The sequence below is a fragment of the Borreliella afzelii genome (genome assembly GCF_014202295.1).
GTDB classification, from domain to species: Bacteria; Spirochaetota; Spirochaetia; order Borreliales; family Borreliaceae; genus Borreliella; species Borreliella afzelii.
Genome location: NZ_JACHGM010000001.1, coordinates 1 through 230,686, shown reverse-complemented (window position 1 = coordinate 230,686; position 230,686 = coordinate 1). Strand labels below are relative to the sequence as shown.

At 28.2% G+C, this 230,686-nt stretch carries 204 protein-coding genes, 7 tRNA genes and 1 other RNA gene (1 of these 212 cut by a window edge); 138 read left to right on the top strand and 74 right to left on the bottom strand.

What is annotated here, in order from left to right; genetic code table 11:
- On the bottom strand, positions 1–257 hold the 5' end (the start) of the coding sequence (locus tag HNP63_RS01060; RefSeq protein ID WP_183226999.1) for a nicotinate phosphoribosyltransferase. It extends 1,189 nt beyond the left edge of the window; only the first 257 of its 1,446 coding nucleotides appear in the window; it begins with the start codon at positions 255–257; its stop codon lies off the left edge, out of view.
- Between the two features lie 132 nt (positions 258–389).
- Here HNP63_RS01060 and zwf point away from each other — a divergent pair, with 132 nt between their 5' ends.
- From zwf to HNP63_RS01045, 3 genes are all read left to right on the top strand, one after another.
- Positions 390–1,826 carry a glucose-6-phosphate dehydrogenase gene (gene zwf / locus HNP63_RS01055; protein ID WP_011601140.1) on the top strand — a complete coding sequence of 479 codons (1,437 nt, stop codon included), beginning with the start codon at positions 390–392 and terminating at the stop codon, positions 1,824–1,826.
- A gap of 300 nt (positions 1,827–2,126) precedes the next feature.
- Positions 2,127–3,470 (top strand): Na+/H+ antiporter NhaC family protein, encoded by a 1,344-nt coding sequence (locus HNP63_RS01050; protein ID WP_011601141.1) that lies wholly within the window; start codon positions 2,127–2,129, stop codon positions 3,468–3,470.
- A gap of 99 nt (positions 3,471–3,569) precedes the next feature.
- On the top strand, positions 3,570–4,925 hold the full coding sequence (locus HNP63_RS01045; protein WP_014486406.1) for a Na+/H+ antiporter NhaC family protein: 1,356 nt from the start codon (positions 3,570–3,572) through the stop codon (positions 4,923–4,925).
- Between the two features lie 45 nt (positions 4,926–4,970).
- On the opposite strand, the gene HNP63_RS01040 is transcribed toward HNP63_RS01045, so the two are convergent.
- From HNP63_RS01040 to ylqF, 5 genes are all read right to left on the bottom strand, one after another.
- Entirely contained in the window at positions 4,971–6,017 is a 1,047-nt protein-coding gene (locus HNP63_RS01040) for an ABC transporter substrate-binding protein (RefSeq protein WP_015055708.1), read from the bottom strand.
- Positions 6,018–6,036: 19 nt separating this feature from the next.
- On the bottom strand, positions 6,037–6,828 hold the full coding sequence (locus HNP63_RS01035; protein ID WP_004789546.1) for an ABC transporter permease: 792 nt from the start codon (positions 6,826–6,828) through the stop codon (positions 6,037–6,039).
- A gap of 3 nt (positions 6,829–6,831) precedes the next feature.
- Positions 6,832–7,635 carry an ABC transporter permease gene (locus HNP63_RS01030; RefSeq protein WP_183226997.1) on the bottom strand — a complete coding sequence of 268 codons (804 nt, stop codon included), beginning with the start codon at positions 7,633–7,635 and terminating at the stop codon, positions 6,832–6,834.
- Between the two features lie 5 nt (positions 7,636–7,640).
- Entirely contained in the window at positions 7,641–8,684 is a 1,044-nt protein-coding gene (locus HNP63_RS01025) for an ABC transporter ATP-binding protein (RefSeq protein WP_004789939.1), read from the bottom strand.
- 78 nt (positions 8,685–8,762) lie between these two features.
- Positions 8,763–9,602, bottom strand: a complete 840-nt coding sequence (gene ylqF, locus HNP63_RS01020; protein WP_004790052.1) for a ribosome biogenesis GTPase YlqF — start codon at positions 9,600–9,602, stop codon at positions 8,763–8,765.
- 203 nt (positions 9,603–9,805) lie between these two features.
- Here ylqF and HNP63_RS01015 point away from each other — a divergent pair, with 203 nt between their 5' ends.
- Both HNP63_RS01015 and HNP63_RS01010 read left to right on the top strand, forming a co-directional pair.
- Complete coding sequence (locus HNP63_RS01015; protein WP_234799418.1) at positions 9,806–10,471, top strand: N-acetylmannosamine-6-phosphate 2-epimerase; 666 nt, start codon at positions 9,806–9,808, stop codon at positions 10,469–10,471.
- A gap of 47 nt (positions 10,472–10,518) precedes the next feature.
- Complete coding sequence (locus HNP63_RS01010; RefSeq protein WP_073999068.1) at positions 10,519–12,063, top strand: maltose/glucose-specific PTS transporter subunit IIC; 1,545 nt, start codon at positions 10,519–10,521, stop codon at positions 12,061–12,063.
- Between the two features lie 25 nt (positions 12,064–12,088).
- On the opposite strand, the gene HNP63_RS01005 is transcribed toward HNP63_RS01010, so the two are convergent.
- The 3 genes from HNP63_RS01005 to HNP63_RS00995 form a co-directional block, all read right to left on the bottom strand.
- Positions 12,089–13,072 carry an alpha/beta hydrolase gene (locus HNP63_RS01005; protein WP_004789863.1) on the bottom strand — a complete coding sequence of 328 codons (984 nt, stop codon included), beginning with the start codon at positions 13,070–13,072 and terminating at the stop codon, positions 12,089–12,091.
- On the bottom strand, positions 13,069–13,596 hold the full coding sequence (gene bosR, locus HNP63_RS01000; RefSeq protein WP_004789585.1) for an oxidative stress transcriptional regulator BosR: 528 nt from the start codon (positions 13,594–13,596) through the stop codon (positions 13,069–13,071). Before bosR ends, HNP63_RS01005 begins: the two co-directional genes overlap by 4 nt.
- A gap of 99 nt (positions 13,597–13,695) precedes the next feature.
- On the bottom strand, positions 13,696–15,384 hold the full coding sequence (locus HNP63_RS00995; RefSeq protein ID WP_004789817.1) for a hypothetical protein: 1,689 nt from the start codon (positions 15,382–15,384) through the stop codon (positions 13,696–13,698).
- A gap of 190 nt (positions 15,385–15,574) precedes the next feature.
- On the opposite strand from HNP63_RS00995, the gene groL reads away from it, so the two are divergent.
- The 6 genes from groL to HNP63_RS00965 all read left to right on the top strand — a co-directional run bounded on the left by groL (position 15,575) and on the right by HNP63_RS00965 (position 21,780).
- A complete protein-coding gene (gene groL / locus HNP63_RS00990; RefSeq protein WP_183226995.1) occupies positions 15,575–17,212 on the top strand; it encodes a chaperonin GroEL in 1,638 nt (545 codons plus the stop codon).
- A gap of 66 nt (positions 17,213–17,278) precedes the next feature.
- Positions 17,279–17,575, top strand: a complete 297-nt coding sequence (locus tag HNP63_RS00985; RefSeq protein ID WP_048830668.1) for a hypothetical protein — start codon at positions 17,279–17,281, stop codon at positions 17,573–17,575.
- Between the two features lie 12 nt (positions 17,576–17,587).
- Positions 17,588–17,902, top strand: a complete 315-nt coding sequence (yajC, locus tag HNP63_RS00980; RefSeq protein WP_004789662.1) for a preprotein translocase subunit YajC — start codon at positions 17,588–17,590, stop codon at positions 17,900–17,902.
- A gap of 65 nt (positions 17,903–17,967) precedes the next feature.
- Complete coding sequence (gene secD / locus HNP63_RS00975) at positions 17,968–19,728, top strand: protein translocase subunit SecD (protein WP_048830669.1); 1,761 nt, start codon at positions 17,968–17,970, stop codon at positions 19,726–19,728.
- Positions 19,712–20,611 carry a protein translocase subunit SecF gene (gene secF / locus HNP63_RS00970; protein WP_004789811.1) on the top strand — a complete coding sequence of 300 codons (900 nt, stop codon included), beginning with the start codon at positions 19,712–19,714 and terminating at the stop codon, positions 20,609–20,611. Before secD ends, secF begins: the two co-directional genes overlap by 17 nt.
- Before the next feature lie 26 nt (positions 20,612–20,637).
- Positions 20,638–21,780 (top strand): hypothetical protein, encoded by a 1,143-nt coding sequence (locus HNP63_RS00965; RefSeq protein ID WP_183226993.1) that lies wholly within the window; start codon positions 20,638–20,640, stop codon positions 21,778–21,780.
- Here the strand turns inward: HNP63_RS00965 and HNP63_RS00960 are convergent.
- Positions 21,777–22,607, bottom strand: a complete 831-nt coding sequence (locus HNP63_RS00960) for a DnaJ domain-containing protein (protein ID WP_004789886.1) — start codon at positions 22,605–22,607, stop codon at positions 21,777–21,779. The two genes, HNP63_RS00965 and HNP63_RS00960, sit on opposite strands and share 4 nt — an antisense overlap.
- A 108-nt stretch (positions 22,608–22,715) precedes the next feature.
- On the opposite strand from HNP63_RS00960, the gene psgB reads away from it, so the two are divergent.
- The gene (gene psgB / locus HNP63_RS00955; RefSeq protein ID WP_183226990.1) at positions 22,716–23,849 is read left to right on the top strand and encodes a HemN-related non-iron pseudo-SAM protein PsgB; all 1,134 of its coding nucleotides are present in this window, start codon (positions 22,716–22,718) and stop codon (positions 23,847–23,849) included.
- Here the strand turns inward: psgB and rpiA are convergent.
- Positions 23,836–24,522: a ribose 5-phosphate isomerase A gene (gene rpiA / locus HNP63_RS00950; RefSeq protein ID WP_011601152.1), complete on the bottom strand. Its 687-nt coding sequence runs from the start codon at positions 24,520–24,522 to the stop codon at positions 23,836–23,838. The genes psgB and rpiA overlap by 14 nt on opposite strands.
- 144 nt (positions 24,523–24,666) lie before the next feature.
- Between rpiA and gpmA the strand changes: the two genes are divergently transcribed.
- Entirely contained in the window at positions 24,667–25,413 is a 747-nt protein-coding gene (gene gpmA, locus HNP63_RS00945; protein WP_183226988.1) for a 2,3-diphosphoglycerate-dependent phosphoglycerate mutase, read from the top strand.
- Between the two features lie 69 nt (positions 25,414–25,482).
- Here gpmA and lysS read toward each other — a convergent pair whose 3' ends face one another.
- Both lysS and era read right to left on the bottom strand, forming a co-directional pair.
- On the bottom strand, positions 25,483–27,048 hold the full coding sequence (gene lysS, locus HNP63_RS00940) for a lysine--tRNA ligase (protein WP_004789499.1): 1,566 nt from the start codon (positions 27,046–27,048) through the stop codon (positions 25,483–25,485).
- Positions 27,049–27,120: 72 nt separating this feature from the next.
- Complete coding sequence (gene era, locus HNP63_RS00935) at positions 27,121–27,993, bottom strand: GTPase Era (RefSeq protein WP_004789548.1); 873 nt, start codon at positions 27,991–27,993, stop codon at positions 27,121–27,123.
- Between the two features lie 106 nt (positions 27,994–28,099).
- Between era and HNP63_RS00930 the strand changes: the two genes are divergently transcribed.
- The 3 genes from HNP63_RS00930 to HNP63_RS00920 are packed head-to-tail and all read left to right on the top strand — an operon-like array spanning position 28,100 to position 29,345.
- Positions 28,100–28,456 carry a hypothetical protein gene (locus tag HNP63_RS00930; protein ID WP_004789769.1) on the top strand — a complete coding sequence of 119 codons (357 nt, stop codon included), beginning with the start codon at positions 28,100–28,102 and terminating at the stop codon, positions 28,454–28,456.
- A 9-nt stretch (positions 28,457–28,465) separates the two neighbouring features.
- Entirely contained in the window at positions 28,466–28,876 is a 411-nt protein-coding gene (locus HNP63_RS00925) for a hypothetical protein (protein WP_048830674.1), read from the top strand.
- A 19-nt stretch (positions 28,877–28,895) separates the two neighbouring features.
- Entirely contained in the window at positions 28,896–29,345 is a 450-nt protein-coding gene (locus tag HNP63_RS00920) for a DUF192 domain-containing protein (protein ID WP_004789890.1), read from the top strand.
- Positions 29,346–29,353: 8 nt separating this feature from the next.
- Here the strand turns inward: HNP63_RS00920 and HNP63_RS00915 are convergent, their stop codons facing one another.
- The gene (locus HNP63_RS00915) at positions 29,354–30,028 is read right to left on the bottom strand and encodes a hypothetical protein (RefSeq protein WP_183227099.1); all 675 of its coding nucleotides are present in this window, start codon (positions 30,026–30,028) and stop codon (positions 29,354–29,356) included.
- Between the two features lie 57 nt (positions 30,029–30,085).
- Between HNP63_RS00915 and HNP63_RS00910 the strand changes: the two genes are divergently transcribed.
- From HNP63_RS00910 to HNP63_RS00875, 8 genes are all read left to right on the top strand, one after another.
- Entirely contained in the window at positions 30,086–31,045 is a 960-nt protein-coding gene (locus HNP63_RS00910) for a glycosyltransferase family protein (RefSeq protein WP_004789555.1), read from the top strand.
- On the top strand, positions 31,038–32,036 hold the full coding sequence (locus HNP63_RS00905) for an N-acetylmuramoyl-L-alanine amidase (protein ID WP_048830744.1): 999 nt from the start codon (positions 31,038–31,040) through the stop codon (positions 32,034–32,036). The genes HNP63_RS00910 and HNP63_RS00905 overlap by 8 nt, the downstream gene beginning before the upstream one ends.
- Entirely contained in the window at positions 32,026–32,577 is a 552-nt protein-coding gene (locus HNP63_RS00900) for a GerMN domain-containing protein (RefSeq protein ID WP_004789990.1), read from the top strand. The genes HNP63_RS00905 and HNP63_RS00900 overlap by 11 nt, the downstream gene beginning before the upstream one ends.
- 82 nt (positions 32,578–32,659) lie before the next feature.
- On the top strand, positions 32,660–33,685 hold the full coding sequence (flaA, locus tag HNP63_RS00895) for a flagellar filament outer layer protein FlaA (protein ID WP_004789457.1): 1,026 nt from the start codon (positions 32,660–32,662) through the stop codon (positions 33,683–33,685).
- 74 nt (positions 33,686–33,759) lie between these two features.
- Positions 33,760–36,354 (top strand): chemotaxis protein CheA, encoded by a 2,595-nt coding sequence (locus tag HNP63_RS00890; protein ID WP_011601158.1) that lies wholly within the window; start codon positions 33,760–33,762, stop codon positions 36,352–36,354.
- Positions 36,355–36,361: 7 nt separating this feature from the next.
- Positions 36,362–37,762 (top strand): CheR family methyltransferase, encoded by a 1,401-nt coding sequence (locus tag HNP63_RS00885; RefSeq protein ID WP_011601159.1) that lies wholly within the window; start codon positions 36,362–36,364, stop codon positions 37,760–37,762.
- 11 nt (positions 37,763–37,773) lie between these two features.
- Positions 37,774–38,259 carry a chemotaxis protein CheX gene (locus HNP63_RS00880; RefSeq protein ID WP_004789896.1) on the top strand — a complete coding sequence of 162 codons (486 nt, stop codon included), beginning with the start codon at positions 37,774–37,776 and terminating at the stop codon, positions 38,257–38,259.
- 39 nt (positions 38,260–38,298) lie between these two features.
- Entirely contained in the window at positions 38,299–38,739 is a 441-nt protein-coding gene (locus HNP63_RS00875; protein WP_002557259.1) for a response regulator, read from the top strand.
- A 48-nt stretch (positions 38,740–38,787) separates the two neighbouring features.
- Here HNP63_RS00875 and HNP63_RS00870 read toward each other — a convergent pair whose 3' ends face one another.
- The 4 genes from HNP63_RS00870 to HNP63_RS00855 are packed head-to-tail and all read right to left on the bottom strand — an operon-like array spanning position 38,788 to position 41,853.
- Entirely contained in the window at positions 38,788–39,294 is a 507-nt protein-coding gene (locus HNP63_RS00870; RefSeq protein WP_183226986.1) for a hypothetical protein, read from the bottom strand.
- A complete protein-coding gene (locus tag HNP63_RS00865; RefSeq protein WP_011601160.1) occupies positions 39,291–40,337 on the bottom strand; it encodes a hypothetical protein in 1,047 nt (348 codons plus the stop codon). Before HNP63_RS00865 ends, HNP63_RS00870 begins: the two co-directional genes overlap by 4 nt.
- The gene (locus HNP63_RS00860) at positions 40,331–41,194 is read right to left on the bottom strand and encodes a hypothetical protein (RefSeq protein WP_183226984.1); all 864 of its coding nucleotides are present in this window, start codon (positions 41,192–41,194) and stop codon (positions 40,331–40,333) included. The genes HNP63_RS00865 and HNP63_RS00860 overlap by 7 nt, the downstream gene beginning before the upstream one ends.
- Positions 41,191–41,853, bottom strand: coding sequence for an HAD family hydrolase (locus tag HNP63_RS00855; protein WP_004789982.1), 663 nt, complete (start codon positions 41,851–41,853; stop codon positions 41,191–41,193). Before HNP63_RS00855 ends, HNP63_RS00860 begins: the two co-directional genes overlap by 4 nt.
- Before the next feature lie 242 nt (positions 41,854–42,095).
- Between HNP63_RS00855 and HNP63_RS00850 the strand changes: the two genes are divergently transcribed.
- The 5 genes from HNP63_RS00850 to HNP63_RS00830 all read left to right on the top strand — a co-directional run bounded on the left by HNP63_RS00850 (position 42,096) and on the right by HNP63_RS00830 (position 50,106).
- The gene (locus HNP63_RS00850; protein WP_011601162.1) at positions 42,096–43,706 is read left to right on the top strand and encodes an ABC transporter ATP-binding protein; all 1,611 of its coding nucleotides are present in this window, start codon (positions 42,096–42,098) and stop codon (positions 43,704–43,706) included.
- Positions 43,707–44,858, top strand: coding sequence for an ABC transporter permease (locus HNP63_RS00845; RefSeq protein ID WP_011601163.1), 1,152 nt, complete (start codon positions 43,707–43,709; stop codon positions 44,856–44,858).
- A complete protein-coding gene (locus HNP63_RS00840) occupies positions 44,830–45,756 on the top strand; it encodes an ABC transporter permease (protein WP_183226982.1) in 927 nt (308 codons plus the stop codon). The genes HNP63_RS00845 and HNP63_RS00840 overlap by 29 nt, the downstream gene beginning before the upstream one ends.
- Positions 45,757–45,912: 156 nt before the next feature.
- On the top strand, positions 45,913–48,174 hold the full coding sequence (locus HNP63_RS00835; RefSeq protein WP_073999059.1) for a methyl-accepting chemotaxis protein: 2,262 nt from the start codon (positions 45,913–45,915) through the stop codon (positions 48,172–48,174).
- 30 nt (positions 48,175–48,204) lie between these two features.
- Positions 48,205–50,106, top strand: coding sequence for a methyl-accepting chemotaxis protein (locus HNP63_RS00830; protein ID WP_004789978.1), 1,902 nt, complete (start codon positions 48,205–48,207; stop codon positions 50,104–50,106).
- Between the two features lie 41 nt (positions 50,107–50,147).
- Here HNP63_RS00830 and mnmA read toward each other — a convergent pair whose 3' ends face one another.
- Complete coding sequence (mnmA, locus tag HNP63_RS00825) at positions 50,148–51,215, bottom strand: tRNA 2-thiouridine(34) synthase MnmA (RefSeq protein ID WP_015055739.1); 1,068 nt, start codon at positions 51,213–51,215, stop codon at positions 50,148–50,150.
- 96 nt (positions 51,216–51,311) lie between these two features.
- Here mnmA and HNP63_RS00820 point away from each other — a divergent pair, with 96 nt between their 5' ends.
- The 6 genes from HNP63_RS00820 to mvk are packed head-to-tail and all read left to right on the top strand — an operon-like array spanning position 51,312 to position 57,594.
- Positions 51,312–52,535, top strand: a complete 1,224-nt coding sequence (locus HNP63_RS00820; RefSeq protein WP_183226980.1) for a hydroxymethylglutaryl-CoA synthase — start codon at positions 51,312–51,314, stop codon at positions 52,533–52,535.
- On the top strand, positions 52,519–53,583 hold the full coding sequence (fni, locus tag HNP63_RS00815) for a type 2 isopentenyl-diphosphate Delta-isomerase (protein WP_183226978.1): 1,065 nt from the start codon (positions 52,519–52,521) through the stop codon (positions 53,581–53,583). Before HNP63_RS00820 ends, fni begins: the two co-directional genes overlap by 17 nt.
- Complete coding sequence (locus HNP63_RS00810) at positions 53,573–54,841, top strand: hydroxymethylglutaryl-CoA reductase, degradative (protein ID WP_004789778.1); 1,269 nt, start codon at positions 53,573–53,575, stop codon at positions 54,839–54,841. The genes fni and HNP63_RS00810 overlap by 11 nt, the downstream gene beginning before the upstream one ends.
- The gene (gene mvaD / locus HNP63_RS00805) at positions 54,825–55,763 is read left to right on the top strand and encodes a diphosphomevalonate decarboxylase (RefSeq protein WP_011601167.1); all 939 of its coding nucleotides are present in this window, start codon (positions 54,825–54,827) and stop codon (positions 55,761–55,763) included. Before HNP63_RS00810 ends, mvaD begins: the two co-directional genes overlap by 17 nt.
- The gene (locus HNP63_RS00800) at positions 55,754–56,707 is read left to right on the top strand and encodes a GHMP family kinase ATP-binding protein (protein WP_183226976.1); all 954 of its coding nucleotides are present in this window, start codon (positions 55,754–55,756) and stop codon (positions 56,705–56,707) included. The genes mvaD and HNP63_RS00800 overlap by 10 nt, the downstream gene beginning before the upstream one ends.
- The gene (mvk, locus tag HNP63_RS00795; protein ID WP_048830684.1) at positions 56,701–57,594 is read left to right on the top strand and encodes a mevalonate kinase; all 894 of its coding nucleotides are present in this window, start codon (positions 56,701–56,703) and stop codon (positions 57,592–57,594) included. The genes HNP63_RS00800 and mvk overlap by 7 nt, the downstream gene beginning before the upstream one ends.
- Before the next feature lie 7 nt (positions 57,595–57,601).
- Here the strand turns inward: mvk and HNP63_RS00790 are convergent.
- Positions 57,602–57,675, bottom strand: a tRNA-Val gene (locus HNP63_RS00790).
- Between the two features lie 41 nt (positions 57,676–57,716).
- Positions 57,717–58,184, bottom strand: a complete 468-nt coding sequence (locus HNP63_RS00785; RefSeq protein WP_011601170.1) for a BB0689 family surface lipoprotein — start codon at positions 58,182–58,184, stop codon at positions 57,717–57,719.
- A gap of 84 nt (positions 58,185–58,268) precedes the next feature.
- On the opposite strand from HNP63_RS00785, the gene HNP63_RS00780 reads away from it, so the two are divergent.
- From HNP63_RS00780 to rnc, 14 genes are all read left to right on the top strand, one after another.
- On the top strand, positions 58,269–58,799 hold the full coding sequence (locus HNP63_RS00780; RefSeq protein WP_004789752.1) for a Dps family protein: 531 nt from the start codon (positions 58,269–58,271) through the stop codon (positions 58,797–58,799).
- A gap of 76 nt (positions 58,800–58,875) precedes the next feature.
- On the top strand, positions 58,876–60,885 hold the full coding sequence (fusA, locus tag HNP63_RS00775; protein WP_183226974.1) for an elongation factor G: 2,010 nt from the start codon (positions 58,876–58,878) through the stop codon (positions 60,883–60,885).
- Positions 60,886–61,163: 278 nt separating this feature from the next.
- Positions 61,164–62,372 (top strand): host adaptation transcriptional regulator BadR, encoded by a 1,209-nt coding sequence (gene badR, locus HNP63_RS00770; RefSeq protein WP_004790061.1) that lies wholly within the window; start codon positions 61,164–61,166, stop codon positions 62,370–62,372.
- A gap of 62 nt (positions 62,373–62,434) precedes the next feature.
- Positions 62,435–63,769, top strand: coding sequence for a signal recognition particle protein (gene ffh / locus HNP63_RS00765; RefSeq protein ID WP_014486410.1), 1,335 nt, complete (start codon positions 62,435–62,437; stop codon positions 63,767–63,769).
- 12 nt (positions 63,770–63,781) lie between these two features.
- Positions 63,782–64,042 (top strand): 30S ribosomal protein S16, encoded by a 261-nt coding sequence (gene rpsP / locus HNP63_RS00760; RefSeq protein ID WP_048830687.1) that lies wholly within the window; start codon positions 63,782–63,784, stop codon positions 64,040–64,042.
- Complete coding sequence (locus tag HNP63_RS00755; RefSeq protein WP_004789492.1) at positions 64,043–64,291, top strand: KH domain-containing protein; 249 nt, start codon at positions 64,043–64,045, stop codon at positions 64,289–64,291.
- A gap of 3 nt (positions 64,292–64,294) precedes the next feature.
- Positions 64,295–64,795, top strand: coding sequence for a ribosome maturation factor RimM (gene rimM / locus HNP63_RS00750; protein ID WP_044052281.1), 501 nt, complete (start codon positions 64,295–64,297; stop codon positions 64,793–64,795).
- Positions 64,792–65,511 (top strand): tRNA (guanosine(37)-N1)-methyltransferase TrmD, encoded by a 720-nt coding sequence (gene trmD / locus HNP63_RS00745; protein ID WP_004789936.1) that lies wholly within the window; start codon positions 64,792–64,794, stop codon positions 65,509–65,511. The genes rimM and trmD overlap by 4 nt, the downstream gene beginning before the upstream one ends.
- The gene (gene rplS / locus HNP63_RS00740) at positions 65,489–65,848 is read left to right on the top strand and encodes a 50S ribosomal protein L19 (RefSeq protein ID WP_004789448.1); all 360 of its coding nucleotides are present in this window, start codon (positions 65,489–65,491) and stop codon (positions 65,846–65,848) included. The genes trmD and rplS overlap by 23 nt, the downstream gene beginning before the upstream one ends.
- Before the next feature lie 380 nt (positions 65,849–66,228).
- Positions 66,229–66,768: a hypothetical protein gene (locus HNP63_RS00735; protein WP_004789553.1), complete on the top strand. Its 540-nt coding sequence runs from the start codon at positions 66,229–66,231 to the stop codon at positions 66,766–66,768.
- Position 66,769: 1 nt separating this feature from the next.
- Positions 66,770–67,261 (top strand): pantetheine-phosphate adenylyltransferase, encoded by a 492-nt coding sequence (gene coaD / locus HNP63_RS00730; protein ID WP_004789809.1) that lies wholly within the window; start codon positions 66,770–66,772, stop codon positions 67,259–67,261.
- Positions 67,262–67,323: 62 nt separating this feature from the next.
- On the top strand, positions 67,324–67,506 hold the full coding sequence (gene rpmF / locus HNP63_RS00725) for a 50S ribosomal protein L32 (RefSeq protein WP_011601176.1): 183 nt from the start codon (positions 67,324–67,326) through the stop codon (positions 67,504–67,506).
- Positions 67,507–67,529: 23 nt separating this feature from the next.
- Positions 67,530–67,772, top strand: a complete 243-nt coding sequence (acpP, locus tag HNP63_RS00720) for an acyl carrier protein (RefSeq protein ID WP_004789379.1) — start codon at positions 67,530–67,532, stop codon at positions 67,770–67,772.
- A complete protein-coding gene (gene rnc / locus HNP63_RS00715) occupies positions 67,772–68,509 on the top strand; it encodes a ribonuclease III (protein ID WP_011601177.1) in 738 nt (245 codons plus the stop codon). Before acpP ends, rnc begins: the two co-directional genes overlap by 1 nt.
- On the opposite strand, the gene HNP63_RS00710 is transcribed toward rnc, so the two are convergent.
- A complete protein-coding gene (locus HNP63_RS00710; RefSeq protein ID WP_004789514.1) occupies positions 68,480–69,712 on the bottom strand; it encodes a CCA tRNA nucleotidyltransferase in 1,233 nt (410 codons plus the stop codon). The genes rnc and HNP63_RS00710 overlap by 30 nt on opposite strands.
- A 117-nt stretch (positions 69,713–69,829) precedes the next feature.
- On the opposite strand from HNP63_RS00710, the gene HNP63_RS00705 reads away from it, so the two are divergent.
- From HNP63_RS00705 to HNP63_RS00620, 18 genes are all read left to right on the top strand, one after another.
- Entirely contained in the window at positions 69,830–71,602 is a 1,773-nt protein-coding gene (locus HNP63_RS00705) for a DUF5312 family protein (protein ID WP_183226972.1), read from the top strand.
- A gap of 5 nt (positions 71,603–71,607) precedes the next feature.
- Positions 71,608–71,931, top strand: a complete 324-nt coding sequence (locus HNP63_RS00700) for a hypothetical protein (RefSeq protein WP_004790056.1) — start codon at positions 71,608–71,610, stop codon at positions 71,929–71,931.
- Positions 71,932–72,018: 87 nt separating this feature from the next.
- A tRNA-Thr gene (locus tag HNP63_RS00695) sits at positions 72,019–72,092 on the top strand.
- A gap of 4 nt (positions 72,093–72,096) precedes the next feature.
- Positions 72,097–72,178, top strand: a tRNA-Tyr gene (locus HNP63_RS00690).
- Positions 72,179–72,388: 210 nt separating this feature from the next.
- The gene (mltG, locus tag HNP63_RS00685; protein WP_004789812.1) at positions 72,389–73,420 is read left to right on the top strand and encodes an endolytic transglycosylase MltG; all 1,032 of its coding nucleotides are present in this window, start codon (positions 72,389–72,391) and stop codon (positions 73,418–73,420) included.
- A gap of 5 nt (positions 73,421–73,425) precedes the next feature.
- The gene (gene dnaG, locus HNP63_RS00680) at positions 73,426–75,207 is read left to right on the top strand and encodes a DNA primase (RefSeq protein WP_048830690.1); all 1,782 of its coding nucleotides are present in this window, start codon (positions 73,426–73,428) and stop codon (positions 75,205–75,207) included.
- Positions 75,208–75,210: 3 nt separating this feature from the next.
- The gene (gene rpoD, locus HNP63_RS00675; RefSeq protein ID WP_011601180.1) at positions 75,211–77,106 is read left to right on the top strand and encodes an RNA polymerase sigma factor RpoD; all 1,896 of its coding nucleotides are present in this window, start codon (positions 75,211–75,213) and stop codon (positions 77,104–77,106) included.
- A gap of 14 nt (positions 77,107–77,120) precedes the next feature.
- Positions 77,121–77,879 (top strand): zinc ribbon domain-containing protein, encoded by a 759-nt coding sequence (locus HNP63_RS00670; protein WP_004789572.1) that lies wholly within the window; start codon positions 77,121–77,123, stop codon positions 77,877–77,879.
- Positions 77,880–77,905: 26 nt separating this feature from the next.
- An RNA gene (gene rnpB, locus HNP63_RS00665) (RNase P RNA component class A) lies at positions 77,906–78,259 on the top strand.
- 24 nt (positions 78,260–78,283) lie between these two features.
- Positions 78,284–79,252, top strand: coding sequence for a tetratricopeptide repeat protein (locus HNP63_RS00660; protein WP_004789828.1), 969 nt, complete (start codon positions 78,284–78,286; stop codon positions 79,250–79,252).
- Positions 79,253–79,262: 10 nt separating this feature from the next.
- Positions 79,263–80,312, top strand: a complete 1,050-nt coding sequence (locus tag HNP63_RS00655; protein ID WP_004789620.1) for a rod shape-determining protein — start codon at positions 79,263–79,265, stop codon at positions 80,310–80,312.
- A 3-nt stretch (positions 80,313–80,315) separates the two neighbouring features.
- Positions 80,316–81,161, top strand: coding sequence for a rod shape-determining protein MreC (gene mreC / locus HNP63_RS00650; RefSeq protein WP_011601183.1), 846 nt, complete (start codon positions 80,316–80,318; stop codon positions 81,159–81,161).
- Entirely contained in the window at positions 81,161–81,643 is a 483-nt protein-coding gene (locus HNP63_RS00645; RefSeq protein ID WP_015055766.1) for a hypothetical protein, read from the top strand. Before mreC ends, HNP63_RS00645 begins: the two co-directional genes overlap by 1 nt.
- Positions 81,643–83,442 (top strand): penicillin-binding protein 2, encoded by a 1,800-nt coding sequence (gene mrdA / locus HNP63_RS00640; RefSeq protein ID WP_183226970.1) that lies wholly within the window; start codon positions 81,643–81,645, stop codon positions 83,440–83,442. The genes HNP63_RS00645 and mrdA overlap by 1 nt, the downstream gene beginning before the upstream one ends.
- A gap of 4 nt (positions 83,443–83,446) precedes the next feature.
- Complete coding sequence (gene rodA / locus HNP63_RS00635; RefSeq protein ID WP_011601185.1) at positions 83,447–84,763, top strand: rod shape-determining protein RodA; 1,317 nt, start codon at positions 83,447–83,449, stop codon at positions 84,761–84,763.
- A 166-nt stretch (positions 84,764–84,929) separates the two neighbouring features.
- Complete coding sequence (gene thrS, locus HNP63_RS00630) at positions 84,930–86,675, top strand: threonine--tRNA ligase (protein WP_183226968.1); 1,746 nt, start codon at positions 84,930–84,932, stop codon at positions 86,673–86,675.
- Between the two features lie 4 nt (positions 86,676–86,679).
- Positions 86,680–87,309 (top strand): CDP-diacylglycerol--glycerol-3-phosphate 3-phosphatidyltransferase, encoded by a 630-nt coding sequence (gene pgsA, locus HNP63_RS00625; RefSeq protein WP_004789516.1) that lies wholly within the window; start codon positions 86,680–86,682, stop codon positions 87,307–87,309.
- Positions 87,296–88,741, top strand: coding sequence for a hypothetical protein (locus tag HNP63_RS00620; protein ID WP_183226966.1), 1,446 nt, complete (start codon positions 87,296–87,298; stop codon positions 88,739–88,741). Before pgsA ends, HNP63_RS00620 begins: the two co-directional genes overlap by 14 nt.
- On the opposite strand, the gene cyaB is transcribed toward HNP63_RS00620, so the two are convergent.
- On the bottom strand, positions 88,715–89,248 hold the full coding sequence (cyaB, locus tag HNP63_RS00615) for a class IV adenylate cyclase (protein WP_004789751.1): 534 nt from the start codon (positions 89,246–89,248) through the stop codon (positions 88,715–88,717). The genes HNP63_RS00620 and cyaB overlap by 27 nt on opposite strands.
- Before the next feature lie 96 nt (positions 89,249–89,344).
- Between cyaB and HNP63_RS00610 the strand changes: the two genes are divergently transcribed.
- From HNP63_RS00610 to HNP63_RS00595, 4 genes are read left to right on the top strand one after another with little or no spacing between them, the layout of a single operon-like run.
- Positions 89,345–90,667 (top strand): TrkH family potassium uptake protein, encoded by a 1,323-nt coding sequence (locus HNP63_RS00610; RefSeq protein WP_004789988.1) that lies wholly within the window; start codon positions 89,345–89,347, stop codon positions 90,665–90,667.
- 3 nt (positions 90,668–90,670) lie between these two features.
- The gene (locus HNP63_RS00605; RefSeq protein ID WP_004789891.1) at positions 90,671–91,453 is read left to right on the top strand and encodes a potassium channel family protein; all 783 of its coding nucleotides are present in this window, start codon (positions 90,671–90,673) and stop codon (positions 91,451–91,453) included.
- Positions 91,454–91,462: 9 nt separating this feature from the next.
- Positions 91,463–92,434 (top strand): MinD/ParA family protein, encoded by a 972-nt coding sequence (locus HNP63_RS00600; RefSeq protein ID WP_011601188.1) that lies wholly within the window; start codon positions 91,463–91,465, stop codon positions 92,432–92,434.
- Positions 92,435–92,464: 30 nt separating this feature from the next.
- Positions 92,465–93,808, top strand: a complete 1,344-nt coding sequence (locus HNP63_RS00595; protein WP_004789506.1) for an ATP-dependent 6-phosphofructokinase — start codon at positions 92,465–92,467, stop codon at positions 93,806–93,808.
- A gap of 14 nt (positions 93,809–93,822) precedes the next feature.
- Here the strand turns inward: HNP63_RS00595 and HNP63_RS00590 are convergent, their stop codons facing one another.
- The 5 genes from HNP63_RS00590 to HNP63_RS00570 form a co-directional block, all read right to left on the bottom strand.
- On the bottom strand, positions 93,823–95,154 hold the full coding sequence (locus tag HNP63_RS00590) for a CoA-disulfide reductase (protein ID WP_183226964.1): 1,332 nt from the start codon (positions 95,152–95,154) through the stop codon (positions 93,823–93,825).
- 14 nt (positions 95,155–95,168) lie between these two features.
- Positions 95,169–96,560 (bottom strand): L-cystine transporter, encoded by a 1,392-nt coding sequence (locus HNP63_RS00585; protein WP_183226962.1) that lies wholly within the window; start codon positions 96,558–96,560, stop codon positions 95,169–95,171.
- A gap of 72 nt (positions 96,561–96,632) precedes the next feature.
- Positions 96,633–98,225, bottom strand: a complete 1,593-nt coding sequence (locus HNP63_RS00580) for a glucose-6-phosphate isomerase (protein WP_011601191.1) — start codon at positions 98,223–98,225, stop codon at positions 96,633–96,635.
- A gap of 22 nt (positions 98,226–98,247) precedes the next feature.
- Positions 98,248–98,649 (bottom strand): ParB N-terminal domain-containing protein, encoded by a 402-nt coding sequence (locus HNP63_RS00575; RefSeq protein WP_004789703.1) that lies wholly within the window; start codon positions 98,647–98,649, stop codon positions 98,248–98,250.
- Positions 98,650–98,655: 6 nt separating this feature from the next.
- A complete protein-coding gene (locus HNP63_RS00570; RefSeq protein ID WP_073999046.1) occupies positions 98,656–101,427 on the bottom strand; it encodes a penicillin-binding protein 1A in 2,772 nt (923 codons plus the stop codon).
- Between the two features lie 294 nt (positions 101,428–101,721).
- Here HNP63_RS00570 and plzA point away from each other — a divergent pair, with 294 nt between their 5' ends.
- Complete coding sequence (plzA, locus tag HNP63_RS00565) at positions 101,722–102,507, top strand: c-di-GMP-binding receptor PlzA (protein WP_004789367.1); 786 nt, start codon at positions 101,722–101,724, stop codon at positions 102,505–102,507.
- A 205-nt stretch (positions 102,508–102,712) separates the two neighbouring features.
- Here the strand turns inward: plzA and HNP63_RS00560 are convergent, their stop codons facing one another.
- Positions 102,713–103,717, bottom strand: a complete 1,005-nt coding sequence (locus tag HNP63_RS00560; protein WP_015055777.1) for an L-threonylcarbamoyladenylate synthase — start codon at positions 103,715–103,717, stop codon at positions 102,713–102,715.
- 103 nt (positions 103,718–103,820) lie between these two features.
- Between HNP63_RS00560 and HNP63_RS00555 the strand changes: the two genes are divergently transcribed.
- From HNP63_RS00555 to valS, 3 genes are all read left to right on the top strand, one after another.
- The gene (locus HNP63_RS00555; RefSeq protein WP_014486415.1) at positions 103,821–104,609 is read left to right on the top strand and encodes a septal ring lytic transglycosylase RlpA family protein; all 789 of its coding nucleotides are present in this window, start codon (positions 103,821–103,823) and stop codon (positions 104,607–104,609) included.
- Positions 104,610–104,804: 195 nt separating this feature from the next.
- The gene (locus tag HNP63_RS00550) at positions 104,805–105,809 is read left to right on the top strand and encodes a tRNA dihydrouridine synthase (RefSeq protein ID WP_183226961.1); all 1,005 of its coding nucleotides are present in this window, start codon (positions 104,805–104,807) and stop codon (positions 105,807–105,809) included.
- Positions 105,799–108,426, top strand: a complete 2,628-nt coding sequence (gene valS, locus HNP63_RS00545; protein ID WP_183226959.1) for a valine--tRNA ligase — start codon at positions 105,799–105,801, stop codon at positions 108,424–108,426. The genes HNP63_RS00550 and valS overlap by 11 nt, the downstream gene beginning before the upstream one ends.
- Before the next feature lie 90 nt (positions 108,427–108,516).
- Here valS and HNP63_RS00540 read toward each other — a convergent pair whose 3' ends face one another.
- The 3 genes from HNP63_RS00540 to groES form a co-directional block, all read right to left on the bottom strand.
- Complete coding sequence (locus HNP63_RS00540) at positions 108,517–109,116, bottom strand: hypothetical protein (protein WP_183226956.1); 600 nt, start codon at positions 109,114–109,116, stop codon at positions 108,517–108,519.
- Between the two features lie 73 nt (positions 109,117–109,189).
- Complete coding sequence (gene mnmC2, locus HNP63_RS00535; protein WP_004789856.1) at positions 109,190–109,867, bottom strand: tRNA (5-methylaminomethyl-2-thiouridine)(34)-methyltransferase MnmC2; 678 nt, start codon at positions 109,865–109,867, stop codon at positions 109,190–109,192.
- 158 nt (positions 109,868–110,025) lie between these two features.
- Positions 110,026–110,298 (bottom strand): co-chaperone GroES, encoded by a 273-nt coding sequence (gene groES, locus HNP63_RS00530; protein ID WP_004789371.1) that lies wholly within the window; start codon positions 110,296–110,298, stop codon positions 110,026–110,028.
- Between the two features lie 157 nt (positions 110,299–110,455).
- Here groES and HNP63_RS00525 point away from each other — a divergent pair, with 157 nt between their 5' ends.
- From HNP63_RS00525 to HNP63_RS00515, 3 genes are all read left to right on the top strand, one after another.
- On the top strand, positions 110,456–112,087 hold the full coding sequence (locus HNP63_RS00525; RefSeq protein WP_004789502.1) for an ABC-F family ATP-binding cassette domain-containing protein: 1,632 nt from the start codon (positions 110,456–110,458) through the stop codon (positions 112,085–112,087).
- Positions 112,088–112,122: 35 nt separating this feature from the next.
- Positions 112,123–113,802, top strand: a complete 1,680-nt coding sequence (locus HNP63_RS00520; protein WP_183226954.1) for a PQQ-binding-like beta-propeller repeat protein — start codon at positions 112,123–112,125, stop codon at positions 113,800–113,802.
- Positions 113,803–113,905: 103 nt separating this feature from the next.
- The gene (locus HNP63_RS00515; protein ID WP_183226952.1) at positions 113,906–115,897 is read left to right on the top strand and encodes a P83/100 family protein; all 1,992 of its coding nucleotides are present in this window, start codon (positions 113,906–113,908) and stop codon (positions 115,895–115,897) included.
- Between the two features lie 75 nt (positions 115,898–115,972).
- Here HNP63_RS00515 and HNP63_RS00510 read toward each other — a convergent pair.
- Both HNP63_RS00510 and HNP63_RS00505 read right to left on the bottom strand, forming a co-directional pair.
- A tRNA-Pro gene (locus HNP63_RS00510) sits at positions 115,973–116,045 on the bottom strand.
- Positions 116,046–116,052: 7 nt separating this feature from the next.
- A tRNA-Arg gene (locus tag HNP63_RS00505) sits at positions 116,053–116,126 on the bottom strand.
- 96 nt (positions 116,127–116,222) lie between these two features.
- On the opposite strand from HNP63_RS00505, the gene HNP63_RS00500 reads away from it, so the two are divergent.
- Positions 116,223–116,858, top strand: coding sequence for an endonuclease III domain-containing protein (locus tag HNP63_RS00500; RefSeq protein WP_038850696.1), 636 nt, complete (start codon positions 116,223–116,225; stop codon positions 116,856–116,858).
- Positions 116,859–116,866: 8 nt separating this feature from the next.
- On the opposite strand, the gene HNP63_RS00495 is transcribed toward HNP63_RS00500, so the two are convergent.
- Genes HNP63_RS00495 through HNP63_RS00485 form a run of 3 tightly spaced genes read right to left on the bottom strand, consistent with a single transcriptional unit; the run spans position 116,867 to position 119,172 of the window.
- Positions 116,867–117,727: an ABC transporter permease subunit gene (locus HNP63_RS00495; RefSeq protein ID WP_004789771.1), complete on the bottom strand. Its 861-nt coding sequence runs from the start codon at positions 117,725–117,727 to the stop codon at positions 116,867–116,869.
- The gene (locus HNP63_RS00490; protein ID WP_183226950.1) at positions 117,727–118,707 is read right to left on the bottom strand and encodes an ABC transporter permease subunit; all 981 of its coding nucleotides are present in this window, start codon (positions 118,705–118,707) and stop codon (positions 117,727–117,729) included. Before HNP63_RS00490 ends, HNP63_RS00495 begins: the two co-directional genes overlap by 1 nt.
- 6 nt (positions 118,708–118,713) lie before the next feature.
- Positions 118,714–119,172, bottom strand: coding sequence for a septum formation initiator family protein (locus tag HNP63_RS00485; RefSeq protein WP_183226948.1), 459 nt, complete (start codon positions 119,170–119,172; stop codon positions 118,714–118,716).
- Between the two features lie 98 nt (positions 119,173–119,270).
- On the opposite strand from HNP63_RS00485, the gene HNP63_RS00480 reads away from it, so the two are divergent.
- Positions 119,271–120,392 carry a hypothetical protein gene (locus HNP63_RS00480; protein WP_183226946.1) on the top strand — a complete coding sequence of 374 codons (1,122 nt, stop codon included), beginning with the start codon at positions 119,271–119,273 and terminating at the stop codon, positions 120,390–120,392.
- 234 nt (positions 120,393–120,626) lie between these two features.
- Here HNP63_RS00480 and HNP63_RS00475 read toward each other — a convergent pair whose 3' ends face one another.
- The 6 genes from HNP63_RS00475 to HNP63_RS00450 all read right to left on the bottom strand — a co-directional run bounded on the left by HNP63_RS00475 (position 120,627) and on the right by HNP63_RS00450 (position 127,056).
- On the bottom strand, positions 120,627–121,640 hold the full coding sequence (locus HNP63_RS00475; RefSeq protein WP_011601203.1) for a DUF4340 domain-containing protein: 1,014 nt from the start codon (positions 121,638–121,640) through the stop codon (positions 120,627–120,629).
- Between the two features lie 16 nt (positions 121,641–121,656).
- Positions 121,657–123,165 (bottom strand): GldG family protein, encoded by a 1,509-nt coding sequence (locus HNP63_RS00470; protein WP_048830707.1) that lies wholly within the window; start codon positions 123,163–123,165, stop codon positions 121,657–121,659.
- A 4-nt stretch (positions 123,166–123,169) separates the two neighbouring features.
- Positions 123,170–123,904: an ABC transporter permease gene (locus tag HNP63_RS00465; protein WP_004789948.1), complete on the bottom strand. Its 735-nt coding sequence runs from the start codon at positions 123,902–123,904 to the stop codon at positions 123,170–123,172.
- Positions 123,901–124,830, bottom strand: a complete 930-nt coding sequence (locus HNP63_RS00460) for an ABC transporter ATP-binding protein (RefSeq protein WP_004789569.1) — start codon at positions 124,828–124,830, stop codon at positions 123,901–123,903. The genes HNP63_RS00465 and HNP63_RS00460 overlap by 4 nt, the downstream gene beginning before the upstream one ends.
- A gap of 8 nt (positions 124,831–124,838) precedes the next feature.
- A complete protein-coding gene (locus HNP63_RS00455; protein WP_004789535.1) occupies positions 124,839–125,798 on the bottom strand; it encodes a ribonuclease Z in 960 nt (319 codons plus the stop codon).
- Between the two features lie 190 nt (positions 125,799–125,988).
- Entirely contained in the window at positions 125,989–127,056 is a 1,068-nt protein-coding gene (locus HNP63_RS00450) for an NAD(P)/FAD-dependent oxidoreductase (RefSeq protein WP_044052302.1), read from the bottom strand.
- A gap of 198 nt (positions 127,057–127,254) precedes the next feature.
- On the opposite strand from HNP63_RS00450, the gene HNP63_RS00445 reads away from it, so the two are divergent.
- The 3 genes from HNP63_RS00445 to HNP63_RS00435 all read left to right on the top strand — a co-directional run bounded on the left by HNP63_RS00445 (position 127,255) and on the right by HNP63_RS00435 (position 128,707).
- Entirely contained in the window at positions 127,255–127,851 is a 597-nt protein-coding gene (locus tag HNP63_RS00445) for an ATP-dependent Clp protease proteolytic subunit (protein WP_004789720.1), read from the top strand.
- Positions 127,852–127,897: 46 nt separating this feature from the next.
- The gene (locus tag HNP63_RS00440) at positions 127,898–128,557 is read left to right on the top strand and encodes a hypothetical protein (protein ID WP_014486418.1); all 660 of its coding nucleotides are present in this window, start codon (positions 127,898–127,900) and stop codon (positions 128,555–128,557) included.
- 66 nt (positions 128,558–128,623) lie between these two features.
- A tRNA-Leu gene (locus HNP63_RS00435) sits at positions 128,624–128,707 on the top strand.
- A 4-nt stretch (positions 128,708–128,711) separates the two neighbouring features.
- Here the strand turns inward: HNP63_RS00435 and HNP63_RS00430 are convergent.
- Positions 128,712–129,569: a DUF368 domain-containing protein gene (locus HNP63_RS00430; RefSeq protein ID WP_183226944.1), complete on the bottom strand. Its 858-nt coding sequence runs from the start codon at positions 129,567–129,569 to the stop codon at positions 128,712–128,714.
- Between the two features lie 39 nt (positions 129,570–129,608).
- Entirely contained in the window at positions 129,609–129,938 is a 330-nt protein-coding gene (locus HNP63_RS00425) for a nucleoside triphosphate pyrophosphohydrolase family protein (protein ID WP_004789963.1), read from the bottom strand.
- 110 nt (positions 129,939–130,048) lie between these two features.
- On the opposite strand from HNP63_RS00425, the gene HNP63_RS00420 reads away from it, so the two are divergent.
- Complete coding sequence (locus HNP63_RS00420) at positions 130,049–130,936, top strand: LysM peptidoglycan-binding domain-containing M23 family metallopeptidase (RefSeq protein WP_011601208.1); 888 nt, start codon at positions 130,049–130,051, stop codon at positions 130,934–130,936.
- Positions 130,937–131,182: 246 nt separating this feature from the next.
- On the opposite strand, the gene HNP63_RS00415 is transcribed toward HNP63_RS00420, so the two are convergent.
- From HNP63_RS00415 to flgF, 14 genes are all read right to left on the bottom strand, one after another.
- Positions 131,183–132,541: a sigma-54-dependent transcriptional regulator gene (locus tag HNP63_RS00415; protein ID WP_004789503.1), complete on the bottom strand. Its 1,359-nt coding sequence runs from the start codon at positions 132,539–132,541 to the stop codon at positions 131,183–131,185.
- A 2-nt stretch (positions 132,542–132,543) separates the two neighbouring features.
- Positions 132,544–133,692 (bottom strand): two-component system sensor histidine kinase NtrB, encoded by a 1,149-nt coding sequence (locus HNP63_RS00410; RefSeq protein WP_183226942.1) that lies wholly within the window; start codon positions 133,690–133,692, stop codon positions 132,544–132,546.
- Positions 133,689–134,735 carry a DNA polymerase III delta subunit-related protein gene (locus HNP63_RS00405; RefSeq protein WP_004789568.1) on the bottom strand — a complete coding sequence of 349 codons (1,047 nt, stop codon included), beginning with the start codon at positions 134,733–134,735 and terminating at the stop codon, positions 133,689–133,691. The genes HNP63_RS00410 and HNP63_RS00405 overlap by 4 nt, the downstream gene beginning before the upstream one ends.
- A gap of 10 nt (positions 134,736–134,745) precedes the next feature.
- Positions 134,746–135,234, bottom strand: coding sequence for a CvpA family protein (locus HNP63_RS00400; RefSeq protein ID WP_183226940.1), 489 nt, complete (start codon positions 135,232–135,234; stop codon positions 134,746–134,748).
- The gene (gene murG, locus HNP63_RS00395; RefSeq protein ID WP_048830710.1) at positions 135,231–136,322 is read right to left on the bottom strand and encodes an undecaprenyldiphospho-muramoylpentapeptide beta-N-acetylglucosaminyltransferase; all 1,092 of its coding nucleotides are present in this window, start codon (positions 136,320–136,322) and stop codon (positions 135,231–135,233) included. Before murG ends, HNP63_RS00400 begins: the two co-directional genes overlap by 4 nt.
- A 177-nt stretch (positions 136,323–136,499) precedes the next feature.
- Complete coding sequence (locus tag HNP63_RS00390) at positions 136,500–137,294, bottom strand: PfkB family carbohydrate kinase (protein ID WP_048830711.1); 795 nt, start codon at positions 137,292–137,294, stop codon at positions 136,500–136,502.
- Positions 137,269–138,309: a tRNA (adenosine(37)-N6)-threonylcarbamoyltransferase complex transferase subunit TsaD gene (tsaD, locus tag HNP63_RS00385; protein WP_073999038.1), complete on the bottom strand. Its 1,041-nt coding sequence runs from the start codon at positions 138,307–138,309 to the stop codon at positions 137,269–137,271. Before tsaD ends, HNP63_RS00390 begins: the two co-directional genes overlap by 26 nt.
- Complete coding sequence (locus HNP63_RS00380) at positions 138,306–139,187, bottom strand: divergent polysaccharide deacetylase family protein (protein WP_011601214.1); 882 nt, start codon at positions 139,185–139,187, stop codon at positions 138,306–138,308. The genes tsaD and HNP63_RS00380 overlap by 4 nt, the downstream gene beginning before the upstream one ends.
- Before the next feature lie 50 nt (positions 139,188–139,237).
- On the bottom strand, positions 139,238–140,038 hold the full coding sequence (gene rpoS / locus HNP63_RS00375) for an RNA polymerase sigma factor RpoS (RefSeq protein ID WP_183226938.1): 801 nt from the start codon (positions 140,036–140,038) through the stop codon (positions 139,238–139,240).
- Between the two features lie 139 nt (positions 140,039–140,177).
- A complete protein-coding gene (locus tag HNP63_RS00370) occupies positions 140,178–140,498 on the bottom strand; it encodes a rod-binding protein (RefSeq protein ID WP_004789697.1) in 321 nt (106 codons plus the stop codon).
- A complete protein-coding gene (locus HNP63_RS00365; RefSeq protein WP_048830713.1) occupies positions 140,488–141,498 on the bottom strand; it encodes a flagellar basal body P-ring protein FlgI in 1,011 nt (336 codons plus the stop codon). Before HNP63_RS00365 ends, HNP63_RS00370 begins: the two co-directional genes overlap by 11 nt.
- 173 nt (positions 141,499–141,671) lie before the next feature.
- The gene (locus HNP63_RS00360) at positions 141,672–142,253 is read right to left on the bottom strand and encodes a hypothetical protein (RefSeq protein ID WP_326491332.1); all 582 of its coding nucleotides are present in this window, start codon (positions 142,251–142,253) and stop codon (positions 141,672–141,674) included.
- Between the two features lie 52 nt (positions 142,254–142,305).
- Positions 142,306–143,103, bottom strand: coding sequence for a flagellar basal-body rod protein FlgG (gene flgG / locus HNP63_RS00355; protein ID WP_004789519.1), 798 nt, complete (start codon positions 143,101–143,103; stop codon positions 142,306–142,308).
- Positions 143,104–143,115: 12 nt separating this feature from the next.
- Positions 143,116–143,964 (bottom strand): flagellar basal-body rod protein FlgF, encoded by an 849-nt coding sequence (gene flgF, locus HNP63_RS00350; protein WP_004790038.1) that lies wholly within the window; start codon positions 143,962–143,964, stop codon positions 143,116–143,118.
- 248 nt (positions 143,965–144,212) lie between these two features.
- Here flgF and HNP63_RS00345 point away from each other — a divergent pair, with 248 nt between their 5' ends.
- The 17 genes from HNP63_RS00345 to HNP63_RS00265 all read left to right on the top strand — a co-directional run bounded on the left by HNP63_RS00345 (position 144,213) and on the right by HNP63_RS00265 (position 157,115).
- Positions 144,213–144,773 carry a DUF2147 domain-containing protein gene (locus tag HNP63_RS00345; RefSeq protein ID WP_004789505.1) on the top strand — a complete coding sequence of 187 codons (561 nt, stop codon included), beginning with the start codon at positions 144,213–144,215 and terminating at the stop codon, positions 144,771–144,773.
- 64 nt (positions 144,774–144,837) lie between these two features.
- Positions 144,838–145,368 (top strand): adenine phosphoribosyltransferase, encoded by a 531-nt coding sequence (locus tag HNP63_RS00340; protein ID WP_004790020.1) that lies wholly within the window; start codon positions 144,838–144,840, stop codon positions 145,366–145,368.
- Between the two features lie 57 nt (positions 145,369–145,425).
- Complete coding sequence (gene rplU, locus HNP63_RS00335) at positions 145,426–145,737, top strand: 50S ribosomal protein L21 (RefSeq protein WP_183226928.1); 312 nt, start codon at positions 145,426–145,428, stop codon at positions 145,735–145,737.
- A 5-nt stretch (positions 145,738–145,742) separates the two neighbouring features.
- Complete coding sequence (locus HNP63_RS00330) at positions 145,743–146,063, top strand: ribosomal-processing cysteine protease Prp (RefSeq protein ID WP_004789481.1); 321 nt, start codon at positions 145,743–145,745, stop codon at positions 146,061–146,063.
- The gene (rpmA, locus tag HNP63_RS00325) at positions 146,063–146,308 is read left to right on the top strand and encodes a 50S ribosomal protein L27 (protein WP_002656482.1); all 246 of its coding nucleotides are present in this window, start codon (positions 146,063–146,065) and stop codon (positions 146,306–146,308) included. The genes HNP63_RS00330 and rpmA overlap by 1 nt, the downstream gene beginning before the upstream one ends.
- A gap of 41 nt (positions 146,309–146,349) precedes the next feature.
- Positions 146,350–147,336 (top strand): GTPase ObgE, encoded by a 987-nt coding sequence (gene obgE, locus HNP63_RS00320; protein ID WP_183226926.1) that lies wholly within the window; start codon positions 146,350–146,352, stop codon positions 147,334–147,336.
- Between the two features lie 82 nt (positions 147,337–147,418).
- On the top strand, positions 147,419–148,000 hold the full coding sequence (gene nadD, locus HNP63_RS00315) for a nicotinate (nicotinamide) nucleotide adenylyltransferase (protein WP_048830714.1): 582 nt from the start codon (positions 147,419–147,421) through the stop codon (positions 147,998–148,000).
- The gene (locus HNP63_RS00310; RefSeq protein ID WP_183226924.1) at positions 147,997–149,181 is read left to right on the top strand and encodes an LCP family protein; all 1,185 of its coding nucleotides are present in this window, start codon (positions 147,997–147,999) and stop codon (positions 149,179–149,181) included. The genes nadD and HNP63_RS00310 overlap by 4 nt, the downstream gene beginning before the upstream one ends.
- Complete coding sequence (rsfS, locus tag HNP63_RS00305) at positions 149,156–149,506, top strand: ribosome silencing factor (RefSeq protein WP_004789998.1); 351 nt, start codon at positions 149,156–149,158, stop codon at positions 149,504–149,506. Before HNP63_RS00310 ends, rsfS begins: the two co-directional genes overlap by 26 nt.
- A gap of 103 nt (positions 149,507–149,609) precedes the next feature.
- Complete coding sequence (gene spoVG / locus HNP63_RS00300; protein WP_004789867.1) at positions 149,610–149,903, top strand: DNA-binding protein SpoVG; 294 nt, start codon at positions 149,610–149,612, stop codon at positions 149,901–149,903.
- Between the two features lie 61 nt (positions 149,904–149,964).
- Positions 149,965–150,036 (top strand) — tRNA-Gln (locus HNP63_RS00295).
- A 23-nt stretch (positions 150,037–150,059) separates the two neighbouring features.
- On the top strand, positions 150,060–150,608 hold the full coding sequence (locus tag HNP63_RS00290; protein WP_004789749.1) for a 50S ribosomal protein L25/general stress protein Ctc: 549 nt from the start codon (positions 150,060–150,062) through the stop codon (positions 150,606–150,608).
- Positions 150,609–150,612: 4 nt separating this feature from the next.
- Positions 150,613–151,179 (top strand): aminoacyl-tRNA hydrolase, encoded by a 567-nt coding sequence (gene pth, locus HNP63_RS00285; protein ID WP_183226921.1) that lies wholly within the window; start codon positions 150,613–150,615, stop codon positions 151,177–151,179.
- A complete protein-coding gene (gene tilS / locus HNP63_RS00280) occupies positions 151,179–152,501 on the top strand; it encodes a tRNA lysidine(34) synthetase TilS (protein WP_044052308.1) in 1,323 nt (440 codons plus the stop codon). The genes pth and tilS overlap by 1 nt, the downstream gene beginning before the upstream one ends.
- Complete coding sequence (gene ftsH / locus HNP63_RS00275; protein WP_183226919.1) at positions 152,498–154,417, top strand: ATP-dependent zinc metalloprotease FtsH; 1,920 nt, start codon at positions 152,498–152,500, stop codon at positions 154,415–154,417. Before tilS ends, ftsH begins: the two co-directional genes overlap by 4 nt.
- 11 nt (positions 154,418–154,428) lie before the next feature.
- A complete protein-coding gene (locus HNP63_RS00270; protein WP_183226917.1) occupies positions 154,429–155,907 on the top strand; it encodes a hypothetical protein in 1,479 nt (492 codons plus the stop codon).
- Between the two features lie 104 nt (positions 155,908–156,011).
- Positions 156,012–157,115 (top strand): thymidine kinase, encoded by a 1,104-nt coding sequence (locus tag HNP63_RS00265; RefSeq protein WP_004789453.1) that lies wholly within the window; start codon positions 156,012–156,014, stop codon positions 157,113–157,115.
- Here the strand turns inward: HNP63_RS00265 and HNP63_RS00260 are convergent.
- Both HNP63_RS00260 and tmk read right to left on the bottom strand, forming a co-directional pair.
- Positions 157,112–157,729 carry a DUF8513 domain-containing protein gene (locus HNP63_RS00260; RefSeq protein ID WP_004789406.1) on the bottom strand — a complete coding sequence of 206 codons (618 nt, stop codon included), beginning with the start codon at positions 157,727–157,729 and terminating at the stop codon, positions 157,112–157,114. The genes HNP63_RS00265 and HNP63_RS00260 overlap by 4 nt on opposite strands.
- Before the next feature lie 25 nt (positions 157,730–157,754).
- On the bottom strand, positions 157,755–158,363 hold the full coding sequence (gene tmk, locus HNP63_RS00255; RefSeq protein WP_004790050.1) for a dTMP kinase: 609 nt from the start codon (positions 158,361–158,363) through the stop codon (positions 157,755–157,757).
- A gap of 85 nt (positions 158,364–158,448) precedes the next feature.
- Here tmk and HNP63_RS00250 point away from each other — a divergent pair, with 85 nt between their 5' ends.
- The 18 genes from HNP63_RS00250 to HNP63_RS00165 all read left to right on the top strand — a co-directional run bounded on the left by HNP63_RS00250 (position 158,449) and on the right by HNP63_RS00165 (position 185,914).
- Positions 158,449–162,852 (top strand): translocation/assembly module TamB domain-containing protein, encoded by a 4,404-nt coding sequence (locus tag HNP63_RS00250; RefSeq protein ID WP_044052310.1) that lies wholly within the window; start codon positions 158,449–158,451, stop codon positions 162,850–162,852.
- Positions 162,853–162,869: 17 nt separating this feature from the next.
- Complete coding sequence (bamA, locus tag HNP63_RS00245; protein WP_011601233.1) at positions 162,870–165,335, top strand: outer membrane protein assembly factor BamA; 2,466 nt, start codon at positions 162,870–162,872, stop codon at positions 165,333–165,335.
- A gap of 20 nt (positions 165,336–165,355) precedes the next feature.
- Positions 165,356–165,889, top strand: a complete 534-nt coding sequence (locus HNP63_RS00240) for an OmpH family outer membrane protein (protein WP_004790030.1) — start codon at positions 165,356–165,358, stop codon at positions 165,887–165,889.
- A 422-nt stretch (positions 165,890–166,311) separates the two neighbouring features.
- Complete coding sequence (gene mutS, locus HNP63_RS00235; protein WP_183226915.1) at positions 166,312–168,900, top strand: DNA mismatch repair protein MutS; 2,589 nt, start codon at positions 166,312–166,314, stop codon at positions 168,898–168,900.
- Between the two features lies 1 nt (position 168,901).
- Complete coding sequence (locus HNP63_RS00230) at positions 168,902–169,519, top strand: ComF family protein (RefSeq protein ID WP_004789933.1); 618 nt, start codon at positions 168,902–168,904, stop codon at positions 169,517–169,519.
- A gap of 100 nt (positions 169,520–169,619) precedes the next feature.
- The gene (gene rimP, locus HNP63_RS00225; protein ID WP_011601237.1) at positions 169,620–170,057 is read left to right on the top strand and encodes a ribosome maturation factor RimP; all 438 of its coding nucleotides are present in this window, start codon (positions 169,620–169,622) and stop codon (positions 170,055–170,057) included.
- Between the two features lie 13 nt (positions 170,058–170,070).
- Positions 170,071–171,519 (top strand): transcription termination factor NusA, encoded by a 1,449-nt coding sequence (gene nusA / locus HNP63_RS00220; protein WP_004789434.1) that lies wholly within the window; start codon positions 170,071–170,073, stop codon positions 171,517–171,519.
- Between the two features lie 2 nt (positions 171,520–171,521).
- A complete protein-coding gene (gene infB / locus HNP63_RS00215; RefSeq protein WP_183226913.1) occupies positions 171,522–174,104 on the top strand; it encodes a translation initiation factor IF-2 in 2,583 nt (860 codons plus the stop codon).
- A 22-nt stretch (positions 174,105–174,126) separates the two neighbouring features.
- The gene (rbfA, locus tag HNP63_RS00210) at positions 174,127–174,489 is read left to right on the top strand and encodes a 30S ribosome-binding factor RbfA (RefSeq protein ID WP_011601239.1); all 363 of its coding nucleotides are present in this window, start codon (positions 174,127–174,129) and stop codon (positions 174,487–174,489) included.
- 2 nt (positions 174,490–174,491) lie between these two features.
- Positions 174,492–175,340, top strand: coding sequence for a tRNA pseudouridine(55) synthase TruB (gene truB, locus HNP63_RS00205; RefSeq protein WP_183226911.1), 849 nt, complete (start codon positions 174,492–174,494; stop codon positions 175,338–175,340).
- Between the two features lie 173 nt (positions 175,341–175,513).
- Positions 175,514–175,780: a 30S ribosomal protein S15 gene (rpsO, locus tag HNP63_RS00200; protein WP_004789461.1), complete on the top strand. Its 267-nt coding sequence runs from the start codon at positions 175,514–175,516 to the stop codon at positions 175,778–175,780.
- Positions 175,781–175,794: 14 nt separating this feature from the next.
- Positions 175,795–177,963 (top strand): polyribonucleotide nucleotidyltransferase, encoded by a 2,169-nt coding sequence (pnp, locus tag HNP63_RS00195; protein WP_183226909.1) that lies wholly within the window; start codon positions 175,795–175,797, stop codon positions 177,961–177,963.
- A gap of 6 nt (positions 177,964–177,969) precedes the next feature.
- The gene (locus tag HNP63_RS00190) at positions 177,970–179,511 is read left to right on the top strand and encodes a ligand-binding sensor domain-containing protein (protein WP_011601241.1); all 1,542 of its coding nucleotides are present in this window, start codon (positions 177,970–177,972) and stop codon (positions 179,509–179,511) included.
- Entirely contained in the window at positions 179,486–180,775 is a 1,290-nt protein-coding gene (locus tag HNP63_RS00185; protein WP_048830724.1) for an LptF/LptG family permease, read from the top strand. The genes HNP63_RS00190 and HNP63_RS00185 overlap by 26 nt, the downstream gene beginning before the upstream one ends.
- The gene (locus HNP63_RS00180; RefSeq protein WP_011601243.1) at positions 180,772–181,839 is read left to right on the top strand and encodes an LptF/LptG family permease; all 1,068 of its coding nucleotides are present in this window, start codon (positions 180,772–180,774) and stop codon (positions 181,837–181,839) included. Before HNP63_RS00185 ends, HNP63_RS00180 begins: the two co-directional genes overlap by 4 nt.
- Positions 181,840–181,870: 31 nt before the next feature.
- The gene (gene tgt, locus HNP63_RS00175) at positions 181,871–182,998 is read left to right on the top strand and encodes a tRNA guanosine(34) transglycosylase Tgt (protein WP_183226907.1); all 1,128 of its coding nucleotides are present in this window, start codon (positions 181,871–181,873) and stop codon (positions 182,996–182,998) included.
- Positions 182,991–184,511 carry a murein biosynthesis integral membrane protein MurJ gene (murJ, locus tag HNP63_RS00170; protein ID WP_004789612.1) on the top strand — a complete coding sequence of 507 codons (1,521 nt, stop codon included), beginning with the start codon at positions 182,991–182,993 and terminating at the stop codon, positions 184,509–184,511. Before tgt ends, murJ begins: the two co-directional genes overlap by 8 nt.
- Entirely contained in the window at positions 184,508–185,914 is a 1,407-nt protein-coding gene (locus HNP63_RS00165) for a HEAT repeat domain-containing protein (RefSeq protein WP_183226905.1), read from the top strand. Before murJ ends, HNP63_RS00165 begins: the two co-directional genes overlap by 4 nt.
- A 24-nt stretch (positions 185,915–185,938) precedes the next feature.
- Here HNP63_RS00165 and coaBC read toward each other — a convergent pair whose 3' ends face one another.
- Positions 185,939–187,111: a bifunctional phosphopantothenoylcysteine decarboxylase/phosphopantothenate--cysteine ligase CoaBC gene (gene coaBC, locus HNP63_RS00160; protein ID WP_048830727.1), complete on the bottom strand. Its 1,173-nt coding sequence runs from the start codon at positions 187,109–187,111 to the stop codon at positions 185,939–185,941.
- A gap of 74 nt (positions 187,112–187,185) precedes the next feature.
- Between coaBC and HNP63_RS00155 the strand changes: the two genes are divergently transcribed.
- Genes HNP63_RS00155 through miaA form a run of 9 tightly spaced genes read left to right on the top strand, consistent with a single transcriptional unit; the run spans position 187,186 to position 194,585 of the window.
- Positions 187,186–187,380 (top strand): DUF997 family protein, encoded by a 195-nt coding sequence (locus HNP63_RS00155; protein ID WP_078171890.1) that lies wholly within the window; start codon positions 187,186–187,188, stop codon positions 187,378–187,380.
- A gap of 59 nt (positions 187,381–187,439) precedes the next feature.
- Positions 187,440–188,774 (top strand): sodium/pantothenate symporter, encoded by a 1,335-nt coding sequence (panF, locus tag HNP63_RS00150; RefSeq protein ID WP_183226903.1) that lies wholly within the window; start codon positions 187,440–187,442, stop codon positions 188,772–188,774.
- Between the two features lie 12 nt (positions 188,775–188,786).
- Positions 188,787–189,734: an RluA family pseudouridine synthase gene (locus tag HNP63_RS00145; protein ID WP_073999028.1), complete on the top strand. Its 948-nt coding sequence runs from the start codon at positions 188,787–188,789 to the stop codon at positions 189,732–189,734.
- On the top strand, positions 189,703–190,650 hold the full coding sequence (locus HNP63_RS00140) for a hypothetical protein (RefSeq protein WP_011601250.1): 948 nt from the start codon (positions 189,703–189,705) through the stop codon (positions 190,648–190,650). Before HNP63_RS00145 ends, HNP63_RS00140 begins: the two co-directional genes overlap by 32 nt.
- Positions 190,640–192,046, top strand: coding sequence for a UDP-N-acetylmuramate--L-alanine ligase (gene murC / locus HNP63_RS00135; RefSeq protein WP_183226901.1), 1,407 nt, complete (start codon positions 190,640–190,642; stop codon positions 192,044–192,046). The genes HNP63_RS00140 and murC overlap by 11 nt, the downstream gene beginning before the upstream one ends.
- Positions 192,047–192,056: 10 nt before the next feature.
- Positions 192,057–192,923, top strand: a complete 867-nt coding sequence (locus tag HNP63_RS00130) for a YicC/YloC family endoribonuclease (RefSeq protein ID WP_004789496.1) — start codon at positions 192,057–192,059, stop codon at positions 192,921–192,923.
- Entirely contained in the window at positions 192,920–193,456 is a 537-nt protein-coding gene (cmk, locus tag HNP63_RS00125) for a (d)CMP kinase (protein ID WP_004790054.1), read from the top strand. The genes HNP63_RS00130 and cmk overlap by 4 nt, the downstream gene beginning before the upstream one ends.
- 39 nt (positions 193,457–193,495) lie before the next feature.
- The gene (locus tag HNP63_RS00120; RefSeq protein ID WP_004789829.1) at positions 193,496–193,696 is read left to right on the top strand and encodes a DNA-directed RNA polymerase subunit omega; all 201 of its coding nucleotides are present in this window, start codon (positions 193,496–193,498) and stop codon (positions 193,694–193,696) included.
- Entirely contained in the window at positions 193,683–194,585 is a 903-nt protein-coding gene (gene miaA / locus HNP63_RS00115) for a tRNA (adenosine(37)-N6)-dimethylallyltransferase MiaA (RefSeq protein ID WP_011601252.1), read from the top strand. Before HNP63_RS00120 ends, miaA begins: the two co-directional genes overlap by 14 nt.
- A 159-nt stretch (positions 194,586–194,744) precedes the next feature.
- On the opposite strand, the gene HNP63_RS00110 is transcribed toward miaA, so the two are convergent.
- The gene (locus HNP63_RS00110) at positions 194,745–195,116 is read right to left on the bottom strand and encodes a hypothetical protein (protein ID WP_004789477.1); all 372 of its coding nucleotides are present in this window, start codon (positions 195,114–195,116) and stop codon (positions 194,745–194,747) included.
- A gap of 80 nt (positions 195,117–195,196) precedes the next feature.
- Here HNP63_RS00110 and HNP63_RS00105 point away from each other — a divergent pair, with 80 nt between their 5' ends.
- Positions 195,197–195,742 (top strand): hypothetical protein, encoded by a 546-nt coding sequence (locus HNP63_RS00105; RefSeq protein WP_004790071.1) that lies wholly within the window; start codon positions 195,197–195,199, stop codon positions 195,740–195,742.
- Here HNP63_RS00105 and HNP63_RS00100 read toward each other — a convergent pair.
- The 4 genes from HNP63_RS00100 to topA form a co-directional block, all read right to left on the bottom strand.
- Entirely contained in the window at positions 195,735–196,517 is a 783-nt protein-coding gene (locus HNP63_RS00100; protein WP_011601253.1) for a phosphodiester glycosidase family protein, read from the bottom strand. The genes HNP63_RS00105 and HNP63_RS00100 overlap by 8 nt on opposite strands.
- Positions 196,510–197,025, bottom strand: a complete 516-nt coding sequence (locus HNP63_RS00095; RefSeq protein ID WP_004789387.1) for a hypothetical protein — start codon at positions 197,023–197,025, stop codon at positions 196,510–196,512. The genes HNP63_RS00100 and HNP63_RS00095 overlap by 8 nt, the downstream gene beginning before the upstream one ends.
- 126 nt (positions 197,026–197,151) lie before the next feature.
- On the bottom strand, positions 197,152–199,623 hold the full coding sequence (locus HNP63_RS00090) for an ATP-dependent RNA helicase (protein WP_011601255.1): 2,472 nt from the start codon (positions 199,621–199,623) through the stop codon (positions 197,152–197,154).
- Between the two features lie 2 nt (positions 199,624–199,625).
- Complete coding sequence (gene topA / locus HNP63_RS00085) at positions 199,626–202,175, bottom strand: type I DNA topoisomerase (RefSeq protein WP_183226899.1); 2,550 nt, start codon at positions 202,173–202,175, stop codon at positions 199,626–199,628.
- A 75-nt stretch (positions 202,176–202,250) separates the two neighbouring features.
- Here topA and HNP63_RS00080 point away from each other — a divergent pair, with 75 nt between their 5' ends.
- The 3 genes from HNP63_RS00080 to HNP63_RS00070 are packed head-to-tail and all read left to right on the top strand — an operon-like array spanning position 202,251 to position 207,291.
- Positions 202,251–203,492 (top strand): exonuclease SbcCD subunit D, encoded by a 1,242-nt coding sequence (locus HNP63_RS00080; protein WP_004789834.1) that lies wholly within the window; start codon positions 202,251–202,253, stop codon positions 203,490–203,492.
- On the top strand, positions 203,479–206,319 hold the full coding sequence (locus HNP63_RS00075; RefSeq protein WP_183226897.1) for an AAA family ATPase: 2,841 nt from the start codon (positions 203,479–203,481) through the stop codon (positions 206,317–206,319). Before HNP63_RS00080 ends, HNP63_RS00075 begins: the two co-directional genes overlap by 14 nt.
- 33 nt (positions 206,320–206,352) lie before the next feature.
- Positions 206,353–207,291, top strand: a complete 939-nt coding sequence (locus HNP63_RS00070) for an ROK family protein (protein ID WP_011601258.1) — start codon at positions 206,353–206,355, stop codon at positions 207,289–207,291.
- 13 nt (positions 207,292–207,304) lie between these two features.
- On the opposite strand, the gene HNP63_RS00065 is transcribed toward HNP63_RS00070, so the two are convergent.
- The 4 genes from HNP63_RS00065 to HNP63_RS00050 form a co-directional block, all read right to left on the bottom strand.
- Complete coding sequence (locus HNP63_RS00065; RefSeq protein ID WP_048830731.1) at positions 207,305–208,144, bottom strand: hypothetical protein; 840 nt, start codon at positions 208,142–208,144, stop codon at positions 207,305–207,307.
- Complete coding sequence (gene ileS, locus HNP63_RS00060; protein ID WP_183226894.1) at positions 208,138–211,266, bottom strand: isoleucine--tRNA ligase; 3,129 nt, start codon at positions 211,264–211,266, stop codon at positions 208,138–208,140. Before ileS ends, HNP63_RS00065 begins: the two co-directional genes overlap by 7 nt.
- A gap of 20 nt (positions 211,267–211,286) precedes the next feature.
- Complete coding sequence (locus tag HNP63_RS00055; RefSeq protein WP_221244516.1) at positions 211,287–213,434, bottom strand: AAA family ATPase; 2,148 nt, start codon at positions 213,432–213,434, stop codon at positions 211,287–211,289.
- 94 nt (positions 213,435–213,528) lie between these two features.
- Positions 213,529–215,238, bottom strand: coding sequence for a phospho-sugar mutase (locus HNP63_RS00050; RefSeq protein ID WP_004789823.1), 1,710 nt, complete (start codon positions 215,236–215,238; stop codon positions 213,529–213,531).
- 142 nt (positions 215,239–215,380) lie between these two features.
- Here HNP63_RS00050 and uvrB point away from each other — a divergent pair, with 142 nt between their 5' ends.
- From uvrB to HNP63_RS00035, 3 genes are read left to right on the top strand one after another with little or no spacing between them, the layout of a single operon-like run.
- The gene (gene uvrB / locus HNP63_RS00045) at positions 215,381–217,375 is read left to right on the top strand and encodes an excinuclease ABC subunit UvrB (RefSeq protein ID WP_004789513.1); all 1,995 of its coding nucleotides are present in this window, start codon (positions 215,381–215,383) and stop codon (positions 217,373–217,375) included.
- Positions 217,376–217,391: 16 nt separating this feature from the next.
- Positions 217,392–220,244, top strand: coding sequence for an excinuclease ABC subunit UvrA (uvrA, locus tag HNP63_RS00040; RefSeq protein WP_004789478.1), 2,853 nt, complete (start codon positions 217,392–217,394; stop codon positions 220,242–220,244).
- On the top strand, positions 220,199–223,648 hold the full coding sequence (locus tag HNP63_RS00035; RefSeq protein WP_183226892.1) for an LPS-assembly protein LptD: 3,450 nt from the start codon (positions 220,199–220,201) through the stop codon (positions 223,646–223,648). The genes uvrA and HNP63_RS00035 overlap by 46 nt, the downstream gene beginning before the upstream one ends.
- 9 nt (positions 223,649–223,657) lie before the next feature.
- Here HNP63_RS00035 and HNP63_RS00030 read toward each other — a convergent pair whose 3' ends face one another.
- Genes HNP63_RS00030 through HNP63_RS00020 form a run of 3 tightly spaced genes read right to left on the bottom strand, consistent with a single transcriptional unit; the run spans position 223,658 to position 226,394 of the window.
- Positions 223,658–224,206, bottom strand: a complete 549-nt coding sequence (locus tag HNP63_RS00030; protein ID WP_004789814.1) for a hypothetical protein — start codon at positions 224,204–224,206, stop codon at positions 223,658–223,660.
- Positions 224,175–224,774: a ribonuclease H family protein gene (locus tag HNP63_RS00025; protein WP_011601266.1), complete on the bottom strand. Its 600-nt coding sequence runs from the start codon at positions 224,772–224,774 to the stop codon at positions 224,175–224,177. The genes HNP63_RS00030 and HNP63_RS00025 overlap by 32 nt, the downstream gene beginning before the upstream one ends.
- A gap of 9 nt (positions 224,775–224,783) precedes the next feature.
- Positions 224,784–226,394: a hypothetical protein gene (locus tag HNP63_RS00020; protein ID WP_183226890.1), complete on the bottom strand. Its 1,611-nt coding sequence runs from the start codon at positions 226,392–226,394 to the stop codon at positions 224,784–224,786.
- Between the two features lie 185 nt (positions 226,395–226,579).
- Here HNP63_RS00020 and arcA point away from each other — a divergent pair, with 185 nt between their 5' ends.
- The 3 genes from arcA to HNP63_RS00005 all read left to right on the top strand — a co-directional run bounded on the left by arcA (position 226,580) and on the right by HNP63_RS00005 (position 230,331).
- A complete protein-coding gene (gene arcA, locus HNP63_RS00015; RefSeq protein ID WP_011601268.1) occupies positions 226,580–227,809 on the top strand; it encodes an arginine deiminase in 1,230 nt (409 codons plus the stop codon).
- Positions 227,810–227,873: 64 nt separating this feature from the next.
- The gene (gene argF, locus HNP63_RS00010; protein ID WP_011601269.1) at positions 227,874–228,860 is read left to right on the top strand and encodes an ornithine carbamoyltransferase; all 987 of its coding nucleotides are present in this window, start codon (positions 227,874–227,876) and stop codon (positions 228,858–228,860) included.
- 49 nt (positions 228,861–228,909) lie between these two features.
- Complete coding sequence (locus tag HNP63_RS00005) at positions 228,910–230,331, top strand: YfcC family protein (RefSeq protein ID WP_183226888.1); 1,422 nt, start codon at positions 228,910–228,912, stop codon at positions 230,329–230,331.
- Positions 230,332–230,686: the final 355 nt, after the last annotated feature.

The window sequence follows — 230,686 nt, the reverse complement described above, 5'->3', positions numbered from 1 at the left end:
AATTCTCTGAGAAAGTTTAAAAATTGTTTATCCAATATATTCAAGCTTTTTAAATATTTAAGTTCATTTTCATTAAAACGAATATTTTTTAATTCATTAATTAATGAATGTATCCCAGCTAGAACAATATAGCCATTTTTAAACGGTGTTTTTCTAAAAAAAACTTCAAATTTTGCTTTAGGATTAATGCCTTTTGTAAAATAAGCATTCATCATTGAAATTTCATAAAAATCTGTAAATAGTGATAGATTTTTCATTCTCCTTATTATATACTAATTTTGTTTGTAAAAAAATGGTATTTAATTTGAGCTTAATTTTTATTTATTTGTTCATATTTATGGATATATTTTTGTAATATATAATAAGTTGATCAGATTGGACCAGATTATATGAAAGAAAGAAGCGTTTCTAATTTTGATATTGTAATTTTTGGAGTTACCGGGAATTTGTCTAGAAAAAAACTTATTCCCTCACTTTTTAATTTGTTTAAAAATAAATGTATTAGCAATTTTAGGGTTATTGGTTTTTCTCGCAAAGTCTTTACAGATAAAGAATTTAGATTATATATTAAAGATTCTTTGTGGCAGGAAGAGACCGATTCTTTGATTGAAATTTTTTTAAATTTCTTTATTTATGTATTTGGTGATTTTAATGAAAAGGAGCCTTATATAAAATTATTTAAATTTTTAGATAAAAATCGAGAGACAATATATTATCTTTCGACTTCTCCTACATTTTATGGACCAATAATTAATCATCTGAAAAAGTGTTTTTTAACTGAAGAATTGACTTTGTCAAAAATAGTTCTTGAGAAGCCCTTTGGTTCTAGTCTTGAGACAGCTAAAAAATTAAATAGCTTGCTTTATTCTGCTTTTAGAGAAGATCAAATTTATAGAATAGATCACTATTTAGGTAAAGAAACGGTTCAAAATATTTTTACATTTAGATTTGGCAATTCTATTTTTGAAAATATTTGGAATAATCGTTATGTAGATTTTATTCAGATTACGGTGGCAGAAGAATTAGGTCTTGATGGAAGAGCGGAGTATTACGATTCTGTTGGAGCTTTAAAGGATATGGTTCAAAATCATATTTTACAATTGTTAAGTCTTGTTGCAATGGAATCTCCTATTAAATTTGATTCTGAGTTTATTCATGATGAGAAAGTAAAAGTTTTAAAAAGTTTGAGGAAAATTAGCAAAGAGGATATTAAGAATTGCATTGTTAAGGGGCAATATATAGGCTCACAGGTTCAAGGAGTTTTTAAAAAAGGCTATAAAGATGAATCAGAATCTTTGGAAAATTCAAATACTGAAACTTATTTAGCTATGAAAGTGTTTATTAATAATTGGCGCTGGTCTGGTGTTCCTTTTTATCTTAGGACTGGCAAAGGTCTTGCTAGGAAATTTTCAGAAATATATATTCAATTTAAAAAACCAAGCTTTACTCTTTTTAATAATAGTTCTGTTGATTTTTCCAATGCTTTAATATTTAGGATTCAACCAAGAGATGGGATTGAAATTAAATTTAATACCAAGAAACCCGGATATAATTATGAAATTCAAACTGCTAATATGGAGTTTTCATATCACGGGACATTTAAAAGATTGTTTGATGAGGCTTATGAGCGTTTATTGTTAGACGCTTTTTTAGGGGATGGTACTTTGTATGCTACAAGTGATGAGATTGAAAGTTCTTGGGAGTTTGTTTCAGATATTGCAAATAAATGGGCAGATATTGAAATTTGTAATTATTTTTATGGATCTGAAGGTCCAAAAGAGATAGATTCTATTTTAGAAAAAGATCATTTTTGGCGGAGAATTTAATTTTCCAGGTTTTTAAAAAGACAAATAATTTAAAATTTTTTATAGAATTTATTTCTATTCATTTTTAACGCTTATCTTATTTGTAATTTAACATCTAGCTTTATTAGATTTTTATTTCTTACAACTTAGTAATAAAATTTTTGATAAATTTTATTTTTCTTTTTAAATATTTAAAGGGAATTAGTGATTTTTGTCTTTGGGTTGACTGTAAATTTATGTATCGATTAATAATTTGCGTTATTATTTAAAAAATATAAGTAATCTTTTTTGAAAAGCAGTGCTTATATTTAAAGGATGTATATGGAAAATATTGAAGTAAGAGTTCATCCAAATTTTTTTGGACTCGTTCCCTTTTTTGTTTTTATTATTATGTATTTAGGCACAGGGATTTATTTAGGGGTTCTTGGTGTAGAAATGGCCTTTTATCAACTGCCAGCTAGCGTTGCAATGTTTTTCGCTTCTATTGTTTGTTTTTTGTTGTTTAAAGGAAAATTTTCCGATAAAATTCACATATTTATTAAAGGGGCTGCTCAGTACGACATTATACTAATGTGTCTTATTTTTATGCTTTCAGGAGCTTTCTCTTCTCTTTGCAGAGAAATAGGTTGTGTTGAAACTGTAGCAAATTTGGGGATTAAATATATTAATCCCAATTGGATTGTTTCGGGTATATTTTTTATAACCTGTTTTCTTTCTTTTTCTGCGGGTACTTCTGTTGGATCTATTGTTGCAATTGCTCCTATTGCTTTTAATATTGCTGTTAAAAGCAATATTAATCCAAATTTAATAGCAGCATCTGTAATGTGTGGAGCTATGTTTGGAGACAATCTTTCTTTAATATCAGATACAACTATTGTTTCTAGTCGAACTCAAGGCAGTAGTATCTTAGATGTTTTTATTAGTAGTAGTTTTTATGCTTTTCCATCTGCTATACTAACTTTTTTTTCTTTTTTCTTTCTTTCTGGAAATTTGCTTAATACTACGAACTTTTCATATGAAGGTTCAATAGATTTGTTGAAAACGGTGCCTTATTTAATAATTATATTTTTTTCTTTGGCTAGAATGAATGTTTTTTTAGTTCTTTTTTCAGGTATTTTTTCTATATGTCTTATTAGTGTTTTGTATGGTGATTTATATTTTCTAGATGTAATGAAAAACATTAATAAAGGGTTTTTAAATATGGCAGATTTAATTTTTCTCTCAATTTTAACAGGGGGAGTTTCTTTTGCTACGATTCATAATGGAGGTTTCAAATGGTTGCTTATTAAATTGAAATCTTTGATTAGGGGAAAAAGTTCAGCTGAATTTTCTATTGGGGCTTTTGTTTCAATAGTTGACGTTTTTCTTGCTAATAATACAATTGCCATACTTATTTGCGGTAAAGTAGCAAAAAAGATAGCTTTTGAAAATAACATTAGCTTTCAAAGAAGTGCTTCTATTTTAGATATGTTCTCTTGTATTTTTCAAGGCATTATTCCCTATGGTGCTCAAATGATTATTTTAGTAGGCTTTTCAAATGGCCTTGTGTCTCCAATTAGCATTTTACCATTTTTAGTTTATTTTGGATTTTTATTGGTTTTTGTTATTTTATCTATTTTGGGAATTGATATAAAAAGATTTTTTTTATATTTTCTAAAAAAATAAAAATTTTGAAAATTTTAAGATTTGCATTGTTCAATTTGTATTGATTTTATTTAGAATAAATTATTTTTAATTGTATTATATGATTTAGGAGGTTTGAAATTGGAAAGAGAAAATAATATAGTTCCAAATTTTTGGGGACTTACCCCTTTTTTTCTTTTTATAGGGATTTATATTGGCACAGGACTTGTTCTTTATCTTAATGGTGTAGAAAGGGCATTTTATCAAATGCCCCCCATATTTGCTATGTTTATTGCTATTGTTTTGACATTTATTTTTTTTAGGGGATCTTTTTTAGCAAAAATGAATAAATTTATTGAGGGGTGTGCGCAACAAGATGTTATTTTTATATCTTTAATATTTATGTTATCTGGTGCTTTTTCTGCTGTTTGCAAAGAAATAGGAAGTGTTGAGGCTGTAGTAAATATTGGTCTTAAATATGTTCCATTGAATTTGCTAGTATGTGGCATTTTTTTGATTACTCTTTTTTTGTCTTTTTCTACTGGAAGCTTTATGGGAACTATTGTTGCTGTTGCTCCTATTGCTTTGGAACTTGCAGATAAGGTAAACATTTCTCTTCCATTGGTTGCTGGTGCTATTCTTAGTGCTGGTGCATTTGGAGACAATATGTCTTTAATATCAGATACCCCTATTATTTCAAGTCATACTCAAAAGGTTAATATTGTTGATGTTTTTAAAAATGGAGCTTTTTATACGTTTCCAGCAGCAATTTTAGCAAGCATTGTTTTTGCATTTTTAGGTTCTTATTATAGTAAAACCAGTAACTTTATTGTTGAGCCTAGTGAGATAAATTTTTTTAAAATTATTCCATATATTTTTGTTATGGTTGTTGCAATTTCAGGTTTTGATGTATTTTTGGCCCTATTTTTAGGTATTGTTGTTGCTGGTATTATTGGAATTTATTATTCAGATGTTACTTTTTTATTGCTGGCTAAAAAAATTAATGAAGGATTTTTAGGTTTAGGTGAAATGTTTATTCTTGTTGTTTTTACAGGCGGAATTTCTTATATGGCAATTAAGTATGGAGGGTTTGATTGGTTACTATTAAAATTGCAAAAAATGTCAAAGTCTAAAAGAACTTCGGAATTTGTAATTGTGTTTTTAGTTGGTATTTTGACTGTGTTTCTTGCAAATAATGGGCTTGCTATTTTAATGAGTGGTTCTGTTGTAAGATCAATAACTATTGAGAATAATTTAAACTCAAAACGCATTGCTGCTTTACTTTGTATGTCTTCGTGCTTTTTTTTAAGTATTTTACCTCATAGTATGCATGTTATAGCTCTTGTAGATTTTACAAAGGGCAAGCTTTCTCCTTTTGACATTTTTCCATTTTTAATTTATCAAGGATTTCTAGTCTTATTGATTGCTTTGTCTATAATTGGACTTGATATAAAATTAATATTTAGATCTTTTTTAAATAATAGCCAAAAATCTTAAAAGCTTCTAAAATGGAAGCTTTTAAGATTGTTTTTGTTTAAGTATTTAAGAAGATAGATTTAAATATATTTTGAGTATTTCTTCTTTTACCTTTTTAGGTATTTTTTTAAAAATTTCAAATTTGGAAAAATCTTTTGGTGAAAATTTTTCTTCTAAATATAATTTCATTTCGGGATTATTTTTTGCTTCTTCTTCTATTCTTTTTATTACATTTTTATTTGGAGAATTATATCTAGTTGCTTTGAAATTTTTATAAGATGGTTCATTGTCGTATAGAAAGTTTATAAATTTATAAGCCAAGTTTTTATTTGGAGCATCAATAGGAATTACAAATGCGTCTATCCATAGATTGGTGTTTTCTGGTGCATAAAAATCCAAGTTTTTATCTTTTAGCATAGCGCTTTGTGCTTCACCACTCCATGTAAGTTGAATAGATGCTTCTCCATTTAGCATTAATGATTTTGCAGGCACATCTGAGAAATATCCGATTAATAGTGGATTTTGAATTTTTAAAAGTTCACCAGCTTCTTTGATTTTATCTGTATTGTCTTCATTTATTGAGTATCCAAGTTTTTTTAGAGCAACCCCAATATTGTCTTTAGGGGAATCTAGCATTGTAATCTCTTTATTATATTTTTTATTAAATAGTATATCAAAACCTTGCATGTCATTTAAATCTATTTTGGTTTTATTGTAAAGTATGCCCATTAATCCCCAGTAAGCTGGAACTGAATAAAGATTGCCAGGATCATGTTCTAGGTTTGTGAGATTTTGAGTAATATTTTTCGTTACATTTGGTAATTTTGAGTAATCTAATTTTTCAATTTTGTCTTCATCTATTAATTCTTGGATTAAATATTCTGATGGAACTATTATATCGTAGTAGTTCTTTGTGGTGTTAAATTTGGCTATCATTTCTTCATTGTTATGAAAGATTTCATAATTAATTTTTATATTATTTTCCTTTTCAAATTGATCTAATAAAGTCTCGTCAATATATTCTGCCCAATTAAATACGTTTAAAGTTATTGTGTCTTTTTGGGTGCAAGCAAAAGTTATAAGAATTGCTATTAATATAAAAATTTTTTTCATAAGTACTCCTTTTTTTATTTTAAAGCTCAGCATCTGTTGTTAATTTTTTAATTCCTATAAATTTATTAATAATAAACAAAAGGCTCAATATTGTAAAAAACAATATAGCAGAAATAGCATTTATGACGGGTTTGATACCTCTTTTTGTTAGTGAGTTTATTAAAATAGCTAAATTATTAAATCCTTGCCCAGTAGTGAAAAATGATATCAAAAAATCATCTATTGATAATGTGAAGGCAATAAGAGCTCCAGTTGCTATATTCCCAACGATTTCTGGATAAATTATATTGAAAAATATTTGAGTTTCTGAGGCCCCAAGATCTTTTGCAGCATCAATAATATTGTTAGGAAGAGAATACAATTTAGGTAAAATTATTATTACTACGTATGGTGTTGAAAAAATTATATGTGAGATGAGCATTGTAGAAAATCCCAATTGCATTTTTATTGCAGAATAAAATGTCATTAAGCTTATTCCTGTTACGATGTCTGGATTAATTATTGTTATTTTATTTACTGATAATAGTATTGTTTTTAATTTTTTGTTTTCTGCTTTGTAGATTGCGTAAGCTCCAATAATTCCAATAATAACAGAGGTCAAAGATGAGATTGTAGCTATTAAAATGGTGTTAAATATTGCTGATTTAATTTGACTTGAGGCAAAAATTTCTTTATACCATTTTAGACTAAATCCTTGCCATATAAATCCACTATCACCAGAGTTAAAGGAATAAATTATCAAGATTATTATTGGGAGGTAAATAAAGCTGAGTATTAAAAATAAGAAGGTGTTTTTAAAGGCCCTAAACATATCTTATTTCCCATTATTTTTTTGCATTAATTTTATTATTATTAAGTTAAAAATTAATATTACTAACATTAAAATAAATGAAATTGCAGCTCCAGTATTCCAGTCTTCTATGAAAAGGAACTGTTTGCTTATTAGATTTCCTATTAAAATTTGTTTAGAGCCTCCTAGCAAATCTGAAATGACAAATACCGTGATTGAAGGAATAAATACCATAATTATTCCTGTTGCCAGGTAAGAAAGCGTTAAGGGTATTTTTACATAAATTAGTACTTGCCACATTCTTGCTCCAAGATCTTGTGCTGCTTCAATGTATTCTGATTTAATTTTTAAAAATCCTGTATATATTGGTAAGATCATGAAAGGCAAAAAGTTATATATCATTCCTATTGTAACAGCCTGTTCATTGTAAAGAAGATCCAAATTTCCAATTCCGATCTTTTCAAATAAGTTGTTGATGAATCCGTTTTTTCCAAGTATTCTCATCCAGGCATAAGTTCTAAGCAATGTATTTATCCACATGGGAAGTATTATCATTATTATTAATTTGTTTTGGGCACTTTTTTTTGATAATGAGATTAGCCAGGCAGCAGGATAGCCTATTAAAATGCAGAAAATTGTTGCTATTGTTGCTAATTTTAGACTCCTTGAAAAAATACTAAGATAACTTGGTTTTAGAAGTCCAATAAAATTGTAGATTGTAAATTCATGGTTTTCATTTAAAAATCCTAGCAATATTATTATTAGTAAAGGAATAATACTAAATGTTAATAAGAATATAGCGTATATTATTAATATTAATTTTTTCACAACCATTATTCCTTATGCATAACATGAATATCATCAGGTTCTAAAAATATATCAACCTCTTCTCCAACTTTTGTAAGTCTTGTGCTTTGAACTATCCAATTTGTTTTTTGAATTTCTAGAGTCATTTCGTAATGAACTCCTTGAAAAATTGCGGATGTTATAGTTCCGCTTAAATGCCCTTTTCCTTTTGGAAGTAGCTTTATATCTTCTGGGCGTATTACAAGGTCAACTGCTTCTTCAGCTTCAAATCCTTTGTCAAGGCATTCAAATTCATGGCCAAGCAAGCTTACAACTAGCTCCTTTTTGTATGTTCCATCAAAAATATTACTTTCTCCGATAAAATCGGCTACGAATTTTGTTTTAGGCTCATTGTAAATTTCCTCAGGCGTTCCTACTTGCAGAATTATTCCTTCATTCATTACAACAATTCTATCACTCATTGTCAATGCTTCTTCTTGATCATGAGTAACATATATGAATGTGATTCCAAGTTGGCGCTGTATTTTTTTTAACTCTTTTTGCATTTCTTGTCGCATTTTTAAATCAAGAGCAGAAAGTGGTTCATCTAATAATAAAAGCTTGGGTTCCATTACCATTGCTCTTGCTATTGCAACCCTTTGTTTTTGTCCCCCTGATAGTTCGTTAATATTTCTGTATGCATATTTTGGCATTCCTATCAGTGAAAGAGATGTTTTTACTTTCTCTTTTATTGTATCTTTTGGTGTTTTTTTCATTCTAAGTCCAAATGAAATATTGTCAAAAACATTCATATGCGGGAAAAGTGCATAATTTTGAAATACAGTATTAATTTCTCGTTTATTTGGATTGGTTTTAGAAATTTCCTTAGAAAGGAAATAAATTTCCCCATTTTTTTGACTTAAAAAACCACCCAATATTTTTATTAATGTTGTTTTTCCACATCCAGATGGGCCTAATAATGTAATAAACTCATTTTTTTTAATTTTTAAATTTATGTTATCTAAAGTTTTGTTTCCATTGTTATCATAATAATGACTTAAGTTTTTAATCTCCAGGATACAATTATCCAACTAATTCCAACCTCCTTATGGCTGTATTAATACAAATCAAGATTATACTTAATATTATTATTTATGTAAATGACTTTTTTAAAAGACATTATAATTCTTGTCAAGAATTATTTTCCCAAATTTACCTTCTCTGAATTCTTTAATTAATATTTTTGCTGCTTTCTCAATGTCAAGCTCATTTTTTTTATGGATCAATTTTCTTGCTTTTGCAAAATTTTGTAGAATATCAAGTGAATTTTTATGATAAATTTCGTATTTTTTTAGTAAAATATTTTTATTATTTTGATCCATTATTTCAAGCAAATATAATGCAAGGTCTGTATTGTCTACTATTTCATTTTTGATCATATCCAATATTGCAAGTTTTTTTGCAATCGATTGGTCTACTAGATTATGCCATAAAATTCCTGGCATATCAAAAAGATTGATTTCTTCATTTATTTTTACTATTTGTATATTTTTGGTATATCCAGGTTTGTTGGCAACTTTTGCGCTTTTTTTACCAGATAATAGATTTATTATTGAAGATTTTCCAACATTTGGGACCCCAATAATTAAAACTTTTATTTTTTCTTTATAATTTTTTATTTTTTTAACAATAGCCAATTTTTTAATATTATCTATTATTTGCTTGCGCATTCCTTTTTTGTAAATATTACTTATTATTACAGTATTGCCAAGATTTTCAAAATATTTTTTCCATTTTATAATTTCAGCTATTTGAGCAATATCAGATTTGTGTAAAAGAATTATTTTGGTTTGATTTTTAATAATTTTTTCAGTTAATGGATTTTTGCTACTAAATGGAGCTCTAGCATCAAGTATTTCTAGCACAATATTGGTTTTTTCTAAATTATTCTTTATTAGATCTAAGGCTCTTTTCATGTGGCCAGGAAACCAGTTGATTTTATTTATCATGCCTAAATTATAGCTTAATGTGTATTGAATAATAAATTATTTTTGTTTTTATCTTTTAAATTTATGTTAATTATGTTCTTTTTCATTAAAAGAATTGTTTTTTTTTAAAAAAAAATATATTCTGTATTTAAGTTTTTATACTTTTTTAAAAAAATAAATTTATAGGAGGTTTAATTATTATTGAAAAAATCAAAAGAGGGTTAATAGTATCTTGCCAAGCTCTTGAGAACGAGCCTTTACATAGTAGTTTTATTATGTCTAAGATGGCTTTGGCAGCTAAAATGGGTGGAGCTATTGGAATAAGAGCTAACGGAGTTAATGATATTAGCCAGATTAAGTTGGAAGTTGATTTGCCAATAATAGGTATTATTAAAAGAAATTATAATAATTGCGATGTGTTTATTACTCCCACCATGAAAGAGATCGATGAGCTTTGCAATGAAGGAGTAGATATAATTGCCCTTGATGCCACTTTTAGGAATAGACCCGATAGTGTATTGCTTGATGATTTTTTTAAAAGTATTAAAAAAAAATATCCAAAGCAGTGTTTAATGGCAGATATTTCTTCTTTGGATGAAGCTATTAATGCCGATAAATTGGGTTTTGATTTTATTGGAACAACTTTGTATGGCTATACAAAAAGTACTAATGGCTTAGATATTGCAGACAATGATTTTAATTTTTTAAAAACTTTGATTAATTCTAATTTGAAGTCCACTTTAATAGTGGAAGGAAAAATAGATACCCCTTTAAAGGCTCAAAAATGTTTTGAAATGGGGGTTGATTTAGTAGTTGTAGGGGGAGCTATTACAAGGCCTGTTGAGATTACTAAAAAATTTGTAGAGAAAATAAATCAGGTTAAAAGATAATTTTAAGCATTATAGAGTTAATGTATTGTTTATTTTAGGAGGTTTTTATGGTAAAGGGTTTTGAACAAGCTCAAAAATTTGGGCGTTCTTTCATGCTTCCCATTGCTATTTTGCCAGCAGCAGGGTTGCTTTTAGGAATTGGAGGCTCTCTTTCTAATCCGGAAACTGTTAAGACGTATTCTTTTTTAGATATATTTTTATTACAAGCAGTTTTCAAGATAATGAGTGCATCAGGTTCTATTATTTTTTCGAATTTAGCGCCAATATTTTCTATTGGAGTCGCTGTTGGACTTGCCAGGTCAGATAGGGGTACAGCTGGAATTGCAGCATTTATTGGTTACCTTGTAATGAATGCTACTATTGGGGTTTTAATTGATATGTCGGGTAAGGCAGAGTCTCTTGCTAGCGGTGCTGTGGGTTTAATTCTTGGAATTAAGACATTAGAAACAGGGGTTTTTGGCGGAGTTGTAGTTGGTATTTTGACCTATTATCTTCATTCTAGGTTTAACAAGGTAGATTTACCCAAGGTCCTTGGGTTTTTTTCGGGATCCAGATTTGTGCCGATTATTGTGTCTTTTTCTAGTATTTTTCTTGCTGTAATTATGTTTATTGTTTGGCCATTTGTACAAAATGGCATTAATAAAGTAGGAGGCTTGGTAGATTCAACTGGCTATATCGGAACACTTATTTTTGGAATTTTTTTAAGGATGCTTGGACCTTTTGGCCTTCACCACATATTTTATTTGCCATTTTGGACAACAGGCCTTGGGGGATCTGTTATTATTGATGGAAAGTTGATTGAAGGGACTCAAAATATCTTCTTTGCAGAACTTGCTTCTCAAGGTACAAGTAGATTTTTTGTTGGAACTAGTCGTTTTATGAGTGGACGATTTATTACTATGATGTTTGGTTTGCCAGGAGCCGCACTTGCGCTATACTACACCGCAAGGCATGGTGAGAAAACAAAAGTTTTTGGTCTTTTAATGTCTGCAGCCCTAACATCATTTTTAACAGGGATAACAGAGCCTCTTGAATTTTCTTTTCTGTTCGTAGCTCCTATTCTTTATATTATTCATGCTACATTTGATGGATTTGCTTTTATGCTGGCGCATATTCTTCAAATTACAATAGGTCAAACATTTTCTGGGGGGTTTATTGATTTTATTTTGTTTGGTATTTTGCAGGGGAATTCAAGAACTAATTGGCTTTTGGTGCCGGTTGTAGGCACTGTTTGGTTTTTCCTTTATTACTTTACTTTTGTATTTTTAATAAATAAATTTGATTTTAAAACCCCTGGTAGAACGCAAGATTTAAATTCTGGAGATTCTTCAAATTCTAAGAGTAGTGAATTCGAAGAAAATTATGCTACTAAGGTTATTATTGGGCTTGGAGGTGCTTCAAATATTGTTGATCTTGATTGTTGTGCAACCAGGTTAAGAGTTACAGTAAGAGATGCTCTTAAAGTTTCTGAAAAAATTTTAAAAAAAACCGGTTCTAAAGGAGTAATTATTAAAGGCAATGGGGTTCAGGTTGTTTATGGACCAGGTGTTAGCGTTCTTAAGAATGAAATAGAAGAATTACTAAATGATTAATTTTTTAATAAGCAATAGCTTAAGGCTATTGCTTATTTGTCTTGTTTATAAAATCAACTGCGTACTTTGTGAAATATGATGTATTTTGGGCACTTTTGTAGCTTTGGTTTCCAATAGGTACATGTGCGTGTGAATTTTCAAGAAGTATAATAGGAATATCTTTTTTTATGCCCCCATAATTTTTTATGAATTCGTTTATTTTTATTGGGTCTACTGTATGATCGTTGGGTGTGTGGGTTATTATTAAAGGTGTTTTGATTTCATCGAAATTATACGAATTTAATAATTTAACAAGGCCCATCATTGCAATGATTGCGTCTACATGTTGTACACTTGAAGAGTGGCTTTTTATAGTCATGTGCTCTTTTCGTTTATCCTTTTTTGTTTCGAATTTATTGTAACCACCTGTTATAAGATATGCAATTTGTCGTCCCCAGGGATAGTAAACTATGTTTGTTCTCTTGTCATAAGGGAATATGTTAGGAGAAATTAATACTGCTGAGTTTATTTCATCTGGATAATTTGCTAAGGCCCAGATGCTGGCAGCACCTCCATTAGAGGTGCCAATTAATATTAATTTATCACCTATTAGTTTGCCAATTTCAATAGCCTCATCAATGTCACTCAACCAATCTTGAGTAGTTATTCCCCGGAATGCATTTTTATTGTTAATTCCGTGTCCTTTCAATCTTGTAAAAAAAAGATTAGCATTAAGAGCTTTTGCAATATTATTTGGAACCGGATAAATTTCATTTTTTGATGCTCCAAATCCATGAATATAGACCACAGAATATTTTGTTTTTTGTGTCTCTTTGTACCAGATTATTTCTTTTTTTGTATTTTTTTCTAAACTAAATTGTAATTCTTCTTTTAATAGGTAATTATCAATTTCTTTGATGTTTTTAGGAATTGCTTTTTTTGAAAATTCATTTTTAAATTTTATCCTTGGACTAACTAGTATTAAGAGTAATAAGAATATAATTATAAAAATGATATTTTTTATATTCATACAGTGATTCCCTTGTTATCTAGTGCATTGTTGTTGTTATGGGTGTCTTTTTTGTAACAATTATTGCAATTTCCTGAGTAAATTATTTCAATAGATTTTGTTTCCCAGTTTTCTCCAAGTTTGTCTTTCAAAATATCTTTAATATCGTCAAGTTGAATAGGATGGACTTGATTGCATTTATTGCATTTAAAGTGAGCTATTGTGGAAGCCAAGCTTAGATAAAATTTTGTTTCTTTTTGATCAGTAGTTTTTATATCTTTTAGTATATTTCTTTCTTTTAGAATGTTTAATGTATTGTATACCGTTGCCTTTGATAAGCTTGGAATTTCTTTTACAAGTTTGTTATAAACTTCTTTTGCTGTAAAGTATTCTTTCGGATTTGATGCTATGTAGAGGATGATTCTGTTTCTCGAATGAGATGCTTTCATTCCTAATTCTGATGTTAAATTTTTCAATAATACAGGATCATTTGTAATTCCGACTTTTTCTAATGTAGAATGGACGTCTGTTATGTTATCGTTCATATTATTATACCTTTTTTATTTAAATTAAAGATTAAATACTTTTTATGTTCTTCCTAGGATAATTTTATACCCAGTTATTAATATTTTACTACTTATTATTTATTTATTTTCATATTTTTTTATATTAGTATAAAAAATTAAATTTTTTATTTTTGAATTCAGTCTTATTTTGTTATCAAAATTATTATTTAATGGTAGTATCATTAAATTTAGTGTCTGAGAGTAATTTATTACATCTTGGATCTTAACTTTGTTATAAGAGCCACCTATGTTTAGGATTAACCATTTTTTAGAATTTATTTTTTCAATTTTATAATTAATTGTATGAATGATTTGTTTTTCAACATTTAAAAAGCTTATAAAAAAATTACTATTTTTATCATTTCCCTTAGATATTAAAAATTCTGTACCGTTAATGTAGCCTTTGGGATTGTTTTTAGTTATTATTATTTTTTCATAAGTATCAAGATCACTATATTTTGCTGTTATTTTTAAATTAGTGCCTTTTGTAATTTCAAAAACAGGTATTTCAAGTGCTGAATATTCAAGAAGATAATCAGGATTGTATTTTTTTAATGCTTTTTTATCCAGATTGATTTTAGAAGGCCATTTTATTTTAATAGATACAAAAAAGCTAGAGATAGTCTCGTCTATGAAAAAATCAATTGTTGATTTTGTAGTGGAGTTAAAAGCTAAATATTGCTTTATTCCTAAAATTTTTTCATTTGAGAAGGAAAATGAGCTTTCAATAGATGCTTCTTTTATTAATTCTTTTTTTGATAAAATTTTGAAATAGGTTCTAGATGTATTTAGAAATTCAACTTTTTTATCTTTAAATTTTATTTTATTTAATTTCCCATTTTCAAATTTAATGTTGTATTGATCGTGAGATAATGTGAAATTTCCTTCCATATTATATTCCAGATTCTTAGGAATAATTGATTCTGAATTTCTGACAATTTCTTCTTGGTGTTTGTTTATTAAAAATTCTCTTAAACTTTTTTCGTTGATTTGATAATCTTTGAGTCTTTTGTTTTGAAAATTTATTATTGGCTCTTGCTCTTTAAGAGAGTTAAATTTTGGAATTTCTAGCAGTTCGGTAGTTAGTTTGGATCCTGCTAGATTTTGTATCTTGATACTATGCAAGCTGTTTTCCAAGGATTTTAAATAAAGTAAAAAATTTTTTAATTCTTGATTATCATAAGTTTCTTTGATTTCATAAAAATAAATAAGAGTTTCTACATTGCTTCTTGGAGAATCTATTTTTTGGACTTCATATAAATATTGGCAGTTATTTTTATAAAAAATTAAGTACGTTTTATTATTTTTGCTCTGCCTTATTCCTTCTGTATAGTTGAAATTAAGCTTTCTGTAAAGCTCAGTCACTTTTTTCCTAAACTTTTCTATGTTGTATATGTAAAGCATAATAGGAGTATTTTGAAATATATCTTTGTATCCACTTTTGAATGGATTTTTTAGTGCCCAATATAAATCTAAATGTATTTCATCGTGTAGCATGTATTCATGAGGGCTTCCACTGTAAGTTCCAGGCATATATATATCTGTATTAGTTTTGAATCTTTCAAATAGCCATTTATTTAATTCCTCATGTTCTCTTAGAATTTCAAAAAAATATATTGGGAATGTCCAATGTATTTTGTAAGCTAACTGTTTGTGCTCAATCAAATATTTTATATTTGATATTATCGATAACAGATTATTCTCTGAAAATTTAGTTATTGAAATAATAATAATATAAGTTTTTGATTTTTTTAGTTTTCTAAACATAAATTCTTTATCTTTATGGTGTAAAGATCAGTCAATATTTATATTATATAATAAAAATTTGTGCTGGTTTTGTATGTTTTGTATTTTTTGATATACAGACGCAATACGCTATAGCGAATGTATTAAGTTTATGTTAATCTTATAGTGTTAAATATAAATTATTTTATGTATAAAAAGGGGTAAAATTTTTATGGCTAAAGACATATATTTTAATGAGGATGCTAGAAAAAGCTTACTTAGTGGCGTTGAAAAATTATCCAATGCTGTAAAAGTAACTCTTGGGCCAAAAGGGAGAAATGTTCTTATTGATAAAAAATTCGGTTCTCCAACAGTTACAAAAGATGGGGTTAGCGTTGCTCGTGAGATTGAGCTTGAAAATCCGTTTGAAAATATGGGAGCGCAGCTTTTAAAGGAAGTTGCTATTAAAACAAATGATGTTGCTGGTGATGGAACAACAACCGCCACTGTTCTTGCTTATGCTATTGCAAGAGAAGGCCTTAAGAATGTTTCCTCAGGAATTAATCCTATTGGGATAAAAAAGGGAATAGATCATGCTGTAAGTTTGGCTGCTGAAAAAATTCGTCAGTCTGCAAAGAAGATTACAACAAAGGAAGAGATTGCACAAGTGGCTTCAATTTCTGCTAATAATGACAGTTATATAGGTGAAAAAATTGCTGAGGCAATGGATAAAGTTGGAAAAGATGGGGTTATAACGGTTGAAGAGTCAAAAACTTTTGATACTACGATTTCTTATGTTGAGGGTATGCAATTTGACAGAGGGTACCTTTCTCCTTATTTTTCCACCAATAAAGAGAATATGAGCGTTAGTTTTGACGATGCTTTCATATTAATATATGAGAAGAAAATTAGCTCCATTAAAGAGCTTTTACCAGTTCTTGAGAAAGTTTTGGGAACAAATAAACCTTTATTAATTATTGCTGAGGACATTGAAGGGGATGCTCTTGCAGCTCTTGTTTTAAACAGCGTTAGAGGAGCTTTAAAGGTTTGTGCAATTAAATCGCCTGGTTTTGGTGATAGACGAAAAGCAATGCTTGAGGATATTGCAGTGCTTACTGGCGGTGTTTTAATCAGTGAGGAACTAGGCCTTACACTTGAGACAGTTGAGATTGAGCAACTTGGACAGGCTAAAACTATTAAGGTTGATAAAGATAATACTACTATTATTAATGCTGGCAATAAAGAACAAATAAAGGAGCGTTCAGAGCTTATTAAAAAACAAATTGAAGATTCAACATCTGAATATGATAAAGAAAAGCTTCAAGAGCGTCTTGCAAAGCTTGTTGGCGGAGTTGCTGTTATTAATGTTGGAGCTGTTACTGAAGTAGAGCTTAAGGAGAAAAAACATAGAGTTGAAGATGCTCTTTCTGCAACTCGTGCTGCTGTTGAAGAAGGTGTTGTGCCTGGTGGTGGATCAACCCTTATTGAAGTTGCTATGTATTTAGATACAATAGATACAAGCAAATTAAGCTATGAGGAAAAGCAAGGTTTTGAGATTGTAAAAAGAAGTCTTGAAGAGCCAATGAGACAGATTATTTCAAATGCCGGTTTTGAAGGATCTATTTATATTCATCAAATTAAAACTGAGAAAAAAGGGCTTGGGTTTGATGCTTCCAGCTTTAAGTGGGTAAATATGATTGAGAGTGGAATAATTGATCCTGCTAAGGTTACAAGAAGTGCGCTTCAAAATGCTGCTTCAATTGCTGGACTTTTATTAACAACAGAATGTGCAATCACCGATATTAAAGAAGAGAAAAATACTTCTGGTGGTGGCGGTTATCCTATGGACCCAGGAATGGGAATGATGTAAATTAAAATTTCACCGGTGAGCTTGTGTTTTTGCCGGTGGAATATTTTATTATTCAAAGGAATTATTTTGAGTGAGGATGAATTTGTTTTTTGTATAGGTTATGATTGTTCAAAAGCAATAGTAGATAGGCAGCTTTTAAGAGAAAACAAAGGCAAAAGCGTTAAAGAACTTTTTGAACTTGGGCTTTATAGGAGTGCCTTTAGTAAGGCTCTTTATAGAGATGACAATGCTCTTATTAATTATTTAATTGCAGAGTACAATAAAATAAGTAATTCTAATTATACTAAAAAGGACGACTTTAAGCTTTTATTTGGAGTGGTTTATCCTGATAATATTGATAAGATAAAAGTGACATATGTATAGTAAGGAGGTTTTGTGTTTTTATTGCAAGAATTTAGCAGCAATAGTAGCTTTTTCCGAAGTTTATTAGTTTTTGCGCCTGTTATTGCTATCTTTTGGTTTTTAGTGATATCTCCTCAGCGCAAGGAAGAAAAGAATAAAAAAGAAATGATAAAAAATTTAAAAAAAGGTGATAAGGTATTAACAATAGGTGGAATTTTTGGAGTTGTGAAAAAACTAGGTGATACGGATGTTATTTTAGAATTAAGTCCAAATATTGAAGCAGTATTTGTAAAAAACTCTATTGATAAAGTTTTGTCCGAAAAAAATGAAGTTAAAAAGGTATTATAATTTAAGGTGAAATTAGAATTGGTAGCTAATAATGGTATTTTTTAAAAATTTTAAGGATTTGTATAATGAAAAAAGGATCTAAGCTTATATTGATATTGTTGGTAACGTTTTTTGCGTGTCTTTTAATATTCCCGACTTTAAAGTGGTATTTTTTTATGAGCATTGAGGATAAAAAAATAAGCTCATATTCACAAGAGGCTTTAAGGGATTATTCAAAGGAAAAAGCTTTGAATGATCTTGTTAAGCTTAAGGAGCTGTATAATAAAGATCCCAATAGCAGTATTCCCCCTAGTTTGTCTTATTTGATTCCGATAGCAAAAAATAATTATAAGTCTTCAATGAAAACCCCGCCTAAAATTTTTACTGTCAAATCTTTGCGTGAAGGATTTTTGACCGATTCGGATATGGGAGAAGTAAGTTTAGAGATTTATAGATATTATGAGAACATAAAGAAGAGTAAAAGCAGAATAATACATCTTGGACTTGATTTGTCTGGAGGGATGAGTGTTACCATTTCTCTTGATTATTCAAGTGTTGAAAAAAAATTAGGGCGTTCTTTGACCTTTGCTGAGAAAGAAGATGCTATTTATCGCATAATGCAAATTCTTAAGGATAGGGTAGATAGGTTCGGGCTTACAGAGCCTAAAATTGCAAGAGAGGCTGGAGGAAATAAAATTTTCTTAGATATTCCTGGAGAAAAAGATGAGAGTAGGGTAGGTACCCTTTTGAGTGGAAAAGGCAATTTGACTTTTTATGTGGTTGATGACGAATCTACATCCCTTTTGCATAAAAAAATTTTAGAAGCGGGCTCTCTTTTTTCTATTGCCGAAATTCAGACGAATATGAATCTTCCAGATAGTAAACAAATTTTTCCTTGGTATGTTAAAGATCCTTATGGAGTGGATGATGAGTCATCAGTTCGTTATTATGTAGTTGATGCAAGTCCTGAAAACTCATTTGACGGTGCTCACATTAAAGATGCTGGGGTTTCTAATGATCCTAGAACAGGTAGAGATATTGTTGCTTTTAACCTTGATGTTGATGGAAGTGAAAAATTTTTTAAATTTACTCAAAAAAATGTTGGAAAGTCTTTAGCTGTTGTTATGGAAGGTAAAATTAAGTCCGTGGCGGGAATTGGATATGCTATTACTGGTGGTAATGTTTCAATTCAAGGCGATTCTTTTGACAAAAAAGAAGCCCTAGATCTTGCGCTGGTGTTTAAAACTGCAGCTTTTCCGGTTGAGATTAAAATAGATGATTTGAGAATAATAGGTCCTACTCTTGGTGCTAAGACTATTGATCTTGGTGTTAAAGCTTCTGTGCTTGCTCTTTGTTTGGTTTTTTTATTTATGTGTGTTTATTATGGTTTGAGTGGCCTTGTGGCTGGATTTTCACTTGTTATTTATAATGTATTTTTAATTTTAGCAATATTGTCGGCCTTTAATTTTACTTTAACTTTAACAAGTATTGCAGGTCTTATTTTGACAATGGGTATGGCTGTGGATATAAATATAGTCATTTATGAGAGAATTAAAGAAGAAATTAGAGAAGGCAGAAAATTTGAAAAAGCTTTTGAAGATGGTTTTAAAAAGGCCTTTTTATCTATTATGGATGCAAATATAACGACATTTATTGCGGTGCTTTTTTTAACTCTTCTTGGAACGGGAGTTATTCAAGGTTTTGCATGGTCTCTTTCTGTTGGAATTGTGGCGTCTCTTTTTAGTAGTTTGATTTTTTCAAGATTTATTTTGGAATTTATCATATCTGTTAGAAAAAGCAAATTTGTAAGTATATCTTGGAGTTCAAAATATGCAAAGAGTAATTAATTTTTTAAAATATGGAAGCAATGTTTTAATTGTTAGTGTTATTTTGACTTTGATTGGACTTATTTATACCTTTTTTTATCATGGTGGGTACAATTGGGGGATAGATTTTTCTCCTAGAGTTAATATTAATCTTTCAATAGAAAAATCAGACATTAAAGAAAATGAAATTAAAAGAATATTCTCCCCGCTTTATAAAGCTTTAGAGGTTAATAGCATTTTTTCACCAAATAATAATAAAAGTGAATTCTCCATTATGGTAAAGTCAGATGTCATTGATTATGCTTTTAAAACGGAAGTGCAAAAAACAATAATGGATGAGCTTAAAAAAACATTTAATGTTAATATTGAAGTTTTAGATTCTTATTTTATTGATTCAAGTTTTTCTTCTACTTTGAGAATTAAGTCAATATTTTTGGTATTAGGAACATTTGCCTTGATTTTGATTTATATAACTTTAAGATTTAAACTAAGTTATGCTATTGCTTCCATACTTTCAACATTTCATGATATATTTTTCATAGTAGCTTTTTTAGGGGCATTTAGAATAGAGATTAATAGTTATATTATTGTGGCAATACTAACCATTATTGGATATTCTTTAAACGACACAATAATTATTTTTGATAGGATTAGAGATAATGTTAGGCGATTAACCGATAACACATTTTTGAATGTGCTAAATATAAGCATTAGTCAAACTTTATCAAGAACTGTTTTGACTTCAGTTACAACATTTGTTGCAGTATTTTCTATTTATGTGTTTACTGAAGGGCCTATAAAAGATTTTTCTTTGGTATTTATGGTAGGGGTAATTGTTGGAACTTATTCTTCTGTGTTCATAGCGTCTCCAATACTTTTAAATCTGTATAAAAAGATAAAGTAAATCTTTGAATAAGATGATATTGTGGCATGAAGTTTTTTGATTTTGGTTCATTAGGATTTTATAGATTTTTTGATTTTCAAAAATATCTTAATTTTAGCATTTTTAGGTATAGTTTAATAAATTATTATTCTTATCGAGAGCAGTCAAGCCTTATTAACGATGCTAATTTACTTAAAGATAAGCTTGTGTTTTTGGATAAGATTTATAAGGATTTTAATCCCAGCATCAGTAAATCTTGGGATGCTAATAAAGCTATTTTTTTAGATACTCTGCATATTATTAAAAATTTGATAAGGAAATATCATCCCCATTCAGAATTTTTAGACGTTCAAGAAGATGAATTGTTAGAAGATGTTTCCCATTTTAATAAATTTTTAGACAAGCTTAAATATTTAAATTTTAGAGTAGACCTTAAGCAAAAAATTGAAAATTTTGAAAAAAAGAGCAAAGCTCCATTTTCTTGTATAAGAATTGCTACATTCTTTATTCAAGAAGAATTTTTAGTGCGACTTAGTAATTCGTTGGATTTTTTTTCCAATGAGGCTAATAGTAATAATTTAGATGTAATTAATAAAGAAATTAATGATTATTATGAAAAAGTAGAGCAAATTAAAAAAAGTAGTAATATTAAAGAAACTCATAAAAAATTTATTATAGACCACACAAAAGATAGAATTGATAAAATTATGAAAGACCATAGTCTTGACATTTCTAAGCTTCTTATAAAAATTGCTTTACTTGAAATTACAATTCAATGTTTTGATAGTTATTATTTGAATTTATTGGAAATTTTACAAATTCTTTTATCTATCAATAATATAATTGAGATCGGTTTAAGCGAATTGCCAGATGCTATTTTTAATGAGTGGAATGAGCTTATTTATTTACGAAGAAAAGAATTTCAAAAATTTGTTTTAATCTCCGATTATGTTTTTCAGAAAAGGATCGTATCTACTATAAATTCTGGAAATTGGAAATTTGCCTTTTTTACTCTTGCTCCCCGACAAGGAGATGTTTTTCAATTTTCAGTGGATATTGCTAAGAATTTTGACAATATTGAGGATGGAATCAAAGAATATGAGTCTAAAATAAATAAATTTAATGAATATAGGTCAGGCTGGGAGGCAAATTTAAAAAACTTTGGTCATTTATTTTCAGAAACACTTTAACTATATATCTCTTTTAATCTTTCGTAAATAGTTTTTACTTCGTTATTTATTATTTTGGGAATTTTTACTATCAAAGTTACTTTAAGATCCCTTTTTAAGCTGCTTCCAATTATAGGCATTCCTAGTCCTTTTAGGTTTAAAATTTCTCCATTTTTTGCATCCGAAGGAATTTTAAGTTTTATTTTTTTCCCTTCAATTGTTTCAAATAGTTTTTCGCAACCCAAAGCTATTTCCCATGGATAAACTTCTATTGTTGTTTCCAAGGTTTTTCCATTTAGTTTGAATTTTTTATAGCTTGATATAGTAAATTTGACCATTAAGCTTCCTTTTATTCCAGAAATTGGATTAATGTGACCTTTGTTATTTATTTTTATTTTAGTTGTTTCTAATGTTCCTTTTGGGATTATTATTTCAGTTTTTTTGTTGTTTATAAGTAGTATTTTTTTGCCTCCCATGTAAGCATCATAAAGTGAAATATTTACAGTTATTTCTTTGTCTGTTGTTTTTCTTGAAGATCCACTAAAGATTTTGGAAAAAAAATCTAAATCTTCAAAATTGCTAAATCTTGAGCTGTTAAATTCCCTTTCAAAATGGTCGTTGTTACTATTAAAATTGGTGCTGCCCAAAGCGTCATAATTTCTTTTTTTATCAGGAGAAGATAAAATTTCATAAGCTTCATTTATTTCTTTAAACTTTTCTTCAGCTATTTTGTTTCCTTTGTTTTTGTCCGGGTGATATTTTATTGCCAATTTTTTGTAAGCTTTTTTAATTTCTTCATTACTAGCATTTTTTTGTATTCCAAGTATATTATAGTAGTCTTTGGTCATTAAAAAATCTCCTTCAAATTTCTTTTATTTATTATATTTTTTAAATATAATAAATATTTTATACTTTATATATGTTATAATTAAACTTAAATTTTTAAAAGACTAATTATGAGAGTAGATCTTTTACCTCTTATCGAGTTAAGTCTTTATATTAATATTTCATTTTGTTGTAAAGATTTTAGCATTTTTAATAGAATTTTAGAGGAATTAAAATATCATTTAACTTTATTAGGTCATCCAATTATAAAAACACTTTACATTAAGCATGTAGATTTTTGTTTGTGTAGGCAGGATAATTTAAAATTTATTTTCACTTCTTTGTCCAAATATATTAATTTAGCTTTATTAGAAGAATTTACTTTAGAAATTATTCCAGGCCATGTTGATTTTGAAAAATTCAAACTTTTAGATGAATTTTATATTACTCGAATTAATCTTTGTGTTCAAAGTTTTTCTTTAAAATTTAGAAAGATTATGGGGATTCCTGAAATTTCTTATGAAAAAATAAATATTCTAATTAACAATATTAGAAAGTTTCCTTTTGATTTAAATATTGATATGAGTATTAATATGCCTTTGCAAAAAAAGTCTCATCTCAAGCTTGATTTACAAGAATTGCTTTCATATATGCCCGAGCATATTTGTTTTAGTGATTTTATATATGAGGAAGAAGACCTTGCTTTGGGAAATTTTAATAATAGCATTGAATCAGAAAAGCTGTGGTTTTGTGCCTTAGAGTGTTTAGAATCTAATGGTTACATTAATTATGAAATTGCCAATTTTGCGTTAAAGGGCCATGAGAGTAAGCATAATAAGCTAAATTGGAAGTTAAAACCATATTTAGGATTAGGATTGCATGCTGTAAGCCTACTTTTCTGTAATGACAAGGATAATAATGTAAGAGCTTTGATTAGAAAAGATAGTGGTTTTGTTAAAGCAAATAATCACTTAGTAACGTTTAAATTGCTAGAGGATTTAGATTTTTTTATTTATCATTTTATTCAAGGACTTGGAACCATCCAAGGTGTTAACTTGCGGTCTCTTAGGCTTAAATTTGAGTATAATGAAAAACAATTTGTTCAGTTTATTAATTATTGCTCAAATTTAAGTAGAAAGTTTGTTTTTGATGATAGTATTATGTTATTAAAAGGGCGTGAAAGGTTTAAGTTAGATTTTTATTTAGTAAAAATTATAAACTATTTTGATGATAACTTTTTTAAAGTTAAGTTTAGGCTTCCTTGATTTGTTTATTTTGGTAATAAACTATTTTTGTGTTTTTATGATTAAATATCCCAATCTCAAGTATACCCGGAAATAGTTTAAAGTATTTTTCTGTCCCTTCGGGATTTTCTACGTGCATTTTTACATCCAAAATATAATTATTATTATCAGTTATAATGGGTCCTTTTTTTTCGTTGCAAATTCTTAAGGTTATGTCTAAATTCATTTCTTCAAGTCTAGTCATAATAAATCCAACAGCATTTGGGGCAACTTCTATGGGAATAGGCATTTTTGTTCCCAATTTTTTTACAATTTTTGTTTCATCTGCTATTATTAGTAATGTTTCTGAATTGTAAGCTATTACTTTCTCCATTAGATGTGCTCCCCCCATTCCTTTTATTAAGCTTTTTTTTTCTAATAGAATTTCATCAGCTCCATCAATTGCAATGTCTAAATTTTTGTTAAGTTTTGAAAAATTTGATTCATAAGGAATTTGTTCTTTTGAGAGTAAATATTTTGTATCGCTACTTGTTGTATAAAATTTTAAATTTTTTAAGTTACCTGATTTTAGCTTTTCGCTTAAATATTTTATTGCATGATAAACAGTTGTACCTGTTCCGATTCCAAGGTTCATGTTGCTTTTGATGTAGCGATCAATTGCATATTTTGCTACCAAAATTTTTTGATTTTCCATATTTTTTTCCTTGCTTGAATTAATTTAAAGCTCAATTTATTTTAAAGTATATCATTATTTAATTAAGGTTGAAATCTTGACTAGATTTTGTGCTAATTTATAATTATTAGTATTAGTAAATAAAATAATATGCTAGGAGATTTTATGTATAAATTAGTTTTAGTAAGACATGGGGAGAGTGAGTGGAACAAAGAAAATCTTTTTACTGGTTGGACAGATGTTAAACTTTCTGATAAAGGTGTCGATGAGGCTATAGAGGCAGGTTTACTTCTCAAGCAAGAAGGCTATTTTTTTGATATTGCTTTTAGTTCTTTATTGTCAAGGGCCAATGATACTTTAAATATTATTTTAAAAGAACTAGGCCAAGCTTATATTAGTGTAAAAAAAACTTGGAGATTAAATGAGAGACACTATGGAGCTTTGCAGGGTTTAAATAAGTCGGAAACAGCTGCAAAATATGGGGAAGATAAGGTTTTAATTTGGAGACGCAGTTATGATGTGCCCCCAATGTCTTTAGATGAGTCTGATGATCATCATCCAATTAAGGATCCAAGATATAAATATATTCCTAAAAGAGAACTTCCTTCAACAGAGTGTCTTAAAGATACTATTGCAAGAGTTATTCCTTATTGGATTGATGAGATTGCAAAAGAAATTCTTGAAGGTAAAAAAGTTATTGTTGCTGCTCATGGTAATTCTTTAAGAGCTCTTGTTAAATATCTTGATAATTTAAGCGAAGAAGATGTTTTAAAGCTTAACATTCCTACGGGTATTCCTTTAGTTTACGAATTAGATAAAGATTTAAATCCTATTAAACATTACTATTTAGGTGATGAAAACAAGATTAAAAAGGCAATGGAATCTGTTGCTAGTCAAGGAAAGTTAAGGTAATAATACTCTATTAGTATAAATTGTTAATAAGTCATAATTATATGACTTATTTTTTTATTATTTTAAGGTTTAAATATATCTACTTACAATCTTTTCAAAGCGTTCAATACCAATTATTTTGATAAATCCAGCTAATTTAGGCCCTTTTTCTTTGTCTATTAAAATTTTATAAATTTGTTTAAAAAACAAAGCGGGCTCTATATTATTTTCTCTTGAAATTTTATATATTTCGTTTTGAATGTCTTGCTCTGTAGCAACTTCAAAATTTTTCTTTAAAAAATTCAGAAGTTCATTAATTGCTTTTTTGCTATTTTCTTTTAGTATTTCGATACTATCAAATTTGGACCTTAATGAAAATTTGAAATCTTCGGGTGCAAAATCTCTTATCCAATTAATTGCGCATTTAATTTTATTAATTAGTTTGTCTTTTTGGTCTTCTTGAACGTTTTTTAGGTAATTTAGAATTTTATTTATATTATTTTCAAATATTTGACATATTACACTCAAATGTCTAAATCCTATTTGATAAGGGATTCTTTTGCTTGGCATATATGGTTGAGATAGCTCATAAATTCTTTTAAATGCTCTTTTTTTTTCTTCTTTTATATCTTCTACACCATAGTAAATCCTCTCAAACCTGTCGTAATCTTCGTATATTTTAATTACATCAAGATCAAATGAGATCGAAAATTCAGTATTTGGTCTTGTAGAGGCAAATAAAAATCTTGTGACTTCAGGTGTGTAAACTTCAAGAACATCTTTAAGTGATATGACATCTCCTGATGAGGAAGATATTTTTCCACCACGTCCTTTTATTGAAATAAAGTCATATTGGAATGTTACAGGGGGACTGCCTTGAAAAATTTTTACAATATTTTTAGATGTATCAAAACTGCCGCCACTGCTGTGGTGGTCTTTTCCTGCAGGTTCAAAGTCAACTTCTTCATATTTCCATCTCATAGGCCAATCTATTCTCCAGGGAAGCTTAATGGCCCATGTGGTTCTTATATCTAGAGATTCTTGATTTCCGCATTCACATGAGTACTCAACAGAGTAATGATTATCATAATTATTTACAGTTGTTGTATCTCTATTACACTTTGTACAAAATATACTGATTGGATACCAATTTTCTTCAAGCTTTGAAGTTCTATATTCGTTTAATGCATTAGACAGTTCTTTTTTATGATTAAGTGCAAATTTTATTTGACTTGCATAAACACCGTTGGTATATTGTTTGCTTTGGTCGATAAATTCGGGATTGATTCCCACTATAGGCAGATATTTTTCAAATTCAATTTCATTAGCTCTTGCGTAACTTGTTTTATGGCTTCTTGTGTCAGGCACTCTTGTTATTGCTTGCCTTAAATAAGTTGTAAGAAGTTCTTGTTCTGGCATATTTTTTGGAACTTTTCGAAATACATCGTAATTATCCCAAGAATAAATAAATCTTACTTTTGATCCAGAATCTTTCAAAGCCCTTGCTACAAGGTCTACCGAAATAACTTCTCTAAAATTGCCAATGTGTACAGTTCCAGATGGAGTAATTCCCGATGCTACTGTGTATAAGTTTTTAGGACCTTTGTCTTTTTTTATTTTTTCTGCATAAAAATCTGCCCAGTGTGCTGTTTTCACATTTTATTCCTAATCCAAATTTTAGCATTTTATTTTTTAAGTTTCAAGAATTTAGAAAATCGCAATTATATATTAATTTATGAGTCTTTTTATTAGTTTGTCTTCTTTGTTCCAATTTTTTTTTAGTTTTACTTGGAGAAAAAGGTTGCATTTTGTTTCAAAAATTTTTGCAATTGTTTTTCTTGCCCTTTCTCCTATTGATTTTATTTCTTTTCCGTTTTTTCCCACAATTATTCCTTTTTGACTTTCATTGGCTACAAAAATATTTGCTCTAATAAAAAGACCTCTTTTTTTATTTTCTAGGGTATCAATATCTACATACAAAGAATAGGGAAGTTCTTCTTTTAAGTTTTCAATAGCCTTTTCCCTTATTATTTCACTAATTCTAAAATTTATTTTTTGATCTGTGTAGTATTCTTGTGGATAATAAAGTGGGCCTTCTGAAAAATTTTCGTAAATTTTATTTTTTAATTCTTCTGTGTTAATTTTTTTCTCAGCAGATATCTTAATTATATTGCTATCTTCTATTCCTTTTTCTTTTAGAAATTGCGTTATTTCTTTTATTTTTGTATTTTTAAGATCAACTTTATTAAGTAGTACTAAAAATTTAATTTTAGAGTTTTTAATTATTTCTAGCATTTTATTTTCTTCTTCTCCAGGTGTATCTTGTATGTCGATTATGTATAGAATAAGCTCAACTTCTCCTATTGAAGAGTGTATGTTGTTCATCATTGCGATATTAAACTTTTTTTTACTCAGATGAAATCCAGGTGTGTCTATAAAAATGATTTGTCCCCTGTCGTCTGTAAAGATTCCTTTTATTTTATTTCTAGTTGTTTGTGGAATAGGGGATATGATTGATATTTTATGCCCGCATATTGAATTTAAAAGGGTAGATTTTCCAGTTGATGGTCTACCAAGTATTGCTGCAAATCCTGATTTCATGTTTTAGCATTCCTTAAATATGTGATATTCATTCATTTTTTTATTATAATTAATTATATAGTATTTTATATGCTTTATTTTTAAATAAAATTTGAGGAATTTTCGTTTGGCAAAGGTAAATTTTGAAGTTTTTTGCGAGCAATGTGGTGAAAAAGTTGGACTTAATAGGACTATTTGCCCTAACTGTGCTGCTAAGCTTGGTGATATCGAATGTCCAAATTGTCGGCATGTAGGTCCAGTTTCTGCCTTTGGAGAGGGCTGCCCTAATTGTCACTATAGCCCTTTTCAAGAGCTTAAAGAAAAGCCCTTTAAAAGAAAAGAAAGAGCAAGAATGGCGAGTGATGGAGTAGTTTCTAAAGTCTTTATAAGGCTTTTCCATTTTGGGGTTAATGTGAATATTTTACTATATTTATTTTCAAGTTTTTTATTTGTTATACTTTTTCTTTATATTGTTTATGGTTAAAGGCTTTGTATGGGTATTACAGTTTATTACTTATTTTCTATTTTTACATCTTTTGTTATGGGTTCTAGTATGGAGTCTGTTAAAGACAATGTTCTCAAGAGCACTATTTTTTATTATGATGTTGAAGAAGTTGAATTTCCTTATGCTAGAAAACAGACTTTGCAATTTATTGCTAAAACTCATTTAAAATATGCTGTTTTTAATTTTGACAAAAATAAAATGTTTTCATACACTTTTGTTTTTGATAAAAAATTAATATCCCAGTATTCAATTTTTATTGAGGTAAAGAAAAAGTTTGGCGAGGCTACATTGGTAACACCTTTAAATTATTTATGGGATCTTGGTGAGTATATTATTATTTTAAATAAAAATATTTTAAGAATGACTTTAAAATCTTATATTGTAAATTATAATAAATGATTTTTAATAAGGTTGATAATTGGAAAAAATTTTAAAACGTTTTTTATGTTTAGTTTTGTCGATGTCTTTTTTATCTTTTGCCGATCATTTTTATGATAAAAAAGTTGTAATAAACAGGGTCAAGTTTTTTGTAAAAATAGCAGCTAATGAATTTGATAGGGCAAAAGGTTATATGGGCACTGAAAAAGTTGAATATGGAAATGGAATGCTTTTTGTTTTTAAAAAAGAACAAAATTTATCTTTTTGGATGGAAAATACACCTTTACCCCTTGAAATAGCCTACATTGATGCAAATGGAATTATTAAAGAGATTTATGATTTAGAACCATACTCTAGGGCAAGTGTTAATTCTTTTTATAAAGTAAAGTATGCTCTTGAGCTTCCAAGAGGCTCATTTTCTAAATTTCAAATAAAAATAGGTGATAAAGTGCATTTTTGCTTTGATATTAATTCTTTATCAGTAGAATGATTTTGAAATTATTGGGCTTTAATTTCTTGAAGTTCTTCTTCGATTTGATCTTCTTTAAGTTCATTTTTATTAGATTCTTTTGTTGAATTTGCTTTTTCTTGCTTTAAAGCGGTCTGATCACTTGATGCTTTATTTGCATTGTTATTTGTTTCATTATTATCAATGTTTTCGTTATTGGTTGTTATTATTTTTTTGAAAATAGTTATTGTTGAGGCGATTTCGTCAATTGCATCAAGCAAAAGCGTTTCACTTGCAAATTCTTCTGCTTTTACAATATATACTAAAGAGTTAATTCCTCTTTCTGCATTATGAATAATCTCCCACGATCCAAGTACTCTGTTATTATAGCTGTCGCTCATAAGAGAATCAGATATTTCTTTAATTTTTTGTGTATTTACATCAAATACTTTGACAATTCCAAATATTTCTCTTATTTTTGAATTTTTATATGAGTTTAGTCTTGATCTAATAATTACTTCTTCTCTTTCGTTATTGTTTATGTTTTTAAATGCTATAAAGTCATTCTCTGAGTCTATTTTATATTCAATTTTGTTTTTATCTAAAAATTTTTTAATTCTCTTGTCATACTGTATATTCTTGTGGCTGCAAGAAATGAGTGTAAAAATGATAATAATCGTGCTATAGAATAATGCATTAATATTCATTATTCTTGGAATTAACATTGTATTATTTGACATATGATTATTATAATTTAATTGTGAGGATTTTAAAAGTAATTTATGCGTCTTCAAGATAGCGGCTATTCATATACTGTTATTCAATCTAAAAATAATTATTCACAAAAATCTTCTTTTGGAATTTCTTTTGTAATATTGAGCAGAGGAACAAAAATTTTTAGAGAAGATTTGTTTGAATTTTTATCCAATTTTGACTTTATAAGAGAAATAATTTCAATTGAAAAACAGAGCAATAGAAGTTCTTTGCAGTTTATCTCAGAAAGTTATGATAAGTTAAAATTTATTTTACTCTCTGATGATTTGAATTCTGGAGAAAAGGTTAATTTAGCAATGAAAGAATCCAGCTGTGATTTTGTTTTTGTTTTGCAAAGTGATATGTACTTGTTAAATCCTTTTTGGATTCCAAATATATTTGATGAAATAGTCAAAAAAAATGTTCTTCTTGTTGGTGGTGAATTTTTCGATAAAGAAGAGGAGATAATCCCTTCAATTTTTCTTCCCAGCATAGATAAACAGCAAAAGTTTAAGGTAATTTTAGTAAATTCTGAGAAAGACTATGAAAAAACTTTGATTACCATGGATTATTGTGGACTTTATTCTAAAGAGAAGTTTTTACAGCTTGGAGGTTTTGACGGAAGGATTCAAAATGAATATTTTCAAAGAATAGATTTTGGACTAAGAGCTATTTATTTTGGAGAACATGTTTATATTTATAGAAAGCTGAGAATCCAGTATACTGCATTAAATTCGCCGGAAAATTTGACCAAAAATAAAAGTTTTTTAATTTTTTTGCTTAAGAATTATGTCCCAATTTTTGTTGGAAATGGTGTTGTTTTTTCTTTTTTGAGGTTTTGTAAAATTTGTTTAAAATACAAAATTAATCCTTTTCTTTTCCAAAAAGAGTTTAAGGAAATAAAAGGTGAGATTACTAAAAATAGCTTAAGATTCAAAGGAGACTTAAAGAGTGCCATCGAACTTTGGGAAAATGATATTATTGATTGATTTGTTTTTGTTTTCATATTTAAGCTTATATTCTAATACTTCTGATTACTTAAATGTTCTTGATTTTTTTGATGCTAATGTTTTTAAGTTTGATTTTAACATTGAAAATGATGTTTTTACAATTGAAAATGATAAAGGATATTTGAAGTTTAGGGTAGGTTTTGAATATGCTCTGACATCTTCTGGTTATTATATGTTTGTAGATCCAATTATTGACATTCGTGGAGAAATTTTAATAAGCCAAAAGGTATTAAAACAAATTGAAAATTATTTCAGTTCTCTTAAAAGTTATAATAAACCCAGAATCACTTCGATAATCATTGATCCTGGACATGGTGGTCATGATGCTGGTGCGGTTGTGACTTTAAAGATAAATGGTTACGATGTTGTGCTTCAAGAAAAAGATTTTGCATTAACTTATTCTATATATTTGTCTAAAATTTTAAGTAATTATTTTGTAAATAAAAATATTTTGCTAACTCGTATAAATGACGTTTTTTTAACTTTAAAAGAGCGATCGGAATTTGCAAATGCAATAAAGCCAAATTTTCCAAATAATGTTATATTTTTATCCATACATGCTAATGATGCTCCAAATAATGAAGCTAGAGGGGTTGAGTTTTGGTATCTTCCTGAAGATTCGAAAAGAGAGGTTATTAAAGATTTTAAGGGGTATGATATTAAAGGTAATAGATACTTAAGCGAGCTTAATGATATACTAGATATTAAATATAAATATGAATCGAAAAGATTGGCTGAAATTTTGTATAAAGTATTTAAAAGTGAGTTAAGTGAAACTAATATTAGGCCAATTAGAGAAGAACAATGGTTTGTAATAAAAAATAGCAGTATGCCTGCTGTATTGATTGAAATGGGGTTTTTGTCCAATATTTTAGATGCTAAATTGATTTTGGATTATAATTACATGAGCAAGTTTAATATCCTAATACTTAAATCTTTGATGGAATTTATAAATTTTTATGAAAAATAATATTTCGGATATATTTTTTAAGTATAATGCGATGATTTATAAATTTTTTAATTTGAAAAAAGAGTATATTTTTAGGTTGCTTTTAGGGGCTTTGGCAGCAAGCTTTTTGTTTTCTATTTGTATGGTTTTTTTAAATTATGACAATCTTTTTTCAAGAAAGGTTTTTTATTTTTACTCTAGCAAGGGGTTTATCGTTAATTTAAGGTATTTAAGAGATGAAAAAAATTTGAAAGATAATTTAGATCTTTTAGTAAAAGATTTCCTTTTAGGGAGCAATGAAGGGTTGTCTTTTGGGTTTTTATTAAGCGATGTAAGATTTTTGTATTCTTTTTTAAAAAATGGAATTTATTACATAAATCTTTCAAAGGAATTTTATGATTCTTTTAATAACGGTGATTATAATGAATCTTATGAATCTTTTGATGTTAAGGTTAATCTTTTTGCTACGGCTTTAATAAAAACAATACGTTTTAACCATCCTAGTAGGGTAAAAAAGCTTGTTATTCTTGTTGAAGGGTGTATGCTAAAGGAGCAAAATTGATAAATTTAATTTTAATTTAATGATAATGGCAATTAAAAAACGAAAATTTTATAAAAGATTTATATATAAGGAGTTGGTTTACATGAAGAGGAAAGCGAAAAGTATTTTATTTTTTTTATTATCCACTGCTCTTTTTGCTCAAGAGACTGATGGATTAACAGAGGGCTCTAAAAGGGCAGAGCCTGGAGAATTGGTTTTAGATTTTGCTGAACTTGCAAGAGATCCAAGTTCAACTAAACTTGATCTTACAAATTATGTTGATTATGTTTATTCAGGTGCTTCTGGGATTGTTAAGCCGGAAGATATGGTTGTAGATCTTGGAATAAGTAATTGGAGTGTTTTACTTACTCCTTCTGCAAGGTTGCAAGCTTATGTTAAAAATTCAGTTGTTGCGCCTGCTCTTGTTAAGAGCGAATCCAAAAGGTATGCAGGTGATACTATTTTAGGAGTAAGAGTTTTATTTCCAAGCTATTCTCAATCATCTGCTATGATTATGCCACCATTTAAAATTCCTTTTTATTCAGGGGAAAGTGGAAATCAATTTTTAGGCAAAGGTCTTATTGATAACATTAAAACCATGAAAGAGATCAAAGTATCAGTTTATAGTTTAGGGTATGAGGTAGATCTTGAAGTTTTATTTGAAGATATGAATGGTATGGAGTATGCTTATTCTTTAGGGACTTTAAAGTTTAAGGGGTGGGCTGATTTGATTTGGTCAAATCCTAACTATATTCCTAATATATCAGCTAGAATAATTAAAGACGATGTTCCCAATTATCCTCTTGCTTCAAGTAAAATGAGATTTAAGGCTTTTAGAGTTTCAAAATCTCATAGTTCAAAAGAGCAAAATTTTATCTTTTATGTGAAAGATTTGAGAGTTCTTTATGACAAGCTAAGCGTTTCAATAGATTCTGATATTGATAGTGAGTCTGTATTTAAAGTTTATGAAACTAGTGGAGCTGAATCCCTTCGCAAATTAAAGGCACACGAGACTTTCAAAAGAGTTTTAAAGCTTCGAGAAAAAATTTCTATGCCCGAAGGTTCTTTCCAAAACTTTATAGAAAAGGTTGAGAGTGATAAACCTGAAGAATCATCTTCAGAAAATTAGGTTTAAATTAATATGTGAAGCTAGCCTAAAGGGTTAGCTTCACATATATGTGATGTTTTTTAATAGGAAATGGTATGGAAATATTAGATTTGGAAAATGAAGAGCTTTTAGGGGTTTTTTTTGAAGAAGCTCAAAATCTTGTAGATATCCTTGAAGAGAATATTATGTCATTAGAGGATGATCCTAATAATTCTGATACTATTGATGAAATATTTAGGGCAGCTCATACTTTAAAAGGAAGTTCTGCTTCTCTTGATATGATGGAGCTATCTGATTTTACTCATATTGTCGAAGATGTTTTTGATGCTATTAGAGATGATAAGGTAAATATAAACAATGCTCTTGTTGATTTGCTTTTAAGTTCATTAGATATTATTAAGGAAATGCTTGCGCTTCGTCTTGATGGCAAGATTTATTTGAATGATATAAGTGATCTTAAAAGCAAATTAAAGCAATTTTTAGTAATTGATGATCAAACCTGTATTAAGAGACTTGAGGAAAATTCAACTAAAAACAATTTTTATCTTTCAAAATTAGATCTTGAGGAGATAAAAGAGGGATTAGGAATTGGACAAAAGGTTTTAAGGATCAGTGTTATTTTTAATACAAATAGCGATTCTGAAGTTGAAAATGGTGGATTAAAAATATTTAATATTTTAAAAAATTTAGGGTCTGTGCTACATACAATTCCTAAATATGAGCAAATAATTGAAAATAAATTTTTAGCAAGAGTGGATTATTATCTGATATATTCAGATATAGAGGGCGTGAAAAAAAGTTTAGATCCTTCAAGTTTAATTGCAAGCTATTTAGTTGATGAATTTAATGTAGAAGAAGAATTAAAAAGGTTTGCAGATAGAAAGATTGAAGATGTTGATTTAGATTTCAAACCCGTTTTAAATGATAGTTTTGATTTTGCAGAGAGTGAGATTTCTGATTTATTGCTTGAGATTGAAAATCAAAAGTTATTTAAAGTTAGATTGTATTTTGTAAAAGACAATCCCATGGCTACTATTAGTGGGCTGCAAATGCTTCAAGCATTAAAAAGTCTTGGAAAAATTTTCAAGTCTATTCCAGATTCTAGTGAGTTGTTGACAGATAAGTTTTTTAATTTTGTTATATATTACTTAATATCAAATGCCAGTGAGGACAGTATTGTTAAAAAGATTAATTTGCCCGATGTTGTTAGTCATTTTGAAATCGAAAATGTTGATTTAGAATCTTTAAAGAATATAAGTCTAAAAGAAAACAATGAAGTGCTTTCTAAAGTAAATAAAAGCATTAAAAAAAACAATCCAATTAGCGTTAATTTAATTAGAATAGATAGTAAAAAAATAGATTACATATTAAATCTTGTAAGTGAGGCTGTAATAAGTAAATCATCTTATAATCAAATAAATTCAGAAATGATTACATTGTTTTATAATTTTAATTATTTTTATGATTATCAAGAAAGTTTCCAGAGAAACTTTTTAATTGATTTGAAGATAATTTTTAAAGATGCAGGCTTAACATTAGAAGATGAGATCGAATCACATATTAATTCTTTGATGAATTTTAAAATGGAAAAGTCTCTTAATGATATATCCGAATTGAGAAATTCTTTTTTCAGACTTCTTCAAAATTTCAAAATGACTTCTGGGCGACTATCTAGAATAATTACAGATTTGCATGAGAGCGTTTTAAAAACTAGAATGTTGCCAATATCTAATATATTTTCAAGGTTTACAAGAGTTGTCAGGGATCTTTCAAAGAAATTGAATAAGCTTGTAAATCTTGAAATGGAAGGAGAGGAAACTGAGCTTGATAAGTCCGTTATAGATGATCTTGTGGATCCTTTGATGCATTGTGTTAGAAATTCAATGGATCATGGACTTGAAACAGCTGAAGAGAGAGTTAAAAAGGGAAAGAACAAAGTAGGTACTATAATTTTGCGTGCTAAGAATGAGGGTAATGTAATATCAATTGAGATTGAAGATGACGGAATTGGTATAGATCCAAAGATTATTAGGCGTAAATTAATTGAAAAGGGAACAATAAAGGAAGATGCAATTTATTCTGATTTTGAACTTATTAACTTAATTTTTGCTCCTGGATTTTCAACAGCAGTTCAAGTGACAGACCTTTCAGGTAGAGGCGTTGGTCTTGATGTTGTAAAAAAAAGCATTGAGAAGCTTAATGGAACTATTTTGGTAGAATCAGAAATTGGTATTGGAACAATTTTTAGGATTAAACTACCATTGACATTAGTGATTATACAAGGTCTTTTGGTAAAGTCGGGATCCGAGACCTATGTTATCCCTTTAAATAATGTTCTTGAAACTCATAGAATAACCGAGCATGATATAAAATTACTTGAAAATTATCATGAAGTTTATAATTTAAGAGACGAAATCATTTCTGTTCTCAGGCTTGATAAACTTTTTAATATAACAAGAGATGATTCATTAATAGAGAAATTTTTAATAGTTGTTAATATTAACAACATAAAGACTGCAATTGTTGTAGACTCTATTCTTGGTGAAGAAGATTTTGTAGTAAAGCCTATTAAGGATAAATTTTCATCAAGCGCGGGTATAGTTGGGGCTACTACACTTGGTAATGGTAAAGTTGTATTAATAATTGATGTTTTTAAACTTTTTGATTTAAAAAAGGATACTAAGGAGTGAATCTCTTGTGCAGATAAAAGAAATTTATTTTGGACCCAAAATTTTAGATGATAAAAATAGTAATTCTAAATTGACCAATTTTGATTTTAAGGTTGTTTCTTTTGAGCTTGGATCGGATCATTATTTAGTAGACATTATGCAGGTTAAAGAAATTAGAAAATCTAGTAATTTTACTTATGTTCCGAATGCCAAAAAATATGTAGCTGGGCTTGATAATTTACGAGGCGAAATAATTCCTATTATAGATCTTAGAATAATGTTTAATTTGGAATTTAATAAAAAAGATCTTGAAGATATTATGGTTTTAAAACATAAAGACCTTCTTATAGGGGTGATTGTTGATAAAATTAATAATGTTTTTTCAATAGATTCTAGTCTTATTCAAGATCCACATCCAGTTTTATCTCAAGATTCTTTAATAAACTATATAAAAGGCGTTGTAGATTATAACGAAAAACTTTATATACTTCTTGATGTTTTTAAAATTTTTAATTATGGCGAAGAAGAAAGGGTTTTAACCTCCGGTCAAAATTTTGTTGAAAAAACCGATTTTGTAGACGATTGTGGTAATTTAGATATCCTGGAGAATGCTAAAAGTAATTTATCTAATAATGGTTTTTCAAAAAATACTAATAATAATGAAAATTCAACTGTAAACAATATTGCAGCTTTTAATTTGGAGAATATTAAAAAAAATCTTTTGAAATTCTCGTTTAATGCTTCTTTAGTAAATGATGTGTTTTTAGAAAAAGTTGGAGTAAAATTTAATATGGTTGATACTGATTGCTTGCCTTACGATAGTTTTTTAAATGAATTTTATTCAAAATCATCAGGAAATCTATGGGGAGCTGATTGTTTGGAAGAATTTCAAAATGAAATTGTTAAGAATCGCTTAAATTTTATGGATAATTTGAATTCTATTTTCAATATATTAGAAATTGGTTGCGGTAATGGAAGGGAGACTATGGCCCTAGTTAACGCTTTGTCTGAGTATTATGTAGGACCATTTAAGTTGACAGCTATTGATAATGATTTATCAAAAGTGGTTGAAACTTCCAGGTTGATTTTTTCAGAGTCAGAAATTGGTATTAGTGAAATTTATCGTAGGAACTCTTTTGAACAAAGTCCTGGAGTTTATAAATTTAAGTCAGAAATTCTTAATAACGTTTTATTTGAATATTCTGATGCTCTTTTTTCAGATTTGCCTGATCATTTGGGAATGGTTTTTTTAAAAGATGTTTTATGTTTCTTAGATAGTAAAGATCAAATTTTAATTTTGAATATTATTGCTTCCAAAACTATTAAAGGGGCTCTTTTGTTTTTAGGAGATAATGAAGAACTTAAAAATAATGATATTTTTATAAAAGAAAAATCTACAAAATATTTTAACTTGTACAGGAGAGTCTAAAGGAGAAATTAATGAGAATAGATTATATAGAGCCATTTTTGGATGCCGCTTCTTCGGTTTTAAGAGATATGTTACTTGTTGAGAATATAGAAATGGGTAAACCAGGGCTTAAATCGATAAATCAAAAGATAAAAGGTGTTTCTGTAATAGTAGGACTTGCTGGATCTGTTGAGGGTAGTATAATTATTGATATGGATATAGAAACAGCTCTTTTTGTTGCTTCTAAGTTAAATTTTGAAGAATATTGCGATTTTGATGATGAGGAAACAAAAGAGATGGTTGCTGCAACTCTCACCGAAGTTGGCAACATTATTGCTGGAAATTTTGTTACTACTTTGCATGCCAAAGGCTTTGTATTTGATATAACTCCACCCGCTTTTATTTATGGAGAAAATATGAAAATAAGTAATAAAGGTTCTGAGGCTTTAATTGTTCCTTTTTCTTTGCCTGATGGTAAAATTATAGAAGTTAATATTGCAATAAGAGAGAGGGTTTGATATGAAAAAAATTCTTTTTATTAGAAAAGAGAGGTTAATATGATTCAAAAGACTACAATTGCTGCAGATTCTTCATCTAAGCCTAGAGGAATCAATTATGATACAGGCATTCCCTTTAATGTTTTGATTGTTGACGATTCTGTTTTTACCGTAAAGCAGCTTACACAAATTTTTACATCAGAGGGTTTTAATATTATTGATACAGCAGCTGATGGAGAGGAAGCCGTAATAAAATACAAGAATCATTATCCTAATATTGATATTGTCACTCTTGATATTACCATGCCCAAAATGGATGGAATAACTTGTCTTTCTAATATTATGGAATTTGATAAAAATGCTAGAGTGATAATGATATCTGCTTTAGGCAAAGAACAATTAGTTAAAGATTGCTTAATAAAAGGAGCTAAAACATTTATTGTTAAACCATTAGATAGAGCAAAGGTTCTCCAAAGAGTAATGTCTGTGTTTGTTAAATAACTTGTTTATAAAAACAGCTCAAGCTTTAATTTTATTATTTTTATTCTTTTAGAAAAAAATCATTTCATTACTTATTTTATCTGAATTCTTTAAAAAATAAGTAATGTTAAGGTTTAATATTTTTATAGGTTCTGTATTATTTTCTATGTAAAGTTCTAATTTGTAAAATCCTTTTTTTGTGTATATTAGTGAATAGCTTTTAAGATTCCCATTTATATTTTTAATTTTAAATATTTTATATTTTAAAAATTTGGTATCAATAAGTTCGCTTTGAATTAGGTATTTATTTGCTTCTTTGTAGTTTAAATTTAATAAGCTATAGTCAGTTTTATTGATCATTATGCTTTTTACAAAATGTTCGGTTAGTTTATAAATATTTTTTTCTATTTCGCTTGTTGGAAAATTAGTATAGTATTCTTTTTCTAAAATTAAATTAAAAGATGAATATTGTTTTATTTCTTCGTTTACTTTTTTTTCAATTGAGAGGTCCAAAAGTCTAGCATTAAGTGGAAAATTTAATAATGTAAATAGCATTGTAATTATTGGGCTTTTCATTTTAATTCCTGATTTTTATTAATTATTTTTTTTACTTTTTCAATTTCTAAAGGTATTTTGCTTTTTCGCTTTGAATTTAGTTTTTCTTTTAGTAGAAGATTGTTAAATGATTTTGCAAGTTCATATACTTTTTCTTCGCTTAAAGTAAAAGGAATTTGAATTTTTCGATATTCTAATGGGTCTTGTAAAATTTTTGTCATTAGAATAATAGGATTTAAAAAGCTTGCCTTGAAAAATTTATAAAAATTCATTAAAAAAATGGTAAATGATGCAAACAATGCAAATAGAAAAATTCCAAGAATAGAGTCGCTTTTTCTTTGCAAATATTTATCTATATAAAATTTTGTCTTTTCTATTTCTATTACTCTGTATTCACTAGGACTGTAGTAAACAAATATTTCGTCTGATTTTGAGTATATTATGTCTTCTTTTTCCTTGATTATTAAGATGAAGGGATATTTTTCTTTAATGTAAGCTTTTTCATTTATTATTGATATATTTTTAATAATATTAAATTCTTGTTTTTCTGGTATTGAATTTACAATTTTTGAGCTTGATATTATTATAAAAAATGTAAATGGTATTAATAAGCTCATTGAAAATGTTCTAGCAAATGCTGTTAGTATTAGGTTCTTTTCTTTTGAATTGTAATAGATTTCTATTATTAGATCGTTAAACCTAAGAAGTCTTAAAAATCTCAATTTGAAAAGTGACAGCATTATTGGATTTAATATGGTTTCGTGGGTAACAATTATGTTTTTAAGTTGATATGAACTGTAAAATACTAAAGGGATAAGGCAGTGAATTATATCGAAGAATAGATTGTTTCTAACGTAGATTTCCAATCTTTGGGAAAGGTAAGCTTTGGTTATTTTGTATAAAAAAATGAAAATAAAAATTGTATCAAATAGAAACCCAAGAAATATTAGTGCAAATCGTATTTTGTATGGTAAAAAAAGAATTATTGAGAGTTCTTCGATTAAAAGTTCAAATATTGAAAAAATTATTATTGCTTTTAAAAAAATCGAAAATTTTTTTACCATTTATTTCCCTTAGCTATTTCTAATAATTCTTTGATTATTCTTGAATCATATTCTCTAGAGCCTGATTGTTTTATTGAAAACCAACTTTCATCATACCCAATAAAACCTTTGACGGGATTATTTTTATATTTTGGAATTCTTGCTCTGGCTGAAAAAATAGCAATTAATGTTGAAATTGGAGACATTGTTTGCAAAATTTCATATTTAAAAAAGCTTTCAATTATGAGTTTGGCTGTTTTTTCGTCTAGAAAATCAGTATCATTGCTTATTGCTTTTGAAGTCGATTCGATATTTTTAATAGTCAATTCGATTCCTTTTTCAAAGCAGTATTTAATTACCAATACTTTCAAGAGAAGTAATATCTTTATATAATTTTTTATGATGTCTGATGAATAAAGGGCTTTATTTTCCTTTTGTATTAAATATATTGTATAAGAGTTTTTTCCTTCAAATAGTTTATTTATGTAAAAAGTAATGTATCCATTGCTTATAGTATTAAAATTATAAAAGAATTCTTTTCTTAAAGATGAATTGACTTTAACGAAGTTAAATATCAAATTTAAGTCGTTTTTTGTTAATTCTTTGGTAAAAAGAGGCTTTACAATGTTAAAATCAATAGCCTCAATGCCAGACAAAACAAATGGTGTAATCATTATATCTGTTTTATCTTTAACGTATTGAATTAGATCTTTTAGTTCTGACTCAAAATCATTCTTGATGAATGTAGTAATAGTTTTTTTGTTTTCCTTTAAATAGCTGAGTATTTCAATTTCTTTTTCTATAGCAGATAAACTTTTTATGCTTTCATGATTGAATAGGTAATGATATATGTAAGGAAAATATGGTTTTATATTCATTTGATTAGGTCCAATAGCTCAAGTGGATTATGGAGTATGTATTTTGCTCCATTTTGTTTTAATTCTTGAACACTTCTAAATCCCCAAGAAACCCCTATTGGCATAAATCCAGCGTTTATTGCAGTTAACATGTCTACATCACTGTCTCCAATATATGCAATTTCTTCTTTTCTAACATTTAATTCTAATATCATATCAAGAGCATTCTCAGGATCTGGCTTTGGTGGAAATTTTTTTGAACAACCTCTGATTTCAAAAAAAAATATATTTCCAAAAATATTTTTTACCAGAGTTATTAATTCTTCGTGATTTTTATTACTTAAAATCCCAATTGGAATATTAAGTTTATTCATATTTTCTAGAAGAGTTTTTATGTTTTCGTATGGTTGTGTTTGAGATGAAAGGTTTTTATTGTATTCTTTTACAAATTCTTTGTAAAGTTTGTTTTGTAAATTAGGATTATTATATTCAAGAGATAATAGCTTTAGAGTATCTATTACAAACTTGTTAAATCCTCTTCCAACAAGGGCATTGAATTTATTTAGTTCGATTTTATTGTATCCTAAGTTTGAAAGAGCAGAATTCATTGAGAATGCAATATCCAAGATGCTATTTACCAGGGTTCCATCCATATCAAAAATACAGGCTTTGATTTTCATAGTACTCTCTTTTATAAATGTTTAGTCATTCTTTTATTTTATCATTAATTTGTTTTCTTTATTAAGGTTTTTATATTTTAAGCATTTTTTATTTACTAGTAATTAATTTTTATAAATAATTTATTTTGTTTATTAAAATATAAAAATGTTATTGAAAATATAAATTTTAAGTTTTATTATATTTCATTAGAATAGAATATTGTAAGTCATTTGTGTTTGATATTTATTAGGGTTGAATCTTAATGAGAGAAGATATATTAGTATTAGAAAATATTACAAAAAAGTACGGCGATTTTATTGCCAATGATGATGTTTCTATTAAATTTAAGGCAGGCGAAGTTCATGCTATTCTTGGAGAAAATGGTGCTGGAAAGACCACTCTAATGAAGACTATTTATGGAATTCATCAAGTAAATAGCGGTCGAATTATTTTAAAAGGTCAAGAAGTAAGCTTTAAGGATTCAAGTGAGGCTATTCGAAATGGGATTGGAATGGTTTTTCAACATTTTATGTTAATTCCACAATTTACTGCTGTTCAGAATATTATTCTAGGATATGAAAATTCAAAATTTGGTTTTATTGATTACAAACAAGCTAGAAGAAAAATAAATTATCTTTCAGAAAAGTATGGTTTAAAAATAGATTTAGAGAAAAAGGTTGAAGATTTGAGTGTTGGTATGGAACAAAAAATAGAGATATTAAAAGTTCTTTATCGAAATGCAGATATTATTATTTTTGATGAACCTACTGCGGTGCTTGCTCCAAGTGAAGTTGATGATTTTATGAATATTTTAAAGGTGCTCACTCAAGAGGGTCATACTGTAATACTTATTACTCATAAAATAAAAGAAATTAGGTCTATTGCAAAGCGATGTACAATTATGCGCCTTGGAAAGACTGTTAAAACTGTTAATATTGCTGAGATTGATGACAGAGATCTTACAAAATTAATGATAGGGAAAGAGATTGCACTTCGTTCATCTAAGATTCAATTTGAAAATCATTTTAATGTTCTTGAAATAAAGAATTTAAGCATTAAAGATGAGAGAGGAATTTTAAAAGTTAAAGACGTTAATCTTAATCTGAGAAATGGTGAAATTCTTGGGATATCAGGTATTGAGGGAAGTGGCCAAGAGGATTTGGTTGATGCAATTTTGGGTTTAAAAAGTATATTTAAGGGCGATATTTTTAAAAAAAATGCTTCGGGCAATTTAGAATCTTTAAAAGGTTTAACAATTAAGCAAATAATAGATAAAAAAATTGGTAATATCCCTTCGGACAGGCAGAGGCACGGTCTTATTTTAGAATTCAATGTTATGCAAAATATTGGGCTTAAGAGCTTTGATAATCCTGATTATTTGAGATTTAAAAAAAATCATTCAAAGAATAATTTTGATTTAAAATTTAATTTTTTCAATTTTATTAAAAGACAATTTAATAAGGTTAAAAAACAATTTGTAGGGTTTGATCTTAACATTTTAAAAAAATTGAGCAACCAACTTGTAAATTATTTTGATATTAGACCAAGAAATATTTTTAATAAGGTAAAATATTTATCTGGAGGTAATCAGCAAAAGGTTATTATTGCTCGCGAGGTTAGTTTAGAGCCAGATATTCTTTTGGCTATTCAACCTACAAGAGGTCTTGATGTTGGAGCTGTTGAGAATATTTATAAAAGAATAATAGAGCAAAGAGATGCAGGTAGATCTGTTTTGTTAGTTTCTCTTGAACTTGATGAACTTGTTAATGTTTGTGACAGAATAGCTGTGATGCATGATGGAAAGATAGTAGGTATTTTAGAAGACAATTTTGATATTGATGTTATTGGTAAAATGATGATAGGTTTAAGCTAAATGAGAAGTAGTAAAAATGTATGCAGTAAATTTATATTGAAATTTTTAAATTCTTCAGTATTTGTAAGTGTTTTTGCTCTATTTGTTGGATTTTTAATTGTTGGTTTAGTGGTAATAGTGTTTGGCTATTCTCCTTTTAGAATGTATTTTATCATACTAGAGATTATGTTTTCGTCTCCCAAACATTTAGGTTATGTTTTAAGTTATGCAGCTCCTTTAATTTTTACAGGCCTTTCTATTGGTATTTCTTTAAAAACAGGTCTTTTTAATATTGGGGTTGAAGGTCAGTTTATGCTAGGATCTATTGTTGCTTTAATAGCAGCGGTTTTACTTGATTTGCCCCCAATTTTGCATGTAATTACTATTTTTGTTATTACTTTTTTAGCGTCAGGTAGTTTAGGAATTTTAATTGGATATTTAAAAGCTAAATTCAATATTAGTGAAGTAATTTCAGGAATAATGTTTAATTGGATATTGTTTCATTTGAATAATATAATTTTAGATTTTAGTTTTATTAAAAGAGATAATAGTGATTTTTCAAAGTCCATTAAAGAGAGTGCATTTATTGATTTTTTAGGCTCTTGGAAGCTTTCACCAGAAGGTCTTGCTTATAGGGCTTCTCATCCTTTTATTAATGAACTTTTAAAAGCTCCTCTTCATTTTGGAATAATTTTAGGTATCATTTTTGCTATTTTAATATGGTTTTTGCTTAATAAAACTATTATTGGATTTAAAATAAATGCCACGGGAAATAATATTGAAGCTTCAAGATGTATGGGCATTAATGTAAAAGCTGTTCTAATCTTTTCAATGTTTCTCTCAGCAGCTGTTGCAGGTCTTGCTGGTGCTGTTCAAATTATGGGTGTTAATAAATCTATATTCAAGCTTTCTTACATGGAAGGAATTGGTTTTAATGGGATAGCTGTTTCTTTGATGGGGAATAATTCGCCGATTGGCATAATATTTTCTAGTGTTCTTTTTTCTATATTGCTTTATGGAAGCAGCAGGGTTCAAAGTTTAATGGGTCTTCCATCTTCAATTGTATCTTTGATGATGGGAATAATTGTTCTTGTAATTTCTGCCGGTTATTTTTTAAATAAAATCTTTTTAAAAGGTGTTAAGGGTGTCAAATATAATAATATTCTTAATTAGTGAAACTCTAATAAATTCTCAAACCTTAATTTTAGCTGGCCTTGGGGGTCTAATAAGTGAGAAAAGTGGAATTATTAATATTGGACTTGAAGGAATAATGACAATAGGAGCATTTTCAGGAGCTGCAGTTGCATATTTTACACATGACCCATTATTTTCAATTTTTGTTGGTGGATTGGCGGGGCTTGTACTTGCTATTTTGCACGCTGTTTTTACAATTTTTTTAAAATCAGATCAAATTATAACCGGAATGGCGCTTAATTTTTTAGGACCCGCTATTGCTGTTTTTATAAGCACTTTGATTTTTTCTTCTATTTCAACTCCGCCTATAGAAATAAAGTTGCCGATACTTTTTAATGGAATTTTAAGCAAAACGTCTTTTATATTCCAAATTTTTGGCAAAAGATATTCTGTATACATTGCAATATTAGGTGTGGTTTTATTTCATATTGTTTTCAAATACACTAAAATTGGGCTTAGAATTAATGCTAGCGGCGAAAATCCAGAGGTATTAGAGTCTGTTGGAGTTAGTGTAAATAAGATTAGATTTTGTTGTGTTCTTTTGAGTGGGTTTTTAGCAGGGGTTTCGGGTGCTGTTCTTACAACAGTGATTGCATCAAGCTATGTGCAAGGGGTTACAGGTGGACAAGGTTTTATTTCTATTGTAATGTTAATTTTTGGAAAATGGACGCCTTTTGGGGTTTTAATGGGTAGTTTTTTGTTTTCATTCGTAAAAACTTTGGCAATTGTTTTGGCTCAATCGCCTTTTTTGTCTTTGATAATGCCACCCAAAATGTTAGTTATTACCCCATATTTAATTATTATTGCAAGTCTTGTCTTTTTTTCAAAAAGAAATAATGCGCCTAAGTTTTTAGGAATACCTTATAAAAAGCATTAGTAGTTAATAATGGTCTATAATTTGTTTTTCATATTTTGAAAATTCTTTTAATTTTTTAAGAGTTTTTAAATTTTTGCTGTAAATTTTTTTTTGATACCCTTTTTGATCTTTAGTTTATTTGATTAAATAAGTAGATGATTTGTGAGGTAGTTTATTATGCTATTGAAGCTTAAATACAGGTTTGTTGGATTTTTATTATTGTTTTTAATTTTTATATTATTGCTTTTTTCTATGATTTTTAATTTTGTTTTATGTGGTTATTTAGAAGATTATTATAAGCAACTTACAAGGGCGCAATTAAGAAGAGCAGCTTTTTCTACACAATCTTTTTTGGACACTTTGTATGTTATAGTCAGTGGTGCAGCTTCTAATTTGGCACTTGAAACCATATCAGAATTTGCAATTTATGAGAATAGAGGAAAAGATTTCTCTGAGTCTGAATTGATAGATTTAAGAAAAAATCCAAAATTTGTTATTGATTCTGTAAAGGTGAATAAAAAATATCGACAATACTTATACAATTTTATGGCCAATCTTAAAAATGATACCTTTTTTGAAGAATTTGCATTTTTTGATTTTGAAGGAAGAATAATTGTTAGCACAAGGCATGAAAATAATATGGATTTTGGTCATTCTGAGGCTAATACCAATTATTTTAAAAAAGCGGTTGAGGATTATAAGCAAGACCAATTAAAATTTATAGGTTGGTATTCAAATCTTTCTGAAGGAATATCTGCAGAGGTTGCCATTAGGTCTAGGCAAAGCGAAAAAAAGGCTTTTGCAATAATTGTTCCTGTATATTCTCCAGAAGATAAACTTGTTTGTGGGTATTTGGCCGGATATTTGCTTAATGATGTTTTGGCAGATAGTTTTGATAGATTTAGATTCGGTTTTTATAAAAGAGGCAATTTTATTTATGTGGATCCTAATAATATAGCAGTTAATCCTTTTGAAGAATACAATGAAATTAGTAGGGTTAGTTCTAAATTTTTAAATACTCTTAAAGATGTTTTTTCTAAGCCACCTCTTTTATCAAATATTCCTACCGAAGTTTCGGTTTATACTATTGATAGAATATTTTTCCCCGAAATGGGAGAGGAATGTTATTATGCACTGTTGCCTATAAGTAGTAAATTGGGAGAAAAAGGTGGAGTACTTATTGCTAGACTTCCTTATAAAGATATTTACGGAGTAATATCTAGCATAAGATTCCAGTATGTCTTATATTCTGCCTTAGGCATTATTTTATTAAGCATTGTTCTTTTGGCAAGAATAGATAGGGTTATTAGTTTTCGTTTAAACGCAATTAGAGTTTTAGTTCAAGATATGGTTAATGGAAGTTTAGATAAAGATTATGCTCTTGATGATGGCGATGATTTTTCTGATGAGCTTAGTATGCTAAGTCTTCGGGTTGTGAAAATGAAAAAAGCTATTTCTGTAGCAATTGCGAGTGTTTTGAGAAATATTAGCTATGTAAATAAGGCAAGTTTAGAGGTTGCCAGTTCGAGTCAAAATTTAAGCTCTAGTGCGTTACAGCAGGCATCTGCTCTTGAAGAAATGTCAGCTAATGTTGAGCAAATAGCGTCAGGTGTTAATATGAGTGCGAATAATTCTTATGAAACAGAGCAAATAGCTTTAAAGACAAATGAAAATTCCCATATAGGCGGTAAGGCTGTTGAAGAATCTGTTATTGCTATGCAAGATATTGTAGAGAAAGTTAGCGTTATTGAAGAAATAGCCAGAAAGACCAATTTACTTGCTTTAAATGCGGCTATTGAAGCTGCAAGAGCGGGTGATGAAGGAAAGGGATTTGCTGTTGTGGCTAGTGAGATTAGAAAGTTGGCTGATCTTAGTAAAATTTCGGCTCTTGAGATTGGAGAATTAGTTGAAGATAACTCTAAAGTAGCAACTGAAGCAGGAGTGATCTTTAAAGAAATGTTACCTGAAATAGAAGAAACAGCTAATCTTGTTAAGAAGATTTCAGAAGGTAGTTCTAAGCAGAGCGATCAGATTGCTCAATTTAAAATGGCTTTAGATCAAGTTGGAGAAGTCGTACAGTCTTCAGCTTCAAGTAGTGAGCAACTTTCTAGTATGTCCGATAAAATGCTAGAAAAGTCTAAGGAACTCAGAAAATCTGTATTATTTTTTAAAATTAAAGATTCTAAGATTGAAAATCTGGAGGATGGTGAGTATGATTTCAGATTAATGGATTGTCCTGAAGATTCTTTTAAAGATGAAAATCAAGATTTAAAAAGTAATGGAATTTCGACTTTAAATGGTAGTAGGCATAATAATCATTCTTTAAGTATTGAGCCTGAGCCTTCTGTAAGAGCTATTAATAAGCGAGTTGATCCTAAAAAAGCTATCGATATTGCTGATAAGGATTTAAATTTTGATGATGATTTTTCAGAGTTTTAGAGTTTATTTTTTGTAAAAGAGGTGGTTAGTATGAAGCTGAAAGCTAGGATGTTGCTACTTGTTCTTATTCTTATAGCATTCTTTATATCAATTTTATTTTTTGTGTTTGGAATGTTGATTAATAGTAAATTAGTAGATCAGCAGTTTGATCTTATGATCAATCTTATTGGAAACATTAAAAGTTCTTTTAACCTTTATATTTCTTCAATGGAAGAGAAAGTTAGGGTTAGTTCTATGTATTTCAATTCTGCTGAAAAATTTGATGAGTCTAGTAAAATTAAATCCAAAAGGTTGGGTTTTATTTCAGATCAATCTGAAATTCTTGTTCAAAGTGGTAGTAATATGATGGTTACAAACAAAGAAGGTGAAATAGTTTTTACTACTGCTGTTAAGGATAATAGTGATTTTGGCAGATCTATTGGGGATAGAGAATATTTTACAAAACTTAAAGAATCTCAAAGTATTGTTTACAATTCCTTTGTCATGTTGGCAGATCCTGGGTCTATTGAAGAATCTTTGGTTAAAAACATTTCCAAGATAAAAAATAAAAAAGGCCAGATTCCTTACATATTAATAGGTATACCATTAAGAGATTTTGGCACAGGCGATATTTTTGGTTATTTTATGTTTTTTTGTTCAATGGATTATATACATAGATCTTTTAGAGGGATTAATTTTGGAATACTCTCTAGCGGTCGTGCGTTAGCTTATGATACTACAGGTAGATTATTAGTTCATCATACAGTATTACCAGGCGATGTTTTGACGGATCTTAGCGCCTCTTATTCTAATATTCTTAAGAAAACATCTGAAGATTTATTGCAAAAAAATAAAGAAATTTCAACTGTTTACTATTATGATCCTAATAGCAGTAAGAAATATGTGGGAATTAGTCAAAAGGTGTTATTAAACTTGTCTAATAGTAAATTTATCCTTTTAATGAGAACCTCAGAGGATGACTTTTATTATATGTCGCGAGCTACATCTTTAATCTTGGGTATTAGCTTTGTATTTACATTACTCATTCTTGCTATTGCAACTCTTTATCTTGTGAAAAAATTGAGCGCTTCTTTGAATAAGATATTGGAATATTCTGAGCGACTTGCTTCTGGTAATTTTACTGCCGATGTTAATTTTGGCAAGTGGGATACTGTAGAGTTATATAGCTTGTACGAAGGCCTTGAGCAATTGAGAACTAATTTTTCTTCAGTTGCGAAAGGGGTCATTGAAAACCTAGATTACCTTTATGAAAATGCGATTCAAATAGCAAATGCAAGTCAGAATTTAAGTTCTGGCGCTGTTGAGCAGGCATCTACTTTAGAGCAAATGACAGCAAATATTGAGCAAATATCACAAGGTGTTTCTGAGAATACTGAAAATGCATCTACTACTGAAAAAATTGCTGTTAATACTAATGAAAGAACTAAAGAGGGGCATAAATCTGTTGTTAAAGCTATTGAGGCAATGACTGTAATTACTGAAAAAATTGGAATTATTGATGAGATAACAAGACAAACCAATTTACTCGCCTTAAATGCCTCGATTGAGGCTGCACGAGTGGGAGAAAAAGGCAAGGGATTTGAAGTGGTGGCTGCTGAGGTTAGAAAGCTTGCGGATCAAAGCAAGGAATCAGCAAGAGAGATTATTGATATTGCAAGCAGAAGCTTAACCGTTGCAAGTCGAGCTGGAGAAAATTTTGAACAAATAGTTCCCGGTATGGAGCAAACAGCTAGACTTGTGAAAAATATTTCTAATGAAAGTTCTAAGCAAAGCGTTCAAATAGAGCAATTTAAAAATGCAATAGAACAGGTTAGTCAGTTGGTTCAGACAACAGCTTCAAGTAGCGAAGAGCTTTCTGCAATGTCTGAGAAAATGTTAGAGAGTGTAAAAGATTTGAAAGAATCTGTTGATTACTTTAAGATCGAAAAGTAAGTAGAAGATTTTTCAATCTTCTATAACTTTTTGGCGGATTATTATTCTATGACTTTAAAAATTTTAGCACCCCCTAGGCATTCTGTGTTTTTATAAAAAATTGCAAATTGTCCTGGAGAGATTCCATAATCTTTTTTATTTAAAGAAATTTCAATTAAGTTCTTTGCAATAAGTTTTAATTTGCACGAGTATTTTTTTTCTCCATGTCTTATCTTAATTTTGAAATTTTCAAAATCCGAAGGTGTGTCATTTATCCAATGTATTTCATGAACTAAAAATTTGCGTTTTGCTTGTTTTGAATAATTCTCGTTATGGGAGATGTATATAATATTTTTTTCTAAGTCTTTTTCTATGACGAACCACGGTCCATTGCTAAGCTTTATTCCTCTTCTTTGTCCAACTGTAAAAAACCAATATCCGTTGTGAGTTCCTATTATTTTTCCTGTTTCTTTTTCAATTATATTGCCTTTTTTCTCGCCAAGATGATATTTGATAAATTCATCATATTTAATTTTTCCTAAAAAACAAATACCTTGACTATCTTTTCTATTTTTGTTGGGCAAATTTATATTTTTAGCTATTTGTCTTACTTCGCTTTTAAGCAATGTTCCTAATGGGAAGTATAGTTTTGACATTTGTTTTTGAGAGAGATGAGATAAAAAGTAACTTTGATCTTTAATTTTATCTTTTGCCTGTTTTAAAAAAAATTTTTTATCTTTTGTTTGTATTTTGGCGTAATGTCCTGTGACAACCAAATCATATTGTTCATTGATTTTCTCAAAAAACGCTCCGAACTTTATTCTTTGATTACAAAAAATATCCGGACTTGGAGTATTGCCATTTTTTAGTTCTTTAATAGTATAGCTTACCACTTTGTTATAATATTCTTTTTGAAAGTTTATTATTTCATACGGCACATTGAATTTGCTGCATACAGCTTCAACATAATTTAAATCTTCTTGCCAAGGGCAGCTTCCAATATAAGACAGTTCATCTTCAAGCCAAATTTTTAAATAGTAGCATTTTATACTTGTATATCCTTTGTTTATAATTCTATAAAGGGCAACAGAGCTATCAACTCCTCCAGATAAAAGTACGGCTATTTTCATGAATTTACCTTTTTAGGTTTTATTATATAAGATTTTGCTAATTTTTGTAAATTATAATATAATACTTAAGTCTATTATTAATGCGGTGGGGGATATATGAAAATAGGTATTAGTGATATTAGAATTTTTTTACCTTTGAATTATTTAGACTTTTCTGTCCTTTTGGAAAATTCTTTATATTCTTCCAATGAAGTTTTTTTAAAAAAAATCAATAGAGCAATAGATGCAACTTTACAAAAAGGTTTTAGGTTTACCAGTCCCAATGAAGATAGTGTAACCATGGCAAGTTCGGCTGTTAAGCTTATTTTTGATAACAATGATCTTGATTTAAGTAAAATTAGGATGCTTTTGGGTGGAACTGAAACAGGGGTTGATCATTCAAAGGCAATTTCTTCTTATGTTTTTGGCGCTTTAAAGCAGTCTGGTGTTTGTCTAGGAAATAATTTTCTAACTTTTCAAGTTCAGCATGCATGCGCTGGTGCTGCCATGTCTTTGCATAGTGTAGCAAGTGTTTTAAGCCATTCTAATAATTCTGAATACGGCATAGTTTTTTCTTCAGATATTGCGCATTATAGCAATCTTACTACGGCTGAGATTACCCAAGGAGCTGGCGCAACTGCAATTTTGGTTGAAAAAAATCCAAAGCTACTTTCGATCAATTTATCTGAATTTGGAGTTTATACCGATGATGTTGATGATTTTTTTAGGCCTTTTGGAAGTATTGAGGCTAAAGTGCGCGGTCAATATTCAGTTGAATGTTATAATAATGCAAACGAAAATGCTTTAAGAGATTTTGCTGTCAAAAAGCAGCTTAGTATGAAAGATTTATTTTCTAATTACAGATTTATTTTGCATGTTCCTTTTGCCAAGATGCCAATAGATTCGATGCATTATATTTTAAAAAAATATTACAGTGATGATGAATCTGTTAGAAATGCTTATTTAGAATCAATAGATTTTTACGATGGGGTTGAAGCTGCTATGGAAGTGGGGAATTTATATACAGGTTCAATTTTTCTATCTTTAGCATTTTATTTAAAAAGAGTGTTTTCCAAGAAAGATATTACAGGAGAAAAGATATTGTTTTGTTCTTATGGATCTGGCAATATTATGGTTATTTATGAATTTACCATTGAAAAGGGCGCTTTTGATGTTGTTAAATTATGGGATCTTGATAAGCTTTTAAAAAATAGGAATAATGCAAATTTTGAAGAATATAAAGATTTCTTTCAAAATAAAGTAGTTCCTGGTGAATCTAGAGGATTTTATTTGAAAGAACTAAGGGATGATGGATACCGAGTGTATGGGTATCGAGCCTAATATATTAGAAAATAAAAAAAGGCATATTGATATTTGTTTAAATAAAAACGATGTTAAAAGTGGCTGCAATTTTTTAAGCTTTGTTAAGCTAAAACATAATGCTCTTAGTGATTTTAATTTTTCTGAGATAGACATAAAAGAAGAAATATTTGGATACAATATTAGCATGCCTGTTTTTATTTCTTCCATGACAGGAGGCGGTAAAGAAGGAAATGATTTCAATAAATCTTTAGTTAAAATTGCAAATTATTTAAAAATTCCTATTGGGTTAGGTTCTTTTAAGCTTTTATTTAAGTATCCCGAGTACATAAGAGACTTTGCTCTTAAAAGGTATGCTCATAGTATCCCTTTGTTTGCCAATATTGGTGCTGTTCAGATTGTTGAGTTTGGTATTTCTAGAATAGCTGAAATGATCAAGAGATTAGAAGTTGATGCAATTATTGTTCATCTTAATGCAGGGCAAGAATTGATGAATGTTAATGGAGACAGAAATTTTAAAGGAATAAAAGAGTCAATAGCTAAATTATCCAACTTTATAAGTGTTCCATTGATTGTTAAAGAGACAGGTTTTGGGATTTCTCCAAGTGACGTTAAAGAATTATTTCAGCTTGGTGTTTCTTATATTGATCTTGCGGGGAGTGGCGGAACCAATTGGGTTCTAGTAGAAGGCATGAAGGGTAATAATCTAAATATTGCATCTTGTTTTTCTGATTGGGGTATTCCTTCGATTTTTACTTTACTTAGCATTGATGATTCTCTAAAGGCTAATATTTTTGCATCTGGTGGATATGAGACGGGCATGGATATTGCTAAGGGCATTGCTCTTGGAGCCAAACTTATAGGTGTTGCAGCAGTTGTTCTTAGAGCTTTTTACGATTCAGGAGAAGATGCTGTATTTAGTCTTTTTTCTGATTATGAGCATGTTTTAAAAATGTCTATGTTTTTAAGCGGAAGCAAAAGTTTGTCAGATTTTAGAAATAATAAGTATTTTTTGAGTAGTTATTTACTTGCTGAGTTTGGAGTCTTTAAGCAATTTTATGGAACTTAGTAAAAATTTTAGACATAAAAGTGTTTTAGAAAAAAGGCAAGAGATAAAAAATTTTTTGGGATTAACTTTTAAAGATTTTTTTTATAATAATGCCAATGAAGATTTTCTTTTTAATATGATAGAAAATTATATTGGATATTTATCTTTTCCTATTGGAATTGTAAAAAATCTGAAAATAAATGGTAAATACTATTCTTTACCTATTGCGACAGAAGAATCTTCTGTTGTTGCTGCCTTAAATTTTGCGGCAAAAATTCTTGAAAATGCTAATTTAAGTTATTCGTTGGGTGAAGTTTTGGGAATTTCTCAAATTTATGTAAAATCGGAAAAAGATTTAAGTAAAATTTTTATTGATCTTGGTGATAAAGTTAAGACCTGGATTGAACCTCTTTTAATCAATATGAATCAAAGAGGAGGTGGATTTAGAAGATTGTCAACTAGCTATATTAAAGAACTTGGTATTCAAAAATTAAATATTTATTTGGATACTTGTGATGCTATGGGTGCTAATTTGCTAAATTCAATTGCAGAGCGTGTAGCAGAATGTATTTTTTTAGAATTTGGATATGAATGTGTTTTAAAGGTTTTAAGCAATGATATTTCTGAATTTACAACCAGGGCCCGTTTTGTTTTGGATTTTAAGTATCTGCTAGCAAGCAAAGAGGATTCTTGGAATTTGGCTAAAAAAATTGAACTTATTTCTAGCATAGGTTTCTACGAAGAGGAGCGAGCTGTTACTAATAATAAAGGTATTATGAATGGAATTACAGGTGTGTGTCTTGCGACTTTTAATGATACAAGAGCGCTTGAGGCTTCTGTTCACAGATTTGCTTCAAAAAGTGGTAAATATCTTCCTCTTAGTAGATTTTATACTACCGATAATGCTTTGATTGGAGAAATTGAAATTCCTTTGCAAATTGGAATTAAAGGCGGGGTTACATCTTTTAACGAAGCTTCAATTTTAAGCTTTAGAATTATGAATGTAAATAGTAAGAGTGAATTTATTGGCATTCTCTCTTGTGTGGGACTTGCTAGTAATTTTGCTGCATTAAGGGCTCTTGCATTTAATGGGATTCAAAAGGGGCACATGAGATTGCATGTTAATAAAATATTCTGTCTTTTAAAGACAAAATATAATATTTCTGATTTTGAGAAAGACAAATTATTATTAGAAATGGAAAGAAAGAATATTTATTCTTTTGATTTTGCTTTTAAAGTTTTAAAGAAAATAAGGTTAGAGAATGAAAGTAAAGTGTAAAGCCAATGCAAGCTTGGCTTTAATTAAATATTGGGGAAAGAAGGATGTTTTTTTAAACATTCCAGCGACTTCTAGTCTTGCTGTTAGTGTTGATAAATTTTATTCAATAAGTGAGCTTGAACTTTCAGATCGAGATGAAATAATTTTAAATTCAAAGCCAGTTATATTGCAAAATAGAGAAAAGGTGTTTTTTGATTATGCAAGAAAAATTCTTAGTGAACCGAATGTTAGATTTAAAATTAAAAGTGAAAACAATTTTCCAACAGCAGCAGGCCTTGCAAGTTCAAGTTCAGGATTTGCTTCTATTGCTGCTTGTATTTTGAAATATTTTGATAAATATTCTTTTAATAGTGCATCTAATCTTGCAAGAGTAGGATCAGCTTCTGCAGCAAGGGCTATTTACGGAGGGTTTACTATTTTGAAAGAAGGTTCAAAAGAATCTTTTCAATTAAGAGATGAATCTTATTTTAATGATTTGCGCATAATATTTGCCATAATTGATAGTAGTGAAAAAGAATTGTCCTCAAGAGCCGCAATGAATATTTGCAAACACCATGGATTTTATTATGATGCTTGGATTGCTTCTAGTAAAAAGATTTTTAAAGATGCTTTATATTTTTTTTTAAAAAAAGATTTTGTGCATTTTGGAGCAACTATTGTAAAAAGTTATCAGAATATGTTTGCTTTAATGTTTGCATCTTCTATTTTTTATTTTAAAAATAGCACAATAGATTTAATTAAATATGCCGCTTATTTAAGAAATAAAGGAATTTTGGTATTTGAGACAATGGATGCGGGTCCCCAAGTGAAGTTTCTTTGTTTGGAGAAAAATTTAAATACTATTTTAAAAGGACTTAAGCAGAATTTTACTGACATTGAGTTTATTGTTTCAAAGGTTGGATGTGACTTAGAATGGATTTGATTAGTTTTTCTGTGCCTGGAAATTTGCTTTTAATGGGGGAGTATACTATTTTAGAGGAAAGAGGATTGGGGGTGGCAATTGCCATCAACAAAAGAGCATTTTTTTCTTTTAAAAAGAGCGATTCTTGGCGTTTCTTTAGTAAAAAGAAAGAGATGGATGATTTTTCTTTAATAGAAAATAGAAATGATTTTGTTTTTAAAATGTTTGCTTACTTAAATCAAAATTGTTTTTTCAACCTAGAAAGCTTTGCATATGATGTGTATATTGATACAAGTAATTTTTTCTTTAATGATGGAACTAAAAAGGGATTTGGCTCAAGCGCTGTTGTTGCTATTGGCATAGTTTGTGGACTTTTTTTCATTTATAATGCTACTAATGTTGTTGAGAAAAGTGAAATTTTTAAATATTGTTTGGAAGCTTACAGACATTCTCAAGGAGGAATAGGTAGTGGGTATGATATTGCTACTAGTATTTTTGGAGGTGTTGTTGAGTTTGAAGGTGGTTTTGCGCCCAAATGTAGACAACTAAATGCTGTAGAGTTTAATGATTTTTATTTGATGCAGGGTTTGCAAGCGGTTAAAACCACCGATTCTATTTATGAGTACAATAAGCATAGAGATTCTATTTTAGATTTTATATTAAAATGCAATTCAGAGATGAAGAAACTTGTTTTAAATGTTGGTAGTTCTAAATCTGCCTTGATTTCTAGCTTAAGAAAAGCTAAAGAATTAGGCTTGGCAATTGGGGCGGCAATAGGAGTTCCTGCAGCTTTGCCCCCAAGTTTTGCGCACCTTCAGTATCAATGTGATTTGATTAAAGCTTTGGGGGCTGGAAATGAAACTTTTTTAGTTTACAAGCCCAATATCGAAGCTTTTGATTTACCAAAAATTATTCCAATTGTTTTAGAGCACGAAAGTATTAAGTTTGAAAGCGGTAAATGTTAAAAATAAGAAAGCCTGCTAAAATATTGTTCTTGGGTGAACATAGTGCTGTTTATGGATTTCCAGTTATTGGAGCTACAGTTCCAATTTATATGGATCTGGTTTATAGTGTTTCTAAAAATTGGAAATATTTAGGGAAACCTAATGCCAGATTAGATAGTCTGATAAGTTTTATTGTTTCAAATTATGGCAAGGTTAATCCGATTGAGTTTACTGTTCTTTCTGAAATTCCTATTGGAGTTGGTCTTGGGTCTTCTGCTAGTCTTAGTTTGTGTTTTGCAGAATATATTAAAAGTCATTTTGAATATAAGGATTGTAATAAACTTTTGTTGGCAAATCAAATTGAAAACATTTTTCATGGAAAATCTTCTGGAATGGATATTGGACTAATTAATCTTGGTGGAACTTTTTATTTAGATAAAAAAGAAGATGTTTTAAATTCAAGAAAAGTAAAAGATTCTGGTTTTTATTTTTTAATAGGAGCGATAAAAAGAGATTTTACTACTAAAGAAATAGTTGTTAATTTAAAAAAACAGTTATTGTCTAATTCTGATTTATTTGTTTTTATTGAAAGGCTTGGTCTTACTGTAAGCAATGCTTATGTTTCTTTTCAGAATAAGGACGTATATTCTTTGGCTAATGAGATGAATGTTGCACACTATTGTTTAAAGCGCTTAGGATTGTCTAATGATGTTCTTGATTGGCTAATAAGTGAGGGGATTAAATTGGGCGCTCTTTCCGGGAAGTTGAGTGGTTCTGGTAAAGGGGGAGCTTTTATTTTTCTTTTTGAAAGTCGGGAAAAAGCCAATATAGTTCAAAAAGAATTAAATAATATGCTAAAAAATTCTAAAATAAATTTGGTTTTAGAGTTGAAAGTAATTGAAGTTTAGGCTATTTTGGGCCCAGAGAGATTCGAACTCCCGACATCCTGCTTGTAAGGCAGGCGCTCTGACCAACTGAGCTATGAGCCCTTTTTGCTAATAAGTAGTATACAGTATAAGCTTTAATAGTGTCAATTCTTATCTTTTCTTTTTCCAAAAAGAACTACAAATATATTTATATTGTTATCCGTTTTTAATCTATAGCCACCTATTTTAGTGGTATCTGTATTAATAAGAGCTTCTTTGTGGCTTGGGCTATTAAGCCATGCATCAACTACTCTGTTAAGTTCAATTCCTGATGCTAGTATTTCTCTTGTTAAATTAAAGGATTTATCGTATTTGTGTATTCTTTGCATTGGGGTTGTGCCAAAAAGGGTATGAGTTAGTGTTTTATTTTCACCCAGTTTGATAGCATATTCTTTTGCAACTTTTTCAAGAATATCATCTATTTCTAGATGGTTTAGATTCAAATTTTTTCTCAATTTAGCAATTTCTGAATATAGGATTTTCATATCTTCTTTTGTATCTATTGGATGTATTGTATTTAAATTGCATGCTTGGGACAAAGATAGTGCAAAAATCAAAATCAATTTTTTCATTAAAGATCCTTTTTATTTATTATAGTATTGAAATTATAATTATATCTCATTATGTATTATAATGATTGTATCAAGGAGATAGTTATGGAAAAGTATTTAAGTTATATAAAAAAGGATGATTTAGAAGAAATACACTCAAAATTACAAGAACTCCTGGCAAGTTTGCATATTTTTTATTCTAATTTAAGAGGTATTCATTGGAATATAAAAGATACCAATTTTTTTGTTATTCACAAAAAAACCCAAGATCTTTATGAATATATTGAAAAGATTATTGATATTATTGCAGAACGTTCAAGAATGCTTGGCTATGATTCTGAATTTAGATATTCTGAGTTTATGAAAAAATCCTTTATTAAAGAGCTTAATATTGAATCAACTTCTAATTTTTCACTTTCAATGCAAAGCATTGTTTCCAGCCTCGCTGAGATTTTGAAAAATATTTTTGGAATGAGAAAATTGATTGATACTGCTTGTGATTATGGTACTGCTAATCTTATAGACGACATCATGAGTGATCTTGAGAAGTATTTATGGATGCATAAGGCATTGCTTGAAAATTGTGATTGTGTTTGTCACGATGATAACAAATGTTGCGAGTGTGATATAAAATAACAATTTTATTAAAAGGTTTGACTTATGCTAATGTTTAGTTTGTCTATATTAAGCTTGTAGTTGTTGTTGGGGATTTATGGGTATTAGAAATATTGGAATTATGGCTCATATTGATGCTGGCAAAACTACTACCACCGAAAGAATTATTTATTATACTGGCAAAAGTCATAAAATGGGAGATGTGGATTCTGGAAATACTATTACTGACTGGATGCCTCAAGAGCAAGAGAGAGGAATTACTATTAGTTCAGCTGCTATTACTTGTCATTGGAAAGAGCATCAAATAAACATTATTGATACTCCAGGGCATGTTGATTTCACAGCAGAAGTTGAAAGATCTCTTCGAGTTCTTGATGGTGGTATTGTCATTTTTAGTGCTGTTGATGGAATTCAAGCTCAAACAGAAACTGTTTGGAAACAGGCAGAAAAATATGAAATTCCACGACTTGCTTATGTTAATAAGATGGATAGAGTAGGTGCTAATTTTTTTAAAGTTGTGGAAGATATTGAAAATAAGTTTAAAACTATTCCTTTGGTTTTGCAAATTCCAATTGGAAATGAAAGCAATTTTGAAGGAGTAGTTGATATTATTTTAAATAAAGAACTTCATTTTGCAATGAAAAATGGAATTCCAAAATTAACTTATAGTCAAATTAGGGAAGAATTTATTGAAAAAACAGCTCTTTTTAAGAAAAAGTTAATAGACATTCTTAGCCAATTTAGTGAAGAGATTACTCAATTGTTTCTTGAGGATAAGGAGATTAGTTTAGATGTTATTAAGAGTGAGATTAGAAGAGGTACTATTTCTAGATTTATTATTCCTGTTTTAATGGGGACTAGTTTAAAAAATATTGGAATAGAACCTTTGATTGATTCGATTGTAGATTACTTACCAAGTCTTTTTGAAAAAAGTTTTACTGCTTTTTCTTTGGATACAAATAAAAAAATTTTAGTTGATCCTAATGAAAATAAAAAATTGTCAGCGCTTGTTTTTAAAGTTCAATATTCAAGTGTAATTGCTGCGCATCTTTATTTTGTTAGAGTTTATTCTGGTGAGATTAATTCTAATAAAAAAATTTTCAATGCTTCAAATGGCAAGCGTGAAAAGTTTACAAAAATTTTTAGAGTTTTTTCAAATAAAAATGAACAAATAGATTTTGTAAAAACCGGTGATATTGGAGCTGTTTTAGGATTAAAGTTTTCTGTTACCGGGGATACTCTTATTGAAGAAAATAATAATATTTTACTTGAATCTGTTATGTTTCCAGAGCCAGTTGTTTTAATGTCTGTTGAGCCTGAAAGATCATCAGATGAGGTTAGACTAAAGGAAATTTTTGAAATAATTTCCAAAGAAGATCCTACTTTTAGCTATTCTGAGAGCAAAGAAACAGGGCAATTGATTATATCTGGAATGGGTGAATTACATCTTGAGATTATTTTAACAAGAATTAAAGATGAATTTAATCTTAATGTTTATACAGGAAAACCTCAAGTAAGTTACAGAGAGAGTGCAGGTAAAATTGTAAAAGAAGTTTTTGAGTTTAATAATATCTTTGCTGGTAAAAATATTAATTTTAAAATTGGAATGATCATTAAACCTTTATCACGGGGTGAAGGAAATAAAATCGATTTTGAATGTAGCATTGATTCTACAATTAAGTCTGCAATATTGAGAGGAATTACAACTACATTTGTAAGTGGAGCTTTTGGATATCCTATTATTGATATTAATATTAGCATTTTTTCTATTGTTTGTGAGACTAGTAAGATTAGCGAGAGTGTTTTTGAATCAATTTCGGGATTTGCTTTTCATAGTATTTTTCAAAAATCAGACCCTATTAGACTTGAGCCAATAATGTTATTGGAAATTAGAACACCTATTGAGCATACAGGAGAAATTATTTCTACATTAAATGTTATAGGGGGCATTATTCATTCAGTTAGCAATATTGGAGAGTATGATTTGATAAAATCAGAGGCCGCTTTTGAAAAACTTTTTGGTTATGCTTCTATTTTAAGAAGTTCTACCAAAGGGAGAGGCAGTTTTACTATGGAATTTTCTTATTTTAAGGAAAAAGTAAGTTAAAGTTATTGGTTTTTAAGGTAAAATGGTTTTTCTTGTGTTTATTATTTTTTAAATCCAATCAATTTTTATTGATGAGTTTTTATGTAAAAATGAATTTGTTCCTTTTTTTGTTAAGCTGTGAATTTTTAATAGTTTATGAATGTTATATTATGATGTAAAATATTTTTTAGCCTTATAAAGGCATGTTTGTCTTTTGAGAATAGATAGAATATTGTATTGGTTTTTTTAATATGATATTTTATAATATTTTTTTATTTTAAAAATAAAGGAGGTATATTATGCAAGGTGAAAATATGGTTTCAATTAGAGGTGGCAATAGAAGAAAAATTCTTCTTAGTTTGAAGAATATGCAATATTCAAGAACAGACTTAGCTCGTAAGTTGACCTTAACAAATGCTGCAGTTACTATTTTGACCAATCAAATGATAAAAGAAAATCTTTTGATTGAAGTTGGTTCTAGAGTGTCTGATATTAAAAAACATGGACGAAAAGAAATACTTCTCGATATTAATAAAGATTATGCTTATTCAATGGGAGTTATTATTTCTAGCAATTATTTTCAAATAGGTATTGCTAATCTTAAATGCGAGGTTTTAATAAGTGAGACTCATTCTTTTGAACCTCCAGTTAGTGCTTATGATATTTTAGAAAAAATAAAAGATCATATGATAGAAATTATTTGGAAACATAATTTCTCAAGAGATAAGTTTATTGGTTTGGGTTTTAGTATTACAGGGTTAATAAAAGATAAAGAATCAGGTATTGTTAATGACAGTTATGGAGCATGGATTGAAAAAGATGTCCCTGTTAAGAGAATACTTGAAGAATATTTTTCACTTACAGTTTATCTTGAAAGCTATGTCAAGAATTTATCTCTTGCTGAATTTATGGGTAAAAATGTAGATAATATTATGTTTTTTGACTACACAGATACCGCTGAACTTTCGATTTGGTCAGGCGGCAATGTTTATCCTGGTTATAATAATAAGTCAGGTATGGTTAGTCACATGATAATTGATTATGAAGGAGAAAAAAATTGTCCAACTTGTGGTAATAAGGGCTGTGTTAATATGCTAATATCTAATTTTGCTTTGCAGAGATTGATTTCAAAAGAGTTTATGAATGGTGAGATTCCTGAGCTTTATGAAAAGTATGAGGGTAGATTAAAAAAGGTTACAATATATGATGTTTTTTCTCTTTATGAAAAATATGATTTTGTAAATAAAATTATGGCGGATACGGTTAAATACTTAGCAATAATTATTATCAATATTCAAAGAATGCTTGATTTTAATTATTTAGTACTTTATGGCCAAAGTTTTAAATTAAAAGCTTTTTTTGATTTGTTAAAAGAAGAAATTAAAAAGCGCAATAAAGAGAATATAGTGCTAAAGCTTAGTTCATTAGATACCGAAGTTTCTGTTGTTGGACCTGCTTCTAGTGTTATTTTTAATAAGTTTTATTTGACAGGAGGAGATATTGATTAATATTGCCTTTTTTTGTATCTTATATTTGATAAGATTATTATTGAGAATAAGGGTTATTTTTAATGCTTGAAAGTTTGGGGTCGAATTTTAAAAATTTTATAAACTATCTTTCTGGAAAATCTACAATAAATGATAAAAACATTGCAGAGGCTATTGAGATTATTAAAAATTCTTTAGTTGATGCTGATGTTAACTTAAGAGTTATAAGGCGGTTTTTAAATTCTATAATTGAAGAATCCAAGGGAGTGAAGGTTTTAAGAGGCATTGATCCTAAATCTCAGTTTATTAAAATTGTCAATGATAATCTTGTTAAATTTTTGGGAGGCAAAAATTATGAGCTTAGCTTGCATCCTGTCAATAAACAATCTTATATTCTTATGCTTGGACTTCAAGGTTCTGGCAAGACCACAACATCTGCTAAGCTTTCTTTAAGGCTTAAAAAAGAAAATAGAAAAGTGCTTCTTGTAGCTGCTGACACATTTAGGGCAGCGGCTGTAGAGCAGTTAAAAATACTGGGTAGTCAAATAGGTGTTCCAGTATTTTCACTTGAAGGGGAAAAAGATCCTATTAAAATTGTTAAAGCGTCTATGAAGTTTGCTGAGTCTGAGTTTTTTGACTCTGTAATAGTTGATACTAGAGGACGGCTTGAAGTTGAATCTTTATTAGTTGAAGAGATAAAAAAAATCAAGGGGATTTTGCAGCCCACAGAAACCATTTTAGTGGTAGATTCTATGATGGGGCAAGTTGCAGTAAATATTGCTAAAGAATTTAATGAGAATGTTGGACTTACTGGCGCAATATTTTCTAAGTTTGATTCAGATACTAGAGGGGGTGCTGTACTATCGTTTAAAAGTATTTGTGCAGTTCCTATTAAATTTGTTGGTGTTGGAGAAAAACCTGAAGATCTTGATTCCTTTTACCCAGAAAGAATTGCTTCTAGAATTCTTGGCATGGGTGATGTTGTTAGTCTTGTAGAGAAGGTTCAAAGTGTTGTTGACAAAGAAGAGGCTATTAGGCTTGAAGAAAAAATTAATAAAGCTAATTTTAATTTTGAAGACTATTTAAGCCAATTTAAGCGCATAAGACAAATAGGGGGGTTTTCTAATTTTGCAAGTTTTTTACCAGGTGTTTCAAAATCAATGTTAAATGTCAATAATCTAAGTGAAGAAAGTTTTAATAGAGAAGAAGCTATTATTCTTTCTATGACTAAGAAAGAAAGAACAAACCCGGTAATTTTGAACAATCCCTCAAGAAAAAAAAGAATAGCCTTGGGAAGTGGGACAACTATTTTTGATGTTAATAAGCTCATAAAAAAGTTTAGTCAAACAACTTTGATTATGAAAAAGATGAAAAATAAAGATTTTCAAAATAAGATTGCAGCCCTTTTGGGAAAATAAGGAGGAATAAATTTGAGCGTTAAGATAAGATTGAAGAGAATGGGGGCCAAAAAAAGACCTTATTATAGGATTGTAGTTATGAATTCTACTTCTCCTAGAGATGGTAGAGCAATTGAAGAACTTGGTTATTATCACCCTGTTGAAAAGCAAAACCAAATAAAAATTAAGGAAGATAGAATGAAAGATTGGATAAGCAAGGGAGCAATTTTAAGTGATACAGTAAAAATGCTTTTAAAGAAAAACAACTTGAATGCGAAAAGTCAGGAGGTTTAAATGAAAGAGTATGGAAATGAGATCGAACTTATAGAGTTTGTAGTAAAGTCTCTTGTAGATAAGCAAGATGAAGTAAAACTAAATGTAATTGAAGGAGAAAAGTCAACTATTTTAGAATTAAGGGTTTCTCAAAGTGATGTAGGCAAGATAATCGGAAGACGAGGTCGTATTGCACGAGCTATTAGAACTTTGCTTGGGGCTTGTGCTGCCAAGACCAATAGGCGAGTGCAATTGGAAATTTTAGATTAATTTATGTTTATTAAAGGCGTGATATTATCGTCTTATGGAGTTAATGGGTATGCTAGGATTAAAAGCATATCCAATAATTTTTGTGATTTTATTAACCTAAAAAACAATAAGGTTCTTTTGAAAAAAAGCAATGGTTTTGCCATTGAAGTTAAAGTTATAGATGTTAATATAAAAAGTAATTCTTTATTTTTGAAGTTTGAAGGGATTGATGCTCCAGAGTCAGTTAAGCCTTTGATTGGTTTTGAATTGTGGGTTGATGATTCGCTTGCATCGAGCTTGAAAGAAGGTGAATATTATTTGGGAAAATTAATTGGCTATACTATTGTTAATGACAATAGAAAGCTAGGGGAAGTTGTAGCTTTTTTTGAATATTTAAATAATGTATTTCTTGAGGTCAAAGTGGGTATTAAATTTTTTTTTATTCCCTTTTTGAATATTTATATTGGAAATATAGATGCGGGAGAAAAAACAATTGAGCTTAAGGTTTTAGATCTTTTAAGATGAAATTTACAGTTATATCCCTTTTCCCAGTAATAATTAAACCGTTTTTTGAAAATTCAATAATGAAAAAAGCTATTAACAAGGGAATAGTAAGTTTTGAGCTTGTTGATGTTAGAGATTTTTCAAAAGATAAACATAAAAGATGCGATGATTTGCCTTACGGAGGCGGTGCTGGGATGGTATTAAAGGCTGAGCCTATGTTTTTTGCTCTTGAGCATGTAGAAGCTGCCAAGAAAACAACAATATTTTTAAGTCCTTCTGGCATAAAGTATACCCAAGAGCTAGCGTATTCCTTGTCAAAAAAAGAAGAAATTGTTATAATTTGTGGAAGATATGAAGGAATTGATCAGCGTATTATAGATTTGTATGTTGATTTTGAGATTTCTATTGGAGATTATGTTTTATCTTCAGGAGAGATTTCAGCTCTTGTTTTAATAGATAGTATATATAGGTTGCTAGATGGAGTAATAAATCCCAATTCTTTATTAGAAGAATCATTTGGTATGAAAAATGGGTTACTTGAATATCCTCATTATACTAGACCTTATAATTTTATGGGGATAAAGGTTCCAGAGGTTCTTGTTTCCGGGCACCATGAGAATATAAAGAATTGGAGGCTTTTAAAAGCTATAGAAAAAACTAAAAAAAATAGATATGATTTATACCTTAAATATTTAGAGATAATAGGAGAAGATAATGGATTTGATAAGAAAAATTGAAGCTCAAAATAAGAAAAATGAGGCTTTTGTCTTTAATGTGGGAGATACTGTGAAGGTTGTTTATAAAATTATTGAAGGTAATAATGAAAGGTTGCAGAGTTTTGAAGGAATTATTATTTCTTTTCAAAATAAAGGAATTGGCAAAACATTTTTGGTTAGAAAAATTTCTTCAGGAATAGGTGTTGAAAAAATTTTTCCAGTGTATTCTCCTATTATAGAAAAAGTTGAAGTTTTAAGAAGAGGAAAGGTCAGAAGGGCAAAGCTTTATTATATGAGAAATAGAATTGGTAAAGCTGCTATGAAGATAAAGGAGCGTCTTAATTTTAAAAGAAGTTGAGCATTAGTTTTTAAGCTATTTTAAATATTTTAGTAAATTGGGTCATAAGATAAAACAAATTATATTAAGGTTAAGAGTAAAAATTATTTTTTGAATGATCTTTTGTTTTGTTAATCTTTGTTTAAGATTTAGGCTTTTATTTTTTTAAAAATAATTTTGTCAAACTCTATCTTATATTTGTTACGATTAAAAGAATTAATTAATCATTCTTATTAATTTCAATGCAGATTTAATTGCACTTTTGTATTTTAAAAGCTAAAGATTTAAAATTTTGATTTGTTGAAAAACTTTCAAGTTATGTAGGTAATTTTGTCCTTAAAATTTTGTTGTTATTTTTTAGAGGGTAAATATTTATTTATTATTGTTAAGGAGAGTTGATTTTGAAATATACTCAAAGTAAGTTTAAGGGGAGCAATCTTCAAAAATTTAATAAGCGTTTTTATGGTGTTAAAAATAAAAGATTAAATTCCGAGAGTAAAAGTCAAAATGTTGCTCCGTTAAACAGTTTTAATAATAGATTGACTGTTTTGAATGCAGATAAACAAAATGTTTTTAAAGGCAAATCTAGAAGAAAAAATATAAAATTTAGAACAAGAATAAATCTTGATATTGCTTGTGCTATTTGTGAAAAAAAAATAAATGATCTTATTTTTAGTATGTCTTTAAAGGTTGAAAATGAAGATAAGCCTGTTCATTTTGATTGCGTTATCAACAAATTAACGGTTGAAAATAATCTTTCAAGTAATGAAAAATTAGTTTATAAGGGTGTTGGTAAATTTGTTATTGTGGATACATCTTCTAGAGGAGAATATTTATATTTCAAGATTATTAAAGAAATTGAATTTGAAAATTTAGAAGAACAACCAATATGGCGCAAAAAAATTCTTAAAGATATTAATAGAGGGTTTAGGCTTTCTTGATATGAAGGTGGCAGTTTTTCCCGGATCTTTTGATCCAATTACCTGGGGTCATATTGATTTAATTAAAAGATCATTGGCTATTTTTGACAAAGTTGTTGTTTTGGTAGCTAAAAACAAATCAAAAAAATATTTGCTAAGTGATATTGAGAGGTTTACTCTTACAAAAGATGTTATTTCGTCTTTAAATTTTTTAAATGTATTTGTAGATAGTTATAGTGGGTTTATTGTTGATTATGCATTAATTAATTCTATTAAATTTATTGTTAGGGGAATTAGGGCTTTTAATGATTTTGATATAGAGTTTGAGAGATATCTTGTTAATAATAAGCTCAATTTTAAAATTGATACTATATTTTTGCCAAGTAGTGCGGAGCATTTATACGTAAGGTCAGATTTTGTAAAAGAATTGATGAGGAAAAAGGATGTTGATCTTTCTCATTTTGTTCCAGAATTGGTGTTTAATAGATTGAAATCTAAGTTTATTGACAAATGACTTGGTTAATATATATATTATTAAGATAATTTAATGTAGTTTAAAAGTAGTAGGAGAAAGTAATGGCTGTTCCAAAATTTAAGCCTTCAAAATCTAGGAGTAGAACAAGGCGTAGTATAAACATGCGGAAGAAAATTCCACAATTTCAGGAATGTTCTAATTGTGGTAATCTTGTAGTGAGACACAGAATTTGTTTAAAATGCGGATATTATAGAAATAACCAATATCTAGAAATAAGTTTGTAGTTTGTGGCAAGGAAGGTATATTCATGGATAATGATGAAATTTTTAGCAAGGTTAGATCTATTATATCTGAGCAGCTTGATAAAAAAGAAGATGAAATTACTATAGACTCCAGATTTGTTGAGGATCTTAATGCAGATAGTCTTGATATTTATGAGCTTTTATATTTGCTTGAAGAGGCTTTTGATGATAAGATCCCGGAGAACGAAGCCAATGAATTTGAGACGGTAGGCGATGTTGTTAATTTTATTAAAAAGAGAAAAGGTTGATGAAAAAAAATTCTTCCGATTTTTGTTTTAGTAATGAAAGAAAAGCTCAATTAAGTGAATTTTTGGAAAATTTGAGCATTGATTTTAATAATTTTGATTTATTAAATACAGCATTGAGTCATTCGTCGTATTCTAATGAGTTGGATCAAAAATCCGACAATAATGAGAGATTGGAATTTTTGGGAGATTCTGTGCTTAATTTGATTATCACTGATCATCTTTATAAAACTTATCCAAATAAGAGTGAAGGAGAGCTTAGTAAGGCTAGATCTTATATTGTTAGTGAAGATTCCCTATCTAGTATTGCTAGAGAGATTGATCTTGGTTCTTATATTTTGCTTGGCAGGGGAGAGGAGAGTAATGATGGTCGCAACAAAAAAGGCATTCTTGCAGATGCTATTGAGGCTTTTGTAGGTGCTATTTATCTTGATAGTGGGTTTTTAATAGCAACAGAATTTGTGGTTGGACTTTTTGACATGTATATACGATTGATGTTTAATAGGGGAGATTTTAAAGATTATAAGAGTTTGTTGCAAGAATATGTTCAAAAGAAATATAAAATCTCACCAAATTATAAGCTAGACAAGGAAATAGGTCCAGATCATGATAAAGTTTTTTGCGTTGAACTTTATGTTGGAGAAAAGTTTATATCAAATGGAAAGGGCAAATCTAAAAAAGAGGCCGAAATGAGAGCGGCTGAGGTAGCTTTAAAAGCTATGGAAGATATTAATCTTTAAGGTTTTTATTTTTTTTATAAGATAATTTTTAGTATTAAGCTTGGGGTTTTCAATTACATAGCTTAGTAGTATGTTTAAAATTTTACCGATATTTTTGTCTTCTATTTGTATGATATTTTGAATATCTTTACCATTTATTTTCAAATCTTTTAAAGAGAGGGGACTTTTTAGTAATTTTTTTCTTTTTATGTTTTTTGTTATAAATAAATATTTCTTCTTTTTTCCTTTGAGTGCCTTGTATATATCAATTATTTCTTTATAATGTTCTCTTGTGCTTTTACTAAGCAAATATCTAATATCACTTAATTTTTTGACATTAAAAATATTGTTATTATCGATTATGCTTCTATAGAATAAAATTAACTTAATTTCTTTATTTGAAAATTTAAGTGAAGTTAAGTTTTCTTTTAGTTCTTTTATAGGTTTTTCAATTGTCAATATAGTGATTGCCTTTAGATAAAATTTGTCTTTGTTAAGCAGGACAGTTTTTTTGATTAATTTTGTTTTTATTTCTAGATTGAAAAAATTTTTAAAAAAATCAACTTTTTTAAGATAATAAATTCCTTTTTGTATATTTACACCTTCTAACAATTTCTGAAATTCATTTTTTATTCTTTCCTTTGAAATCATTAAAATATTTTCTTTTTTATATTTCATTGAAATTAAAGTATTTTTTTCAATATTAAAATTAAGTGTGGATGAAAATCTTGCTGCCCTTAGTATTCTAAGTGCGTCTTCTTCAAACCTTTTATTTGGGTTTCCTATACATCTTATTATTTTCTTATTAAGATCTTTTTTTCCATCATAGCAATCTATTATGTTAAAGTTAAAAATATCCATTGCAATTGCATTGATTGTAAAATCTCTTCTTTTAAGATCTTTAATTAAATTTTTAGTATATTTTACTTGTTTAGGGGCTCTTTTTTTTTCATATTCTTTTTCTATTCTATATGTAGTGATTTCAAAGATTTTTTTGTTAAAAATAATACCAATTGTGCCGTGTTTTATTCCTGTTTTAATATTATTTGGAAATAACTTTATTATTTCTTCGGGAGTTGCATTTGTTGCAAAATCAAAATCACAAGGTTGTTTATTAAGCAGCAAGTCTCTTAAAGCGCCTCCAACCAAATATAATTCGTAGTTGTTTTTTTTAAATATTTTACCAATTTTAATTATATTTTGATTATTCTTTCCTAGATTCATATAAAATTATATTATAGTGTAAATATTTTTTTTCTAAAATTGATTTACAATTTTAATTTATTTGAAGTATGTTATAAGTAGTGCTTTTATTTTTTTAAATGGTTTTATTGGGGTTTTATGAGTGGTAATAACAATAGTGTATATAACGCTATAGGTCAGCTTTCAAGAGAGACTAAAAATAGGTTGATGAATGATATAAGAAAAAGCTTAGGTTTGAATTCTTCCGAGTTTGTTTTGCCCAATTGTAGTAATGAGCCTGATGTTGATTCTCAGCTTGAAAAATTTCTTTCAGGGCGTTTAATGGAAGAATCATTTCTTATGAGAATGTGGCTAACTATTTTAAATTTTTTTCAGAAGGACAAAAGTAGAGAAGATATTTATAAAGTTTATATTATAAAAAACTTAGAAAATCAAATTAATGAAATGTGTAAAAATCCAGTAATAGATTTTAAGAGGCAATGTTTGTATATTGGTTTTGTAGAAATGTTTTTTAGTGTTTGCCGATATTCAATGGAATTGAAAGAATTTTTTAAGAAATTAGAAAAAGGTGGCATTGTTGTTGAGCAAACTATTTTAGAACTTATTCAAAATAAAGTTATTCATTCTAAGAAAAATTTGGAAGATTTTTTGGATGAAGGTGAATATGAGCTTTTTTTGAAAAAAGAAAAGACCCAAAACGATTTAGAAGAATCTCTTAAGATCAAGATAAATGAGTATATTAATTCTATTTCATCTAATACTTACAAAACTGTATCTGATATGTTTGAGTTTTATTATGTTTTTAATAGTTTGGCGTTTTTCCCTTACAAATCTTTTTTTTCATTTTTCAATGTAGATCTTTTAGATAATGTTGAAAATATTAGTATCGTTGATCTTGAAGTTGGATTTGGAACCAGCTTTTCAAGTGTTAGTAAGTATTTGAATTATTTTTTTGACATTTTGTATACATTAAAAGATATTGAGATAGATGAGGATATTGTTAAAAGTATTATATCAAATTATTTTTTAATATCCGATGATATTAGTAATTCAGAAGTAATTTCAAGAGAAGATCATTTATCTCGAGTAGAATATGTATTAAAAAATGTTTTATCTGTTCTATCTAAGATTGTTGGCTTGTCGAGAACTTTACCTTATTTAGATGTTTTTAGAGTATATTGCAAAAATCCGGTTGCATCTCCTAAAAAATATGTACCCTTTTTTGATGTGAAAAATTTTTATGAGAATATTTTATTTTTAAATGTTATGGGCCAGGCTATTGAAAGGCGTGATAGTTCTTTAAAAGTTCTTGTAATCAAAGAAATAAAAAGTCTTTTTAGAGATCCTAGTATAATTTTAAATTTAAAGGGTGAGATTTTTAATGAATTAAATCTTGGTCACTATAGTTTTAAAAAGTTATATTTTCTTAATTATTTTTTCAAAAACATATATGATGTTAGAATGATGGAAGTTATAAGAACTATAAATAATGTCGTATTAATTAGTAATCATGATTTGAGAAATATATATGTTGATATTGAAAATAATATTACTGTTTTAAAAAAAGAAATTTATAATATTTACTTTGAGATTGATTATAAAAATGAAGAGTTTGAAAGGCACAAAAGAGAGAGTAAAATTGATGACTCTTATAAGGAAAGGATTTTGAAGTGGTGTTTAAATGAATCGGGTTCTATTGATAAGATTTCAAATAGATTCGTAGATTATTTTATTGAGCTTAAAAAGAGATGTTTGGCTCTCTTAGAAAATCAAAATGTTTTTATTCGAAAATCTTTAACAGTTGCTTACAAGTCGCTGGCAAACGAAAATAAAAAAATTACATTAGCTGATGTTATTGGCAATCTTTTAGAAATTATTAATCAAGCACTTTTTATAATAAAAAATTTATAAATTTCATGCAAGTTTTTAAAGTAAAAAATATAAGACGTTTTTCAAATTTTATTAGAATCTTGGTTATTGTATTATTTTTAAATTCTTTGTTGAGTTTATTTGTTTTTTTGGCTGGTTCTTACAATATTTTTGTTTACAATTTTCAGAAATTTTATCTTGATCTTACTATTATTTTAAGCTCTGTTTCTTTTGGACTTGAATCTACTAGGCTGATATTTTTTTATTTATTAAGAAATAAAAAAATTAATTATTATTTAATTTTAATTTTTAGTTTTATGGTATTTTTTTGCGCTCTTGTTTTTAAAATTTTTCTTTCTAGCAATAAATAATTGATAAGAAGATTGTATTAATTATTTGCCATTATTCTATTGACTAATGAATTTTATTTTTATAAACTAACTATTAGTTTGTTATTTGCCGACTTAGCTCAGCTGGCCAGAGCAGCGGTCTTGTAAACCGCAGGTCGTCGGTTCGACTCCGACAGTCGGCTTTTAGGGGCGGTACCGAAGTGGTTAACCGGGGCAGACTGTAAATCTGTTGGCTTTGCCTACGTGGGTTCGAATCCCACCCTCCCCAATTTATTGAAATTACAAGTGATTGCCTTTTTATAATTTTTTGATTGTGATCTTTTAAATGTGTTATATCGGTTTATTATGGTGCTTATATTTTTGTCTATTTAGAAAAGTTCTTATTGGTTATAAAATATAATGTTAGTTATCAATTAAAAGTTTTAATTGATAACTAAAGAGTAATTAGCAAATACTTTTGTTTAGCTAGGAGATTCTTGTGCTTATTAAAATTGGGAAAGTATTTATTCTTTTTTTCTTTTTAGTATCTGTTTTGTCAATTTTTATATATTTTTTAAACCTATCTTCTATGGAAAATGGTTTAGTTTATGAATTTGATGTTGAGAAGGGATGGGGGGTTAAAAAAATAGCTAAAGAATTGAAAAAACAAAAATTAATTAAATCCGAAATGCTTCTTGTTTTTATTTCGTATATTTTTGGTAGTGATAAACAATTTAAAGAGGGAAGATATTTAATCAATAGTGATCTTTCTACATTTGAGATATATAAAGAGTTTTTAAAGGGGGCTTCTAACGTAAATATTGATGTTACAATACCTGAAGGGTATACTAGCAGAAGAATTGCTTTTAAGCTTAAAGAATTTGCTGTCATTGATGATGTTCAAGATTTTATTTTTTTGATCAACGAAAAATCGTTTATTTATGAGCTTGGGTTTAATTACGACTCTCTTGAAGGATTTTTATTCCCAGATACTTATAAATTTTATAAGGGTATGGAAATAAAGAATGTTGTTCGTATGTTTGTAGATAATTTTTTGAATAAGCTTAAATCTATAGGCGTTCTCTTTAGTGATTATTCAAGTAAGGATTTTTACAATAGAGTAATAGTAGCATCTATTGTTGAGCGTGAGTATAGAGTTAAAAATGAAGCTTCAATAATGTCTTCGGTTTTTTATAACAGAATAAAATCTAATATGGCATTACAATCTTGTGCTACTATTGAATATATTATTACAGAGGAGTTGGGACGAAGTCATCCCAAAAGAATTTATTTTTCAGATTTAGAGATAGATTCTCCTTATAATACATATATTAATAAAGGGTATCCTCCTGCTCCAATTTCAAATGCTGGTATTATTTCACTGCAAGCAGCTTTTTTCCCAAAAAATACACAATATTTATTTTTTGTGGTAAAAGACTCCAAATTAGGTACACATCAATTTTCATCAGATTATTCTTCGCATCTTTTAGGAGCAAAAGATTATGTTAAAAATTTTATTACTAAGGATTAAGAAGTATGGAGTATTTGCAAACTACATCTTCAATTAAAGCTAAATTTGATATTGTAGCTATTGTGGAGCAATATATTAAGCTTGTTAAATCGGGGTCTACTTATAAAGGGCTTTGCCCTTTTCATGCTGAGAAAACCCCCTCTTTTTTTGTAAATCCTTTGCAAGGATATTTTTATTGTTTTGGATGTAAAAAGAGTGGAGATGTTATTGGATTTTTAATGGATATGGAAAAAATCAATTACAATGATGCTCTTAAGATTTTGTGTGAAAAATTCGGTGTTTATTATGATGATTTAAAAATAAGTAGAGAAAGTGTAAAAAAAAATGAAAATAAAGACATAGTTTCAAAAATTTACTCTTTGAATTCTAGATTAATTAATACTATTAAATTTTTTTTGAATAAAAATAAAAAAGCTTTAGATTACGTTTTAAAGAGTAGAGCAATATCTAAGGAAGTTGTTGATTTATTTGAACTTGGTTATTTACCGCTTAATGTTAAAGATGGTTTAGAGCTTCATGGCTTTTTAGTTTCAAAAGGATATTCTTCTGAAATATTGAAAAAAAGTGGTTTATTTTCAAAAATAAACCCCAAAGCTTCTATTTTATCTCAAAGGTTAATTTTTCCAATTAAAGATTTTAAAGGAAACGTTGTTGGTTTTGGGGGTCGAGATTTAGATGGAAAAGGTTCTAAGTATATTAATTTAAGTGAAACTGAAGTTTTTAAAAAAAAGGAGCTTCTTTATGGATTTTATGAGGGGCTTGATGAGATTAAATCTACAAAGTCAGTCATATTAGTAGAAGGATATATAGATGTTCTTGCTTTTTTTACATCTGGGATTAAAAGAGCAGTATCTACTCTTGGTACTTCTTTTTCAAAAGAACATCTGGTTTTGATTCAAAGATATGCTGATGAGATAATATTTTCTTTTGATGGCGATGATGCTGGACTTTCTGCAACTTTAAAAGCTTATCAAATTTGTTTGCCATTTAATATTAATGTTAGTGTTGTTAAAATGGATTTTGGTCGTGATCCTGCAGATGTTCTTAAAAGTGAAGGTGAAAGCTCTTTGCAGGAAATTTTAAATAATAGATGCGATGTTTTTGACTATCTTTTAGATGTTTATTCTAATAAATATGATTTAAATAAAACTGTAGATTTAAATGCAATGATTAATTTATTTTTAAACTTGATAAATTTATCAAAAGTAGATACCCAGAAAAATATTTTTTTAGACAAGTTAAGTAATAAACTTGGTATTGGTGTGACAACTTTATTAAAAGATTATTATAGGATAAAAGAAAGATTTGCAGTTGACAATAATAAAAGAAATTTGTATGCTCATAATGATGATTCTTATGAGAGGTATCTAATAGTAGCTTTGTTGAAAAATTTTAGTTATTTTAGTATAATAAGGCGCAATATTATTGATAGTGATTTAATTGACGTCGATGCCAGAAAAATTTTTATGTGCTTTGAAAATTTATTTGAAAATAATGAAGATTTTTCATTAATGGATTTAAAAAGAAATTTAAAGGATAACTATAAAATTAGTGAGTTTTTTTTTGAAGAAATCTTAAATTCTGAATTTGAAGTGGATGATGAGACGCTTGTGCATGTTTTACTTGCAATCAAGAGAAGAAAATTAGATTCTCGTGTTTTACTTTGTAAAAAAAGATGTGTTGAGGACTCTTTGGTAAATGCTAAGATCCAAATAAATGAGTTAATGTTTTTAAATATGCAGAGAAAAAATTTAAAAATCTACATAGACGATGTTCCAGGGAGTTAAGTTTTGTCGGATTTGGAAAAGAAATATTCGAAGCTAATAGAGAGTATTATTACTCATGTAGGAGATAGAAAATCTCTTAGTTTTAGTGAATTATCAAATTTACTTCCCGATGACATATTAGAACCAGAGATCCTTGATTGTATTTGCTCAGTACTTGAGGATAGAGGAATAAGGTTGGTTAATAAAATTTCAGAATTAGATCTGGTTGGCACCGAAGATGGAAATGATGAAGAGGAAGAAGTGGAGATTGCATCTGATAGAAGCTTTATGGTCTTAGATGATGGTTTTCAAAGTGATGAAGAGGATGTTGATATTGATGTCAAGCTTGATGATTGTGATGAAGAAGGCATTTCTATTAAGGATGATTTGGGTTCAGGGTATATTAAAAGTAATGTTTTAAAAGATAGTCACTCAGAAGATCCAATAAAGCTTTATTTAAAGGAAATAGGAAAAGAGTTCTTATTAACAGGAAATCAAGAGGTTGAACTTGCAAAGCAAATGGATTCTGGGGAGAGTATAATTGAGAATATTCTTAAAAATGAGGGACTTGTTATAGAAAACTATTATAATCTTGTTAATACTATTTATTCAAGAATGGAAAGGGAAGAATTTTTTAAAAGAGAAAAAGATAGGGATAAAGAGAGTAACCCTGATTATTATAATAAAAAAAAAAGAATTGCCTCTTTTTACAAAATTCCTTTAAAACCAGTCCAAGATCGTTTAATAAGTTATGTAGATAATAAGCATAGGGTGTATGAGCTTGGGGGTGATATTTTTGAAAAGAATTTAAAAAAGGAAAGATTAGCCTTAAAAGAGCTTTTACGAGACATTCCTTTATATCAAGATGAGCTAAGGATTTTTTCAGATGATTATATTGACTCTGCTAACAAAATAAAGGATTTGCAAAGACAACAAAGAATAATTCTAAGCAGGTTAAAAATTGAAAAAATAAGAGATTTAAGGGTGCTTGGAAGAGATTTGACTATTGCTGAAAAAAAGATAGAGATAGAAAAATCTCTTAAACTAAAAGAAGATGCTATTAAAGAGCAAATTACAGAAGCTCAGCTTGCTCAAAAAGAACTTGAGAGAATTGAAATGTATTATGAATATCCAATGGATAAAATAATAAGTATGTCAGAAGAGATTGCCAAAGGGAAACAAATGATGCAACATGCTAAAGATCAGTTGATTAAGGCTAATTTAAGGCTTGTTGTAAGCATTGCCAAAAAATATGCAAATAGAGGACTTCATTTTTTTGACCTTGTTCAAGAAGGTAATATTGGATTAATTAAAGCTGTTGAAAAGTTTGAATATAAGAGAGGTTTTAAGTTTTCAACTTATGCTACTTGGTGGATTAGGCAGGCCATAACAAGATCTATTTCCGATCAAGCTCGCACAATTAGAGTTCCTGTACATATGATTGAACAAATAAATAGGCTTAATAGAGAAACCAGATATTTGGTTCAAGTTTTGGGGAAAGATCCCACAGATGAAGAGCTCTCAGATAGACTTGGATGGGAGCTTAAAAAGGTTAAAACTGTAAAAAGTGTTTCAAGAGAGCCAGTTTCTCTTGAAACACCAATTGGGGAAGAGGAAGATTCTGTTCTTAGTGATTTTATTGAGGATAAGGCAATAAAAAATCCTGCAAATCACACATCCTTTGTAGTTTTGCAAGATCAAATAAGAGCAATTCTTGGAACTCTTCCTGAAAGAGAGCAAGAAGTTGTGAAAATGAGATTTGGGCTTGAAGATGGTTATTCTTTAACTCTTGAAGAGGTCGGGCTTCATTTTAATGTTACAAGAGAAAGAATTAGGCAAATTGAATCTAAGGCATTAAGGCGGCTTAAAAATCCTAAAAAAACTCAAAAATTAAAAGATTATCTTGAAGATTTAAATTGAACAATGGAGGATTGATGGAGAATAATATTGATACATTAAAAAAACTTGAAGTTATATATAAGTCTAAATTTGAGCTTGAGGAAAGGCGAAAAAGTATTCCTAAGTATTTAGAGATGAAAAAAATTCAGATTGAAGAATTATCTAAAGTTCTTATTGATTTGCAACAAAAGTTTAAGGAATATCAAAAAGAAGACTCTGCTTTAAAGTTAGATATTCAAGATATTAATTCAAGAAAGAGCAAGGCAGAAGAAAAAATTGATAGCATTAAAACGCAAAGAGAATATGAGGCTCTTGAAAAAGAACTTCAGGTTATTATTGACGATGAAGTTACAATTAGAAAAAAGATGACACATGTTAATGGACTTAAAACTAAAATAGAAAAGGAAATATTAGATGTCAACGAGAAGCATAGTAAAGAAGAAGAATGTTTTAAGTCTGAAAGCAATAGTTTGGAGTTAGAGCTTTTAGAAATTAAAAAGAAACTTTTAGAAATAGAAAGTGAAGAGTTAAATTGCGCTTCTAAAATGAATGAAGATTTTTTATTTAAATTTCAAAGAATAATAAGAAATAAATCAAACGGAGTTGTGCCTTTAATTAATAATGTTTGCAAAGGTTGTCATATGATACTTCCTATTGAATTTGCAAATAAAGTAAGACGTGAGCCCAACGATATTAAATTTTGTCCTTATTGCAGTAGAATACTCTATTATCAGGATAAAATTCGAATAAGTGATGAAATAATTCCTGGTAGTTTGGCAGATCTTGTTGAATAAAATTTGTTAATTTGATACTTTTTATTTAAGCTGACAGTCAGCCATCGCTTAGTTTTATAATAATTAAAGCTTAAGAGGAAAGTCCGAGCTCCAATAAGAACATAATGCTAGGTAATGCCTAGGGGTTTTAAACCTAAGAAAGTGTCGCAGAAAATTACCGCCATAAAAGGTAAGGGTGAAAAGGTGGGGTAAGAGCTCACCGCTTATTTAGCAATAAATACAGGCAAGATAAACCTCATTAGGAGCAAGATCAAGTATGTAAGCTTTCTTTGTTCTTGAGGATATGCTTACGGGTGGATCGCATGATTTTTTTAGCGATAAAAAAACAAGAGAGATGATGGCATAGTACAGAACTCGGCTTATGGGTGTCAGCTTAATTTCATAAACCTAAAAGAGAGTTTTAAATGGAAATAAGATATTTAAGATATATTTTTTATTCATTTATGATTTTCATTTTTATTTTTTTAATTTATTATATTTTGTCATATTTTAAATCTTTTTCTAATTCTTATTTAAAAGCAGGGCCAACACAGGTTGATTTGCTTTTGCTGTGGGATAAAAAAGAATATAAAGAAATAATAGATTATGCTGAGAATGATATTAAAAATCATAGATTTGATTTTAATTTAAATTTGCTTTTGGGATTTTCGTATTTTTATTATTCTTTAATAGTAAATGAAGGATATTTAAAAGGAGAATTTTTAGATAAATGCATAGAAAGATTAAGATTTTTAATTTCTATAAATAATGGAGTCTCTATAGGCCCTTTGTATTATATATTAGGAAAGGCATATTCTCATAAAGGAGAGTTTTATAGTGAACTTGCTGTAAAATTCTTAAAGAAGGCTTTAAGTGTTGATAATTTTGATTTCATGAACATTAAAGAAGATATTTTTGAATATTTGGGGTATTCGTATCAACTTTTAAAGGATTACAAGTCTAGTTTGAAGTTTTTTGAAAAAGCTTATAATGAAAATAAATCTGATTTAGTTCTTTGGAGTTTGGCTTATGTTAATTATAAGCTGAATGATATAAACAAAAGCGTCGAGTATATAAAAAAAATAATAGAGGAAGAGAAAGGGAAATTGTCAAAGGGTGAGAAAACGGATGAAAATTTAATTCAAAAGGTATATTTGCTTTATGGAGACATTCTATTAGATAAAGGTGACTATGACAATGCTTTTAATTACTATAACAAAGTTCTAGAAATTAATAGTTCAAATTCTAACGTTTATGTTAAAATAGGAGATATATATAGGAAGAAAGATAAAGATTATCCTAAGGCTAGGAAATACTGGAGAGAAGCTCTCAATCTTAATCCTTATTTAGAAGCAGCAAGAGAGAGGCTTGGAATTACTTTGGAAGATTTTTAGGGAGGTTGATTTGAATTTGTTTAAGTCTTTTTTGATAGATATTGGTATTGATCTTGGAACATGTAATACGTTAGTTTATATTAAAGATTATGGTGTGGTTATGAGTGAGCCTTCTGTTGTTGCAATAGATATTACTAAAGGTAATAAAGTTGTTGCGGTTGGTCGAAATGCTAAAAAAATGCTTTGGAAAACCCCAGAAAATATTAAAGCTGTGCGCCCGCTTAGAGATGGAGTTATTGCTGATATTGAGAATACGGAGAAGATGATTAAATATTTTATTAATCAAATTTTTTCTCGTAAAAAATTGTTTTTTAAGCCAAGAATGGTAATAGGTGTTCCAACTTGCATTACAGAGGTCGAACGAAGAGCTGTAAAAGAGAGCGCAATGAATGCTGGTGCAAGAGAAGTTAAGGTAATAGAAGAATCTCTTGCAGCTGCTATTGGATCTGATATTCCTATTTTTGAACCTACAGGACACATGGTGTGTGACATTGGAGGTGGAACTACAGAAATATCGGTTATTTCTCTTGGCGGTATGGTTGTAAGTAGAGCTATTAGAACTGGTGGTGATGAATTTGATGAGAGCATAATAAAGTATATGAGAAATTCTCATAATATTATAATTGGTCAACAAACAGCAGAAAAATTAAAAATTAAGATAGGAAATGTATATCCTGATATTCAAAATTTGAGGGTAGAAAAAATAGATATTAAGGGTACAGATGCTGTAACTGGTCTTCCTAGAAAGCAACTTGTTGATTCTATGGAAGTAAGAGAGTCTTTACAAGAGCCCATTAATATTGTTGTGGATGAAGTTAAGCGCACTCTTGGTGCAACGCCACCAGAGCTTGCTACAGACATTGTTGAGCGCGGTATCATTTTGACAGGAGGAGGAGCTCTTCTTAAAGGTTTAAATAGGCTCCTTTCAAAAGAGACCGGAGTTCCTGTTTATGTTGCAGACAATCCGCTTCTCTCTGTGGCTGTTGGTGCTGGGTTATTTTATGATTATGCTAATAGAATAGATATTAGTAAGAATATTTACAGTTTTATCAATGAATAAGTTATGAATTTTCTTGTCAAATTCAAGAATTTTATCAAGGTACTTTTAGTATTGATAGTTTCTCTTGTTTTTATGATTTATGATTCAAGCAGTATTCAAAGGAGAAAACCTGATAATTTTTTGTTTTTTACTCTTAATTCTTATATTCAAAGTAGAATGCATGGGATTTTTAGTTTTATTTCCAATGTTTTTAAAACTGTAAATGAATATAAGAATTATAAGGACAAGATAGAATTTTATAAAAAAAGGATACAACAGCTTGAAATAGTAACTCAGAATATACAGTCACTAAGGCAAGAGAATGTTCGTCTTAAAGAGCAATTAAATTTTTATTCATCAAGTTCTAGCGATTTTATTTCAGCAGAGATTATATATCTGAATTATTCAAATATATCGACATTAATGGCTATTAATAAAGGATTTAATGACGGGATAGAAAAGGATATGATAGCGGTTGCATATCAAGATGGATTTAGTGGTCTTGTAGGCAAAGTTGTAAAGGTTTATTCTAATACTGCTAAAATTTTACCTTTGACTAATTATGAAAATTTTGTGTCTGCAAGGATTCAAAGTAGTAGGTTTATAGGTCTTATAGAAGGCAATGGTTATGGTAAAAAACTTGAAATGAATTATGTTAATAGACTTGCTGAAAAAGATTTGAAGATAGGCGATTCTATTGTTACTGCTGGATTTAGTGAATATCCGGTTGGCATTTATATTGGAAAGATTACAAATTTTCATATTCTTGATTATAATTCTCTTTTAAAAATAGAAGTAGAGCCGGCGATAGTTTTAGATAAACTTGAGTATGTTTTTCTTGTTAAAAACAATAAAGAGATTAGTGAATAATGGCAGCATTTTTTTCATATTTTATTTCTAGCGCATTTTTAGGTAAAATTTTTCAACATTATTTTGCAACTTATTTTTATTTTTCAATAGATATTTTTTTAATTTTTCTAGTTTTTAATTCTTTAAATTTTATTTTTAATGTGGGCCTATTATCTAGTATTTCATATGGTCTTCTTATGGATTATTTTACAGGATTGCCACTTGGGTTTTTTGTTTTTGGGTATACAATAATATTTTATTTTAACAATAAAATAAAGTTATTAATGCCTAAAAATATGCTTAGCATGACAATATTTTTTATTTTTTCAAAAGTTATATTATGGTTTTTGGCTATTGTATTTTATGATTTTATAGATTTAAAATCTTTTAATTATTCAATTTTTAACCTTGACCTCGTTGTAAATATAATGTTTATCAACTTTTTATATCCAATTCAAAATTATTTTACTAAAAATTTTCATTCTTTTAAAGAGGATTATTAGTGGGTGTTATAACAAATTTTAGATACAAGTTTGGCATATTATTTTTAATAGTAATTATGGTGCTTTATCTAGCAATTTTATTTCAAATGCAAATTGGTAAGCATTTGTTTTACGATAGAGAAGCCAATGTTTTTTTATCAAGATTGGAAAAAATCAATGCTTCAAGGGGCGAGATTTTAGATTCTAATTACAATATTTTGGCAAATAATTTAACTATGTTTATTTTAAAGATAAGTTTGCAGCAGTATTATAATATGCCGGTGGCTACTAGAATTGAGATGATAGACTTTTTATCAAGCACTCTAGATATTGATAAATCAATTATTTTATCTAAACTTCAAGAGCCTGGTGGATATCTCAAAGATGTTGAAATAATGGAACTTACCCCAAAGATGTTATTTAAAATTTCTGAAAAAAAGTTTTATTATCCTGCTCTTTTATGGACCTATTCTTTTAAGCGTAATTATTTAGTTGACGATTCATATTCGCATTCAATCGGCTATGTTGGACAAATAAATCAAAGAGAGCTTAGAACTTTTTATAATGTTAGTGGGTATGATAATACTTCTACGATTGGAAAGTTAGGCATTGAACAAGTTTATGATAATTATATTAGAGGGCAAGAGGGTTTAATTAAATACAAAGTGGATTCCAAGGAGAGAAGAATAGACGACGGTTCTATTATAAAGAATATGGTGCCAGGTAATAATGTTGTACTTAATATTAATAAAGATATTCAAGATCTTGCTAAGAATGCTTTAGGCAAAAGGTATGGTTCTATTGTGGTATTAAAGCCATCAACAGGCGCTGTTCTTGCTCTTCATAATTATCCTTATTATTCTATGAGAGATGTTTATAATAAATATAATAAAGAAGATTACTCTTTTTTAAATAAAGCAATTCAATCTGTTTATCCACCAGCATCTATTTTTAAATTGGTTGTTGCTGCTGCTATTCTTGAGGAGAGAGTTATAGATAAAGATCGTAAAATTTATTGTCCTGGATATTTTAAAGTTGGAAATAGAATTTTTCATTGTTGGAAGCCTGGGGGTCATGGGTATGTTAATTTAGAGGAAGCGATTGCACATTCTTCTAATGTTTATTTTTATACGCTTGGACTTAAGTATCTTGGGGTTGATAGAATTAGAAAATATGCAAAAGAATTTGGGTTTGGAGAAAAAACAGGAATTGATTTACCAAATGAAGTATCTGGTCTTCTTCCTAGTCCTGAGTGGAAAGAAAAAACTTTTAATCAGTCTTGGGTAGGAGGAGATACTGTAAATTTTTCAATAGGTCAAGGATTTTTAAATGCCACTCCTATGCAGATTGTTAATATGGTTGCTATGATTGCAAACGAAGGTGTTGTATATAAGCCCAGAATTGTAAATAAAATTTTAAAGGGCGGTACGAATGAAGTTATTCTTGAGAATAAGCCAGAAATATTAAGAAAAACAAATCTTATTAGTAAGAACACATTTAAGCTTCTAAAAAAATATATGAGAAGTGTTGTAACTTATGGTACAGCAAGATATGCGGTTCTTACGAAAGCTGTTAAGGTTGGGGGTAAAACAGGTACTGGTCAAACCGGTATAGATGGTTTTGAAAATAGTTCTTTTATTGGACTTGCTCCTTATAACGGTTCAGCTGACAATCAAATTATTGTTTTTAGTTTGGTTGAAGCAAAGAGCAATGTAGATTGGTGGCCTGCAAAATCTACAGATTTAATAATGCAAGGTATTTTTGCAAATCAAAGTTATGAGGATATTCTTAAAGGGTATAAGCCATGGTATCTTAGGTAAATTAATGGTTTTTAGAAAAAATTATGATTATTTAGCTTTGATAAGCTTACTTATAGTTTCTTTTGTTGGTATATTATTGATTTATTCTAGTGATTATAATATTAGTGGGTCTTTAACTAAGAATGAATATATAAAACAAACCTTTTGGGTAATTATTGGATTTTTTCTAATTTTTATAGTGGGTAAATATGATTTAAAATTTGTTTATAGTATAATATATCCTTTATATTTTTTATTAATATTGGCTTTAATTTTTACTGCATTTTTTGGAACTACTGTAAACGGAGCAAGGTCTTGGATTGGTATATGGAAACTTGGAGGACAACCTTCTGAATTGGGTAAAGTTATTATTATTTTAACCCTTTCAAAATTTTATACTGAAAAAAAAGGTTATAATGAATTTTTTATCTTTATTGCTGCATTTTTGTTAATTTTTCCATCGGTAATTCTTATATTATTGCAACCTGATTTTGGTACAGCGATAGTATATTTAACTATTTTTATATTTATTTCTTTTTTTGCAGGAATAGATTTACATTATGTTTTAGCATTTGCGTTGATAGGGTTTTTTTCTTTCGTTTTTGCAATTTTACCAGTTTGGTATGAATATAAGGTGAATATGGGCAATGTATTTTATCTTATATTCTCAAATCCTTTTTATTTTAGAATAGTAATGGGAGTATTGCTTTTAATACTTTTGATTTCTGTTTTAGGGTTTTTTATTACTAAATATGGTTTAAGTATTAAAATAATTTATTTTTATGTTTTTTTTGCAAGTTCTATTTTATTAATTTCAATAGTATTTTCAAAGGTCCTTTCAAAGTTAATGAAGACTTATCAGATTAAACGATTTTTAGTATTCTTAGATCCGGCTATTGATGCTAAGGGTGCTGGTTGGAATTTAAATCAGGTTAAGATAGCAATTGGTTCTGGTGGTCTTTTGGGTAAAGGATTTTTAAAGGGGCCTTATACGCATGCTAATTATGTGCCGTCTCAGAGCACAGATTTCATTTTCTCTATTCTTGCTGAAGAGTTTGGGTTTTTAGGCGTTAGTACTATTTTAATATTATTTTTTTTCCTTTTTTTTAAATTTTTGATAATAATGAATAAATGTCAAGATAGGTATATGGCTTTAGTAATATCTGGAATTTTAGGACTTTTATTTTTTCATACTTCTTTTAATGTTGGAATGTCTTTAGGGGTTCTGCCTATTACTGGGATTCCTTTCCCTTTCCTATCTTATGGGGGTTCTTCTACTATTACATTTTTTTTAGCAATGTCTTTTTATTTTAATATTGAATCAATAGTTGCTATGGATTGAGACTTTATTTTTAATTTTTTTGTTTTCTTATCTCTATTTTTTTAGAAAATTTTTTTGTATATTTAAATTTAGTAATTATAAATATTTGAGGTACGTATTTTTACATAAAAGTGATGAATGTGAATTTTAATTTTTTAATAAAAATAGAAATATTAAAGGTATTATTTTGAGTAAAGATTTAGATAAAGAAGATGTTCTTTATAAAAAAAGACATTCAATAGCTCATGTTATGGCAGAAGCTGTGCGCGATTTATTTCCAAATACCAAGATTGCAATAGGACCTCCTATTAAAGATGGCTTTTATTATGATTTTGAATTTAAAAAGCAAATTACAGAAGATTCTCTTTTAGATATAGAAAATAGAATGAGGGAGATTTTAAAGACTGGAAGTTCTTTTGAAAAAGAATTAATAAGTGTAGAACAGGCTCTTGAAATTTTTAAAGATGAGCCTTATAAGATTGATTTGATTAAAAATTTTGACTTACAAAATGAAATTTCTATTTACAAGAGTCATAATTTTATCGATCTTTGTAGGGGTCCTCATGTTGAAAATATGAATAAGATTGATCCTAAAGCATTTAAGCTTACTAGTATTGCTGGAGCTTATTGGCGAGGTAATGAAAAAAATACAATGCTTACTAGAATTTATGGAACTTTATGGAATAATGAAAAAGAGCTAAGGTCTTATCTTAATTTGAGAGAGGAAATAAAAAAAAGAGATCATAGAAAGCTTGGAAAAGAGCTTGATTTATTTTCTATTCATGAAGAGATTGGCCCAGGGCTTGTTTTTTTTCATCCCAATGGGGCCAAAATAAGAGCTTTGATAGAGGATTTTTGGAGAGAAGAGCACTCTAAAAATGGGTATGATATTCTTTTTACTCCTCATATTGGCAAATCTTGGCTTTGGCAAACTTCTGGCCACTTAGACTTTTATAAGGATAGCATGTTTGAAAAAATGGAAATGGACAAAAGCGATTATTATCTTAAACCCATGAATTGTCCTTTTCATATTGCAATTTATAATACAGGCAAGCATTCTTATAGAGATTTGCCATTTAGATGGGCTGAACTTGGCACTGTATATCGTTATGAAAAGATAGGTGCTTTACATGGCATAATGAGAGCCAGAGGTTTTACTCAAGACGATGCTCATATTATATGTACTCATTCTCAAGTTTTAGATGAGATTAAAGAAGTTCTTAGGTTCGCTATTTATATGTGGAGTAAATTTGGCTTTAACAGTTTAAAGGCATATCTTTCTACAAAGCCTGACAAGTTTGTTGGTAATGATTCTGATTGGGAAATGTCTTTAAAAGTTCTTGAAGAGGCTTTAAGTGGCTTTGAAGTTCCTTATGAAATTGATAAGGGGGGAGGTGCTTTTTATGGACCTAAAATTGATCTTAAGATAGTTGATTCGCTTGAGAGAGAGTGGCAGATGAGTACAATTCAATTTGATTTTAATCTTCCCGAAAGATTTAATATGACTTATACTGCTGAGGATGGTAAAGAAAAAAGACCATTTATGATTCATAGAGCCTTGTTAGGGTCTATTGAAAGATTTTTTGGAATTCTTATAGAGCACTATGGGGGAGCGTTTCCTTTATGGTTATCTCCTATTCAAGCAGTAATCATCCCTGTTAACAATGCTGTAGAAGATTATGCTATTAAGGTTTTTAATAAATTTAAAAATGAAGGGATGAGAATAAAACTTGATAATACTTCCTCAAGAATGAATGCTAAAATTAGGGAATATCAGGCCAAAAAAATACCTTATATGTTTATAATTGGTGAGAGAGAAGCAACAGAAGAAAAAATATCTATTAGAACAAGAACAAATGAGCAAATAAATGGACTTGAACTTGATGAAGCTCTTAAATTAATTTTATTAAAAATAAGAGATAAGGAGATTTGATAAATTGAATAATTTGATCAAAATTATTACTCCTAATAAAATAACATTAGCTAGGATTATACTTTCCTTTATCATATTAATTTTATTTTTTTTGGAAAATATATTTTTTTCATATTTGTTTTTTGGAATTATTTGGTTTTTAATCATTTTTAATGAATTTACTGATTTTATTGATGGGTATCTTGCAAGAAAATATGGTCTTGTTAGCAATGTGGGTAAAATTTTAGATCCTTATGCGGATGTTTTGCAGCATTTAACATATTTTGTTTTTTTCTTTTATAAAGGCATAACCCCTTATTATTTTTTTGTAATATTTATTTATCGTGAAATTTCTATTGGCTTTGTTAGAAATTTAATTATTCAGTTTAATATAGTTCAACAAGCCAATTTTTTGGGAAAATTAAAGTCAATTCTTTATGCTGTTTGTACTTTTGCAAGTCTTTTGTTTTATACTTTAAATCAACTCAATTTTACAGAACCAATTCAAAATTTTATTAGCTGTATTTTAAATTTTGAATTTAAATTTTTATTTATTGTTCAAGTAATGTATGTTTGTGCTGCGTTTTTTGCAATTTTATCATTTTTAGATTATGTATTAATATTCTTGAATGTAAAAAAATATGAAAATAAATAAGACATTAATTTTGCTATTTTTATTTACAAAACTTTTTCCCATTCAAGCTCAAGTAAATCAAATATTAACAGAAATTAGTCCGTTGAGTATTTTAAGTAAAAATGGGAAAGGTAGTGTTTATTTAAAAGTCAGCAAATCTTCTGATTATATTTTAACCTTAGATAAGAGTTCAAATTCTGATTTTGTTTTTAAAATTTATGATATTTCTAATAAAAAGTATATAACTGATAAAATAAAAAGCAAAGATTTTAAAATAAGGTTAGATCAAAATTCTCTTTATGCAATAATATATGTTGGCAGTAAGAATGAAAATATAAAATTTTCGCTTACAGATTTAGATTTTTCAATTTTGAGTGGCGATTTCTTGAAAGCTAAGACATCTAAAATTGAAAAAGAAGATTCGTTTTTTACTTTAAAAGATTTGCCCGTTTTAAATTTAACTAGCAAGCTTAAAAAGTATGTATTAAGGATTTATAAAAGCAATATTTATATTGCTTATCAGTTAGAAAATAGCGATGACATTAAAGTTGCTGAGTTTATTGAGGATGTTGGTTGGTTTAATCTTGATTCGTCTGTTAATGGAAATATTATTAATATAGTTAATTTTGATTTTTCAATTAATTCAAAAGGCAATTTATATATTGCTTTTGTTACGAAATCAGGGTCTGATTTTGCTAGTGAGCTTGTAGTTAAAAAATTTAATAGTAGAAAATGGATTGATATTAGCCCAGGGTACATAGAAAATTTTGGATCTTTATTAAATATGAGCATTGATTTAAAAGATAGGTTGTATTTGGCATATTTAAGAGAAATTGAAGGTGAATATAAAATAAATTTAATCTCAAATATGGGTTACGGAAATATTTGGACTGATGTAATACATTCTTATTTAAGCAAAGGTAATTCTAATGTTAATTCGTCAAACATTGGACTAATCTCTGAACCTTTTTTGGGTATTTTTTATAATTATAAGTCAAATAATGAGATTAAATCTGAGTTTATTGTAAACAAAGAGAATGCTTGGGTAAATGCAAACATTCCTTCTGTTTATATGGCTAATTTTATTAAAGGTTTTTTTGATTCTAATTTTAATCAAATAATTATGAGTTTTGTTTCTGAAAATAGACCGATTGTAAGCATTTGTCCTTTAAAAAGCAATAGATGGATTAATATAAGTCCTAATGTTAAAATGGAAGGTTCGAGCATTGATATTGGGCTTTATAAAAATAATTTGTTTTTAGCTTTTGAAGACAATAATGATGTGAGGTTAATTTATTTCAAGAATAAAAATTGGTATTTTTTAAATAAGTTGGAGCATTTTAAGGGCAATGTTACTAGTCCCCAGATTGGAATTTATGGTAATCAAGGGCTTGTAGTCTCTACTTTAAGCTCTAATTCCAATGAATTATTTTTTACTTTGGTTTGTCGATGAGAGTAATTCAAAGTAAGATCTAGTTTCAAGGTTTTCTTTTAATCCAAATTGATTGATTATGTTATTGATTTCTTTTTTTGCTAAATCTATATCATTTTGATTGTTAATTATTTTTTCTATTTCTAAAAAAAATCCAAGATTTTTTACTTCATTTATCTCCACATTTAAATTATTAGTTTGATAAATTAAGCTTTTTTTTATCTTTTTGTATAGCTTTTTAAATTTAAGCTCTTTTAGAAGGATTAAAAAATTGTTAACATTATCTATTTTGAATTCTACTTCTTTATTAATTTCTATAGCATTGTTTTTGTCTAATATTTTTTTTTTAAATGTGACAATTTTTTCTAGAGTATTTAATTTTCTTATTCTTATAATTTTTTTTGGGTTTGAGTAATAGATATCAGTCTTTATTTCTTCTTTAATAAACTTGAATTTTTTATTTGCTAACTTAATAATTCTTTTCAACTCTTTTGGAGGAATAAATGCTTTTGATTCTATTTCGAACATATATTAAAAATAATGTAATTATGATAATATTTCAATGTTAAAATATTATGCTATATAAGATGGATTTTTAATAATTTAAACAACTTTTTGTATGATATGTTGAAATTTGAATTTAGCGACAGGTTTTTACTTTTTAGTTATTTTGTTTTAATTATGTTTGTAGGCTCTCTTTTGTTAATGCTGCCTATTTCTTGGGGAGGTGATGGCAAATTAGCATACATTGATGCTCTTTTTACCGCTGTTTCTGCTGTAAGTATTACAGGTCTTACAACTGTTGAAATAGAAGGTTTTTCTACTTTTGGATTTATTTTGATAATGTTACTAGTCCAGCTTGGGGGGTTAGGATTTATAAGCATTACTACTTTTTATTTGCTTATACCTAAAAAGAAAATGAATTTAACAGATGCAAGAATAATAAAGCAGTATTCCCTTTCAAATATAGAGTATAATCCTATTAGAATTTTAAAAAGCATATTATTTATAACTTTTTCAATTGAAATGATAGGTTTAATATTAATACTTATTTGTTTTAAGCTTAGGGGAGTTAATATTTCATTTTTAGAGGCTTTATTTACCACAATCTCTGCTTTTTGCAATGCAGGTTTTTCTATGCATTCTGAGAGCATTTATGCATGGCGAGATGTTCCTGAAGCCATAGTTGTGGTTTCTATTTTAATAATTTGTGGTGGGCTTGGGTTTATGGTCTATAGAGATGTAAAGAATACTATTAAGAATAAAAAAAAATTATCACTTCATGCCAAAATAGTTTTTTCTTTGAGTTTTGTTTTAATTATAATTGGTGCAATTTTATTCTTTTTTACAGAGATACATAAATTAAAAGATGGTTATTCGATTAGTACTCTAATATTTAATTCAATTTTTTATTCGATTAGTACTAGAACAGCCGGTTTTAATTATCTTGATAATTCTTTAATAAGCGGAAGAACTCAAATAGTTTCTCTACCATTCATGTTTATTGGTGGGGCACCCGGATCAACTGCGGGGGGAATTAAGATTACAACATTTTTTTTAATTATATTAGCTGTTGTTAAAAATCAAAACGGCAATGGATATATTATTGGGTCTTACAAGGTTTCAATAGATAGTATAAGATTTGCACTTTTATTTTTTGCAAGAGCTATTTTTATTGTAAGTTTTTCTTTTTTTATGCTTCTTTTTTTTGAGGGAGGATCTGGCAATTGGAAAGTTATTGATTTGGGTTATGAAGTATTTTCTGCTTTTGGAACAGTTGGTCTTTCAGTTGGAGTAACCCAGGATTTGTCATTTTGGGGTAAAGTCATTATAATTTTTACTATGTTTGCAGGACGAATAGGACTTTTTTCAATGGCTGTTTTTGTTTCAAGAAAGTCACGTTTTGAAGAATTTACAAGGCCAAGGCAGGATATTTTGGTTGGTTGAAATATGAAAACATTTGTTATTATTGGACTTAGTAATTTGGGAATTCACTTGCTTGAAGATTTAAGTAGACTTGATTGTCAAATTATTATCATAGATACATCTAAAGAGCTTATTGAAGAATATGATGTGATATCTACAGAAAGCTTTGTTGTTGAACAATTTACTAAAAATGCTTTAAAAAGAATAATTCCTGTAGATACAGACGCTGTTGTGATTGACTTTGATGATGATCTTGGCAAAAGTGCTCTTGTAACCCATTATTGTAATCTTTTAGGTTTAAAGGAAATATGTGTTAAGACAGAAAATAGGGATGATGCTGAAATATTAAAAACTCTTGGTGCAACAAAAATTATATTTCCAAGTAAAGATGCTGCTAGAAGATTAACTCCATTATTAGTATCTCCTAATCTTTCAACTTATAATATTATTGGGTATGATATTATTGTTGCTGAAACTGTTATTCCTAAAGAATATGTTGGGAAAACCCTTTTTGAAGCTGATCTTAGAAGGGAATGTGGGATTACAGTTATTGCTGTTAGGAATTTAAGTAATTCTAGATATGAATTTGTTGATGGCGATTATTTTTTTTTAAAAGATGATAAAATTGTAATTTGTGGGAAACCCGATAGTATTGAAAATTTCACAAACAATAAAGATTTAATTAAAGATTTAATTTCGGTTTCTAAGGAGGATGAAAAATTAAATAAAGATACTGAAAAGAAGTCGAGATTTGTAGGGATTTTTAATTTTATGAAAATTTTTCAAAAAGATCGTAAGGATAATTAGGATTTAAGAATGACTAAAATTATTCCTGTAGCAAGTGGTAAAGGTGGTGTTGGAAAAACATCTTTTGTTGCAAATATTGGTTATAAGCTTTCTAGCTTAGGTAAAACTGTAATACTTGTTGATCTTGATCTTGGGGGTTCTAATCTACATACTTGTTTGGGTGTTAAAAATAAGGGTGTGGGTATTGGTTCTTTTATTAATAAAAAAGATAAAAATTTTTCAGATTTAGTATGTAAAACATCTTATGATAAACTTTACCTTATTCCAGGTGATGCTCTTTATACAGGAACAGCTAATCTTCCTTTTTCTGTTAAGAAAAAGATTATAGAATCCATTCAAAATGATCTTATTGCTGATTTTATTTTTTTAGATTTAGGATCTGGAACTTCTTATAATACAATAGATTTTTATTTGGCATCTTATAGTGGTGTAATTGTTACAGTGCCAGAGACCCCCTCCATACTTAATGCCTATTCTTTTTTAAAGAATGCTCTTTATCGCCTTTTGTATTTAAGCTTTCCTCAAAAAAGCCCTGAGCGCGATTATATTGGTAATTTTTTCAAAGATAAGATTGAAGGGACAAAGCTTGGATTTAAAGATTTGGTTGTTGGTATTGAACTTATTTCTTTGAGTTCTTCTTTGAAAGTTAAGAAGATGATGAATAATTTTTATCCTAGAGTGGTATTAAATAGAATAGAAACTAGTGAAGAAATTGCCATGTGTGAAAATTTGATTAATGTTGTTAAAAATAATATTAATATACCAATAGAGTTTATAGGCTTTGTACCTTTTGCAAAAAGTTTTAGAGAGGCTATTAATAATAGAGTGCCATTTATTGATTTTGAGAAGAATTCAAAGCTGAATAAATATTTTGAATTTATAGCTGGCAATTTAATTAAATCTCCTGTTGAAGGCTCTCCTTATATTTACGACGATATATATGATATGATTAAAGATCAAAGTCAATTTATTAGAAAGTAATTGGGCTATAATACTATAAAGGAGTATTTGGTGTATAGAATTAAAAATGAAAATTTAGATTTTAAAATAGATAGTTTGGGAGAATGCAAGCAAAACAATCCTTTGATTGATTTTTATGCTAGCGAAGGCTCGTCGCATTTTGTTAATGAGAAAAATAAAATTAAGTTTAGTGTATATAGAAATGAAGATGAGGGAGATAAGTATGAAGATGTTCTTTTAGAAAAAGCTGGACCTAGAGAAAAAATTTATTTTGTGCCCAGACATGTTAAAGCTGCTATTACTACTTGTGGTGGACTTTGTCCTGGTTTTAATGATGTTATTCGTTCTATTGTGCGAACTTTATGGAAAATTTATGGGGTTCGCAATATTTATGGGGTAAAATTTGGATATCAAGGTCTTCTTCCGGAATCAAATTCACCTTTTATTAATCTTAATCCAGATGTTGTGGATGATATTAATAAATTTGGAGGTACTATTCTTGGCTCTTCAAGGGGTGGTATTAAACCTGTGGAAATAGTTGATACTTTAGAGAGAATGAACATTAATATGATTTTTAACATTGGCGGAGATGGTACTCAAAAGGGATCTCTTCTTATTGCTGAGGAGATAGAAAAAAGAAATTTGAAAATAGCAGTTGTAGGCATTCCTAAAACGGTAGACAATGATTTTATGTTTGTTCAAAAATCTTTTGGATTTGAGACCGCTGTAGAACAAGCGGTTGCAGCTGTTGCTGGCGCTCATTTTGAAGCTAATAGTGCTTATAATGGGATTGGACTTGTTAAGGTTATGGGACGGGATTCTGGCTTTATTGCTGCTCATACTGCACTTTCTTCTAATGATGTTAATTTTTGTTTAATTCCAGAGCTTGATTTTGACATAGAAGGTCCTAATGGATTTCTTGTTCATCTTGAAAGACGGCTTTTAGAGAAAGAAAGCTTAGAAGAAATTCCTCATGCAGTAATATTAATAGCAGAAGGAGCAGGTCAAAAATATTTTGATCATTTTCCTCGCAAGAAAGACGATTCTGGGAATTTGCTTTATGAGGATATTGGGCTTTATATTAAAGATAAAATTACAGAATATTTTAAAGCAAAAAATATCCAGTTTACCCTTAAATACATTGATCCTAGCTATATTATTAGAAGTTCACCTGCTAATGCTAGTGATTCGCTTTATTGTGCTAGACTTGGGTCAAATGCTGTACACGCCGCAATGTCTGGTAAGACAAAAATGTTGATTAGCCTGTGGAGTACAAAATTCGTGCACATACCAATTAAGATGGCGGTAATTGATAGAAATAAGGTTAATCCAAATGGTTCTTTTTGGAGAGATGTTCTTTCAAGCACAGGGCAACCGATTAGCATGAAGAATTAAATTATAAATTCTTTTTATTTGGCAGCATTTCCAGCAATATTTAATATATCCCAGGTTCTTGAGAATGGTGGAGAATATGAGAAGTCCATCATTCCTAATTCTTTTGTTGTAAGTTTTGAATAGATTGCAATTGATAAAGCATGGATTCTTATTACGGCTCCATTTTTTCCTATTGCTTGTGCTCCAAGGATTATTTTGGTATTCTCCTCGTAAATTAATTTAACATAAAGATCTTCTTGCCCCGGATAATAATTTGTATGATTTTTATCCTTTACAAAAATCGTTTTGTAGTTTATTTGAAGCTTTTTTGCGTCTTTTTCCGTAAGTCCTGTTCTTGCAGCTTCTAAGGATAGTATCTTAATTGAAGCTGAGCCCAATGTCCCTTTAAATGGAACATGATTCCCAGCTAAATTTTCACCGACTACTCTTCCAAGTTTGTTGGCTGTTGTTGCAAGTGGTATGTATTCATTTTTTTTGCTTACTATATTATAAATAGTTGCACAATCTCCTGCAGAAAAAATATTTTTTATGCTAGTTTCGCCATACTCATTTACAATTATTGCTCCATTTGTAGTAGTTTTAAGCTGATTTTCCAAAAATTCAGTATCAGGTTTTATTCCAGTAGCAAGTATGACAACGTCAGCCTGATAAGTGTTTTTGTTTGTTACTACTCCTTCTACCCGTTTTTCTCCTATTAAGCTTTTTACAAACTCACTTGTATGAAGTTCAACTCCTTTTTCTATTAGTTCTTCTTCCATTATTTTAACTATTTCTTCGTCAAAAGAATCTGTGAGGATGTGTTTATCTAGTTGAATTAATCTTACATTTTTTCTTTTATTTTTTGCTGCTTCTATCATTTCAATTCCAATGTACCCAGCTCCAATTATCACTATATTTTTAATCTCTTCTTTATCCATTAAATTTTTTAGATTTTGACCGTCTTCTAAATTTCTCAGCGTATAAAAATTTTTTAGATTGATATTGTCGATTGCTGGAATAATAGGTTTTGCGCCAGTTGCTATCATGAGTTTATCGTAGTTATTATTAAAAATGCTTCCTGTTTTTTGATTTTTTATTACAATTGTATTGCTTTTTGTATCTACTTTGATAACTTCGTGGTTAGTTTTAGCAGAGATCCCAGTTTTTTCGAATTCTTCTTGTGTTCTTGAGATCATTGTATTTGGATTGTCAAAAAATCCTCCTATAAAGTAAGGCAGCCCACAAGTTCCAAAAGATACAATATTTGTTTTTTCATAGATAGTAATGTCTAGGCTTTTATTTAAGCGTTTTGCTTTAGCTGCGGCACTAGTTCCTGCTGATGTGCCTCCAATAATTATTATTTTCATGATTGTTTTTCCATTTACTTAGTTATGAGTTCTTCTTTATTGTATATATTATAGTCAAGTTGTTTAAGTTGTTTTGCAGATATAACACCAGCAATCATTGAGCCGCTCACATTAACAGCTGTTCTTCCCATGTCAATTAAAGGTTCAACAGATATTACAAGTCCGACCAATCCTACTGGAAAGTTCATTGCTGAGAGTACCATTAATGAAGCTGTTGTTGCGCCTCCGCCAGCACCGGCAGCTCCAAACGAAGTTATTATTATTAATCCAAGAAGTGTTAGTATAAATAAAGGATCTGTAGGGTTTATTCCTTGAGTTGGCGCTAGCATTATTGCAAGCATAGAGGGGTGCAGTGCTGCACAACCATTTTGCCCAATTGATGTTCCAAAGGAGCTTGATAAATTTGCTATTCCTTCGCTTACCCCTAGGTTTTTAGTTTGAATTTCTATATTAATAGGTATAGTTGCAGCACTAGATCTAGATATAAATGCAAATGTTAGTGCTGGAGATATTTTTTTTATAAAAGTAATTGGGTTTAATTTATTTATTGCAATTAATGTCATATGCATAAGAAATGTAAGACCTATGGCAATGTAGGAAGCAATTATAAATTCTCCAAGCTTTATTATGCTTTTAATTTCACTGGTTGCTGTAATTTTTGTTATTAAAGCTAATATAGCATAAGGCGTTAGTTTTAAAATTAAAGTTACTATTCCCAATATTGTGTCTTGAAGCGTTAATATTATTTTTTTAAAAAATTCTATTGATTCTGGCTTTTTGATAGATGTTTTAAGGGCGGCTATTCCTGTGATAGCTGAGAGTATTACAACTCCGATTGTTGAGTTTTTTCTAAGTCCTGCCAAATCTTCAAATATATTTTGTGGAATAAGTTCTGTGATTTTTTTTGTGATTGGTGTTTGCTGTAATATTTCAAGGCCTTTTTGTAATTTTTCACCTTGTAAAATTTCGCTTACTCCCGCTTGCAGTCCTTCTGCTGTTAATCCTAACATTAAAGCAGTGGAAATGCCAATTATAGCAGCAATGCCTGCTGTAAATACTAGTGTTAATATTACAAATAGGCTCATTTTTCCAGCATCTTTACTGTTGGTTAATTTTATTATTGCAGAGATTATTGATGTTATTATTAAAGGGGTTATAATCATTTTAAGAAGTCTTACGTATCCATCGCCTAAAATATTTATCCAATTGATAGTTTCGTTTGTTATAGATGAATTTGTGCCATAAAAATATTGGATAGTCATTCCAAATGCTATTCCTAGCCCTAACGCTATAAACACTCTTTTTGTAAAAGAAATATTTTTTCTTTTACAAAAATAAACTATGCTTATTAGAATAAGCATAGTTGTAATATTGATCAATGTATATAATATACTTATCTTATCCATTTTTACCTCTTGTATAAGCTTAGTGCATTCTTTTTTAAACTTAAGGTTATATATTTAAAATTAATTAATTAATTAATCTTGTTTTAATATTTTTTTGGAATAAGATTCTATTGCTTCATCTTCAAAGGTGTCATTTTTTAAAATTTGATTTGCAAGTGTTTTTCCCAGCTGAACCCCTTCTTGGTCGAATGAGTTTATATTTAATAAAAATCCCTCAAACATTACTTTATTCTCATAATGGGAGAGTATTGATCCTATTGCATAAGGTGTTAATTCTTTTGAATATATTAGTGCAGATGGTCTCTCGCCTTTAAAATTTTTATTTTTGTTACTATTTTCTTTGCCTTTTGAGAATGCTATTATTTGGGCTATTAAATTTGCTTTTAATTTGTCATTGCTTGAGCTATTATCAGAGATTACATCTTCTTTAAGTTGTGTTTCATTAAAACCTATGAAATCCATTGGAACTATATCTGTTCCTTGATGAAGCATTTGAAAGAATGAGTGTTGAACATCCGTTCCAATGCCTCCCCAAATTATTCTTACAGTTTTATAGTTTATTGTTTCGTTAAATCTGTTTACACTTTTTCCATTGCTTTCCATTTCAAGTTGTTGTAAGTGAAGATAAAAATTCTCCATTGCCTTAGAATAAGCAATTATACAGTTGCTACTGTAGTTGAGAACATTTCTTTCGTATATACTAATTAGTGCTGCTAAGAGAGGCGCATTGTCTTTTACGTTTTTATTTAATGATTTTTTGTCCGCTTTATTGGCTCCTTTTAAAATTTCTTTTACAATTTTTTCTGTGAAGCAAAGAGCAAGTAGCACAAGTCCAACTGCTGATGTTGGAGAAAATCTTCCACCTATTGAATCATGCATAAAGAAATATTCAAGATATCCTTTTTCCTCTAGCGCTAACATGCTGTTTTTTAATGTTATAATGACCATTTGTTTTTTATATTCTTTGATGCCGTTTGATTTCAATTTGTTTATTAAGAATTGCATATTAGCTTTGGTTTCTAATGTATTTCCACTTTTTGAGACAATAATAAAAAGCGTTTCATCAATATTAATGCTATTTAGCACCTCTGCCGATTCGTCTGGGTCGATGTTTGAAATAAAATAACCATTCATTAAGGCTAGGTTATGTTTTTTTGCATAATTTTTTATTGAACTGTAAAGAGCTTTTGGTCCTAGACTAGATCCACCAATTCCTATTTGAACTACATTTTTAAATTTTTTACCATTTGCGCTTTTAATATTCCCAGAATGGATTTGCTTTGCAAAATTATATATTTTTTCAAGTTCTGATTGGAAAAACTCCCGCATATTTTCTTTATTGTCTTCTATTACGTCCTTACCAATTTGCCCTCTTGTAAGATGGTGTAGGACTTTTCTATTTTCACTAATATTGACCCTTTCCCCATTAAGTATTTCTTTATATTTTTCTATTAAATTTGCTTCATCGCTTAAATTTTGAAAAATTTTAAGGTGGTTTTCATTAATTTGCTTTGAAGCGTAATTATAATGCACACTATCTCCTTCTATCGTAATGTCGTACTCTTTTATTCTTTTTCCAGTTAATACAGTTTTTAGCACCTCTGGGTCAATTCTTTCAAGGATTTTGAAATTTTCAAGTTCATTAAGATTTTTGTAATTTATCATAAACACACCCCTTTATTACGGTTTAAATTTTTCTATTTTTTCTTTTCCACATGTTTTTAATTTTTAATATAATAAATTTAAAGAATCTCATTATTATATTACTTTCAGAATAAATTTTTAAGTAGGCTTCACCTTCGTTTGCTTCACTTTTTGTAAATGATTTTCTAACATTATTCTCATCAAGTTCAATTTCAAGTAAAGTTTTTTTGTTTTCAATTGAGATTACCTTTACCTCAGCTTCTTTATAGCCTATTTCTTTTAAGGCTTGATATCTTCTAAATCCTGCTATCAAATTTTTATTTTTATCTATTATTATTGGATAAATTAATCCATGTTTTATAATGCTGTTTTTAAGGGTTTCAATGTCTCCTATATTTTTTCTAATTCTTTTTTTTATTTTTATTTGATCGATATCTATTAACATATTGTTTTAATCCAATTGGATATCTTCTCCGTTGACGTCTTTATTATTAATTTTCTCATTTTCATTTTCATTTTCATTGTTGTTTGAATTTAATTCTTTTATGCTTTGCACTTCTGTTGTGTTTGTTTTATTAACAATGACTCCGTCTTTAATTTCTTTAGTGTTTTTAATAAGCATTTCTTCATCGTTGTTGTTATTTATTAGATCTTGTTGTGAATTCTCATTTTCTATTTTATTTAAGGGTTCTTGAATGTTCATTTCTATTTCATCTTCGTTTTTATTTTCATTATTGTCAATGTTCTCAAGAACATTATTATTATTGTTTAGGCTTTCAAGATTATTATCAATATATTCAAATTCAGGAGTGTCAAAATTTATTTCATCGTTATTATTAATCTCATCAATTCCGTATATGTTAAATTCTATTGTATTTTTAAATTCTAGTTTATTGCCATAGTATTTTGATTTTTCAATTGGCTGGGTGCCAGAAATAAATAGTTCATTTATTATTTTCTCATCAGCAATTTCTTCTGGCAATAGTCCTGTTTCTGCTTGTACAGGGATGCTAATTATTCCTGCAGGTTTTTCAAAAACTTTTTTAGGTAAGTTTTTGTGATATTCTGCCATGAATTCTCCCCAACTAGGGCCTGCTAATCCTGTTCCTGTTCCAGATGTTCCTAGTGAATATCCTTTTTTGTCAAATCCAACCCAAAATGCTGTTGTTATATAAGGAGAGTATCCTATTGCCCATCCGTCTGCCCAATTTTGTGTTGTTCCTGATTTTCCAGCAATGTCAGATTTAAAATTTTTAAGATTTGTATATTTTTGATTTGCTAAGGTTCCGTATTGAATTGTTGATTTCATCATATCTGTGATGATATAGGCAGCTTGAGGAGACACTATTTGATTTTGATGTCCTTTGTTTTTTATTTTAGCCAATATACTTGCTTCTTCATTTACTATTATTCTTCCGGTTCTATCTTCAATGTATCTTATTCCATAAGGTTCGATTTCGTTACCACTATTTCCCAAAATTGCAAAGGCTCTTGCCATTTGTATTGGAGAAACCGATATTACACCGAGTGCCAGTGGATAAACTTTTGGAAATGTTTTTTCTATTTCTTTTGGATCTGTTATCCCTAATAGTTTTGAGGAGTAGCTAATTGCAGAGTCAAAACCTAGTTTGTCTAATATTCTTAATGCTGGAATATTTAAAGACAAGGCCAATGCTTGGCGTGTTAAAACGTTGCCTCGCCATTTTCCGCCATAATTTCCTGGAGCATAAACTTCTCCGTCTTTATTTAGAAATGCTACTGGAGAGTCTGAAAACATTGTGGCAGCTGTTATTTTTTTTAGATCAATTGCTGCTGCAAAATATAATGTTTTAAATGCACTTCCAGGCTGAACTTTTGCTTGTGTGGCTCGATTAAATTCATTGTCTTTAGCATGTCCGCTTCCCCCAACCATGGCTCTTATTGCTCCGCTTGTTGTGTCTATTGCTATCATTGCTCCTTCAGGCTGTGCAACTAGCTTTGGTGTTAATTTGTTTTTAATAATATATTCTTTTGTTGCTTTATCTATTTTATCAATTCCAAGTATAGCTCCAAAGCTTGCAATTAGATCAATATTGTCTTCGTAAAATTTTCTTTTTCTAAGTTTTTTATATTGTCTTCCATTTATTCTTAAATTTTTAATTCCTAATAAATCTGATATTGCATCTACTACAGGGACAATTTCTGAATTAATAATTATTGTTTCGGATGATCTGTTTAAATTATGCATTGTTCTTGCTTTATTAATCATATCGTTTGTAACTTTATCTGCATATTTTTGTGCTTCAAGGTCAAGAGTTGAATATATTGAGTATCCATCTTTATATATGTTTGCACCATCTGGTAAATATTTTAGTATTTTTTGCCTTATGTATTCAGAAAAATAAGGAGCCTGGTCTTTTTTGTTTGAAATTGCAGATGTATCAGCCATTCTAGTCCAATCATAATTTTGCCAATATTCATTAAATTCTTTTTCAGCAATTTCGGCTTTTACTATTCCATTTGATACAACTTGGTTTAAAACTGCGCGTTGTATTTTTTTTGAGAATTCTGGATTGTAAAGAGGTGAATAAAGTTTTGCATTTGGAAGTTGGATTATCATCATCACGGACTCTGCTGTATTGATTTTATTCACGCTTTTGCCAAAAAAGAATTTTGATGCGGCAACTATTCCATAGTTGCCGTTTCCAAAATAAACTTTATTAAGGTATTTCTCTAATATTTCGTATTTTGAGAGTTTTTTTTCAAGTTGGATTGCCCACCATATTTCATTTAATTTCCTCAAAATTGATCTTCTTGCTTGATTCGTGTAGAGAAGCTTTGCAAGTTGTTGGGTCAATGTGCTGCCACCTGAAAAATATCTGCCAAGAACAATATTAAATGCAGCTCTAAATATTCCTATCAAGGAAAAACCTCGATGAGAAAAAAAACCAATATCTTCTCGTATTAAAAGTGTATTAATTAAATTATCAGGCATTTTTCTCAAGGGCATTAATTCTCTATTTTCATCAGATATAAATTGAGTTATTAGTTTTCCATTAATATCTAAAAGTCTTGAGGGAACTGCTGGGTTTATATATCCAAAATTTTTATCTTTTTGTATGTTTATAGTCTTAGATATTGCTAATGACAGTGTGATAATAGAAAAGCTAACTGTGAAATATGTTAAATAAATAAGTAACTTATGCTTATTTATTTTTTTCAAATTAAGGTTATTTAATTTCATACTTTTTACTAAAGTATACTATAAGTGTATAAGAATTAATAATGTTATAAGTTGATTGTTATAGTGTAAAATTATTGTTATAATTTTACACTATGTAAGCAGCATTTTTAAGTTTTGTTAATTAAACAGATGTTGTGGGGGTTGTGTTGGTATGTCTTTGATTTTTAGAGTAGATTTATTGATTGTTGGTTAATCTTGTTTACAACTTGATTGGTTTAAACTTTATTGGTTTAAAACAATTTTAAGCATTGTTTAGTATTTTTTATATTCCAAAAAAGGAGAAAGGAGAGGTTTATGCTTTTATCTAGAAAAATAAGAGATTATGGAGCTAAGTATAGGGGCAAAGAAATTAAAATGAGTACAGAGATAAATAGTTTTTTAAATCTTCGCAATACTATTGAGATGAGGATGGGCGCTTATTCTGTGCTTGGAGTAATTTATTCTATTTCTATGGATTCTCTTAAACTTATTTTTCAAGAAGATACTGTATTGCCCGCTTTGGCTAAAAATAAAAATTTAGGCTCTATTCAACTTAAGAAAAATTCGGATTCTAAGAATAGTGCAGCTTTTTTTCCCTTTTTGTCTGTAAAGTTGTTGAGTGCTTCTGCTTATTCTTCTCAAAATAAAGAATACAATTTATTAACATTGGAATTTTTATCTCCTATGCCAGAAGAGATTGCTATTAAAGTGGGAAAGCTTCTTGATTTAAAACTTGGACAAAATCAGAGAATTCATGAAAGGATTATTGTTGATAAAGATTCTATTAGAAAACTAAAAATTGATTCTGATAAAGCTTTTATTAAGTTTAATGGGTCAAAACATAAATGCTTAATAAAAGATTTATCTTATGGGGGTGCTTTAGTAATTTCTTCTTTTGATTATGGGGATGTCAATGAAGATACAATTGATTTAATTTTTAGTTTTGAATTTATGGATAAAGAGATTTTTATTGAGGGTAAGTCAAAAAGTTTAAGCGTTATTCAGACGCCCAATGGAAAGGTTTTTGCGCTTGGTATTGCTTTTGATGAGGACAAAATACCGCTTGAGTATACTATGTTAATTCATGATTATTTCAATTAATCAAAAGATTAAAATTCTTCTTATGTGAAGATTCACTTGTAATGCTTGATTTAAGGTTTTTTTAATTGTATTTGGTGGGCTTTGTTGAGAGTGAAGAGAAGCAGGGTGTGTTTTATGGTTTTAGATATTTGCTTTACCAATAAGTATTTATGTTTATGCTTTTTAAATTTTTAAAACAAGAATTTATCAGTATTTTTATTTTTAATTAAATGAATCTATTTGAACTGGCTTTTCTGATTCTATTGTTTATTGAGTATCCAAGTTCTTCATCTTTTACGAATTCACTAAGGATTTGTTTGTAGTCTTTCTCAGAATTAACTAGCTCTTTGTAAAGATTTTGTGCATATTCTTCAAGAGTATTAAATACTTTAATATTTTTTTTATCCCACAAAAAATTAAATAAATAAGATTTTAGAGTAGGTTTTGTAATAAGTATTTTTGTGTCTTTGTTTAAATATCTTCTTATATTGTCTTGACTTTTAAATAAATAGACAGGAATTTTTGGTTTGTAATGCTCTATTATATTCCCAGGTGATTTTTCTAACTCTATTTTTGTTTCTGCATAATTTACTGTATATTTTCCTTGAAGCTCTTTTTCTATCATTTTTTTTGTTATTGCGCCTGGTCTTAATATTAATACGTTATCTTTTAGGTCAAATCCAATTACAGTTGACTCGATTCCAATATTAAAGTCTTTGGTTTTTTCTGTTTTTATTATTCCCTTTACAAGCCCATTTAATTCTTTTAAGGCCATTTCGAAGCTTGTTGAGCTTGGCCTTTTTGATATATTTGCAGATGGCGCTACTATGGGGACTTTAGATGTTTTGATTAAGTTTAAAGCTATTTTATTTGCAGGAATTCTTATTGCCACTGTGTCTAGATTGCCACTTACAAATCTGGATATTTTTATGGATTTTTTAAAAACATAAGTTAAAGGGCCTGGACTAAACCTTTTGATTAGTATTAGAGCACTCTTAGGAATATATTCCGATAATTCTTTTATTTTTTTTACTGTGTCAACGTGTACTATTAAAGGATTTTCAATAGGTCTTTTTTTTACTAAAAAAATCATTTTTACAGCATCTTCATTGTAAGCATTTGCGCCAATTCCGTAAACTGTTTCTGTTGGAAATACAACAAGCTCTCCCATTTTGATAAGTTTTGCTGCTTTTTGTATTTGATTGCTGTGAATTATTTCTGTTAATATCATTTTTAGACTTTTTTCTTTTTATAATTAAATCAAAAAAAATACAAATAAGCAATTTATGAGCTTAATTGTTTATTGAAATATGTTTTTATATTATAATAAATTTATGAGAAATTTAATTGATGCCATCGTAAGAGATAATAGAAAGTTTGTTTTTCTCTTTGTATTTTTTTTTATTGCTTCTCATGTAAGTTCTACTACAGTAGGCCTTGCTTCATGGTATGGTGAAGCTTTTCATGGCAAAACTACTGCTAATGGTGAAAAATTTGATATGATGGCTCTTACTGCTGCTCACAAAGAATTGCCTTTTAATACTGCTGTAAGGGTTACAAATCTTTTAAATAATAGATCAGTTGTTGTAAGAATTAATGATAGAGGGCCTTTTAGGAAGGATAGAATAATTGATTTATCAAAACATGCCGCTGAGAAGCTTGATTTTTTAGGAATAGGAGTTGCTCCTGTAAAAATTGAAGTAATTGAAAGCGTGAATGAAAAAAGACCTTCTGTATCAAAATCGAGTGACTTTAAAAAAGCATTTAATACTTTTGAGATTGAAAAAGAAAAGAAAACTAATCAATTAGAGGATAATTTTTCTGTTGAAAATAAATCTTCAAATTTATTAGCAGATTTATCAACTTCTGTCGACAAAGAAGCAGATTTTTACATACAGGTTGGATCTTATAGAAAAAAAGATTATGCTGATAGGGCTTATAAAATATTAAAAAAAGCGGGTCTTTTTGTTGTAGTAAATTCTCATGGACCGTTTTATACTGTTTTTATTCCTACTAATGCTGATAATGTTCAAAAAAATATAGAGCTGATTAAATCTGCTGGATATAAAGATACTTTAGTAAGAAAAACCAAGGTTCCAGGTGAGAGTCTTGTTATGGATTGATTTTTTAAAATTATTTTTTTATCAAAATTGTTTATTATTTTAAAATTTTATGATTATGTCATTTATTGCCAATTCTTTTGTAGCGTTTTTTTATTTTAAATATTACAATGTTATTTTTAAAAATCCAAGTCTATTAAACATAAATAAAAGTTTTGCTTTGTTTAAAGTTGTACTTTATTATTATGTAGTCATTTTATGAAGTTTTTATTTGATATTCCTCTTCCAATTATGATTTTAGCTCCAATGGAGGACGTTACAGATTCTGTTTTTAGGAATTTAATTCATTTAATAGGATCTAAAGAAGGAGAACCCCATATTTATTTTACTGAATTTATTTCTGTAAAGGAAATTTTAAATGGATCAAAACAATCTATTCAACATATTTTTTTAAAACCTAATGAACTTAATCGACCTTTAATTGCTCAAATTTGGGGAAATGTTCCTGAGCAATTTTATAAAGCAATAGAAATATTAGGGAGCATGGGGTTTTGGGGAATTGATATTAATATGGGCTGTCCTAAGAATAAAATAATTAAAAAAGGGGTTTGTTCAGCTTTAATTAATAATAAATCTTTGGCTAAAGAAATAATTCTTGCAAGCAAAGAAGCTTGTGCGAAATTTAATTTACCCCTTAGTGTTAAGACCAGACATGGATTTTCATATCCAGAAATTGATAATTGGCTAGGGTTTTTGTTAGGCTTTGGAATTAATATGTTAACGGTTTATCCAAGACTTGCTGTTAATCAGAGCAAAGGTCCTGTTGATTTTGATATTTTTTATGAACTTGTTAAGTTGCGAAATAATATTAGTCCTTCTACGCTGATTATTGGCAATGGGGATGTTTTGAGTCTCAAGGATGCTAGATATTATGTTGATAAATATTTAATTGATGGGATTATGTTTGGTCGTGGAATTTTTAAGAATTTAAATTTATTTAAATTCTCTTCAAAACACTTTTTAGATAATAATTTAAATTTTAGACTAAATATATTAAAATTCCATATAAAGGATTTTCATGCTACTTGGGGATTTGGAAAAGATTTTAATAAACTTAAAAAATATTTTAAGATATATTTTACTGAGAAAGAAAGACAGAGTAAATATTTCTCAAATCTTATAAATTCAAAAACTTATGAAGAGCTTTTTGAAAATTTAAACGTTATTGATACGGTAGGAGATTTTGAAAACAATGAATTGTAGACCTCTTGAAAAATATGATCCTAAGGCATTTGAAGATGAAATTTATAATAAGTGGCTTAAAAATAATGTTTTTTTACCAGATAATTCTTTATTTGAAAAATTTAGTATGGTTGCGCCTCCTCCTAATGTTACTGGTGTGTTACACATGGGGCATGCTCTTAATTTTGTTTTACAAGATATTCTTGTAAGGTATAAAAGAATGAAAAAACACAATACTTTGTGGCTTTTTGGAACAGATCATGCAGGAATAGCAACCCAAGCTGTTTTTGAAAGACACCTTAAAAATATTGGTAAAAGTAAAAATGATTATGAAAGAGAAGAGCTTGTTCAAGAAATTTTTAAATTAAAAGATAAGCATAGAGGTGTAATTGTCAATCAGATAAAAAAACTCGGGGCGTCTTATGATCACACAAGAGAAAGGTTTACTCTTGATGATAGCCTTTGCAAGGCTGTTAATAAGGTTTTCAAGGATTTATATTCTAAAGGGTTGATTTATAGGGGTGAATATCTTGTTAATCTTGATCCTGGATCTGGGAGTGTTGTTAGTGATGAAGAGATTGAATATAAAGAGGTTGATGGCAAGCTTTATTTTGTTAAGTATTTTATTGATGATTCTTCTTTTATTGAGATTGCAACAACTAGGCCTGAGACAATGTTTGGGGATACTGCTATTGCTGTTAATCCCAATGATGAGAGATATAAGTCTTTAGTTGGCAAAGAGGTCACAATTCCTTTAACAACTAAAAAGATAAAAATTATTGCAGATTTTTATGTTGACAGTGCTTTTGGTACTGGGGCTTTAAAAGTTACTCCTGCACATGATCCTAATGATTTTGAAATTTCAAAAAGGCATAATATTCCCAAGGTCAATATTTTAACTCAGGATGGAAAACTTAATAAAAATGTTCCTTTACAATATCAAGGATTAAAGATGAAGGATGCAAGATTTAAAATAGAGATAGAATTAATGGAAAAAGGTTTTTTGCAAGGCGTTAAAAAACATAGGCAACAGGTTGGGCATTGTTATCGATCAGGGGAGGTTGTTGAACCTTATTTGTCTACTCAGTGGTTTGTGAGTATGAAGCCTTTGGCAGACAAAGCTTTAAAGGCTTTAGAAAATGGCGAATTAAAATTTTACCCTAAAAAGTGGGAAAATACATATAAATATTGGTTATCAAATATTAGAGATTGGTGTATATCAAGACAACTTGTTTGGGGGCATAGAATACCGGCTTGGTACAATATTGATACATCCGAACTTGTTGTTAGCGACACTGACCCTTCTTTAGATGAAAAGAATGCGGGGAAGAGGTTTGTTCAAGATCCAGATGTTCTTGATACTTGGTTTTCTTCTTGGCTATGGCCTTTTTCTTCGCTTGGATGGCCTAATGTTACTGATGATTTTAAAAATTATTATCCAACAAATACCTTAATTACAGCTTACGATATAATATTTTTTTGGGTTGCAAGAATGGTAATGGCGGGATTGGAATTTACAGGGCAAATTCCTTTTAAAGATGTTTATATTACACCTCTTTTGCGTGACAAACAGGGTAAAAAAATGTCAAAGTCCTTGGGTAATGGAATAGACCCTCTTGATATTATTCATGAGTATGGAAGTGATTCTTTGCATTTTACTTTATCTTTTTTGTCTGTTCAAGGTCAAGATTTAAACATTGATTCTAAGGATTTTATGCTTGGAGCTAAGTTTGCAAACAAAGTTTTTAATGCTTCCAAATTTATTCTTTTAAATATAAAAAATAGAAAAATATTAAATGATTTGGAATTTAACGACATTGACAAATGGTTGCTTACAAGTTTAAATTCAACCATTCTTGGTGTAGAGTCTTCTTTTGCAAATTATAAATACAATGAAGCTTCAAAATTTGTTTATGAGTTTTTTTGGAATGATTTTTGTGATTGGTATATTGAAATTAGTAAAATTGATCTGAATAGTGAAAATGTTGATATTCAAAATATGGCTATTTCTAAGTTGCTATTTTTTCTTAAAAAAGCATTGCTAATTTTACATCCGTTTATTCCTTTTGTTACAGAAAAAATTTATTCTGAATTTTCAGAAAAAGGTGATATTTTAGCCTTAAATGAATATCCAAGTTTTGATATTGCTAATAATTTTCAAGAAGAATTTGAAAGTTTTAAAGTATTTAAAACTTTCATTGTGGCTGTTAGAACACTTAAGAGTGAATTTAACATATCTTCTAATATTGAAATTGATGTTGCTTTGAAGTTTGATGCTGATTTTAAATATGAGGGATACTTTAAGGCTAATGAAAGCATTGCAAAAAGAATGATTAATTTTAAAAATATATTTTACAATAAAAATTGTGACGGCATGCTTGGTGTAACTGTAGTTGGTTTTGAAATTTATGCAGATGTTAAATCATTAATAGATAAAACTAAAGAGTTAATAAGGCTAGAAAAGCAACTTGAAAAGTATAAAATGCTTAAGATTTCTGTTTCAAAAAAACTTGAAAATGAAAATTTTTTAATGAATGCTCCTAAGGAAATTGTTGAATCTGAAAAATTAAAATTTGTAGAATTTTCTTCTTTAATTAATAAGATAAATAGTTATATTATTAATTTAAAAAATTTGTAAGTAAAGTTGAAAAATTATTATGTAGTTGAATTTGTTATAGATAGCTTTTCAGCAAAATGCTATCTATAATATAAATAGCATTTTGTACTCTTAGTTGTTAGATAATGTTTGAGGAGATAAGAAGTTTGGATCTTGTAATTTCATGAAGCTGTTTATTATTGTTGGTACATCTTCTTCTTTAATGTAAATTGATGGAAATGTTTTTCTTTGATTAAAGAGAAACTCAAAATCAAGAATTAAATAAATTTGACTATTTTTTCGAGTTGCGCTTAGCTTTAATTCGAAATCATCATCGTCTTCGTATCGTTTATTGGGATTTTCTTTAATCATTTTTGTGCCTAATAATATGATTTCATTTTCTTTAATGCTTTTGGGTCTGTCATTAAATAAGCTTAGGCTTTTGATTATATTGCTAGTATTTAAAAGATTAAAAAAGCTGAAATTTCTTCTATATCCTTTTTCTTTTAGGATAAGCTTAACCTCTGAATCGCTATCTTTAATAATAGATGATCTGTTATGTTCAATTTCAATAATGCCCTCAAGGCTTGCATTATTTAGAACTTCTGAATATTTTTCTTTTTTTATTAATATATCTTGTATAAAGAATAGATCTTTGATTGTGTCTCTTGCAAAAATATAATTATTAAATATTAAAAAGACTAAGGCTGTAATAAATATTTTTTTTGCCATTAAAATTCCCCTTTTTTACAGTATATCATATTCGTTTAAATTGTTTTTTAACAGCTTATATAAAAGTGATTTTTCAATTTTTTTGAGCTTTTATCATATGTCTTTTATTTCCAAATCCTTTTTCTATGTGGATATATTTGAAATTGGCAAGTTTTAAGCCATCTTTTACAATTCTTGCAGAAGAAAATGTTGAAAGCTTGCATCCCGGGCTGCTTTTCTCAGAAATTAAAGTAAATATTTCATTATTCCACATTTTAGGATTTTTTTTAGGATTAAATCCATCTAAAAACCAATATTCTACATTTTTTGGAATTTCTTTAATTTTTATGTTAGCGTTTCCAATTAAAATTTTTAAATTAACATTTTCTGTTATTTTTAGTTTTAAATTTTTTTTTGGAATTTTAGGATAATGTTTTAACATTAATTTGAAATAAACGGTTTCTTTAACGAAGAACTTTGAAATTTTCATTATTGTTTTTTTTTGAAGTGGAAATTTTTCTATAGAATAATAATTAATCTTTGAAGTTATATTGTTTTCTTTTATGAATTTTAAAAGACATATAAAGTTTAATCCTGTTCCAAATCCTAACTCCGCTATTAAAAGATTTTTTTTTGTTTTTAATTCTAAATCTAAATTACAGCCTTTAATAAATGTATAAAAACTTTCTTCAAGTCCATACTTTGGGTTGTAATAGATGTCATCGAATTTGCTTGAATATATGGTGTTCTCTTTAAAAACTAATTTTTCCATTTAATTTTATTTTTCAAGCTTACAAGACCTTGTAAGCTTGAAATTTTTAATTTGATTGATCAGAATAATAAATTTTTATGACAAACTTGTAATTATTTTTCAATAATCCTTATAAAATATTTTATAAGGATTAAAGCTAAGTAGCTAAACTTAGCTTTTTACTCTTCTATTATTGCAACTATTTCTTTTGCTTTTAGTATTAAATGTTCTTTATTCTCGATTTTTACAGCAGCTCCTGCATACTTTTCATAAAGTACAGTATCGCCAACTTTTACAGTGATTTCTTCTTTGTTAGAACCAATGGCTATAACTGTTCCAATATTTGTTTTTTCTTTTGCATTTTCTGGTATGTAAAGTCCCGAGATTGTTTTACTCTCAGCTTCTTTGATTTTTATTAAAACTCTATCAGCTAAAGGCTTAATATTTTTCATTTCAAACATCTCCTTATGTTAATAACCTTATGTTAATAATATTAAATATACGAAAAAATTGAGAACTGAGTCAATATATTTATATAGTGCTTGAAAATTAAATTAATTTTAAAGATAATTTTGTTATTAGAATATCAATTTTAGGCAGGGTAATGGTTTGATAACTGTAAATAATTTGGAAGTTGCATTTGGAGAGAGAGTTTTATTCAAAGATGTAAATATTAAATTTTCTTCTGGCAATTGTTATGGAGTAATTGGTGCTAATGGGGCTGGTAAAAGCACCTTTTTAAAAGTACTAGGGGGAATGATTGAATCTACTAAGGGTGAAATATTTATTCCCAAAAATCAAAGAGTAGCAGCCCTTGAGCAAGATCAATTTGCTTATGATGCATATAAGGTTATCGATACTGTTATTATGGGACACAAAAGACTTTATTCTGTTCAAAAAGAAAAAGATGAAATTTATAATAAACTTGATTTTAGTGATGAGGATGGGATTAGAGCCGGGGAGCTTGAAGCAGAATTTTCAGATCTTGGAGGATATGAAGCTGAATCTGATGCAGCAGTTCTTTTAAAAGGTCTTGGGATAGATGAATCAATTCACAATAGTTTAATGGGTGATATTGAAGGAGCTTTAAAGGTTAGAGTTCTTTTAGCTCAAGCGCTTTTTGGTGAGCCTGATATATTGCTTCTTGATGAGCCTACCAATAACCTTGATCTACAATCTATTAAATGGTTAGAAGAGTTTTTAATTAATTTTGAAAATACAGTTATTGTTGTATCTCACGATAGACATTTTTTAAATCAAGTTTGTACTCATATTGTTGACATTGATTATGGAAAGATTCAAGTGTATCTTGGAAATTATGATTTTTGGTATGAAACAAGCCAGATTTTAAACAAGCAACTAAAAGATGCTAAAAAGCGATCTGAAGATAAAATTGCTGAACTTAAGACATTTATTCAAAGATTTTCTAGTAATGCTTCTAAGTCTAGGCAAGCAACATCAAGGAAAAAATTGATTGAAAAAATAAAGGTTGAAGATTTAAAGCCTTCTTCAAGGAAGTTTCCTTATGTTAATTTCAAAAGCGAAAGAGAACTTGGTAAAAATGTTCTTACAATTAAAAATTTGATAAAAGAATTTGAAGGAAATTTAATTTTAAATAAATTTAGCAGTGTTATTGAACCCCAGCAAAAGATTGTTTTTTTGGGAAATCCCATGTTTGCAACTTTTTTGTTCGATATTATTACAAATGAGGATAGAAATTATAAAGGTCATTATGAATGGGGATCTACTGTTAATTTTTCATATTTTAATAAGGATAATGGAAAATATTTTGATTTAGATTTGAATTTAGTTGATTGGTTGCGTCAGTATTCAAAAGAACAAGATGAAACTTATATTAGAGGATTTCTAGGTCGAATGCTTTTCAGCCAAGATGAAGCTTTAAAGAAAGTAAATGTTCTCTCAGGAGGGGAAAAAGTAAGATGTATGCTTGCTAAGGCTATGCTTAGCGGAGCAAATGTTTTAATACTGGACCAGCCTACAAATCATTTAGATCTTGAGGCAATTACATCTTTAAATGCTGGGCTTAAAGAGTTTAAAGGGGTTGTTCTTTTTACATCACATGATCATCAATTTATAGATACTATTGCCAATAGAATTATCGAGTTTACTCCCAACGGAATAATTGATCGATATATGACTTTTTCTGAGTATATTGATGATACTAAGATTAGGGATCTGAGAAATAGCCTTTATGGTAATAATGCTGGGTTTAAGCTTTAGTATCAGTTTTTTAAAAGCTCAAAAGGTTTTTTATTTTGAGAGGTATACTTTTCATATTTGTGTTTTCAGCTTCTTTTTTAAGGCTTTATTCTAGTATCAATTTATATTTTCAAAAAGCATTAACTGGTAAAATTGTGGGCAATCCAATTATTGATGAAAAGCGGGATACTATTACGGTTTTAACAAAAGATAGATGGTTGACTACCTATACAATGTCACTTGAGAAGAAATATTCTTATAGATTAAATAGAATTCCATATTCTTTTCTTTTAAAAGATTTTGATAATGGGTATTATGTTATTACAGCTAGAAATGAAGTTCAAAAGATCAAAAGAGGAAAACTTGTTTGGAAGCATAAGCTAGATTTTTCGCCTTTAGGTTCTCCTGCCATAGGGAATGCTGGCATTTTAATTCCCCTTGTTAATGAGAAGGTCGTTTCTATTGATTTAAAGAGTGGGGAAAAAATGTTTGAGGTTAACACAGGTGGTAAACCCGCTACTTCCCCTGTAGTTTTTGATAATGGTGATTTTTGCATTGCAAGTGAGAATAATGAAATATTTTTGTTTGATTCTTTGGGTAATAAAAAATGGTTTTCCAGGCTAGTTGCTTTTCCTTTTTTGTTGATGATAAATACAAAAAAAGAGGTAGTTGTTGGTCATAAGTCAGGCCATATTGTTACTTATGGGAGAGATTTTGGGGAAGTTGTTGATTCTGTTAAATTAGACTTTCCTATTAATTTTTTGTTTGAAAAGTTTAATGGTGAATATATCGCAATTTCAAGTGTTGGTATGTTTTTTGATTTAAGTAGAAATTTTAAGCTTAAATTCAAAAAAAAAATGAACTTTGAGATTGAGAAAGCTGTTCTTTACAATAATAGAAATCTTTTAATTTCAACCAAATCAAATGGAATTTTATCTCTTAAAGAAGATTTTGATATATCTTTCGTAGATGCCAATCTTAAGGATTTGTCAGGACTTAGTGCTAATTCAGGTATTATTGCCTTAGGGGGGGGAGATTGGGTTCTTAGTACTTATTATTACGAATACGACAAAGAGCTTGATGTTAGTGTATGGAACCATTTTAGAGGTAATAAATATAATCAAGGTAGAATAGATTTAAAAGAAAAAGATTTTGTAGACTATGATAAAAATTATTTACTGCTTGATGAGATTCTAAATTCTAGTTATAGTGATGCTGCTTATGATAAATTTTTAGGGATTTTGGATTCTCTTGCAATTAAAAATGGAAATTTCCCCAAAAAATATTTAAATTTATATGAAAAAGCTTTTAATGTTTGGCTTTTGCCAGAAAAGGGATTTGATAGAATTGTTTCAAGAGGTAAGCTTTATAGATATTTTGTATATGTTAATAATGAATTTTCAATTAAGAGTTTTATTGATTTGGCGATTAGAGAAAGAGATATTAATAATATAATTACCATAGTGCAAGCTATTACCAAATTTGAAAGTTATCATGGGCAAGATTGTATTATATATAATTACATTCAACATATAGTGTTAAATTATCAAGGCAATTTAGAAATAGCTTATTCTGTGATTTTGAATTTGAGAAATATAATTTTAAATTCAACAGACAAACTTCTTAAACTTTGTAAGCATAAGTATCTAAAATTATTAATGTTTATGAGACGTCAAAATTTTTCTGGAAATATTAACAAGCACATTAATGAAATTATTTCAATCATTCAAGATTGAAATAGTTGTTTTGCATATAAATCTGATTATGTTAAAATTAGGTTTAAATTAGAATTTAGTTGGTAAGGTAGATTATAATTGAATTTATAGGAGAATTTCTTTTATGAAAAAAATGTTACTAATCTTTAGTTTTTTTCTTGTTTTTTTAAATGGATTTCCTCTTAATGCAAGGGAAGTTGATAAGGAAAAATTAAAGGACTTTGTTAATATGGATCTTGAATTTGTTAATTACAAGGGTCCTTATGATTCTACAAATACATATGAACAAATAGTAGGTATTGGGGAGTTTTTAGCAAGGCCGTTGATCAATTCCAATAGTAATTCAAGTTATTATGGTAAATATTTTGTTAATAGATTTATTGACGATCAAGATAAAAAAGCAAGTGTTGATATTTTTTCTATTGGTAGTAAGTCAGAGCTTGATAGTATATTAAATCTAAGAAGAATTCTTACAGGGTATTTAATGAAGTCTTTTGATTATGAGAGGTCTAGTGCGGAATTAATTGCTAAAGCTATTACAATATATAATGCTGTTTATAGAGGAGATTTAGATTATTACAAAGAGTTTTATATTGAGGCTTCTTTGAAGTCTTTGACTAAAGAAAATGCAGGTCTTTCTAGGGTGTACAGTCAATGGGCTGGGAAGACACAAATATTTATTCCTCTTAAAAAGAATATTTTATCTGGAAATGTTGAGTCTGACATTGATATTGATAGTTTGGTTACAGATAAGGTGGTGGCAGCTCTTTTAAGTGAGAATGAATCAGGTGTTAACTTTGCAAGAGATATTACAGACATTCAAGGCGAAACTCATAAAGCAGATCAAGATAAAATTGATATTGAATTAGATAATGTTCATGAAAGTGATTCCAATATAACAGAAACTATTGAGAATTTAAGGGATCAGCTTGAAAAAGCTACAGATGAAGAGCATAAAAAAGAGATTGAAAGTCAGGTTGATGCTAAAAAGAAACAAAAGGAAGAATTAGATAAAAAGGCAATTGATCTTGATAAAGCTCAACAAAAATTAGATTTTGCTGAAGATAATCTAGATATTCAAAGGGATACTGTTAGAGAGAAGCTTCAAGAGAATATTAACGAGACTAATAAGGAAAAGAATTTACCAAAGCCTGGTGATGTAAGTTCTCCTAAGGTTGATAAGCAGTTGCAGATAAAAGAGAGTCTAGAAGATTTGCAAGAGCAGCTTAAAGAAGCTAGTGATGAAAATCAAAAAAGAGAAATAGAAAAGCAAATTGAAATCAAAAAAAATGATGAAGAACTTTTAAAAAATAAAGATCATAAAGCATTAGATCTTAAGCAAGAATTAAATTCTAAAGCTTCTAGTAAAGAAAAAATTGAAGGCGAAGAAGAGGATAAAGAATTAGATAGTAAAAAAAAATTAGAGCCTGTTTCTGAGGCTGATAAAGTAGATAAAATTTCCAAGTCTAACAACAATGAGGTTAGTAAATTATCCCCGTTAGATGAGCCTTCTTATAGCGACATTGATTCGAAAGAGAGTGTAGATAACAAAGATGTTGATTTGCAAAAAACTAAACCCCAAGTTGAAAGTCAACCTACTTCGTTAAATGAAGATTTGATTGATTTGTCTATAGATTCCAGTAATCCTGTCTTTTTAGAGGTTATCGATCCGATTACAAATTTAGGAACGCTTCAACTTATTGATTTGAATACCGGTGTTAGACTTAAAGAAAGTGCTCAACAAGGTATTCAGCGATATGGAATTTATGAACGTGAAAAAGATTTGGTTGTTATTAAAATAGATTCAGGAAAAGCTAAGCTTCAGATACTTGATAAACTCGAGAATTTAAAAGTGATATCAGAGTCTAATTTTGAGATTAATAAAAATTCATCTCTTTATGTTGACTCTAGAATGATTTTAGTAGCTGTTAAGGACGATAGTAATGCTTGGAGATTGGCTAAATTTTCTCCTAAAAATTTAGATAAATTTATTCTGTCAGAAAATAAAATTTTGCCTTTTACTAGCTTTGCTGTGAGAAAGAATTTTATTTATCTGCAAGATGAATTTAAAAGCTTAGTTACTTTAGATGTAAATACTTTAAAGAAAGTTAAATAATTTTTCAGTTTGATTTGAACTTGTGTAAATTCGTAAGAAGCTAAAAACTTTGTTTTTAGCTTCTTAAATATTTTTTCGGGATGGTGGGATTCGAACTCACGATCCCCTGCTCCCAAAGCAGGTGCCTTAGCCACTAGGCCACATCCCGAATGAATCGCACCAATTAGGACTCGAACCTAAAACCTACAGATTAGAAGTCTGTTGCTCTATCCAATTGAGCTATTGGTGCATTTTAAATGCTAATGATGAGTATATCATTTTGGAAAATTCTTGTCAATAAAGTCCAGCTGCCTTTACTTTGTGTATTTTTTGTTTTATGTTTATAATGTTTTATAATTTTTTTATGATTAATCTTGATTTGATTGTTGATGAAACTTTATTTAGATATCCCGATGTTAAGCCTTTTTTAAATTATAAAAATAATTATGAGCTTTTAATAATGGTGATTTTAAGTGCAAGAACAACAGATAATTTGGTAAATAAAATTTCTCCGTATCTTTTTGAAAGGTATGGCAATTTTGAAAGTTTATCAAGAGCAAATGTGAGAGATGTTGAGAAATTAATTTATAAGACTGGTTTTTATTCAAGGAAAGCTAAAAATATTATAAATTGTTCTATTGATATTTTGGAAAAATTTAATGGTGTTATTCCAAACAATATTTTTGATCTTGTTAAGCTACCCGGAGTAGGTAGGAAAACAGCAAATGTTATTCTTGGATCTGTTTATAATAAGCCTGCAATTATTGTAGATACTCATTTTAGTAGAGTTATTACAAGGCATGCTCTTTCTTTAGAAAATTCTCCTATTAAGATTGAGCTGGATCTCAAAAGAAGAATAAAGCCTTGCAAGCAGTATAGATTTTCTATGGCTATCAATAAGCATGGAAGAGAAATTTGCACCTCTAGAAATGTAAGTTGTGTTAATTGTTTTTTAGAAAAATTTGCACCAAGGGTTTGTTAATTTTTTAGTTAAGATGATATTAAATGTTTCATTTTTTTTCTCAGCTGCAAATTTATTATTGCTAGTATTATGTTTATACCTATTAATATGAATAGAGGATTGATCCATATCCACAGATATTTATTACCCATTTCCATATAGTTTAGTAGTTCTCCAAGGCTAGGATATAAATTTTTATCTTGTTTTTGTAAAAAACTTACTACTTCAAAAGTAGTAAGACTTCTTGCCATTTGTAATGGGATTATGGACGATATTGATGAGAATACTTCTGGAAAAATGTGACGCAATATTATTCTAATTTTGCTTGCACCCATGGCTTCACTGGCTTTAATATAATCTAAATTTTTTATTATCAATGTATTGTTTCTTGCAATAAAGGCAAACCTAATCCATCCATGAATCAATGCCAATAGTGTTGCTGTTTGAAGCATATTGTAAGTTTTTTGTTTTAAAAAGTAGTAAAAAACTAGAGAGACAACATAAAAAAAGGGTAACGTTTGCAATGCTTCGATTGGTTTTGAAATTAGCATGCAAATTTCAAATCTAAACATGCCAATTATTGTTCCAATGAAGATTCCAATTACTGCAGAGATTGTTGCATAGCTTAGTGAAAGTAGAATAGAATTTCTGGTTGCAATTATTAATCTTGCCATAATATCTCTGCCCATTTTATCGATTCCTAGTGGATTGTCTTTTGTGGGTGGCATAGGTATGTTTTTGATAGATTTTAAATAAACTTTATTTGGATCTTTTTTGTAGATTGCAATTTTTGAATTTTCATTAACCAGTGCTGGGGTAATGAGTAATAATACAATAAATACATTGAAGAGTATAATATAAATTTTTTTTATTATTACATTTAGATTCATTAGCTTAGTGTGTCCCTATATGGGTTGATTTTGTAAATTAGTATGTCTGTTATTATATTTGGAATAAGCATGATGAAAACGCCAATAAAAATTAAATCTTTGGAAATAGCATAATCGTTGAATTTTAAAGCATTTAAATATAAGGCTCCAATTCCATCAATTTCAAATATTGATTCAATCATTGATGCTCCAAAAAAAGCAGTTGTAAGAATAGGTCTCATGTTCGTAAGTAATGGTGTTATTGATGGAATTAATGCATGTTTTAGTATTATTTGTAATTTATTTATTCCTCTTGATTTTGCAGCTTTTATGTAAAATTCTGATAAAGTTTTATCAAGAGATTGTTTAAAAATTACAGAATTAAATATAAAGAATGAAAAAAACCATGCGAATCCACCCATTATTAAATTTTTTGGATTTAAATTTAAATAATATATTAAAGACAATATTAAAAATACTGTTAAATTTCTTGGCATGGAGTGGAGTAATAGCATTAAATATTCTAGAAAATTATTTATTAGGTTGTTTTTTATGTAAATTTTCCAAATTATAATAAGTACTATTGCTGCAATATAAGAGAGTATAGCGCCTGGAATTGAGATTTTTAAAGTATTGAATAATTTTTTAAAAATTATTTTAATGGTTGGTTGGCCTTTATTTAGTAGAGAGTATCTATAATCACCCCATAGTATTCCTTCATTTTTTGTTTTGTATATTATATATGAATTGCCAGCTATATGCTTTAAAAAGCAATTTTTTTCTAATTTTGATTTAGGGTTAAAGTCATGTACTAAGGTATAGCTTTCAATACTTTTGTATATTCCAATGTATTGCAAGTATCCTTTTAGGATATTTGTTTTAACAAAAGGGGTATACTGCTGTTCATTTGAAAAAAAATTTACTAACGATACGCAAAAAAATGATGCACAAATTAAATTAATTAATAAATATATTATATTTTTAAAAATAAATATGTTCAATAAAAATTAATCCTTAGAATTATTGGAAGCAAGTTTATTACTTTTTGAATTTTTTTTGGTTTGGGTAATGCAACTTGATAAAAAATAATAAATCAAACCTATTGTTATCGATATAAAATAAAAATTTTGATTCTTGGAAAGGGGTTTTTGTAGGGTTAATATTTGTCCTTGGTTGTATTGATCTTTATTATTGTTAGTTTTTATTACTGTTGAGTTTTTTGGGTAGTAGCCCAATTTATTGCCTTCTTTTAGAATTTCAGATTTAGATACTTGTAAATTAATATATCTTGCTTTTAATTCTTTTTGATTTTTTTTTAGTTTTTCGATGTGATTTTTTATTAATGTTAAGTTGTTATCCAATTTTTGATAATTAACAAACCCTCTCTCTCCAAATATGGGAGCTATTATAAAGTAGCTTAGTATTCCTGAGTAAAAAGACATTGCAATTTTTTTATAAATAGTCATACAGCTTGTAATTATATTCTTAATATACTATATTTACAAGTAGTTAAAGTTGATTTAGATCGTAGCTATATTGAGTAGTTTTGGAGAGCAAGTTTGACATGAAGAAAAGTATTTTTTTTATCAAAGAAGGTCCTAAGGAAGTTGATTTTGATATGGAAAAGGTCTTTTTAAGAAATGAGTCTGTTGATATTGTTTCTACAACCACAGATAATCTTAAATTTTTTTTAGATGAAAAGCTATTAAAACTCGATAATATATTAAAAGAAAGACATGGTGAGTTGATCAATTGTTTAAAGGATGTTGAGCTTCGTGTTGAGAGAGTTGAAAAAGAAATGCTTGATAATGGGCCTAAGCTTGTTCAAAGAGATTTTATTACTTCTGGCTCGAAAGATTTTGAAAAAAAGTCCCATGAGATTGACGATTCATTTTCTAAAAAAGAAGACAATTTGCCTAATATTTCTATTGGTCAAGAAGAATTAGATGCACTGCTTGAAGGTATCAATTATGTATCAAAAGAAAGTGAAGGATCTCAGCACGATGTTAAATTTAATAGAGATAAAGATTTAAATCTAACTAGTAATTTGCATGTGGCTGATAATTTTAATAGCTTTGCCAAAGAAGAAGGTATTGATGTTAGTAATGATAATGTGTGCGTAGAAAATCTGGAGTTAAATAATAATAACGATCATAATAAAAAATTAGAGAGTGTTGTAGATAATAAACAACATTTAGAATTAATTGATGAGAATGGAAACATTGAGCTTGAGAACAATGTTAATTCTACGATTCTTAAGAATTCTGGTGAATTTCTTGAGTTAAAAGAATTTGATGACTTTGAAAACATTTTAAAAGAGGACTTAAATTCTCAAGTTAGTGAGGATTCTTTTTCTAATAATGGAGAGAATAATTTGAGAGGTAGAGCAGATCAGGACCAAAGTAATGGCATTGATAATTGTGAAAAACCCAATTCTCAAAATATAACTGAGGATCATTCTTCTTCTAATATTAATTTCAATGATGTTGAGAAGGTTGTGAATAAATTTAATGCTGAAGAATCTTTAAGCAATGTTGTGCTAAATAACGATGAAAAAACTGCATTAATAAATTTTATTGATAGGGTAGAAAGTGAGCTTGAGCTAAATCCTAATAGAAATATTTTTAAAATTAAACAAGAGTATGAAGTTTTAAAAAAAGTTAAATTTTTACTTACTAAAGGTTAAAGAATCTATTTTTTAGCCTTTTATTTTATTTTTTATAAAAATTTTTAAATTATTTTTTGGTAGCTGGACGATTTTTTGTTTAAATTAAAATTAATATTAACTTAAACAAAAAACTTATCAGTAAAGCAAGACAACATTTTATCAAAAGATAAAATGTTGTCAGTAGTACGCCTACATTTTGATTATATTTATTTTTATACGTTTTTCTTTTTATTTTTTTAATACATAGTAAGATTAATCTGTGTTATTGTTATGCTCATGGTGATCTTCTTGATTATCATTACTAGAAATGTTATCTTTTTCTATTAATTTTTTTTCTAAGTTAAATACATCAAAAAAAGTCCATTTGCTAGTCATATAGTAATATTCGTCTTTATCTTTTTTGATTAATATGTCTTTGTCATTTTCTTCGTTTTTATTAAAGTAAACTTCAATATTGTTAACACTTTTATTGCTCCACTTGACTTCAATCTTGTATTGAAGTCTGTAGTCATCTATTTTAGATTTATCAATTTCAAGTCCATCAGCTTTAAATTCGGCAATAATATTTAAAGGCCTTTCTTTTGTTATTTTTTGGTTATTTAAAAAATAAAGGCCATCTTTAGTGGTAATCTCATAGTCATTATTTATATTATTTTCATTTTCTTTGTTTAATTTTCTTATCATTTTAAATGATAAATTTTCTAATTTTGTGTTTTTTTCTTGAAATAATGCAGTATCTGAAAATGTATTATAAGAATTTCCTTTATACGATAAGAAAATATTTTTTGTTAAGTAAACATTTTCGTCACTACCTTTAATGTATGCTAATCTTGAATCGCCTTCTCCTGGTTTTCCAACAAAAATTTCTGTTAACAGTTTGTTGTTGTTGTCAAATAATTTAAAGCTTGGGTTTTCCTCAATTCCCAGTTCTTTGTGTTTTTTTTGATCTCTACTTACAAGTTTATTTTTTTGAAGTTCGTCTAATGCTTTGATTAGAGAATTGACTTTTTTATTATCAACGGGAATATTTTGTTTGTTGTATGTTAGCACCCAATCTTTGTCAAGTTTTGTTAGTGTTCCTTCAAATTCTGTTTCAATTTTAGAAATTAAATTTAAGTCAAAATCGAAAAATTTTTCTTCCAGGATCCTTGCTACTTTGTTTTCATTTGAAAAAATTATTCCCAATAAGAATGTAGATGTTAGCACTATTATTAAAAATATTTTTATTTTTTCTTTAGTGATTGAGAATATTTTTGGTTTTGTCATAAACACTCCTTTAATCTTAATTTGCTTTTCTTTTTCTGGTAAATCTAACAAGTCCAAATATTAATATTATTGTTGGAAGAATAATTAAGTTAACAATTATTAATGAAAATTTTGCATTGGCCATTTCGTTTGAAGAGCTTGTAAATTTTAATTTAGCCCGTACTTCTCTGGATTTAATATTAAAAAATTCTTCCTTTTGCATTAAATAATCTGAAATTCTTCCTGACAGTTCAAAGTTTGATGGAGATCCGTTGTACATATAATCACTAAATATCATGCTTGATCCTGTTAGGATTATTTTAGAATTTTTAGAATATTGTTCTTTATAAGGACTTTTAATTTTTCCTTCAATTGCATATCCTAGCATTTTGAGTTTATTCTCTTCAAAGTTATTTGGAACTTCAAATGCATTCAAAGATATGTTTGAAAGATTGGGTTCTTTTACTTGCCAAGATTGTTTGGAGCTTGCAAATAGAGGCAAAAATTTTACTTCCGTTTCATCTTTTTTTACAAGTTCTAATGAGCTGCTCCAAGGAATTGTAGCAGCATAAAAATTTTTTAGTAATGGTATGTCTTTTTTTACAATATTACTTTTGTCTATTAAAATCCATGGATAGTAAGTTTGGAAATCGCCACCTAAAAAGATTGTAGGTGCTCTTTTATCAAGAATAATATTATCGTTGTATTTTATGCCATAACTTTCAAATAGATCAAATAGTTTGGATTTAATAGGAGCTATGCCATATGGATTTTGGGGATTGTAGTCAATTGTGCTTGTTGCAACAAATATTTTCCCATCATTAACAATAAAATCGTCAATTTTTTTTACAATCTCTTCATCAATTTCTTTAGCACCAATAATGAATAATCCATTTATTTCTTTTCTTATGTCTTCTAATTTTTCAATTTTTAAATCTATTTCTTTTATTTCAATACCAAATGCTTTTCTCATTATTTCGGAAAAGTTTTTGTGCGCTTCTTTTAAAGTGCTGTCCCCAAAAGCAAGTCCTAAAACTTTTTTTGTATTGTTTATTAACTTGTCAAGTCCATTTGCAAGGTCATATTCCAAATTGCTAATTTCTGTTACAACCGGTATTATTTCTCTTTTTCCCTCGTAAATAATTTCAATTCCTGAGTATATTTTTAGTATTGAGAGTTGATTAATATCTCTTAAGTCGATTTGTTGAGAAGGAATGCCAATGTGCTCTAATGGCGTTGAAATTTTATCAGCATCAACTTCTTTATAAATTACCTTTCCTTTTGAAGCATCAGAAAAACTTATTAAAAAATTTTTTATTTGATTTGGAAAAGCAAAATAGTTTTCAAGGCTTCCTGAATTGTAATAGGTTATATATATTGTTTCATTTGCACTTGAAAACAAATTTTTTGTAACTTGAGATATTGTAAAAGCTTTGTGTTTTGTAAAGTCTATTTTAAAAATGAAAATAGATATATTGCAAAAAATTAAAAATATTATTGTAAGGTTTAAGGTTAGGTTTAAAACTTCATTTTCTTTGCTTTTCATAAGTTTATCTCCATTTTTTTAGTGTTATGCTGTATGTGCTTAGTATTAAAAATGTGATTGTGAATGTAATAAAATAAATAAAGTCTGATGAGTTTAGTACACCCATATTAAAATAGCCAAAGTGATTAGTTATTGAAATAAAATTAAGCATTTCTCCTATTATATTTTCTTTTCCAAAGATCATAACCAATTTTCCAGAAAATAGTATTAATATTAGTATAAATACGGTTAGAATATATGAGACTATTTGACTTTTTGTAATAGAGGAAATAAATGTTCCCATGCTTAGCACAGAGAGAGAATAAAGAATTATCCCTAGATATTGAAGCAATATTATTCCAAGATCAAATTCGCCCATGAAAATTGTCATTATTGTAAGAGGCAAGGTAAGTGAGAATAATATTAAGGTAAATATTTTGAGCGTAATAAATTTGCCTAAGACTATCTCTTGGGGGCTTATTGGTAGAGCATAAAGAAGTTCAATGCTTCCTGTTTTATGTTCTTCTGAGAACACTCCCATACTAAGTGCTGGCAACACTAACATCAAAATAATAGGCATTGAAGAGAAATAAGAGGTAAGAGATGCATTGTCTTTAATAAAAAATCCTGATAAAAAAATAAATGAAAAGTTTATGAATATTAAAAAAAATAGCATTACAACGTATGCAGTTGGAGTTCCAAATAGTATTTTTAGTTCTTTTTTAGAAAGCGATAAAGATTGCTTTAAATCTATTTTCATTTTTCTCTCTCCTTAGTTAATTTGCTAAATATCTTTTCAAGGCTTTCATGTTTTGGGATCATTGCTTTTAAGATTATATTATTTTTTACTATGTAGTTAAAAAGATCTTCTTCTGTTTTGCCTTGAGATAGTTTTAATGAAATTTTTAAGTCTTTCTCTTGTTCTTCAAGTTGCATTAATGTAAAAATATCATTTTTACTGTTGAAAAATTTTTTTTCATTTTCAGATTTTTTTAAAACTATTAATTCTATTTCAATCTCTTTAAGCTTATTTTTAATAATATTTTCTTTTGTGTCATCAGCAACAATTATTCCGTTGTTGACAATAATTATTCTTTTACAAATAGATTCTACTTCACTTAGTATGTGTGAAGAGAATAATATTGTACTTTCTTTTGCTAGTTCTTTTAAGAATTCTTTAAATTCAATTATTTGATTTGGATCAAGACCATTTGTTGGTTCATCGAGTATTACAAGTTTAGGACTATTTATTAAAGCACCAGCTATTCCTACTCTTTGTTTAAATCCTTTTGAAAGTTGAGAAATTAGCTTATCTTCAACTTCTTTTAATTTAAATATGGTTATTACCTTATCAATTTCTTTTTTAAATTTTTTAACACCCTTTATTTCTGATATAAACTTTAAATATTCTTTAACAGAAAGTTCTGGATAAAGAGCTAGTTTTTCAGGAACATATCCTATTTGTTGTAGTATTTCTTTTGAATGCTCTACAATGTCTTTTCCAAAAATTTTTACATTACCTTTGTTTGGATAATGAAATGATGTTAAGATTTTGATTAATGTTGACTTTCCCGCTCCGTTTGGACCAAGTATGCCAAGCACTTCGCCTTCTTCAACTTTAAAGCTAACATTAAATAGCGCTGTAAATGAACCATACATTTTAGTAACTTTTTCTACATTTATCATATACCCTCCTATTTAATAATAAAGTTATTTTTGTTTGCTTCAAGTCTCATTCCATCTTTTGTTAAAAAAATTTCTCCGTCCGGATATTCCAATTTTGCCTCCTTTAGTAAGTTTTCAAGATCTTTTCTTAATGTATATCTTTCGCTAAAATGAATAAGTCCCGTTTGTAAAACCTTTGCTTGCTTGACAATATTTGCGGCTCCACCAGCTGTTAAGTGAAGTTTTTTATCTGCTTCCTTTTTAAGCTCATTTTTAAATGTGCTCTCAATTATTACAAGGTTGAAGTTTTTGATTTGCTGTATGAGTTCTTTAAAATAACCAGTATCTGTAATGTAAGCAACTTTTAATCCTTTTTTAGATTTTCCAAGTATTTCTGATGGCTTTATAATTTTTCCGTTTATTAATATTTCTTTTCCATCTTGCAGGGTTTTTCTAATAGGTCCTTTAGGGATATTTAACTCTTCTGCTTTTTCTGTATTGAATTTACCAGGTTTATCTTTTTCTATGAATAAATATCCAACACATTCTATTGAATGTTTTAGTCTGGTATATTCAATTTTTTTTGTTTTATCTTCATATATTATTTTTTCGGTTTTATCTATGATTATTTCTTTATAAATTATTTCATAGTTTGTATATATTTTAAGCATGTCTATGTTATTTTTTGTATAGTTTTTTATTCCAACAGGTCCAGCAATTATTAATGGATCTTTTCTTGTTTCTCCACTTTGTGACATTAGCATTACTATTCCAAGTAGTCCTGTAATGTGATCAGCATGTAAGTGCGTAATACAAATCATTTTTATTTTTTGCCAAGATATTTTTTGTTTTCTTAAAGACATTTGAGTTCCTTCTCCACAATCGAATAAAAAATTGTCTCCATTGTATTCGATTAGTACGGATGACAAATATCTGTTATGGAGTGGCCTTGTTCCCCCAGTTCCTATAATGTTAATATTGAATCCCAAAGATTATTCTCCCGGTTTGTTTTGAAAGTATTAATTAATTTTAATTGTTTTGTCAAATCTTGCTTCACTTTTATTTTCTCTTTGGATAAGAATTATTTTAGCTTAACTTAAACATTATATTATTTTTTCATGAATTTAGAAATATTAAGAGATGGAATAGCTTGTAAGTATGGATTTAAAAATTTTGATTTTAAGAATGATGCAAAATATTATAATATTTTGCATATCTTTTGATATTATAATGATTTGGAATTTTGTCAATTTTTTCAATATTGTTAACTAATAAATTACATAAGTATGGTGCCATTGATATACCCCTTGTTCCAAAACCATTTAATATGAAAATATTTTTATGCTGGGGGTGTTCTCCTAAAAAAGGTTCTCTGTCAAGAGTAGAAGGCCTTATATGTGCTTTTTGATCAATGACTTTGCAGTTTAGATTTGTTATTTTTTTAAATTTTTTCAATAATTCTAATTTTGCCCATTCATTTGTAAGTGTATTCCAAGTGTTCCATTCGTAAGTGCCCCCAAGGTAAAATTTATTACCTTTTAAGTGAATTAAAGATGCGTGTCTATTGTAAACTTCTTTAAAATTTAATTTTTTGCATTCTAATATAATGATTTCGCCTTTTGCAGGCTCAAATGGAAGATAAGAAAAAAATCCTTTGAGTTTCTCTTTATATCCTTTTGCAAATATTAATTTTTCAAATTTGAAATTTTCTATTTTAAAAAAACTTTCTCCAAGTTTAATTTTATTTTCGTCGATATTTTTTTTTATGTATGAATTTTTTTTGATTAAGTATTTTTTAATATTTTTTATATAGATTTTTGTATTAATCCTAGCGCCTTTTATTAGCATTCCGCCGTTAGAGTCGTTTGAGAAATTATAAATTTTTCCATCTTTTATTTTCAAAATAAAGTTTGTCATGTTTTTATCATTTTCAAGTTTGGCAATCAGTTCATTTTTTTGGTTTTCAGTAGTAAAGGGCCTAAAGATATTTTTTTCTATAAAAAAGTTGGATTTAATGGTTTTTTCAATTTCTTGATAGTAGTTTTTTGCAAATTCAAAAATATGTGATTCTTTCCAAGCAATGTTCATTTTTCTACCCATAATAGGATTAATAAGTCCCCCAGCTATTATTGTTGCTTTTGTGTCTTCATCATCAAAAAGAATTACTTTTTTATTTCTTTTAAGCAGTTCGTAAGTGACGGTGCTTCCCGCTATTCCTCCCCCAATAACTGCAAATTCATAATGCATTATAAACTCCTTTTTAGATTTTGCTTATTTATAAATTTAGAGTATTTTTTGACTATAATGAAGTTTAATTAAAGATTTATTAGTCTTGTGCTTTTTAGAATTAAGTACAATTGTTTAGTTTTTATGTTTTCTTATCATTTAAAAACCTTTTATTTTTAATTATAATATATCATTATGTTTTTGTATAAGGGATGTTTTATGACTGGTAAAGAAGATGATAAGATTTGTGTTTCGCATGATAAATCATTGGAATTAATTTTAAAGAGTAGATCAATAGTGATTGCTGGTGAGATTACTAAGGATGTTTCTCGACTTTTTCAGGAAAAAATATTATTGTTAGAGTCCTTAGATTTTAAAAAGCCTATATTTGTGTACATTGATTCAGAAGGGGGCGATATTGATGCTGGATTTGCTATTTTCAATATGATTCGTTTTGTTAAGCCTAAAGTTTTTACAGTTGGAGTAGGGCTTGTTGCTAGCGCTGCCGCTTTAATTTTTTTGGCTGCAAAATTAGAAAATAGATTTTCACTGCCTTTTGCCAGGTATTTATTGCACCAACCTTTGAGTGGGTTTAAAGGAGTTGCCACAGACATTGAGATTTATGCTAATGAGTTAAATAAACTTAAAAAAGAACTTAATAATATTATTTCAAAAGAAACAGGTCAAAATATTTCTAAAATAGAAAAGGATACCGATAGGGATTTTTGGTTAGACAGTAGTGCTGCAAAAAAATATGGACTTGTATTTGAAGTTGTTGAAACAAAGTATCAACTTGAAGAGTTTATTTCTGCTTAGTGTTTTATTTTTTTCTTGTAATTTTGTAGATATAAATTTTAGTGTTTTGGAGCTTAAGGTTGCAAATTTTAATTTATCTAATAATTCTTCTCAAGAATTATTAGATTCTGCTTATAATATTCTCAATCAAAGTTTTGATTTAATAATTATTAAAAACCTTGAGAATAAAAATGTTCTTGATTTAATCAATAATAGAGTTTTATTTGGAACTTTCAAGAATGCTTATTTTATTGATCAAGGGAAAGGACTTTCTGTCAGCATTCTTTCTAAGCGCAAAATAAATATTAAAGTTTTAAGCGTAATACAAGATTATGACGACTTGAAATTAGGATTGCTTGTTGATTTTAATTTTAAGGGCAATCATTATGGTATTGTTATTTATAATTTAAGCAATGATTTTATTAAAAATCCTACTAGTTTGCAAATTAGTGAGCAAATTTTATATTTAAAAGCTCAAATAGATAAATTAATGTTTATTTTAGATGAATCTGAATTTATTATTTTTGATTTGTTAATCAAAAATGGATTTTTTAGCTTAATAAATGATTCAAACAATATTTCGATGTTAGCAAATAAAATTGATTTTAGAGTTTTTTCTAATTTTTTTGCTAGAGTTTCTTTATATTCATTTATGTTTGTAATTGCAGATTATTTGCATAGTCATTATGTTATTGAGAATTTTCCTCAAAAAATAGTTATCAGCTGAGTTTTTAGATTTGTATTCTTGTTTAACTTGACATCGTAATTATTATTATTTATTATATTATTCTATGCCGAAGTGGTGGAAGTGGTAGACACACAGGACTTAAAATCCTGAGGAGGAAGCTCCGTACCGGTTCAAGTCCGGTCTTCGGTATTTTTTATTTACATTTCTCAACTATTTTTTTATTTATAAGTAATCCCAATATAAATAATGTTGTTAAAGATGTAAAAGATGTAAAGCTGATTTTAAAATTTAATTTTAAAATGATTAATATCATTTGTAGAATTGATCCAAAAATTAGGCCTTTTGATAAATAAATAAAATTATTTAAGTGATTATCTATTATTTTTTTTATTATTAATATTGATGTAATTATTCCTATTGTTACAGCTATTGTAAAGATTGTAATAAGAACAATGTTAAATTTGGATATAATGAGTATTATTTCTTTATAAAAACCAAGTAGTAAAAGCATTCCAGATCCCGAGATTCCGGGCAAGATCATTGATGCTCCGCTTATTGTTCCAGAGGATATTAATAATAAGTAATATTTTATTGAGTTTTTGTCTTTAGGTATTGTACTTTGCAATTGTATATTAGATTCTTTGATTATTAAGAAAAGGACAATAATGGCCATACCGATGAAAAATAACAAATGCTTCAATATTTTTGTATTACTATTGATTTCTTTTATAGGTATTTCTGTTTTTAGTGTTAGCATATTCCCAAATGTTAATCCTATGAAAAATACTATTAATAATGCTTCTATTATTCCATTGTCAAAGGCATAGGTTTTAAATATTTTTGCAGTTAATAATATTGAGGTTAACATTCCTGTTGCCAAAATAGTTAAAAACATTAAATTTTTTTTAATTTCTGTGAGTTTTAAGATTTCTGAAATAGAATTTATTATTTTGTAATAAATTTTTAATATTAAAGCCAGCGTTCCCCCAGAAACTCCTGGGATTATGTTTGCAATTCCAAGTAAAATTCCCTTGATATAAATATTAAGCATTTCTATTTTTAGATTTTAATTGTTTTCAATTTAAATGCTTCATCTGTCATCACCCTCACCATTTATTGTTCCATTTTCATGTCGCTTTTGTATTTTTTTTAAATTTGTAAGGGCTACATCTTCAAGCGTAATGCCTAAATTATTGCTTAAAGTTGATAAGTACCATAAAACGTCCCCAAGCTCTTTTTTAATTGATATTAAATACTCATCGTCAATGATGTAATTTTTGTCTCTTCCTAATTTTTTTATTTTTTCAACAACTTCTCCAGTTTCACCAGCAAGACCAAGTGTTGTTAAAATTAATTCTTCTTTTTTATTTTTGTACTTAGCAGTTTTTTTTGCTTTTTCTTGGTATTCATTTAGTTCCATGTTGAGAGACAGTTTATTACAGTTTGTTATTATTTACAAGTCTAAACACGATTTATTTTTTTTATGTTTTTTATTATATTTGATTGATTAAGCGTGAAAGAATTTGAAGTATGAGTAAATTTTTTTTGTTATTTAAAGCAATTTTCTTTTTTTTAAAAATAATTTGTGTTTTTTCTTATCCAGAAATAAAAAATTTTTCAAGAAAAGATCCTATTTTTTCTGATCTTAAAATTAAAGTTTTAAAATATAATAAAAAACAGCATATTCCTTTGTTTTTTTACTTATATAAAGTTAAAAAAGGGGATACTTTTTTTAAAATTGCCAATAAAATAAATGGATGGCAGTCTGGCATTGCTACCGTTAATTTATTAGATTCTCCTTTTGTGAGTGTTGGGCAAGAGATTCTTATTCCTAGTAAAAAAGGAGTTTTTGTTTTTGATAGTAAAGATTATAGGTTTAATAATTTGCTTTTAGCAACAAGGGATCTCACTAAAGCTGAAAAAGTAAAAATTAAAAGAAATGACAGAGTTTATGAGTTTTATTTTTTTGATTTTGCCAAAAATCCAGATTTTGGACTTTTTTCAGGTACAGAGTTACTTTTTTTTTTAAATGCCAACTTTATTTTTCCTTTAAAAAAATTTATTGTTAGTTCTGATTTTGGATTTAGAAATGATCCTTTTACTGGTAATAAAAGTTTTCATACGGGAATAGATCTTGCAGCTCCAATGAATACGGAAGTATATTCTTCTTCTTCTGGAATAGTTATTGAAGCTGGATACAATGACCTTTATGGTAATTTTGTTGTAGTTGGCCACAAAAATAATATCAAATCTCTTTATGGGCATTTAAATTCATATTCTGTAAAGATAGGGGATTTTATTAAATCAGGTGAATTTCTTGGAAGGGTAGGACAAACTGGGCGTTCAACAGGGCCTCATTTGCACTTTGAAATATTAAAAAAAAATATTCCTATTAACCCTTTAAAGCTTTTAAAGTAAAGCTGAGTGTTACAGTCAGTTAAATATAATATTATTAAATTGTATTGATTATTAATAAATAATAATGTATAATTAATTGTTTGATAAAAATATTTTTACACTTTTGAACCATAGTTTTGAAAGAAAGTGTTTCATTTTAATATAATTATTGACGTTAAAAAATTTTTTGGTTTCAAAATTATACATTTAATTTAAAGCCATATTATTTTTTTGTATTGATTATAAATTAATAATTTAAAGTAAATCTTATTGATCAATGTGATATTCGATTATTTTATTATGTAAAGTTTTTCTTCCTATTTTTAATATTTCAGCGCATTTGCTTTTGTTATTTTTGGAATGAAAAAGCGTTTGTTTGATTATTTCTTTTTCAGCCTCTTTTAGACTAATTCCTATTGGTAGTGTTATTTTAAATATAAGATTTTCATTGTTCTTGATTTTTGCTGGCAAATCTTCTTTAGTGATTTGCTTGCCTTTTGATAATATTAATGCGCTTTCAAGTACATTTTTTAATTCTCTAATATTTCCTGGCCAATCGTAATAATAGAGAGCTTTCATTGCATCATTAGAAAGAGTTTTTTCTTTTCTATTGTTTTCCTTTGCGACATCTCTTATTAGTATGTTTGTTAAATGGGATATATCATCCTTTCTCTCTCTTAAAGGCGGTATGTTTATATTAATGATATTTAATCTATAAAATAAATCTTCTCTAAATTTTTCTTTTTTAATTTCCTCCTCAATATTTTTGTTTGTTGCAGCCAGAAGTCTAATGTCAACTTTAATTGTGGTTTCTCCTCCAACACGTTCAAAGGTTTTGTTTTGTAACACTCTTAAAAGTTTAACTTGAATTTCAGGCGAAATTTCTGCTATCTCATCAAGAAAAATTGTACCTTTATTTGCAAGTTCAAATCTACCTTTTTTTTGAGAAATTGCGCCAGTGAATGCTCCTTTTTCATGGCCAAAAAGTTCGCTTTCAAGTATGCTTTCAGAAAGTGCAGCGCAATTTACTTTTATAAATGGTTTATCATTTCTATTTGAAAGATCAAAAATAGCATCGGCTATTATTTCTTTGCCAACACCACTTTCGCCTGTTATAAGAACAGATGCATTTGATTTTGCTATTTTTATTACAAGTTCAAAAATTTTTTGCATTAATAGTGATTTTCCCATGATTTTTTCATAGTATTTTAAATCTTTTCTTATGAGAATATTTTCCAAATTGGCATTTTCATCATCGTTACTTTCTTTTTTATTTAAGGATCTTTTTATTATTAGTAAGAGTCTTTCAAGGTCTAGGGGTTTTGTTAAAAAATCATAAGCACCTTCTCTCATGGCATCTACAGCAGAATCAACTGTTCCATGGGCCGTTAAAATAATAAAAGGTATTTCTAAGTTTTTTTCTTTAACTATTTTGAGCAATTTTTCTCCAGATATTTGAGGCATTCTCAGGTCAGATATTATTACATCAATATTTTCATTTTCAATTGTTTCAAGAGCTTCTTCTCCGTCGCTAGCAGTGAAAACAAAATATCCCTCATCTTCAAGATAAGTAGCAATTCCTTCTCTAATATTCTTTTCATCATCAGCTACAAGTATTTTGCTCATTTTTAATACCCTTCAATTAAAATATTTTTTTTATTTAGTTTGGGAAGCGTAATTGTAAAAATAGTACCTTTGCCTTCTTTGCTTTCCACAAAAATTTCACCCCCAAGCTCTTTTATTATTTTATAAGAAATAGTAAGGCCTATTCCACTGCCTTTTTCTTTTGTGCTAAATTGAGGTTTAAATATTTCTTCTTTTACTTCATCTTTTATTCCGTTTCCATTATCTTTTATGTTGATATATATTTTATTGTCTTTTTCGAAAAGAAAAATTTCTATTTTTTTTATTTCTTTTTTTATTTCAAGCAGTGCTTCTCCTGCGTTTTTAATGATGTTTATAATAACTTGTTTTAATAGTTTCTCATCAATAAGGATATTGCTTATTTTGTTTAAATTAAGCAATAGTTTTATGTTTTTGTTTTCTAATTCTGGATTTAATAATTCACATACACTGTTTATTACTTGTTTAATGTCTTTTTCTTGTAGGTTGATTTTTATTGGTCTTACAGTTAATAGAAATTCTGTTACTATTTTATCTACTCTGTTTATTTCTTCTTTTATTACTTTGAAATAATTTTCAGCTTTATCATTTTTTATTTTTTGTTTTTTAATTTCCTTTTTTAGCAGTTGTAAATTTATATCGATTGCTCCAAGTGGGTTTTTGATTTCATGAGCAATATTTCTTGCATGTCTTGTAAAAGATGCTAAAGCCTCAACTCTTCTAAACAATTCCTCTTTCTTTTTTTTCTCTTTAATGTCTTCAATTAAAATAATGTTGCCTTCAAGTTTTTTTTCTTTTACATAAGGCATAAATGAAATTTTAATGTATATGTTATTTGAGATTGGAACTTCTAATCCTATTATTTTATCTTCTGTTCTAACTAGTTCTTTTATTAAATTTATTAAGATTGGAATTTGAATATCATCAAGAATCTCTATTTTTGATTTAGATGTTAAAGCTAAAATTTGGTATAACATCTTGTTTGAATAAATTATGTTGTTTTGTTTGTCAAGCACAATGATTCCTTCATTAATTGAAGCAAATATTCCGTCATATATTTCTATTTTTTTGTAAATTTGTTCAATAAATTTAGTTTTTTGTTCATTAGATAATTTGTTTAGTTTTGTTAGAGCTTTTTTGAAAAAATTATTCATATCTCTTCGTAATTTAGCATTAAGTTTTCTATTATTAATTTTTTATTTTGATTATAAGGGCGATATCTGTAAATATTTTTCAAATGTTCTGTGTATTTGAGATATTGATTAATATTTATCTTGTTTTCTAAAAAATCTTTTCTAATGTTAATTGAAAGTTCGTTTAAAAATATTTTAAAACTTTGATCATCTTTTATAAAGTCGATTTCTTCAAGATTAAATATGGATTTTTTTTCTTTTATTATATTTAAAATTTTTGTCAATTCTTTTTTTATTTTTTTGCTTTCTTCTTTGTAAAATGAAGCGAAATATTCCTCAATTGTTATATCTTTATCTATTAGAAAGCTTTCTTTGAACCTTTGAATTCCTAACTTTTTTTCTGGTTTTGTGAAATTGTAGATTCTAAGTCTTGAAAGTATTGTTTTAGGTATTTTGTTTTTATTTCTTGCTGCTAAGATAAAGTAAATATTTGAAGGAGGCTCTTCTAATATTTTTAAAAGTGAGTTGTGTACATTAAATGATAAATTTTCAATTTCGTTTATGTAGATTACCTTTGATTTTTCTTTTTCAGAAAAAATCCAAGTTTGAATTTTTTTTACATCATGAACATTAATACTATGATTTAGTTCTTTGTTTATATTTTCTATATTTTTTATAAGCTCATTTTTTATGTTTATATTATATTCTTTTTTATAATAAACAGAATTAATGTAGTTGATATTTTTCTCTATTTTTTTTAAATTTTTTTCATTACTGAAATAACATTTGGTAAAAATTACAGTTTTAATATATTCTAAGTATTTGTTTGCTATCTTATATGAATCTGCAGAAAGATGTGCTTTTGCTTCTATTGTATCCAGATTCGAGAAAATGAGCAAATTGGGGTTTGTTAAATTTTTTTCGTTTAATATTTTTTTTGCAAGCTCAATTGCGCTGATCTTTTTTGATGAAAACTTTTCTCCTAGTAAAAGAATTGCATTTGGCAATATTTTTTGATCATATGCGTTTATTATATCTTTGGCAATCTTTGGAAGTATTGTCATTATTGCCTCCTTACTTTGTTTTTGAGATTTTAAAGAGATAGTTTATTCCAGGGTTTAAATAATCAAGAAGCTTGCTTTCTTTTAGGAAATATTCAGGCTTAAATATTTGTTGTGATTGTATTATGTAGACCACAATTGCAATTATTCCAAAAGCCTCAAGTAGACCAAGTACTAACCCCAGTATTCTATTAAAGAACAATAATTTAAGTTGGCTTATTATTGATTCTATTAAGGCTTGTAGTATTAAAAATCCTATATGTATGACTAGAAAAAATACAAGTAGTGCTTGAATATAGGATAGTTCAATAATAGGTTCAACCAGTCTTCTAAACTCCTCAGTTTTTTTATAAAGCAGTAATATTAAAACAAAAACCTCAGCAAATCCGCTAATTTCTTTAATAAATCCTCTTAAAAATCCTCTAAATCCTAAAGATGTGAAAATTATTATTATTAGTATGTCTACTATTCCGGTTATTTTTACAGGATCGCTTGTTATCATTTAGATTTTGTCTCCTTAATATCTTTTATTAGTAATTGGGCTATTAAAGCTGAAGAATTCTTATTATTGAATTTTTTAATATTTGCTTTAAGAGTGTTGATTTTTTCTTTATCTTTTAAAGTTTCTTTTATAATTTTCAAAATATTTGCATTTAAAATTTCATCTTCATCTATATAAATGCAAGCATTCTGGGTTTTTAGTAGTTTTGCATTTTTAATTTGATCTCCCCTGGAGCCCTTTTTAAATGGAATCAAAATTGCACATGTGCAAGCATTTGCAAATTCCTTTATTGCTCCAGCTCCAGCTCTGCTTATTATTATATTGGAAAATTTAACTATACTTGCCATTTCTTCTGCGTTAAAAAATTGTCTTCTTATATAATTGTCTTCTCTTAGATCATTTAAGTTTTTCCCCGATTGATGGATAAAGTAGATTTCAGCATCCTTTTTAATACAGAGCGCAAGGTTGTTTAAAGCATTGGCGCCAAGAGATCCCCCAAGTATGCTAACAATTGGTTTGTTAGTGTTTTGAGTTAATTGCTTGATGATTTTGGGATTTGGAGTTAAAAATTCCTTTCTTATAGGAGATCCTGTGTGAATGATATTTTTGTGGTTTTTAAAGTATTTTTCACTTTCTTTAAAGCTTATGTATATTTTATTTGCGAATTTAGAGTTAATTTTTGTTGCAAGGCCAGGATCTAGATCCATTTCATGGGTTATTCTTTTTATTTTTAGCAAACTAGATGCAATAATTGTGGGAGTTGAGACAAATCCTCCAGTTGCATAGACAATCTGAGGTTTGTATTTTTTTAAAATGTAGAAGCTTTTTATTATTCCAAATATCACTTTAAAGAAGTCAGTAAAATTTTGAAAAGAAAAATAGCGCCTAAGTTTTCCGCATGGAATCGAAATAAATTTGATATTATTTTGTTCTTTTATTAATTTTTCTTCTATAGAATTTTTTTTGCCTATCCAAAAAAATTCAATTTCATTGTCTAATTCTTTTAATTTTTGTATTATAGATATTCCTGGAAATATGTGGCCTCCAGTCCCCCCCCCTGTAAAAAATATTATTTTTTTATTTGACATATGTTTATTTACCCATAAAAACAATAAATCACTTGTTTTATAATAGATTTTTTGTACATTTTATTTTAATAATATATTGTAATACAAATTATTTTAATAATATATTTCAATGCAAATATTGTCTTTGTGCTAAAAAATCGATTTAATCTTTAACATTGAATTTAATGAAATTTAAATTCAAAATGTATTTGTTAAAAAATTTTCAATCCGAACCCCTTCTTTTTTAAAAGCATTTCCTTTGATTGAATCTTTTATTATTAAGTGAATAGCTTTTGTTGTTTTTTCTAGGGCCTGTTCTATTTCGAATTTTTCCAAATATCCTATAAGCAAGCTAGTAAATAAATCTCCTGTCCCACTGAAATTTTGTTCTAATTTTTCTAAAAAAAACTCTGAGTATTCTTTGGTTTTAGGATTGTAGCAAATGTTTCCCAATAAATCTCCTTTTACAACGCTTGTAACAACTACTACACCTTTTGTATCAAGATTTAATATTGCTTTTATGATATCATCTTTGTTATTAAGTTGTGAGCTTTTGCTTAGCATTTCAAGCTCTGTAATATTGGGTGTTATTATGCTTGCATATTTAATGATTTTTCTAAATCCATTAATTATTTTATTATCAAATAGAGGATAAATTTTTCCATTGTCAGCAAATACAGGGTCAATTACAATTTTTTCAAATTTTATTAATTTAATTATTTTTTCTATTGTTATTTGTTGTTTTTCGCTTCCCAGAAATCCCGTATAGAGTATGTCAAAATTTTCATTTTGCTCTTTCCATATATTTATAAATTTTTCCAAATGATCAGTTAAATCTACTATTTCAAATTTTTTATAAGCTGTGGAAGCAGAAAGGACAGCTGTTACAAAAGGACACACTTGCATATTAAACGAAGAGATTACTGGTATACATATTGTAAGAGATGTTCTTCCTATGCTTGAAATATCATGCATTGCTAAAATTCTTTTCATTATTTTTCCCCTTATATTGGTTTTTATAATTTTCTATTCTTGAGTTTGCCTCAATTTCGATTGGACTTTCTCCATATTTTAAATACATGTTAAATCCAAGTCCTGCAATCATTGCTCCATTATCTGTGCAAAGATCAAGAGGAGGGTAGTAAGTTTGTATTTTAAGTTTATCTATTTTTTCTCTTAAGTATAAGTTACTTGCAACGCCGCCTGCTATTACCAATTTTTTGATTTGAGTATCTTTTATTGCTCTTTTTAGTGGGGTTATTAGATTTTCAAAGGCAGCTTTTTGAAAGCTTGCAGCTATATTATTTTTTGTTGTTGGATTATCTTTGTTTTTGAATTTTTCGAGTTGGTGTATGCAAGCTGTTTTTAGTCCAGAGTATGAAAAATCATACCAATTTTCTTTTTTTCTAAAGGTAGTAACTGGAAATTTAAATGTGTTTTCATCTCCATTTTTAGATATTTGTTCAATGTTTGGACCTCCTGGAAACCCCATATCATAATGTTTTGCTACTTTGTCAAAAGCTTCTCCACAAGAATCATCTAGAGTTCTTCCAAGTATTTCGACATCATCGAAATTTTTTTGTTTAGCAATTAATGTATGTCCACCGCTTAATAATAATGATATAAATGGATATTCTATTTTTGAGTGCATTAAAGGGGCATAAAGATGGCCTAAGATGTGGTCAATGCAAATAATAGGTTTTTTTAATGAAATTGCTAAACCTTTGGCAAAGTTTAATCCAACTATTAAAGAACCAATAAGTCCGGGTCTAGATGTTACAGCTATTAAGTCAATTTCAGATATTTTAGTATTTGCTTTTTTGAGTGCTTTTATACAAACAGACATAATAGCTTCAGTATGAAGTCTTGAGGCAATTTCAGGTACTACGCCGTAATATTTTTCATGTTCTTTTTGACTTAATTTTATATTGCTTAAAATATGAATGCCGTTTTCTACTACAGCTACGCAACAGTCGTCACAAGAGGTTTCTATTCCAAGTACTTTCATTTGATTGTTTCCTCGTAAAGATTTAATAAATTGTCAAATTCGAATTCTTGGTTTAAATTAGGTTCTTCTTTTTCGAGAACTTTTAATGTGTTTTTAGACCAAATATGTCCTATTACCTTTACTATTCCATGTTTTCTAGCAATATTTTTTGCTTTTTCAAGCTCTTTGAGCACTGCCTCTTCTGTATCTTTGCTGTCGAGAAATACGTCTCTTTTTTCTACTCTAACTCCAATTTCTTTACCTATTATTTCTGGTATGCTCCCCGCAATAGTTACGCTGTCAAAAAAATATCTGTCAATCTCTTTAAGCTTTATTAAAATGATTTTCATCAAATCTTTATTTGAGGTAATCAAACTACCCATGTGGTTATTCATTATTTTTGCATCAGGATACATTTTAAATGTTTTTTCAATTTTTTTGTGTATTTCTTCTTTTTTATCTTTTATGTTTATGTGAAATTTTTCTATTGCATTTCTATGTTTTGATTGCATTGGAAAATGTATTATTACTGTTTTGTTATTATTTTTTAGTTTTTTGTATAAACTCGTTGATTTTGGTAAAAATGGAATAATGGCATAATTTATTTCAAGATTAAGTTTTATAAATTGTTCTAACATAAATTCATCATAACCAACGTCGTCAATGATTAAGTAGAACTTAGGCTTGATTTTGGCTTTTTTATTTTCTTTGTTATTTTTTATTATTAAGCTGTCTTTTTGTATTTTTTGAAATCTATCTTTAAGTTGTGCATTTACAATTTTTGAATTGATGTTAAAATAGAAAAAATTTGTAAATGCTTGAGTTATTGCAATAACAATAGAAATTATAATAAAAATTACAATAATAAATTTGTTTTTTTTAATATAAAATATAAACATTCATGACCACTGACTTACAAGTAGATCAGAACATGTCATGAATGTCAATGTTAATTTATCTCTTCTTTTAGTTTTTTTAGAACTCTTTTTTCAATTTGTCTTACAGTTTCTGATGATATTCCAAGTTCTGTTGAAATATCTTTTAAGGTGCTTTTTTTAGGGCTATTGTCCAGGTTGTATCTTTTTTTGATTATGTATCTTTCCTTTTCAGTTAATTTTGTTTCAAGTATGTAATTCAAATGTTGTAAAGTTGAGTCTTGTTCAAGGGTAATTTCAGGGTTAAAAGAATTGTCCTCATATAGATTCAAGAGTGTTGAATTTTCAGATCCTTCTATCTCTTTATCCAGAGAATATTCTTTTTCAAGATAAGGAATAATTTTTATATATTGGGCAGGAGATAGATTAAATCTTTTCATTATTTCTTCTTTTTTGGGCGCTTTTTCTTCTTCTGTTAAATATTTGTTTATTTGCAGTATTAGATTTTCTTTTCTGTATGGGACTTTTACTAATCTAGTTTTAGTGTTTAATGCTCTTTGGAGCGATTGCTTGATCCAAAAAGATGCATAAGTTGAAAATTTAGTGTTTTTATTTGGGTCATATTTTTCAGCGGCTCTTATTAATCCTAAGTTGCCCTCTTGAATTAAGTCTTCAATTTTTAACCCTTTTCCCGCATATCTTTTTATTATTTTTAAAACAAGTCGCAAATTTGCGTTTATCATCTTATTTTTTGCTTTTGCGTTGCCTCTTTGTATTTGTCCTGCAAGTTGAATCTCTTCTTCGTGAGTAATTAGTTTATGTTCTCTTACCGATTTTAAATATATGTTTAAATCCTCATTGCTAAATATATTCATATAGTATATTTTTCTCCCCTTTTTTGAATATTATGACTAAGTTTTTAATACTTAACTTTCATGCAAAAATTGTGCCAATTTAGTTTAAAATCATTTTTAAATTAAATTGGATATAATTTTAAGGTGGAGTGTTTTAGAATTATTTATTTTTATCTAATTGATTGTAAATCAATTGGGCAATTCCAAAGCTTTGAGATTGTGCCATTTGTTTTGCTCTTTGTTCGTAAAGCATGTCTTCAAAAATCTCTTCTACTTGGCCTCCGCTTAGCAGATTTTGATCTTTGTTAAGAGTTTTTTTCATGCTGTCAAGCATTTGCTTGATAAATATAGCTTCAAAGTCTAAAGAGGCTTTTTTAAGTTCTTCGTTTTTTTGAAAGGATTTTTTTATTTTTATTGGATTTTTAAAATTATTTATTTGATTTTTAAATTTTAGATTTTGTAAATTAATTTTAGTTTCCATCAACTTCCTCCAAGATAAGTTCTCCATTTAATTTATTAATTTTTTGTGCAGCTTGAATTATTTGAATTAATTCTTTATTGCTAAGATTGTTGGAATTTTTCAATATGAATTCGTTTAATTTCATTGAATTTATTTGAATTGTTGTTTTATTGTTATTATTTAAAATATTTTGATCGTTTTTTTCAATAGAAAATGTAAACGTCCCTATTTTTGCATTTTCACTTGCTAGGATAATGCCATTTTTTTTGTCTATTAATATCTTAGGGGTAGTTTCTATTTCAATATTCTCAATCTCTTCTAATAGGCTTATGTTTTTTACTTCTATTTCTATTGTGCTATCTGATTTGATTTTGTTGTTGATTTTTTTAGAGGTCAATATTTTATGAATTCTATTTATTAGTGTATAATTTCCTTTTTTAAGAATTATATTATAACCGTAGTTAATATTTTGATTCTCATTTATTATTACACTATCTAGGGTGTATTCAGAAGTATGTCCATATCCTTTTAATTTGTTATTGTTCTTTATAATTCCTGATGCAATTGCTATTATTTCTTTCTCGTTATTTTTAAGATTTGTTTTTAAAAGTATTCCATTTGTTAAATCTTTTGAATCTAGTATTGATACAATGTAGGCTTTATGTTTTGAGCCTTTAATTGTATTACCTTTTATTTGAAGACTAACATTTACTAGTGCAATGTTTTTGCTTTCTATGTTATTAAGGCTTATTTCATCTATTGTATTGTTTTCTTCTAAAATTTTACTTATAAGGTCTTTTTGCTTTAGGGAGTCTCCTTTTTCGTGAAGACCCACTACTATTCCAGTACCCGTTAAAAAAATTGTGTTTGTGGGACAAATATCCGCAATTTCTGTTAATTTCACGCTTTCAGACAGGTTATTGTTAAATGATTGTTCTGCTTTTAGTCCTGTTGAAGTTTCGTTTGTTTGGGCCAATAGACTTGTAGCAAATGTAATTAACATTAACATTAGTTTGTTCATTTTTTAACCTATTTCTTTCATTTCTTTAATATCTACTATTTTATATCAATTATTGTAATTTAATGAAACTTTTTTAGTTAATTATTAGGTAATCCTTGATTTATTAAATATTATTTGTCTTAAATACAGATGACATTCAATAAATTTTAGATTAAGAAAGATAAAATAAAGCACTAGTCTTTTTGGACCTTATTTAATCTTATCTCTTCATTTTTGATTATGTTGCGTATAACTTTATATTTACTATTATTTAATTCATTTAGGCTTAAAAAATCATTTATCCCGGTTGTGTTAATTTTGTATTTAAAGTATATATTGTGTTCATCAAGGATTTCATTTTTTCTTAGATTTTCTTTTGCAAATACAATAGGCTCAATTATATCAATATACATATTAATGTAATTATGCCTTTTGTAATTTTCAAAGTTTTTTGCATAATAAACCAGAATTTTTTGAATTGGAATATTTTTGTATGAGTTGTTGCTTTTTACTTTAAATTTTATTTTTTTGAAAAACTTGTCGTTTATGTTTATTTCAGATTCATCAAAGTTGAATTGAAGTATATAGATATTTTCATTTGATAAATTTTTTGTGATGTAATAAATCATTTCAAAAATTATTGATTTTTTATTTAAATGTGGGGGGATATATATTTTTGACAAGCTTTGATTATTGCATATTTTTGAATATTTCTTTGAAAAGAAGTATGCCTTACTAGGAGTAATATTAAAGCACAAATTATGAGCAGTGCTCATAATTGAGCTTGATGTGAAAAATAAAATAAAAACAAATAATTTTTTTTTTATTTTATTGCCTTTTTAAATTATTTGCTATTCCCAACATATTGTCGGAAGTTTGAATAGCTTTTGAGTTTATTTCATAAGCTCTTTGAGCTACTATCATTGTTACCATTTCCTCAGCAATAGATACATTTGACATTTCAAGAATACCTTGCCTTAGTTTTCCCATACCTTTACTTCCTGGTATTCCTGCTATTTCTTGGCCTGATCCAGCTGTTTCTTTGAATAAATTGCTTCCAATAGCACTTAGTCCTGCAGGATTAACAAATCTTGATATTTCAATTTGTCCAAGCTCTATTGGCTCGTTGCTGTTATCAATTTTTACCGATACTATTCCTTGTTCAGATATTGTAATTGAGTCTCGGATATATTCTTCTGGAAAGAATATATTAGGCAATACCTTGTATCCTTGGCTTGTTACAAGCTCTCGATTAGAATCGATTTTAAATGATCCATCTCTGGTATATGCATAAGTTCCATCAGGCAGAAGAATTTTGTAAAATCCATCTCCTTCAATGGCAACGTCAGTGAGTAAATTGGTGGATTGCATTTTTCCTTGTTCAAATATTCTCTGGGTAGCAGCAATTTTTGTTCCGTGACCAACTTGATTTCCAAGCGGCCTTAAAGTATTTTCAGTTGCAGGAGTTCCTGCTCTGTTTTGAGTTTGGTAAATCAAATCCTCAAATTCTGCTCTTATTTTTTTAAATCCTGTAGTATTTACATTTGAAAGATTATTAGCAATTGTGTCTACATTGTATTGTTGTGCAGTCATTCCACTTGCTGCTGTCCATAATGCTCTCATCATAAAATATGCTCCTTAATATTTTCCAATTTCATTTATTAATTTTCCCAAAAGACTATCTTCAGTTTGTATTGTTTTTTGATTAGCTTCGTAAGCTCTGTTGATTTCAATCATTAAAACCATTTCTTTAACTGCGTTAACATTGGAAGCTTCGAGTGCTTCTGTTTCTATTTTAGGCCTTAATGATACATCAATTTCTTGCGCTTTGCCAGATGTTTTTGTATCAATCCATAAAGAATTTCCCTGTTTTTTGAGAAATCTGGGATTTTCAAAATTTACAATTCTGATGGTATCAAGCAGTTCGTAATTTTCCCAAGAGTTTTCATGCTCACTAACAAGTCTTCTAGGGTTTGATTCAAAGTTTGAATTATGGAAGATTTGCCCCTGAGGTGTTATTTTAAAATTATTTTTTTTTAGATATATATATCCTTTTTCTCCGAGAACAGGAAATCCGCTTTTTGTAACAAGGATTCCTTCTTTTCCAATAGTAAAAGAACCATTTCTTGTATATCTTTCTCCATCTGAAGTTTGTATTACAAAAAATCCTTGATCAGTTAGTGCTAAATCTAATGGATTGCCAGTAGTTTTTAATGGACCTTGTTCAAATAGTGTATATATCTCATTTTCTTCAACTCCTGTTCCCAGCTTGCCTACAATAGGGGCTGTTTCAAGATGCCCTTTAGGAAATTTATAAAGGCCATCATCATTTAGTCTTCTTATTAGCATTTCTGGAAATGCTTTTTGAATTGATAAATCTTTCTTGTATCCAATAAGATCTATGTTTGCCAAGTTATTTGACACTACGTCAAGCTTGCGCCTTTCTGCCATCATTCCGCTGGCAGCTGTATAAATTCCTCTTACCACGGTTAAATCCTTTAAGACAATTAACTTTATTAATACTAGCATCAATTGTCTTAGATAACAATTAATTGACCTATTGTTTTTTACTTCTTTTAATATTTTTTATCTAGGTTTTTATCTTAATAATTAAAATTATAAAATAAGTTGTATAATGATTTTTGTGGCTAATATTTAAAATACTCATCTTAAAATGAGTAATTTTAAAAAAAAAAAGAACTATAATTTAGAATTATTAGTTTTAAGGAGAATTAATGAATAGAACTTTTTTAAAGTTTTTTCTTTTTTTTTGTTTTGTAATGTTTTTGTTTGCAAATTCAGAAGATTTAAATGAAAAGGAAATTATTAATAAGGCTGAAAACCTTAATTCTGAAAATGAAGTTTTAGGATATTGGGTTGGTTATGATGATGTAAGCAAGATAAAAAATTCTATTATTTATGTTTATAAATATAATGGAGAAGTTTGCGGTCGAATTTTAACCATAATAAAAGATGGTAAAAAGTATGATGCTAAAAATCCTTCAGGAGACACCGTTGTTGGATTTGAAAATCTTGCAATAGAAGGTCTTGATTTTATGTGGGGCCTTAAGTATTCTTCTGCTTCTAAAAAGTGGGATAGGGGCAAAATAATAGATCCTAAAAATGGTAAAATTTATAATTCTGAGATGAGCGTTGATAGTAAAACCGGGAATCTTGTCACCAAGGGGAAAGTTTGGATTTTTGGCAGAAGTAAGATTTGGACAAGAGCTAAGGCTGATGAAATACCAAAAGTAGACTTGCATAATCTTGTTCCAATGCCCCCTGTAAAAAAATAAATTTAGCTTTTGGTTTTGCTATTTTTGAAAAAATACATAAACATATAGATGAGATGAGTAGGTTATGAAAAATAAAACAGAGTATTATGATCAGTTTATTGCAAAAGTGCCCAATTTTCCTAAAAAGGGTATTCTTTTTTACGATATTACTAGTGTTTTGTTAAAACCCGAAGTTTATACCTCATTAATAAATGAGGTATATTCTTTTTATAATTTAAAAAAGATCGATTGCATTGCTGTTGTTGAGTCTAGAGGATATTTGATAGGCGCCCCTTTGTCTTTAAAAATGCAACTCCCCCTTGTTTTAATTCGAAAGGAAGGTAAATTGCCTAGAGAGGTTTTTGGCGAAGAGTATGAGCTTGAATATGGCTTTGGGAGAATAGAGGTACATAAAGACGATGTTAGAATGTATTCCAATATTCTTTTAATAGATGATATATTAGCTACTGGGGGGACTTTAAAGTCATCTGCAATTTTGCTAGAGAGAGCCGGGGGCAGGGTTAAGAATATTTTTTGCTTTATTGAGCTTTGTGGTATTAATGGTAGGCGTATTCTTGAAGGCTATGAGGTTAATTCTCTTGTAAGGTACGATTAATTTAATGCTTGACTTTTCTTTTTTATTAAATTTACAATGTTTAGTTGAGGTAATATAATGTATGCACTGGTAGAAATAAATGGTAAGCAATATAAGGCTGTTGAAGGCGAATTTTTAAAAATAGATAAAATTTCTCCTGTTGAAAAAGAGAAGCTGGAATTTAATAGTGTTTTGCTTATTAATAAAGATGGAGAGATTAAAATAGGAAAGCCCTATGTTATAAATTCTTCTATTAAATGTACCTACAAAGAAGATAAAAAAGATAAAAAGGTTGTTTCCTACAGATATAGAAGAAGAAAATCAAGTGAGAGAAAAGTTGGGCACAGGCAAACTTATTCTTATATTTTGGTTGATGAAATAGTTTTTTAAGTTTATTGATTAATGTTTTAGTAAAAGTAAAAGACGATGTAATCATTTATCTTTTAGCCAATGGTCATGCTATGAGTAAGAATAATGTTAACGTTGTCTGCTCTTCTTTTTCTTTTATTTTGAGAACCTTTTTCAGTGTTCTTGATCTTGAAGGTGAGGCTTTTATTGTAAAAAATTCAAAAAGAGGCTATTTGGAATTTAAGCCTTTTTTTAAGGATTTGAGTAAAAAAAGTCTTTTTTATTATAGTAGATTTTTAATTAGAGGCATAAACGATTTATGCTTTGAGTATCCTGATGATATTAAATTAGTTTTGGAGGAAAATTAATGGCAACAAGTAAAAGTGGTGGTAGTTCAAAAAATGGACGAGATTCTATATCTAAGCGACTTGGAGTTAAAAGAAGCGGTGGTCAGTTTGTTAAGGCTGGAGAAATAATTGTTAGACAAAGAGGTACAAAATTTCATAAAGGTAAAAATGTAGGTCTTGGAAGAGACTATACAATATTTGCGCTTTCATCTGGTAAGGTAGAGTTTAAAACTTTGAAGGGGCGAAAATATGTAAGCATTGTTTAGTATGTAGTTGTTTTAGTTTTAATTGAAAAATTGGAGAAAGTTTGTATAACTTTAAGGACTCTGTAAGCATAACGGTAGTTTCAGGCAATGGTGGTTCTGGGTGCGTTTCTTTTTTGCGAGAAAAGTTTAATGCAAAAGGTGGTCCAGATGGCGGAAATGGTGGGAGTGGTGGAAGTGTAATTTTCAAGGTGAGAGAAAATCTTCGTACTTTATCTTTTTATAAAAACGGCCATGTGCTTTGTGCTAAAAATGGTCAACCTGGAATGGGCTTCAAGAGGAGTGGTGCTAATGGTAAAGATTTAATTCTTTTTGTTCCCCCAAATACAGACATTTATAATGAAAATGATGGAACTCTTTTGTGTAGGCTTGAAAATTTAAATGACGAATTTGTTATTTTAAAAGGTGGCAGAGGTGGTCTTGGTAATTGGAATTTTAAAACTTCAGTGAGAAGAGCGCCAAGGTTTGCTCAACCTGGAGAATCAGGCAATAGCTTGAATGTGCGTCTTGAGCTTTTTTTGGTGGCGGATATTGGACTTGTTGGCCTTCCTAATGCCGGCAAATCTTCTCTTCTTAATAGAATAACATCAGCAAAATCCAGGGTTGCAAATTATCCTTTTACAACAAAAATTCCCCATCTTGGCATACTTAGATATTCTTATGATGATTTAATAATTGCAGATATTCCAGGGATAATTAAAGGTGCTAGCTTTGGAGTAGGACTTGGAACCAGATTTTTAAAACATATCAGCAAAACTAAAATTTTAGCTTTAGTGATTGATATTTCTGAAGCAAATTTTTTAGAATCATATAACATTCTTTTAAATGAATTAAAAACTTATAGCTATAACCTTTTTTATAAAAAAAAAATTATTATCGCCAATAAGCTTGATTTGGATAGTTCTAAGAAAAATTTCGATTGCTTGATAAAAGCCTTGGGAAAAGAAAAGATTGTTGGTATCTCTATTTATGAAAATAAGGGGATTGATGAGCTTATTAAAGAATTTTTTGTTTTGGCTAAAGCTTTTTAATAAAATTAGTTTTTATTGTGGGCTTTTTTATTTTTAAGACTTGGTTTTCGGATGTCAAATTTGATTTAGGAAAAAATAATTCATGAGAATTGCAATATTGGGGGGCACTTATAATCCAGTTCATATAGGACATATTTTTTTGGCCAAAGAGATAGAATATTTATTAAATATTGATAAGATAATATTTATTCCTACTTGCAATCCAACTCATAAATTGATTGGGGAGGGTGTTAGTGTTAAGAATAGAATAGATATGCTCAAGCTTGCATTAAAAAATGAAAATAAAATGTTCATAGATGATTGTGACATAATAAATGGTGGAATAACTTATACTATTGATACCATTTCTTGTGTTAAAAAAAAATATAAAAACGATAAACTTTTTTTGGTTATTGGTGATGATCTTTTTCAAAATTTTGATTCATGGAAAGATCCTCAAAGTATTGCTAGCTCTGTTGATCTTGTTGTTGCTCACAGAATCTACAAAGAAAAGCTGAAAAGTTCTTTTAAGCATATTTATATAGATAATAAAATAATACCGATCTCCTCATCAGAGATTAGAAATAGAATTGCAAATGGATTTCCTGTTAGCTATTTACTACCCTTTGGTGTGTTAAAATACATTAAAGATAATAATTTATATGTTAAAAAGGTAAATGTTTGAGAAAGGATTTAATTTTTTTAGTTTTAATTGTTTTGATAATAGTGGGCGTAGTAATTTTTTTTATTAGAAGTTCAAAAAAAGAGCTGGTTTACTTTGAGCTTAATACAAAGAGTAATATTAGTTTTTTGTTTCTAGTAGAAGATCTTAACAAAAATCTTGTAAGTATGCAAGAAATTTTTATTAATATAAAAACAGGAAATCTTGGCTTTTTAGATATTCCAATTCATACTGGATATGAAGATTTAAAAGGCAATATATCTTGGTTTAAAGATCTTTATAAAAAAAATTCTTTTAATAAGTTTTTGTCTAAAATTTATACACAATTATCTCATGAATCAGATTATTATATTCGTTTTCAAAAAGAAAATTTTGTTAGGCTCATTGATTATTTGGGGGGGGTTAGACTTCTTGTTAAAAACCCAGTAAAAGTTTATAGTTTTGAGGATTCTATTTTAATACCCTCTGGTACTTCTAATTTTGATGGCGATAAATCTTATAATTATTTGAGATATTTTAATGATGTTAATCATTTTGAAGAGAGAGGCGAGTTTTTTAAAGAGTTTTTTAAAAAACTTCTTTTTCAAATTTCAGATTTTGGCATTGAAAATGATATTTTTTTTAAAATATATTCCATGTTAGATACTAACCTTTCAGAGGTTGTTTTTAAGTATATTGTTAAAAATTATAAAATAAATAATGATAAAATTATTTCTATTAATATTAAAGGGCAAGAAGAGATTTTTAAGGATAATGATAATAATTTGATAAAGGTGGTTTTCCCTTATTATGGAGGTGCTATTTTAAAAGAATCGGTAGATAAATTGAATAAAGAATTGATTAATGAAGGCTTGGAAGAGGTAGTAAAGATTGTTGTTTTAAATGGAACAAAAGTTGTTGGACTTGCAAAAAAAACAGCAAATATTTTTAATTCTTTAAAATTTAAAGTTTTAAAATTTGGCAATGCAGATAAAAATTCTTATAAAAATACCTTGATTATAAATAATTCTGATAATTTAGAAATGGCTGTTAGAGTTGGAGAGGCAATTAAAGCCTCAAATATTAAGCCAATTTCTGAAGTTCAAACTAAAAGATTATTAGAGCTTGATAATCTTGATATTAATCCGGATGTAATAGTTGTTTTAGGAGATGATTTTGATGGAAGATATGTTAAAAGTAAGTGATATTAATGCTTTATGTAAAATAATAAGCGATTTTAATGGAATTGACGTTATAGGTATTGATGTTGGCAATATTTGCAATTGGACTGATTTTTTTATAATAGCTACTTTTGTATCATTTAAGCAGATGGAAGCTTTGTATATTGATAAGATAGTTAAATTTTTTAAAGAAAAAAAAATTAATCTTAATGTTCAAGAGAAAGGATTAATTTATGATTGGACTGTTGTTTCAGGTGGAAATTTGGTAATTCATTTAATGAGCGAAAAGTCTAGAGAATACTATGAGCTTGAAAAAATATGGTCCAAAGGAATTATTATTTATCCTTGATTACTGTTTAATTAAAAAAACTAAAAATATCATAAAAATATGTTTACAAAAAATAGAAAATATTTTAGATTTAAGGTATGTACTTTTTGCGGGAGGCTTATAAGTGGATATTACAGACATAAGGATTAAGAAAGTTGAAAGTAAAAATTCTGGTTCTAAATTGTTAGCATATGTTGCAGTTACTTTTGACAATTGCTTAGTTCTTCACAATATTAGAGTTATTAAAGGGCAAAAGGGAGTATTTATTGCTATGCCTAACAGAAGAACGAGAGTTGGTGAGTATAAAGATATTGTACATCCTATTAGTCAGGATTTTAGAAAAACTTTGCAAACTTCTATTTTTAAGGAATATGTAAGAGAAAATCCAGCTGATCTTGAGCTTGAATTAGATTTTTAGATAATTATTGACAAAGCGTGTTGTATCTTGTATGCTTGTCAATTGTAAGTATTAAGGTATTTGGGACGTCGACAAGCGGTAAGTCAACTGGTTTTGGTCCAGTCATTCGAGGGTTCGAATCCTTCCGTCCCAGTATTTTACATTAGGAGTTTTTTGGTGGAAAATAGCAGGGTTTTAAGTTGTAAATATAGATCAAGCTTTGGGTCTTCTAATGCTCGCAGAATAAGGGCTAAATGTGAAATACCGGCTGTTGTTTACGGGCAGGGCAATGATGTTTTACATTTGAAAATTAAGAGTAGTGAGTTTAATAAAAAATTTGCAAAGTTTACAGATAATACTGTCTTGATATTAGATGATGGCAAGGTTGAAAGATGTGTTTTTGTTAAAGATGTTGCAGAAAATATTGCCAGCAAGCTCATTTATCATATTGATTTTTACGAAGTAGATAAGCGTGTTGAGCTTGAAAAATATATTCCTATCAAGCTTGTTGGGGCTTCTATTGGGGTTAAAGAGGGTGGAATTTTGACTGTTTTAAAAGAGCAAGTTAAGGTAAGGTCTTTGCCCTTGGATTTGCCAGAATTCATAGAGCTTGATTTAACTCCCGTTAACAAAGGAGATAGTGTTCTTCTTAAAGATCTTGTATTACCTTCTAATGTTAAGCTTGCAGAAAGTGATGATAATTTGGAAGTTGTTATTATAAAGTGATTTTATGGGTTTGTTGATACTCGGATTAGGAAACCCCGGATTAGAATTTTCTTTAACCAGACATAATGTTGGCTTTTCTCTTTTAGATAAAATTGTTTCTAAGAATGGCCTTTTTTTAAAGAGGAAAAAAAAATATGAATATTCAGAGTTAAGGGTGATTTCTAGACGGGTAATTTTGGTTAAGCCATTGACTTATATGAATTTAAGCGGATCTTTATTTCCTTCAATATTTTCAGATTTTTATATGTGCATAAAGAATCTATTAGTTGTTCTTGATAATGTTGATCTTCCTTTGGGAAAATGCAGGCTTAAAGAGCGAGGTGGTATGTCTACTCATAATGGTCTTAAGTCAATTTCAAGTGTTCTTGGAAGCTCTAATTACAGTAGACTTTATATTGGGGTTGGAAGCAATGTTATGTGCGATATAAAGAGTTTTGTTCTTTCTAGATTTTGTAAGGATGAAATAGATAGACTTGAAAAATTGTATGACTTTTTAAGCGATGAGTTAATTGATATTAGTGAGTCAAATTTTAAAGATAAAGTTCAAAAAATTAATTCTAGTAATTTTTAATGCATTTTTTAGACGATAATATACAAATTAAAATAGATAAATTTTATAAAAAAAATTCTTTAAATAAAAATCGGGTTATTGTTGCTTTTTCTGGAGGAGCTGATTCTACAACTTTATTGTTAAATTTAAAATATTATTTGAGCAATAATATCATTGCATTTTATTTTGCTCATTTTATTAGACCTGATAATGAACAAAATCAAGAAATAGAGCATGTAAAAGGGTTTTGTGATCTTTATAACATTGCTTTGCAAATTAAGAAATGTGATATAGATATAAAAAGTGAATCAGTTAGGTTGGGAGTATCTATTGAAGAGCTTGCAAGGAAATGTAGATATAATGCTTTAGAAAATGCTCTTAAAGAAAATGATGCAAATTATATTGCACTTGCTCATAACGAGAACGATCAAATTGAAACAATAATTATGAGATTTTTTCAAGGATCTTTTTTGGATGGTCTTGTAGGTATTCCTAGTGTCAATAAAAATATTATAAGACCTTTACTAGAGGTTTCAAGGCCAGAAATTGAGAATTTTTTATCTTTGAATAATATCAGGGTTTTTATTGATAGTACAAATTCTCAAAATTTATACCTAAGAAATAAAGTTAGAAATAATTTACTACCTTCTATAGAAAAGATTTTTAAAGGGTATGAAAAATGTCTTAAAAGAATATCTGAATTTTCAAAGGAATTTGTGAATTATTTTGAAAAAGATGAATTTTTCCCTGTTGAGAAAGGTAAATACTATTATTCTTTTGATTTGAAAGCTTTTTTAGATTTTCCCAAGTATTTAGTGTTTAGATTGATTTTTAAAATTTTAAATTCAGAAGGAATTGTAGCTAAAATTTCTTATAAAGCTCTTAATGAATTATTTAAAATAGAGATTGATAGAAAGAAAAACAATGTTTTGTTGAAAACCAATGATTTTTTTTTAGAAAAAAGGCATAATAAAATTAATTTAATCTTTAAAAGGGATGAAAAATTTTACAAACCTTTTGATTTTATTTTAGAAGTTGGCAAATGGCATAGTTTATCTTTAGGTAAGATTTTGCTAAAATGTTTAGAGTGCAATGCAGCTTCTGTATCAAGATTAAAATGTTGTTCTTATGAGTTTAGATATAAATTTTTTAAGGATAAGTTGAAAGCAAAAAAATTTTTTTCTAAGTTTATAAGGTGTAATCCGATTTATTTAATGTTATTAGCACTAGATAACAGGTTAATTGGAATTATTGATTTAAATACTTTAAACTTAGTATGGAGTGAAAAAAGCATTCTTAAAAAAATTAGTATATCTTTGATTGGAGGGCTTTTAAAGGAATGAATGGCAATAATAATATGAATAATAATGGAAAATCTAATAACAAAAAGAAAAATAAAAATTGGATTTTAGGGCTTGTTGTTATTTTTTTAATTTCAGCGATATTTATGTCATATTTCATAAGGGGAGGGGAAAGCTATAAAAATGTTCCTTATAGCACTTTTCAGAGTTATTTGGACAATGGACTAGTTGAGTCTGTAGTAATAATTGATAAAAATTTGATTCAATTTGTTGTCAAAGGTTCTAACTTTGCAAAATCCTATTTTTCTACCAGTATTCCTTATCTTGATATAAATCTGCTTTCAGAGCTAAAAAGTAAAAAAGTTGAGCTTAGCTCAGGAAAAAGCCAAGCTTCTTTGATTGGGGTTTTATTACAAACTTTGCCGTGGATTTTATTTTTTATTTTCTTTTTCTTTATATTTCGTCAAACTCAAGGTGGTGGTGGAAAAGTTTTTACATTTGGGAAAAGTAATGCTCAAAAGTATGAAGCTGGAAAGAATAAAATCACATTTAAAGATGTAGCCGGTCAAGAAGAGGTTAAGCAAGAGCTTCGTGAAGTTGTTGAATTTCTTAAAAATCCAAAAAAATTTGAAAAAATAGGTGCAAAAATTCCTAAAGGAGTGCTTTTGGTTGGCTCTCCGGGTACTGGTAAAACTTTGCTTGCCAAAGCCGTTGCTGGTGAGGCTGGAGTTAGTTTTTTTCACATGTCAGGTTCAGATTTTGTTGAAATGTTTGTTGGAGTTGGTGCAAGTCGTGTTAGAGATTTATTTGATAATGCTAGAAAAAATTCCCCATGCATCATTTTTATTGATGAGCTTGATGCTGTTGGTCGAAGTCGTGGTGCAGGGCTTGGTGGTGGGCATGATGAAAGAGAACAAACCCTTAATCAACTATTGGTCGAAATGGATGGATTTGGAACGCATACTAATGTAATCGTTATGGCTGCTACAAATCGTCCAGATGTTCTTGACTCTGCTTTGCTTAGGCCAGGGCGATTTGATAGACAAGTAACAGTTTCTTTGCCTGATATTAAGGAAAGAGAAGCAATATTAAATATTCATTCTTCAAAAACAAAGCTTTCAAAAGATATTAATTTACAGGTAATAGCAAGAGCCACTCCTGGAGCTAGTGGTGCTGATCTTGCAAATTTAATTAATGAAGGAGCTTTAATAGCTGCAAGGAATAATCAAGATGAAATTTTAATGAAAGATATGGAAGAGGCTAGAGATAAAATATTGATGGGAGTTGCAAAAAAATCTATGACTATCACTGACAGACAAAAGCTTGAGACGGCTTATCACGAGGCAGGTCATGCTTTGCTTCATTATTATCTTGAACACGCTGATCCATTACATAAGGTTACCATTATTCCAAGAGGCAGAGCGCTTGGTGTTGCATTTTCGCTTCCAAGGGAAGATAGACTTTCGATCAATAAGCACCAAATTCTTGATAAAATAAAGATATGTTACGGTGGTTATGCTAGCGAGCAAATAAATTTAGGCGTTACAACAGCAGGTGTTCAAAATGATTTAATGCAAGCTACTAGTTTAGCTAAAAAAATGGTTACGGAGTGGGGAATGGGCGAAGAAGTTGGGCCAATATTTTTAGTAGATGATGAAGCACCCATTTTTCTTCCAAAAGAGTTTTCAAAGTCTAAGGCTTATTCTGAGAACACTGCTGATAAAGTTGACAGAGAGGTAAAAAGAATACTTGAGGAATGTTTAAAAGAGGCATCAGATATTCTTGTAGAGCATAAGGATCAGCTTGTTAAGCTTGCAAAAGAACTTGTTTTAAAGGAGACTTTGACAGACAAAGAAGTAAGGGAGCTTTTGGGTTTTGAAGCTAGTAAAGATGAATACGATTTATTTGCAGTAGAATCTACTGCAAAGGAAGTAAAGGGGGAAGATACAAAAGGTTAAGGCAAGTGCTTATGTTTCATTTAAAGATGGGTTTGATTCTTTTTATTTCTATAAACCTAAATGCAGTTTTAGTCAAAGAAGATGAAGATATTTCAAATATTCTTTTCAATGAGTCTAAAAATTTTTCCAATTTTCAAAAAGGAAATGATTTAATTTATGGATCTCTTGATTTCAACTTAGCTTCAGACTCTCTTTATGAGCTTGCATTAAAAGAGGATATTGCTTTAATAGATAGAATTTACTTATTAAAAGAAGCAATTAATATTAATAATTTTAAAGCAACAACTCTTAAAGAAATATACACTTGTTATTTTGCGTTGCTTTTAAGACAAAATCAAAATAAGAATATGTATAAAGAAATTATTACTTTGTATGGGAACTTAAATGAAGAATTGCAAATAGATAAAGATTTAATTTGTATGAGACTTGAAGCTTCTGGAAGACTTGAAAGTTTTGGAGATGATTTTAAAAAAATTTTATTCAAAGCTTTTTCCTTGTATGGTAATGATTTTTTATTTTTTAAGTGGTTTTTAAAAGAAGATGGGTTTTTTTTTAGCATTTTTAATACCATTAGATCGAAAGAAGATTTTTTCTTTACAACCGAAAATATTAATTATATATTTAGAAATTCAGATTTTAATTATGACAATTCTGTTTCTTTGTTTTCTTTTCTTAAGGATAAAATTAAAGAATATAATGGAATTCATAGCATTTATTTTTTAAAATATAAACTTTTAGATCCCGATGAAGCTTATAGTATTTTTAAAAAATTTCCTCCCGAGACAATAAATGAATATAAAATGTTTTATGATCTTTTAGAAGATCCTGATCTGAAGAGTAAATTTTTAGAAGATTATAAAAGGTTGTCAGGAATTTATTTTATTGATAATGAAAATAATGTTGCTATACTCAAAGATGGAGTTTTAGTAGGCATTTTTTCAGGAATAGTAGATTTTGGTAATAAATTTAGTTTAGCTAATAGATATTTTAATAAAGTTTATTTTAAAGACAAATCTCCAGTTTATTATGAGAATAGTTTGCTTGGTTATAAAATAAATTATTCTGTTTATCCCTACGTTGATATGATTGAGGTTCAATATCCTGATAAAAGGGATGTTTATACTTTTGCTTTACATGCTTTTAAGTACAATATTTTTAATAATTTAGGCTACAATTTTAATAGTCTTGGGATCAGAGAGTTGTTCTTAATTAACATTAAAGATTTTTTTCTACCTACCGCTTTAAATTTATTTTTTGAAAAAATTTCTGTTTTAGATATTAGATCAAGCCTGATAAGTAAAAAAAAATATTTTGGATTTGATTTAGTAGAAATTAAAAATTATGTGCTTGGAAGTTTGGTTTCAATTTATAGAAAAGTTAATGGTTCTAAAAAATTTAATTATATTGAGATTTATGAAAAAGATAAATTAAAAATAAAGAAAGCTTTGTTAGATGATGATTATTTTGAAAGTTATCATTCTCTTGAATGATAACTTTAATAGAATCCCTAATTATTAATTTTAGGTTTTTAATGTTAATGTTTTTTAGTCGTCATTTTTTATAATCGAATTTGAATTTACTTCAGGGAGGATTTTTGGGTTTTTGTTTAGACTTTGCTAATAAAGAAGATGCTAAATTAAATAACATTGTATCTATTAGCCATTTTGATTTTAAAGTCAAAATAAATTTAATCCTTGTAGTTGGGCCCATGGGAAGTGGAAAAACAGAATATGCTGCAAAAATTTATAAAGATTCGCTTGTTGTGAGAAAAAAATCTTTTAAAGTATTGGGTAATATTATTAAAGGAAATAGGAGTAGGGTTAATGTATTTTTTATTAGAAATTTTCTCGACAAGAGAAGGTTTCAGGATTTTCCAGAAAATGTAATACCATATAGAGGTGGTGGAAAAGATAGAATTGATGAGATTGGTTTTGCCAGCAGCTCTTTTGATATTGAAAAATTAATAGCTTCTAATCCTAGTTGTGGTACTTTTATTATTGATGAGGCATGTTTTTATGATGAGCGTTTAATTTTTGTTTTAAATAAAATTTCGTTAAATGAGAATATTTTATTTATATTGCCCACATTACTTTACAATTTTAGAAAAGAATCTTTTAATGATACTGCTAAACTTTTGGTAGAATATTCAGATAAGATTTATAAGCTTGGAGCTTATTGTGGGCATATTGATTGCATGGAAGAATCTTTTTTTTCGTATAGATATTATTTTTACAACAACAAAGAAATTCCAGCCCCCTATTTTGATCCTTTGCTTATTGTTGGTGGTGATGAAGAGATTGAATCTGCTATTTACCCAAATTACGCTACAAGATGTTCAATGCACCATTATCTTGTGGGCAAAGAATATTTTTTTTCTTTTTTAAAGCCATTTGCCTTGTTATATTCACAAGGAGATAAAAAATTTCTTGAAAATGAAATTGTAGCGTTAAGCACTGATGTTGAAAATTCTAATTTTGTAAATTCTTTAGATAGTGAAAGAGCGTATGAATTTAGAGATGAAATTTTAAGAAATATTCTAGAGCTGCCTTTTTTGGCGGAAAGAGCGTTAATAACTCTTTTCTCGGAATATAGCATCTTGAGTAAAGATAATTTTAAAGATCTTGTTTTTAAGTTTTCTTTAAATAAGGATTATATAAATAAAATTTTTTTTTCCAAAGAAGGCAAAGAAATTTTTTAATAATAGTTTGAACTTTTTTCAAAAAATGCTTTGGTTTCGTCAATTCGCAGTAGTTCTTTTTTAATAATGTCATAGTAGTCGAACTCTTTAAGAGAAATTTTATAATATTCGTTTTCCCAGTTTGTTATTCCATCGCTTTCTAGTTTAACAGATTGATAATTTTCAAGTTTTTTATGACATTTTAGTGCTTCATCGTAGTAGTTAATTGCTATTTTATATAATTTTTCTGCTTTTTCTAGATTGAGAATAATTCCATTTTTTTCTGGAGTTTTGAAAAAATATGAATTTCTTGTATCGAATAAATCTCCCAAATGCAAATTTTGTTTAACTAGGAGCAGATTTACATGCATTTTGAAAAGAAGTTTATATTTTGTCCACTGTTCTTTTGTTTCTATTTTAGTTAGTGAGTATTTTGGATTTCCAAATGGGTATTTTAAAGCTTTTTGAAGAAAAAATATATTTTTTTTGTAGTTTTCAGGATTTTTTTTCATTTGGGTGTTAAAGATTACATACCATTGTTCTGCATAATAAAATTTGGACGATGCATTTATCTTTGCAACTGTCACTAAAAGAAGTAAAAATAAATTTATTTGGAAAGTGGCATTTTTAAACATATAATTAATCATATGATTAATTATATTAGAATTTTATTAGATTGAAAATTTTTTCTGCGTTTTTATCTAAATTATCTTTTATTGAATTGTCAATATAAATCACATTAATTGTTTTTTCTATTTTTTTAAATGTTTTTAAATATTTAAGAGTAATTTGTTCAAAAGTTTTGTATTTTTCAAGCTCAAAAAGATCACTTTGTGTTCTATTTTTTTGGATTCTTTCATAAGCTATTTTTGGGTCTGTTTTAATAAAGAATACTTTTTCAGGTAATGGAAAATTTTTATTTAATTCATATCCCAATTTTCCTTGATAGGCAATTGATGAGAATAAATAGCGATCAGTTATTATTTTTGTGGATTTTGTGTTTAAAATTTCCAGTATTCCACCTTTTTTATATAAGTGATCGTGTCTATCTGCTGCATAAAGATATGCAAATGTTGATTCTTTTAAAGGATTTTTAAAATTCATTAATTGCTCTTTTATCATTTCTCCAATTATTCCGCTTGATGGTTCTTTTGTAAAGTAATACCTTGATTCATTCTTACAAATGGTTTTTAGTTTATTAATTATGCTTGTTTTTCCACTTCCATCAATTCCTTCTATGCAATAAAAGTTTTTTAATATTTTAATCACAAATATTTTTTCTTCCTTTCTTTTGGTGTCAATAATTAGGTTATTGATAATTATTATATAATAATAATTATCAATATATGAGTGTATGAATTTGGAGTTTTTGAAAAATAAGACATTTTTATTGTTGATTTTACCACTTTTAGTTTTTGTTTTAATAATTTTTTCCATTAATCTATTTGTTCAAGTTCAAATTTATTCTGCAAAGTTTCTTGTTGTAAAATATCTTGAATCAAAATTTGGCTTTAAGATTAAATATGATAATATTTCACCATATTTTTTATCATCCATTAAAATCGACGGTTTAGAGCTAAGCTTGGATGGAAAAGATAAAATATTAATGGATGTTGTTAGGGTAGATTTAAATCTGTTTAAATTAATTTTAGGCGATGAAAATATTATTTTAAATGTTTATGTTAAAGGGAGTAATTTGAATTTTGATATAAACGATTTTAGTTTATCCGATGATTTGAGTTCTAGCAGCGCCTATTCCGACAATGGAAATGTAATTTTAAATAAAATTTTAAATTATCTTTATAGACTAAATATTAATTTAGAAAATATCAATATTAATATTAAGCTCAATAAGCATAATAGTTGGTTGAATTTTAAAGTTAGAAATTTTTCATTGAGTACTGTAGATGAAGATTTTTTATTTAGTTCTGTAGTTGATTTTAGTGCTGTTAAAAATTTAGAAATCAATTTGCCAGCTGAAAGAGTTGATGATGGAGTTTTAGATTCAACTTTCTATTTTGAAGGAAAATTCAAAAAAGGTTTTGAGGATGGTTATATAAACTTTAGTTTTTTTGAACTTAAAACGAGTTATTTTTCTTTGCTTGAGCAAGGATTCCAAATAAATTATTCAAAAGGAAATTTAAAAATTTTTAATTTACAAAGGGAGAATTTTGATTTTAATTTAAGTTACGATAAAGCTAATGGTTTTATTCGATTGGATGCTTTATTTTTCAATGTTAATCTTTTGAATTGGATTAAGCTAAACAAAGACTTTGAAATTTATAAAGATTATTTTGATATAAGCTTAAATGGTCAGTTGGCATTTTCTTATGATTTTAAAGATAAAGATGTAAGATATGCAGGAATAATAGATTCTTCTTTAAATGCAGATACTATAGGTAAAGAAATTCAAGGTTTGCAACTTAAAATCAAAGGGAATGATAGCATTGTAAGCGTTGAAAATGCCTTTTTAAAGCTTAAAAGGGGAGTTGTAAACTATAAAGGTTATTATTCTTTAAAGGACTTGCTTCCAATAGGACGTCTTAACTTTAAATCTGCAAAAATTTTAAACTTTAATGATTTAAATGGGTATTTGGATTTTAAGAAAGATAAAAATATTTTTTCGGTTAAGTCTGATAGTTTTAGTCTTGGAAATCTTAGTTTTCAAGATTTAAGTTTAAAAACTTATTTTTTAAAGGATAAAATTTTTGTTGACTATTTGATTTATTTAGAAAATAAAAATTCTCAAATTTCTTTAAAAGGAGATCTTAATGATGAAGAATTTTCTTTCAATTTAGGCATTAAAGAGTTTCCGCTACTTTTTTTAAAAGAAGTTGTTCCTAGTTCTTATTTAATAAATTTTTTCCCCAAGACTTTATTTTCAGGTAAATATTTAAATTTAGTTTCTGATTTTAATTTAAATAAATTTGATTATCGTAAGAATAGATTAAAAAAATTCAATTTCATAGTATTTTCAAAGTTGGATAATTTTAAATTTATGTTTGATGCTAGTGGAGAAAAAAATTTTTACAAATCAAACAACTTTGATTTGCAGTACAATGATTACAATTTGCATTCTAGCTTGTTTGTTGAGCTATTTGAAAGTGGGTTTAATATTAGTACGAATTTTTCTTATTTGGATAAAAATTATCCTTTAAATTTTAATGTTAATTTTAAAAATAAGTTTATTGTTGCTGAATCTCCTCTTGGCATAAAATTAGATTTCAATTATTTTGATTCTAAAATAATTTATACCCTTAATGTTAATGGTTTTAAGGTTTACAATAAAACCTCTGATCTTTTGATAAATATAAATTTTCATGGGAACTATTTAGAGCTTAATAATGATTTGAAATTTAGAATAGATAAGTTTAATATAATAAAAGCTTCTAAAATACCCGCTTATAATTTTAATTTTGGGTTTAAGGGCTTATATGAATATGATAAATTGTACATTTCTGATGTTAAATTTATAAACAAGCTTTCAAATTTGCAAGGATATGGACAATTCAATTTAAAAGATAATTTTAATGGTAGTTTAAATTTATTTTCTAGTTTAAATTCAGAACGATATTTTTTAGGAGTTAATTCCGATGAATATGGAAGTTATTTTTTACTTAAATTTCAAGATTTAGATTTTTACAATTTTAATTCTTTATCCCTTTTAGAAGGGAAGGTTAATGGTAATTTTTTGCTAAATTTTAAAAATAATGATTTTAAAAATTATTCTTTGAGTGGATATCTTGAGGCTGATAAATTAACTTTATTGGGCATTCCTATGCAGTTTTCTCTGAATTTAGGATTATTGGACAATAGGCTTAACATATATGATATAAAAGTCAAGCGCAATAAAAAAGAGTTTCTTACTGGTAGTCTAAGATATGACTTAAGCAGCTCCATAGGCGTATCTAATATGGTTTTTAATAGCGACTTATTTTCTTATAAGTTTAATGCAAATTTTAGAAACTTTGAAAGTAGGGATGAAGAGCGATTTGGAGTTTTGAAAACCAAAACAGAGGGTGAATTTTCCTTTAGAGATATTAAATATAAAAATGAGTTTTTATCTAATCTTACGGTTGAATTTAGCAATGATTTTGAAAAATTTAATATGGCCTCAATTGATTATGACCTTATTGATGTTTTATACCATTATGGTAGTGGAGAATATAGCTTTATTTTAAAAGATTATTTACCTCTTAGTTTTAATTCATCAGGTAAAATAATTAAAAATAAAATTCTTGGAAATGTCAGAGATATTAAATTTGATTCAAAAATAATCACTAAAGATTTTTTAGATTCACATCCTTTATTTAATATTGACAATCATTTTATTCTTTATGATCTTTTTTTAAATGGTGAATTTGATATTGATGGGGATTTATATAATCCTAATATTAATGGAAGTTTAAATATTCAAAAAGGATTAATAAGTACTGAGTATTTAAGGGCTTCTAGAAAGTTTGGTGGTGATAGAACTTTAGAAATATTTGATATGCCAGTTGAAATTCAGGATAATAAAATCATTTTTAGTAATGAGTTTGCTTTGGATCGGTATTCCAAGGTTTTTGTTTCTACTAGTTTAAATTTAAATTTTTTAAGTGATACTATTATTGATTATTACAAAATAGATATTAATGTGACTGGCAGAACAGGAGTCCCTATTAAGTTTGACAAAATTGCTTTAAGCTTTACAGGTTATGCTTTAGGCAATTTTTCAATTGAAGGAAATGCCGATGAAATTATGTTTAAAGGCATTTTAAATATTTCAAATGCTTGGGTTTATTCTCTTGAAAGTTCTATTGTTAATTTATTAGTAAATCCCTTCAAGCAAGCAAAAAGAGCGCAAACAGTTGATATTAATGTTCGAGATTTTGATATTTTGACTCACCTTGAGATAAATTTTGACAGCGGTGTTACTTTTCACTGGCCAGATAGTAATATTTCGTTTTTACAAGCTACTATTTCAAGAGGGGATAAGCTTGTAATAAAATCTGATACAAAAACCGATGATTTTATTCTTAAGGGAGATTTAAATATTGCAAATGGTTTTGTTAATTATAATAATAAAAAATTTATCTTTAAAAGTGGTGCTTATATATCCTTTAATGAGAGCAGAATTAAGTTTGATCCATGGATAAAGGCAGAGGCTACAAATACAATTAAAGATAGAAATGATAAACTGCTTGTTACAATAGGTATTGATAGTCCTTTGAGTTTATGGAAAATTGAGTTTATGTCTTATCCTTCTAGGAGTGAACAGGAGATTAAATATTTGCTCTCAGGATCAACAATGGGAGGGTCTGAGGGAGGATTGCGATCGGCAGGGACTAATGCTGCTGAAATGGCAATTGGAATAGTAAGTGATATTGCTCTTGATTTTTTAATTCAACCCATTGAAGATTATATGCGTTCTGTATTAAACTTAGACTTGTTGAGTATCAAGACGGATATATTAAAGAATTCTATTAATAGTAATTTTTTTAAAATTGGGAATCCTACTTTTGTTGATGTTCTTGATAATACAAGTGTTAAGGTAGGAAAATATCTTGTCGAGGGTGTTTTTATTAGTGGAGGCTTTGGTTTTTTAAAAGAGCAAACGACTCCTTTTTCAAAGGATTTAAATTTTGTTATTAATTTGGGCATTGAGTTTGATTCTCCATTTTTTTTGGTTAATTATGAGTTTGATTACAATTTTATGAAAAAAGGTTTAGATGGAATAGGAAATAATATAGGTATTTCTTGGAAATTTAAATATTAAATTGTTAAGAGGTTAAGATGGGTTCAATTAGAGGTTTGTTTTTTATAAGTTTTTTAATGTTTTTAGGTGTTTTTAGTTTTGCTCAAGTTGAAAATTACAAAGGTAAAATAATAAAGGGTATTAATTTTGAAGGACTTAAGAATAAGAAAGAGGTGGATTTTATTAATACTTTAAAACCTTACATTGGTACGGCATATTCTAATGAAATTTTTGATAAATTACAAATTGATCTTTATGCTCTTGATTATTTTTCTGGGCTTATTAAGCCGATTTTTAAAATGGATGGCGAGGAACTGTTTATTACATTTATTGTAAAAGAAAAATCTTTGGTTAATTCTGTTGTTTTTTCTGATAGCAGTAGAGTTTTTTGGAATAGCGAACTTGTTGAGAAGGTAAATATTAAGACCAATGAGCCTTTAAATCTTGCAAGTGTTAACAAAGGTGTTGACAAGCTTGAAGAGATGTATAAAGACACGGGATATCTTGATGCTTCTGTAAATTTTGAAATCAAAGAAGAAGGAAATTTGGTTGATATTATTTTCAATATAGTAGCTGGGCCTAAATACGTTATTAAAGGTATTGATTTTGAAGGAAATTTAAGCTTTAAAAGTAGCACTTTGAGAAAATCTTTAGCATCAAGAGTAGTATCTCTTTTTTCAGATGGTAAATATTTAAAAAGTAATGTTGATAAGGACAAGCATCAACTAGAGTCTTTTTATAAAAATAATGGATATATTGATATTAAGATTATCAACAGTACTGTTGATATTAAAGATTCTCTTAAAGATTCTCAAAGGTTAGAAAAGGAAGTTTTTTTGAAATATTTTATTTCAGAAGGTAATGTTTTTAGATTTGGAAAGCTTGAAATTTTGGGTAATTCAGTTTTTAGTTTGGAAGAATTAAAAAGTTTTATTACCTTTAAGGAAGGTGATATTTTTAATAATTCTAAATTTGAGCAGGATTTTACCAAAATCAAAGAAAGTTATTTTAAAGAAGGGTATATTTTTACAGAAATTATTCCTTCACAAAAGATAAGGGGAGAGTTTGTTGATTTTTTAATTAAAATTTCAGAAAAGGATAAGGCTCATATTGAGTCTATTACTGTTTCTAAAAATAAAAATACAGCTTCGCATGTAATACTTAGAGAGATCCCACTTCAAGAAGGTGATGTTTTTAGTTTGGATAAATTTAAGATGGGTATGGTAAACTTACAGCAGCTTGGTTATTTTTCAAATGTAATCCCTGATATTGTTCCGAGCAATACGGAAGGGCTTATGAAAATAAATTTAAACATTGAGGAGCGAGCAACAAGTAATTTTGGATTTGGTATGAATTTTGGAGGCAATTCAAATTCTTCGTTTCCATTCTCAGTATTTGGGCAATGGGAGCTTTCTAACTTTTTGGGTGAAGGCTATTATTTTGCTGCAAGGCTAAATTTATCTTTTTTAGAGCAAAGTCTTAGTTTGACATTTAGAGATAATTGGTTTTTTCAGAAAAGATGGACTGTGGGTGGATTTGTAGATTTTTCACATTCTGTTAATACCGCTTATCAGGATATTAATGGGCCTATTTTTTCTGGTAAAAGAGAAGTTCCAGATCCATTTACAAGTTGGGAAGAATATCGAGATGCTAAAAGCTTTTCCGATTTTAATGCTATGAATTATTCTTTACTTAAGCTTAGTTTTGGGGGATTTACAGGATATACTTTTTCTAATTATCTTGGTAAGCAAACTCTTCTTGGTACTTTACAAACTGCTTTAAAATATGTTTTTTATGATAATGAGATTAACAGACCTTCAAATTATTATTTAAGAGATAATTATAAAACTTTTAGATTTGAAAATTCTCTTAGTTTGAGTGCGGCTTGGGATACGAGAAATTCTACCTCTTTGTCTAATAATGGATTTTTGCTTAAACAGCAGTTTGATTTTTTCGGCGGATTTTTATTTGGTCAGAGTCATTTTATTAAATCTGCTACAACCTTTGAGAGATATTTTTCTCTTTTAGGATATGAGGATGTATTTACGCCTTATTTTGATATTATTTTGACCTTAAGGAGTGTTTATTCAAATATATTGCCTCCTCTTGGTAATGGTTTTGAAATTGAAATTCAACCCCATCATCACATAGTTCTTAGTGAAAATTTTATGCAGGCTAGAGGTTGGGGGATTTTGAAAAATATTTACAGCTCCTTTGTAAATACTGTGCAAATATCTATTCCTTTGTTAAAAAATTTTTTAGTTTGGGATGTTTTTTTTATAGATTTTGCTTCCTATTCTTTAGAAGGGCAAGAAAATTCTTTATTTAGACCTTTTAGTAGTTTTGCTTTTAGCTGGGGGACTGGAATTAGAAGTCTTTTACCTCAGTTACCACTGTCTTTTGTAATAGCTTATCCTTTTTATTTTGACAATGATAAAGTTAACAGTTATTACAAATATTTTTCTGGATTTAAATTTTTCTTAGGAATTGAAATGAGATATTAATAAATGCTATGGAGAAATTTGTGTTTTTTTTGATTTTACCATTGTTTTTTTTATTGTCCTTTAATGTTTTTTCGATAGATGTTATTAAAATAGGCATTGTTGATTTTGATAGAATTGTGATTGAAGTTTTAAATCCTCAATTGAAAGCTAATCTTGATCAAATAAAAAATAGGTATCAAGAACAAATAAATGGGTTAAATTTAGAACTTAAGAATTTAAAACAGATGTATGATAAATCAATTGCTGATAATGACTTAGACAATGCAAGATCTTTTGGTAACCAATATAATTTAAAAGTTGATGAGCTAAAGAGAGTGTCTAGTTTAGCAAAGAATAATTTAGAGCAGCAAAGATTGGCCAATATTAATAGTTTAAATAATAATAGTGAATCTTTAAGTAAAATACTTCATGGTATTCAATATGTTGCAGAAATTAATGGGTTTTCTTTGATTATGAAAAAAAATAATCCATATATTCTTTACCATAACAGTACTGTTGATATAACAGATGATGTTATTAAGTATCTTTTAGAAAAGTATAATAAAAATCCTTAAGACTTTTTAAGGAGGGTGCTTTATTTTTTGCAATCTGCAATTAGATTGTAAAATTCTTTTTTTATTGTTTTTATTAATGTTTTAAAATCAATTAAATTTAAAACATTACAAAAAAAATCCACAATAAGCAGCAGTTTTTTGCTTAAGCTGCATTAAAAGTCATTAAAAAACTACAAATGAAAAATTTAAAAATATCAAAATGATTAAATATTACTGTTTTAATGAATAAAAACATAAAATTAAATCAACTCTAAAATTTTATATTTTGCCTTGCTTTAAGATTAGTCTTGCTAATAGATAGATTGTGGATAACTGCGAAAACCATTATTTTAGAGTCTTTTTTCATTTTATATTCTTTATTTTTAATTGAATTATATTTATTTTATAATATCAATTATAATTCAATATTATTTAGGAAGCGTATGGAAAAAAATGTTACTCCAATGATGAGGCAGTACTTAGATATCAAAAAAAAATATAAAGATGCTATCATTTTTTTCAGAGTAGGAAATTTTTATGAAATGTTTTTTGATGATGCAATTGAGGCAAGTAAGCTTCTTAATTTAACATTGACAAAAAGAGAAAATGTTCCAATGTGTGGAGTTCCTTACCACACTAGTAAGGAATATATAAGAAAATTAATTTTATTTGATAAAAAAGTTGCAATTTGTGAGCAAGCGGCCAATTCTACTTCTGTAGGGCCTTTAGAAAGAGAGGTTGTTGAGGTAATAACACCAGGTGTTATTGTTGATGAAGATTTTTTAAATGATGATGTTAATAACTATTTAGTTGCTATTAGTGATTATAAAAATTATTATTCGTTTTCTTATATAGATTTATCTACTTCTAGTCTTGGGATAATGTTTTATGAGAATAGTTTTTTTGAAAAACTTAAAAGGGATCTTGAGAAATATTCTCCTAAAGAGATAATAGTTTCTGAAAACTTTTATTATGAATACTCAGAGAAGCTTAATCTTAATCGGTTTTTAATTAACAGAGTGCCTGCTTGGCATCTTGATAAGGATGTTGCAATAAAAACAATAAAGGAGCATTTTAACATACTTGGATTGAGTTCTCTTGGATTTGATGAGGAAAAGCCTTATTATATTTCAATTTTTCTCATTATAAATCATATAAAAAATAATTTAAAAAATTTATTAAGCAATATTGATAAAATAGATATTAATAATGATTCTTTGTACATGTTTCTTGATGATGTAACTCAAGTAAATCTTGAACTTGTAAAAAATAATAATGATTTTTCTTCTCAATATTCATTATATTCTGTGTTAAATGATTGCAAAACCGCAATGGGAAAGAGACTTTTACGAGAATTTATTTTAAATCCGATTTTAAATATTCCTGAGATTAATACTAGGCTAGATCATGTTGAATTTTTTTGCAAAAATATTAGTTTAACTGTGACTTTAAGAGAAGCTTTTGTTAATATATGGGATGTTGAGAGAATAATATCTAGGATTCAGATGAAAAGATATATTAAAAAAGATTTTTTATTTATTGAAAAATCCCTTTCTGTATTTTTTTTGGTAAAAAAGCTATTTGACAAGCATAATTTTGATTATTGGAATTTTGATAAGTTTGAAGAGGATAGTATTTCTAAAGTTTATTTTTTGATAAATAGTGCAATTTCAAGCTCATCTGATGAGCTTATTAAAAGAGGCTATGATTTAAAGCTTGATAGTTTAAAAGATTTAAAGATTAATGCAAATAAATATATTGATGAATATCTTGAATCAGAGAGGCTGCTTAGCAAGATCAATAATCTAAAGATTAGAAAAACCAATAATAGGGGATTATTTTTTGAGGTTACAAAGAGTAATTATGCGCAAGTGCCACCCCATTTTATGGAAAGTCAAACTTTAAATTCTTCAAAAAGATATAAAACAGAAAAACTTATTTCTCTTGAAGCGAATATTAATAATGCCGAAGACAGTGTGGTTGCTTTTGAGCAAGAAATTTTTGATGAAATAGCGTCAAATGTTGTTAAGCATAATAAAGTTCTTAAGAAGGTTGCAGAATTTTTTGCATATATCGATTTAGTTGTTAACTTTGGTTATTTGGCAAAAAAAAATGAATATAAAAGACCCATTTTAACATGTAGTAAAGAAATTTTTCTTGAAAAGTCTCGGCATCCTGTTGTTGAGCACTATGTTAAAAACACTGAGATCTTTACTGAAAATTTCGTAAAGATTAATAAAGAAAAGTATTTTTGTTTAATTACTGGTCCTAATATGGCCGGTAAATCAACTTATTTGCGTCAAGTGGCTTTGATTACTTTGATGGCGCATATAGGTTCTTTTGTGCCAGCTTCTAGGGCTGTAATAGGTATTACAGATAAAATTTTTTGCAGAATTGGAGCAAGTGATAATCTTGCTAAAGGAGAATCAACTTTTTTAGTTGAAATGAACGAAACAGCTAATATTTTAAGAAATGCAACAGAAAAGAGTTTGATAATTATGGATGAAGTTGGAAGAGGTACTAGTACAAATGATGGACTTGCTATTGCTTATTCTATTATAGAATATATTTTAGAGTATATTAAAGCTAGAAGCTTGTTTGCCACACATTTTCATGAACTATCGGCTATTAATCATAAAGCTTTTATTAATCTTTCAATGAAAATTGAAAAGCAAGGCAATGAACTTGTTTTTTTAAGAGAAGTTGAAGAAAAACCATCTCTTAATTCTTATGGGATTTATGTTGCTCGCATAGCAGGACTTCCTTTAAGGGTAGTAGATAGAGCTAATGTTATCCTGAAAAGTTTAGGAAGTCGAAAGGATAGCTCTTGTTTAGAATTTCTTCCTTGTATTTCTTCTGATACTTGTGATAGAGAGGTTTTGAAAAATGATACTGATGTTCATGTTAAATTAAATGAGTATTTAGAGTTAAAAAAATTTATTTCTAATATAGATATTAATAATATTACCCCTTTTCAATCAATTGAGCTGCTAAATCAACTTGTTTTAAAAGTTATTTCTCAATCTAGTTAGTATGAGCTATTTAAATGTTTTAAAAAGTATATTTTTGCCTTTTTGTGTTTTTTGTAGAAAAAGATATGTATCTTCTGATGCTCTTTGTGATCAATGTAAGTCACTTTTTAATTTTAAAATTAAATTTGATGAGAATTTGCTTTATTTTTTTGAATATAAAGAGCATTATAAATCTTTAATTTTGTCTTATAAAAGAGATGGTCAAAAGTCTATTGGTAGATTTTTAGCAAGTGGAATCGCTAAATATTTAAGTAATATTGATTTTGATCAAATAGTAACCGTTCCTTGTAGTTTTAAAAGAAAATTATTTTATGGGTTTGATCACATGGAATATATTGGTATTTTATTAAGCCGTTTTGGTTTTAATTATATAAATGTTTTTTCAAGAAAGTATGGAAAAAGTCAAAAGTTAATGAAAGGGAATCTTAGATTTACAAATCTTGAAAATAAAGTTAAATTAAGATCAAAGTATAAAAATTTTCAATTTAAAAAGATTGTTTTGCTTGATGATATTGTTACTACAGGAACATCTATGTGTATTTGTGAAGATCTTATTATACAATTTGGAGCCGATAAGATTATAAAGCTTTCGTTGGCCAAATCTTATAATTTGGTTTAATGTTGACATTATTTTTTCTAAGTGTTAACCTTGATTTAAGGTTTAGTTATATATTTAATAAGGTTCTTTTAAAAGAACCTTATTAATTTTAGGAATGTAGTTGATTAAATGTTTTGACAAAAATAATGAAGTTTATAATTTGATAAAAAATTTAACAGAACGTTTAAATGTTGAAATATTAGAAATTAATATCTTTAGAAATAAAAATGGTGGAAAGATCCAAATAGTTCTTTATAGCAAAAATTTTTCTTTAGGTATTGATTTGATGACTGATTTGCATAAGATGATTTTATTAATTTTGGAAGCAAATCTTAAATATAGTTTTATTTTAGAACTTTCTACACCAGGAATAGACAGAAGAATAAAAAGTGACAAAGAGTTTCAAATTTTTGAAGGTAAAAAGATTAAGTTAATGTTAGATAATGAATTTGAAGAGGGTTTTATATTAGAAGCAAAATCCAAAAGTTTTATTTTTAAAACAGATAGTAAAGAATTAAATGTTTTTTATAGCGATGTTAAGAAGGCCAGATTAGTTTAAGGAGGAAGTTTGGATGATAAAGGGCACGGGACATATGATTGTAAGTATTGCAAATGATCGCAGTATGAGTATAGAGTCTATTAGAAAAACAATTAAAGAATCGGTATTGATAGCGTATAAAAAGTATTTTGGAAGTAATGAGAATGCTTTTATTAAGTTTGATGATGATACGGGAGATTTAATAGTTTATGCAAAAAAGAAAATTGTAGAAGAGGTAAAAGATTCTTTGCTTGAAATATTAGAGAAAGATATCTCAAGGGAAAATATTGTAGAAGGCGATTATGCTTACATTGAAATTAATCCTAAAGTTTTTGATAGGCTTTCTATTCAGGTTGCAAAACAAAGAACCAAAAATGATTTGCAAGGAATTGAGGATAATGAGATTTTATCAGAATTTAAAAGCAAGTTGAATAAAGTTGTTATTGGATATGTTCAGCAAAATAGAAATGGTGATCTTTATGTTAATCTTGGTAATACAGATGGTATAATTCCTAAGAAGTATCAGTCGCCAAGAGAAGTTTATAGTCTTAATGATAAAATTAGAGTTTTAGTTTATAATGTCAAAAAAGGTAAAAATGGCATTGAGGTTATTCTTTCTAGAACCCATCCAAAGTTTATTGAAGAGCTTTTGGCACTTGAAATTCCTGAAATTGAAGAAGGTATTATTAAGATTCATAAAATAGTTCGTGATCCAGGTTACAGAATCAAAGTCGCTGTTTATTCTGAAAAAGAAGAGATTGATCCTGTTGGTCCTTGTATAGGACAAAAAGGAGTCAGAATTCAATCTATAATTAAGGAACTTGAAGGAGAAAAAATCGATATTATCCCTTATAGTAAAGACATTAAAGAATTCATAAAGGATTCTTTGACTCCTTCTAAGATAGAGCATGTTTATATTCTTGACGAGGATTTACATAAGGCTTTAGTAGTTGTTAGCGATGATCAACTTTCCCTTGCTATAGGTAAAATGGGCCAAAATGTTAGACTTGCTAATAGACTTCTTGACTGGGCTATTGATGTTAAAACCAGCAGTCAATTTGCAGAAATGAAAGCCAATTCAGAGTTTAAGCAAGAAACACTCGAAATGTTTGATAAAGTTATGCAAGATGTTGTTGAAGAGGAACAATTTGAGGAGATTAGTAAAATAAGTGATCTTAAATTGCTCGATTCTTCTGTGATTTCTAATTTATCAAAAGAGGGGCTTAATGATATTAACAATTTTTTACAAGCAGATGAGGGATTGCTTTTTAATCTTGGCGTAAGTTATGAAAAACAAGAAGAAATTAACAAAATATTAAAAGAGGGAATGATAATAATTGCTAATGACAATGGTGAGTCTATGGAAAAGGTGGAAGAAGATGAAGAGCTTCTTTGTCCTGAATGTGGTGTTGTTATTAATGAAAATATGACCTCCTGTCCGGGTTGTAAAATAGGGCTTAGTTTTGAGTTTGAGGAGGAGTAAGGTTGTCGAAAAATATTGATGATAAAAATGAAGATGGTAAAAAAATTAAGATTATTAAGTTAAGGAAGAAGGTGGTAAAAATTGTAACACATAACGATTTGAGTGGTAAAAATAATCCAAGTGGTTCTACTGATTTGCATAAGCACAACAATAAAATTGAATATTCGCACAGCAGGGACGGTAGAACTGGTGGGTATTCACAAAATAGGGACGGTAGAACTGGCGGGTATTCACAAAATAGGGACGGTAGAACTGGTGGATATTCACAAAACAGGGATGGTAGAACTGGCGGGTATTCACAAAATAGGGATGGTAGAACTGGTGGGTATTCACAAAATAGGGACGGTAGAACTGGTGGATATTCACAAAACAGGGACGGTAGAACTGGTGGGTATTCACAAAATAGGGACGGTAGAACCGGTGGATATTCACAAAATAGGGACGGTAGAACTGGTGGATATTCACAAAATAGGGACGGTAGAACCGGTGGTGGGTATTCACAAAATAGGGATAGTTTAACTTCTCAATATCAAGGTTCGACAAAAAAAACATATGTTGCCAAAAATAACACCCAAAATAAGTATACTACTTCTGTGTCTTTTAGAAGAGTTATAAAAACCAAAGTTCCTTCTATTGTTAGCAGTGCATCTTCAACAGATTCTGAGAATAGTAAAGAGTTAAATCGTAAGCTTGGTGAAAAGAAAAAACAACAACAAGAAAGTCAAAAAAGCTATAAGAGGAAAAAAGCAGAAACTGAGAGCAAAACAATTGAGCAAAAGGTTTTTGAGCAACTTCAAAAAAAGAAAAGAGAAAATTTAGCTAACCCTATTCCAAAATCAATTGATATTATGGGTAGCATTACTGTTTCTGATCTTGCAAGAAAAATGAATTTAAAATCCTCTGATTTGATTGCTAAATTAATGGCTTTGGGCGTAATGGTGACTATTAACGAAAAGATAGATTCTGATACAGCAACTATTTTAGTTGAAGAATATGGTTCAAAAGTTAATGTTGTTTCTATTTATGATGAAACGGTTATAGAAGAAGAGGTGGAGGATCAGAGTAAAAGAATTGAAAAGCCACCTGTTATTACAATAATGGGACATGTTGATCATGGTAAAACCAGACTACTTTCCGTGCTTCAAAATATAGATATAAATCAAACAGAGTCTGGCGGTATTACTCAGCATATTGGAGCTTATACTATTGTATATAATAGTCGAGAAATAACATTTTTAGATACCCCTGGCCATGAAGCTTTCACTATGATGAGAAGTCGTGGGGCCCAAGTTACAGATATTGTTGTTCTTGTTGTCTCAGCAATTGATGGTGTTATGCCTCAAACTATTGAGGCTATTAATCATGCAAAAGAAGCAAATGTTCCGATTATTGTTGCTATAAATAAGATTGATTTGCCAGATTCAAATCCTGATAAGATTAAACATCAGCTTTCAGAATATGACTTAGTACCTGAGGATTGGGGAGGAGACACTATTTTTGTGTTGATTTCTGCTCTTAAAAATATAGGAATTTCTGAACTTCTTGATATGATTCTTTTGCAGGCAGATATGATGTTATTAAAGGCAAACCCATCTAAAAGAGCTATTGGAAAAGTACTTGATGCCAAGATTGATTTGGGGCGCGGAATAGTTTGTTCTGTTATTATTGAGGATGGAACACTTTATGTGGGAGATTCTTTTGTAGGTGGAGCGTGCTATGGTAAAGTTAAGGCATTAATTAATGATAAGGGTGTTTCTGTTAAGAGCGTTGGACCTGCTAAGGCTATTAGTGTTTTAGGATTTTCTTCAATGCCTCAGGCTGGGGATCCTTTTCAAGTAACTAAAACTGAGAAAGAAGCAAAATTAATCAGCTCCAAAAGACAGGATCTTAAAAAGTATGAATCTTCTAAAAATGTAAAGAAAGTTACCATGTTAAATCTTTATGATTCAATCAAAGAAGGAACACTTAAGGAGCTTAAAATAATTTTAAAAGCAGATGTTCAAGGCTCAGTCGAGGCTTTAAAGAATTCTCTTGAAAAATTAACAAACGATGAGGTTCGAGTAAGAGTTGTGCATTCATCAGCGGGTGTAATAACTGAAACAGATATTAGCTTTGCTTCAGCAAGCGATGCTATTGTTATTGGGTTTCATGTAAGACCTACTGTAAAAGCGCAAATACTTGCAGATCAGGAAAAAGTTGAGATTAGAAAGTATAATGTTATTTATGATGCTATAAGTGATGTCAAATCAGTTCTTGAGGGGATGCTTGAACCAGATGTTGAACAGCAGTTTATTGGCTTTGCTGAAGTGCGAGCTGTAATTAATGTCCCTAAAGTTGGGGTAATAGCTGGTTGCTATGTTTCTCGGGGGCTAATAAAACGAGATGCGATTACTAATGTGATGAGAGATGGTTTACAGATTCATTCTGGTAAAATTTCATCTTTAAAGAGATTTAAAGATGATGTTAAAGAGGTTGCTGAGCAATATGAGTGTGGTATTATGATTGATAATTATGCTAACATTAAAGAAGGAGATATAATTGAAGCATTTGAGGTAAAAAAGGTAAAAAAAACTTTTAAAACTTAGTATTGCTGATTTATATGTGTTTATGTATAAGAATATAAAAAAGTTTAAACTCGAAAGTTTTATTGCTCAAGAAATTGGCAATTTAATAGTGAGTAGGGGGATTAAAGATCCCAGAATTCATTCATTTTTAACCGTGGTTAAAGTAGAATTTTCAAAAGATTTAATAAATGCTAAGGTATTTATAGGCTCGATCAAGGAAGGCGCTTCTTTGGACAATGCAGTTAAAGCTTTAAATAATGCTAAGGGATTTATTCAAAGTCAAATTATTAAGCGAATTAAAGTTAGAAGTACTCCTAAATTATTGTTTGTTAAGGACGATTCTCTTTCTAAATCATTTTATGTTAATAAGATAATTGAAGGGTTGAATACTATAAGAGAGAATTAAATTTGGAAAATGGATTCCTTTTAATTAATAAAGAACAAGGCAAAACTTCTTTTGAAACTCTTTTTCCTATAAAAAAATATTTTAATACAAATCATGTTGGGCATGCTGGTATACTTGATAAATTTGCAAGTGGAATTTTGATTGCTCTTGTAGGAAAATATACAAAGCTTGCAAACTATTTCATGTCTTTAGATAAAGAGTATGTAGCAGAATTTAGATTTGGATTAGAAACAGATACTCTTGATCCAAATGGAAGAATAGTTAATAAAACAGATTATATTCCTAATTTAGAGGATATAGATTTAAAGCTTAAAGATTTTGTGGGAGAGATTTATCAAAGCCCCCCTAGATTTTCTTCTGTTCATATTAATGGTAGCAGAGCTTATAAACTTGCTTTGAATGGAAAGTTTTTTGAAATTAAAAAACGAAGAGTAAATGTTTATGATATTCAAAGATTAAGCTATGATTTTAGCTCTTCTTTGCTTAGTTTGAAAATAAGTTGTTCAAAAGGTACTTATATTAGGAGTATTGCAAGAGATTTGGCTTATTCTTTAAATTCTTGTGCGTATGTTAGTAGTTTAAAAAGAACTAAGGTGGGTATATTTAGATTAGAAGATTCTACATTGTGTAAAAATTTAAGCAAAGCCTCCTTAATTAGCCTGGAATCTTTAAAAAGTTTTGAAAAGGTTTGCATTGATTCTAGTAAGATAAGTCTTGTTAAAAATGGTGCTTACGTTGAAATTCAAATCAATATTAATGAATTTAAGATTTTGAAATCCAGAGAAGGGGAAATATTAGCGGTCATTAAAGGAATAGATTTGAATAAATATAAATATGTTATTATATTTTAATTTTATATTTGTTTTTTTAAGCAATTTAATAATTTATTATTAAAAATAACTTGAAAAGAGTAAATTGTTTTTGTGATTTTTAAAAAAAAATATTATAATCTATCATAGTAGTTAGTTTAAATTATAGCAAGAGGTTCGTTAGAGCTTTGCTATGATGGTATAGGAGTTGCTTTATGATAGATAAAAAGCAAAAGCAAAAAATAGTTTCTGAATTTGGAAAAAATGAAGGTGATACTGGATCTGTTGGGGTTCAAATCGCACTTATTACAGGTAGAATAAAGTATTTAACTGAACATTTAAAGATAAATAAAAAAGACCATAGTTCAAAAAGGGGCTTGTTAAAGTTGGTAGGGCAAAGACGCAGTTTATTGCAGTATTACCAGAAAAAAGATTTAGAAGCTTATAGGGCGTTGATATCTAAACTTGGTCTTAGGAAATAAAAAGAGGTTGAATTTTGAGGAAAATATTAAAGTTGAAAATAGGTAGAGACGAGTTGGTGTTTGAGACGGGATTTATGGCCAAGCAGGCTAATGGATCGGTTCTTGCAACTTATGGAGGATCTTCGGTTCTTGCGACTGTTTGTTGTTCAAATAATGTGAGAGAAGATTTAGATTTTGTCCCGCTTTCTGTTGAATATAATGAGAAATATTATGCAGCTGGTAAGATTCCAGGAGGATTTATTAAAAGAGAAGGAAAGCCAAAGGATAAAGAAATACTTGTTTCTAGGTTAATAGATAGACCAATGAGACCTCTTTTTGATAAAAGATTTGGTCGAGAAATTCAAGTAATTCCTACGACTTTGGCTACAGATCAACTCAATCCCCCTGATATTGTTGGAATGAACGCCGCTTTTACAGCAGTTTTTTTGTCAGATATTCCGTTTAATGGTCCAATTGCAGCTGTTAGAATGGTTTATTTGAATGGTAAGTTTATAGTAAATCCTTCGTTTGAAGAGATTCATAATTCTGATCTTGATATTGTTGTTGCAGGAAGTTTAAATGGAATTACAATGGTAGAAGGCGGTGCTAATGAGGTTAGTGAAGATATTTTGTTGTCAGCAATAGACAGTGCACATGAATATATTAAACAAATTTGCAATGCTCAAAAAGAATTTTTAGATATTGTAGGGGAGAAGGAAAAACTTCCTTTAGCTTTTGAAGAAAAAATATTTGAATTTAAAGAGGAGCTTAGGGATTTTATTTATGCCGATCTTAAAGAAGCTTGTTTTGTTAAAGGAAAGCTTAATAGAGATAAAGCCATAACTTTGCTGCGAAATAAATCTTATGAGCATTTTTCTTCTCTTGAGAAATTGGATGATAGTAATGAGTCTCTTTTTTATAAAGCTTTTGATGATTTTGAGAAGGAGATTGTTAGAAATTCTATTCTTAATGATAAGATTAGGACAGACGGTAGAACGCCCAATGAAATAAGAGATATTCTTGCAGAAGTTGATATTTTAAGTAGAACACATGGATCTTCACTTTTTACAAGAGGAGAGACGCAAGCTTTAGCTGTAACTACTCTTGGTACAAGCATTGATGAGCAAATAATGGATGATATCGATGGTGATAAGCGTCTTAATTTTATGCTTCATTACAATTTTCCTCCATTTTCAGTTGGTGAGACTGGTAGGCTTATGACTGGTAGGCGTGAGATTGGCCACGGCCATTTAGCTCAAAGAGCTTTAGAATCAATGATTCCGGGAAAAAACGATTTTCCGTATACTATTAGAGTAGTTTCTGAGATTTTAGAATCTAACGGATCTTCTTCAATGGCTACTGTTTGTGCTGGAAGCATGTCTTTAATGTCTGCGGGGGTTCCTGTTAAAAGGCAAGTTGCAGGAATAGCCATGGGGCTTATTAGCGAAGGGGATAAATATGTAGTTCTAAGTGATATTCTTGGGGAAGAGGATCATTTGGGTGATATGGACTTTAAAGTGGCTGGTACAGAAAATGGGATTACTGGCTTTCAAATGGATATTAAGATTGAAAATGTTACTAAGCAGTTAATGAGAGATGCTCTTGAGCAGGCAAGAGTAGGTAGGATACACATACTGTCTATTATGAATTCTGTAATTTCGAATTCAAGAGTTGGTATATCTAAATATGCTCCCAAAATTATTCAACTGCAAATTGATATTGATAAGATATCCCTTGTGATAGGATCTACTGGAAAAACTGTTAAGGCTATAACAGATGAATTTGAAGTTAAGGTTCAAATTGAGCAAAATGGAAAGATTATTCTTTTTGGTGATGATGATTTTAAAATGCAAAAGGCTAAAGAAAAAATAGAGAGTATTGTAAGAGAACCAAAAGTAGGTGAAATTTACGAAGGAATAGTTAAAAAGATTAATAGCTTTGGAGCTTTTATTGAACTTACTCCTACAAAGGAAGGATTTTTAAGTACTCGCTTGAAATCTAGAGACAGCAAGTATGGTTCTGGAAGATTTGGGCATGGTAATAGATATTCTAGATTTGGTAGTGGTGGAGACAATATAAGGGGCAATGCAGGATTAGTTCGACCTCCAAAATTAGAAGAAGGGCAGCGAATTAAAGTTAGAATAGTTGATATAGATAAATTTGGGAAAATTGATCTTGAAATTGTTAGAGATAAAGATTATTAAAATAATATGAAATTTGTTTTGAATAATTTATTTAAAGTTCGTCTTATATGTTTTGTCTTATTTTGTTCTTGTCTTACTACAAATAGTTCTATTCAAGATGAGTCTATTCAAAATCAATCCATTCAGGATTCTAATATTAGTGATCTTGTAGAGAAGAAAAAAGAAGCAGTTATTATTAGTGATAATAATATTATTAATGAGAGTAAATTCAAAAGAGACTATTTAATAGGATTAAAAGATAATGAATCCTTTTTTCTTAGTAATGCTTTTTTAAAAGAAAATAATTTTTATTTTAAAAAAGCCAGAGAAAGTTATGCTAAGAAAGATATTGGTTTGACGAACTATTATTTGAATAAAATCGTAGCTAATGAGAATCAGCATAACAGGGAATTATTAGCTAAGGCAAATTTGTTTTTTGGATATGTAAATTATGAGAATGGTTTTTACGATCTTTCTGAATATAATTTTGACCTTTTTCTAAAAGATTATAAGTATTCTCATGCTAGTTTAAGATTAGCTGAATTGAAGTATCTTATTAAAGAAAAATCAGATGCAATTTCTGCATTTAAAGAGATTAATGAATTTTCTATCTCAGGTTATGACAAAGAGATTTATAATTTTTTAAGTAATAAACTTGGGGTAAGTCATTTAAACTTAGAATCTTTGGGATTTCTTGATAATAGCGTTTTTGATGCATTTGTTTTTAATGAGAATATATTTGTAACTAATATATTGGGAGGACTTTTAAGGTATAATATTAAAAAAAATGATTGTAGAGTCTATCTTAAAGATAAAAAAAGCATTTTTTTAAATGGCATTAGGGGTTTTGCAGATTATAATGGAACAATTTATATTGGAGGGAAAAATGTCGTTTATTATATAGATAATGCCGATGGAGATTTAAAGCAAATAAGTGTTCCTAATAATGCTGATTTTAGCAATATACAAGTTTTGCTTGGTGTTAAAAATGGAATATTTGTTGGTACTTTAAATTCTGGGCTATGGTTTTATGATTTAAAAAATTGGAAAAATATACCGCTTGGATCTAATAAAATTTCTTCAATGTGTTTTGATAGTTTGAAAAATTTATTATTAGTTGGAACGGTTGACAAGGCTATTTATAGTATTAATGTTGATAATTTAGAGAAGATTGAACATTTGGATTTTTTTAGCAAAAATGATAATGAAAAAAATATTAATTTTATAAAAGGCTATAAAGATAGTTATTTTATTGGAACGTATGGTGGAGGTCTTTTTGAGCTAAATTTAAATAAAAATAGCTATAAAAAGCACGTTATTGCTAATAATATTGATGTTAATTATTTTATGGATATGGAGATTAAAGATAAAAAGTTGTTGTTTGCAACCTTTGATCATGGGTTGTTAATTTATGATTCTGAAAATGACAATTGGGATTATTTTGGACCTAATAATGGACTTCTTAATTTAAATTTAATAAAAGTTTCTAGATTTGAAAATTATGTTATACTAGGTACTCTTAATAACGGCTTGGTTTTTGTAGATGAAAATATTAAAAAACAGTTATGAGTCTTACATAATTACTGAATTTTTTAAATATTTTTTAATTACATTCTTATTTTTCTTTTTCGTATTTTTTATAAATCAAATTTTATTCTTTATGAGAATACTTCTTCAAAATTATGTTCCTTTTTTTAAAGCTTTTATTTTTATTATATATTCTCTTCCTATGGTGATTGCGCTTTCTCCTCCTTTTGCTTCTTTGATTTCAGTAATTCTTACTATTCATAAATTCAAGATTCACAATGAAATTTTAGCTTTTCGTTCAATTGGTATATCAATTTTTGATTTGCTTATTCCATTTTTTAAATTGGGAATAATTATTGTTTTTATATCTTTTATATCTAATGATATTTTACTTCCACTTGGATCTATTGGTAGGTTAAAAATTTTTAATGAAATAAAAGAAGAAGTTCCTCATTTGGTATTAAAGCCTTATTCAAGCAAACAATATGGAGATTTAATTTTTGTTTCTGGTGAGAAATCAGAAAATGGTTATAAAAATGTAACTTTTTTTGATAATACTAGACTTAAGGGATTTGATAGAATATTTATGGCAAAAAATCTTGATATTAGAAAAGAAAATTTTCAAGTTTATTTTATTTTAAATGATGTTCTATCTATTGCTTTAACAGACAGTGAGAGTGGATTTTATGATTATTTTTATGCAGATAAGATGAAATATTCAATCGATCAGGTCACATTTAGTGATAGTTTTTTGTTAAATTATGTAACTCCTTCGCAAATGAGTATGAGAGATGTTATAAAATTAATTAAAAAGCAAAACGATTTAATTGCGGATTCAAATATAAGAAATAATCTAGAAGGAGACTTTTTAAGTTTAAATTTTTCAAATCTTTATTTAAATTATTTATACAATCAGAACTATTATGTGGATGAATCTTATGTTTTTGAAAATTTAAACTATATATATAATTTAAGTTTAAATTTTAAACCTTATCAAAATAGAAGCATGAACCAAAATTTAGCTCTGTTTAATCTTGAATTTTATCAAAAAATTAGTTTGCCACTTTCAGTTTTATTTTTCATTTTTTTAGCTTTTTCAATGGGCCTGTATTCTAACAAGAAATATTCTATTATTCTTGAGCTTGTAATTTCAATTATTATTTGTGTTTTTTATTGGGTAATGTTTATTGGTGGGAAAGTTTATACTGTGCAGTATGCACCAAATCCTATTATTGTTACTATTTTACCCAATTTGATTTTAATTATTGCAGGAGCAATTCTCTTTTTGAGATTATTAAAAAAATGAAAATAGATAAGCTTTTTGTAAAAAGTATCATTCTTACTTTTTTATCCATGAACCTAATTTTCATGATTTTAATTATTCTTGGTGATTTATTTGTTAATCTTCTCAATTTTCTTGAAAAAAATATTAGCCTTAAGGATATTTTTTATATTTATTATTTGTATTTGCCAAAAGCTTTCTCAGATGGAGTTGCTTTATCTTTTCTTTTTGCTATTTCTAATCTTATTGGCAATCTCTCTATGAGAAATGAAATAATAGGTCTTTTTAGTTGTGGAGTTCCACTTACCAGGATATTAAGACCAATCATTTTGATTAGTGTATTTATTTCAGTTGTTCTTTTCTTTTTTGATAATTATCTAGTAATAGATACTGTAGCAAAAAGAGATCTTTTGATTAAGAATAGCATTGGCAATAATGGGTCTATTGATAAAACTATAATAATTAGAGATCTTGCTAGAGAAATTTATAATATTAAATCTTATGATATTGATGAGAATGCTTTTTCTAACTTAATGATTATAATCAAAGACAGTAAAGATGAGTTTCAAACAAGGTATGATATAAATAAAGCTGAATGGAAAGATAATAAATGGAAGCTTTATGGTATTAGAGAGTTTGTTAAGGTTGGTAGAAAAATTAAGGAGAATGCCTATGATGTTCTTGATGGAACAGGAATTATTAAGCTAGAGCCTGATTACATAAGAACTGTGATGTTATCGTCAAAGGCATTAAATTTTACCAAGCTTATTAATTGGATAAGTTTTCTCAAAAGTGAACATTTAAATTATTCTGATGCATTGTTTGATTTGTTAAATAGGATATTTTTTTCATTTAGATTAATGCTTCTCAGCTTTACTGTTGGGTTTATTGCTCTTGCTCTTAAGAAAAATATTTTTATACTCAGTTTATTAAATAGTATTGCTTTTGCTGTTGTTTATGTTATTTCTATTGTAATTTTTAGTTTTTTGGCGGATCTTGGCTATTTAAACATATATGTGGCAAGCTCTTTTACAACTATATTTTTTTTAATTATTAATTTTCTTGTTTATAGGATTGTTAGAAAATAATATATATATAATAATTATTTAGGATGTTTATATGTTTAGCGTAATTAAGAATGACAAACATTCTAATGCAAGAGTTGGATTTTTAAATCTTCCTCATGGCAGAGTAGATACTCCTTGTTTTATGCCAGTTGGTACTTTAGGGGCAATGAAAGGATTAAAACATACTGTTCTTGAGAAGTTAGAATGTAATTTAATGCTTGCAAATACTTATCATTTATATTTAAGACCGGGCATTAAAACTATTGAAAAATATGGTGGTCTGCATAATTTTACAACTTGGAATAAAAATTTTTTAACCGATTCGGGTGGATTTCAGGTGTTTTCTCTTTCTGGTCTGAGAAAAATTGATTTAAAAGGTGTACATTTTAAATCTCATTTAGATGGATCTCATCATTATTTTACTCCTGAGGGAGTATTTGCCATGCAAGAAACTTTTGGCAGCGATATTATTATGCCACTTGATATTTGCAGTTCTTATGGGATTGATTATAATGAAGCCAATTTATATACAAATATTACAACCAATTGGGCTCGTAGTACATTTAAGGCTTATAAAAATAAAAAAGAGGAATACAACGGGCTTTTATTTTTAATAACCCAAGGAAATTTTTTTAAAGATTTAAGGAAAAGAAGCATTAATGATATATTAGAATTAGATAGCCCGGGTATTGCCATTGGAGGCATTTCTGTTGGAGAACCAAGAGAAAAATATTTGGAAATTCTTGAATATAGTTCTTTATTGATACCAAGAGAAAAACCAAGATATGTAATGGGCATTGGTACTCCCCACTACATACTTGATGCTATATACCATGGTATTGATATTTTTGACTGTGTTAATCCTGCAAGGATTGCTAGGCATGGGTCTCTTTTGACAGATAATGGAATTATGCGAATTGGTAGGAAGGAGTACAAAGATGATACTTCCCCGGTAGAGAAAGATTGTGGCTGTACCTTATGTACAAGGTATTCAAGAGGATATTTAAGACATTTGATAAAATCGAGAGAGCTTTTTGGAATAATTTTGGCAAGTGAGCATAATATTTATTATATGTTTAGATTGATTTCAAAGATTAGAACGGCAATTTTAAATGATGATTTTTTGAACTTTAGAACTTCATATTTAAAAAAGTATGAAGAGGGAAATTTTGATGAATAAATACGTTGTTTCTACGGTTTTGGTCATGATTTCTACTTTTTTTTCACGAATAATGGGGTTTGCAAAGATAAAGATTTTCTCTTATTATTTTGGCGCAAATCTTGATGCTGATATTTTTAACTACGTTTTCAACATTCCTAATAATTTGCGCAAAATTCTTTCAGAGGGCGCAATGACTTCGGCTTTTTTACCTGAATTTACATATGAAAAAAACAAATCACACGAAAAAGCCGTTTCTTTTTTCAGAACTGTTATAACCTTTAATGTTATTTCTATTGGTTTAATTGTTTTAGTTATGATTATTTTTGCTAAGCCTATAATGTATTTTCTGTCTTATTATAGGGGAGAAAACTTAATTTTTGCAAGTTCTGTATTTAGTTATTTGGTATTATATATTTTATTAATAAGTTTATCGTCAATCTTCATATCTGTTCTAAATTCATATAAAATTTTTTTTATTCCTTCATTTTCGCCTATTATGTTTTCTTTTGGAATAATATTGAGCATATTTTTATTGTATGGTCGTTTTGGAATATATAGTGCTGTTATTGGCGTAATTTTTGGCGGTGGGTTACAATTTCTGATTCCGTTTGTAAATTGCCTTATTATTGGTTTTGCCTGGAAGCCAGCATTTTATTTTAGAGAAAAGGTATTTTTGAATTTTTTAAGCAGATGGGTTCGTATGATTTTTGGATTTTCTATTTCAATTATTACTCAACAGATTTCATTTGCATTAGCATCTACCCTTGAGATAGGAAGTGTTTCTATTTTTAGTAATGCTGTGGTTTATTATCAGCTTCCTGTGGGAATTTTTTATATTTCTATTGCAACAGTAATTTTTCCCAAAATGGCAGAATATGCTGTTTTGGGAAAAAATGTAAAATTAAACACCCTTTTAGTGGATGGAATTAAAATTTTATTGTTAATTTTTATTCCAGTGTCTTTTTTGATGTTTATTTGGTCTGATTATATTTTAAATTTGTTTCTTATGGGGGGCAAGTTTTCTATTTATGATACTCAAAAAACAGCGGGAGTTTTGAAATGTTTTCTTGTAGGCTTACTTTTTTATTCGATGTTTAGTTTTTTCCAAAAATATTATTTTTCTATTCGTGATGCAAAAACACCATTTTATTTGAGCGTTTTATTTTCTATTCTTGATATTTTACTTTCTGTTTTTGGTATTAATTATTATGGTTTGAATGCTTTAGCATTAGCCCAATCTATTTCTTTTATGATTTGTGTGATTGTTTTTTATTTTATAATATTAAAAAGTGGAGTTAAAATCAATTTAATTGAGATTTTATTTGTTCTTATAAAGTCAATTATTACACTTTTCCCTTTATATATAATTTATTTCTTTTTTGAGAAGCTTCAGTGGGATGTGGGTTTTAGTTTTAAAAATCTTTATTTTTTAATTGCGGCAGGAATTGTTAGTATTTTTATTTTGTTTATTTGTTATTCTGTTTTAGGAATAAATAAAATTTTTAGGTTTATTAGGAGGGATACTTTATGAAATATTTTAATTTTTTATTTTTTTTGCCTATTTTAAATGTATATTCTCAAAATATTAACTTTCCAGTTCTTCCTAATCCTCCTTTGTTGCCCGAAACTACAGAAAATAAGCTTGAGAAAAAAGATTCTTCTAGGAGTGAGAATTTTTCTAATGCTGGTTTAGAGAGCAAGTATGTTAACGATACAATTCTTTATGGACTTGATAGTCAAGTTACAAGCATTATAAAAGCTCTTAAAAAATCAAGTGATAGTCAATATAATTTTTCTCTTAAAAAAAGACTTGAGAAAACCTTTAATGTTGAGATTAAAAAAGAGATACTTGAATTGTTTATTTCTCTTAAGTATTCAGGGGGTATTGATACAGCAAATTATATTCTTGAAAATTATGAGAGTAAAAGATATTCAAATGCTCTACTTGGCTTGGCAATTTCATATCTTAAAGAGTTTGATGATAAAGAAAAATTAAAAAAAACTCTTATTGAGATTCTTGAAAATAAAGAGGGTAATGTGGTATCTATTGCAGCCTATTATCTAGGAGAGCTTAATTCTCTTGAATATTCTAAAAATATGATGGAAGTTTTTGAAAAATATTCTGGAAATGATGGCGCTAGAAGAGAAATACTTATTGCTCTTGGAAAAATGGCTGCTGTTGATTATCAGGATAGAATTTATGAAATTTCGTTGGATAGTTACGAAAGCCCATCAATTAAGGCTGCTGCAATCGAAGCGTTGTCATATCTTGCTCCAGATAAAGTAACTACAAATGCTGATTTGTATCTTCAGAACAATAATAATAACTTAAATGTTAAATTGGCTATTATTGCTTCTTTATCTAAAGATCCTTCTTTAAAGTCCAAAGAGATTTTACAAGGATTTTTAAGAGATTCTGATGATAATATTAGATTTAAAGCCATTAATGCTATTAAAGGCCATAAGGACTCTTCAGCAAAGGATATTCTGATTTATAAGGTTAAAAGCGATCCATCTCTTAAAGTTAGGGAGGCTTCTGCTAAGGCTTTAATTGATATGGATCTTGGGGATATTGAGATGAAAAACATTATGTTTGATTTTAAGATTGACAATAGTTTTAAAATTTCAATGTTTAGCTACCTTTTGGATAAGGATTCTCTAAAAGCATTGTCAATTGCTTTAGAAATCGTTAATAAAGAAAATGTTAATAGACCCTCAAATGTTTTAAAAGGCATTGCTTCAATGTTGGCCGGTAAAAAGGGTAATTTTGATAATTTTTATTCTAAAATCATTGATAGTAAAAATGTTGATTTAATGCATTTTGCATTAAAAGGAGCTATTTATAATAAATCCTCAGCACTTTCTGACAAGCTTAAAAGAATTAAAAGTGAAACTAACTCTGAGTATATTAAAATGCTTTTAAAAGATTATTGATTATTAATAACTCTTAAAGCAGTATTAGTACAAAATTTTTAAAATTTCTTTAGCTACTTTTGATTTTTCCATTTCTGGTAGTTCTTTTATGCTTTGTTTGTTTATTATATAAATTTTGTTTAAGTTTGAGCCAAAATATTTAAGTTCATTTGCAATAATAAAGTCCAAATTTTTCTTTTTTAATTTTTCTTTAGCTTTTTGAATTAAATTCTTAGAATTTTCAGCGCAAAATCCAACAACAATTTGGTTTTTAAGTTTATTGTGTCCTATGTGTTGAATTATGTCAGGATTTTTTACTAATTTTATATATAATCTATTGGTTTTATTTTTTTTAATTTTATTATTGAAAATGTGTTTAGGTCTAAAATCAGCAACAGCTGCGGCTCCAATTATTATTTCAAATTTATTATATATTTTGAGAACTTCCTCGTACATTTCCATTGCAGTTTTTATTTTTATAATATTGACCCCTTCAGGTTCGTTTTCATTGGTTGGTCCTGTAATAATTGTAACTTGAGCTCCCAGTTTTACAGCTTCTTGTGCCAAACAAAACCCCATTTTTCCCGTTGATGTATTTGAAAAATAGCGAATTGGGTCTACTGATTCTTCAGTTCTGGAGGCTGTTATAAGTATTTTTTTATTTTTTAGGCAATCTTTTTGATTAAATTCATTTAGTATTATTTTTATAATTTTGTCTTCATTTTTAAGGCGTCCTAAAGCATTTGATGAGCAAGCCAAAAATCCTTCATCAGGCTCAATGAATTTATAATGATAAGTTTTAAGCTTTTTTATATTTTCTTTTAAAATAGGGTTTGAATACATTGCGCTATTCATTGCTATTGCAAAATAAGTGGGGGCTGTGCTTGCAGATATTATTGTAGTTAATGCATCATTAGCAATTCCTGATGCAATTTTAGATATTGTATTGTAAGTAGCAGGAATAATAAGAATTAGGTGAGCCCATTTTGCAATTTTTATATGTTCAACTTCGTTATGGTCTAAATCCCACAAATTAGTAATTATTTTGTTTTTAGAAATGGTTTCTAAAGTTAGTGGAGTAATAAATTTAGTTGCATTTTTTGTCATTACAACTTTGACATTGTATCCTAATTTAACTAAACTGGAAACTATGTAAACTGACTTGTAAGAGGCTATGCCCCCACATATACCAATTAATATATGTTTGTTTTTATTCATATAATGTATATTATATAATATTCATTGTATATGAATTTATAAATTTTGATGTCCTTTAGTCAAGGTTGTTTTTAATGAGAAATAGGGTTTTGTACGCTATATTATTGTATGTTTGTATGTTTTTTTTGTGGTTTTGTTTTGCCTATTTTATTGACACATCAGCTATTATATTTAATATTCCTTTATGGTTTTTTTGGTCAGGAATTTTGTTTCCCAGCATAATTTTTTTTTTGGTTTGTTTTTTCATTTTATTAATTAGTAAAACCTGATACATTGTTGATAATTTTTTTATTTTTAGATTTTTTTTAAAAAAAATAGAGGTAGTTTTTTGTTATTAAATAAATACTTTCTTGCAAATCGAAATATTAATTTTATTGTTATGGCTTTATTATTTTCTTCTAGCTATATTAGCGCTAGTAGTTTTATTTCTGGTCCTTCTGCTGTATATAAGTATGGGTTATCTTTTATATTATTAGCTACTATACAAATTCCTACAACGTTAATTGTTTTTGTTATTGTTGGTGAGAGATTGAATCGCGAATCAAAAAGAATTAATGCGATCAATATTATTGATTATATTAGATATAGATATGAAAGTAATTTTTTGGCGGTAATGAGTGGATGTGTATTAATTTTTTTTTCAATGTTTTTAATTGCTGCTCAATTAATAGGTGGCGCTAAGCTTATAGAAGTTTTTTGGGGCATTGATTATGTGGTGGGTCTTTTGCTTTTTGCCCTATTAGTTTTTATTTATGTATTTTTTGGAGGATTTAAGGCAGTAGCTTATGCGGATTTGATTCAAACATTTTTAATGATAGTTTCATCTGTTATTTTGTTTTCTAAGATGTTAGATTTGGGAGGAGGCATTAATAATTTATTCAAGACAGCAATGTCTAGTTTAGATAAAAACCTTTTACTTCCTTCAAATTTTGACTTAAAGCCACAATATATAATTTCTTTTTGGATATTAATAGGAATAGGGATATTAGGGCAACCTCAGGTTATTAATAATTTTATAGCATTTAAAGATGGGACCGCTATAAAATTTTCTCTTCCCATTTCTACTTTTATTATCAGTTTTTTAATTATTTTGATGCATTTAATAGGATTTTTTGCCATTATTCTTTTTCCAGATTTAAATCCAAATGATAAAGTTGTTTTAAATGTAGCTTTAAAAGTTTTAACCCCTTTTTCTTGTTTTATTTTTTTTATGGGTCTTTTATCTGCAATAATGTCTACAGTAGATTCAAATTTGCTCTTAATAACGTCTGTTTTAATAAAGTCAATATTTATTTATAAAAAAGATTTAAAAGAAGATGTAAAGGTTAGCAGAGTAATAAAGATTTCTAATATTTTTTTTATTTTAATAATACTTGTATTTTCTTTATTTCCTCCCAATTTTTTATTCTTTGTTAATATTTTTGCTTTTGGAGCTTTAGAAGTTTCATTTTTTTCTATTATTGTTTTTGGACTTTATTTGAATTTTGTAAGCAAAATAGCAGCATTTGCTTCTATGTTTTTAGGCTTGATATTTTATTTGTATATTTTATGCTTTGGTTTGAATATTTGGTTTTTTCATCCCGTTTTTCCATCATTTTTTGTTTCTATATGTGCATTTTTAATAGTTAATTTTTTTTGTAAAAAATATAGCAAAGTTTATTAGGATGGTTATTTCTTGCGTTTGGATAAGTATGTTTTTTTAGAAATTCTTGCTAACGATAATGGCAAGCGACTAGATTCAATTTTAATTAAAATTTTAAATTTGTCTAAAGCCAGGATAATAAAACATATTAGAAAGGGTGATATTAGGCTGAATGGTATAAAATCACATTTTTCATATAGAGTTTGTAAGGGTGATAAAATTTATTTATATAAATCTTTAGCCCAAGGTTTGAACTTAACTATGAATGAATGTTATAAAAGCAATATTGATTTTCAATGTATTCGAGAAAGAATAATTTATGAGGACAGTGATTTACTTGTTTTGGATAAACAGAGAGGCATTTTAGTTCATGGAGGCAGAAACTCTCTTGATTTTTTAGTGAATGCTTATCTTTTAAAGGAAGAGCTAAGATCTTTAAGCTTTAAGCCCTCGGCAGTTCATAGACTTGATAGGAATACCTCCGGTATTATTGTTTTTGCAAAAAATATAAATACTGCAAGAAAGTTAAGCACAGCATTTAGTAGTGGGTCTATAACTAAAAAATATTTTGCAATACTTTTGGGCGAGGTTAAGTCAACTGTTGTTTATAAAAATCATTTGTTTAGGAATAAAAGATTAAAAAAAACTTTTGTTTTAGATGGCAAAGATTTTATTAATGCAATTACAAAGGTTAATCCAATATTGTCTTCCAAGAGAGCTACTCTTGCTGAGATTGTTATTGAAACGGGCTTTACTCATCAAATAAGGGCTCAATGTTCGTTTAATAATCACCCTTTAATTAATGACAAGAAATATCATGATAAATTTGAGAAAAGCAATTACTTTTTACACGCTTTTTTGGTAAAATTTAATGAAGCATTCTTTAAAAAGAATGAATTTTACGCTAAGCCTAGTTTAGAATTTTTAAAGCAAGTAAAAGATATTTTTGATGTTTATGAATTTTCAGAATTTTTCAAGTAATTTTTTTTTGAAAAAAATATTAAGCAAGGTTAAAAACTTTGCAACCAGCATTAAGCATAAATTTGTTAGAGTGAAAGTGTATGCATTGGTAGGATCTGCTGGAACTGGCAAGAGCTTTAGATCGCATTTGGTAGCAGATAAATATTCAATACCTTTAATCATTGATGATGGTGTGTTAATTAAAAACATGAAAATTATTGCTGGTAGTTCTGCTAAGTTTGAAGATAATGTTTTTAGAGCAGTAAAGCGATCTGTATTTGAAGATGATGCTCATTGCAGTGAAATGCTTGAAGTTCTAGGAAGAGAAGAATTTAATAAAATATTAATATTAGGGACAAGTCTTAAAATGATAGATAAAATAATTTCAAGACTTTTGTTGCCAAATGTTTTTAAGATTATTTACATAACAGATGTCTCAACTAGGCAGGAAATAGAAAAAGCAAGGATTTCAAGGCAAATGGGAGAACATGTTGTACCAGCAGCTGCTTTTGAAATAAAGTCTGTTAGGCCTAATTTACTATTAAACCCAATTAAAGTTTTTTTTAAAAGTGGATGGTTTTTTACTAAGAAGAAAAATTATATTCGATCTGTTGTAAGGCCTCACTTTTATGAAGAAGGTGTTTTATCTATTTCTAAGAGAGCTGTAAGGCAAATTATTGAACATTGTGTTTCTGAATACGATAGAAGTTATATTGTTTATGATCTTAAAATTAAAAAAGATGGAAGTAATTACCTTTTTAAATTATTTTTAAATATTCCCCTTGGAAATAACTTGCTTAATAATACAGAAATGCTTAGAACCTATATTATTACTAACGTACTTAAGTATACAATAATCAATATATTGTCTATTGATATAGTTATACATAAATTTTATGACAAAAAAGATTATTTAGAAGAGAGCTATGAAGGTTGATTTTGACAGTTTGAATAATATTTTTTTTGTAGGAATAAAGGGGAGCGGAGTTTGTTCTCTTGCTTGTTTTTTAAATTCAAAAGGGTACTTTGTAGAAGGGGTAGATGTTTCTGATAAATTTCATACTGATAAGATTTTAAGTAACAATAAAATATCTTATTATGAAAATATTTATGAATTTTCATTAAAAGAACTTGGCAGGTCTTTTGATTTAATAGTATATTCTTCCGCTTATGATAAGTATGGTTTGCCAGCTTTGCTTGAAGCAAAAGAATTGAATATACCTATTTTATCTTATTCTGAAGTTCTTGGTGAGCTTTCTAGAAAGTACTATAGTGTAGGAATTGCGGGTTCTCACGGTAAAACTACCACTACGGCGTTTTTAGGTCTTCTTTTTAACAAATTAGGATTAAATCCTAATGTTATTGTAGGATCAAGTGTTAAAGATTTTGGAGATAATTCTGCAATAGCAGGTATTAGCAACATTTTTATTGCTGAGACTTGTGAGTATAAAAAGCATTTTTTACATTTTAGTCCTAATATGCTTATTTTAACTAATATTGATTATGAACATGTTGATTTTTTTGAAAATTATGAGGCTCTTGAGGACGCTTTTTTACAATATATTAATAATTTAAAGAAAAATGGAATATTAATAATTAATTCTGATGATAATAATTTACTTAAAATTAAAAGGCAAATCAACAGAAAAGATATAAATATTTTTAGCTTTGGATCTAAAGATTTGTCGAGCTTTCAAATAAGTAACATTGTAGTTAAGAATGAATATTTTTGTTTTTCTTTTTTAGGCTTATGCAATGTTGAACTTAGGACCGTTTTATTTCACAATGTATTAAATTTTTCGGCAGCGCTTTTGGCTTTAAATCTTTTTTTAGAAAGTAATGGGAAATCAATTTTTGATTTTGAAGAAGCAGTAAAGAAAATTGCAAAAAATTATAGTGGTATAAAAAGAAGGGTTGAAGTTGTTAAAGAGAAAAAGGGGGTGATTTACATGGACGATTATGCTCACCATCCTAGGGAAATTAGAGATACGCTTTTAGGTATTAAAGATTTTTATAAAAATAAACGTATAATTTTGGATTTTATGCCCCATACTTTTACAAGAACAAAAGAATTTTTTAATGATTTTGTTGAAGTTCTAAGTGTTGCTGATATATTAATTTTGCACAATATATATCTTTCTAATAGGGAAAATTTTAATCCAGATGAACTTTCTGTTAAATTGTTTTTAAATATTAAAAAAATAAATAAAAACACTTATTTTTTTAAAGATGTCAAGGATTCTGTTGAATTTATAAAAAGTTTATTAATATCAGGAGATTTGTTTATAACAATGGGCGCTGGAAATAATTTTATTTTACACGATTTTTTATAAGGGTATTAAAGTGAAAAGTATGACGGGATTTTTTTATTTGGAAAAGATAATTGGTAACTATATGTTTAGTGTTAATTTAAAGTCTTATAATGGAAAATTTTTAGAATTTAAACTTAGGTTACCAGAAATTTTTTCTGGTTATGATCTTGATATAAGAAATTTGATTTCAAAGTATATTAGCAGAGGTAATGTTTTTTTAAATGTAGGATATAAAGAATTGGTTCCTCGTATGAATTTTACAGTTAATCCTAATTATATTGAGGCTATTTCTAGACTTAGAGATTCTTTGGCACATACCAATCTTAACATTAAGAACGAACTAAGTTTAGGCGATTTTTTATCATTAAAGGGAGCTTTAATAATTGATGAAGATGGCGAGCATCAAGAAGAAATTTATGGGTTGTTTAAAGGTGTTTTAGAGGAAACTTTATTTCATTACAATAATGGGAGAAGTTTTGAAGGAGAAAATACTAAATCAGATATAGTATCAACTCTTGTGCTAATAGAGCGTGATCTTAAAATTATTAAGGATGCTTGTAATGATATAAATGTCAGATTATTTGCAAGCATTAAAGAAAATATCTCTAAATTAATGGATGAATTTAGAGACTTAAGTATTGCAGAAGAGGCAGCTAAAATGGCAATTCGCCTAGACATTAATGAAGAGATCATGCGCTTAGATTCTCATATAGAAACTTTTTATAAAAATCTTGAATATGAGATATGTGGCAAAGTTCTTGAATTTATTTCTCAAGAAATGCATAGAGAAATAACAACTATGAGCAATAAGGCGGTTGATCTTGATATTAAGAATTTGATTTTGAATATGAAGTTAAATTTAGAAAAAATAAAAGAGCAAATAAGGAATGTTGAATGAAAATAGCACTTTCTGGTAAGAGTGGTTGTGGCAATACCACTGTAAGTAGCATGATTGCAAAACATTACGGTCTTGAGTTTATTAATTATACTTTTCATGATATTGCAAGAGAGCGTAATATTCCTTTTTCGGAGTTTTATGAGAAAGAGATAATAGGAAGAGATGATTATTATTGGGATAGGTATCTTGATAAGAGATTGTCCGCACTTTCTAAAAAAAATAATACAGTGCTTGCTTCTCGTCTTGCTATTTGGATTTCTAAGAGCGCTGATTTAAAAATATATCTTTATGCTAAAATGGAAGTCAGAGCTGAGAGAATAATGACTAGAGAGGGGGGTATGTATTCTGATGTTTTAAGCAGTACTTTTAATAGAGATGAAAATGATAAAAAAAGATATTTGGCTATCTATAATATAGATATTGATGATTATTCTTCGGAGACCGATTTAGTGATTGATGTTACAAATATTAATTCAAATGAAGTTTTTGAATTAATTCGAGATGAAATTGATAAAAGAAATTTGAAAAATTAGCTAAACTTATTTAATATGTTTAGTTTGTAAGGAGATTAAATGACTAAAGTGCCTTTAAAAAAAATTCAAGATTTTGATGGAAATTTTTATGAACTTGTTGTTGCGACTATAATACGCACAGAGCAAATCATAGACAACATTTCTTTAGCAGAGCATGCTATTTCTGATGATAAAATATTAGGACAAGCTTTTAATGACGTTTTAACTGGTAAATTTAGCTATTCAATTGAAGGAAGATAGAATAGTTTTTATTTTTGGGCCTACAGCTGTGGGTAAAAGCAATATTTTGTTTCATTTTCCAAGAAATAAAGCGGAAATTATTAATGTTGACTCTATTCAAGTATATAAAGAGTTCAATATAGCTTCTTCAAAGCCTGGTAAAAGTTTAATGAAACATATAAAGCACCATTTAGTAGATTTTTTAGAGCCTGAAAAAGAATATACTCTTGGAATTTTTTACGAACAAGCTTTAAAAATAGTAAAAGAAATAAGACAGAAAAAAAAAATTCCTATATTTGTAGGGGGTACCGCTTTTTATTTCAAGCATTTAAAGGATGGATTTCCTTCAACACCTTTGGTTACTTCTAAAATAAGAATTTATGTAAACAATCTTTTAGATCTTAAAGGTAAATCCCATCTTTTAAAAGAATTGAAAAATGTAGACCCCATCAGATTTAATATGTTAAATAAGAATGATATTTATCGTATTAAAAGATCGCTTGAAGTTTACTACCAAACAGGAATTCCTATTAGCCAATTTCAAAAAAAACAAAATAGCGAATTTAAAAATATTTTGATTGTAGGGCTTAAAAGATCTTTTGAAGATTTGAAAACCAGAATATCAATAAGAATTAATGAAATGCTCAATAGTGGATTACTTTCCGAAATTAAAGGTTTGTTTAGCAAGGGTTACAACGAAAATACCCCGGCTTTTAAAGGGATAGGCTATAATGAGTTTTTGTTATGGAAAAGTAGACCTTGGTATAGTTTAAATGATATAATAAGTTTGATAAACAAAAATTCGGTTTTATATGCAAAAAGGCAGATGACCTTTTTTGCTAAGATGCCTGATGTTTTATGGTTTCATCCAGAGGATGATTTAGATGACATTTTGAATTTAATTTTTTAAGTTGATAAGGAGATTTAAGGAGTGCCTTGCGGAAGAAAAAGAAAATTAAAAAAAATTTCTACTCATAAAAGGAAGAAAAAAAGAAGGAAAAATAGACATAAGAAAAAAAATAAGTAATTTGTTGTATTGATCGAACTTTTTTCCGGTTATGATGTGGGGCTATTTAGAATGTTCAATTATTATATTGTTAACTATGTTTATGTCCTTACTAAAAATATAGCTTTCAGTTCCCTTGTAATTGACTAGGATCCAATTCCCTTCAATTCCATAGCGTTCTGTTTTTTCTAGTGTTTTTTCAATTTTTACGACTTCATCTTTTCTAAGTAGAATTGCATAATCATAATCCAATTCGCTGTTTTTTTTAGTGCTTTTACTAAGAAAAGCATAGTCTTTTATTATTATACCCACTTTATTGCTAAAGCCAAGAATACTACTTTTGGGCAAGTTCAATTTTTGAATGAGAGGAATTTTATTATTTCTATTGCAAGCTAAAAGAATTAAGAATATTAAATATAATGTTTTTGTATTCATAATTTCCTTGATTTTTTATATACTACTTTATAGTGTTACTATAATAATATAGTATTTTTTAGAATTTTTAAGGATTGTTAATGAAGAAATATCTTTTTTTTATTTTATTTCTCATCTCTTCTAATAATTTAATTGTTTCTTATCCACTTTCTTTTGGTGGAGGTTTTTCGTATCAATTTACTAATTATACTGACAAAACAAGCTCCACTAAATTTGCTCCAAATTTTACTAGGGCAGATCATGGGATTAATTTTAATTTATTTTTTGATGCAAATTATGTACTTTTTGAAGTATCTTACAAAGAGGCTTTTGTTACTACTCACAATGGAAGATATTTCTCGCTCGGGCTTTATGGAACATATCCAATGATTTTTAAAGAGCAGATTAGAATGCTTTTTCCATTGATTGGTTTTAAATATGCCTTTGATTTGAGTTCTAATAGGCACAATCTCTTTTTTTTAAGCATGGGGCTTGCTGCTGATCTTTTTATTCCCGATTTTGAAGGTTTATACATTAGGCCTTTGTTTATGCTTTCTATCTCCCCATTTTCTAATTATAAAAATTTTTCCGGGTTAACAACTGAGATTATGCTTGGATTTAATATTGGGTGGAGATTTTCTAATTAGGAAGTTTTATTCCTAAATGAAATGGAACAGATCTTTCCTGTCCAAAGATGTTTGCAGTAAAGTTTAATTTGTGAGGAGCATTATTTGATTTTACCACAAGAGTGCTTGAGCCCCCTCCATCTAGATTAATGGCGTTAGTCATGCCATAACTTAATGCAAAATCAATAGCTTCATTAAGAGAGGCCCCTTTGCTATTGTTGACGCCTCTTCCTTCTATTGTAGCAAGAAATAAATACTTATTATTTTTGTCAGTTCCTATTATTGTTCTTGGGTGTCTTGTTTCTTTAAAGTTTTTTTTATAAGTTCCGTTTTTGATTAAAACAAAAAATCCGCTAAATCCGTAATCGGATTCTTTTATTTCGTCTTCTTTGGGATTTAATATAATTTTATTGTGTTTTATTACAATTCCCCCATAGTTATCTATTTGTTTTGAAATCATTTTTTTATTATATATGTATAGTCCTTTTGGAAAAAACATGTTTTGTTTAACTTCGTACGGACTTGTATTAATAGCAATATCAACGTTGTTGGAAATTAAGAAATGACTTGTTGTTTGGCCTTTAAAGTAGTAATTATTTAATTTTTTGTCGTAAATAGGCTTTGATATGGTGAATTTTAAATCTTTATTTTCAATTTTTACTAGAACATAATTGCTATTTATGAAATAACCTCTAATAATTTTGTATTTGGCTTTTTTAGCGATTGATTTGGACAACATTAGTCCTGATGAAATACTTAAAACCAATATTAGCAGTGTTAATGTTTTTTTATTCATTTCTTTTTATTTTATAAGAATAAATGCTTTTAGGATAGTTTGTTAGTATGAGATTTTTAATCTTTGTTGCTAATTTTTTATTTTTAAATTTTATAAGACTAAATATTTGATAAATTATTTTAACATCTATATTTTTTTCATTATTTAAAATTTTTTTAATTTCTTCTTCATTAATAGTATCTTCATTTATTCTTAATTTTAGTGAAATGATTTCGTTTTTTATTTTTTGATTTTTAATTTTTTTTTTGTTTATTTTGTTTAAAAAATCATTGGCTTCTTTATATTTTTTTATTTTTAGATAGTATTTTGTAATTAGCAGGTAATATTGTTCTAAATCAAAATTTTTAATTTTATTTATTATTTCTAATTCTTTTGGCAAGTTGTTAGTTAAATCATAAAGCATATATAGTTTTATTAAATTTTCTGTATTTTCCTTATTATTACTTTGTAATGCAAAAGGAGTAATTACTAAAAATAATAAAGCATAACAAAAGGATAGCCAGTCCATAATTTATTATAAACTTTGTTTTGATAATAATGAAAATAATTTAAAATTATTGTTATCTGCTGCTAACGTTGGATAATATTTAATTATTATCTTTTCTATTAGAATAAGACTTTCAATGTTCGGTTTTTAAAAAAAGTAATTTAATTTTTTGTAAACTTTATTTATTAATTTTTTTATAAAATGTAGTTTTTGTATGTATTCTTCGTTTTCTATTAGGCTTTTTATGCTTTCCATAGATTCTTCTATTGCCATTATGAAATTTTGTTTGGGTTTTAGTCGAAAATTTCCAAAGCGATCTGTTTCTAATGATAAAAAAAGAGCAGTTTTTTTGGAGGGAGAGATTATAAACTGCATTGTACACTCTAGAAGATTTTTCATTTTTTCAGGTTCATCAATGTTTACATTGTTTGTTTCATATTTTTTTATACAATGCCAATTTTTTCCCATGCCTTTGACTATTTCTATAGTATCTAAAAATTTTTTATTGCTGAAAACTGTTGCATTTTTATGCATCAATTGTATTTTAATTTTTTTCAAATCCTCATTATTTTGATTATTTAATTCGTTTTTTGAAATCATTTCTTTTAGTGTTTCTAGATTAATTTGTATTACATAAATGTTGTTTTTGTACTCTGCTTTGAAAATTTTTCTTCCTATTTTGATCTCATTGATAATTTTTGTCTGCTTGGCATTTGCTATTTGTTTCTCTTTGTCAGGTATGTTTTTATGCTCAAACTCTTCATTAAGGTTAATATCATCAATCCATTCTTTTTTTAACACACCAATGGATCTTGCATACATTTTTGTAGTTTCTATAATTTCTCCTGCAACGAAATATTTCACAGAATCGGTACTAATAAGTGATCCAGGATGAATTATTACGTTTTGAGCTTTGATGGTTTTATATTTCTTTTTTGAAGTTTTAAAACAAATATAATCTCTCATCCCTCTCATTATTGATTTTAAATATCCTTCGTTGTCAAAAACACCTTTTTCTATTATTGGTATATTCAATTTGCTAACAATGTTTTCAAGTTGCATTTGTACATTTACTATCTCTTCAAGTCCTTGTAGGTCTAAATAATTTTCCTTCGTGAAAGCTTCTTTATTTGCAGCTTTTTTAAAATCTTCAAAGATATTAATAAACCCAATTAAATCTCCCATTGGATTTTTATATTTTAAATGAGCTTGTCTAGCTTCCATTTCTTCATTTTGGGGTAGTAGAAAAATTCCGCTTGTGGATAAAAATGATAGACCTATTGTGGTTTGATAGATCGCTTGTGGATAATTTATCATTGCTTCAACTAATGCTCTTGAATGTGCTGGCACTAATGGGAATAGTATCATATATTTCCCAATTTCTGTAAGTTCGTTTTTATTGTTTATGGCATCCAGAGATTTTAATATTTTGCTTGCAGTTTGAATCGAATGCTTTGATGGTTTTGATATAAAATCAAAGTGGGTAAAATCTCTGATTCCAATATCTGCCATTCTTAGTATTACCTCAGATAGGTCTGTTCTATATATTTCTTCTTTTTGATAATCTTCTCTTAGTTGATAATCTTCTCTTTTATAAAGTCTGTAGCAAGTTCCTTTTGAAAGTCTTCCTGCTCGACCGGCTCTTTGAGTTGCTGATGATTTTGAAATTGGAACTTCTTGGAGCGAATAGGTATGAGTTTTTGTTTGGAATTTATTTGTTTTAACTTTTCCGCTATCGATTACTATTTTAATATTTTCAATTGTGATGGAAGTTTCTGCAATGTTTGTTGACACTATTATTTTTCTTTTATTTTTAGGGGTAGGTACAAATATTTGCTCTTGTGCTTCTTTAGGCATTCTGCCGTATAAAGGAAAGATTATTAAATTTTTTTTTGAGTTTAATTCTTGTAATTCTTTTATAGTTTCTTTTATTTCTTTCTCTCCAGATAAGAATATAAGAATATCCCCCGCTTTTTTTTCTTTTATTACGTTTAAGACAATTTCTTTTATTTTTAATATCATTCCTTTTGATGTGTTTAAAAGAGGGGGATTGTATATTATTTGTACTGGATACGTGATAGTTTCAATACTGACAATCGGTGCATTATTGAAATATTTTGAAAATATTTTTGTGTTTATTGTAGCAGATGAAATTATTATTTTAAAATCGTCCCTTTTTCTTGAAATGTCTTTAATAAGGCCTAATATAAAATCGATATTTAAACTTCGTTCGTGTGCTTCATCTATTATGATTACGTCATATTCATAAAGCAATGTATCTTTTTTAAGCTCTTGCAGAAGAACCCCGTCAGTCATTAATTTGATTTTGGTTTTTGGACTTGTAATTTCTTCAAATCTTATTTTGTAACCAACTTCTTCTCCAACGTTTACACCAATATGCTTGGCAATATATTCTGCTATTGATATTGTAGCTATTCTTCTCGGTTGAGTTACTCCAATTTTTCCTAATTTTGCAAAACCCGCTTCATATATTATTCTTGGTAGTTGGGTAGTTTTTCCACTGCCTGTTGGACTTTCAACAATTAAAACATTATTTTTTTTTAATACTTTAATTAATTCGTCTTTGTATTTATAAATTGGGAGTTTGAAATCATTCATATTTATAATAAGCTGAACACATATTTCTCATTTATTTCGTCAAGATTAATGTTATCGGGTAAATCAATCTTCTTTCTTTTAATTTTAGCATAAAATCTATCGTTTTTTTTGTAAATATATATTTTGTTTCCAATTTTGTTTTTAGAAAATGCGATCATTTTAACGATTATACCCACTTTATTAACTCTTTCGTTGAGTAGGCTGATGGCCTTGTCTAGCGTTATGTCATATGCTTTTTCATCTTTTTTGAGCGAGCAGGCAATACTTCCGCTTTCAGTTTTAATATAGTCTCCAAAAACACCAGTCGCAGCAATGATTTGTTCGTTAGTTTTAGGATGTTTGCCGATTAGTTTTGGCAGTGAGAGCAATTTTAAAGCAAGCTCTAATGTCATGTTTTCAGGGTCAATTTTTTTAGCCGATGCTTTTTTTGCTTTTATTATTTTTAGTTTTTTAGGTTTTCCCTTTTTTGTATATTCTTGAGGAGCATAAGTGTCTTCTCCAAGTTGTACAATGCTTCCATAAATTGTATTTTTGAAGATTACATTAAGTCCTGTTAAAGGATCAATACCGAGTATATTTGGTTTTAATTCTTTTTCATTTATTATTTTTTCTATTTCATCTTTTTTGTATAAATTTTCTAATGGAGTTGTTGTAATAATTGAATAATTATGCCCTTTGAATATTAAATAAGGTCCATATTTGCCGATGTTTATTGTGTAATTAATGTTATTGTCTTTATTTTCTAGGTTTTGACTTTCAATAACAGTTCTAAATTCAGAGGAATTAATTTTAGGCTCCAGTTGCATTACTGTATCTTTTAGTCCTTTTTTTCCATTATAGAATTTACTTAGATATTTTATTTTATCTAGCTTTCCTATTGCTATTTTATCTAATTTTTCTTCCATATTAGAGGTGAAATTTAGTTCAATTAGTACTGGAAAATATTTTTCAAGAAGATTTATTACAGCGGCTCCTTTTATAGTTGGTATTAATGTGTTGTTAAGTTTGAATGCATATTCTCTTTCTAAAAGTGTCGATATAATTGTAGAATAGGTTGAAGGACGACCTATTCCTTCTTTTTCCATTTTTTGCACAAGAGATGCTTCTGTGTATCTAAATGGAGGCTTTGTTTCATGCTCACTTGTTTGCATTTTGACTATGGAAAATATATCTCCCTTTTTTATTAAGTCAAAATTTATGTTAAGATGTTCATCTTTTTCTTTAGTATGTTTAAGAAATCCATCAAAAATTATTTTTGTAAAATTTGATTTGAAAATTAAGTTTTTATACTTAAAAGTCAGTTTTATATTTTCTTTTATTGCATCTTTCATTCCAGAAATAATGGTTCTATCCCATATTATTTTATAAATTTCTTTAGCGGTTTTGCTTTCTATTTCTATGTTTTCGTTTGGAATAAACATTTCAGAAGGCCTTATTGCCTCATGTGCATTTTGAGTCATTTTTTCTTTTTTATAAATTCTATCTTTTTTCTCTATATAGTCTTTTCCATATATGTTTTTTATTATTTTTGTTATTTTGTCTTTTGCGATTTTAGCAATATTATGAGAATCTGTTCTCATATAGGTAATGTATCCGTGTTCATAAAGTTTTTGAGCGTGTTGCATAATTTGCTTTGTCCCAATTTTAAGGCGTTTATTTATTTCTTGTTGAAGTGTGGATGTAGTAAATGGCTTTGGTGGGGGTATGTTTATTTTTTTAGTTTCTATTGAAATTAATTCAATTTTTTGTCCGTTTTCTAATTCTTTTTCAAGCTCGATCATTAAATCTTGGGTTATTATTATTGATTTGGCGCTATTTTTAAGCTTTCCAGTTTCATTTGTAAAGTCTTTACCCTCTGCTATATTCTTGCCATCAATTTCTTCTAATTTTGTTTCAAGCAACAAATCTTTTTTTTCGTGTTTACATTGAAGTAAAATTGAATAATAATTTGCTTTTTTGAAATTTATCCTAGTTCTTTCTTTTTCTATTAATAATTTTAATCCAACAGATTGTACTCGCCCGGCAGAAAGCCCATAAGCTATTTTTTTCCAAAGTAGTGGAGAGATAGTATACCCGTATAGTCGGTCCAGTAATCTTCGAGCTTCGCCAGCATTAACAAGGTTCATATCGATGTTTCTAGTATTTTTTAGTGATTCAGTTATTGCAGTTTCTGTGATTTCATGGAATATCATCCGTTTATAATTTTTAATTTTTAGTACTTCTTTTAAGTGAAATGCTATAGTTTCTCCTTCTCTGTCTTGGTCGGTTGCAAGATATATCTCATTGATTGTTTTTACTAATTTTTTTAGTTTTGATACAATTGGTTTTTTATTGCTAGGAATAATGTAAATTGGATCAAATCCATTGTTATAATCTATAGAAATATTTGCCCATTCATATTTTTTATATTCTTTGGGAATTTCTTTTGCGTTGTTTGGTAAATCTACTATATGTCCAATACATGCTTCTACTAAGAACGAGTCATCAAGAAACTTTTTTATTGTTTTAGCTTTTGTTGGTGATTCAACTATTATCAATTTTTTCTTTTGCATAAATTCCTTATGTTTATATATTATAATACAATGTATAAATATAATTTAAGAATTAAAAAAAAGTGAGAGTGTTTTGTGAACAATTATAAAGTTTTGCATACTTCAGATTGGCATATTGGAAAAAAAATTGAAAATTTTTCAATACTTAAGGAGCAGAAGAATTTTTTATCTTTTCTTTTAGAATTTCTTAAAAAAGAAAAAATAGATCTTTTGCTTGTTGCTGGAGATGTTTATGATTCTAAAAGACCCGGATTTGAAGAGCAAAGATTGGTGAATAATTTTTTTTACGAACTTTCTTTTACTTCTTGTAAATGGTGTGTAGTTATTTCTGGGAATCATGACAAAAAAGATTATTTGAGTATCAATAAAAAACTTCTTTCACGGTTTAATTTTTTTTTAATAACAGAATATGATTCTGATGAGCAAATAGTTTTCTTAAAAGATAATGGGATTTTGAAGTTTATTGTTGTTTGTTTTCCTCATATAAATGAAAGGTTTATTTTAGGGCAAAATTTTGACAATATTTTTGGATTAGAAGATCAGTCTTCAAGTAAGCTATTTCTTGAAAATTTAGAAAATGCTTACAGAGAAAAGATATCAAGTTTATCTAATTTTTTAGAAAACAAGTATAAAGGAATTCCTAAAATATTAATGGCACATTCTTTTTTTAGCAGCAGTAAAAAGATTGATACCTTGGGAGGTAGTTATATTATTCCTTTTAATGTTTTTGGAAATGGTTTTTCTTATGTTGCTCTTGGACATATTCATAAATTCATGAAACTAAGGGATAATATTGTTTATTCAGGCTCTCCCATGCAATATTCATTTAATGAGACCCATGATAAATATATAAATGTTTTGCATTTTAATGACAATAAATTAATTTTGCAAAAAGCATTTCCGGTGCCGATTTTCAATAAATTAATCTTTGTTAAAGGTTCTTTGAATGAAGTTCTTGACTTTTTAAATAATGTTAGAAAAGATGAGACTTTTACTATTTATTTAAAAATTGAACTTAATGAAGCGATTGATACTAGTGCTGAGGAGACCATTTATGATTTAGCAAAGCTTAATTTTATAAATTTAGTTTCTATTTCTTATTCTTTACTTTTAAGTCAGAATTTGCAAGACGATTCTAGCGATATTGGAGAACTTGAAGTTCTTGAGATGGATGAAAAATATTTTTTTGAAAAAAAGTTGAGACGAGATTTTGAGAATGGTGTTATTAAGGATATCAAATTTAAGGAAGAAGAGCTTATTTCTCTTTTTAACGAGGTTTTAGCTAAAGGATATTTGGGCGAATATGAGGATAAATAAGCTCATATTTAAAAATATTGCTTCTTATAAAGGCGAGCATGAGTTAAATTTCGATACGCTTCTTTTAAGACAATCAGGCATTTTTTTAATTTCTGGTAATACTGGATCAGGTAAAAGTACTATTTTAGATTGCATAACTTTGGCGCTATATGCTCGTGTTTATAGACTTGGAAAAAAAATTGTAGATATTATATCAAAAGGTGAGACCAGTGCTTATGTTAAATTAACATTTACTATTGCTGGTAAGATTTATGAATCTTTTATTGAGCTTAATGTAAAAAATATAGAGACACCTAAGAGTATGTTGCTTAGTTGTTTTTTTGATGATAGGATTATTGAGGGTAGAACCGACGTTTTAGAGCATATTAAAAGTCTTTGTCGATTAGACTTTAATCAATTTTGTCAAACTGTAATTTTGCCACAAGGTAATTTTCAAGAATTTTTAACATCAACGCCTAAAGAGAAAACCGCAATAATTGATAATATTTTTAATTTGAAAAAATATGATAATTTGGAATTTTATTTAAAAAGTGACTTTGAGCGTACAAAGTTTAGTATAGATAAATTATTAAATTCGGAATCTTATGAAAAATCGATTCTTGATTATGATGAGAAGGAGTATAAATCCCTTAAGGATTATTTAGATTTAGTTGATATTGGTCGATTAGAAATTGATCTTAAAAATATTAAAAGGGCTATTTCTTTGTGTAATCAGGCAATATCGTCTAACGAGAGATATTTAGGCTTGGAAATTGAAATATCTTCTCTAGAGGATCAATTATCTTCTCAGATTGAATATCAAGATTCTTTAGAGTCGGATTATTCTTTTCAAAAAAAAATAAAAGAAAATTTGGATTTGGATCGGAAAATTTATTTGTGTTCAGATTTTTGGAATTTGAAAAATCTTGTTGCTATGCAGGGCGAATTATTTAATGATATTAGATTGCTTGATTTAGAACTTTCAAAAGTGATAGATAATTTAAAAGAAATTAAAGATTTGGACAGTAATAATTTTAATTATGTTAAGGAACTTTTTAATAAAAATTGTAATATTTTTAATTTTACATCTGTTGAGAATGATTATCAAAACTTGCTTTTAAGGAAAAATAGCCTTGAGAATGAAAAAAAAGAATTATTAAAGGCTCAAAGTAAAAAAAATGATGAGATTAAAAGTATTTCTTCTGAGAAATCTAATTTCGATTTTGATAAGTATGTTTATTATGAGGCATTGAAATTATTTCAAACTTTTAATGATGAATTGATTTCAAAATATAGAGATAGGTTGGAATTTTTATTAAAATCTGCTGACAAAGAAGATTTTAATAAAAACAAGGAAAAAAATCTTATTAAGATTGATTTGTATAAAGAGTTGTTAAAATATCTTGATGATAAAAATTTTTCTATTGAGAGTGATAAAGAGAAATTAAAATATATTGAGGTTGAATATAAAAATTATCAGCATAAAGATAAATTGTCGGTTTGTAGTTTGAAAGAGCTTTACATTTTAAATTCAAAGCTTAATTTGATACAAAATCAAATTAATGAGCTTAAATATCAGCTATCTTGCAAACAAGAAGAAATCTCTAAGCAAGAGATTAATGCTTTGGAGTTTGAAAAGAATAATGCTGAAATTTTAAGATTGATTGGAAAAAATTTATTTGATAAATACATAAATTATTCTAAGAGAGAAAAAATTTTAGCATTTGAAAATAAATTGGAAAAGCTTGAACAATTTAAGGGTAGGGAAAAGGATTTAAAAATTGAGATTTCTTTAAAAAATCAAAATTTTGATCAAAATCTTTTAAAGATTAAAAGTTTATTATTAAAACTTAATTTGCATTTAAATTTTAGCGATTATTATTCCTTGAAAAGAGAATTTAATGTTATTTTAGCTAGGCAGAAAAGTATAGAAAATGAATGGAATACCCTTGTTTTAAATCTTAAAAATTTAGAAGATTTGAAAATTAAAACCGAAACCCAAATTAAATTTATAAAAGAATCTATTTTGACTTTAAAGGTGAAATTAAACGAAGAACAAAATAGTTTTATGAATATAGCTTCAAATTTAAAAAGTGTTTTTTCAGATTCATTTCCTTTTGAATTAGAAACTGTTTTGGAACAAATCAATAAGAATAGTCTTCATTTCTTGCAAAAATTGAGTTTGTCAATTGGCTCTAAGCTTGAATTTTTATCCAGAGATATCGAAAAGTATAAAATAAAGCTTTTAAACTTTAAAGCTCTTCAAAAAAAGATTAATAAACAAAAAATTAATTTAGATGTGCTAAGAGGAGAATTAAATCTTGCTAAAGAAAGGAAAGATAAGCTAGATATTTTAAGGAAGGTGGTTATTAGATCTTCTGGATTGAAATATTATGTTCAAACTTTTTTAATTAATGATATTTTAAGGCTGGCAAATGAGAAGTATTTAAGGTGGATTTTCCCTGATTTTGAGCTTAAAACCAACAAAGAGAGCAAGGAGTTTGATTTTTTAATTGAAGACAAAAAAGATGTTAATAAAATAAGAACGGTAAAAACTTTGTCTGGGGGAGAGAAATTTCTTGTATCTTTGGCTTTGTCTTTAGCTTTATCTGATAAAATAAGAGATAGTGAATTAAAAATAGAAGCTTTTTTTTTAGATGAAGGGTTTGGCAATCTTGATGAAGATACTTTGGCTCAAGTTATGCCCAAACTTTCTAAGTTTCAAATAATGACCGGACGACAAATTGGCATAATTTCCCATGTTTCTTATTTGAAGGAGATGATTAAAGCACAAATAGTTATAAACAAAATTTCTAAAATTTCTTATATTGCTATGGAAAATTTATGATCATTTATGTACAATTAGGCTTTGAGGATAAATATGAAACATTATTTGGCAATTGATATTGGCGGGACTAATACTAAATATTCGCTTGCAGATTCAAGCGGTGTTTTTTTTGATAAAAATGAAATAAGTACGGGGACTACTTCTGATGAACTAGTAAATACTTTAGTTAATCTTATTAATGCTTACAAAGAATCGAGTAATATAGCAGGGGTTGCAATTTGTATTCCTGGGTTTGTTGATCTTAAGGGAAATGTTATTAGAGTAAATGCTATTTCTGGCTTTGTTAATTATCCTTTAAAAGAGAGATTGGAATCTTTAACCGGAGTAAGTACAGAGATTGAAAATGATGCTAATTGTGTGGCCTTAGCAGAAAAATTCAAGGGTAATGCTATTGATTCTAATGATTTTATTGCTATAACCCTTGGCACAGGAATTGGTGCTGGAATTTTTACAAATGGCAAACTTTTAAGAGGAAGTTCTTTTATGTCCGGAGAGGTTGGATTTATGATTACTAGAGGTATTAGCAATAATATTCCTTTTAATTGTAGATGGGAGGCTATTTCTTCTGTTTCAGCTTTAAGGAAAAGAGTTGCTATGCGCTTAGAGAAGCCCTTAAAAGAAGTTTCAGGAGAATGTGTTTTTGATCTTGCTGAGAATGGAAATATTCATGCCAAGAATGAAGTTGACAGATTTTTTGAGAATTTATCATTTGGTATTTTTAATTTAACTTTTATTTTAAATCCCGAAAAGATTTTAATTGGGGGAGGAATAAGCGCAAGGTCTGATTTAATAGATAGAATATATGAAAAATTAGAAAATTTATGGTCGTTAGAAATGGCTTTTGTAAATAATAATAACATAAAAAATCTTGTAACACTTGAACCGACTAAATTTAATAATGAATCTGGTAAAATTGGAGCTTTGTATCATTATTTTACTTGTAAAAAGCAAAATAATCCCTCTTTTGATTAATAAACTTATGAATTTAGGTTTTTTGAATGTTTGAAGCTAGTTTTGCTATAAAGTTTTCAACACTAGATTTTTGAATATTAAATTCTATTTCTACTGTATTTTGATCTTTTATTGTGGCTTTTACAGGGCTTGATATTGTGAGATTGCTCATGCTTGTCAAGATAGTTGGAATTAGTTTTTTTGACAATATTTTTAATATTGATGGGTTATTTGTTTGGAGTAGGGATTTAAAAATATATTCATTTTGATTTAGTCTGTTTATAGACAGGGTTCCACTGCTAAAAGGGATTAAATTTTTACTACTTGCTATTTGGTCTGATAGCAGTAATTTTGAATCTTGAATCCAAAAAAACATTTCATTTTCTTCTATTTCCTTAATATATTTTGTTGTTAGTATATTATGTTCTTTTAAAGTTTTATCTTTTTGGTTTATTGTAATACTGGTTCTAGCTCTGTTCGGGGTAATGTATATGTTTGAATTTTTAAGTTTCCATTTTGGACTTGCAAATATATTACCTATTGATTCTGTATTTCTATTTCTATGAATTCCCCAGAAAATATCTTTTGGAAAATTGCCCATTATTAGTAGAGCAAAATCGTTATTTTCTTTTTTATAGCTAAAATATAAATCATTTATAAGCCCTAGAGCGGATTTATATTTAGGGCTTAAAGAGTTGTAAATAGATCTATTTTTAATTAAATTTACATGGGCATATAAATTTGCGTCAGGCAAAAGCTCCATTAAGTAATTTAGATTTTGTTTTGGAGGGCTATAAGGTAAGCTGGTGCATCCTACTATGAGGCACGAAATAGCAATTATTTTTGTTAATGTTTTTAAGATTATTTTTAACATTTTTCAATTCCTATTATTGTAAATATGTTGTCGTCGAGGTTTATTTTTTTTTCTAGCTTGCTTTTGTTAAATATGATATTTAAGGCCAATGTTTCAGTTTTAATATATTTTTCAAATTTATTTAGTATTTCTTGTAATGTTTCATTATTTTCTATGTATAAGTTTATTCTATCGCTCACATCAAAATTTTTTTCTTTTCTTAAATTTTGAATTTGTCTTACAAATTCTCTTGTAAGTCCTTCTAAGTATAGCTCTTTTGTGATTAGCGAGTCTATTCCTATTGTAATAGATTCTTCATTGATTACTTTTAAGTTATCTTTTTCTTCTCTTTCTAATATTATATCATTTAATGATAAGTAATACTTTGTATTACCCACTTTTATTTCATAAGATATTCCATTTATTATTTTTATTATATCTTCATTTTTTAGCTTGCTAATCTCAATAGATACTGTTTTCATATCTTTCCCAAGCTTTTTTCCAAGTTCTTTAAAGTTTGCTTTTGCTTTGTAAGTTATGAGGTCCTCTTCATTAGATTTTATTTTCATTTCTTTTGCATTTATTTCATCTAATATTATTTCTTGCATTTCTATTAGCATATTTTGTTCATTTTGATTTTTTGTGACAATATATATCGTACTAATAGGCATGCGTATTTTTATATTATGTAATGATCTGAGTGATCTTGCCATTGAAGTTATTTTTCTTGCAAGATTTATTTTCTCTTCAATTGTTTTGTTGATTAAATTTTCATTTGCTTTAGGATAATCGTTAAGGTGTATTGATTGCTTGTCTTCATCGGTTTTTAAATTTTGATAAATCTCTTCTGTTATAAATGGAATAAAGGGTGCCAGTAAAATCATTAAAGTTTTGATTGCATAATATAATGTTTCATAGGCATCATTTTTGTCTTTATCGTTTTCTGATTTCCAAAATCTTCTTCTCGATCTTCTTATATACCAATTATTCAATTTATCTATAAATTCAAGTAAAGATTCTATTGATTTTGTTAAATTATATTTGTCTATTTCGTTATTTAGTATTTTTTTTAGGCTTTCAAGTTCGCTTATGATCCATTTGTCAAGGTTATTGTTTTTAACTAAGTTGAAATTTTTTGGAGGTTGGAATTTGTCAATTATTGCATAAGTTGTGAAAAAGGAATAAGCGTTCCAAATGGGTATTATTATATTTTTAAGAACGTCTCTTACCCCATTGTCGCTATATTTTAAATCATCAGCTTTGACTACAGGGCTCATTATTAAATAAAGCCTTAAAGCATCGGCTCCGAAGGTGTTTATTACTTCCATTGGGTCTGTATAATTTTTAAAGGATTTTGACATTTTTCTTCCATCGCTTGAAAGCACAAGTCCATTTACAATGACGTTTTTGAATGCTGTGCTTTCAAAAAGAGAGACCCCTAGGATTGTAAGAGTATAAAACCATCCTCTTGTTTGATCTAGGCCTTCTGCAATAAAGTCAGCAGGAAATATATTTTTAAAATTACTTTCATTTGTGAATGGATAATGATTGCTTGCGTAAGGCATTGCTCCAGATTCAAACCAACAATCTAGAACCTCGCTTGTTCTTATGAATGTGCCGCCATCTTTGCTTGGCCAAGTTATTTTATCCACTTTGTCTTTGTGTAAGTCTTCGATTTTTTGACCAGATAGACTTTCAAGCTCTTTTTTTGATCCAACGCAAATTTTTTTCCCTGTTTTTGAGCATATCCAAATTGGAATTGGATTTCCCCAAAATCTGTTTCTGCTTATTGCCCAATCCTTTGCATTTTCTAGCCATTTCCCAAATCTTCCTTTTTTCAAATGAGCTGGCATCCAATTAATTTTTTCATTTACTTCTAAGAGTTTAGTTTTTATTTTTTCTACATTTACAAACCACGAGCTTATTGGTCTGTAAATAATTGGATAGTTTGTTCTATAACAAAATGGATATCTGTGTAGATAATTTTCTCTTTTGAATAAAAAATTGCGTAATTTTAGGTTTTCTATTATTTTTTTATCAGCATCTTTTACAAAAAGTCCTTGAAAATCTTTTACCCGATTTGTGAATTTACATTCAGCATCTAAGGGATCTATTATATCGACATTTGTGTGTTTTTTAAGTATTCTGTAGTCTTCTTCTCCAAAAGGAGCAATATGAACAATTCCTGTTCCATCATCAGTTGTAACATAATCGGCCATGTGGACTTTGAAAGCCCCTTTATCTTTTTGTTCTAAAAAGTAGTTGAAAATAGGTTCATATTCTATGCCTTCAAGCTTGCTTCCTTTAAATTTTTCTATAATAGTATAGGAATTTTCATCATCATAATAGCTATTAAGCTTTTTTGATCCAAGTATTAAAATCTCTTCTTTTTTTTTGTCAAAAATTTTAGAATATTCTATTTCTTGCCCCACTGCAATTCCAAGATTTGAGGGCAATGTCCAAGGGGTGGTTGTCCATGCTAGTAGGTATTCGTTTTTATCTTTTATTTTGAATTTTATTGTTAATGATGGGTCATTGACTTCTTTATATTCTCCAAGATTCACTTCAAAGTTTGAAAGTGGAGTTGCAAGCTTTGGAGAATAGGGGAGTACATAATAACTTTCGTAGATTAAACCTTTGTTATAAAGACTTTTAAATACCCACCATACAGATTCCATGAAGTTTATATCCATAGTTTTGTAGCCTTTTTCAAAATCCACCCATCTTCCAAGTCTCAAGATTATATTTTTCCATTCTTCTGTATATCTAAGTACTATTTTTTTGCATTCTTTGTTAAAATTTTCAATCCCATAATTTTCTATTTCGTATTTGCCAGAAATTCCCAATTTTTTTTCTACTTCGTATTCAACAGGTAGTCCGTGAGTATCCCATCCAAAATTTCTTTTAACGTATTTGCCTTGCATTGTTTGGTATCTTGGAATTATGTCTTTTATTGTGTTTGGAACAAAATGTCCAAAATGGGGAAGTCCTGTTGCAAAAGGGGGCCCGTCATAAAATGTAAATTCTTCACATCCTTCTCGTTGTTTCATTGATTTTTCAAAAATCTTGTTGTCATTCCAAAATTTTAATATTTTTTCTTCTATTTTAGGAAAATTTGCCTTGTTTTCTACTTTTTTAAACATATTAATATTATAATTCTCCTTTATTCTATTATTATTTCTTCTTTTTCTAAATAAATTGTTATTTTATTTATATTTTGATTCTCAGCTATTTTAGTGATAATATTTTCTTCTATTTTTTCCTTTATTGCAGCAATTACGCTTCTTGCTCCTGAATTTTTTTTATAGTATTTTGTGGTTATGAATTTGTTAATATCTTTTTTTATTTCTATTTCAATTCCTTTAGAGTAAAATTTTGTTTTAAGGGTATTTAAGTAGTTGCTACAAATTTCTTCTACGTTGTCTTTTGTAAGGACATTTAGGATAATTTTTTTTTGAATTCTGTCTAAAAGGGACAACTTGAATCTTTTTTCAAGATCTTGGTTTATTTCTTCTTTAAAGGTTTTTGTCTCTGCGTTTGTTTGTTGATTTTTGTTGAATCCAATATTCTTCTCTCCAAGAAGCATTCTAGATCCAACATTTGTAGTCATTATTATAATTGTGTTTTTAAATAGTATTTTGTCCTCTTTGCTATCAATAATTTCTCCGTTTTCAAGCATTCGACTTATTAAGTTTAATATAGAGTTGTGGGCATTTTCAATGTTTTCAAACAATATTAAAGTTTCAAATGAATGTTTTAATTTGTTTGTCAGAATGCCTCCATCAGAGTAACCCACGTATCCTGGATTTGTGCCAATTAATTTTGAAATAGAGTTTTCCTCTTTGTAATCTGACATATCTAGTTTTAATACTGAATTTTGATCCTTAATGATTTTTTTAGATAGTTCATCAATTAAAGTGGTTTTTCCACATCCATTTGATCCTATTAATAATATTGAAGTTAAAGGTTTAGAATCGTCATTGAGTCCAAGTTTGACTTTAATAATTTCTTTAATAAGCTCGCCTACTGCATGTTTTTGTCCGATCACTTTTTGATTGATTTTACTCTCTATTTCTTTTAATTCTGAAATTTCTTCTTTTATGTTATTTGTTGTTTTAATAGATAGTATTTCATTTATTGCTTTTTGTATATCATCTGATGTTACAACATTGTCTTTTGTAAGTTCTTCTTTTTTAATTGCACCAGCAATGTCTATTATATCTATTGCTTTATCTGGAAATCTTTTATTTATTAGATATTTAGATGAAAGCTTTACTATATTTGTAAGCGCACTTTTTTCATAAATTACTCCATGATAGTCTTCGAAATTTTTTGCAATATTTTTGATTATTTTTAGTGTATCTTTTTCATTAGGCTCTCTTACAGTAATTGTTTGGAATCTTCTGGCAAATGCTTTGTCTTTTGAAATATATTTTCGGTATTCATTATAAGTGGTTGCTCCAATAATTTGTATTTCAGCTCTAGAAAGTGATGGTTTTAATATATTTGATGCATCAAGAGCTCCTTCGGAATTTCCAGCTCCTATTAAAGTATGTATTTCGTCAATAAATATTATTGTGTTTTTATTTTTTTCAATATACTTAATTATATTATTTAAACGGTCTTCAAATTCACCTCTATATTTTGTTCCTGATACCAAGTTTGAAACTTTAAGCATTAAAATTGTTTTGTCTTGTAGTTTGCTGCTTATTTTTTTTTGTACTATGCTTGATGCAAGTCCTTCAACTATTGCTGTTTTTCCTACGCCAGGCTCACCTATTAGCATTGCGCTATTTTTGTTTCTTCTCAAGAGTATATTTGCAAGAGTTTTAATCTCTGCTTCTCTTCCAATCAAAGGATCTAATTTTTTATTTTTTGCAAGCGCTGTTAAATTTTTGACATACTTTTCAATTTCAAAGTGTTCATTTTCAAGTCGTATTTCTTCATCAAATTCTTTGTAGGTTTCAATTAATCTTATTTTATTTTTTTCCATGTATTCTAATACATTTTGATCTTTGAAGTCGAAGGTAGATTTGCTTAGTTTATACTTTTTTAGAAGTTTTTTATTTTTTAATATTTGATAAAAAATTTCTTTTGCTCCTATTAAGGGTTTGGATTTAAACTCCTTTTTAGCTTCTTTTATGAGAGCAAAAATTTCTTTATTGATTTTTGGAATAATTATTTCATTTTTTTCTATTAAAATTTTCTCTAATTTATCTATTTCAAATAGAACTTCCTGTTTAATGTTTTTTAGAGTTTTGGTATCTATAAATTTTATTTCAGATTTTTTGGGAGTGGTAATTATAGACATTAGTAGATGCCAAATTGAAACTTCTTTATTTTTATTTTTTCTTGCAATTTCTTTTGAATCTATTTCTACTAAATTTATTAAATTTTCTGTTATGTTAATATTTTTTTATCTCCATCTTTATTGCATTTATTATATCAAATATTTTATGTTTTTCCTTATACTCGAGTTTTACAGATATGTAAAATTTAATTTTTGGTTCTGTTCCAGAAGGTCTTACGGTTATTACAATTTCGTTTTCAAGTATAAATTTTATTGCGTTTGTAGGGTATTTGTATTCTTTGATTTCTGAAATTTCTTTTTTGAAGTTAATCTTTTTAAGAGCTTGATAGTCTAACTTTTCAATTATTTTAATTCCTGCGAATTGCATTTTTTGTTCTTTTCTTAGCTTTGACATTAGTGCTTCTCTTTGAATTTCTCCATTAGCTCCTTCAAAGTTTTTTTCTATATTAAATTCTTCATAATATCCGAATTCTTTATATATCTTTTCAAGGTAATCCTTAATTGTTTGGTTTTTAGCTTTTAAATCAAGCATTAAAGAACAAATCCCTTTTATAGCTGAAAATGCATCCTTATCTCTAACTTTTCTTCCTATTAGATATCCATGACTTTCTTCGCATGCAAAAGCAAATTTTTTATTTGGTTCGTTTTTTTCCATTTCATCAATTAAGCTTCCTATCCATTTAAATCCTGTATAAGTTCTAAAAATTCGAGAACCATATTTTTGGGCAATTTTTTCTAGCATTTGTGTTGTTACAAACGATGATATTACAAATGTATTTTTAGGATTCGTTTCTTTTGAGAGTATATAGTTCATTAAAATGCATGATATTTGATTGCCGTTTAAGAATATCCATTCGTTTTGATCTTTGAATGCAACCCCTATTCTGTCAGCGTCTGGATCTGTTGCAAGGGCAATGTCACAATCTTCTTTTTTTGCAAGCTCTATTACTTTAATCATTGATGTTTTTTTTTCTGGATTAGGATAGTTTATTGTTGGAAATTCAGGGTTTGGCATTATTTGGCTTTTTTCCAAAAAAAGCTGTACTTTACTATTTGTAAAGAGTTTTTTTATTATGGTTCCACCGGTGCCATGTAGCGCTGTATAGGCTACTTTTAAGTTTGTTTTTTTACTGTTATTTTCAAAATCAGGGAATTCTTTGTTTATTGTTTTTACGTACTCTTTGTCGATCTCATTATCGAGCTCTTTGATAATCTTTTTTTCAATTCCTTCTTTTATGGTAATTGTATTTATTATATTTTTTACCTTTTTAATTTCATTAGTTATTAGTGCGTCATGAGGTGGCATCATTTGAATTCCACCTTTCCAATATGCTTTATAGCCGTTATATTCTTTTGAATTATGACTTGCTGTTATCATAACGCCAACATCACAATCAAATTTTCTTATTGTATAAGATAGTTGGGGGGTGGGTCTTAAGTTTTTGTATATATATGTTTCAAAATTATTTGAGGCAAAAATTTGAGCAGCATGGTAAGCAAATTCTTTTGAAAAATATCTTGAATCATAACTTATTGCAACTTTGGGGGTTTTATTTATTTTAAGTACATAGTTACATATTCCTTGGCTTATTTTTTTTACATTATATGTGTTTATATAGCATGTTCCAGCTCCAATGACTCCCCTCATTCCAGCAGTGCCAAATTCTAGATCTTTGTAAAATCTGTTTAGAATTTCTGTCTCATTATTTGTTTTTTGAATTTTTATTGCTTCTTCTTGAAAATATATATCTTCTTCAAGAAGAATGTAATTTTTTAATTTTCTTTTGGCTTCGAGTTTTTGCATCAGCTATTCCTTTTATTTTATTTTATTTTATTAAACAAAGATTAATTAAATTATATTGATTTATAATGAATTATGTACTTGATATAGAATTTGTTATTAGATAATTTATAAGAATGTGTATTCAATTTTGGTCGTTAAATTAATGATAGATTTTTTTTTGAAATCAGAATATCTTCCCGCTGGTGATCAGCCTAAGGCAATAAAAGAGATTGAAAATTCTATTTTGCTAGGGAATAAGTATCAAACATTAAAAGGTGTTACGGGGAGTGGAAAGACTTTTACAATTGCAAATATAATTAAAAACTTAAACAGACCTGCCTTAGTTGTAAGTCATAACAAAACATTAGCAGCGCAACTTTATAGAGAGTTTAAAGACTTTTTTCCAAACAATGCTGTTGAATATTTTGTTTCTTATTATGATTATTATCAGCCAGAATCCTATGTGCCTTCAAAGGATTTATTTATTGAAAAAGAAGCTACTATTAATTCTGAGATAGAAATTAAGCGAATAAGAACGGTAACGTCTCTTGCTAAAAGACGAGATGTTATTGTTGTTGCAACTGTATCTTCAATTTATGCTCTTGGATCTCCGGATTTTTTCAAAAAATCAGCGCGAGAATTTTTTGTAGGTCAAAGAATTTCTATTAAAGAAATATCAGATATTTTTGTAGAGCTTTATTATGAGAGAACTTTGATAAATCTAGAAAGAGATAAATTTTCAATTAAGGGAGATATTATTGAAATTTGGCCAAGCAGTGAGCATGGAGAGTTTGCGTATCGAATTTGTTTTGATTTTGATGAGATTGTTAAAATATATAGGATTAGTTCATTTTCTAAAAAAAATTTAGGAGCTACGAATAGTTTTACTCTTTTTGCTAAATCTTATTTTGTAATTCCTTATCAAAACGTATTAGAAGCGATACCTAAAATATCTTATGATTTAGATCTCCAATGTCAATATTTTAAAGATAATGGCAAGCTTGTAGAAGCCGAGAGACTTAAGCAGAGGGTGGAGTATGATTTGGAAATGCTTAGAGAAACAGGATTTTGCTCTGGCATTGAAAATTATTCTAAATATTTGAGTGGAAGCACAATGGGAAGACCTTATTGTCTTTTTGATTTTTTCCCAAAAGATTACTTATTGTTTGTAGATGAATCTCATGTTACATTGCCACAATTTAGGGGGATGTATAATGGAGATTATTCTAGAAAATTGAATCTTGTTAACTTCGGATTTAGACTTCCTGCAGCGCTTGAAAATAGACCCCTTAAGTATGATGAATTTGACGCATTAATTAATCAGGTTGTGTTTGTATCTGCAACTCCAGGTTTTGAAGAGAATGAAAAGAGTAGTGTGATTGTTGATCAAATAATTCGTCCCACAGGCCTTGTTGATCCTGAAATTATTACTAGGCATTCTGATGGGCAAATGGAAGATCTTTATATCGAGATTCAAAAAAGAGTAGCTCTTAAAGAGCGGGTTTTAATTACTACTTTGACAAAAAAAATGTCTGAGGATTTGACTGAATATTTAGTAACTCTTGGTGTAAAGGCAAAATATTTACATTCAGAGCTTGACACTCTTGAAAGAGTAGAAGTTATTTCATTGCTTAGAAAATCTGAAATTGATGTTATTGTTGGTATTAACTTGCTTAGGGAAGGCTTAGATATTCCAGAAGTATCTCTTGTTGCAATATTAGATGCCGATAAAGTAGGGTTTTTAAGATCTGCTACTTCATTAATACAAACAATTGGCAGGGCTGCTAGAAATTCTAATGGACTTGTAATAATGTATTACGACAAAATAAGTGTAGCTATGCGGGAGGCAATTGAGGAGACTAATAGAAGACGTCAAATTCAGATTGATTATAATAAAAAAAATAATATTACTCCTAAGACAATTGTTAAGAAGATTCAAAATATTTTAGAAAAAGAACTAAATAACAAAAATAAAAATATTAGCTATGACTTTGAAAAAATGGTTTCAGGTGAGAAATTGTCTAAAAAAAAGCTTATTGATAAGCTTAAATTTGAACTAGAAGAAGCTGTTAATGATGAAAGATTTGAAGATGCAATTGTTTTAAGAGATAAAATAAAAGAGCTTGGTAGCAAAATTAGTGTGGCTCGCAATAAATGAAAGAGAGGTGTAATCTTTGTTAAAAAATTTGAAAAAAAAAATTATTGTCAGGGGAGCAAAAGAACACAATTTAAAAAATATTGATGTGGATATTCCAAAAGATGGTTTAGTTGTAATATCTGGCAAGAGTGGCTCTGGTAAATCTTCCTTGGCTTTTGATACTATTTTTGCAGAAGGGCAAAGAAGGTATATGGAATCCGTTTCAGCTTATGCAAGGCAGTTTTTGGGCGTAATGAAAAAACCTAATGTTGATTATATAGATGGACTTTCTCCTTCTATAGCTATTGAGCAGAGAACAATAAGTAATAATCCTCGTTCTACTGTTGGAACAATTACTGAGATTTATGATTATTATAGGCTAATATTTGCTAAAATAGGTAAAGCATACTGTCCAAATGATGGAAGATTAATAGAAGAGCAATCTTTAGATAAAATAGTTAATACTATTTTAAGTTATTCTGAAGGATCTAAGGTTATACTTTTTGCACCAATTGTAAGGGGCTCTAAAGGTTCGCATAAAAAAGTTTTAGAAAAAATATTAAATCAAGGTTTCAATAGAGTTAGAATAAATTCCAAAGATTATTTAATAGAAGATGCACTTAATTTAAATTTACATAAAAATAAAAAACATACTATTGAAATTATAGTTGATAGGATCAAGCTTAGCAATAATGTTCGAGTTAGGCTTGCAGAATCTATTGAGACTTCCCTTTCTGTTTCTAATGGATATTTACGAGTGGAAATTGAGAATGATTTAGAAAAAATAGACAAGCTTTTTACAGAGCATAATAGTTGTCCTTTGTGCGGATTTTCACTTCCTTTTATAGAGCCCAGACTTTTTTCATTTAATAGTCCATTTGGTGCTTGTAGTGAGTGTTCTGGTCTTGGCGTTACACTTGAGTTTGATTTTGAGAGTATTTGTCCTGATACCAATCTTTCTTTTAATGATGATGCTTTTATTACGTTTAAGACAAGTTCATCTTGGTCTGTAGCTATTTTCAAGGGGCTTGCCAAGCATTTTAATTTTAAATTAAATACTCCTATAAAAGACATTCCAGATAAAGTTCTTAAACAGATTTTGTACGGATCAAATGAAAAAATAAATTTCATTTACCAGTCCAAAGAAATGGAAGCAAAAGAGGTAGATGGAGGGTTTCATTATTCTAAAAAGTTTGAAGGACTTTTACCTCTTTTAAAAAGACGATATCTTACAACAGAATCAGAAAGCACTAAAATTTTTTATGAAAATTTGATGTCTAAAAAAATCTGTAATTCATGTAAAGGAAAGCGTTTAAGTGTTGGAGCTTTAACAGTGAAAATTAATGGGAGAGATATTCAAGATCTTACTAATTTGTCTGTATTTGATTCTTATATGTTTTTTGAAAACTTACAGCTTGATGCGGTGGATGAAAAAATATCTAAAGAAATTTTAAAGGAAATTAAAAGTAGGCTTAAATTTTTAATTGATGTTGGTCTTTCTTATCTGTATTTAAATAGAATATCAGGTAGTTTATCCGGGGGTGAGGCTCAGCGTATTAGGCTTGCTACTCAAATAGGGTCAGCACTTTCGGGTGTTATTTATGTTCTTGATGAGCCAAGCATTGGCCTTCATCAAAGAGATAATGAAAAATTAATCTCTACTCTTGTTAATCTTAAAAATCTTGGCAATACGGTAATTGTTGTTGAGCATGATGAGCAAACTTTGCGTACCGCAGATTATATTATTGATATGGGCCCTGGTGCTGGAATTCTTGGAGGGGAAATAGTTGCAAAGGGAACCTTAATAGATATTTTAAATAGTAAAAATAGTTTAACTGGTCAATATTTGAGTGGTGAGTTTAAAATAGATGTTCCAAGTTCTAGAAGAAAGACAGATAAGGGAGAGATTTTGCTTTTAGGTTCTAATAAAAACAATCTTAAAAATATAGACGTAAGTATTCCTTTGGGAGTTTTCACTGTAATAACAGGTGTTTCTGGTAGTGGAAAAAGTACTTTGCTTAACGAAGTGTTATATCCAGCTCTTGACAGCAGATTAAAGCTTGATAGAAAGTATTGTGATGGCTTTAAAGACATTATTGGGTATGAAAGAATCGATAAAATTATTCAAATAAATCAAAAACCAATAGGAAGAACTTCAAGGTCAAACCCAGCAACGTATGTTGGATTTTTTACAGAAATTAGGGAACTTTTTGCTAAGCTTCCGGATGCAAAGTCAAGAGGTTTTAAGGCCGGTAGATTTTCTTTTAATGTTAAAGGTGGAAGGTGTGAGAAATGTCAAGGAGATGGGTATCTTAATATTCAAATGCATTTTTTGCCAGATGTTTTTGTTCCTTGTGATTTGTGCAAGGGTAAAAAATTCAATGAAGAAACTTTAGAAGTTAGGTACAAAGGGAAAAATATACACGATGTTTTAGAGATGAGTGTGTTGGAAGCTAAAAACTTTTTTGAGAATGTTCCAAAAATTAATCATTATTTAAAATTTTTAATTGAAGTTGGACTTGAATACATTAAATTGGGGCAATCCGCAACAACTTTATCAGGGGGCGAAGCTCAGCGTATTAAGTTGGCTTTTGAATTGAGTAAAAAGAGCACAGGTAAAACCTTTTACATTATTGATGAACCAACAACCGGATTGCATTTTGATGACATAAAAAAGTTGTTAGAGGTTTTGCAGAGGTTAGTTTCTAATGGTAATACAGTTGTACTCATAGAGCATAATTTGGATGTAATTAAACAGGCAGATTATATAATAGATTTAGGTCCTGATGGTGGATTAGCAGGAGGAAATGTTGTTGTTTCTGGTATTCCCGAAGAGGTTGCAAAATGCGAGAATTCCTATACAGGAATGTTTTTAAAAAATCTTTTATAATATTGTTATTTTTTTTAACATTTTCTAATGTGATTTTTGCTCAAACTGTAAATGATGAAAATTCTAAAAAAAGAGATAAGTTAACTCTAAGTCAAAAATCTTATTTAAGAGAACTTGAGCTTTCAACTGATGAGGATTTGAAAAAATGGGCTTTACAAGAAGGCCTAAAAGAAACAGATGTTGTAAAAATACGAGAATTGCTTTTAAAAAAGTTTGGAATAGATCCCGAGCTTTTTGTTAAAGGAAAAGGACTTGCTGGATCTGGTAGATATAAAATAATAATTGAAGCTACAGACAATCTTGAAAATTTTACTTATGGACTTACTAAGGATGAAAGTATTGTTTTTGAAGGAAGAGTTAATATCTTAGTTGAAGATATTAAAGAAAATAAGAAGCATAATATTAAAGGTGACAGGATAGTCCTTAATAAGAACTCTAAAAAACTTTATTCTATTGGAAATGTCGAATATGTTCTTGATATGGATACTAATGAAAAGCTTTATTTTTATGGTAATGAATTTTTTGTTGATTTTGATTCTCAGAATTTTCTATTAAAAGATGGCATTCTCCAAAAAAAAATGCAAAAAAATCAAATAGATCATATTCTGTCTTTTGGAGGAAAAGTTTTAAAAAAGATAGACAATGATGTTACTATTTTAGAACAAGCTTTTGCAACAACTAGTAAAATTCCAGAGCCCTATTATTCGATCAAGGCTGCTAAAATATGGGTATTGCCTTCAGGAGATTTTGGGTTTTTAAATGCTATATTTTATATGGGAAGAGTTCCCGTATTCTATATTCCTTTTTTTTTCAGACCGGGAGATAGTTTATTTTTTAATCCATCTTTAGGCGTAAATCCACGCAAAGGTTTTTCTGTTTTTAACACTATTTATCTTTTTGGTAATAAATCTTCAAGCGAAGATTCTTCTTTTTTGGATTTTGATTTTAATTCTGTTTATAATTCAGGTAAAAAACCTTATATAAGAAATGGATATTTAACTTATTTTTTTGCAGAAAATTTAGCACAAAATCCTAATAAAGATTATGTTAAGTTGATTTTTGATATTTATGCCAATCTGGGATTTTATTCCGGAATTGATTTTGATTTGAGCAATACTTTGGGGCATTTTAAAACTTTAGAGGGAAATTTTGGATTAGGTTTTACCAGAAATGTTTATAGTTATGATGGAGGATATTATCCTTTTGATAATAGAACTTTAAAACAATCTCTTTTTAGTTTTTCTAATCTTAACAAAGGAGATATATTTGGGTTTGAAGTTCCTTTTAGATATTTACTTAAATTTAAAACAGAATTTCTTTTAAGTGATGCACTTTTTTCGGTTGTTTTAGAACACTATTCCGATCCATATGTTAATATTGATTTTAGAGACAGAATAGAGAGTGCTTCATTTTTTTCTCTTTTAAACTTAGGTGAAGATTCGGTTAAAGAGCAAACCAGTATTAACTCTTTTGATTGGAATTTGTCTTCTTTTTATAGCCGAACATTTAATGATGGTTCAATTTTAGATTACAAATTAAATAATTTAGGCTTAGGTTTCAAATTGTCGGGTTATGAGAACCTTTATGTTAAATCTCCTTTGGAGAAACCAAAAGAGATTAATGATCCTACAAGAAAATGGTTTTATTTGGAGAGAATTTATGCTCCATATATTGATTTAAATTTCCAAAAAGATCTTTACAATAATCAATGGACATTTCCATCTGATGCTAAAGAAATTATAATGCGTCCAGAAATTAAAGATCTAGAAGATAAAGATAATTATAAAAAGAGTCCTAAGGGGGGAGAGACTGAAGAAATAAAAGATTTAAATAAAAATTTATATATTTCTCCAGAACCAATTACTTTAAAAAGTATTGATCAATTTGATTCTTTTTTTATTAGGTTTGGTATTAATCCTTATTTAAGGAATAATGTATTTTTCAATAATTATGGCATCACAAGTCCAAAGGACTTTAATTATGAAATAAAAAATTATTTATTTGATATAAAAAATAAAACGGATATAAAAATTCATGCGGATTTTTATAATCGTTTAATTACTTTTGAAAATTTATTATATCTTAATACTATTGAGTATAATCCCTTAACTAAAGATTTTAAAGTTGAAGATAAAGATAAAAAAAGTGAACATTCTGTTATTAATCAAATAAATTTAAACCTGCTTCCTTTTATTAGGTATCCTTTATTATCTAGAAGTGTTTTGAAGCTTGAGAATAAGGTTACTTTGTATTCATTTAATAAGAAATATGATACTGATGTAAAATCTTTAGTTAATAAGAATAGTAGTATTTTTTTCTCTGATCCGGAAACTTTTTATCAAAGCTTAACAGCTTCTTTGATTTATGATTATAATTATTTTAATGCTGAGCTTTCAGGCGAATTAAAAAACAGTTTTGAAGATATTAAAGCTTCTTCTGAACTTAAACTTTCTTTAGATTTTCCTTATTTATTGCAAGAAGCTGGAATTGGAATTAAATATTATAAAAAGTTTAAAGAAGATGCTGTAAAAAACTCTGGAATTTCTGGTGTTCAATCTTTATTGAATCCCTTAGAGCCTCAAAAACCATCGTCACCTTATAAAAATTTAGAAATGTCTCCTGCTTTGTATTATAAAATTGAGCCAAGATATTTGAATTATTTTAAATTTAGTTTTTTAGCTGCTTATGATCCTTTAATAAATAGAGTTTCTGAACTTTCTTTTAAGCTTAATGTTTTTGATTTTCAGGTTTTGTTTGCGATGAAAGATGATTTTGAATATAATTATGATCCTTTAAAGGGGGATTTTTCCAAGGTTGGCATTGCAACTAAACTTGTTCCATATTCTTTAGATTCTAGTTATAAGAAAGAATTTAACGTTTTAAATTTGTTTGATAAGAAGCTTTCTTTTACTTTAGGAATAGATGCTGGTTGGAAAATAAATTTACAAAAATTTACTGATAATGAACTTTGGACTGCATTGACTTTTAAATTTAAATATACAGAATTTTTAGAAATTTATTTTTCTACTTTTTCTGTAAATACTAAGACTTTTAGATATTTTAAAGGATATATGGATCAAATTGGTCTTGAGACCGTCAATATTTTTACTGATTTGTTGAAATCTTTTAATTTCTTTAATTCTCAAGACAGAAAAAATTCACTTTTTAAAATTAAAAAATTTTCATCAGGCTTTAAATTTAATTTTTATGATTGGAAATTTGTTGGCGAATATAATTTAGAGCCAGATTTGCTAAAAGGATCTGACGGTATTTATTCTCCTATTTGGAGAAATAATTTTACAATTTATATTTCTTGGAATTTTTTTGCTCCTGTAAAAGCATCATTTGAAAACAATAAAGATACAAACTATGATCTTATCATTAATAGAAAAACAAAAAAATAATAACGATTTTTATGTATTGCTAGCATTGATTTTCACAGTTCTTGTTATTAAAATATTTATTGTTTTTTTTACTTCAATTCCTACTTTTGTTATGTTGAGTTTGAAAATAGACGGATATTTAATAGCTGCTGAGTTTAAAGCAGTGCTATTTTGGAGTTTGGAAAAAATTTTTGGATATGCTTTAAATTTAAATGAAGTTTTAGGGCCAATAAAAAACTCCCTATATTTATTTTTATACTTTGTTTCATTGTTTATTGCAAGATCTTCTTTTTTTAAGACAATTTTATTGTTGTTAAGACTGGTGTTTTGCCAATTTATTTTTACTACGTCTAAACTATTGTTTGTAATTTGAATATAAATATATTCATTTGTCGCTTTAATTAGATCTATGCTAATGTATTTAGAAGGAGATTCTAAAACTTTAAAATCAGTTTCATAATTAGGGTTTATTTTTATTGTTGTGCAACAATAAAAATAAACCATTGAAAGCGGGAATATTGTTTTTATATATTTTTTAGTAATATTTTTACTTAGTTTTGTGAAAGCCAAGATCTGCAATATTTTCATTTCCTGGAATAAAAGAAATTTTTCCACCTTGTTCTTCAAATTTTTTCCTTAGTTCAACTGTTTTTTTGATTAAATTAATAGTAATTTGCTTTAGCTTTTTGCTATTATATATTCCTTTTGACCAATAGTCAATTATTAATTTGCTGTCGCCAAATATGTTTGTTATGTTTTCTTTTAATGCTATTTTGAGTGCTGTGTATAGGGCAAGTAGTTCTCCAAAATTGTTGCTAATCCCTTGAAAATTTTTTACATAATGATTGCCATATTCATTAATCAAGGATTTGTCTAGGATTTTGTCTAATATTGAAATTCTTTTTTCGTTTACAACTCTAATTTCTACACCCTTTCCTCTTCCTGTTCCAGAATCAAAATATATTCCAATAGGGTGATGATAGATTGTATCCCCATTATTAAATAGCCAATTTTGAGCTTGTTCTATTGTTTTAAAACTTTTTATTTTATTATTTTTTCCTTTAATAGCAGTTTTGCATTCTTCCCAGGATTTGAAAATAATTTTTTCATTACTATTGATCAAAATACATGCATAATATTTGTCCATATAGCAGTATTAGCTTCCTGAGCACCAGAGGTTTGTTATATTGCAAGCTCTTCCAAAAATTTTTTCTTCTGATTTTTTCAATTCCATTGTATCTACTATTTCTTTGTTGTAACCAATGAATTTTTCTTTTAAGCTTGGTTTAATGAGTCTTTTTGGAAGCACGCTGGGGAGTATTCCTGCAATCGTATAAGACATGTAAAAATTGTAAGCGGCCGCATTTATTTCTCCAGGAGTAATTATTCCTGAAATTTCGTAATTTCTTGATACATTAAGACCCGCTATTTTATATATTCTATCAACTACTAAAGAACAATAGGTTTTGTTATGAATTTCTTCAAGATTAAATGAATCTGTCCATAAATTAGAGGATATTAATGGAATCATATATCCAAAGTTATTGTCAATATATCTGCTTCTTCCAAAATTAATAGCTTTTTGGATTGTTCTTGTGTCTGTTATTGGTGAGAATATTTTTAATATTCTTGATTGTACATATGTTGAAAGTTTTTCATATCCTGAGCCTTGAGTAGATGCTGTATCGAATTTGATTTGATTGCTTGTAATTATTGATTTTATATCAAAACTATCATTCCCATTGAACGCAATTTTTTTAGTGGCTTCGTATTTTTCTTCATCAAATATTCCTACATGTTGCCAAAAATAAAAAAACTCTGTCCAATCTATTTTTGGTTTTATTAGTATTATGTCGCCATTTGATAAAAGAGATCTGAATTTTTCAGGAGTTATTTCAATGCCTGTATTTGGGTCTATTATTTGGGGTATTAGATCATATTGATTGCTATTATTGGAGTCAGTAGTTGATCTTTTTCTTCTTCTAGAAGGTGATGATTGTTTTGAATAATACAATTCATTGTGAAGATCTGCAATTTTTTGTTTATCAATTATCGTTTTTATTGTGCTGTTTTCAACTTTTAAAAAGTGCATAAATTGTTCAAAATATTTTTTATCTTTTATTTTTAATAATTGATTTGCTATTGTGTGAGGTGCAACATATTCTTCCCCATCTATTATTTCTTTTGTTATTGTGTTTATATTTTCTTGAGGGAAGAATGAATTGATATGGCTAAATTGTATGTATCCTAAATTTTTATCATGGAATGTTTGCTCAATTAAGTTTAAAATTTCTTTTTCTAGTTGCATTTGTAATTCTATTAATGCTGTCAATTTTTCATTATCTGAATTTGTATGATTAAAATTTGTTTTTTTCTCAAAAGCAGTATCAATTTTAATTGTTATATTACCATTGACGCTGCTTTGATCTATAAACTTTATCCATTCTGTTTCATTATTTAAATAATTTTTATAAGCATTTAAATAGTTTTTTATTTCTTCTAGTTTTTGTGGACTTATTTTAATTTTTGCTGCTGTTTGTTTTATTAGAAAAGAATTATCGCTATTGTTTAAAATCTCTTGGATGCTGGATATTGGTATTCGATATTCTGTACTAGAAGGATTCTTTATTAAAGAGCTTTCTAGCGGTGTTCTTTGTGTTAATATGATTTCTGATGTGTTTAGATTTTTTGACTTGTTATCTGCAATTAAGGAACAAGAGAATAGTAAAGCGTGCGCAGTCAATATTAATCTATTAATTTTCTTCATGGTAGTATTTTAGCATAATTATTGTCAATGTTTTTGATTTAAGGTATTACTTAAATCTGCTTTTTTGTTTTTGGTAAATTTTCTACACCTGTAATATTTTTTAAAAATATTAATAAATGATTGATCTTTTTTAAGATAAACTATAATATTTTAATATATGGCAATTTTTATAAAGGGGAAAGCCGATGGAAGAATATTTAAATCCTATAAATATATTTTCGGAAATAGGTCGTTTGAAAAAAGTTTTGCTTCATAGGCCAGGAGAAGAATTAGAAAATTTAACACCTTTTATTATGAAAAATTTTTTATTTGATGATATTCCTTATCTTGAAGTTGCAAGACAAGAGCATGAAGTTTTTGCAAGTATTTTAAAAAATAATTTAGTTGAAATTGAGTATATTGAGGACCTTGTTAGTGAGGTTCTTGTTTCTTCTGTAGCGCTCCAAAATAAATTTATATCTCAATTTATTTTGGAGGCAGAAATAAAAACAGATTTTACAATTAATCTTTTAAAAGATTATTTTTCTAGCTTAACTATTGATAATATGATCTCTAAAATGATTTCGGGTGTTGTAACAGAGGAGCTTAAAAATTATACGTCTTCTCTTGATGATTTGGTTAATGGTGCAAATCTTTTTATTATTGATCCTATGCCCAACGTTTTATTTACTAGGGATCCTTTTGCTAGTATTGGCAATGGAGTTACAATAAATAAAATGTTTACTAAAGTTAGACAAAGAGAGACAATATTTGCAGAGTATATTTTTAAATATCATCCCGTTTACAAGGAAAATGTTCCAATTTGGTTAAATAGATGGGAAGAGGCTTCTTTAGAAGGTGGAGATGAACTTGTTTTAAACAAAGGTCTTTTGGTTATTGGAATTTCCGAAAGAACAGAAGCAAAGTCTGTAGAAAAATTGGCTATTAGCCTTTTTAAAAATAAGACTTCATTTGATACAATTTTGGCTTTTCAAATTCCAAAAAATAGGTCTTATATGCATTTGGATACGGTTTTTACCCAAATTGATTATAGTGTTTTTACAAGTTTTACAAGTGATGATATGTATTTTTCAATTTATGTTTTAACATATAATCCAAGTTCCAGTAAAATTCATATTAAAAAAGAAAAAGCCAGGATTAAAGATGTTTTAAGTTTTTATCTTGGCAGGAAGATTGACATAATAAAATGTGCGGGTGGAGACTTAATACATGGGGCAAGAGAACAATGGAATGATGGTGCTAATGTTTTAGCTATAGCTCCAGGAGAAATAATTGCTTATTCTAGAAATCATGTGACTAATAAGTTATTTGAAGAAAATGGCATTAAGGTTCATAGAATTCCGTCTAGTGAGCTCTCAAGAGGTCGTGGAGGTCCAAGATGCATGTCTATGCCGTTAATAAGAGAGGATATTTAGTATTCGACTTAAATGAACTAAACTGATGGTTTTTAAAAACTAATTGTAAGGTTGGGGGGTTATTATGTATAATTTACGAAATAGGAGCTTTTTAAATCTTTTAGATTTTACAAGCAAAGATATTAAATATTTACTTGATTTATCGATTGATTTAAAAAAATCAAAATATGCAGGAATTGAGGTGCAGAAACTTAAAGGTAAAAATATAGTTATAATTTTCGAGAAAGATTCAACAAGAACGCGGTGTGCTTTTGAAATTGCAGCATATGATCAAGGGGCAAATATTACGTATTTAGGACCTAAGGGGAATCAAATAGGCGTAAAAGAGTCTATGAAAGATACCGCTAGAGTTTTAGGGCGCATGTATGATGCCATTGGGTTTAGGGGGTTTTCTCAAGAGACTGTTGAATGTTTGGCAAATTATTCTAATGTTCCTGTTTACAATGGATTGACAGATATTTCTCACCCAACCCAAATACTAGCTGATTTGATGACAATAAAAGAGCATAAGGGAAGTTTAAAAGGAATTAAAATAGTATTTTGTGGCGATGGCAGGGGGAATATTGCTAATTCTTTGTTAAAAGGTTGTGCTATTATGGGACTAGATTTCAGAATTTTTGCCCCCAAAGAGCTTTTTCCAGATTCCAATTTGACTCTTAAGGCTAAGTCTTTAGCTTTAAAGAGTGGGGGCAAAATTACAATTACGGATTCTAAAGAGGAGGCTGTTAAATGCGCTGATGTTGTGTATACTGATGTGTGGGTATCTATGGGCGAGGAGAGTAATTGGGAAGATAGAATAAATCTTCTAAAGCTTTATCAGGTCAATAAAGAATTGATGTGCATGGCAAAAGATGATGCAATATTTATGCATTGTTTACCTGCTTTTCATGATTTGAGTACTGTGGTTGGTAGGGATATTTTTGATAAATATGGACTTGATGGAATTGAAGTTACAGAAGAAATTTTTGAAAGTAAAAATTCAGTTGTTTTTGATGTTGCTGAAAATAGGGTGCATGCCATTAAAGCCGTTATGGTATCGACTTTGGGATAATAAATGGTATTTATTTATATGAAATTTGAAATTATTTAGGAGGAATGTTATGAGCAAAATGCCAAGTAGTTTTACAATAATATTCTCTTTAATTGTGTTTGTTACTATCTTAACATATGTGATTCCTGCTGGGAAGTTTGATAAAGAATTTAGGCAAATAGGCGATGGGCCTAAAAGGGAGATAATCGTTGCCGGAACTTATCAAACTATCGATAGAGGTCCTAGAGGGTTTTTACATCCTATTATGACTATTCTAACTGCAATGTCAAAAGGTATGGAACATGCAGCTGAAGTTATTATTTTTGTTTTAATTGTTGGAGGTGCTTATGGGATTATTATGAAAACAGGAGCAATAGATGCGGGAATTTATTCTTTAATTAAGAAGTTAGGACATAAAGATAAATTGCTTATTCCTTTGTTAATGTTTATTTTTTCAATTGGTGGAACTGTAACTGGAATGAGTGAAGAGACTCTTCCTTTTTATTTTGTTATGATTCCCTTAATAGTGGCCTTGGGTTATGATAATGTTGTTGGAGTAGCTATTATTGCTTTGGGAGCTGGAGTGGGGACTATGGCTTCTACTGTAAATCCATTTGCTACGGGAATTGCATCTGCAATAGCCTCTATTAGTTTGCAGGATGGATTTTCTTTTAGAATTGTTCTTTATTTTATATCAATATTAGTTGCTATAATTTATGTTTGTGTTTATGCATCTAGAATTAAAAAGGATCCCTCAAAATCACTTGTGTATTCCAAAAAAAATGAACATTATCAATATTTTGTAAAAAATGAGATTTCTAAAGAAGATAATGTTCAAAATACTCTTGAGTTTACTTTTGCTCGTAAATTAGTTTTACTTTTGTTTGGGTTTATGATATTGTTTTTGGTATTTAGTATTGTTCAGCTTGGTTGGTGGATGCAAGAAATGACAATGTTATATCTTGGAGTTGCTATTATATCGGCTTTTATTTGTAGATTGGATGAATCTGAAATGTGGGATGCTTTTGTGAAAGGTTCTGAAAGTTTGATAACAGCAGCTCTTATTATTGGGCTTGCTAGAGGTGTTATGATAGTATGTGATGATGGTTTGATTACAGCTACTATGTTAAATGCCGCTACTAATTTTTTATATAATCTTCCAAGACCTTTTTTCATCATTTTGAATGAAATTATTCAAATATTTATAGGATTTATTGTTCCATCTTCATCAGGGCATGCTAGTTTAACTATGCCAATAATGGCTCCACTTGCTGATTTTTTGTCAATGCCGAGGTCTTCAGTTGTTATTGCCATGCAAACTTCATCTGGACTTATTAATTTAATAACACCTACAAGCGGAGTTATAATGGCTGTATTAGGGATATCTAAATTGAGTTATGGTACTTGGTTTAAGTTTGTTTTGCCGTTATTTATTATTGAGTTCTTTATTTCTATTTTAGTTATTATAGCCAACGTTTATTTGAATTTTTAGCTACTAGCTATAGGGATTCTTTGTTGCTTTAACTAGTATTGCTAGTTGCTAGTGGTTTGAATTCCAGAATCCATAATAATTCCAGCAAATTGATGATTGATGCTAAAAGAATTGATAAGATGTACACCAATTAGAATAAATTCATTCGGATTTATTCTATGAAAATTTTTTTGTTTAGCAGATTTGCCTTTTTTTTAAAAAAAAGTTGCACAAAAACATTATACACTTATTTAGGAAATTCCCATTGAGAAGTAGTTAATTTATTTTGTTTTCATTTTCAAATTTTTTCAACCAATTGTTGTGAATCTTTTGTATACTATTAGATTATATTATATAATATAATCTAATAGTATAC

What these genes read in the sequence shown, in the direction of transcription:
- HNP63_RS01040 (WP_015055708.1), bottom strand. Translation starts at nt 6,017, where the DNA reads ATGAAAAAAATTTTTATATTAATAGCAATTCTTATAACTTTTGCTTGC.
- flaA (WP_004789457.1), top strand. Translation starts at nt 32,660, where the DNA reads ATGAAGAGGAAAGCGAAAAGTATTTTATTTTTTTTATTATCCACTGCT.
- HNP63_RS00850 (WP_011601162.1), top strand. Translation starts at nt 42,096, where the DNA reads ATGAGAGAAGATATATTAGTATTAGAAAATATTACAAAAAAGTACGGC.
- HNP63_RS00835 (WP_073999059.1), top strand. Translation starts at nt 45,913, where the DNA reads ATGCTATTGAAGCTTAAATACAGGTTTGTTGGATTTTTATTATTGTTT.
- HNP63_RS00460 (WP_004789569.1), bottom strand. Translation starts at nt 124,830, where the DNA reads ATGATAAATGTAGAAAAAGTTACTAAAATGTATGGTTCATTTACAGCG.
- HNP63_RS00890 (WP_011601158.1), top strand. Translation starts at nt 33,760, where the DNA reads ATGGAAATATTAGATTTGGAAAATGAAGAGCTTTTAGGGGTTTTTTTT.
- topA (WP_183226899.1), bottom strand. Translation starts at nt 202,175, where the DNA reads ATGCAAAAGAAAAAATTGATAATAGTTGAATCACCAACAAAAGCTAAA.
- ylqF (WP_004790052.1), bottom strand. Translation starts at nt 9,602, where the DNA reads ATGATAAATAAAATCAACTGGTTTCCTGGCCACATGAAAAGAGCCTTA.
- HNP63_RS00020 (WP_183226890.1), bottom strand. Translation starts at nt 226,394, where the DNA reads ATGAAGAAAATTAATAGATTAATATTGACTGCGCACGCTTTACTATTC.
- rpsO (WP_004789461.1), top strand. Translation starts at nt 175,514, where the DNA reads ATGATAGATAAAAAGCAAAAGCAAAAAATAGTTTCTGAATTTGGAAAA.
- rbfA (WP_011601239.1), top strand. Translation starts at nt 174,127, where the DNA reads ATGTATAAGAATATAAAAAAGTTTAAACTCGAAAGTTTTATTGCTCAA.
- HNP63_RS00445 (WP_004789720.1), top strand. Translation starts at nt 127,255, where the DNA reads ATGACTGGTAAAGAAGATGATAAGATTTGTGTTTCGCATGATAAATCA.
- HNP63_RS00465 (WP_004789948.1), bottom strand. Translation starts at nt 123,904, where the DNA reads ATGAAAATAGATTTAAAGCAATCTTTATCGCTTTCTAAAAAAGAACTA.
- coaD (WP_004789809.1), top strand. Translation starts at nt 66,770, where the DNA reads ATGAAGGTGGCAGTTTTTCCCGGATCTTTTGATCCAATTACCTGGGGT.
- rsfS (WP_004789998.1), top strand. Translation starts at nt 149,156, where the DNA reads ATGGAAGATATGTTAAAAGTAAGTGATATTAATGCTTTATGTAAAATA.
- tsaD (WP_073999038.1), bottom strand. Translation starts at nt 138,309, where the DNA reads ATGAAAGTACTTGGAATAGAAACCTCTTGTGACGACTGTTGCGTAGCT.
- groL (WP_183226995.1), top strand. Translation starts at nt 15,575, where the DNA reads ATGGCTAAAGACATATATTTTAATGAGGATGCTAGAAAAAGCTTACTT.
- rpiA (WP_011601152.1), bottom strand. Translation starts at nt 24,522, where the DNA reads ATGGAAAATCAAAAAATTTTGGTAGCAAAATATGCAATTGATCGCTAC.
- uvrB (WP_004789513.1), top strand. Translation starts at nt 215,381, where the DNA reads ATGATAGATTTTTTTTTGAAATCAGAATATCTTCCCGCTGGTGATCAG.
- HNP63_RS00910 (WP_004789555.1), top strand. Translation starts at nt 30,086, where the DNA reads ATGCGTCTTCAAGATAGCGGCTATTCATATACTGTTATTCAATCTAAA.
- cyaB (WP_004789751.1), bottom strand. Translation starts at nt 89,248, where the DNA reads ATGTTCGAAATAGAATCAAAAGCATTTATTCCTCCAAAAGAGTTGAAA.
- HNP63_RS00800 (WP_183226976.1), top strand. Translation starts at nt 55,754, where the DNA reads ATGGATTTGATTAGTTTTTCTGTGCCTGGAAATTTGCTTTTAATGGGG.
- HNP63_RS00830 (WP_004789978.1), top strand. Translation starts at nt 48,205, where the DNA reads ATGAAGCTGAAAGCTAGGATGTTGCTACTTGTTCTTATTCTTATAGCA.
- HNP63_RS01005 (WP_004789863.1), bottom strand. Translation starts at nt 13,072, where the DNA reads ATGAATATAAAAAATATCATTTTTATAATTATATTCTTATTACTCTTA.
- HNP63_RS00185 (WP_048830724.1), top strand. Translation starts at nt 179,486, where the DNA reads ATGAAAATATTAAAAAACAGTTATGAGTCTTACATAATTACTGAATTT.
- trmD (WP_004789936.1), top strand. Translation starts at nt 64,792, where the DNA reads ATGAAATTTACAGTTATATCCCTTTTCCCAGTAATAATTAAACCGTTT.
- ffh (WP_014486410.1), top strand. Translation starts at nt 62,435, where the DNA reads ATGCTTGAAAGTTTGGGGTCGAATTTTAAAAATTTTATAAACTATCTT.
- HNP63_RS00110 (WP_004789477.1), bottom strand. Translation starts at nt 195,116, where the DNA reads ATGAATACAAAAACATTATATTTAATATTCTTAATTCTTTTAGCTTGC.
- HNP63_RS00865 (WP_011601160.1), bottom strand. Translation starts at nt 40,337, where the DNA reads ATGGTAAAAAAATTTTCGATTTTTTTAAAAGCAATAATAATTTTTTCA.
- mvk (WP_048830684.1), top strand. Translation starts at nt 56,701, where the DNA reads ATGTTAAAAATAAGAAAGCCTGCTAAAATATTGTTCTTGGGTGAACAT.
- HNP63_RS00925 (WP_048830674.1), top strand. Translation starts at nt 28,466, where the DNA reads ATGGGTATTACAGTTTATTACTTATTTTCTATTTTTACATCTTTTGTT.
- HNP63_RS00915 (WP_183227099.1), bottom strand. Translation starts at nt 30,028, where the DNA reads ATGTTAATTCCAAGAATAATGAATATTAATGCATTATTCTATAGCACG.
- cmk (WP_004790054.1), top strand. Translation starts at nt 192,920, where the DNA reads ATGAAAATAGCACTTTCTGGTAAGAGTGGTTGTGGCAATACCACTGTA.
- rimM (WP_044052281.1), top strand. Translation starts at nt 64,295, where the DNA reads ATGTTTATTAAAGGCGTGATATTATCGTCTTATGGAGTTAATGGGTAT.
- rnc (WP_011601177.1), top strand. Translation starts at nt 67,772, where the DNA reads ATGAAAAAAAATTCTTCCGATTTTTGTTTTAGTAATGAAAGAAAAGCT.
- HNP63_RS00230 (WP_004789933.1), top strand. Translation starts at nt 168,902, where the DNA reads ATGAGCTATTTAAATGTTTTAAAAAGTATATTTTTGCCTTTTTGTGTT.
- HNP63_RS00090 (WP_011601255.1), bottom strand. Translation starts at nt 199,623, where the DNA reads ATGAATGATTTCAAACTCCCAATTTATAAATACAAAGACGAATTAATT.
- rpmA (WP_002656482.1), top strand. Translation starts at nt 146,063, where the DNA reads ATGGCAACAAGTAAAAGTGGTGGTAGTTCAAAAAATGGACGAGATTCT.
- HNP63_RS00140 (WP_011601250.1), top strand. Translation starts at nt 189,703, where the DNA reads ATGTTTATGAATTTTCAGAATTTTTCAAGTAATTTTTTTTTGAAAAAA.
- HNP63_RS00055 (WP_221244516.1), bottom strand. Translation starts at nt 213,434, where the DNA reads ATGTCTATAATTACCACTCCCAAAAAATCTGAAATAAAATTTATAGAT.
- HNP63_RS00540 (WP_183226956.1), bottom strand. Translation starts at nt 109,116, where the DNA reads ATGGCAAAAAAAATATTTATTACAGCCTTAGTCTTTTTAATATTTAAT.
- valS (WP_183226959.1), top strand. Translation starts at nt 105,799, where the DNA reads ATGAATTGTAGACCTCTTGAAAAATATGATCCTAAGGCATTTGAAGAT.
- HNP63_RS00965 (WP_183226993.1), top strand. Translation starts at nt 20,638, where the DNA reads ATGAAGTTTTTTGATTTTGGTTCATTAGGATTTTATAGATTTTTTGAT.
- dnaG (WP_048830690.1), top strand. Translation starts at nt 73,426, where the DNA reads ATGGAGTATTTGCAAACTACATCTTCAATTAAAGCTAAATTTGATATT.
- rpoS (WP_183226938.1), bottom strand. Translation starts at nt 140,038, where the DNA reads ATGAATATATTTAGCAATGAGGATTTAAACATATATTTAAAATCGGTA.
- groES (WP_004789371.1), bottom strand. Translation starts at nt 110,298, where the DNA reads ATGAAAAATATTAAGCCTTTAGCTGATAGAGTTTTAATAAAAATCAAA.
- HNP63_RS00005 (WP_183226888.1), top strand. Translation starts at nt 228,910, where the DNA reads ATGAGCAAAATGCCAAGTAGTTTTACAATAATATTCTCTTTAATTGTG.
- flgG (WP_004789519.1), bottom strand. Translation starts at nt 143,103, where the DNA reads ATGATGAGAGCATTATGGACAGCAGCAAGTGGAATGACTGCACAACAA.
- HNP63_RS00580 (WP_011601191.1), bottom strand. Translation starts at nt 98,225, where the DNA reads ATGATAAATTACAAAAATCTTAATGAACTTGAAAATTTCAAAATCCTT.
- HNP63_RS00370 (WP_004789697.1), bottom strand. Translation starts at nt 140,498, where the DNA reads ATGGAAACTAAAATTAATTTACAAAATCTAAAATTTAAAAATCAAATA.
- HNP63_RS00870 (WP_183226986.1), bottom strand. Translation starts at nt 39,294, where the DNA reads ATGAAAAGCCCAATAATTACAATGCTATTTACATTATTAAATTTTCCA.
- HNP63_RS00860 (WP_183226984.1), bottom strand. Translation starts at nt 41,194, where the DNA reads ATGAATATAAAACCATATTTTCCTTACATATATCATTACCTATTCAAT.
- rplS (WP_004789448.1), top strand. Translation starts at nt 65,489, where the DNA reads ATGGATTTGATAAGAAAAATTGAAGCTCAAAATAAGAAAAATGAGGCT.
- HNP63_RS00075 (WP_183226897.1), top strand. Translation starts at nt 203,479, where the DNA reads ATGAGGATAAATAAGCTCATATTTAAAAATATTGCTTCTTATAAAGGC.
- arcA (WP_011601268.1), top strand. Translation starts at nt 226,580, where the DNA reads ATGGAAGAATATTTAAATCCTATAAATATATTTTCGGAAATAGGTCGT.
- HNP63_RS00380 (WP_011601214.1), bottom strand. Translation starts at nt 139,187, where the DNA reads ATGTTTATATTTTATATTAAAAAAAACAAATTTATTATTGTAATTTTT.
- HNP63_RS00430 (WP_183226944.1), bottom strand. Translation starts at nt 129,569, where the DNA reads ATGCTTAATATTTATATCAAGGGAATTTTACTTGGAATTGCAAACATA.
- HNP63_RS00120 (WP_004789829.1), top strand. Translation starts at nt 193,496, where the DNA reads ATGACTAAAGTGCCTTTAAAAAAAATTCAAGATTTTGATGGAAATTTT.
- mvaD (WP_011601167.1), top strand. Translation starts at nt 54,825, where the DNA reads ATGAAAGTAAAGTGTAAAGCCAATGCAAGCTTGGCTTTAATTAAATAT.
- nadD (WP_048830714.1), top strand. Translation starts at nt 147,419, where the DNA reads ATGAGAATTGCAATATTGGGGGGCACTTATAATCCAGTTCATATAGGA.
- HNP63_RS00470 (WP_048830707.1), bottom strand. Translation starts at nt 123,165, where the DNA reads ATGAAAAGCAAAGAAAATGAAGTTTTAAACCTAACCTTAAACCTTACA.
- HNP63_RS00415 (WP_004789503.1), bottom strand. Translation starts at nt 132,541, where the DNA reads ATGAGCAAAATACTTGTAGCTGATGATGAAAAGAATATTAGAGAAGGA.
- HNP63_RS00035 (WP_183226892.1), top strand. Translation starts at nt 220,199, where the DNA reads ATGCGAGAATTCCTATACAGGAATGTTTTTAAAAAATCTTTTATAATA.
- HNP63_RS00400 (WP_183226940.1), bottom strand. Translation starts at nt 135,234, where the DNA reads ATGATAACAAGCGATCCTGTAAAAATAACCGGAATAGTAGACATACTA.
- HNP63_RS00270 (WP_183226917.1), top strand. Translation starts at nt 154,429, where the DNA reads ATGTTTCATTTAAAGATGGGTTTGATTCTTTTTATTTCTATAAACCTA.
- HNP63_RS00405 (WP_004789568.1), bottom strand. Translation starts at nt 134,735, where the DNA reads ATGACAATACTTCCAAAGATTGCCAAAGATATAATAAACGCATATGAT.
- HNP63_RS00095 (WP_004789387.1), bottom strand. Translation starts at nt 197,025, where the DNA reads ATGGACTGGCTATCCTTTTGTTATGCTTTATTATTTTTAGTAATTACT.
- HNP63_RS00410 (WP_183226942.1), bottom strand. Translation starts at nt 133,692, where the DNA reads ATGAATAATTTTTTCAAAAAAGCTCTAACAAAACTAAACAAATTATCT.
- HNP63_RS00340 (WP_004790020.1), top strand. Translation starts at nt 144,838, where the DNA reads ATGAAAAATAAAACAGAGTATTATGATCAGTTTATTGCAAAAGTGCCC.
- HNP63_RS00155 (WP_078171890.1), top strand. Translation starts at nt 187,186, where the DNA reads ATGAGAAATAGGGTTTTGTACGCTATATTATTGTATGTTTGTATGTTT.
- tilS (WP_044052308.1), top strand. Translation starts at nt 151,179, where the DNA reads ATGCATTTTTTAGACGATAATATACAAATTAAAATAGATAAATTTTAT.
- mutS (WP_183226915.1), top strand. Translation starts at nt 166,312, where the DNA reads ATGGAAAAAAATGTTACTCCAATGATGAGGCAGTACTTAGATATCAAA.
- HNP63_RS00560 (WP_015055777.1), bottom strand. Translation starts at nt 103,717, where the DNA reads ATGATATTAACAGAAATAATTCACAGCAATCAAATACAAAAAGCAGCA.
- HNP63_RS00250 (WP_044052310.1), top strand. Translation starts at nt 158,449, where the DNA reads ATGAATTTGGAGTTTTTGAAAAATAAGACATTTTTATTGTTGATTTTA.
- HNP63_RS00485 (WP_183226948.1), bottom strand. Translation starts at nt 119,172, where the DNA reads ATGACTATTTATAAAAAAATTGCAATGTCTTTTTACTCAGGAATACTA.
- HNP63_RS00070 (WP_011601258.1), top strand. Translation starts at nt 206,353, where the DNA reads ATGAAACATTATTTGGCAATTGATATTGGCGGGACTAATACTAAATAT.
- acpP (WP_004789379.1), top strand. Translation starts at nt 67,530, where the DNA reads ATGGATAATGATGAAATTTTTAGCAAGGTTAGATCTATTATATCTGAG.
- HNP63_RS00360 (WP_326491332.1), bottom strand. Translation starts at nt 142,253, where the DNA reads ATGAGCACTGCTCATAATTTGTGCTTTAATATTACTCCTAGTAAGGCA.
- HNP63_RS00100 (WP_011601253.1), bottom strand. Translation starts at nt 196,517, where the DNA reads ATGAATAAAAAAACATTAACACTGCTAATATTGGTTTTAAGTATTTCA.
- HNP63_RS00165 (WP_183226905.1), top strand. Translation starts at nt 184,508, where the DNA reads ATGAAATATTTTAATTTTTTATTTTTTTTGCCTATTTTAAATGTATAT.
- HNP63_RS00620 (WP_183226966.1), top strand. Translation starts at nt 87,296, where the DNA reads ATGAAAATAAATAAGACATTAATTTTGCTATTTTTATTTACAAAACTT.
- HNP63_RS00780 (WP_004789752.1), top strand. Translation starts at nt 58,269, where the DNA reads ATGGAAAAGTATTTAAGTTATATAAAAAAGGATGATTTAGAAGAAATA.
- HNP63_RS01035 (WP_004789546.1), bottom strand. Translation starts at nt 6,828, where the DNA reads ATGTTTAGGGCCTTTAAAAACACCTTCTTATTTTTAATACTCAGCTTT.
- rpmF (WP_011601176.1), top strand. Translation starts at nt 67,324, where the DNA reads ATGGCTGTTCCAAAATTTAAGCCTTCAAAATCTAGGAGTAGAACAAGG.
- HNP63_RS00900 (WP_004789990.1), top strand. Translation starts at nt 32,026, where the DNA reads ATGAAAAATAATATTTCGGATATATTTTTTAAGTATAATGCGATGATT.
- murG (WP_048830710.1), bottom strand. Translation starts at nt 136,322, where the DNA reads ATGTCAAATAAAAAAATAATATTTTTTACAGGGGGGGGGACTGGAGGC.
- HNP63_RS00450 (WP_044052302.1), bottom strand. Translation starts at nt 127,056, where the DNA reads ATGCATTATGAATTTGCAGTTATTGGGGGAGGAATAGCGGGAAGCACC.
- HNP63_RS00820 (WP_183226980.1), top strand. Translation starts at nt 51,312, where the DNA reads ATGAAAATAGGTATTAGTGATATTAGAATTTTTTTACCTTTGAATTAT.
- HNP63_RS00065 (WP_048830731.1), bottom strand. Translation starts at nt 208,144, where the DNA reads ATGTTAAAAATAATCTTAAAAACATTAACAAAAATAATTGCTATTTCG.
- nusA (WP_004789434.1), top strand. Translation starts at nt 170,071, where the DNA reads ATGATAAAGGGCACGGGACATATGATTGTAAGTATTGCAAATGATCGC.
- HNP63_RS00260 (WP_004789406.1), bottom strand. Translation starts at nt 157,729, where the DNA reads ATGTTTAAAAATGCCACTTTCCAAATAAATTTATTTTTACTTCTTTTA.
- HNP63_RS00555 (WP_014486415.1), top strand. Translation starts at nt 103,821, where the DNA reads ATGAGAAATTTAATTGATGCCATCGTAAGAGATAATAGAAAGTTTGTT.
- plzA (WP_004789367.1), top strand. Translation starts at nt 101,722, where the DNA reads ATGCTTTTATCTAGAAAAATAAGAGATTATGGAGCTAAGTATAGGGGC.
- mreC (WP_011601183.1), top strand. Translation starts at nt 80,316, where the DNA reads ATGAATTTTCTTGTCAAATTCAAGAATTTTATCAAGGTACTTTTAGTA.
- HNP63_RS00180 (WP_011601243.1), top strand. Translation starts at nt 180,772, where the DNA reads ATGAAAATAGATAAGCTTTTTGTAAAAAGTATCATTCTTACTTTTTTA.
- HNP63_RS00475 (WP_011601203.1), bottom strand. Translation starts at nt 121,640, where the DNA reads ATGACAAAACCAAAAATATTCTCAATCACTAAAGAAAAAATAAAAATA.
- HNP63_RS00495 (WP_004789771.1), bottom strand. Translation starts at nt 117,727, where the DNA reads ATGAATCTAAATGTAATAATAAAAAAAATTTATATTATACTCTTCAAT.
- HNP63_RS00590 (WP_183226964.1), bottom strand. Translation starts at nt 95,154, where the DNA reads ATGAAAATAATAATTATTGGAGGCACATCAGCAGGAACTAGTGCCGCA.
- HNP63_RS00785 (WP_011601170.1), bottom strand. Translation starts at nt 58,184, where the DNA reads ATGAAAAAATTGATTTTGATTTTTGCACTATCTTTGTCCCAAGCATGC.
- secD (WP_048830669.1), top strand. Translation starts at nt 17,968, where the DNA reads ATGAAAAAAGGATCTAAGCTTATATTGATATTGTTGGTAACGTTTTTT.
- HNP63_RS00390 (WP_048830711.1), bottom strand. Translation starts at nt 137,294, where the DNA reads ATGAAAAGAATTTTAGCAATGCATGATATTTCAAGCATAGGAAGAACA.
- HNP63_RS00050 (WP_004789823.1), bottom strand. Translation starts at nt 215,238, where the DNA reads ATGCAAAAACTCGAAGCCAAAAGAAAATTAAAAAATTACATTCTTCTT.
- HNP63_RS00700 (WP_004790056.1), top strand. Translation starts at nt 71,608, where the DNA reads ATGCAAGTTTTTAAAGTAAAAAATATAAGACGTTTTTCAAATTTTATT.
- HNP63_RS00190 (WP_011601241.1), top strand. Translation starts at nt 177,970, where the DNA reads ATGAAATTTGTTTTGAATAATTTATTTAAAGTTCGTCTTATATGTTTT.
- HNP63_RS00880 (WP_004789896.1), top strand. Translation starts at nt 37,774, where the DNA reads ATGAGAATAGATTATATAGAGCCATTTTTGGATGCCGCTTCTTCGGTT.
- bamA (WP_011601233.1), top strand. Translation starts at nt 162,870, where the DNA reads ATGGGTTCAATTAGAGGTTTGTTTTTTATAAGTTTTTTAATGTTTTTA.
- HNP63_RS00855 (WP_004789982.1), bottom strand. Translation starts at nt 41,853, where the DNA reads ATGAAAATCAAAGCCTGTATTTTTGATATGGATGGAACCCTGGTAAAT.
- HNP63_RS00570 (WP_073999046.1), bottom strand. Translation starts at nt 101,427, where the DNA reads ATGAAATTAAATAACCTTAATTTGAAAAAAATAAATAAGCATAAGTTA.
- HNP63_RS00960 (WP_004789886.1), bottom strand. Translation starts at nt 22,607, where the DNA reads ATGACCAAAGACTACTATAATATACTTGGAATACAAAAAAATGCTAGT.
- HNP63_RS01010 (WP_073999068.1), top strand. Translation starts at nt 10,519, where the DNA reads ATGGTAAAGGGTTTTGAACAAGCTCAAAAATTTGGGCGTTCTTTCATG.
- HNP63_RS00425 (WP_004789963.1), bottom strand. Translation starts at nt 129,938, where the DNA reads ATGGAACTAAATGAATACCAAGAAAAAGCAAAAAAAACTGCTAAGTAC.
- rodA (WP_011601185.1), top strand. Translation starts at nt 83,447, where the DNA reads ATGGTTTTTAGAAAAAATTATGATTATTTAGCTTTGATAAGCTTACTT.
- era (WP_004789548.1), bottom strand. Translation starts at nt 27,993, where the DNA reads ATGAAATCAGGATTTGCAGCAATACTTGGTAGACCATCAACTGGAAAA.
- badR (WP_004790061.1), top strand. Translation starts at nt 61,164, where the DNA reads ATGCAAGGTGAAAATATGGTTTCAATTAGAGGTGGCAATAGAAGAAAA.
- coaBC (WP_048830727.1), bottom strand. Translation starts at nt 187,111, where the DNA reads ATGAATAAAAACAAACATATATTAATTGGTATATGTGGGGGCATAGCC.
- murC (WP_183226901.1), top strand. Translation starts at nt 190,640, where the DNA reads ATGAAGGTTGATTTTGACAGTTTGAATAATATTTTTTTTGTAGGAATA.
- HNP63_RS00755 (WP_004789492.1), top strand. Translation starts at nt 64,043, where the DNA reads ATGAAAGAGTATGGAAATGAGATCGAACTTATAGAGTTTGTAGTAAAG.
- fni (WP_183226978.1), top strand. Translation starts at nt 52,519, where the DNA reads ATGGGTATCGAGCCTAATATATTAGAAAATAAAAAAAGGCATATTGAT.
- HNP63_RS00670 (WP_004789572.1), top strand. Translation starts at nt 77,121, where the DNA reads ATGGAGAATAATATTGATACATTAAAAAAACTTGAAGTTATATATAAG.
- HNP63_RS00645 (WP_015055766.1), top strand. Translation starts at nt 81,161, where the DNA reads ATGGCAGCATTTTTTTCATATTTTATTTCTAGCGCATTTTTAGGTAAA.
- HNP63_RS00710 (WP_004789514.1), bottom strand. Translation starts at nt 69,712, where the DNA reads ATGAATCTAGGAAAGAATAATCAAAATATAATTAAAATTGGTAAAATA.
- ftsH (WP_183226919.1), top strand. Translation starts at nt 152,498, where the DNA reads ATGAATGGCAATAATAATATGAATAATAATGGAAAATCTAATAACAAA.
- HNP63_RS00420 (WP_011601208.1), top strand. Translation starts at nt 130,049, where the DNA reads ATGAGTAAATTTTTTTTGTTATTTAAAGCAATTTTCTTTTTTTTAAAA.
- HNP63_RS00550 (WP_183226961.1), top strand. Translation starts at nt 104,805, where the DNA reads ATGAAGTTTTTATTTGATATTCCTCTTCCAATTATGATTTTAGCTCCA.
- tgt (WP_183226907.1), top strand. Translation starts at nt 181,871, where the DNA reads ATGTTTAGCGTAATTAAGAATGACAAACATTCTAATGCAAGAGTTGGA.
- HNP63_RS00810 (WP_004789778.1), top strand. Translation starts at nt 53,573, where the DNA reads ATGGAACTTAGTAAAAATTTTAGACATAAAAGTGTTTTAGAAAAAAGG.
- HNP63_RS00105 (WP_004790071.1), top strand. Translation starts at nt 195,197, where the DNA reads ATGAAGAAATATCTTTTTTTTATTTTATTTCTCATCTCTTCTAATAAT.
- zwf (WP_011601140.1), top strand. Translation starts at nt 390, where the DNA reads ATGAAAGAAAGAAGCGTTTCTAATTTTGATATTGTAATTTTTGGAGTT.
- HNP63_RS00875 (WP_002557259.1), top strand. Translation starts at nt 38,299, where the DNA reads ATGATTCAAAAGACTACAATTGCTGCAGATTCTTCATCTAAGCCTAGA.
- HNP63_RS00575 (WP_004789703.1), bottom strand. Translation starts at nt 98,649, where the DNA reads ATGTTAATAGATATCGATCAAATAAAAATAAAAAAAAGAATTAGAAAA.
- HNP63_RS00345 (WP_004789505.1), top strand. Translation starts at nt 144,213, where the DNA reads ATGAATAGAACTTTTTTAAAGTTTTTTCTTTTTTTTTGTTTTGTAATG.
- pth (WP_183226921.1), top strand. Translation starts at nt 150,613, where the DNA reads ATGGGTTTGTTGATACTCGGATTAGGAAACCCCGGATTAGAATTTTCT.
- HNP63_RS00365 (WP_048830713.1), bottom strand. Translation starts at nt 141,498, where the DNA reads ATGAACAAACTAATGTTAATGTTAATTACATTTGCTACAAGTCTATTG.
- HNP63_RS00610 (WP_004789988.1), top strand. Translation starts at nt 89,345, where the DNA reads ATGTTGAAATTTGAATTTAGCGACAGGTTTTTACTTTTTAGTTATTTT.
- HNP63_RS00995 (WP_004789817.1), bottom strand. Translation starts at nt 15,384, where the DNA reads ATGTTTAGAAAACTAAAAAAATCAAAAACTTATATTATTATTATTTCA.
- fusA (WP_183226974.1), top strand. Translation starts at nt 58,876, where the DNA reads ATGGGTATTAGAAATATTGGAATTATGGCTCATATTGATGCTGGCAAA.
- HNP63_RS00585 (WP_183226962.1), bottom strand. Translation starts at nt 96,560, where the DNA reads ATGGATAAGATAAGTATATTATATACATTGATCAATATTACAACTATG.
- rplU (WP_183226928.1), top strand. Translation starts at nt 145,426, where the DNA reads ATGTATGCACTGGTAGAAATAAATGGTAAGCAATATAAGGCTGTTGAA.
- secF (WP_004789811.1), top strand. Translation starts at nt 19,712, where the DNA reads ATGCAAAGAGTAATTAATTTTTTAAAATATGGAAGCAATGTTTTAATT.
- HNP63_RS00500 (WP_038850696.1), top strand. Translation starts at nt 116,223, where the DNA reads ATGTTTTATAATTTTTTTATGATTAATCTTGATTTGATTGTTGATGAA.
- HNP63_RS01050 (WP_011601141.1), top strand. Translation starts at nt 2,127, where the DNA reads ATGGAAAATATTGAAGTAAGAGTTCATCCAAATTTTTTTGGACTCGTT.
- argF (WP_011601269.1), top strand. Translation starts at nt 227,874, where the DNA reads ATGTATAATTTACGAAATAGGAGCTTTTTAAATCTTTTAGATTTTACA.
- HNP63_RS00600 (WP_011601188.1), top strand. Translation starts at nt 91,463, where the DNA reads ATGACTAAAATTATTCCTGTAGCAAGTGGTAAAGGTGGTGTTGGAAAA.
- HNP63_RS00605 (WP_004789891.1), top strand. Translation starts at nt 90,671, where the DNA reads ATGAAAACATTTGTTATTATTGGACTTAGTAATTTGGGAATTCACTTG.
- ileS (WP_183226894.1), bottom strand. Translation starts at nt 211,266, where the DNA reads ATGTTTAAAAAAGTAGAAAACAAGGCAAATTTTCCTAAAATAGAAGAA.
- HNP63_RS00025 (WP_011601266.1), bottom strand. Translation starts at nt 224,774, where the DNA reads ATGGACAAATATTATGCATGTATTTTGATCAATAGTAATGAAAAAATT.
- HNP63_RS00660 (WP_004789828.1), top strand. Translation starts at nt 78,284, where the DNA reads ATGGAAATAAGATATTTAAGATATATTTTTTATTCATTTATGATTTTC.
- psgB (WP_183226990.1), top strand. Translation starts at nt 22,716, where the DNA reads ATGAGAGTAGATCTTTTACCTCTTATCGAGTTAAGTCTTTATATTAAT.
- murJ (WP_004789612.1), top strand. Translation starts at nt 182,991, where the DNA reads ATGAATAAATACGTTGTTTCTACGGTTTTGGTCATGATTTCTACTTTT.
- HNP63_RS00845 (WP_011601163.1), top strand. Translation starts at nt 43,707, where the DNA reads ATGAGAAGTAGTAAAAATGTATGCAGTAAATTTATATTGAAATTTTTA.
- gpmA (WP_183226988.1), top strand. Translation starts at nt 24,667, where the DNA reads ATGTATAAATTAGTTTTAGTAAGACATGGGGAGAGTGAGTGGAACAAA.
- HNP63_RS00705 (WP_183226972.1), top strand. Translation starts at nt 69,830, where the DNA reads ATGAGTGGTAATAACAATAGTGTATATAACGCTATAGGTCAGCTTTCA.
- HNP63_RS00515 (WP_183226952.1), top strand. Translation starts at nt 113,906, where the DNA reads ATGAAAAAAATGTTACTAATCTTTAGTTTTTTTCTTGTTTTTTTAAAT.
- bosR (WP_004789585.1), bottom strand. Translation starts at nt 13,596, where the DNA reads ATGAACGATAACATAACAGACGTCCATTCTACATTAGAAAAAGTCGGA.
- mnmA (WP_015055739.1), bottom strand. Translation starts at nt 51,215, where the DNA reads ATGAAAATAGCCGTACTTTTATCTGGAGGAGTTGATAGCTCTGTTGCC.
- HNP63_RS00480 (WP_183226946.1), top strand. Translation starts at nt 119,271, where the DNA reads ATGAAGAAAAGTATTTTTTTTATCAAAGAAGGTCCTAAGGAAGTTGAT.
- mnmC2 (WP_004789856.1), bottom strand. Translation starts at nt 109,867, where the DNA reads ATGGAAAAATTAGTTTTTAAAGAGAACACCATATATTCAAGCAAATTC.